The organism is Paractinoplanes brasiliensis (assembly GCF_004362215.1).
Taxonomy (GTDB): domain Bacteria; phylum Actinomycetota; class Actinomycetes; order Mycobacteriales; family Micromonosporaceae; genus Actinoplanes; species Actinoplanes brasiliensis.
Genome location: NZ_SNWR01000002.1, coordinates 1,598,484 through 1,828,660, shown reverse-complemented (window position 1 = coordinate 1,828,660; position 230,177 = coordinate 1,598,484). Strand labels below are relative to the sequence as shown.

Genomic DNA, 230,177 nt, shown 5'->3' with positions numbered 1-230,177 from the left:
ACGCGTTACGTCCGGCCGGCAGCACCCCCTTGAGCTCGGGGCAGTGGCGGTGGATCAGGTCGGTCATGGTCGTGGCGGCGATGTGGTCGAGGCCGAACTGGGTGTAGACCTCGGGACGGTAGTCGACGGTCAGGAACCGGTCGCTCTGCAGGCGCCGCGAGGCCATCAGGATGAACACCCGGAACGCCGTGTCGGAGAAGCCGAAACCCTCCGGCGGCGTCTCGGCGAACAACCCGACCATGGTGTCGACCTCGTCGATGCCGCGGTACACCGCACGCAGCTTCGCCACGGTCGCCGGGTCGTCGCTCAGGTCCTCCCAGCGTGTGATCCGGGGCATGTGCAGCGCCTCGCGGAAGTCGTTGTAGCGCGGCACCCCCCGCATGCGGGTGCGCACGAGGTCGACCACCGACAGGTCGATCAGCTCCCCGTCGCGTTCCAGGCTCAGCAGCGACAGCGGATAGTTGTGCAGCGTGATCGCGCCCGGGTGGGCGGTGCCGAACGAGAACATGACGTTGCTCAGGCCCAGCGCCCGCAGCTCGTCGTCGGCCCGTACGCCCTGCAGGTCGAGGAACGTGCGGTCGCCGAGCGTCTGACCGTCCGGTGTGGAGAACGTGTAGTCGTCCGGGATCAGCGGATGCATGCGGTAGACGGTGACGAAGTCCTCGGTCAGCGAGTACGGCGCGCTGTGATGGTCGGGCGTGGTCCCCGGGATGCCGTGCAGCGCGTTGACGTCGGTCAGCCACAACCCGATCCGGCTGAGCAGATCGTTCGCCGGCACACCGTTCCAGTTGACGTTCATGCCGCGGCGCAGCACGTCGGTGGCGAGGATCGCCGGCGTCCACTCGACCGTGTGGATCTTCGCGATCATCGCGGCCACGACGAGCCGGGCGGTCTGGTAGACGCGCTCGGAGTCCCACTCCGGGTTGCGGCTCGACAACTCGTCGCAGAGCAGGTTGTGCTCCCTGGCGAACAGCGTGTGCATGCTGCTCAGCCCGAGCCACCACGCCTCGTTGAAGCCGGTGATCTCCGCCCCGGCGACGTCGACCGGCAGGTAGCCCTCGGGCGTGAGCCGGATCCTCGCGCCGTCGCGCAGCTCGTGGGCCTTGGCCGTGCCGGTGCCGTAGACCTCGGAGCCGTCCCACCAGTGCGAGGCCACGTTGCCGAAGAGCAGCTCGGTGCCGTCGGCGCCGGTGCCGCGGCTGATGTTGCCGCCGATGCGCATCTCGGGTTCGGGTTCGCCGCCGGGCGTGTTGACCCAGCCGTCCATGCCGGGCGGCAGAGGCACCCGTACGTCGTCGGGGCCCCCGAGCGGGTGGCGCGCGTGCACCACCCAGTCGTGCACCTGGAACTGGATCCACGTCGCGGCCAGGATGTTGAGCGAAGTGGCGGGGCGGAACGCGTCGCGGCGCAGCAGCTCGCGGCTCACCACGATCGGGTTCGGCTCGTTCACCAGGTCGGGCCGGTGCACGGCGGGCACGTTGCGGCCGAACGCAGCCCCCACGGCACCCATGTCACGATCCGAAAGATCATTCCAACGGCCCTCGTGCGTACGGAAATCGCGTTCTTCCGGCCGGGGAGGCACAGGCACATCCCGTACGCGGGGAGGGGCCTCACGATTCTCGGTGTCGATCAGGTTGTCGCGCCGGAGCACGTCGCGCAGGGCCGCCAGGTTGAGCAGCGCGAGCGACGCGGGCAGCCGGTGCCACGGCCGGAACCGGTTGACCAGACCGAAAATCGCGACCATGGCGGAGCTGGCGATCCGGTTGCGGGCCGGCACGTCGGTCAGCCACCGCCGCTGATCCCGGTGGGCGGCGCTGGCGTCGTACGCGGCCTTGCGCACCCGGTTGAGGTTGCCCAGCGGGCGGAAGTCCTCGGTGGTGTTCCACGGGTTGAAGCGCATCGCGTGCACGACCGGGTTGTCGCACGAGCCCGTACGGATCGTCAGCGTGGCCACCGGCTCGGGCGGCGCGTCCGCGGATCGCCAGTCGACCGCGGCGTCCTCGATCGGCGTCTCCTCGGGGCTGCGGAACCGTTGCACACACAGCTCGAAACGCACGTCGCCCCGCTGCAGGCGCGCGCCCATCTCGGCGGTCAGGAAGTCCGGGCCGTCCTGCGCGGGCGGCGCGTCGCCGGGCAGCGGCCTCAGGAGATATTGGACGGCCAGCTCGTCGCCCCAGGTGATCGGGATGCGGCTCCAGTAGGTCTCGGTGGCCACACTGCCGATGCGGCGGCGGCCCTCGAGGACGTTGCGCACCATCCGGATCGTCTCGGCCGGGCCCAGCACGGCCAGCAACCTGCCCAGACCCAGGTAACGGCCCAGCCCGCCGCCCGCCGTGGCCACCGCGAACTCGGCGAACTGGCGGGCGTCGCGGGCGTGGGAGACAGGCGCGTTGGTCATCAGCAGGTCGTGCTGCTCGCCCGTGCCCGTCGTGACCCGCAGGGCGGCGCCGCGCAGGTCGGGTTCACGGTCGTCGAGGATGCGGCCCTCGGCGTTGCTGAACCGCACGGCCGTACGCCAGACCGCCCCCGGCTGCGCGAACCCCACCCGCAGGTCGGCCGGAAGGTCGTCCCGGAAGCGCAGCTCGGCGTCGTCCACGGCGTACGTGCCCTTGGCCTGGAAGCCCGCCACGATCGGTTGCCCGTGCTTGCGGTTCTTGAGCTGGGTCCGCATGATCTGCACGGCCATCCGCTCGAACAGCCGCCGTTCGGCCTCGGGCGAACCGCCCAGGAAGACCTCGCGCCACTGGACCCTGGTCCCCGTTGTCATCGGCACACTATGGACCCGTTCGTCCCCCGGCGCTGTCGGTTAGCCGATTTCCATCGACCTTTCTCGACACGGCTCGCCGTTCCACCGGTCACCGGCCGTGCCCGGCGAGGTGTCGTCAAGGGACTGCCCGGCGAGGATACTGCGAGACGGTGGCTGCTTACCCGGCGCTCTCCGAGGTTTGATCCGTGCCCGGGGACGGGAACGCAGACGGCTGTTCCCTCGACTAGGAGTTGACGTGGAGATCTCCGGCATCATCACCGCGATCATCATCGGCCTGATCATCGGCGCGCTCGGCCGGCTCGTCGTCCCCGGCAAGCAGAACATCCCGATCTGGCTCACGATCCTGATCGGTATCGTCGCCGCCCTCATCGGCACGTTCCTCGCCGCGGCCATCGGCGTCGACGACACCCGTGGCATCGACTGGATCGAACTGATCATGCAGATTGGGCTGGCCGCCGTCGGCGTCAGCATCGTCGCCGGCATCCGCGGACGCCGCACCTGACACCCTCGACCAGGCGCAAGGACCGGTGCGGCCGGCCGGACAGGGCCGGCCCCACCGTTTCGTCAGCTGAGGAGCACGAACGTCGGCTACGCGACCAGGGGCCTCAGGGCTGTGCCGACCGCTGAGACCACACCGGGGCGGTGGCCGTTGCGGATCAGGTTGATGCAGATGCCGTCGACGCCGGCGTTCAGGATCTTCTCCTGGATCTGCTCGGCGACCTGGTCGGGGGTGCCGAGGAAGGCGCGGTTGCGACGGTCTTCGGGGATCGTCTCGCCCAGTTCCTTGGCCTCCTGCTCGGTCTCGCCGACCATGCCCATGATCAGGAAGCTGGTGGCCAGGGTGGCGGGGTCGCGGCCGATCTCTTCGCAGCGCTGCCGCAGCACCGACACCTTGCGGGGCAGGTCGGCCAGGTCGCAGATGATGTTCATGTGGTCGGCGAACCGGGCGGCGAGCCGGAACGTCTTCTGTTCGCCCGAGCCGCCCAGCATGATCGGGATGGCCGGGCGTACCCGCGGGTTGTTCATGGCGCCGCGGGCGACGTACCACTTGCCCTCGAACGTCGCGGGCTCGCCGCGGAGCATCGGGGCGATGATGGTCAGGGCCTCGTCGAGCCGTTCGAAGCGCTCGGTGAAGGTGCCGAACTCGTAGCCCAGGTCGTGGTGCTCACGCTCGAACCAGCCGGCGCCGATGCCGAGCACCGCCCGGCCCTTCGAGACCACGTCGAGCGTCGTCACCGTCTTGGCCAGCATGGCCGGGTTGCGGTACGTGTTGCCGGTGACCAGCGTCGACAGCTGCACCGTCGACGTGACCCCGGACAGGGCGCCCAGCGTCGTGTACGCCTCGAGCATCGCCTGGTCGGGCGTCCCGATGCCGGGCAGCTGATAGAAGTGGTCCATCACCAGCACGGTGTCGAAGCCGGACGCCTCGGCCTCGCGGGCCTGCGCGGCCACCGTGTCGAAGGTGTTCTCGACCGGGACGCCGGGATAGGTGAAGTTCGGGATCTGATAGCCGAGCCGGATCGTCACGGTTCTCCTCCGATGTAAGAGGGCTCTTACTTGGTAATGTAAGAGCCCTCTTACACCGAGGCAAGCGGGGAGGCGGCGTGTCGGTCAAAAAGGGGTACCACCACGGCGACCTCCGGGCGGCGGTCCTCGCGGCCAGCTTCGAGCTGCTGGCCGAGTGCGGGCCGCAGAAGTTCTCGGTCGCCGCGGTCGCCCGGCGGCTCGGCGTGAGCTCGGCCGCGCCGTACCGGCATTTCCCCGACCGGGCGCACCTGCTGAGCGCGGTGTCGGGCGAGGCGGCCCGTGACCTGCGCGCCGAGATCCTGGCCGCCGGCGAGGACGGGCTGGCGGGAGCGGCCGGGGCGTACGTGAGTTACGTCGCACGGACCGGGGCGGGCTTTCCCGTCATCTTCGCGCGGGAGCTGCTCACCGTGCCCGACGACGAGCGTCGCGAGCACACCCGCGCCCTGGTCTCGACGCTGCTCGAGCTGGCCTCCGCCGCCACCCATGCCGAGGCGGCACGGCAGGTCGAGGCCGTCGTCGCGGTGGCCCAGGGGTACGTGACGCTCTACACCGAGGGCTTCTTCAACACCGACGCCATGCCGGTGGAGGAGGTCGCGGCGCGCGCGGTGCAGGCCGCCCGGGCGCTGACGCAACCAGGCCGCACCCGCGAGGGCACGGAGTAGCTCCCGCCGCCCCGGAGTCTCTTCCGGGTGACGACACGACTGGAACTCCGACCGGATCCGACGATCCGCCGCCGGGCCCGCCGGGCCATCACCCTCCCGCTCGCGGCGCTCGCCTTCGGCGTGTCCGCCCTCGCGGCCCCGACCCCGGCGCAGGCCGCCCCGCCCGCGGTGGCGCAGACCTGGAACACGCTGATGTACCGCAGCCTGACGCGGCAGCAGACCGCCGCCACCATCCGGGCCGACGTTGCCGCCCGGCAGGCCACCGTCGTCACCCGCGTCAGCGAGGTTGCGAACGCCACCAACGCCGGCCGCCTGGCCGAAGCTCAGCTGACCACCGCCACCAGGACCGACACGGCGGCCCGGACCCGGGTGACCGCCGCGCAGAAGGCGCTGACCACCGCCAAGCAGAACCTGACCAAGGCGAACAAGAAGAAGCCCCGCAGCACCGCCGCCATCACCAAGGCCAAGAACGCGGTGACGGCCGCCACCAAGACCCTGGCCGTACGGCAGGCCGAGGTCAAGAAGAGCGCCGCCGCGCTGGCCACGGCCAAGACCAACGTCCGTACGGCCACCGCGACGCTCGCCACGGCCGTCGCGAACCGGGACGCCGCCGCGGCCGCGGTCACCGCCGGTCAGCAGAAGCTTGCCGCTCTGCCGACCGCGTACTCGCTGGCCACGCAGGCCGCCGGGCTCAGCCGTGAGGTGGTCAACCAGTCGCGCGGCACGTTCACCGTCGCCGACACCGTGCAGATCCGCGGCATCACCGTGCATCGCAGCGTCGCGTACGCGTTCCGGCGGATGATCGACGACGCCCGCGCCAACGGGGTTGTGCTCTCGGGCGGCGGCTTCCGCACCAAGGAACGCCAGATCCAGCTGCGCAAGACCAACGGCTGCCCCGACGTGTGGACCGCGCCGTCCTCGTCGTGCCGAGTGCCGACAGCCATCCCCGGCCGGTCGCTGCACGAGCTGGGCATGGCCGTCGACATCACCCAGGACGGCAAGTCGCTGACCCGGACGAGCACGGGCTACAAGTGGCTGATCGCGCACGCGAAGGCGTACGGGTTCGTCAACCTGCCGTCGGAGCCGTGGCACTGGTCGATCACCGGAGGCTGACGGGTCACGTCACGGTGCGCACGGGCGGTGCTGCCGCGTTCTTGACGTGACGGTCGGGACAGGCGGCGCTGCCGTGTTCTTGACGTGACGGTCAGGACGGGCGGCGCTGCCGCGGGACCGCGGGACGCAGCACGCCGTCGCGGGCCAGCTCGGTGAGCACGGCGTTGAGGTCGTCGACGTGCTGCTCGGTGTGCGCGGCGGTCAGCTGCACCCGGAAACCGATCTCGTCGCGCGGCACACCCGGGTAGGGCGCGAGCGTGACGTACTGCCCGGCCCGCCACAGCCGCTCGGACACGTCGATCAGGTCGTGGTCGGGCGAGATGGGGATCTCCACGACGGGCGTGTCGTGCACGTTGAGCGTGTGCACACCCATTCCCCGTACGTGGGAAAGAAGTTTCACCGTGAGCCGGTAGAGGTGGGCCCGCAGCTCGTCGCCGCGTTTCTCGTTGACGTCGAGCCCGGCCATCACCGTGGCCAGCGACGCGACGGGGGAGGGGCCGGAATACAGGTACGTGGGGGCGTCGACCTTCAGCTTGTTCTTGACCGCTGTGGGCAGGGCCAGAAAGGCGAGGAGCGACGAGTACGCCTTGGAGAAGCCGCCGACGAGGACGACGTTGTCGTACGACTCGCCCGAATGTTTGACGATGGCGTTGCCACGCAGCCCGTACGGGGAAGGCTCGTCGGGGCTGCGCTCGCCGATCACGCCCATGCCGTGCGCGTCGTCGACGTAGAGGACGGCGTCGTGCGCGCGGCACAGGGCGGCGTACCGCTTGAGGTCGGGAATGTCGCCGGTCATGCTGTTCACGCCGTCCATGCAGACCATGACCGGGCGGGCGGTGGCCGCCCTGAGCAGGCGTTCCAGCTCCTCCAGGTCACCCGAGCGGAACCGGCGTACGGTGGCGCCCCGGCCCCGCGCGAACATGCAGCCGTCGTAGATCGTGCGGTGGGCGCGGCTCTCCATGATGAGGGTGCCCTCGCCGATCAGGGCCGGGATCGCGCCGAGGTGGATCTGCGAGATGGTGGGCAGCAGCAGCACGTCCTCGGCGCCGAGCAGCCCGGTGAGCCGTTCCTCGAGCTGCGGATAGAGCCGGGGGCTGCCGAGCATGCGCGACCAGCTGGGATGCGTGCCCCAGCGGCGCAGCTGCGGCTCGACGGCCTCGATGACCTCGGGGTCCAGGTCGAACCCGAGGTAGTTGCAGGACGCCCAGTCCACCAGCCAGTCCTGGCCGATCCGGATGCGGCGGCCGTCGATCTGTTCGATCACGGCGTCGTACATCCGGCTGTTGACCCGAAGGTCCTCGATGTCATGAGTGGGGGCCGGCACTTCGTGTACCTCATTTCCTAGCTGTCGTGATTCGCCGTACCCGGGAGATCGCCGGACAACCCGAAAGGTCAGATGTATCGGTGCGCGCCTCGTAATTCCGGGTGCCGTGAGCTGGGCGTCCGGCTACGGTGACCGGTCATGACCTTCGTCACGGCCGGTTCGCTGCGACTGTGGACCGAGCGCATCGGGCACCCCGGCCACTCCGCCGTACTGCTGATCATGGGGGCCTCGGCCCAGGGGCTGACCTGCCCCGGCGCGCTGATCGACCGCCTTGTCGGACGCGGGGTGCAGGTGATCCGGTACGACCATCGTGACACCGGCAGATCGAGCATTGTGGACTATGCTGGCAATCCGTACGGGTTGTCGGATCTTGCCGGTGACGCGTTGGCTGTGCTGGACGCGTACGGGCTGGAGTCGGCCTCCTTCGCCGGGATGTCCATGGGCGGCATGATCGCGCAGTGGCTGGGCGTGCACGCGCCGTCCCGGGTGCGATCGCTGACCCTGATCTCGAGCACGCCGATGAACTACGACCTCGGCCGGCTCTGGCAGCGGGCGATGGACGGTCTCCCGCCCGATCCGGGGTCTCTGCCGCCGCCGTCAGCCCGTTTCCTGCAGCACCGGTCCGAAGCGCCGCCCGGCGTCGAGGCCGACGTCGAGCTGTTCCGCGTCATGAACGGCGACGTCCGCCCGTACGACGAGGCCGGCGCCCGTACGGCGCTGACCCGCTGCTGGGCGCGGACCACGAACCCGGCGGCCGCGGCCCAGCACAACCTGGCCCTGAGCCGGACGACACCCGACCGCCTTGTTCCACTGTCGACGATCACCGCCCCGACGCTGGTGCTGCACGGCGACCAGGACCCGATCTATGCCGTGCAGCACGGGGAGGCGCTGGCCGAAGCGATCCCGGGTGCCTCGCTGCGGCTCGTGCCGGGGATGGGGCACGTGTGCTTCTCACCGGGCCTGCCGGAGGAACTGGCCGACCTGATCCTGCTGTAGCCAAGATGTGGTACTTCCGAGGCATGAGTGAGCGGTGGGACCCCGCCGAGCTGCGGGCGATCGGCGACAGCCACGAGATGGAGGTCGCCGTGCGGCGGGCGGACGGCGGGCTCGGCCGGTGGACGACGATCTGGGTGGTGTGCGCCGACGGGGAAGTGTTCGTCCGCACGTGGCACCGGCGGGAGACGGGCTGGTTCGGGGGAGTCGTGCGAACCGGGCGGGCCCGGATCCGGGCCGGCGGGCTCGAGACCGACGTCGTGGTGCAGGACGTCGGGGAATCGGGGCGGGCGGCGGTCGACGCGGCCTACCGCAAGAAGTACTCGGGCGGCGTCACCGACATGGTCAGCGACACCGCCGCGGCCTCGACCCTGCGGTTCAGCCCCGCAAGCGGCACGCGTTGACAGCGCGGCCCCCACTGCAGCTGGCGCTGGTATTGCCCTTCCCACTTCGTCTCTGGCGTCGGATCACCGCACAGTGACGCGGCTCCGAACGTCGCGCTGCGGGAGGTGACCCCCCTGATCCGGAGCGCGGATATGCCGAATTGAGTACGTGCGAGCGCGCGGAGAACAATGCATGTGATTATGACGCTGGAATTCTGGCAGTGCAGTTCAAACTGGGCAGGGCCTTCAGTCCATGACGCTGTCTCGGGACATGCTGACCCGAATCCCGTTACTCAACGCCGCCAAGCGCGTCCTTGTGCTAGAAACGTCGGCCTTATAACAGCTCCGAGTTCGGTATTCTCCTAACTCGCGAATCATATGAATCGAGTTCACCCACATTGAACCGACACAGCTTGGCTGCCCACCAGAATGATTCTTTCGGGTCGCCCGCAATCTTGTATGAAAGATCGGGCAGCAGCGTCGCCCATCCACCATGCTGTAGTGGAATCAGGGTGGCAACCAATGCGCCCGTCGCTGTCCTCCAGAGGCGTATCATTCCGTCATTGCTGCCCGACGCGAGGAGCGCTCCGTCCGCGCTGAATGACAGCCTTACCGCCCATCCCTTGTGGTCACTTAACGTCCGCATCTTCGCCCATGTTCCGGCCTCCCAAAGGACGATGGAGTCCGCGTCGGTGGTTGCCAATATCTTGCCATCTGGGCTAAATGCTGCTGCCATAACAATGCCGGTTCTGCTAGGCAGCCCCGCACTCTGGCCACTCCCGGAAGCTGTCCATACTTGCGGGCCAACTCCAGGTCCAACCGCCACGAAGAATTCGCCGTCGGGGCTATAGGCTATCCCACGCACGCCATATGGGACAGCTTCTAGCTCGCGACAAATACTCAAGCCGGGAAAGTCTCTGACCCGTACATGTCCATCGTCACCGCCAGTCGCTAAGAATCTGCCGTCCGGGCTGAAGGCCACAGCACCTACCCATCTGCGATGTGGCGCTATCGGAATGCGCATTTTTCCCTCATGGAGATCCCAGATACGAACGGTTGGTTCGGCACCGCATGTAACTAGAACGCTTTGATCAGGACTGAACGCCAAATCAAGAATCGGTTCATGATGAGGTAGCTCGGTCAACAGCCGCTGTCCGGGAATTGCCCAGAGCCGAACAGTCTTGTCGCCTGACCCAGCAGTAGCCAGAACGTCACCGCGCGGGCTGAAGGCTATCGCGAGAATGTTGCCGTCGTGGGCAGGCAATACAGCGATCTGCTCCCCAGTGTGGCTTTGCCACAACCGAACGGTGCCGTCCTCGCCGCCTGCCGTAGCAAGGAGGCCGTCGGAACGCAGCGCCACGTCCGGCGCAGCGCTGGAGCCTCCCGAGATCTCACAGGCGACTGAGCCGGAGCCGATGTCCCACATGCGGATGGAATCCGTGCCTACGGCAATGAGATTTGACTCCGGACTGAACTCCAGGCCGCCTACCGGACGGTGCGCGTTGATCAAGCGATGTGATCTCAGCGCTCTGTCTTGGTTGGATCTTGGCCGTCCCCTCTTGGATCCTCTTGGATCGACTAACCGCTGGACTGGGCGAGTTCAGCCGGTCGTAGCATTTGATCTTGACGGGTCGGTGGGACAGGATTCTCGCCCGTGCGCAACATGTTGACCTTGGCCGATCGGGAAGAGATATCCCGCGGCCTGGCCGAAGGCTTGGAATACAAGGAGATCGCCCGGTTGCTCGACCGGAACCCCTCGGTGGTCTCCCGGGACGTCGCCAGGCACGGCGGCCGGGCGCAGTACCGGGCGGTCGCCGCTGACGAGACGGCCGCCGTAGGCCGGCAGCGGCCGAAGGCGTACGCGGTTGATCGTTCGCCGCGGCTGCAGACGGTGGTCAAGCAGCTGTTGAGGGGCGGCTGGTCGCCGGCGTCGATCGCGGGCCGGTTGCCGTACGACTACCGCGACGATCAGGCTGTACGGGTGTCCCACGAAGCGATCTACCAGTGGATGTACGCCCAGCCGGTGTCCACCCTGGCCCGTGAGCTGCTGAAGCTGCGCACCGGCCGTACCGCCCGCCGTTCGGGTCCGCGCCCGGCCCCGGCACCGCGTATCCGCGAGCCCCGCTACCTCGACGAACGTCCCGCCGAGGCCGAGGACCGGCAGGTCCCGGGACACTGGGAGGGCGACCTCGTCATCGGTAAGGCCGGCAAGTCCGCGGTCGCGACGCTGGTCGAGCGGACGTCCCGGTTCGTGGTCCTGGTCCCGCTGTCCGGCCGCGACGCGCTGACCGTGGGCGACGCGGTGATCGCCGCCGCCGGCACTTTGCCGCCGCAGATCGCGAAGTCGTTGACGTGGGACTGTGGCTCCGAGATGGCCGGCCACGCCCGGATCACCGCAGCCGGGCTGCCGGTCTACTTCGCCCGCCCGCACTCGCCGTGGCAGCGCGGCAGCAACGAGAACGCGAACCGTATCCTGCGCGAATACTTCCCGAAAGGCGTCCCGATCACGGCCGATCCGAAATATTTAGCGATGGTGGCTTCCGAAATCAATGACCGACCCCGTAAGATCCATAACTGGAAGAAGCCCTCCGAGATATTCGCCGAACTCGTAGAGGCAAATGCTTCGACCGTCTGAATTCGCCCTGGTCAGGCCGTTCGCGGTCACTCTGGAGAGCTCAGCCGCATCGGCAGGTGGAATTCGGTCTCATCGCGAGCGGGCAGTGATGGCGATGAAGGTGATACTGATAGGGCCGCTGGACCGGACGCGTGACAACGGTGACCGAACGAAGTCCTGAGTTTCGCTTTGGCGTAGAGGGGTGCGAGTTTTGGCGGGTTGCGGTGGGAGCTTGAAGGACTGCGGGCTTCAGCTGGGCCGCGCCCGGCCCGGCCTGACGTCCGCGCTTGAGCGGGCCGTCTGCCCGGTTGCGGGTACTTCGCGGGAGATCGGCTCGACGGCGATGCGATCGCGGATCAGGCCGTGCCGGAATTGGTAGACGCTTCCAGCGCTGCGGAGGACACCGCGTTTGTGGGCGTCGGCCAGGCTGCGGGTCAGGTACACCGGAAGTCTCCTGGAGGCAGACAGGACCACAGTGGCCAGGCAGTACTGCCCCCAAGAGTGCAGCAGCACTGCCGCCAGGGCGGCCATCGCGGCAAGTAGCCAGGTCAGCGGGTTGGCGAGGCCGAAGTTCTGGGCCTGTAACACGACCTCGACAGCACCGATGGTTGCGGCCGACACCATCGCCGCCGTCCGGTCAGTTGCGATCGATGTGAGAGGGCTGGTGGCGATCGGTGCCGGCTCAGCACCGCTCGCGAGCGCCGTGATGAGGCCGACCGTGACCGCCAGGACAGCGCCGATCGCGAGGCTCCTTGCCATGAGGCTGGCAACCAGCATGAGAGGGGCGGCGACCACGAGGAACAACCTCAGCGATCCCCGCAGTGACACGCGCCGTGGAAGGTGCAGGTCGGAGAAAATCATTCGCCCGAATGCTGCGAGCAGGCCGAGTCCCGTGCCGATATTGATCGTTACCTGCAGTGGCGGCAGGCTGTCGTTTGTCATAGATATACCGCCTAATACTGCGGCGAAAATGCAGTACAGAGACACCAGGATTACGTACACGATCGATACGACTTGTGCTGTGGGAACTGGGTGAATTTCCGCGATCCGCCACCACGCGAGGTCAAAGGTCCGTTGCTCGCGAAGGTGACGGGCGAGTGTGGCTAGCCATCGGGTCTCCGTGATCCCGGCCGCCGCACCTCGGCGATCCGCATACACCGCCGGGATCAGGTGCTCGAGCAAATGCTGTTCGATCCCTTCCTTGCTGGCCGCCCACCGCGCCGTCAGCAACTCTGACGGATCTCGTTCCCGATCCTGATAGACCGTCCGGGCGAGCCAGATCATCAGCGGCGTTGACAGCGCCCGCGTGAGCGGTGCCCTGCCCGCCTTCTGGAGGTGCTCCAACACCGGTGACCAGCGCAAATCATCGGCAGTCGCGCTGTCGGCGAGGTGTTGTGCCGCCTCGGCCGAAGGTATCGGGAGCAGTTCGGCCACCACGGTCGCGGGAATCGGGCCGCATGCACTGACGGCGGCTTTGTAGGGCTGTGTCCGGCAGGTGACGACGAACTCACGGCCGGCGACCGCGGCATGGGACAGCCCGATCAGTGCCGCCCGTTGCCGTTCGTCGTCCAGTTCGTCGAGCCCGTCCAGCACCGGCAGCACGAACCCGCCGGCTACCAGATCCCGGGCCAGGCTGCGGGATGTGGCGTTTGGACCGGGCACCGTCGTGGCCAGGCGCCGGTCCTGGGCGATCAACTGGTCGGCGATCCAATCGTCGAGGGGCTGGACAGGGTTCCAGCTTGCCGCGCTGAGCAGCACGGTGACCGGCGCACCCGGCCGGCGGCGGGCGAGCATCTGCACCGTGAGATGAACGGCCAGCAATGATTTGCCCGCACCCGGCTCGCCCAGCATGACGAGCCGTCGCGGCACATCGTCACGGTCGAAAACGGCAGCGACCCGTGCATAGTCGCCCTGGACGTCGACCGGCCCGGCACCGGCCTTCTGCAGGACCGACGCCCAGCCGGCCATCACCGCGCTCGACCCGGCGGTCACCGCCCATGTCACGTTCAGCGGCCACGGTTCACCGACCCGGCGTGCGGCCTGCTCGGCGGTCCACTGCTCACGCTGCGCCTTGGCCATCCTCGCCAGCACGACCTCGCGTTCGCTACCCGCGTCGGCGTTTCCGAGGCGCCACAACCAGGTCAGCGTACCGACGCAGACGGCGAGCGCGCTGACCGAGCCGAAGACGACACCCGACCACTTGTCGGCCCGCTCCAGCCCTTCGCTGCGCAGGAACCAGGCGAGCAGCATTGCCGCCAGGGTGGCCGCCACCAGCATGATCAGAAACCAGACCCGGGGGCGCGTGAACCAATTCGGCACCGCACAATGATGGACCTCGAGCACCGGAATCGACACCACCCGTACGGCTGACTGATCGATAATGATCATTGAGAATCGCTCGGGACAACGGCCGTCCGGCGTCGCGCCGTACTTCACATCCCGGAGGCGGGGATCTGCCGTAGCCATGCCGTCGAGGGCGAGGGTGTTTTTCCAAACGGCACCACGCCACGAGAATCGCGATGCCAGCCGCTTCGCCAACAGACGACGCACGGATTGTCGCTGTCCGGGTGCATCGAATACGGACGGAGTCGTTTCTGTAGGAGATGCGATGCTGCCGCAGGCTCTCGTCGAGGAACATGCTGGTCTCGATGCCTTTCGCATAGATCCGTCGGTGACTGACGAAGACGCCGGGCCCTGTTTGTCCGGCCGCATTCTGGGAGCCGGCCTCGGGGGGAGGTCGCCGGTCGTGCGCCGGGGTGGAACGAGCCGACCATCGTCAGGCAGACACTGTGCGTGATCCCCGGCTGTAGCAGCGGCCGGGAGCGTTGGCTGGGGGGTCATGACAGGACCCTCCAAACCGGGGCATCTGCCCCGTAGATTGACCGGCGTGGTGAGCGACCGACTTCAGCTGGCGGCTTTTCTTCGGTCCCGGCGCGACAATCTCACCCCGCAGCAGGCCGGCATCGTGCCGCTGGCGGGCGAGCGCCGCGTGCCCGGCCTACGCCGCGAGGAACTGGCCGGCCTTGCCGGTGTCAGCACCGACTACTACAGCCGTCTGGAGCAGGGCCGCCAGGCCAACATTTCCCTGGAGGTGCTCGACGCGCTCGCCCGGGCGCTGCGCTTGGACGACGTCGAGCGCGCTCATCTGCATGACCTTGCTGCACCGCGGATGCAGCACCGCCGTGCGGCGTCCATCCGTCCCCAGCCACCGGATCCCGGACTCCTGCGAGTGATCGGCATGCTGGACCACGTCCCTGCTCTCCTGATCGGACGGCGGGGTATCGTGCTGGCCCGAAACGCTCTCTTCGCTGCCGTCTACAGGCATCCCCTGCGGCCGGGCACGTCGTGGACGCGGTTCCTGCTGCTCGACCGCGATGTGCGGGCCAGGATCGATGACTGGTCCGGTGCGGCCCGCGACGCTCTCGCCGGACTACGCCGAGAGGTTGCGCGCTACCCACTCGACCGTTCGCTGCAACGCGAAATCGACCAGTTGCGTCAAGCCGACCCGGACGTCAGACGCTGGTGGGACGAGCACCGTGTCGCCGAGTACTCCTCGAACCACCGACGTATCCGGCACCCGATTGCCGGCGACATGGAATTCGACGTCGAACTCGTCGTGTCCCCGCAGAACGCCGAGCAGCACTTGGTCATCTACACCGTCGAGCCGCACTCGCGTACGGCACGCACTCTTCCGCTGCTCGCTGCCTGGGGACGTGACCCGGCGACAGCCACTGCCCAAGCGGCCCCTGACAGAACCTCTGCCATCGGCCAGGGCCGACGCCCCGGTCCAGTCCGTGCACGCAGGTCTTACCCGAGTATCCCGAGGGGGAGCAGTGGCTGACGACGTGCCCGCGTTGTCGCTCCTGGACGTTCCGGTCCGGGTGGCGGACCGGCCGGTCCCGCTGCCCGGCTCTGACGTCGCGGCGGCTGCGCAGGCTGCGGAAACGGCAGCCAACCGGCGTTGTGGTTCGCAGAACACCACGGACCCGGCCGGTATGCGGACACGTCCCCCAGATCCTGGTAGGACATGCTGCCGCTCCGGTTCGTGAAGCGTCGGCGACGACGGCGGACCGCGCTGCCCGAACGGTATGACGGGGCCGTGTCGGCCCGTCGGCCAGACCCGGTACTTTGCCGTTCCCTGCAGCCCAGGTGCAGGTTGTCGCGAAGACGACGGATGAGTCTGCTGACTGCGGATCAGAACGTGAGGGGACATTTTCAGTGACGGCTTCCCCGCTTCGCGGGACGGTGGTGATCGGATGGTGATCGGGTGGACGCACAACTCAGCTTCTCCGTTCTGGGCCGGGTACGCGCTACGCGTGAGGGGACCGAATTGCGGCTGGGCCCGTCCCAGCAGCGTCTGACACTCGCAGTGTTGCTGTTGAACATGAAGTGTTTCGTTTCCGCCGAGGAGCTCATGAACGCACTCTGGGGTGACAAGCCGCCCAAGTCGGCGGTCAACTCCGTGCGGATCTACGTGCACCGGATCCGGCGCCTGCTGAACGAGCTGGGACATCCCGCAATCGTGAGCTCCATCGGTGGCGGTTACGAGATGCTGGACCAGGGGCAGCGACTCGACTTGAACGATTTCGAATCGCTGCTGGCGAAGGGCGAGCGGGCCAGACACGCCGGTGACCACAGCGCAGCGCTGACCTACACCGGCGAGGGACTCGCGTTGTGGCGCGGCCGGCCACTGGCCGACCTGCCCGGGGACTGGGCACAGAAGCAACGGCACGTGATCGAAGACCGCTACCTTGCCGGGGTCGAAGGGCAGGCGGTCGACCTTCTGGCGATGGGCCGTCCCACTGCGGTGATCAGCACGCTCGGTGGCGTGGCGGCCGACCACCCGTTCGACGAGCGCCTCCGCGAACTGTTGATCCTGGCGATGCACCGCTCAGGCCGCACCGCCGAGGCGCTGAGCATGTACCACGAAACCAGGGAGGTGTTCGCCCAGGAGCTGGGCATCGACCTCGGAGCGTCCCTGCAGCGGTTGTACATGCAACTCCTGAGGGGTGGCTGACGCGCCGCCACGCCGATTGGCCTGTCAAAGCGGGTTGTCGGCTCAGGTCGAGCACGTGGCGCAGTGGATCCCGGAGCGCAGCGGAGAGGCCGGCGCCTCGGATGCGGCTGGTCGCGGTGACGTGCGAGATGGGCGTGAATGCCGTCGAGTCGCCGTATTGGCCTGCGCAAATCCTGAGCCCGGGATGAAAACCGATGCGGACCATCTCCGGGTAAACGTTTTATAAAGCGGGAGTCCATGGTGATCGGTCAGTGTGGAGGGGACAGTCGATGCAGGGGAGTGTGACGGTCAGATGGCGGCAACAGGATTCGATATCGCACTGGTGGCGAGCCGGCGATTTCACGAGCGCATATTCTTGCTGGACGACGCCAAGACGTTGTGGCCACGGCCGGCCACGGTGTCCGGCGCCGAGGTTCTCGAAGAAAACGTGTGGACGTATGTGAGCTTCGGCGGCGAGCTACCCGAGCAGGGGTGGAAAATTCATGTGTCGGCCATTCCGGCCAGGGCCGAGGCGACGATCTCGACGGTGGCCAGGATCTGCGCCGGCACGAAGACGGACTTCAAATACCTTCGCAGCCGGAGCATGCTCGACCTGATGAACAGCAAATACGCGCATCGGGGCTCATCCGGGAAATTCGTCGCCATTTACCCCCGGGACACCGACCTCGCCCTGGACCTTCTCGACCAGCTCGCCCTTGCCTTGCGCGAGTTCCCGGGGCCCTACATCCTGAGCGATTTGAGCTGGTCGGACGACAGTCCGGTCTACACCCGCTTCGGCGGTTTCCGCGAGATGCTGACGTCGGATACCGAGTCGCCGGTGCCGGGTATCCGAAAGCCCGACGGAGAGCTCGTCTTCGATCGGAGGGATTCGACCTTCTACGTACCGGAGTTCGTGCAGCCGCCGGAGCGTTTGTCCGCCCGGCAGCGGGAGGTGGCCGAAAGCGCCTTCGTGACGGCTCCGTTCAATGTTGACGAGGTCGTGCACTTCTCGAACGGTGGCGGTGTCTACCGTGGGACGCTCGACTCGGGTCAAGCTTGTATCGTAAAAGAGGCGCGCCCGTGGACTGCCTCGCACGGGTCCGGCATGGACTCGGTCGACCGGCTCCACCATGAATACGAGGTCCTGCGACGCTGTGCGGACATCCCGGCGGTGGTGAAGGCCTTCGACCTGGTCCCTTTATGGAAACACTGGTACCTGATCGAAGAGCTCGTGGACGGCGTAACGCTCGATCAAGCCATCGTCGAGAACCGTATGCGTCTGGAGCCCGAGGCCTACCACGCGTGGGCCGAAAAGGTGTTTGCTGATGTGGCCGGCGCTCTGGACCAGATTCACGCGCGCGGGATCGTCGTCGGTGACGTGCATCCCAGGAATATCATGCTCACGCCCGAAGATCAGGTGCGGATCATTGACCTCGAGGCGGCCTTCGAGGTTGACCGGAAGCGATCGTTCATCGTGGGTGCCCCAGGATTCGCGACCGCGGACAAGATCGGCATCGACGTGGATCTTCACGCGCTCGCAGCCCTCCAGCTTCGGTTCTACAATGATCTACCTGTCTTGGCGGGACTCGATCCCAGTTCTCTCGGCCGCGGCGCCGCCCTGGCGAGCCGGATGTACGGAGCCAACAGCCGGCAACTGGACGAGGCTGTGAAGGTGCTGGGGGGCCGGCCGGCGGGCCAGCCGGAGATCAGCGACTCGCTGATCAGGTCGTACATTGCAGCACACGCGACACCGAATCGGCGTGATCTGCTCTTCCCGGGATCGGCGCGTTCCATCTCGGGCTACCGGGGTACCAATTTCCTGGATGGCGCAGCAGGTGTGCTGTGGGGGTGGCACACGTCCGGAGCGACCGTTCCGCCGGAGTGGGTAGCATGGCTCGCAGAGCAGTCCTGGGAGGTCCGCGATCGGCGGGTTCTCGGGTTTGACGGGACCCTCGGGGCGGCGACCGTTCTCGACCTCCTAGGCCATCCGTGTGGACGCCAACTGGCCGACTACGCGGCCGACAGGTGGCGCATCTTCTCCAGCGACGATCTTGACAAAGGCCTCCCAGGGGCGCTTCTTTCCTTCCTTGGATTTCATGCCAGGTCCCAGGACGCCACCTACCTTCCCGTCGTCGAGGGGCTCATCGAACGGCTTCCCGGGTTGGCGCCGGACCCGGATGATGTCACCGCCGTCCACCTCTTGGCCGAGGCCGGTGCCGCCACCTTCGACCATTCCAGGATTCAGTCGGGGAATTTGCTGGCGACATTCGACAAGGTGCTGACGGTCCAACAGGAAAAGCCCGACTCGTCGCGTTATCATGGGCTGGGGCTGCGGTCCTTGGCTGCGGATCTTATCGCCTCCGTCGTTCCTGACGAAGGGGCGGTTCTGCAGGAAAGCGTTCGTGCTCTTGCCCGGGATTGCCGCAGCGACACCCGCTCGCTCCTCCACGGTCTTGGTGCTGCGGCGTTGGCATTGTCAGGATCTCAGCAGCAGAGAGATGTCGAAGCACGGACCGCGATAGTCGAGCAGTTGCATGCCCGAGTCGTCCAGGCGCCTGAGGGCAACGCGGTTCCGGCGGAAGGGCTTCTCCGATTCAGTTGCGATCTGACGGCCGGGTCAGCTGCTCTTCTGGTCGTTCATTCGTCGATCAGCAGTTCCAGAAATCAACTCTCCGGAGTATTTGGGCCGCACCCGGCCAGCAGTTGAGGACCGACGGCCGGGGCGAGCGGTTCGGCGGCCATGGGCACGGCGGATGCCGTACGCGGTTGAGGCGAGAGGCGTCGACCGCCAGAGATTTGCGGAGTTTCCGACAGCATCGAGGATGTTGTCCTGGTGGACTCCGTGCAGAATGAGCGATTCAGCGAAAGGAGGTGAAATAGATGAACGTTCTCGAACTGCAGAACCTGGTTTCGGAGAAGCCGGAGGGTCCTGCGGTGACCACGGTCACGACCACCACGACCACCGTGACCTTCACCAGCGCCGTTCACTGATCCGTGCTCACCCGCCTGGATCGCCGATCCAATGAGAAGGAGGTGAAATAAATGAACGTTCTCGAACTGCAGAACCTGGTTTCGGAGAAGCCGGAGAGTCTTGCGGTGACCACGGTCACGACCACCACGACCACCGTGACCTTCACCAGCGCCGTTCACTGATCGCGCACGAGCGGCGTGCCGGCGCGACGCATATGAATCGCGTCGGCACGCCGCTCCCGATCGACATGCGGGCACACACCGCAACCGTGATCTCGTTCAAATCGTTGGAAGGTGCTGACAAGTGGTCGACATTCGGTTGGAGTCGATGACCCAGGGGCAGTATGAAACGTATAGGCAGGCAGGCCCACTTTCCTACGCGAAACATATATCGAAAACGGGAATAACGTCGCTCAGCGAAGCCGAGGAAAGGGCTGAGGCGGAGTATCAGAAGCTCCTTCCTGATGGTATTCTTTCAGCCGGTCAGTATCTTTTTGCGGCGTATGTCGGCGGCACCGAGGTCGGTACGGTCTGGCTGCACCTGGCGGAGTCAGGGGTTACGTCTCGGGCGTGGATCGTCGATCTCTGGGTGCACGAGTCGCGCCGGCGGCGTGGTTATGGTCGCGCGATCGTCCAGGAGGCGGAGCGGTGGTGCCGAGGTCGCGGAGTCGAGCAACTGAGTCTGAGCATTTTCAGCGGAAATGATGGTACGCGTTTCCTGTTCGAGGGGGAGAAGTACTTGCCTGTCGTGCTGCAGATGAGCAAGTTGCTGTGACAAGTGGTCGGCCGACGCGCGGCCCTGTTCCTGCCCTCGAGCCCTTCACCTTCGGACGCTGACACGCTGGATGGTCAAGTCGCTGTTAATTCTTCCTCAAGTGGGCGCGACTAATATTTCGATCGGGTCCGGCGAAAGGATATTCAGTGTTCATGGCGGTCGTCGGTGCGCGCCCGGCACGCTGCGAAGCGGCTTTTCGTGCGTTCATCGCTCGCACTCTGTGGCGCGATTTCGCTGACCCCCGGTGTTGCCATCAGGTGACCGCCGGTCCGCTGCTTCCGGAAGAGGAACCACATGAATGTTCTCGCTCTGCAGGAGATGAAGGAACCCCGCGAGTCGGCAGGGCTCGCCCTCACATCAGGGATCACGCTTTCTCCGCTGTGCGTGCCCACCACCAGGGTCTTGCACTGACTGCGTGAACTGACGCCAAGTGGTCGCGGGCGTCGCCGGCAGGCGGCGAAGGACGCCCTTCGGTGACGGTCACCTGTTCAGAATCGGGTGAGCCCGACGTGCCAGGTCGCTCGCATGAGACGGCGCTGCCGTGTACCTCGTCGGTGCACGGCAGCGCCGTCATCGGTTTGAAGAGGGCTCCTCGTCCGGGTGCCACTGACCTGACAGTGGCGGCCCCCGCGAGCGTCAGACGTGTGGGTGGTGACGGCGATGAGAAGGGGCATACGGGCTCAGCACGGAACCGAACGGGCCGATCGGAGAACAGGAGACACTCGGAGAGGCAGTGATGCGAGGCGGGACAGGCACCGGCCGGCGGCGGATCCGGTTGAGGCTGCCCACGCGCGACGTGATCGTCGTCTGGCTGGCCGGGCAGGACGACGAGGCTGCTTCCGCCTGGCCGCTGCGGGAAAGCCCGCAGCCTCAGCGTTCGTGGCGCCCGCTCGACAAGGCCGTCTTCGGGCGGGCGGACAGCGAGCCGGGCTGTCTCGGGGCCGGGTGGGTAAGCGGGCCGGGCCGGTCGGCGGGCCGGCGTGACGGGCAGGATGCTCCTATAGATGTCAAGCGGCAAGTTCAAGATCGTTTTTGGTGATGAGCTGGTAGAGCTCGCGGGCGACGTACCGCTTCAGGCATCGGATGATTTCTTTTTTTGGACATGCCTTCTTTAGTGCGTCGTTGCATGTAGTCGCGGGTGCGGGGGTCCCATCGCAGGCGGACGAGGACGACGCGGTAGAGGGCTGCGTTGGCTTGCCGGTCGCCGCCGCGGTTGAGTCGGTGCCGGGTGGTCTTGCCGGAGCTGGCGGGGATCGGGGCGACGCCGCAGAGCATGGCGAACGCCGCTTCGGAGGCGAGCCGGTCGTGATTCTGGCCGGCACTGACCAGCAGTTGCCCGGCGACCTCGGCGCCGACGCCGTGGGCGGCCAGCAGGCCGGGGTTGATCGCCGCGACGAGAGGTTCGAGCAGCTCGTCGAGGTCGGTGATCTCGACCGACAGCTGCTGGTGGCGGCGGGCCAGACTGCGCAATGCAAGCTCGGTGGCGGTGGACGGGGCGGCCGAGTTGGCTGGGTCGGGTTGCAGGTTTCCGCAGGTGGCGATCAGTTTCGTGATGGTCAGACCGCGTAGCCGGGCGCGTAGCTCGTCGGTGGCGGTGACGATCAGGGCCTTGATTTGGCGTTGGGTGTCGGCGCGCTGGTCGACCGCGCTGCGCCGGACTACGCGCAGGTTACGCAGCGCTTCGACGCGGCCGTCGCGCTGTTTGGGGTGCCGGTGCGTTCTCCGGCCAGGGCGGCCCGGGCGGCTTGGATCGAGTCGATCGGGTCGGACTTGCCCTGGAACCGGCGGGTCTTGCGGTCCGGGCGGTCGACCTCGATCATGGCCACCTGCTCGGCGCGCAGCAGACGGGCCAGTCCCGCGCCGTAGGCGCCGGTGCCTTCGATCCCGACCCGGTTGAGTCGGCCGTGCTCGCGCATCCAGGCCAGCAGGGCGGTGTAGCCGGCCGCGTCTGCAGGAAACTGCTGCGTGCCGAGGACCCGGCCGATCTGGTCGATCACGGCGGCGGTGTGGGTGTCCTGGTGGGTGTCGACCCCACCGAAGACGTCGATCGCGGCTTCATCAGGTGTAATGGAGGGCATCGTCGTCCTGTCGTTCGTGACTGGGGCAGGGCGGCACGCACCAGCCGGGCAACGCGGACAAGACAGAGATGGGGCCTCTGGCCAGGCTCCTATGAAGTCACAACGCCACGCCTGATGAGTGCACGAGCACCTCCCGATCGAGGCCGACAAATCCCGTTAAGGACCCGAAGTCAGTCAGAGGGTGGGTCAAACCTCGGCGGGAGGTGCTCACAAACATCATCTCTGTCAGAGGGCCGGCCGACCGGGTGCTCAGCGAGCTGAGAAATGGCGCCGTCACAGGCGGGCGATGGCGGAGGCCGGGTCCTCGATGGCGTCGGCGACGCTGCGCATGAAGCCCGCCGCCGTGGCGCCGTCGCATACCCGGTGGTCGAAGACGAAGCTCATCTGCGTGATCTTCCGGACGCGGATGGCCCCGTCGACGACCCAGGGCCGGTCGAGGATGCGGCCGAAACCGAGGATCGCCACCTGCGGGTGGTTGATGATGGCGGCGCTTCCGTCGACCCGGAAACCGCCGTAGTTGTTCAGCGTGAACGTGCCGTTGCCGAGCACCGTGCCCTGCCGCGCGCTTTCGGTCACCCGGCGGATCTCCGCGTCGAGACCCGCCGTGGTCAGGGCGCCGGCGTCGGTGACCGCGGGCACGACCAAACCCCGGTTTCCCTGTACGGCGATGCCGAGATCGATGCGGTCCAGCTGCACGATCTCCTGCCGTTCGGTGTCCACCCTCGCGTTGAGCACCGGGTATTCGCGCAGCGCCGCGACCGTGAAGCGGGCCAGGTAGGCCAGGATCCCGGGGCCGGGCCGGGTGGCTTCGCGCAGCTCCCACAGCCGGGTGGCGTCGACGTCGACCCAGACCGTGGCCTCGGGAATCTCGGCCCGGCTGCGGGTCAGCGCCGTCGACACGGCCTTGCGGAAGCCACTGAACGGGATCCGCCGCTCACCCGGAGCCGAGCCCGGAGCCGAGCCCGGAGCCGAGCCCGGAGCCGAGCCCGGAGCCGAGCCCGGAGCCGAGCCCGGAATCGAGCCCGGAGCCGAGCCCGGAATTGAGCCCGGAGCCGGGGCGAGGGCCGGAGTCCCGACCGCCAGAGCCCGCTGCACATCGGCGCGCACGATCAGCCCGTCCACCCCGCTCCCGGCGAGGGATCGCAGGTCCACGCCGCCCTCACGGGCCAGCCGCCGCACCAGAGGCGACACCACCCGCGGGACCCGATGCTCGACCGGTGCGGTCTTCACCACGGCCGGCCCCGTACGGGGGCGACGGCGACGCGCTGGAGCAGACGAGGCGCCCGCCGTTCCGTAGCCGATCAGCACGTTGCCCGACCCGGCCCGCTCCTCCGCGCGGTACTGCTCGCCCGCCGACTCGTCCAGCGACACCGTCAGGAGCGGCTTGCCCACTTCGAGGACCGAACCTTCCGGCGCGTGGCGGGCGCACACCTTCCCCGCGTACGGGGTGGGCACCTCGACCAGGGATTTGGCCGTCTCCACCTCGACGACGGGCTGGTCCACCGCCACGTTCTCGCCCTCGGCGACGAGCCACCGCACGACCTCGGCCTCGGTCAGGCCCTCGCCCAGGTCGGGCAGCGTGAAGACCTGCTCGCTCACGAGTCCTCCCACTGCAGGTCGTCGACGGCGTCCAGCACCCGGTCGACGCCGGGCAGGTGCAGGTGCTCGTACTTCGGCGGCGGGTACGGGATGTCGAACCCGGTGACCCGCCGGATCGGGGCTGCCAGGTGGTGGAAGCACTGTTCGGTGACCCGGGCGGCGATCTCGGACGAGACACTGGCGAACCCGGACGCCTCGGCCACCACCACGGCCCGCCCGGTCGAGCGCACCGCCGCGCACACCGTTTCGTCGTCGAACGGCACGATCGAGCGCAGGTCCACCACCTGCAGGCTGCGGCCTTCGCGGTCGGCGACCTCGGCCGCCTCGAGCGCCACGGCCACACTGGGCCCGTACGCGATCAGCGTCGCGTCGGCGCCCTCGCGGCGCACGACCGCCCGTCCGATCATCTCCGACGGCCGCAGCGCGACTTCCTCCTTGGCCCAGTACAGCTTCTTGGGTTCCAGGAACACGACCGGGTCGGGTGCGGCGATCGACTCCCGCAGCAGCCCGTACGCGTCCCCGGGCGTCGCCGGCGCGACCACGTGCAGGCCGGGCGTGTGGGCGTAGTAGGACTCGGACGAGTCGCAGTGGTGCTCGACGCCGCCGATGCCGCCGGCGTACGGGATCCTGATGACCAGGGGCAGCGCGACCCGGCCCAGTGTGCGGTTGCGCATCTTCGCGACGTGGCTGACGATCTGCTCGAAGGCGGGGTAGGCGAACGCGTCGAACTGCATCTCGACGACCGGGCGCATGCCGTTCATCGCCATCCCGACCGCCACGCCGACGATGCCGGACTCGGCCAGCGGCGTGTCGAAGCACCGGTTCTCGCCGAACTCGGCGGTCAGCCCGTCGGTGACGCGGAAGACCCCGCCGAGCGGCCCGACGTCCTCGCCGAACACGACCACGCTGTCGTCCTCGCTCATGGCGTCGCGCAGCGCCCGGTTGAGCGCCTGCGCCATGGTCAGCTTCTCGTGCGTCATGCCACCGCTCCTTCCCGGGCGAGCTCGTCGGCGAGCCGGGCCTGTTGTTCCCGCAGCTGCGGTGTCGGCGTGGCGTAGACGTGCTCGAACAGCCGCGCCGGCTCGGGGGTGATGTCCTGGTTGAGGCCGTCGCGCAGCCGGGCCGCGACCCGCGAGGCCTCCTCGTGCATGTCGGACATCTCCGTGTCGGGCAGCGCGAGGTGTTTTTCGAGGCGGGTGACGGGATCCCGTTCCACCCACGCCGCCACCTCGGCGTCCGTGCGGTAGCGGGTGGCGTCGTCGGCGTTGGTGTGTGCGTGCATCCGGTACGTGTGCGCCTCGACCAGCTGCGGCCCCTCGCCTCCGCGGGCCCGCGCGACCGCCTCACCCAGCACGGTCAGCAGCGCGGCCACGTCGTTGCCGTCGACCCGTTCGCCGGGGACGCCGTAGCCGATGCCCTTGTACGCCAGTGACGGCGCGGCGGTCTGCCGGGCGAGCGGCACGCTGATCGCGTACTCGTTGTTCTGGATCAGGAACACCACCGGCGCCTTGAGCACGGCGGCGAAGTTCAGCGCCTCGTGGAAGTCGCCCTCGCTGGTGCCGCCGTCTCCGCACAACGCCATCACCACGGTCGGCTCGCCGCGCAGGCGGGCGGCGTGGGCCACCCCGACCGCGTGCGGAAGCTGGGTGGCCAGGGGTGTGGCGTGCGGGGCGACCCGATGCTCGTACGGGTCCCAGCCGCAGTGCCAGTCGCCTTTGAGCAGGGTCAGCGCCTCGACCGGGTCGACGCCGCGGCCGACCACGGCCACGGTGTCGCGGTAGGTGGGGAACAGCCAGTCGCCGTCGTCGAGCACCTGGGCGGCGGCGACCTGGCAGGCCTCCTGCCCGTGCGAGGACGGGTAGACCGCCAGCCGGCCCTGCCGGACGAGGGCGTACGCCTGATCGTTGAGCCGGCGGGCGACGATCAGGGCGGCCAGGGCCTGCCGCAGCTCGGCGTCGGACGGGAAGACGCGGCCGGAGTCGGCGACGGGGTGGCCGTCGGCGCCGATCAGGGTCACGGGGTTGCCGGTGGGCAGAAGGTGGTGTGCGTCACCTGTCATGACGTCATGCTCGTAGCGTTGCCATTTGGATTCCAGCGTTGCCGGAAAACCGAGAAGATGTACGTCGGTTAGCCTCGTGCGAATGCCGATCGTCCAGTGATCAAGGCGCTGGGGACGGGTGGTGGAGACAAGTGGCCGGTGCTCTGGACGACATCGACCGGCAGATCCTGGCCGAGCTCACCCGCGACGGCCGGCTCTCGATGCGCACGCTGGCCGAGCGGCTGCACATCTCGCGCGCCAACGCGTACGCCCGGGTCGAACGGCTCCGGACGGCGAAAGTGATCCGCGGCTTCCGCGCGGACGTAGACCCGGTTGCGGCGGGTCTGCAGACCACGGCGTACGTGACGGTGAACCTGAACCAGGCCGAGTGGCGCGACGTGGCCGAGCGGCTGCGCGCGCTGCCCGGCGTCGTGCACATCGCGCTGGTCGGCGGCGAGTTCGACGTGATCATGCTGGTCCGCGCCGAGGACAACGCGGCGCTGGGCCGGCTGGTGCTCGACGAGATCCAGGGGATGCCGGGCGTCGTCAACACGCGGACACTGCTCGTCTTCGAAGAGGCGGAACCGGGGTAAGGGAGTGCGGATGAGAACGATCGTGCGAGTGGCGGTGGCCGCGGGGCTGCTGGCCGGCGTGACCGCCTGCTCGGCCGACGAGCCGGTCCCGGCGCCGAAGCAGACGGTGCCGGCGTCGGCCGCCGCGACGGTGCCGGCCCTGGTCGAGACGCGGGTACGCGGTGGCGGCAACGATCCCGTGCAGGCGCCGCCGGGCTGGACGGTCAGCGTGTGGGCGCGGGTGCCGGGGGCGCGGCTGCTGGCCTGGACGCCGGACAAGCGTCTGCTGGTGTCCCGCCCCGAGTCGGGCGACGTGCTCGTTCTCGATGCCCAGGGGCGGTCGCGGCCACTGGTCGAGGGGTTGAACCAGCCGCACGGGCTGGCCTTCGAGGGCGACACCCTCTACGTGGCCGAGAGCAATCAGGTCGTTGCTTACGCGTACGCGGCGGGCGAGGCCGGCGGCAAGCGGGTCGTGATCGGCGACCTGCCCGACGACAAGAGCCCCGAGCTGGGCGGCAAGTACGCGCACGCGCTCAAGAGCGTGGCCGTGGGCAAGGACGGTTCGGTCTACGTCTCGATCGGCTCGACCGGCAACATCTCGGCCGAGGACCGTGACGCCCGGCCCGAACGGGCGTCGATCCTGCGTGCCGAGAAGGGCAAACCGGCCGAGACGTTCGCGCGTGGCGTCCGCAACGGCACCGGGCTCGCGATCGACCCCGACGGCGGTGTGTGGACGGCCGTCAATCACCGGGACAACATCGCGAACCCGGAGAACGGCGAGGTCGAGACGGCGTACGTCAACGACCACCCGCTCGAACCGCTGGCATTGCTCACCCCGGGCCGCGATCTGGGCTGGCCGTACTGCAACCCCGACCCCGACCTGGGCAACGGCGAGATCAGCTACACCGGCCGCCCGTTCGTCCGGGACGTGCAGACCAACCCGGACGGCGACAAGCTCGACTGCTCCCGGCTCAAGCCGTCCGAGCAGGGCATGGGCGCGCACTCGGCGCCGCTGGGCCTGTCCTTCGCCGCGGACCTTCCGGGCGGGTACGGCGACGGCGCGCTGGCCGGCATCCATGGCTCCTGGAACCGCCGGCCGCCCCGGCCGCCCGAGGTCTCGTTCTTCGCGTGGCGCGACGGCACGCTGGGCCCGCAGCAGACGTTGCTCACCGGGTTCCAGCGCACGGACGGATCGCGGTGGGGCCGGCCGGTGATGGCGGTGCGGGGTCCGGATGGCGGCATTTACGTCAGTGACGACCTGGCCGGGGTGATTTATCGCGTCACCTCGTCCTGATCTGCGAAGGCCAGGGCCGGGCACGGCAAATGCCCGGCCCTTCCCTTTGCTCCCCGACATTACTTAATGTAACCGTGAAGTTGATCACAGCGGTCCACGCGCTTCTCCGCTCCTCGTTACTGTGCGACAGCCAGTTACATCTGCGTTCACTATTGACGCTGGTCAGACGCCAGTAGCACGTTGCGGCAATGACACACAGTTATTTCGGCCGGGTTGCGGGACGATGTCGGTCGAAATTACGGAGGGTCATTGTCGTCGAGAGGACGAGGAAGCTCGTGATCCCCGCGCCCCCGTACGACTACGACGCCTACAGCGGCCTCGCCGGGCCGGCTGTGCCCCCGCCCGACGAGCCCGGGCCGACCGCCATGCGGCGCCTGCGGGGCCGCCGGCCGGTCGGCAACGTGGCGATCACCGTGTTCGCGTTCGCGTTCGAGGCCACCTTCGTCGCCTGGCTGCTCAGCTCGGTCGCGGTGCCCGACCGCGCGCTGCACCCGGCCCTGCACGCCGCGACCTGGTTCATGATCGTCGCGACCCTGCTGATCGAGGTGTTCCGCCTGGTCAACGTGGTCACGCTGTGCCTGGCCACGATCTGGGCCCGCGACCCCCAGCCGCTCACGCCCGACCCTGAGCTGCGCGTCGCGTTCCTGACCACGATCGTGCCCGGCAAGGAGCCGATCGCCATGGTCGAGCGCACCCTGGCCGCCGCCACGAAGGTGCGCCACCCGGGCCCGTACGACGTCTGGCTGCTCGACGAGGGCGACGACGACGAGGTCAAGGCCATGTGCGAGCGCCTCGAGGTGCGGCACTTCACCCGCAAGGGGCGGGCCGAGTTCAACACCGGATCGGGCGCGTTCAAGGCCAGGACCAAGCACGGCAACTACAACTCGTGGGTCGAGGTCCACGGCGACGACTACGACGTGTTCGTCTCGGTCGACCCCGACCACGTGCCGCTGCCCAACTTCTGCGAGCGGCTGCTGGGCTACTTCCACGACCCGAAGGTGGCGTTCGTCGTCGGGCCGCAGATCTACGGCAACTACGACAACGTGGTGACCCGCTGGGCCGAGTCGCAGCAGTACCTGTTCCACTCGCTGCTGCAGCGGGCCGGCAACCGGTTCGGCGCGGCCATGCTGGTGGGCACCAACAACGCCGTACGGATTCAGGCCCTGCGCGAGATCGGCGGCATCCAGGACTCGATCACCGAGGACATGGCGACCAGCCTCGCCCTGCACTCCGCCGGCTGGCGTTCCGTCTACACCCCGGACGTGCTGGCCGTGGGCGAGGGCCCGTCGTCGTGGACCGACTACTTCAGCCAGCAGTACCGGTGGTCACGCGGCACCGACGAGGTGGCCGTGACCAAGTTCTGGCCGACCGCCCGGCGGCTCGGCGCCCGCCGCACGCTCTTCTACGGGCTGCTCATGTCGTACTACCCGCTGACCGCGCTGGCCTGGCTGCTGGGCGCGATCAACGCCACCTGCTATCTGCTGCTCGGCGCCAAGGGCGTGCAGGTGCCGCAGCAGGTCTGGCTGATGCTGTACGTCGACGCCGCGCTCTTCCAGTTCCTGCTCTACCTGTGGAACCGCCGGCACAACGTCAGCCCGCACGAGGAGGCGGGCTCGTCGGGCCTGGCCGGAATGCTCGTCTCGACGCTGTCGACGCCGGTCTACGTGTCCGCGTTCGTGTCGGCGGTGCTGCGCCGGCCCGCCCGCTTCGTGGTCACCCCCAAGGGCGAGTCGGCCAGCCCGGACCGGGTCACGACGTTCAAGCACGGGTTGCGCTGGGCCGCGTTCTACGCCGTCCTGCTGATCGCCGCGCCGTTCGCCGGGCACGTCGACGGGTTCATGTGGCTGTGGCCCGCCCTCAACGTCGTCATCTGCCTCACGCCGCCCGTCCTCCGGCTCGCCGCGAGACGCCGGCCGGTCCCCGTCACCCCCCTTGCGAAAATCGAAGAACCCGTGGAGACGTACGCATGAAGCCCCGCCCCCGCCCGACGCTCGCTCGACGACTGGGCAGCGGCCTGGTCGCCCTCGCCGTCCTGTCGGTGGTCGTGGTGGTCAACCGGCCCATGGTCGCGTTCGGCGCCGACGCCCTGCACACGTATTCGATCAACCGGCAGTCCTACAAGGAGCGGCACGGCCACTGGTCGCGCCTGCCCGTGCCGGCCGGTTTCGAGGTCAACGCCATCCACGCCGCGCTGCTCAACACCGGAAAGGTGCTGATCATCGCGGGCAGCGGCAACAACCGGGAGAACTTCGAGGCGGGCACGTTCCGCACGATTCTGTACGACCCCCGCGGCGACGACTTCACCGAGGTGCCCACGCCCACCGACGTCTTCTGCGCCGGGCACACCTTCCTGCCCAACGGCAACCTGCTCATCGCCGGCGGCACCAAGAGCTACGAGGTGCTCGAGGGCGACATCACCAACGCGGCCGGCGTCATGAAGATCAAGAACGAGTCGGCAACGGCAGGACCCCGTACGTTCCCCAAGGGCACCCGCCTCGAGTCGTCGACCGGTTTCGTCTACGAGACCCGCGAGGACGTCACCGTGCCCGCCGCGGTGCAGATGGTCCACGCCGGCGTCCCGATGCAGCACGCCGGCGAGGCCGAGGTGTGGGTCGACGCGATGCTGCCCGGCAACGCCGCCGTCGTCGACAAGCCCGCCCAGTACGCCATCCAGGGCCTGACCGGCGTGGACAAGAACAACCTGTACGGCGTCTCCGACAAGATCACGCGGGAGAAGCAGGAGTACGGCGGGGACAACACCTCGTACGAGTTCGACCCGGTCGCCGAGAAGTACATCCGCACCGGCGACATGGTCAAGAGCCGCTGGTACCCGACCCTGGCCGAGTTGCCCGACGGCGACGTCCTCGCCGTGTCCGGGCTCGACGAGTTCGGCCGCATCCTGCCCGGCGACAACGAGAAGTACCTGCGCGCCCAGCAGAAATGGGTGGCCGCGCCCGAGCTCAAGCGCTACTTCCCGACCTATCCGGCGCTGCACCTGATGGCCGACGACCGCCTGTTCTTCTCCGGCTCCAACTCGGGCTACGGCAGCGACACCGAGGGACGTACCCCCGGGCTCTGGAACCTCGAGGACAACACCTTCGAGGTGGTGCCCGGCCTCGAACAACCGAGGCTGACCGAGACGAGCTCGTCGGTGCTGCTCGCCCCGGCCCAGGAGCAGAAGGTCATGCTCTTCGGCGGCGGCGAGGTGGGCGAATCGCCGATCTCCACCACCCGTACGGCGATCGCCGACCTCGACGCGTCGATCCCGATCTACGAGCCCGGACCCGACCTGCCCCAGCCGGCCCGGTATCTGAGCACCGTGCTGCTGCCCGACGACACGGTCTTCACCACCGGCGGCTCCTCCGGTTACCGCGGGGGCCCGTACGGGGGGAAGCCGCGCAGCGATCTCTTCAACTCGCAGATCTATCAGCCGTCGTCGAACGCGTTCGCGACAGCGGCCGAGTCGAGCGTGGGCCGCAACTACCACTCCGAGGCGATCCTGCTGCCCGACGGCCGGGTCATCACCCTCGGCAGCGACCCGCTCTACGACGAGACCGGCAAGAACCCGGGCAGCTTCGAGAAGCGGATCGAGGTCTACAGCCCGCCGTACCTCTTCCAGGGCGAGCGGCCGGTCATCACCGGTGGGCCTACCACGGTTCAGCGGGGCACGACGGTAACGTTCACCACCGGCAGCACGAACGTGCAGCGGGCCCGTCTGATGCGGCCCAGCGCCGTGACCCACGTGGTCGACGTCGACCAGCGTTCGGTCGCCGTCGACATCAAGCCGACGGAGGACGGATTGGCCATCACCATCCCGCAGCAGAAGGGACTCGTGCCGTCCGGCTGGTACATGCTGTTCCTCGTCGACGACAAGGGCGTGCCCTCGGTCGCCCGGTGGGTGCGGGTCGCGTAGTGGCTCGTCATCGCGTCGGGCGGCGGCGCGGGCTGGTCGTCGTGCTCGTGCTCGTACTCGTGCTCGGGGTGGTCGCGGCGCTGGCGGCCGTCTGGCTGCGTTCCCGGCCTGTCGATCCTGTGGCTTCGCCGTCGTCGCCGCCTTCGGCCGGGCCGCCGGCCCTCTACGTCGAACCGGCCGGCCCGGCCGTCGAGCAGGTCAAGGCGTACGAGGCCGCGGGGCGCACGGCCGACGCGAAGCTCATCCGCGAGATCGCCGACCGGCCGGTGGCGGCCTGGTTCGCCGACGAGACCACCGACCCGGCCGCCCGCGCCCGCGACCTGGTCACCGCGGCCGCGGCGGCGGGCAAGGTGCCGGTGCTGACGCTGTACCGCATCCCGCAACGCGACTGCGGCAGCCACTCCGGCGGCGGCGCGGCGACCCCGGCCGAGTACTCGTCGTGGGTCGCGTCGATCGCCGCCGCCATCGCCGGGCAGCGGGCCGTCGTGATCGTCGAACCCGACGCGGTGGCCCAGGCCGTGCAGGGCTGCCTGAGCGCCGCCGAACGCACCGAGCGTTACCGCCTGCTCGGCCAGGCGATCGACACCCTGGCGGCCAACCCCCAGCTCACGATCTATCTCGACGGCGGCAACCCGAGCTGGATCACCGACCCGGCCCGGATGGGCGACGCGCTCCAGAAGGCCGGAGTCGCGCGAGCCGACGGTTTCGCGCTCAACGTCGCCAACTTCGAAACCACCGCCGCCAACATCAAATACGGAACCAAGCTGTCGAAACGCCTGGGCGGCGCGCACTTCGTCATCGACACCAGCCGCAACGGCAACGGCCCGGCCAAGAAGACGAACCACGACGGCCACTGGTGCAACCCGCCGGGCCGAGCCCTGGGCGACGTCCCCACCCTGCAGACCGGCCACGAACTCGTCGACGCCTACCTGTGGATCAAACGCCCCGGCGAATCCGACGGCGCCTGCGGCCGCGGCGCCCCGCCGGCGGGCCAGTGGTGGCCGGACTACGCCCTGGAACTGGCCCGCGGCTGACGCCCCGTCCGGCCGATTGCAGCGCCGACGGCCAGGTCCTCGTTCGGCGGCTCGGTCCCGCCGAGGGGTCGGTGCGCTGGTTCCGCTCGTTGCTCATGCTGGTCGTCCAGCGCCCGGAACGGGTGCTCGCCCAGGCGGCCGTGCCGCAGGCCGATCGGCCTGAGGGAAATGGCGGAGTGGACCTGGCTGGGCAGGACGGTCAGGCGAACCCGGAATAGGTCGCCTGAGTGTTCGGAATCGGACCACGAAGAGGCCTAACCCAGCGTGGGATCTGGAGGGCCGAGGGTGTTTGCAGGAGGCTTCAACCACCGATCGCCACGGACGAAAGGAGCCCTCGGTGGGCACTGCGAACGCGCGTACGGTGCACCTCGATCCCAGCACCCGGCGCCGCCGTCCGAGGAACGGGGAGGCGGCCGGGCTTTACGTGTCCCGGTCGGTCTGGGCCCCGCCGGAAACGGTCACGCCGGAGCAGCGGCTGCGTGACCTGGCCGCCACCGGACGGCTGGCCTCCGTCGCCGCGGGAGGTGGTCCCGAGCGGGCCGAGCTGACCGGCGCGGCGTACACCATGGTCTGGCCCATCGTCTTCATGCGGGTGACCCGCCGGTTCGAGCGGCAGCGCGGCCACGCGGCCTGCGCCGCGGCGGTGGAGAACCTGGCCGACGAGTGCCTGGACCGCTTCCACGACGACGTCGAGGCGGTCGTCGACGACCTGCTGGCCCACGCCGACCGGCCGATCCGTCAGCTTGAGGCCTGGGTCGCGACCCGGGTCGGCGCGGCCACCGTCAACGCCCACCGGCGGCGCCGGGGTGAACGCGGCGCGCTGCAGCGGCCCCGGCTGCCCGGGTGGCTCGCCGACGGGCTGGGCCAGGACAAATGGCTGACCACTCTGGCCGTCGACATCCTGGTCTGGGTCGGCGTCAGCGGCACCGCGGGCCACGAACTGTGGCCGCTCGAGTCGTGGGCGCAGACGCGTGCCGCGTGCACCGGCGACTGGACCGGCAGCGACCCGGCGACCGTGCGGCGCGAGATCGACCAGGTGCTCGCGGTCATGCGGCGGCGCCCCGACTGGTACGCCTCGTTCGTGGAGCGCCCGCTCGGTGCGAAGCAGGCGCCCGTCGTGGCGATGGCCACCGACCCGTACGGGGAACCGGTAGCCCCGCTGGGTCTCGGCGAGCCCGACGACCGGGTCGAGTCCGAGCTGCGCCGCCTGGCCGGGGACGCCGTCCGCGCCATCGGCGACCGCATCGGGCGGGGCCAGCCGGCCCAGGACGCGGTCGTCGAGGTCGTGCGCACGGTGTTCGGCGGCGTGTTCACCGGCACGCTCGACCAGGCCCCGCACGGCGGCGCCGACCCGCTCCGCGGCGTCACCGGCGCCCTGTCCGACCAGCGCCGCCTCAAGGCGATCGTGTCGGCCGCGCTGACCATCCTGGACGAGCCGGGCAAAGACAAGAACGAGCCCGGCAGGTAGCTGCTCAGCGGTGCGACTCCATGGTGGGCTCCCTGATCCGTAGCGGTCACCGCGGGACTTCGATGCGCAGCGACACCTCGTCGGTCGTCCAGTCGTGGCCCGCCGGCAGAGCCGCGTCCGCGAGGTCGCGGCGCACGCCGCCCCGCACGCCGAACGTGGCGGGCAGCGCCGGCATCACGAACGGCTCGACCCCGAACTGCTCCTCGGCCACGAACAGTTTCAGCCGGTCCTTCACCGCCGCCCCCGCCGCCACGGGGACGCCCGGTGGCAGGTACGCCTTGATCCGCCGCCCGTTCAGGCAGTGACCCACCCGGCCGGCGGCGACGAAGTCACCCGGGAACAGGACCGGGTCCACCTTGAAACGCGGCGTCAGGTCGAGCAGCGCGCAGTAGAGCGGCCGGTCGGCGGTGTTGCGCAACCGGATGAGGATCTCCGGCGGCTTGCCGCCGGCGTAGCGGACGACGTACTCGCCCGACGCGTCCCGTTCCAGCAGCCGGCCGTCGGACGCCGAGAGCACTTCCACCCGTACGGGGGAACCCAGCGCGCTCGCGTCGTTGCGCCGGTGCCACACCTGCAACCACCGGCCGATGTGCTCGATCGCCGTGGCCGCCTCCTCGACGTCGTACTCCTGCTGCAGCAGTTGCTCGCCGTGCTGGTCGGCCACCGTCAGCTCGCCGTCGTCGTAGCCGGCCCGCAGGTCCGGAACATGAGCGGAATCCACCACCCGTACGTCCAGCGACCGCCCCAGCGTCTTGCCCAGCTGCTCGTCGTCGACCGTCACCGTGATCGGCGGAGTCGGCACCGACGTGACCACCATCGGGTACGGCGTACGCTCGTCCGGCGCCCAGCCGGCGACCGGCTCGACCCGGCTGTCCGTCGCCCGGACCTCGACCACGGCCGCCTGCTCGCCCGGCCGTCCGCGCACACCCACGCGCAGGCCGTCCCCGACCGGCAGGCCGTGCAGCGCCCCGGCGTCGATCACCCAGCCCTCCGGCGCCCGGCGCATGCGGATGTTGCGGTCGGCCGGCTGGACCGCCCCGCCCAGGAACGGCTGGTCGAGCAGGCGTGAGGCGCGCGGCCGGGCCTGCGGCGTCTGCGTGCAGGAGTGCATCTCGACCTCGGTGCGCGCGGCCAGCAGCAGGTCGGTGTAGGTGGCGCCGGGGCCGAGCCGCCGCATCGCGCGCAGCAGCGACCAGGTGAAGACGCCGCGGCGCTCGCGGTCCAGGGTCCGTTCCTCGGCGGCCTCGAAGGACCGGCAGGCGGCCAGGACGACGTGCTGGGCCGGGTTGCCGGCCCGCAGCCGCTCCTCGAGCCGGGGGCGCAGGGCGTCCAGCGCGGGCGTGCTGTCCGGTGGCGGCGCCGACCTCGTGCGTACGGCCGGTTCCCGTTCTCTCAGTTCGCGGGTGGCGCCGTCGGAGTGGCAGCTGTCCAGCACGACGGTCACGTGCCCGGCGCGGTCGCTCACGTCGTCCAGCAGCAGCGACAGCTCCTTGTCCCACAGGTCGGGGACGTCACCCGTACGGCTGTCCGCGCACACCAGGGTCTGGATCGTGCCGGTCGGCTCGAACGGCTCGGCCCAGGGCGGGGCGGGCCATTCGGAGCCGTGCCCGGCGAACCAGAACAGCGCGACGTCGTCCGGCCCGGCCTGGCCCAGGTGCTTCACGATCCCGTCGACCACCGCGGCGCGGGTGGCCTGCTCGTTCAGCAGCACCTTGAGGACCAGCTCGGTGCCGGGCGCCGTGGTGGACCCCAGATGGGCGCGGGCGTCGAGAACGTCGCGGACACAGCCCGACAGTCCGGGCACCGTCCGGTAGCGGTCGATGCCGACCAGGAGGGCGTACAGGTTTCGCATGCCCCTTTCTGACGGACCGCTCAGCTTCCCGGCGTCCAGGCGACCCCGTACGCGTGACCCTCGTGCAGGCTGCGGAACTCGAGCGACACCTCGCCGTGCGCGTTCGGCGTGACCGTCCTGCGGCTGGTCTTGCGGGCGTCCAGGTCCGGGTACGCCACCTCGTCGAGCACCCACACCTCCGCCGGCTGCCGGTCGGGGGCGAACCGCACCCGTACGCTGCCGAAGTCGCACGGGGCGAGCGGCACGATCGCGTAGTGCGGCCGGGTCGGCTGGTCCGGCGGCAGCACCACGTGCAGCCAGAGCTCGTGTTTCTCGTCGGCGGTCAGCGGGTGGGGCAGGTCCAGTGTGATCAGGCGGCTCGGGCTGCCGTCCACCCGCCGGTTCTGCCGCACCTGGGCGCCGAACAGGGCGGCGACGACCGGCTCGCCGACCCCGGGCGGGGTGGGCGGCAGCGTGAACCGCACCTCGATCCGGTCGATCTCGCGGGTGGCAACGATCGTGCGGAGCTCGTACAGCTCGGGGGTGGGGGTGTCCAGCCGGAACAGCGACGACAGGGAGGACACCCGCCAGCCGCACCCGTTGCTCGCGGCCTCGTCCGGCTGCAGGTCCTCGATGGCTGCGACGAGGGCGTCCAGCGCCGCGTCGGCCTGCCGCCGGGCCGTCCGGTGGGCGACGTTGCGCATGCCGGCCAGCTGGCCGATCCGGGCGTCCAGAGTGTCCAGCCGGTGGTCACGCCCGATCGCGAACGACACCAGCACCGCTTCCCGCTGGTCGGGCTGCAACGTGCCGGCCAGGTCGGTCAGCCACTTCTCGACGGCCGTACGGGTCTTGGTGTCGTTCTGCTTCGTCATGAGCCCGGACAGCCGGCGGATCCGCAGGCCCAGGTGGGCGTAGAGACCGGGGCGGTAGACACCCTGGCGGCTGCGCAGGCTCTGCAGCTCCTTGGACAGATCGGAGTCGGGGGACATGAGGCTCCTCTGTACCGTCCGTCGTCGTATCACTACAGACAGAAAGTAGCGCCGGATTCAGGCCGTTCGCGACTGCCCAGTCGCGAACCCGTCGCCGGAACCGGTCGGTAACGTTCCGGATCGCTACGGGGAGTTATGTCGAGGTGGCCAGTCGCGGGCCAGAAAAACGGCCACTGAACGGCCTCGATCCGGCTCAGGGCGCGGACATCATTACCGGATGTTCTGGGGGCAGACATATACAACGAGTGAAGTCGTGGTGACTTCACCGCCACACCGTAAGTCACTCTGCCGGGGGCAGCAGTGACCGACGACATCGCGCGTCTCCGCGACCTGGCCGCCCACGGCGAGCTGGGACGCCTGCCCGCGGCCGAGCGTATCCTGCTGCGACCGGCCGCGTACAAGCTCGCCCACCCCATCGTGTTCGACGTGGCCTACCGCCCGGTCGCCCGCAAGCGGGGCCATCACGGATGCGCCCGCGGGTTCCGCCACCTCGGGGAGTGCTGCCTCGACGGGTTCCACGACGATCTCGAAGCCGTGGTCGAGCGCATGCTCAGCATCACCGACGAGGTCGGCGACCTGGAGGACTGGACGGCCCGGTGGGCGCCGAAGATCGCCATCGACGCGTACCGGGCCCGGCGGAGCCGGGTGGGCGCCCTGCAGCGCCCCCGCCCGACCGAGTGGCTCAGCCGGGCGCTGGGCCGCGACCCGTGGCTGTGCGCGCTCGCGCTGAGAATCCAGGAGTGGGCCGGCATGCCGGGCGGGGTGGGCGTCACACTGTGGCCGGTGGACAGCTGGGCCGCCCGGCAGGGGATCACGGCGGCCGAGGTCCTGACCGACATCGACAAGGTGCTCGTGGCGATGCGCGAGCGCCCGGAGTGGTATCACCGGCACATCGAGACGCCGCTCGGGCACAAGACCGCGCCGGTCGGCGGGTGCCCCGGCGAGGGGGTCGGTGACCCGCGTCCGCTGCCGCCGGGCGATCCGGGGGAGGCCGAGGACGCGCGGGTGGGTGAGCTGGCCACGGTGGCCGTCGAGGCCATCCGGGCGGGGCTGGGGCGGGGCGAGGACGCCGCAGCCACGGTGAGGGAGGTGCTCCGGCGCCTGTTCCTGGACGGGACCGGCGCCGACGAGATCGGCCTGGCCCCGGGGGAGGGATCCGGACGTGCGGAGCGGGTGTCAGTGCTGCTCGACGATGCCGTCGCCTTCGAGGCCCTGGTCGAGCGGGTCCTGCGGATCGTGCTCGGTCCCGCCGGCTAGCTGTTCCAGAGCCCGGCGGCGCTCGGCGAGCACCTCGGCGGCCGCCGCCGGCTCGTGGCTCTTCAGCGCGTCACGCAACTCCTGTTCCAGGAGTTGCCGCAACTGCTCCTGCTGCTCCGGCGTGAGCTCCACGACGTGGCCTACCCCGCCGCTCGGCACGGCACATCCCTCATGATCATGCGTCGATTATCAACCAGCCGCCGCGATCGGTGTCTCATCATCGCCCCTTCTCCTGCCGTCGAGGACATTCAGAACTGGCGGACGGCAGGGGCGGGGTGGTGTCAGGAGCGGAACGTTATCGCGCTGATCCGGCTCCCGGCGTCCATGGCGAGGTAAAGGTCGTGCACGCCCTCGGTCTCCGGCACGGCCACCGACGAACCGGGCGTGACCAGGGCGAATTCCCCACCCGCGTACGGGTCGTCGAGCCGCAGCGTCACCGGCGGCCCGTCGCCGTCCACGGCCACCTCCCGTACGCCGGAAAGGTCCGTGCCGTTGAGACAGCACCAGGCGCCGTCCTCGGTGGCGCGAACGGCCTCACCCCGTACGGGATCACCGGTCGCCACCAGCGTGATGCCGCTGTACTCGTCGTGATCGCCGGCCCGGATCGTCCGGTCGGCGGCCCGCTGCGCCCCGACCCGGCTGCCCCGCACGGGCAGGGTGCCGGTGAGCCTGATGTCGCTGGCCGAGCGCCCGACCAGGATCTTGTGGCGGGCCGTCTCGACCACGAACCGGTTCGACGTCACGTCCCAGAACGCCAGGCCGGAAACGTCCAGCTCGAAGCTCACCAGCCGCGACTCGCCCGGCTCGAGGCGCACCTTCTCGAAGGCCCGCAACCGGCGCAGCGGCTGCTTCACCCGCGACACCTGCTGATGCGTGTAGAGCTGCACCACCTCGCTGCCCGCGCGCCTGCCGATGTTGGTGACCCACGCCGTGACGGTGACCCGGTCGCCCGGGGCCGCTGACGTGTGCGAGATGTCGAGGTTGGAGTAGTCGAACGACGCGTACGAGAGGCCGTGGCCGAACGGGTAGAGGGGCGTGCCGCGGTAGTACTGGTAGGTGGCGTCGTTGGTGATGATGTCGTAGTCGAGGATGTCCGGCAGCTCGCAGGCGCTGCGGTACCACGTCTGGGTGAGCCGTCCGCCCGGGTCGGCGCGCCCGGTGAGCACGTCGGCCAGCGCGTGACCCAGCTCCTGGCCGCCGTGCGACATCCACAGCACCGCCGGCAGGTGCGTGTCGGCCCACCCGATCGCGTACGGGTAACTGGAGACCAGCACGAGCGCGGTGTTCCGGTTGGCCGCGTACACCTCCCGCACCAGCCTGTCCTGCGCCGCGGGCAGTTCCAGGTCCGTACGGTCCTCGGTCTCGCGCCCGTTGACCAGCGGATGGTTGCCGACCACCACGATCACGGCGTCGGCGGTCGCCGCCAGGTCGGCCGCGTCGCAAGCGCCGTCGACGACGGTCTCGAGCGTGAACCGGGCCGCCCGCGGGCCGAGCGTGAGCTGCGCGGTCACGGCGCCGCGGTCCGGGTTGCCGGGGGAGCTGTGCGTGCGCAACGCGACCGAGCCGTCGGGGCGGCGATCGATCCGGAACATCTCGTGCACGACCCACTCGGACGGGCCGGGGGAGTCGGCGGCCAGTTTGCCGTCGCGGGCGCGGAGGAACCTGCCGTTGAGCGTGGAGCGCAGGGTCACCACGCCGTTTCCCCAGTCGAAGACGTCGAACGCGGCGGGTTCCCGGGTCAGTCGTACGCCGTGCTCGTCGGCGGCCAGGTGCAGCGCTCCCAGACGCAGCGCGATGCGGTCGGCGCCCTCGGCGTGCACCACCTGCGGCAGCACCTCGGCCAGGCCGGCGCGCGGGGTCACCGCGTACGGGAAGGAACCGCTGTACCAATCGGTGAAGGCGCGATCGGCGTGGGAGCCGACGACCGCGACCGTACGATGCCGCGCCGGGTCGAGCGGAAGCAGGCAGCACTCCGACTTGAGCAGGGTGATCGACTCGCGGGCGGCCTCCCGGGCCAGTTCGATGTGCTCGTCTTTGTTGATGTGGGCATCCGCGTACGGGTTCTGCTCTGGCGGGTCGAACTCGCCCAGCCGTACGCGGACCGTCAGCGCCCGCCGCACGGCCCGGTCGACGTCCTCCTCCTTGATCAGCTCGCGGCGCAGCGCCTCGGTGATCCGCTCGACGGTGACGTCGCTGCGCCGGTCCGCGTCGGTGAAGCTGTCGATGCCCGCCCGCAGGGCCGCCGCGTGACTCTCGGCGTGATCGGGGAACCAGGCCTGCTGCATCGGGTCGGCCAGATTGGTCGGGGCGTACGCGTCGGACACCACGAAGATCTCGTCGCCGGTCCACGTGCGCAGCTCGTCCTCCAGGTAGGGGGAGACGTGCGCGGGGCGGCCGTTGACCAGGTTGTACGAGGCCATCACGGCCACCGCGGAGCCGCGTTCGACCGCCGTGCGGTAGGCGGGGAGCTCGTACTCGCGCAGCACCCGCGGGCTCAGGTTGCTCGAGGTCAGGCAGCGGTCGGTCTCGTTGTTGTAGCCGAGGAAATGCTTGAGCGTCGGGGCGGTGCGCAGCACGCGGGGGTGGTCGCCGGCCAGTCCTCGCGCGTACGCGTCGCCCATCAGGCCGGTCAGGTACGGGTCCTCGGCGTAACCCTCCTCGTTGCGTCCCCAGCGGGGGTCGCGCAGCGGGTTCACCACGGGGGCCCAGACGTTGAGCCCGGCTCGGCCCGTCGGCTGCGGTTCCTCCTCGTACGCGGGGATGTGGCCCCGCTGGTGGGAGACGCGGACCTCGGTGCCGGTGGCCGCGCCGACCCGGCGTACGAGGTCGAGGTCCCAGCTGGTGGCCAGCCCGATCGCCTGCGGGAAGACCGTGGCCTTGCCGAGCCAGGCCAGGCCGTGCAGCGCCTCCGTCCCGGTCGTGAACGCGGCGATGCCGAGGCGGTCGATCGCGGGCTGGTGCTGGTGCAGCATCGCCACCTTCTCGGGCAGCGTGAGCCGGCCGAGAAGGTCGTCGACGCGCTCGGCGAGCGGCGCGTCGTGGCGGCGGAACAGCGGGGTCGTCTCGCTCATGGGGGTCACATCCGGTCGTTCGTCGAAGCGCTTCGGTCGAGCCCTCGAAGCGCTTCGACACGGGGCGGCGAACATGTCGTCCGTGTTTCAGCGAATTGACGAACTGTCTACCCGAGCCCTGCCTGGCCGTCAAGAGATCACCCTCGATCCCGGCGTTGCCGTTCCCGCTGGGGGAAAGCGTTTACCTGTGGTCCGTCGCCGGGTACGCCGTTGCCGTGCGGTGCTTGCCGGCCCGTTCTCGGCCGCTTCGCCGTCGAGTCACTATGCTGCCGCGGATGATCACGACGCGGCTGGCCGGTGTCCTCCTGCTCCTCAGCACCGGGGCTGTAGCCGGCTGCGGGGTGCTCGACTACGGATGCAGCCAGCGCGACCGGAACTACTCCGTGACGCTGGACGACGCCACGATCCTCACCGTCCACCCGCCCGGGGCCGAGGAGGTCGGCGCATACTCCGGCTGCGACGACGACGACGGTTTCGCCTACGCGGGCCGCGAGTTCCGCAGCACACTCACCCGAGACGAGATCATCGAGTTCCACCGCCGGGCGGCCACCGAAGACGGCTGGCAATGGCAGGGCGACGGCACCCCGATCCCGTCCAGCGGCCTGGTCACCAGCGCCGCCGCCACCTGCCTGACCAAACAGATCGACGGCGCGACGGCCTACTTCTCGGTGTGGTTCCCCAGTGACTTCAACGGCCTGCCCGACCAGGAGGCAGCCCCCACCGACGAATACGGACTCTCCCTGACCGGCTCCCACGACGGCGCCGCTTGGTGCTGAGAGCGGGCGCCTCCTCTGTGCGCTTTCTTCCCGCACCCCTCCCTGCGCCACCTCGTCGCGCCTCCGCCAGCTTCCCTCCTCGGGCTTTCTTCCCGCTTCCCTCCTCGCGCCTCCGGCTTCCTTTGCGCTTCCCGCTTCCTCGCGCCTCTTTCCGCTTCCTAGCGCTTCCTCCCGACCGAGCCTCCTCGAGAACCCCTCGCGCCTGATTCGTGGGGCAGTGGCAAGCCCCGAACTAGGTTCCTAGGACGCCTGGCCTCACTAGGCGACGTCTCGTCACGACCTTGAGCCGACGGCGCGTAGGCAGGCTGACGAGCACCTGCCTTCTTCGAGGGCTCGGCGCGAGCGGTACTGCTCGTGTCCAGCGCCCAAAGAAACAGGCTAGTTTCCTAGGATGCCCTAGGCGGGGTGGGGTGGGCCGCCGAGCGGTCGGGCGATCGGGAGCCGGGCGGCACAGCGCGGCGAGAAGTCGGCCCCGGTCAGCGGGCGGCGGCGGTCCGGGGTGGAGGCAGGACCCCAGCGTCTATGGCGTCCAGCACCCGGGTGGCTCCGCCCGCCGCGGCCGCGCTGGAATCGAGGGCGGAGGCGACCAGGCGGGTGCCGCCGCAGTTGGCCGCGACCGAGCGGGACTCCAGCTCCGCAGTAGCCGCCGGGATCAGCCACGGCGACAAGACCGTGAAGTAGCCGCCGAGGGCCACGCAGGCCGGGTTGATGAGGTTGGTCAGCAGCGAGAGGGCGTGACCCAGGTGGCGGCCCACGTCGGTCAATGCGGCCAGCACCTGAACGTCGCCCGCTTTGGCCAGGCGGTGGATCTCGTCGACGTGCGGGCCGAACTCGGACGGGGACAGAGCGGTCTCGATGCCGACGTCGGGCAGCGCCTGGCGGATCAGGGCGCCCAATCCCGCGTACGCCTCCAGGCAGCCCCGCCGCCCGCAGGTGCACGAAGGGCCGGCCGGGTCGAGCGGCAGGTGCCCGAATTCGCCGGCGAAGCCCCGGGCGCCGCGCAGGGGGCGGCCGTCGCAGATGATGCCGGCGCCCAGGCTGGCGCCGCCGGTCAGGTAGACCAGGTCGGCGACGCCGGCCGAGTCGCCGAGGCGTTGTTCGGCCAGCACGGCCAGGTTGGCGTCGTTCTCGACCATCAGTGGGTACGCCGGTTCGCCCAGGGCCGCGGTCAGCGACTTGCGCAGGTCGACCTGTTGCCACCCCAGGCCGGCGGCGAGCTCGACGACCCCGTCGGCGTCGACCAGGCCGGGGACGGCGACGGTGAGGCCCAGCACCTGGCGGCCTTCGCGTTCCAGTTTCGATACGGCACGGCGGGCCAGGGCGGCCAGCGACGCGATCGCCTGGCCGGGCTGGCCGGGGGTTCCGGTGAACGCGCGGCGCCACGACAGCAGGCGCTCGCCGGCCAGGTCGAGGGCCACGGCGGTCAGGTAGTCCGTGTTGATTTCGAGCCCGACCGCCGCGTACGGGGAACCGTCGAGGACCAGCATCATGGCGGGCCGGCCGATCCGGTTCTCGGTCATGCCGACCTCGCGGACCAGGCGCCTGTCGATCAGGTCGGTGACCAGCGACGAGACGGTGGCTTTGTTGAGGCCCGTGGTGGCCGCGATGTCGGCTCGTGAGCAGGGCGAATGGGTGCGTACGTGGCGCAGCACGACGGCGAGATTCGTCGCTCGGACGTCGGCGAAGTCCGCCGGCTGCGGACCGCCGTCCCTAGTGATCACCAAAGCCCCCAGCCACCCCCGCAGACTACGGCACCGGTCGCAACCGGGGCTTGTGGCCCCGGTGTTAGTTCGTTTACCGTCCCAACTAAAGATACCCCGAGACGGAGCGAGACAGTGAACTCTTTCGATAGACGGCGTTTTCTCGGGCTGGCCGGTCTCGGCGCCCTGTCCCTGACCGGCGGCGGTCTGCTGTCCGCGTGCGGCGACGCAAAGACGTCCAGCGGCCCGGGCACGACCAGCCAGGACCAACTGCGGAAACTGCTTCCCGCGTACGTGCCGAACGAGCTCGTCAAGGCCGACATCCCGAGCGTGCAGGGCGCGAACGGGTTCTTCAGCAGCCCGGCCTTCCTCAAGTACCCGGACAACCCCCTGACGACGTCGAACGGCGTGCCGGGCAAGGGCGGCTCGTACACGACGATGACACCGTTGTGGGGCGCTATCCCGTCCGCCGGCGGCAACGCGTACTACGCGGCGGTCAACAAGGCGCTCGGCGCGACCCTGAAGCTGCAGCCGGCCGACGGCAACAACTACGACAAGGTCCTGCCCACCCTGTTCGCCGGGGACAAGCTGCCCGACTGGGTGCAGATCCCGAGCTGGAACATGGGCAACCTGGGCTTCGCGGACGCCGTGGGCAAGTTCGCCGACCTCGGCCCCTACCTGTCCGGCGACGCGATCAAGGCGTACCCGAATCTCGCGGCCATCCCGACCAGCGCCTGGCAGTGCTGCATCTGGAACGGCAAGCTGTACGGCCTGCCCGTCTACTACAGCGGCGCCACGATCGCGGGCACGCTCTTCCACCGCAAGGACATCCTGGCCGCCGAGGGCATCAACCCCGACGACATCAAGACCCCGGACGACCTGGCCGCGCTGGGCAAACAGCTCACCGGCGCCTCGGCCGGCCGGTGGGCGTTCGACGACGTCTTCGACTCCATGGGGCAGATCTTCAAGTTCCCGGTCGACCCCAACCGCTGGGTCATCGACGACAGCGGCAAGATCATTCACCGGTACGAGACCCCGGGCATCATCGAGGCCCTGAACTGGTACCAGGCGCAGGCCAAGGCGGGCCACGTGCACCCGGACGCGCTGGCCGACAAGACCCAGGAGGCCAAGCAGCGCTTCTGGAGCGGCAAGGTCGCGATCACCGGGGACGGGCCGGGCGCGTGGAAGGGCGACGACGCCAAGAGCGGCAAGGCGGCCAACCCCTCGTACGAGCGGCAGGCCTTCAAACTGCTGTCGACCGACGGCAAGCCGCAGATCTGGATGAACCCCAGCGCCGGCATGTACAGCTTCCTCAACGCCAAGCTCAGCGGCGACCAGATCAAGGAGTGCCTGGCCATCGCGAACTACCTGGCATCCCCGTACGGGTCGAAAGAGTATTTGACCGTCAACTTCGGGGTCGAGGGCACCGATTACACGATGGTCGACGGCAACCCGGTGCTCACCGAGCGGGGCAGCAAAGAGGTCGCGACCACCTACCAGTTCCTGGTCACGCCGCTCACCCCGACGACCGTGATCGCCGGGCAGACCCAGGTGGCCAAGGACTACGCCGCGTGGGAGGCCGACATGGTCAAGTACGCGGCCAAGCCCGCCTTCTACGGCATGAACGTCACCGAGCCGGCCCAGTACGCCACCATCAACCAGCCGATGGTCGACCTGGTCAAGGACATCCGGTTCGGGCGTAAACCGGTCTCGGCGTTCCAGGAGGGACTCAAGAGCTGGCGGGCCCAGGGCGGCGACCAGCTCCGCGCGTTCTACGAGGACATCCGCAGCAAGTACGGCACGGGCCAGTGACCGCTCTGCACGAGGCGCCCGCGGCTCTCCGCGCGCCCGAGGAGAAGCCGGTCAAGAAGAGCCGGTTCCGCCGCGACCGCAGCCTGCTGATCATGGTGATCCCGGCGGTCGTGCTGCTGATCGTCTTCAACTACGTGCCCATGTTCGGCACGGCCACGGCGTTCCAGCGGTACAGCATCTACGCCGGGTTCTGGCACAGCCCGTGGACCGGGCTGGAGACGTTCCGGCAGCTGTTCGCGGACCCGCTGTTCTGGAGCGCGCTGGGCAACACGCTCATGCTCAGCCTGGTGCAGCTGGTGTTCTACTTCCCGGTGCCGATCGCGCTGGCCATGCTGCTCCACTCGATCATGAGCAGCAAGATCCGGACGATCGTGCAGTCGGTCGTGTACCTGCCGCACTTCTTCTCCTGGGTCCTGGCCGTGACGATCTTCCAGCAGATGCTGGGCGGGGCCGGCGCGCTCAACCAGTTCCTGCGGTCGAACGGGCTGGCCACCTGGGACATCATGACCAACCCGGACACGTTCAAGCTGCTCGTCACCTCCCAGGTGATCTGGAAGGAGGCGGGCTGGGGCATCATCGTGTTCCTGGCCGCGCTGGCCGCCATCGACACCCAGCTGTACGAGGCGGCCGCCGCCGACGGGGCCGGCCGCTGGCGGCGCATGTGGCACATCACGCTGCCCGGCATCCGCGGGGTCATCGTGCTCATGCTGGTGCTCCGCCTGGGCAACGTGCTCACCGTCGGGTTCGAGCAGATGCTCATCCAGCGCGGCGCTGTCGGGCGTGACGCCGCCGAGGTGCTCGACACGTACGCCTATTTCTACGGCGTCGTGAACGCGAACTTCAGCCTGGGCGCCGCCGCGTCGCTGTTCAAGGGCGTCCTGTCGCTGCTCTTCCTGCTGGCCGCCAACAAGATCGCGCACCTGTTGGGTGAGGACGGACTGTACCGCCAATGACTGTCGCTGTTCCTGTCAGAGATCCCCGCCGCCCGAGCTGGGAGGAACCGCCCACCGCCGCAGGCCAGGCCGGCAAGGGCGTCGTGCTGTTCATCGTGCTGGCCGTCGTGCTGATCCCGTTGTGGATGGTGGTGCTGACCAGCCTGTCCACGCAGAGCGCGGTCAACCAGGCCGGCGGGATGGTGCTCGTGCCCGACGGCATCACGTTCGCCGCGTACAAGCAGATCTTCACCAACCAGCTCGTCATGCATTCGCTGCTGGTGAGCCTCGGCATCACGATCGTCGGGACGCTGATCTCGATGGTGGTGACGATCCTGTGCGCGTACGGGCTGTCGCGGCACGGCTCGTACGCCCACCGCCCGATCCTGCTCGTGCTGGTCGTCACCATGTTCTTCAGCGGTGGCCTGATCCCGACGTTCCTGGTGGTCTCGGCGCTGGGCGGCTACGACAGCTACTGGTCGATGATCCTGCCGACGGCCGTGAGCGTGTTCAACATCCTGGTCGTACGGGCGTTCTTCTCGGCCACGTCGCAGGAGCTGATCGACGCGGCCGCCATCGACGGGGCGGGGGACTGGCGTACGTTGTGGTCGGTCGTGCTGCCGACCTCGCGCGCCGTCACCGCCGTGGTCGCGCTCTTCTACGCCGTCGGGTACTGGAACACGTTCTTCAACGCGCTGCTGTTCCTGCCCGACAACCAGAAGTGGCCGCTGCAGATGGTCATCTACACCTACACCCTGCAGGGCAACGCGATGCCCGGCAGCGGCCAGAACACCACCGGCCAGTACTTCGGCACCCAGGAGATCACCCCGCTGGCGATCCAGATGGCCGTGGTGACCCTGACGCTCATCCCGATCCTGATCGTCTATCCGTTCGTGCAACGCCACTTCACCAAGGGCGTTCTGCTCGGGGCGATCAAGGGATGATCCGGTTCGGCGGCGACTACAACCCCGAGCAGTGGCCCCCGCACGTGTGGCGGGAGGACGTCGCGCTGATGCGGTCGGCCGGGATCAGCCTCGTGACCGTCGGCGTGTTCTCGTGGTCACGGTTGCAGCCGGCCGAGGACAGGTTCGACTTCGCCTGGCTCGACGAGGTGCTCGACCTGTTGCACGGCAACGGGATCGGCGTATGCCTGGCCACCCCCACCGCGTCGCCGCCGCCCTGGTTCACCCGGGCGCATCCCGGTGCGATGCCGGTGACCGCCGACGGGGTCCGGCTCACCCACGGCTCCCGCGACACGTACTGCGTCAACGCGCCCGAATACCAGGAGGCGTCGAACCGGATCGCGAACGAATTGGCCGCACGGTACGGGCAGCATCCGGCCCTGCGGTTGTGGCACGTGCACAACGAGTACGGCACGACGTGCTACTGCGACCATTGCGCGCCGGCCTTCCGGCGGTGGCTTTCCCACACGTACGGGGAAATCGGGCTTGTCAATGAGGTGTGGTGCACGGATTTCTGGTCACAGCGGTACGGCTGTTTCGACGAAGTGCTGCCGCCGCGCGCCACCCAGTACCTGAGCAACCCCGCACACGTGCTGGACTACCGCCGTTTCTCCTCGGACGCGATGCTCACCCACTACCTGGCCCAGCGCGACATCCTGCGCCCGTACGGGGTGCCGGTGACGACCAATTTCGTGCTCGGCGGATGGGTGCCGGTCGACCATGCCCGGTGGGCGCGCGAGGTCGACGTGGTGGCCGTCGACGACTACCCGGAATCGGTCGAAGGCCATCTCGCGGCGCGCGCTTTCGTGGCCGACCTGGCCCGAGGCTGGGCCGGTGGGCAGCCGTGGATGCTCATGGAACACGCGCCCGCAGCTGTGCGGCAGGCGGACGGCGTGACGCGCGCCCTGCCGGCGGGGGAGGCACGGGCGGCCGCGGAAACGTATGTCGCGGGCGGAGCCTCGGCAGTCATGTACTTCCAATGGCGGGCCGGCCGCGGGGGCGCCGAACAATGGCATCCGGCGATGGTTCCGCTGCTTTCCGAGCTCGCGCCGATCGGGCGGTCGCTTGCCACCCGTACGCCGGTGCGGGTCGAATCCACCCGGGCGCTGATCTACGACGAGCAGTCGATGTGGGCGTGGCAGTCCCCGCATTTGCCGACGCCGTTCGTGGATTACACAGCCATCACGCGGCGGTGGCATCACGCCATGGGCCCGCCCGTCGACGTCCTGCCGATCGGGGCGCCGCTGGAGGGGTATTCGCTTGTGGTGGCGCCTGCTCTGCACATGGTTCCCGCCGCACTGCACAAACGGCTGCGCTCGTACGTCGCCGACGGCGGAACCCTGGTCCTGACGTTCGGAAGCGGCCTCACCGACGAGCATTCCAGGACGACACCGGGCGCTTTCGACGACCTCTGCGGCATCCGGGTGGCACGGCACCGCCCCGGCGAGTGCGGTGTTCGCGGCGTTCGGGACGGCCGATCTGGTGAGTGCGGTGTTTGCGGCGTTCGGGACGGCCGATCTGGTGAGTGCGGTGTTCGCGGGGTGCGGGACGACCGATCCGGTGAGTGCGGTGTCGGCGGCGTGCGCGACGACCACCCGAGCGAGCGCGGCGTGGGGGCCAAGCAGCATCGGCCGGGCGAATACGGCGTATGGCTCGACGAGATCGACCCGCAGGACGCCACTGTCGTGCTGCACTCCTCCGAGGGCCGCCCGCTCGTCACCGAACACCGCTACGGCCGCGGACTGGTCCGCTACGTCGCCGCCGACCTGCCCGACCCCACCCCTTGGGCAAGATCGTGACGTATACGACTCCTACCCCCAACCCGCCCACCTGGGGGAACCCCCACCCTAAACACCACGCGCCGGTGCGGGGCCGAGTTTTCCACATGGATGGTGGGCGCGTTTTCGGTTGTCCACAGGCGGGCGTTCGGTGGTTGCCGGGGGCAGGTCAGCGCCTTATCGTTCGGGGCCTCCAGAAGCCGGGCCGGGTCCGCGCCGTCGGGGGAGAGGAGTGCGCTCAACCGAGATGTTGACCGATGACTGCACGATCCTGCGATACCGCGCGCCGGCCGTGGAGTGGACCGACGCGCTGCCGCTCGGCAACGGGCGGTTGGGCGCGATGTGCTTCGGCGGGGTGGGCGAGGACAGGTTCCAGCTCAACGAGAACACCTGCTGGAGCGGCACGCCCGAGACCGCGTACGGGAGCCGCCCTGTCACCGATGGACCGGAGCGGCTGGCCGCAGCGAGGGCGGCCCTCGCAAGTGGGGACGTGCGGGCCGCGGAGGAGGCCGTGCGCGGGCTGCAGGGTGGCAACAGTCAGGCCTTTCAGCCCCTCGCCGACCTGTGGATCACACAGCCGGCAGGTGAGCCGCCGAGTGTCTATCAGCGGTCGCTCGACATGCGTTCGGCTGTCGTTTCGCACACCCACAGCGGGCCGTACGGGCGGGTCAGCCAGGAGGCGTGGATCGGGTCGCAGGCGCTGGTCATCCGCCGGCGCCTGTCGAGACCGGCCCGGCTGCGGATACGCCTGACCTCCCCGCACCCGACGGCGGCACTGGATCGGCCGTCCGCGTTCCCGGCCTCCCCGGACCCGACGGCGGCACTTGATCGGCCGTCCGTGTCCCCGGCCCCGCCGGACCCGACGGCGGCATTGGATCGGCCGTCCGTGTCCCCGGCCTCCCAGCATCCGACGGCGGCATTGGATCGGCCGTCCGCGTGCCCGGCCCCGCCGCACTCGACGGCGGCGGTCGACCGGCCGTCGACGGTGGCCGTCGACCAGCTGGTCATGACCGTGCGGATGCCGTCGGACGTCGGGGACGAGATCACGTACGGGCCGGGCTCGGTCACCGCGATGGCCGGGCTGCGGGTGCTCGGCGCCGCGCACGTCGAGTTCGACGGGGACGAGCTGGTCGTGGACGTGGACGACGAGGTGATCCTGGTGCTGGCCGCGGTCACCGACTACATCGATCCGCTCACGCCCCCGCAGGGCGAGATCGGGGAGCGTCTGCGGGAGCGGCTCGACGACGTGACGACGCTGTTGCGGCAGACGGGCGGGTACGCCACGCTGCGGGCGGCGCACGAGCGGGAGCATCTGCGGTTGTTCGCCCGGACCGGCGTACGGCTGGGACCGCCGGAGGCCGTCTCCCGGCTGGACACCACCGAACGCCTGAAAGCCCACGCAGCCGGGGAAAGCGACCCGGCCCTGGTTGCCCTGCAGTTCCAGTACGGCCGCTACCTGCTGATCTCGTCGTCGCGCCCGGGTGGGTTGCCCGCGGGGCTGCAGGGGCTCTGGAACGACTCGGTGCGCCCGCCGTGGAACGCCAACTACACGACCAACATCAACCTGGAGATGAACTACTGGCCGGCGCTGGTCACCAACCTGGCCGAATGCCATCTTCCCCTGCTCGACTGGCTTCGCCACGCCGCCGTACGGGGGCGGAAATGACCCGTTCCCGGTACGGCCTGCCGGGCTGGACGCTGCACCACAACTCCGACGCCTGGGGCTTCGCGCAGCCCGCCGGCGTGGGGGAGGACGAGGTGCGCTGGTCGTTCTGGCCCCTCGCGGCGGCCTGGCTGGTCCGGCACGCCTGGGAGCACCACGACTACACCGGTGACGACACCTATCTTCCGCTGCTGGACGGCGTGGCCGAGTTCTGCCTGGCCTGGCTGCGGGAGATGCCCGACGGGACGCTGGGCACCTCGCCCTCGACGTCGCCGGAGAACGAGTACGTCGCCCCGGACGGCCGGCCCACCGGCATCGGCGTGTCCGCAACCGCCGACCTGGCACTGATCCGAGCCCTGCTGGAAGCCGCAAGCGGCAACAACAGCGGGACCCGGCCGGCCGAGGGCCGCGACAACAGCGGGACCCTGCCCGCCGCGAGCCGCGACACCATTGGGACCCGGCCGGCCGCGGACCGCGACATCGTGGACGCCCTCAACCGTGTCCCACGGGAGCGGGTGGGCGCCGACGGACGCCTGGCCGAGTGGCCGGACGACGTGGCCGACGCCGAACCGGGGCACCGGCACACCTCGCACCTGGTCGGGCTCTTCCCCGGCCGTTCGATCGACCCGGACGACACCCCGGAGCTGGCCGAGGCCGCCCGCCGCACCCTGGACGCGCGGGGTCTCGAGTCCACCGGCTGGGCCCTCGCCTGGCGGATCGCCCTGCGGGCCCGGCTCCGGGACGCCGACGACGCCCTCGCCGCGATCCGGCGGTTCCTGCGCCCGGCGAACGACAGCGCGGGCGTCTACCGCAACCTGTTCTGCGCCCACCCGCCCTTCCAGATCGACGGGAACCTCGGGTTCACGGCGGGGGTGGCCGAGATGCTGCTCCAGTCCCACCGCGACGAGATTCACCTGTTGCCGTGCCTGCCCGCCGAGTGGGCGGAGGGCGCGTTCGCCGGGCTGCGGGCCCGCGGCGGCGTCACCGTCGACGCCACCTGGTCCGGCGGCGTGCCGGCCGAGGTGCGCCTGGTCAGCGACCGGGACGCGACGGTCACGGTGCGGTCCGGCTCGCACACCGTCCAGGCGAAGCTGCAAGCCGGCGTCCCGCACGTCGTGGAATGGCCGGGCCGAACGGCTTCCCGCCGGTGAGTTAGTCCGATCGGGGCGTCGGCGCGGCCGGGCGTACCGAACCGTCGCGGAGATCGTTCGCGGGCTCCGGAGCTGGATATCGTGCGCTCGTTCGGTCCCTTCCGATCCGAGGCAGACACGTGACACATGCAGAGCTTCCCGCCGTCGAGATCACTTTCGATTCGGCAGAGCCGCCCGAGATCGTCGAGCGGAACACCCGGGCCGTCAAACGCGATTTGCGTGCGGAGATGACCGCGTACGGGGGTCAGGTCGTCGCCGCTCCCCGCCCGGAACCGCGGCCGGTCGACGTCGCCACGATCGGCTCGGTCGTTGCCCGCATCCCGGCGTCACTGCCGGCCGCCACCGAACTGGTGCGTGTCCTGAGCACATGGGTCGCCGCCCGGGAACACCGCCGGGTGTCGCTCACCCTGCCCGGCGGCGCCACCCTCGAACTCGTGCACGGCAGCACCACACCCGAGTCCGCCCTGGTCGGCGTCCTCCTGGACGAACTCGGACACTAAAGAGGTAACGGCACCCAAGTTGGCCCGGATGTCCGTTATGCGTGGTTCATTGGTCTGGCAAACGTTGTGTCGAGAGGGGAAAGACCCATGAATCGCGTTACCCGTCTGCTCGCCATCGCCGGGCTCGGGCTGGGCACCGTGGCGGTCGCGGCCGCCCCGGCGTCGGCTGCGACCGGCTCCGCGCAGGGGGCCGCATCGAGCGCCTCGACGCAGACCCAGGCGTACTGGGACGACGACGAGGTCGTCGGCTACTTCCGGACGCGGTGGGCCTGCGAGCGGGTCGGCCGCATCGGCGAGATCCGTGACCGCTGGGACGACTACGACTGTGACCGGGTCCGGGTCGGCTGGGGCCGGGGCGCCTGGGTCCTGACCGTCGAGGACTGGAACGGCGGCTGGGACAACCACAACTGGTACGGCGGCTGGTACAACAGCTACCGCGGCGGCGACTTCCACGGCGCCTGGCACCGCTGGCGTCGCTGACCCACGAGCGCACCAGGGGGCCGCATCCGCGAGGGTGCGGCCCCGCCTCATTCCCAGGGCCCGGCCCGGCTCGCCGCCGGGCTCATTTGCGGGACCCGGTCAACTCTCACACCCCGGCGGAAGCGGTCGATAGGAAGGGGACGCCCACCGAGAGACGCTGAGGAACCCCCGCATGAAGGTACGCGGCCGCTACCGCCGGCTCGGCACAGCGCTGGTCCTGGCCATCGTGGTCGTCGGTTCTCTCGGCTCGTGGCTCGCGATGGCGCAGGTGCGGGAGGTGCAGCAGCGGCACGCGGCGCTGCTGATGGAGCACAACACCGACGCCATCGAGCGTGCCCTGGCCAACGAGGCCTCCCGGTACGCCGAGACCCTGTCGGACGTCAGCGCCGCGATCGCCGCGCAGACCACGTTCACCCACACCGACTTCGAGGTGATGACGTCGCGGCTCACCCGGGACCGGCTTCCCGGCGCGAGCGCCATCGGATTCGTCGTCGCCGCCGAGCCGGACGAGGCCGCCGGGGTGCAGCAGTACTGGCGTGAACGCGGCGCCGGCAACCTGCGCCTGCGGACCGCCGAGGGCGCCGGGGAGCACTACTACCTGATCTTCAGCCGGGCGCTGGACAACGTGGCCCCGGACGTCGGGCGGGATGTGAGCGCGGCCGAGGAACCGGCGGCGGCGCTGCGGCTGGCGCGGGCCCGCGGGTCTGTCGCCGCCAGCCACCCGTACGTGCTGCTCAAGGACCGCGATCTGCCCGCGGCGGAGCAGCAGCGAGCGTTCCTGCTGGCCGCCCCGGTCAGCAGGCAGATCGACCGGAACGGCGCCACCGAGTTCCTGGGCTGGATCACCCTGACGACGCGCGGCAGCGACTTCATCGAGGAGACCCTGCTCGCGTACGCCGGTGAGCTGGTCAAGGTGACGCTGAGCGCGGTCGACGGGTCCTCGGTCGCCGCCGTCGCCTCCACCACCCCGACCGGGGTCCTGCTGCGCGAGTCCCGTCTGCACCGCACCCGCACCGTCACAGTCGGCGAGCAGGACTGGCGGATCGACGTACAGCCCACCGACAGCCTGATCAGCGGCACCGAGCGCCGCCTGCCCGAGGCCGCCCTGGGCATCGGGCTGTTCGTCACGCTCCTGGCCGGCGGGCTGGCCGACTCGCGGCGGCGCGCGCTGCGGCAGGTCGACCAGGCCACCTCGGCCCTGCGCCACGACATCGAGCGGCGCAAGGAAGTCGAGGCCCGGCTGCGCGAGAGCGAGGACCAGCTGCGCCACCTGGCGCTGCACGACACCCTCACCGCCCTGGCCAACCGCGCGCTGTTCGACGAGCGCCTGGCGAACGGGCTGCGCGCCCAGCAGCGTACGAGGGAAGCTCTGGCCGTTTTCTTCGTCGACCTGGACGGCTTCAAGGCGGTCAACGACGGGCTCGGCCACAGCGCCGGCGATCAGCTGCTCGTCGAGGCGGCCCGGCGCCTGGAGGTGTGCGCCCGGTCCAGCGACATCGTGGCCCGGCTCGGCGGCGACGAGTTCGCGATCCTGGCCGAGGGGCTGACCGGCGACGGCGCCGAGGAGGCCGAGGCCATCGCCGGCCGGATCGTGCGCAGCCTGCAGACCCCGTTCGACATCGACGGCCAGCCGGTCACGGTCAGCTGCAGCGTCGGCGTCGCGATCCGGGAGCCCGGCAGTGACGCGTACGGCGCCGAGCAGCTCGTGCACACCGCGGACGAGGCCATGTACGCCGCGAAGACCTCCGGCAAGAACCGGTTCGTGATGAGCCGCCACGACGGCGCCCCGGCTCAGTGGACGTAGACCGGCCGTCCGGACCCGAGCAGCAGTCCCGTCCCGACCAGCCAGCTCACGGCCACGAACAGCACCGCGCGTTCGACCAGCGCGCCGAGGTCGCTGCGCCCCACGAACAGCATCAGCAGTCCCAGGACAGCGCCGAGCGGGACGAGCAGGGCCACCGCCACACCGGCCAGGCGGGTGATTCCCGTACGCAGGTCCGACAGCCACACCAGAGCCATCGCGCCCGCCAGCACGACCATGCCCACCACACTGGCGGCCGCGTGCACCACATCGGCCGGCGTGGTCGGCTCGTACGGCGGCAGCGGGCAGCGGTCGGTGCACGCCACCAGGCCCGACGTGGCCGCCAGCCCGGCCGCCACGAACAGCGCCACCGACGCCGCCCGCAGCGCCCGCAACGCCAGCCCGACCAGCGCGACACCGGCCGCGAGCAGCACCAGGCCGGCCCGGTACGGGATCGCGTACGGCTGCCCTGCCGTGCCCGCCTCGCTGACGTACCCGGCCCACCAGCTCCCGTCCGGCGCGACCAGCGCCACCAGCATGATCACGGCCCCGGCCGTCACCACCACGGCGCCGCCGGCCCCCGCAACCCTGCTCACCTCTCCATCATGATCGGTAAGGCCGGGTCGTGCCGCAGCCGGCCCTACGGCGAATCCTCGTACCGCTGCCGAGCTCATCCTGTTCACCGTCGAGATGAACACGCACTGTCTGATGGCCGCGCCGCGGGCCGTCGCCGTCGAGACGTTCGGGACCGAGCTGGTCAGCATGGCCACCCGCTACCTGCGCGGCGATCCGGTGTGACCGAATCCGGGGTCCATCCGGTCTTAGTGGGCAGAGGACCGAGCGACAGTGAGGATGACGACCAGTGGACGGGAACCTACGGGAACAGTTCGACCGGGCGGTCGGTGACGACCCCGGCGCCGATCCGGCGGTGCTGGCGCACGCGGCCATCACCGAGGGCGGTCGGGTGCGCCGGCGCCGCCGGATGACGGCCGCCGGGGGAGTGGCAGCGGGGCTGATCGCGGTGTTGAGCGTGGTGGCGTTGCGCCCCGGGGCCCCGGAACCGGCCGCTCCGCCGGTGACGATCGCGGCCGCGATGATGCCGCTCGCCGCCGCGAACTGCACGCCCGGCCGGGTGGTCAGCGGCGTGACGGAGGTGGCCATGTTCCTGGAGGACTCGGCGACCGGGCAGCAGCGTGCGGCGATCCGGTCCGCGCTCGACGGGGACAAACGGGTGAAGTCGTTCGATTTCGAGAACCGGCGGGAGGCGTACGAGCGCTTCAAGGCCCTGTGGAGTGACAGCCCCGACTTCGTCGCGTCCGTAGCCCCGAAGGATGTGCCGGAGTCGTTCCGGGTGAAGCTGGTCGACGACTCGGTCTCCACCCGTTTCGAGGCGCAGTACGCCGCCATGCCGGGTGTGGTCGACGTCGTCGGCCGGATCTGCCCGTCGCCCGAACCCCCCGGCGTGGTCAAGTGACCGTGACCGAGACAGCCTCCGTGACCGAGCCGGTGGCGCCGGCTCCCGCGGGCGGATGGCCGCTGGGCCGCCGGCGCAAGGCCGCCCGGGACGCCGAGTTCACCGCCTTCGTCGAGTCCGCCGCCACCCGCCTGCGCCGCAGCGCGTACCTGATGTGCCGGGACTGGCACCTCGCCCAGGACCTGACCCAGCAGACCTTCACCAAGATGTACGCCTCGTGGACGCGGCTGCGCAGCGGCACCAACCTCGACGGGTACAGCCGCCGGGTGCTCATGAACCTCGTGTTCGACCAGCAGAAACGGCGCAGCGGCTCGGAACTGGTGCTGGCCGAGCTGCCCGACCGGCCGGACGACGCCGGATCCCCGGAGCTGCGCCTCACCCTCGTCGACGCGCTGGCCCGGCTCAGCGTCGAGGACAGGGCCGTGCTGGTGTTGCGGCACGCCGAGGACCACAGCGTCGAGACGGTGGCGACGATCCTGGGTGTGTCCGTGTCGGTGGTCAAGATGCGCAACTCCCGCGCCCTGACCCGCCTGCGCGACCTGCTCGGCGACGACTTCCTCGACCGTTGAGGAGCCTGCCGCTCAGCCCGCGGCCTGCTGGTCCTCGACCCGGACGGCGGCCACCCCGGGCACCGTACGGGCGAGCACCGCCACGATCTTGCGTTCGTCGGCGTCGGTGAACGTGCCGGACACGGTGACCAGCCCGTCGCGGACGCCGACCACCCAGTCGCGCGAGCCGTCGGCGTACTCGTCGAGCCGGTGCTGCACCTCGCGGGTGAGCGTCTCGTCGCCGCGCACCATCGCCCGCAGGATGTCGCGGCGGCTGACGATGCCCACCAGCACACCGTTCTCCACCACGGGCATGCTGCGCACGTCGTACGCGAGCATGGTCTCGGCCACCTGGGCCAGGTCGGCGTCCGGGTGCGTCGTCACCGGCGAGCGCGACATGACATCGGCGACCGCCTCCGGCCGTACGGTGGGAAGGGCCTCCGGGAGCCGGCGCAGGCTCGCGGTCGGATCGGTGGGGACCCGCCGCCACAACAGGTCGCCCTCGCTGACGATGCCGACCAGGGCGCCCGCGTCGTCGAGCACGGGAAGCGCGGTCACGGCCCGCTCGGCCATCACCCGCGCCGCCAGCTCGACCGACGCCGCCGGCTCGACCGTGTGCACGGGGCTGCTCATGATGTCCTTGGCTCGCACCCTGCCAGCTTGACCGCAAAACCGGGCCCGCGGCAGGGGCGAAGGTCCCGCACGTGGCAGGCTTTGCCGGTGAGCTCTCCCGTCGACGTCGATCTGGTGCTGGTGGGCGGGGGTGGCGCGGCCTCACTCGTGCTGGCCGCGCTCGGCCGGAAAAAACTTGGGGGCGTACGGGTGGCGGTGGTCGACCCCGTGCTCAAGCGCGGCCAGGACAGGACATGGGCGTTCTGGGGGCCGCCCGGGACGGCGCTCGACCCGCTGCTCAGCGCCGCCTGGGACGACGTCGACGTGGTGACCCCGGCCGGGCGCCGCGTGCTGTCGTTGCAGCCGCTGCGCTACGCGATGCTGCGGTCGGCGCCGCTGTACGAGCTGGCCGCCCGCACCGAAGCTGTCCGGGTCACCGCGGCGGCCGGCTCGGTGACCGACGACGGCGAGCGGGTTGTCGTGGCCGGCGAGGACGGGACTCCCCTCGTACGGGCATCGTGGGCTCTTGATTCTCGCCCGCGACCGCCGCGCCGGGCCGGGCGCACCAACTGGCTGCAGCATTTCCGGGGCTGGTGGCTCGAGGCGGACCGTCCGGTGTTCGATGCCGGGCGGGCCGTGCTGATGGACTTCCGTACGCCGCAACCCGCGCGCGGCGTGTCGTTCGGGTACGTGCTGCCCGTCAGCGACCGGTTCGCGCTGGTCGAGTACACCGAGTTCTCACCCGCCCGGCTCGCCTCGCCCGCGTACGACCGGGCGTTGCGCGGCTACTGCGACCTGCTCGGGCTCAACGTCGCCGAGATGCGCGTCCGGGAGGTCGAGGACGGCGTGATCCCGATGACCGACGGCCCGTTCGAGCCGCGGCCCTCCCCGCGCGTCATCCGGCTCGGCACGGCGGGCGGCGCCACCCGGCCGTCGACCGGCTTCACCTTCTCGGCGATGCTGCGCCAGGCCGACCAGATCGCGGGGGCCCTCGCCGCGGGGCAGCCGCCCGTGCCCGCGCCGCCCTACCCGGCGCGGCATCTGTGGATGGACGCCGTGCAGCTGCGCGCCCTGGACCGCGGGCTGGTCGACGGGGTGGCGTTCTTCGACCGGCTGTTCGACCGCAACCCGGCGTCGCTGGTGCTGCGTTTCCTCGACGGGACCACCAGTGTGGCGGAGGACCTCAGGCTGATGTCCTCCACCCCGCTGCTGCCGATGATGCGCGCCGCCGCCGGGGACGCTATTGCCCGGCTGCGGTGACGTCCAGGATCACCTTGCCGACCGCGTTGTTCTGCACCGCCGCGTGCGCGTCCGCGGCGGCCTCCAGCGGGAAACGGATCAGCGGCAAGCCGTGCTCCTCGCCCACGGGCAACGCGCCCTCGTCCGCCGCTGCCGCAACGTCCTCGGCCGCCGCGAGGAGGACCCGCTTGCCGACCGTGTAGAGCACCAGGAACTGGAACCGGGCTCGGGTGTCTCCCGGTCGACGAGCCGCAGCACCTCCGGGGCGCCCTTGCCGCTGTAGATGATCGCCTTCATGCCGTCCATAATCGCTGGCCCGCGGCACAGGTGCGCTGTTAGCGTGCCCACTGCCGGGCGGTCACCGCGTGCCTGTCCGGGCGTTTGCCGGTCATCGGACGGGACGGACCCTTGTACATCAGCTGAGACATTCACCGCGCTCGAGTAGACACGCGTTATGCGGTTCCAGGACCCTCTCCGCGTGCCAGGTTGCTGCGACCCTTCACCGGCCTTCGAGACCCGGGTCCATGCCCCGGGCTCGTCCCTGCCCTGATCGTGTTTCGCGTGCCGGGCTGCTGCGAACCTTCGCCGCCTTCATCGTGTTCGCGTGCCGGGCTGTCGTGATTGGTCGCTGCGCTGATCGTGGTTCGCGTGGCGGGCTGCCGCGGTTCGTTCCGTCCTGACCGTCTCCCCGTGCCGATCTCGTGCGTACCGACGTCCCGCACCGACCAGGCGAGTGCGGCGTGCCGTAGTGACACCCGGCCGCCCCTCGCTCCACCGTCGTGCGCGGACACCTCCCGCGGAGCGTCGACTCCGCCCGGAATGTCGCAGCAGATCGGTATCACCACCGTTGACCACCCATTTCGCGCAGTGGCTCGTGTCCCCGACCAGGCTCCCGCTCATCCGCCGTCGGTGCCTGCGTTGCCCATCGACCCGTTTCGAAGCGCACGGCAAGTTCCGTATCAACGCCAACCACAAACTCCTCGACGTCTGGCTGCTCGCCCTGTGCGCGGGCTGCGGCACGACCGTCAAACTGACCGTCCTGGAGCGGGCAAACGTCCGCGCCATCACCCCGCCGCTGCTGGACCGCTTCCACAGCAACGACACAACCCTCGCCGCCGAACTCCTGACCGACCCGTCCCTGCAACGCCGCAACGGCGTAACCCTGGATTGGACCGATGCCTGGACCCTCCGGAAGTCAACGGCCACCACGCCCGGGACGGTTGACGGGTCTCAGGTGGTCGCCGGGCCAGGGGCGGTTGGCGGGTCTTGGGTGGTCGCCGAGCCGGGAGCGGCCGCTTGTCCCGATGCCGGCGGCGGGGCCAGGCCACCGATGACGCTCGCCACGTCGGTCTGTTTCGCTCAGCCGATTCCGCTCAGAGTGACGGCGTTGCTGGCGGTCGGCTTGGGAATCTCCGGCTCCGAGGCCAGCAGACTCATCGCGGGCGGCGCCCTCTGGTCCACCCACCGCCTGACCGGCCGAACATCCACCAACTTCCACTTCTTTATACGGACATAGGAGTCATGTCGCACTCGGGAGCAGCCACCGCCTCCCCCACCCGCCCAAGGGCAGACCGGCGGGGGTGACCCTACGTCATGTCAAGCCCGGCGACCGGAGTTGTCCACAGGAGCGTGACTGCTCGCCGCCACTGTGGACAACTCCGGGCCGCACCACTCGTCCCCGTACGGCGGGAGGTTTGCCGGCCGCCGCGGGACCGGAACCGCGGCGGCCGAGTCGTTGGGCCGGGGAGCCGGCGCAGTGGCGCCGCCGAGCCTGGTCTCACTTCAGGCGTCGTACCACGGCGACGGCTCCGGCCTTGGCCAGCACCGCGACCCCGGCAACCGTGGCCGCCAGCCCGAACAGCGGAAACGCGGCCGACACCCCGAACGCGATCACATGTTTCCTGGTCATGTCTCAAGCACACCGCACACCCCGTACGCGGTGGCAGGGGAGAAGACCCCGTACGTCCGGGACCAAAGACCCGAAGGGCCGAAGCGAGGCGACCGGGGTGGCGAGTTCGCATGAAAATGCGTTGTGGTGCATAATCTAACCCGTGACCAAGGTTCTGTCTTCTCTCCCGGTCGGCGAACGGGTCGGCATCGCGTTCTCCGGTGGCCTCGACACGTCGGTAGCGGTCGCGTGGATGCGGGAAAAGGGCGCCGTGCCCTGCGCCTACACCGCCGAGATCGGCCAGTACGACGAGCCCGACGTGACCTCGGTGCCCGAGCGCGCCATCGCGTACGGCGCCGAGCTGGGCCGCCTCGTCGACTGCCGGTCGGCCCTCGTCGAGGAGGGGCTTGCCGCCCTGGCCTGCGGCGCCTTCCACATCCGGTCGGGCGGCCGCACCTACTTCAACACCACGCCCCTGGGCCGCGCCGTCACCGGCACCCTGCTCGTGCGGGCCATGCTGGAAGACCGGGTGCAGATCTGGGGTGACGGCTCGACGTTCAAGGGCAACGACATCGAGCGCTTCTACCGCTACGGGCTGCTCGCCAACCCGTCGCTGCGCATCTACAAGCCGTGGCTCGACAAGGACTTCGTCACCGAGCTCGGCGGGCGCAAGGAGATGAGCGAGTGGCTGCTCGCCCGCGACCTGCCCTACCGCGACTCCACCGAGAAGGCGTATTCGACCGACGCCAACATCTGGGGCGCCACCCACGAGGCCAAGTCCCTCGAACATCTCGACAACGGCATCGAGCTGGTCGACCCGATCATGGGTGTCCGGTTCTGGGATCCCGAGGTGCACATCGCCACCGAGGACGTGACGATCGGCTTCGCCGAGGGCCGCCCGGTCACGGTCAACGGCAAGGAGTTCGGCTCCGCGGTCGACCTGGTGCTCGAGGTCAACGCGATCGGCGGCCGCCACGGCCTGGGCATGTCCGACCAGATCGAGAACCGGATCATCGAGGCCAAGAGCCGCGGCATCTACGAGGCGCCCGGCATGGCGCTGCTGCACATCGCGTACGAGCGGCTGGTCAACGCCATCCACAACGAGGACACGGTCACCAGCTACCACAACGACGGCCGCAAGCTGGGCCGGCTCATGTACGAGGGGCGCTGGCTCGACCCGCAGGCGCTCATGCTGCGCGAGGCCCTGCAGCGCTGGGTCGGCAACGCGGTCACCGGCGAGGTCACGCTGCGCCTGCGCCGCGGCGACGACTACTCGGTGCTCAACACGACCGGCCCGGCGTTCAGCTACCACCCCGACAAGCTCTCGATGGAGCGTACGGAGACGCCGGCGTTCGCCCCGGCCGACCGGATCGGCCAGTTGACGATGCGCAACCTCGACATCGCCGACAGCCGGGCCAAGCTCGAGCAGTACGCCCAGCTCGGCATGGTCGGCAGCCCGCAGGGCCTGGTCGGCGCGCTGCCCGCCGGCGGCGCTGAGGAGATCGCCTCGCGGGGCGCGGCCGCTCCCGGCAACGACGACCTGCTCGACCAGGCCGCCATGGAGTCCGGCACCGACTGACCGCTACACGTGGGCGACACCCGCGATCTGCGGGTTGAACGTGACGAAGGGCGAGCGCAGCCGGTACGGCTCGATCTCGGCCCGGGTGAACCCGGCCGCCCGCACCAGGGCGGCCAGGTCACGTTCGCACGAGCACCCCTCGAACGTCCACGCCCACGGCCGGCGCAGGGCCCGCTGCAACGCCCGGGTCGGGGTGCCGTCCCGGGCGGCGACGTGCTCGACGAAGCGGAACGTGCCACCCGGCCGCAGGACCCGGCGGACCTCGGCCAGCACCCCGGCCGGGTCGCTCACCGTGCACAGCACCAGCGACGAGATCACGACGTCGGCGCTGCCGTCCGGCAAACCCGTGTCCTCGGCCGGCCGCTCCCGCAGATCGAGTTCCACCCCGCGGCGTCCGGCGGCCGCCCGCAACGGCCGGTGCATGGCCGGGTTCGGCTCGATCGCCACCAGCGTCGACCCCGGTTCCAGGTAGCGCAGGTTCGCGCCGACGCCGGAGCCGAGCTCCACGACCGTACGGGGAAGCCCCGCGAACACCCGTCGTTTGCGATGCCGCACGTGGAACTCGATGTAGGGCCCCATCACCCGGAAGAACGCGGCGTTGAACGCTCCCCGCCCGCGGTGCGCCTCGAAAACGGTCATGCCCTCATCGTGGACCGCCGCCGGGGGCCGGGTCAGGCGGGGAAATACCCCACTGTGCGGTGAACCAGGCCGCGATCTGGGCCCGCGACCGGAACCCCAGGCGTAACCGGATCCGCTCGACGTGCCCCTCGGCAGAGCGCTCGTCGATGCCCAGACGCGCCGCGATCTCGCGGTTGGTGCACCCGTGACTGATCAGCTCGGCCACCTCACGCTGCCGCGCGGTGAGCCCGTCGGCACGGCGCCGGGCGACAGGCAACCCGAGGAAGCGGCGAACCACCCGGACGAGTTGGTCATGGTCACCCGCGTACGGCAAATGGGACCGTCCCGGCAGGAGCGCCGGCTCGGCGTTCGTGATGCCCTCGGCCAGCGCGCGGGCCTGCGCCACCGGAGCGGCCCGGTCCCCGGTGCGGTGAACCACCAGCGTCGGCGCTGTCACGTGCGGCAGATGCGGGCTGACGTCGAGGTCGTAGCTGAGGGCCAGCAACGCCCGCGCGGTCGCCGCGCTCGAACACGCGCGCTGATAACGACCGTGCTCGGCCCGCATCGCCCGGTCCGCATCCGGGGCGAAGATGTCGGTCAGCACGTTCGACCCGAGACCCCAGTGCGCCTCGATCAGCCCCAGGACATTTTCCCGTACGGATTCAGTCGCCAGCTCGGCCCCACGGACCCACCCGCCGTAGAGCACCAGCCGCCGTACGGTTTCGGGACGCGTGGCCGCCCACGCCACCGCCACGGGAGCCCCCATCGACGTCCCCATCAGGTCGAACGGCTCGCCGATCGTCGCCGTCACCGCGTCGAGCTGCTCGAGTTCGTACGCGAGCGACGGCGTCCTGGCCGGACCCGCCGAGAGCCCGCACCCCGCCCGGTCGTACCGCACCAGCCGTGCCCCCCGGGACAGGGCCTCGTAGAACCCGCGCTCGGCAGCCGATTCCCAGCTCAGCTCGAGGTGCGAGAGCCATCCCATCACATAGACGAGCGGCCGCCCGGCCCCGGCCGACGCGTACGCCACCGTGGTGCCGTCGGCGAGCCGCACCCGTCCGAGCCGCTGCCGCATCCCGCGATTGTCGCAAAGAGAAACGCCGCCCGGGATGAGCCCGGGCGGCGTCGGTTGTGCGGTCGGACGGTCAGACGAGGCCGTTCTCGGTCAGCCAGCCCTTGGCCACCGCGGGGGTGTCCTGCTTGTCGACCTGCACCTTGGCCAGCGTGGCGGTCAGGTTCTCGGTCGTCAGCTTGGCCGACACCGCGTTCAGGGCCCCGGTCACCGTCGGGTTGTTGGCCGAGCTGCGGATCAGCGGGATGATGTTCTCGGCCAGGTACAGGTTCTTGGTGTCCTCGAGCACGACGAACTTGTTGACCGTGATCGACGAGTCGGTCGAGAAGATGTTGCCGACCTGGATCTGGTTCTTGATCAGGGCGTTCACGGTCAGCGGGCCACCGGCGTCGAGCGGCTTGAACTCCTTGAACTCGATGCCGTACAGCTCCTTGAGGCCCTTGAGACCCTGGTAGCGCTCCTGCCATTCGGGGCCGGCGCCGATCACGAGGTCCTTGGCGACGGGCTTGAGGTCGTCGATCGTCTTGAGGTTGTACTTGGACGCCGTCTCCGCGGTCACGGTGAGCGTGTCCTTGTCCTCGGCGGCCGACTGCTCCAGCACCTCGGTGCCGGACGGCAGCACCTTCTTGAGGGCGCCCAGCACGTCCTCCGGCTTGCTCACACCCTCGGGCGCGCCGCCCTGCGAAAGCGCCGCGAGCAGGGCGCCGTTGTACTCGGGGAGCAGGTCGATCGAGCCGTCCTGCAACGCCTTGAGGTACAGCTCACGGGCGCCGATGTTGAACTGCCGCTTGACCGTGACGCCCTTGGCCTCGAGGGCCTGGGCGTAGATCTCGGCCAGCAGCTCGCTCTCGGCGAAGTTGGCCGAGCCGATCGTGATGGTGCCGGGAGCGGAGCTGGCACCCGAGTTGTCGTCGGCCAGCGGGTCGTCGCCGGAACCGCACGCGGTCAGCGTCACGGCCATGGCGACGGCGGCGCCCACCGCGCTGAGTCGCTTGAAGAGTTTCATGAGGGACCTTTCACTTGGATGCCCGGAGCCCGGGCGAGACGATCCAGCGCTGCGCGAGCGCCAGGACCAGGTCGAGCAGGACAGCCAGCACCGCGACGACAATGGCGCCGGCCAGCACTCGGGAGTAGTCGTTGACGGCCAGGCCGTCGATCAGCAGGCGGCCGAGGCCACCGAGGCCGACCGCGGCGGCCACTGTCGCGGTCGCCACCACCTGCAGGGCGGCGCTGCGGAAACCGCTCATCAGCACGGGCAGCGCCATCGGCAGCTCCACCCGGAACAGCACCTGCAGGGGCCGCATGCCGACACCCCGCGCGGCGTCCACCACCCGCTGGTCGAGGGTGCGCAGACCCGCGTACGCGGACGTCAGGATCGGCGGGATCACCAGCACCGTGAGCGCGATCAGCACCGGCAGCAGTCCCAGGCCGAGCAGGGTCACCATCAGCATGAGCAGGCCCAGCGTGGGCAGCGACCGGCCGGCGTTGCCGGCGTTGATGGCGATGAACGAGCCGCGGCCGGTGTGCCCGATGTAGAGCCCCACCGGCAGCGCGATGACAGTGCCGAGCGCCAGCGCGAGCAGCACGTACCACAGGTGGGACAGGATCAGCTGCGGGATGCTGCCGGACGAGAAGTCCCAGTGCGCCGGGTCGAACAGGTAGGTGAGGTTCACGCCCGGCCTCCCTGCACGCGGGTCCACGGCGTGACCGCCCGCTGGATCAGCACGATGATCAGGTCGGCGATGCCGGCCAGCAGCACCGACAGGATGATGCCGACCAGGATCGGCTCGATGTAGAACAGCTGGAAGCCGCGGGTGAACAGCTGCCCGAGACCGCCGATGCCGATCAGGGCGCCGACGCTGACCAGGCTGATGTTGCTGACCGTGGCGACCCGCAGGCCGGCCAGGATGACCGGCAGCGCGACGGGCAGTTCGACGTCGAAGAGCCGGCGCGTACGGCGATAACCCATGGCTGTGGCGGACTCGGTGACCAGACTGTCGACGGAGCGAAGGCCGTCGGCCACCGTACGGGCCATGAGCGCGACGGTGTAGATGGTGAGCGCGACCACGATGTTCAGTGGCGACAGGATCTTTGTGCCGAGCACCACGGGCAGGAAGACGAACAACGCCAGCGACGGGATCGAGTAGAGCACGCCGGCCACGTTGATCAGGGGATGGTAGAGCCAGGGGAACCGTACGCCGAGGTAGCCGATGGGCAGCGCGATCAGGAAGCCGAGCAGCACGGGGATCAGCGCGAGCGCGATGTGCTGGCGCAGCGCGGCCAGCACGGTGTCGGAGTTGTTCGACAGGTAAGTGATCATGAGCTGCGTCGTGCCGCCAGGTAGTCGGCCAGGTCGTGGTGGGGCACGACGCCGTCGGCCTTGCCCTCCTCGTTGACGCGCACGGCGATGCCGACCGGGGAGCTGATCGCCAGGTCGGTCACCAGCCGCAGCGAGTCGGCCGAGGTGAATGTGCCGCCGGTCGGGGCGACCCGGCCCGACTCCAGGATCCAGCCCGTCGGCCGGCCCGCGTCGTCGAGCGCCAGCGTGCCCGGCAGGTCGGCGACCGGCAGATCGGCGGCCGTGGTGAAGGACAGGCTGCGGATGCCGCGGTCACGTCCGACGAACTCGGCCACGAAGTCGTCGGCGGGGGCGGTGAGCAGCTCCTCGGGGGTGCCGACCTGGGCCAGCTTGCCACCCTGACGGAAGATCGCCACCACGTCGCCGAGCTTGATCGCCTCGTCGATGTCGTGCGTCACCATGGCGATCGTCTTGCCGAGGTCTTGCTGCAGCCGCAGGAACTCGCGGTGCAGGCCCTCGCGTACGACCGGGTCGACCGCGCTGAACGGCTCGTCCATGAGCATGATGGGCGGGTCGGCGGCGAGCGCCCGGGCCACGCCGACCCGCTGCTGCTGGCCGCCGGAGAGCTGCGCCGGGTACCGCTTGGCGAACTCCTCGGACAGGCCGACCCGTTCGAGCAGGCCCAGCGCCGCCTTGCGGGCCTCGCGGCGGGTCTTGCCCAGCAGCACCGGCACGGTGGCGACGTTGTCGAGGACCGTACGGTGCGGGAACAGCCCCGCGTGCTGGATCACATAGCCCATGCCGCGGCGCAGCAGGGCCTCGTCCTTACCCGCGATGTCGTCGCCGTCGATCAGGACGCGGCCCGATGTGGGGCTGATCATACGGTTGATCATGCGAAGGCTGGTGGTCTTGCCGCAGCCGGACGGGCCGACCAGGACCGTCATCTTCCCGGTCGGCAGTTCGAGCGACACGTGGTCGACCGCGGTGCTGCCGCCCGGATAGACCTTCACGACGTCGTCGAATGTGATCATGGCGCTCCTGCGGCGAACGGAAGATGAATATGGCTATTCATGCTTCAGGGGTAGTGAATAGAATGTCAACGGCCTCGGGGCGGCCTTTACGGTTCGGTAACACGTGTCATAGGTGGCGCCATGCAGGCAGAACGGCTCGACGGGGCGAACCTGACGATCAGTGGTCTCGTGGCCATCGCTTCCGGTCGATGTGGGGTCGAGGTCGAGGCGGCCGCCCTGCGTCGGGTCGGGGAAAGTAACGCGCTGTTGCAGCACGCCCGGGCGCACGGCGCAGTCTACGGGGCGAACACCGGGGTCGGCGCCAACAGGCACGAGCGCGCCAACGACGAGGAGCGCGGGCTGCGCCTGCTCCGCAGCCATTGTGCCGCGGTCGGACCGGTCGAGGACGACGTCACGGCGCGCGCGGCCATGACCGTACGGCTCAATCAGATCCTCGCCGGAGGCTCCGGCATCTCACCACGGGTGGCCGAGGCTCTGGCCGAGGCGCTGCGCGACGGCGCCGTGCCGACCCTCCACTCGTGGGGCGCCATCGGCACGGCCGACTTGGCCGCCCTGGCCGAGCTGGGGCTGACCCTGGCCGGCGAACGGCCCTGGCAGAACGGCAAGGGCCCGACCACCACCATCGACGCCACCGACGCGCTCCCGCTGATCAGCTCGAGCGCGCTCACCGTGGGGACGGCCGCGCTGGCGCTGCAACGGATGCAGAGCCAGCTGCGCGCGTCCGTGGTGGTGGCCGCGCTGAGCTTCCTGGCGCTGCGGGGCAACCCGGAGGCGTACGACATCGCGGTCCACCGCAACCGGGCGCATCCCGGCCAGGTCGAGGTCGCGCGGCTGATGAGCCGGCTCGTGGCGGGGGCGGCCGCGCCGGTCCGCATCCAGGACCCGTTCGGCCTGCGCGTGCTGCCGCAGGTCACGGCCCCGGCCATCCACGCCGCCCGGACACTCGACGACGTGCTCACCGGCGAGATCAACGCGGCCGTCGAGAACCCGCTCGTGACCCCCGAGGGTGTTCTTCACCACGGTCAGTTCCACACGGCGACGCTGGCCTCCGGGCTCGACGCCGCCCGCGGCGCGTTCCTGCCGGTGTTGTCGCTGTCGACCGCGCGGCTCGGGCTGCTGATGCGCCCCGACCTGACCGGCCTGCGCGCGTTCCTGGCGTCCGGGCCGGCGGGCAGCTCCGGCCTGATGATCAGCGAGTACGTCGTGCAGGACCTGCTCACCGAGATCCGTGTCGGCATGACCCCGACCGCGGCCGGCACCCTGAGCATCTCGCTCGGGCTGGAGGAACACGCCAGCTTCGCCACCCAGGGCGCCCGGTCGCTGCGGACGATGACCCAGCTCGCTCCCACGCTGCTCGCGGCCGAGCTGGTGGCGGCCGTACGGGCTCTGCGGATGGCCCCCGGCCGGCTCACCGTCGGGCCGTTGCGCGACGCGTACGAGATGGCCGACGAGGCGCTCGACCCGTCCGAGGACGACCGGCCGCTCGGCATCGACCTGGAGCGGGGCGCCGGCCTGCTGCCACGGCTCGGCGCCGTGCTCGACTACTCCTCGATGGGCCTGACCGCGTAGGCCGCCTCCCTACTCGTCGATGGGCCTGAGCTCGTCCGCGTAACTCACTGCTTTACGGCGCAGCACCCCCGACGGGCTGATCGAATACTGACCCATGCGCCACAGCGGCGGCGAGTACGCGTGCAGCGACACCGACCCGTCGACCGCGCCGCCCATCCGGTGGATGTGGTCGGGCCCGAACGCGAACGACCGGCCCGCCTCGACCACCCGGGTCACCGGCTCGCCACCCATGCGCGGGGTGGCCTCGGTGACCGCGCCCCGGGTCACCGCGACCGCGCCCGACGACGTGTCGTGGTCGTGCCAGCCGGTGTCGTCGGCGACGTTCCAGCACAGCACCCAGACGTCCACGTCGCTGTCGCGGTGAAGCGACGCGTAGTGCCGGCGGCCCGTGTCGTGCCTGACCAGGTGTTCCCACAGCTCGGGCCGCCCGGCCAGCTCGGTCACCCAGTTCTTCAGCTCGTGCGGTTGGAGAACCCGACCGGGCAGGGCCGGCAGAACGGTCATCGCGCTTCTCCTGTCAGGAAGTGGTGGGGGTTGGCGGTGAACAGGGCATGGGCGAAGGCCGCGCCCAGGTCCGGGTCGGTGGCTTCCGCGTACGGGCGGTCCGAACCGGACACCAGCGGGTCCACACCGACCACGCGGATCAGGGCGTCGATCGCGCGGGTGCCGTAGGAAGAGGTCTCGTAGAACACGTTGCGGTCGAGCGCGCCGAGTTTGCCCCCGCGCGCGGCCAGGCGTTCGTGGTGCAGCGGGGCCAGACCGGCCAGCGCGACAAACCCGATGCGCACGTCCTTGCGGCCCGCCACGTGCCACGCCAGCCAGGCCTGGTGCAGCTGCGACACGTACGGGACCAGGGCCGGCCACCACGCGGGCAGGCCCGGACCGCACGCGGGGGCCGGGCCGGGGTGAACGAGCACCGGCTTGTCCGCCTTGACGGCCTCGTCGAGCAGCGGCCCCACCCGGGCGATGCCCTGCGGGTCGGCGAGCGCGGTGGCCGGCAGCTGCAGCCCGGCGACCCGCTCCTCCCGCAGCGCCTTGGCCAGCGCGTCCGGATCGGGTTCGCGCACCCCGGCGGCGGCCCAGACGTGGAACGGCTCGCCCAGCTCGAGCGCGCTCTCATGCCAGATGTCGATCAGCTCGGCCCCGTCATGGGCGGGCAGGTGCTCGATGCCGAGCGGGCTGGAGAGCGAGATCAAGACCCGGTCGGCGGGCTCGGTGGCCCGGCGCAGCTCGACGTCGTGATCGCGGGGATCGACCTCGTACGGGTCCTCGCCCTCCAGGTGCAGCGTCCAGCCCCGCAGATACGGGTGCGTCCGCCGCCGGCGCAGCGCCTCGACCAGCCGCGCCGGCCACAGATGCTGATGGCAGTCCACCAACATCGCCCCAGCTTGCGAGGAGGGAAGCGCTTCACTCATGAGAGAAGTGAAGCGCTTAACTCGCCAGTTCGCAAGACGGTCTCAGCCGCCGGACCGTTACCCCCGTCGCGCACCTCGACACCGAGGCGACGTTCCAGCACAACTCGGCGGCCGTTCTGGACGCCTCACCGCAGCGTGAACCGGGCGGTGGAGCGGCGGTGTTACATTCGGCCGATGTCACGGCAGCAGGGGCGGCGGACCCTGCAGGACCTGGCGACCGCCGCGGGGCTGTCGCTCGCCGCCACCTCGTACGCGTTACGGGGGCTGCGCGGGTCGGAGGCCACGATCCTGCGGGTGCGGCAGCTGGCCGACGAGATGGGTTACACCGTCGACCCGATCGCACGGGCGCTGGCCAGCGGGCGTACGGGGTGGGTCGGGGTCTCCGGCTCCCTGCGTGACCTGTGGCAGCAGGACTTCTCGGTGCTGCTCACCCGGGCCCTGCGGCGCGGAGGGCGGTTCGCGACGATAGCGGACGCGGACGCCGACCCGGAGCTGGAACGCCGCATCGTCGAGCAGTTCGCGGCGCAGCGTGTCGAGGGGGCGCTGGTCTCGCCGGTCGACCCCACCGCCGACTACTGGCAGCTGCTCGGGCCTGAGGTCAACGTGGTGTCCATCGGGGACGCGCTGACCAACCGGCCCGGTTCCGGCAGCGTGCTCTTCGACAACGCGTACGGGGTCAGGACCGCCCTCGCCCACCTGGCCGAGCTGGGACATCGCCGGGTCGGGCTGCTCGTGCCCGCTCTGCCGTCGACCCCCGGGCGCCCGGCGCAGCTGCTCGCGCCCGAGATCGCCGACGCGCTCGGCATCGACCTGGTGGCCATCGCGGCGCCGGCGGCCACGGCCGAGGCTGTCGAGGTCGTCTCGGACCTGCTGGCCGGCTCGGCCCGGCCGACCGGGGTGTTCTGCCTCAGCGACTCGCTGGCGTTCGCGGTCTACCGTGCCGCCCGCGACGAGGGCCTGCGCATCCCCGAGGACCTGTCCGTGGTCGGCTACGACGACCATCAGCTGGCGGTTCTGGTCGAGCCGGGCCTCACCACCATGGCGTGGGACGAGGACGCCATCGTCGAGGCCGCGGTGAACCAGCTGGAGAACCCCGGCGGGATCCCGCTGTTCCGCCCGGACCTGGTCGTCCGCGGCTCCACCAGCGCGGTCTGAACCCGTTTACCGCCGCCGGGCTACCACCGACGGGCGCGGCTCCTGACCCGGCGCCGCGCCCGAAGCGCGCCGACGCGCCCGCATTGCGTTCTGGACCTGTTTCAGCGGGGTTCCAGAAGGGCGGCCACGATCTTCTCGAGGTCTCGGCCCCACGGGCGGTCGGCGGCGCCCGGTGGGAGCAGGGCGTCGAACTCGGGGAGTCGCGCCGGGCCGCCGAGCCGGCCGGCCTGGATCACTGCGAGCATTTCGCAGGCCAGGACCTCGCGCAGGCCGGCGATGACCTCGTCCAGGCATTCGGCGGCCTCGAAGCCGAAGCTCTGGATGTCCTCCTGGCCCAGGGACGTCTCGATCGCGCCGGACAGGGCAGGAACGGCGAAGCGCCGCAACCGGTGGGTGACGCCGACTGCGCGTTTGTGCACGGTTGCCATGCCCGCGTGCAGGCCGGGAGATTCCGACAATTGCCGGTTGAGGCCGGTCAGGTTCGGGTCGAGCAGGCGGTGCAGGCGTGCGGCGCCGAGTTCGGCCAGGTGCATCAGGGCGGTGGTAAGCGTGGACACAGCCGCGGTGAGGTCGGTGCCGGCGAAGCCGAACGTACCGACGAACCCGCCGTCGAGGTGCGCGGGGGAGTCGGTGACCGCGTCGAGGGCGCGGTCGACGGCGGCGTCGAGCGCGTCGGTGGCCCGGAGTGCTACGGCGAGGGCGGGCGCGGTTACGCGGAACGAGACGGGGGCCTGCAGCGCTCCGGCGGCGGTTTCGCCCCGCAGGTTGCTCAGCTCGTGCAGGATCGTGCGCAGTTCGCCGCTGTCGGCCAGGGCCGGGTGCAGCGGATCCCGGCTCGCGCGCACGACATCGTGCGAGGCGGCCGCCACGACGACGATCTGCCTGATCAGCACTCGCGCGGCGTCGCTCGCAAGGACGGCCAGGCCGGTGAGCCCAGGCACGCCTTCCAGAAACGCGATGCCCTCCTTGGGTCCGAACGGCCGCGGCGACAGGCCGGCCGCGGCGAGCGCCTCAGCGGCGTCGACGCAGTCGAGGCCGTCCAACGAGCGGGAGCCCTGCGAATGGCCGTCCTGCGAGCGGGCGTGTGGCGGGTGGTCGTCCTGCGAGCGGGCGTGTGGCGGGTGGTCGTCCTGCGAGCGGGCGTGTGGCGGGTGGTCGTCCTGCGAGCGGCCGTGTGACGGGTGGCCGTCGTGCGAGCGGCCGTGTGACGGGTGGTCGTCGTGCGAGCGGCAGGGGAGGGCGTTGGTGCTCAGCACGTGGCCGGTGCCGTTGAGGACCGCTCCGGCGTGGGCGAGCGGGATGATCTCGCCGGCGGCGCCGTTGCCGCGCGCCGGGATCGCTGGGATCACGTCGGCGTTGAGCAGGTCCGCGAGGGCCTGGCACAAACCGGGGGAGACCCCGGCGGAAGCGTGCAGGAACGTGCGCAGACGTGCGGCCAGCACCGCGCGGGCCTGTTCGCGGCGGAGCCAGGGCGCCGAGCCGACCGCGCGCCCGACCATGAGGGTGTCCTGGTGGGCGGCCTGGGCCTCGGCGCTCAGGCGAACCCCGGCCAGCGCGCCCATGCCCGTGTTGACGCCGTACACCGTCCTGCCCTCGAGGTCGTGCAGCGTGGCGCGGCGGCTCTCGGCGAGTGCGTCGATCAGGCCGGGGGCGAGCTCGACGCGGCATTCGCCCCGCGCGACCCGCTCGATGACTGAGCGATCCAGGTCGTCCGGGCGCTCGACACGGCGTACGGGAAGATCGGCGCGCTCGTCACGGCGTACGGGAAGATCGGCGGGCCCGGAATCGGCGCGCTCGTCACGGCGTACGGGGAAATCGGGGGTCATCGGTCGCGCAGCATTGTGCCCGCGTCGGCGGCTTCGGCACGGGTCAGGACGAGGTGGGCGAGCGCGACGTCGAGGATCGAGAGCCCCCGGTGCCAGAACAGGATGCGCTCGTCGGGCCGTTCGCGTCCCGGTTTCCGGCCGCTCACGATCTCGCCGATCTGCGCGTACAGCGTCTGCTCGCTCAGCCGCCCGGTGTCGACGTGCGCGCGTAACGCCCCGAAACGTCCGGACTGTGATTCGCGCCAGTCGTCGACCACCACCTTGTCCATCACGTCGAGCAGGTCCAGTTCGACGGCGCTGACGGTGCCGTAGGGCACGACGAACGCGCCCGGCTTGACCGCCGCCGTGCGCAGAAGCGGGGCCGGTTCTTCCAGGCGGGACGCCTCGACCAGGATGTCGGCGCCGTCGAAAGCCTCGTCGGCCGTGGCGACCACCCGTACGGGGGTGCCGGTCGCCTCCCGCAGCCGATCCGCGAAGGCCTCGCGCGACTCGGGCCGGCGGCTGGTCACCCGGATCTCTTCGAGGGGGAACAGGCTGTCGAGCATCGTCACGTTGGCGAACGCCGTGCCCCGCGCGCCCACGTGCCCGAGGATCCGGGAGCCGGGACGGGCCAGGTGCTTCGCGCCGACGGCGGTCATGGCCCCGGTACGCACCTCGGTGATCCACGTGGCATCCATGATCGAGAGCGGGACGCCGGTGGCGGGGTCGTACACGTTCATCAGCGCGAGCTCGCTGGGCAGGCCCTTCTGGTAGTTCGGCACGAAGTCACCGACCACTTTGACCCCGCTCAGCCCCCGCTCGCCCAGCGTGTCGACGTGCCCGCGCAGGACGTTGAAATGCCCGGTCCCGCCGTTGTTGGGCACCAGGTGGGTCCGCGGCTCGAACACGGTCTCGCCCCGGCCGTGCGCCGCGACGACGTTCTCGACGGCCGTGATCACCTCGGCCGGCGTGATGGCCAGCGCGTCGATGTCGGCGCCGTTGAGAAACCGGATCCAGAGCGTGTGAATCATGTAATGCACCCTATAGCCTTGGTGTTTCGAAGTATTCAGCTCACAAGCATGGGCGGCCCTATGACGCTGGAGAATCGCCTCGACACCGGCCGGGCCGAGGACTGGTTGCTCGACCTCGCCCAGCGCCACCGGCTCTCGCCCACCCAGCGCCAGATCGTGCAGCGGATGCTCGGCATGTTCCCCGACGTGGCGTTCCTGTCGACGATCGAGATCGCCGAGCGCGCCGGGGTCTCCCAGCCGACCGTCACCCGCCTCGCGACCGCCCTCGGTTTCGCCGGTTACCCCGAGTTCCGGGCGGCCATGCGGCAGGTCGTGCTCTCCCGCGACGGCGACGTCCCCGACCGGCACAGCGCCGTCGACCTCGAAGTGGCCAACCTCGCCGCCGTGAGACGCGTTCTCGACGGCGACCTCATGACTTCCGCCGTACGCCTCCTGGCCGCCACTTCGCCGCTCGGGGTGATCGGTCTGCGGGCGTCGGCGGCGCTGGCCGGCTACTTCGGCTACTTCGCGCGCCGCGTGCTGCCGGGAGTGCAGGTGGAAACCGACGCCGCCTGCCTCGACGACACCCTGCTGGAGCTGCGGCACCGGGGCGCCTCGGCGGTGCTGGTGTTCGCGATGCCGCGCTACCCGGCGGCTACGGTCGAGGCGTTGCGGCTGGCCCGGCAGCTCGGCCTGGCCACCGTGTGCGTCACCGACAGCCCGCTCGCGCCGTTCGCCGCCGAGGTGGATGTGCTGCTCGTCGCGCCCGTCGGCACCGGCCTGGTCTTCGACTCCCACGCGGCCGTGGTGGTGCTGGCGATCAGCCTGCTCGACGCCATCGCCGGCACCGACCCGGAGCGTACGCAGCGGAGGCTCGAAGCCCACGAAACGCTGGTGGATCGCTGGGCCTACTGACCGGCGCGCGTCGCCCGCCCGGGAGCAAGCCGCCCCGCTGGTCGCGCCGGGCCCTCACGAGGTCGGATTTGTGACGTAGGCAGGCCGCCGCCGGGGTGCGGGCCTACTCTCGGCGCCATGGATGTGGCAGTCGCGGGCGCCGGGCCGACCGGCCTGTTCATGGCGGTCGCCCTGGCCCGCCGCGGCCATCGGGTGACGGTGGCCGACCGCGACGCGGGCCCGGCCGCCGATGGCAGCTGGGAGCGCCGCGGGGTGATGCAGTTCCACCACCCGCACGGCTTCCGGCCGCAGATCGCCCAGGCGCTGCAGGCCGAGATGCCCGAGGCGCTCACCGCGCTCGAGGACGCCGGCGCCGAACGGATCGTGTTCCGCGGCGGTGACGGGGAGCCCGCGCCCCATGCGGCCCTGCGCTGCCGGCGTGCGGTGTTCGAGCGGGCGCTGCGCGGGTTCGCTGCCGCCGAACCCGGGGTGACGCTGGTCCAGGGCCACGTCGACGACGTGCTGGGCTCCGGTGGGCGTGCGGCGGGTCCGGGCTCCGGTGAGCGTGCGGCCGGTCTGCGCTCCGGTGAACGTGCGGCCGATATGCGTTCGGGCGGGCGTGCGGCCGGTCTGCGGGTCGACGGCCGCGATCTGCCCGCCGACCTGGTGATCAACGCGTCGGGCCGGGCCTCGCGGATCGCCGCCGACCTGCGCGCCCCGGCCGAGGGCGGTGATTGCGGCCTGGCGTACGTGTCCCGGCAGTACGCGCTGCTCCCCGGAGCGGAGCCGGGCCCGATGAACGCGCCCGTCGGCATCATCCAGACCCTGACCGGCTATCTGATCGCGGTCTTCCTGCACGACCGGCGCACGTTCTCGGCCCTGTTCATCCGGCCCGCCGACGACCGCCGCTTCGGGGCGCTCCGCTTCCCCGAGGCGTTCCAGGCCGCCGCCATGGCCGTCCCGGCGCTGGCCGCGTGGGTCGATCCGGGACGCAGCACGCCGATCACACCGGTTCTGCCCGGCGGGCGGCTCTACAACACGTACCGGGGTCAGCTCGACGCCGAGGGCCGGGTCGCGCTGCCCGGCCTGCTGCACGTGGGCGACACGGTGTGCACGACCAATCCGTCGGCTGGGCGGGGCGTCGCGGTCGCCTTCCAGCAAGCGGTGGCCCTGCTGCGGCTGCTCGACGAGTATCCGGACGACCCGGCAGCGGTGGCGCTCGCCTTTGACGAGTGGTGCCTGTCCGACGTGCGCCCGTGGTTCTCCGACCACGTCTATTGGGACACCGATCTGCTGCGCCGCTGGAACGGGGGCGACGTCGACGTGACCCGGAGGCTGCCGAGCGACCTCATCATGAAGGCCTCCGAGCAGGACCCGTCGCTGTTGCGGGTGGTCGGGCCGTACATGGCGATGGAGGCGCTGCCGGGCACCCTCGACGAGGTTGAACCGCAGGCCCGCGCCCTGTTCGCCTCGGGCTGGCGGCCCGCGCCGCACCCCGGCCCCACCCGCGAAGAGCTCGCGGCGACCCTGCCTTCGGCACCCTGAGTGCCTCTGGCCGATGACGGCGGTGGGACTGACGGGTGCCGGCGACATCGTCCTCGGCTCCGTGAGCGACCCTGACCGATGACGATGGGGCCTTGCGCACGGCGAACGGCGCCGGGAGGTGGCATGTTGGGACCGACGGGTCCCGACGACGTCACAACGGTGGCGGTGGAGGAAGTGAGCTTTTGGTCGCATCGCCGCCGCCGAGCCGGCACACCTCCGACACCGCACGGCCGTGTACTGTGCCGATGCCCCTGACCAAGCAGCGTCCGTCCGTGGTCGGGCTCGCGTGGGCCGACGCGTACGCGGCCGCCCGTGACCTGCCGACCGCCCTCCCGCCCGAGACGGTGCCGGTAGAGGACTCGCGCGGCCGCACCCTCGCCGAGCCGGTCCGCGCCGTCACACCCGTCCCGGCCTTCGACTCGGCGGCGATGGACGGCTACGCGGTGGCGGGCCCCGGCCCGTGGACCGTCGTCGGCCTCGTCCTGGCGGGCCCGATGGACAGGGCGGGCCGGGAGGCCGGGTCCCACTCGATGTCGGACAAATCGGGTATCGAGGCGGTGCCCGTCGCGGCCACTGCCCACCCCGGCGCCCGACCCGACACGGCCAAGGCCACTCCCCACCCCGGCGCCCGGCCCGGTACGACCGAAGCCGCCCATCCCGGCGCCGGACCCGACGCGGCCGATGCCGCCGCCCCACTTGTTACGAGCGCTGCTTCGGCTGTCCGGCTCCGGCCGGGCACGGCTGCCGAGATCGCGACCGGCGCGCCCGTCCCCGGGAACGCCGACGCTGTGCTGCCCTACGAGGACTGCCACGTCGGCGGCGGCGTCGTCCACGGCGCCCGCGGGCCGCGCAGCCACATCCGTCGCGCCGGGGACGACGTGCGGGCAAGGGCTGTGATCGTGCCCGCGGGGGAGACCATGACCGCCACCAGGGTCGCCGCGGCCGTGCAGGCCGGTGTCGAGCATGTCCGCGTGCGCCGGCGGCCGACCGTGACGTTGCTGGTCACCGGGGACGAGGTCGTGCTCGGCGGGCGCCCGGGGCCGGGGCAGGTGCGGGACAGCTTCACCGGGATCGTCGACGCCGTCACCGCCCGCGCGGGTGGGGTGCTGCACGCCGTACGGCATGTCAGGGACCACCCGGCCGAGCTGGCCGCCGCCCTCGACACCGCCGGCGCCGACGTGGTGGTGGTCAGCGGATCGTCCTCCGCCGGCGCCGCCGACCACCTGCACGCGCTGCTCGACGAGCGGGACGCCGACTGGCACGTCCGGGGGGTGGCGTGCCGCCCGGGTCATCCGCAGGGCCTGGCCGCCCGGCCCGGCGGGCGCTGGGTCGTCAGCCTGCCCGGGAACCCGTACGCGGGTCTGGTCTCGGTCTTGACCCTGCTCGAACCGCTGCTGAACGCTCTGGCCGGACGCCCGCCGGTGACCCTGCCGGCCGTTCCGGTCAGCGGCGCCGCCAAGCTGGTGCCCGGCGCCGTGCGGATCGTGCCGGTTCGCGACGGGATGCTGCTGCCTCCGGGGGGTTCGGCCGGGCTGGCCGCCGTGGCCGCCGCCGACGCCCTCGCTGTGCTGCCCGACCACTGGCGCGACGGCGACCCGGCACCCCGCCTCGAACTGCCTTAGTGCCCGCGGAACGCCTCCTCCAGCCACCACGACGGGCGGCCCGCGGCGACCTTCGCGTCCACCACCATCGGCACGTCGCGCGGCCCGGTCAGCCAGGCAGCGACCGGCGCCAGGTCGGACGGGTGACGCACGGTGACCGCGGCGCAGCCGTACCCGCGGGCGACAGCGGCCAGGTCGGTCTCGGGGAACGTCACCGTCGACAGCGGATGACCGTGCGGCCCGAAGTGGTGCACCTCGGCCCCGTACGCCTCGTCGTTGTAGACCACGATCAGCATGCCCAGCCCGAGCCGGCGTACGGTCTCCAGCTCGGCGATGCTCATCAGGAACCCGCCGTCCCCGCAGGCCGCCACCGGCACCCGCTCCGGCGACGCCAGCGCCGCCCCGAGCGCCGACGCCAGACCCAGCCCGACCGACTGGAACGCCTGCGTGAAGCAGAACCCGCGCTGATCGGGAACGGTCAGGAACATCGACGGGTAGCCCATGAAGTTGCCCGAGTCGACAGCGATCACACGCTCGCGGGGGAGCAGGTCGTCGAGGGCGATGCTGAAGGTCCGCGGGTCGATGTGCTTGTCGTCGCCGTCGTCGTCGTAAGAGACGTCCCGCCAGCGGCCCCGGAAGACGATCTTCTCCTGGACGCGGGGAGTCCGGTAGCCGAGGTTGCGACCGGGCAGGGCCGCGCGCACGGCCCGCGCGGTGCTGCCGGCCTCGCCGACGATGCCCAGGTCGACGCGGTGGTGCGCGCCCAGCGCGGACGGGTCGAGGTCGACCTGCACGACTGTGGTGGACGGGCCGACCAGGGCGCCGTGCCGGGTGGTCCACATGTTCAGCGAGGCGCCCCAGCCCACCACCACGTCGGCCGCGGCGATCAGCTCGGCGGCCAGGGGAGTGGCGAACCCACCCGACACGTCGAGGTTCCACGGCAGGCCGTTGAACAGGCCTTTCGCCGCGGCAGAGGTGGCCAGCAGCGCCCCGCACGCCCCGGCCAGCGACGACAGCGGGTCACGGGCGTTGACCGCTCCCCGGCCCGCGATGAACACGGGCCGCTCCGCCGACGCGAGCAGGGCCGCCAGGGCTGCGACCGCGTCGTCGTTGGCCTGCGGGTGCTCCACGGCGACGGGGGCCGGCGGCTCGGTCATCCCGGCCGGCGCCGCCTGCACGTCCAGCGGCAGGTTCAGCACGACCGTACGCCGTTCGCTGGTGGCCAGCCGCCACGCCCGTACGGTGTCGGCAACCGCAGTGGCCGCGCTGTGCACCCGCTCGCTGGAGGCGCCGACCGCCCGGGCCAGCGCGTCCTGGTCGACGCGGAAGTTCGACCGCAGCGCCGTGGCCGCGGGTTCGGCCGCCAGCACCAGCATCGGGGTGCGGCTCTTGGCCGCCTCGGCGATCCCGGTCATCGCGTTGGTCAGCCCGCAGCCCTGATGCACGCTGACCAGGCCCACCCGGCCACTGACCCGCCCGTACGCGTCGGCCGCGGTGGCCGCCCCCGCCTCGTGCCGCGTCGCGACGAAGCGGGCGCCGTGCTCGACCAGCGCGTTGGTGACGTGGAAGTTGCCGCTGCCGACCACGCCGAACACGTGCCGGGCGCCCAGCTTGGCCAGCGTCGCGCCGACCACCTCGGCGACAGTGGTCACCGCTCGACCAGGGCCAGCACACGCGCCGGGCTGCCCGAGCCGCCGACGATCGGCAGCGGAGCGGCGATCACGACCGCCCCGGAAGGGGGCAGCGTGGCCAGGTTCTGCAGTTGGGTCAGGCCGTACTTGCCCGCCCCGAGCACGTACGAGTGGCACGGGAACGCCGGGTCGAACCCGTACGCCTGCCCCGCGTCGGTGCCGACGGTCTCGACGCCGACCCCGATCACGGGCGCCTCCTCGGCCAGCCATTTGGCGCACGCGACCGAGATGCCCGGCGTGTGCGGGCCGGTGTCGTCGGCGTTCAGGAATGCGGCCTGGTCGTTGGAGCGCGCGTCCCACCCCGTACGGACCAGGAGCCACCCGCCCTCGGGCAGTGGCCCGTGCTGCGCCTCCCACTCGCGCACGTGCTCGACCTCGAGCAGGAAGTCGGGATCGGCCGTCACCCGGCCGGACACGTCGATGACCGCGGCCGGCCCGACCAGCTTGGGCGGGGCGATCTGCGAGACGTCCTCCCCGTCCTTGGCCGTCACCCAGTGCACCGGCGCGTCGAGGTGGGTGCCCGTGTGCTCGCCCGTGTGGATGTTGTTCCAGTACCAGGCGGGACCGCGGTCGTCGTACCGGCTGATCTCCTCGAGGCCGAACGTGATGGTGTCGGCGAACGGCGGCGGCAGCTTCAGGATCGGCGTCTCGCTGGACAGCGGCGCCGTCAGGTCGACCACCTCGATCGAGCCGGTCCGGATCGCCGTCACGAGCTCCCGCAGAACACCCATCGTCACTCCACCCCTGTGATCACCGCCACGTTGCCCAGAGCCTACGGCGACCGGTGGCCCGCGGGGGAGCCCGAATGCCCTATTCGGCCGGGTAGGGGTTCGCGACCAGGGCGTGCGCCAGGTGGGCCGCGGTGACGGCGAGCGTCTTGACCGCGGCGCCGGTGGTGTCGGGCTTGGGGCCGGCGTCCTTGTAGTCGACCTTGCCCAGCGCCTCGCCGACCCAGTACGCCCCGCCGTTGGCCGGGACGGTGAAGCCGACGTCGTTGAGGGCCTGGAGCACCTCGGCGATCACGTGGTGGGCGCCGTCCTCGTTGCCGACGACGCCGACCACGGCCACCTTGTCCCACATCGAGGGCCGGCCCCGGTCGTCGGTCTCGGACAGCTCGGCGTCGAGGCGTTCGAGCACCATCTTGGCCACGCTGGCCGGCTGCCCCATCCAGATGGGCGTCGCGATCACCAGGATGTCGGCGGCGAGAACCTTCTCCCGTACGCCCGGCCACCCGTCCCCGCCGCCCTCGTCGGTGCTCACCCCGAACTTGATGCCGTGGTCGACGACGCGGACGACCTCGCCCTCCACGTCGTGGTCGGCCAGCGCGTCGAGGATCTGCCGGCCGAGCAGCTCACTGCTGGACTCCTGCTGCCCGGACTTCAGGGAACAGCCCAGCACCAGTGCTCGCAACGTACGGGAATCAGGCATCGCCGCCACCTCGGATTGATCAAACACGACTCTGGCTGGGGTGCCCGGCCGTGGCGCTCTGAAACGCCTGTACGGTTCGGGCATGACCGACGCCGGAGGCCTCGACGATCCGGCGCGGCTGGATGCGCTGGCGCGCACCGGGCTGGGCCCCCGGGCCGACCCGGCGTTCGACCGTTTCACCGCGATGGTCCGTAAGGTCCTGAACGTCCCGGTCGCGCTGGTGTCGCTGGTGGACGAACGGCGGCAGGTGTTCCCCGGGGCCTGCGGCCTGGGCGAACCGTGGATGGGCGAGCGGCAGACACCGCTGTCGCATTCCTTCTGCCGGCACGTCGTCATCAGCGGCCGGCCGCTGGTCGTGACCGACGCGCGCAGCGACCCCCGGGTGGCCGGCAACGCGGCCATCACCGACCTGGGCGTGGTGGGCTACGCCGGGATGCCGCTGACCGACGCCGACGGCCTGGTGCTCGGCTCGTTGTGCGCGATCGACACCGAGCCCCGCCGGTGGACCACCGGTGAGCTCGAGCTGCTCGCCGACCTGGCCGCGGCCTGCTCGGACAGCCTGCGGTTGCGGATCGCCACCCACGCCGCCACGCGCCGCGAGCGGGTCGCCGCGGTCGCCCTCGACCGCACCCAGCTGCTGCTGCGCGCCAGCAGCACGCTCGCCGACACCAGCACGGTCGCCGACGTGACGGCGGCGGTCCGCGAGCTCGTCGTCGGCAGCCTCGATCCCGACTACGTGGGCATCTCGCTGATCGACCCCGCCGGCCGGATCAGCCTGCGCTCGGGTGACACCCTGCCGCCGGGCGTTGCGGACCGGTGGAACCGTTACCCCGCAACGGCCCGCACCCCCTCCGCGCTGGCCGCCGTGGCCGGCCGGCCGGTCCTGTTGCCCGACCTGGCCGCGGTGCACGAGCACACGCCCGACGCGGCCGGCACGTTCCGCGAGATGGGCTGGCAGTCCGGGGTGAGCGTGCCGCTGCCCGGCCCGTCCGGCCCGATCGGCGCCCTGACGTTCGTCTGGAAACAGCCGTACGAGCTCGACGTCTTCGACCAGGCGGTGCTGGCGGCCCTGGCGGGTTACATCGGGCAGGCCCTGCAACGGGCCGACTACCTCGATTCCCGCGAGCGCGTCGCCGAGCTGCTGCAGCAGGCCATGCTCAGCGACCTTCCCCCGGCCGCCCCGCTCGAGCTGGCCGCCCGGTACGAGCCGGCTGCCCGCGGCGAGCACGTCGGCGGCGACTGGTACGACGCCGTGCGGGTCGCCCCCGATCACCTGGCCCTGGTCGTCGGCGACGTCACCGGCCACGACATGCGGGCGGCGGGACAGATGGGCCGGCTCCGCAGCATGCTGCGCGCGTTCGTCGTCGACCGGCACGAGCCGCCGTCGGCCCTGCTGCGCCGCCTCGACGGCGCCATGCAGCTGCTCAGCGACAACACCCCGGCCACCGCGATCCTGGCGTACGTGCTGTCCACCGCCACCGGCCATCGGCTGCAGTGGGCCAACGCCGGGCACCCGTCGCCCCTGCTGCTCGCGGCGGACGGCACGGTCGACACGCTCACGGGACGCGACATCCTGCTCGGCGTGCCGGGCCGCTGGCCGCGCACCAACCACACCCGTACGCTCCCGCCCGGTTCGACGGTGTTGTTCTTCACCGACGGGCTGGTCGAGACCCGTACGGACCTGCTCGACGACCGCAAGCGGCAGCTCCGCGACGTGCTGACCGGGCTCACCACCGCGCCCCTGCCCGCCCTGCTCGACGAGGTGTTCACCCGGCTGACCGGCAACAAGCACGAGGACGATGTGGCCCTGCTCGCCGTCCGCGTCCCGGGGAAATAACCACGGCAGCGGGGAGGTTGTAGCCGTCGATCTCCTGAAGGAGGACAGAGACATGAAGAACGGCATCCACCCCGACTACCACTCCGTCGTGTACCGCGACCGCAACGCCGACTACGCGTTCCTCACGCGTTCGACCGAGCGCAGCGACAAGACCGTCGAGTGGCCGGACGGGAAGACCTACCCGGTGATCGACGTGCAGATCTCGGCGGCGAGCCACCCGTTCTGGACCGGCCGCACGCGGGTGCTCGACACCGCCGGCCGCATCGAGAAGTTCCGCGCCAAGTACGCCAAGTTCTCGAAGTAACGGGTTCTCACGGGCCCGGCATCCTCAGGATGCCGGGCCTTTTCCGTCCATCGCCTCGCGGATGGCCGTGGTGGCCGCGCGGACGGCCTCCGGAAACGGCGTCCCCGATCCCAGCCACTGCGCATAGGCGTTCTGGAAGACCACCACCCCGGTCTGGGCCAGCAACCGGGCCCGTACGGCATCCACCCCGCGCTCGCGCAAGACCCCCTCGACGGCCGCCGTCACGGCGGCCATTTTTGTGCGCTCCCGTTCCTGCAGTTCCGTGCTGCCGTCGATGATCGCCCGGCGTTCGGCGGGCTGGTCGATCACCTCGACCATCCGCGCGCCGACCTCGGCCACGGCAGCGAACACATCGCCGCCGGCCGCCCGTACCGCGTCGGCCATCGCGGGCGGCAGCTGGTCGGAGCCCGCGAAGAACACCTCGCGCTTGTCCGGGAAGTACCGGAAGAACGAGCGCCGGGTCAGGCCGGCCCGCTCGGCGATCTGGGTGACCGTGACGGCGTCGTAGCCCTGCTCCCGGAACAGCTCGAGCGCGGCCTTCCGCAAACGATCCTCCGCCCCCGGATCCCATCTCGCCATGTCCCTCACCCTAACAAAGTGATGGCTCACTGTGTCATCGGCTGCTAGCGTAGTGACGACACAGTGAGTCATCACTAGGAGCGGGCATGGCGGAACAGGTATGGATCCTCGGGGCGACCGGACGAATCGGGCGTACGGTCGCCGCCGGGCTGACGGAGCACGGCATCGAGGCGGTCCGGGTGGGCCGCAGCCCGGAGGCGATGCCGGCCGGCTCGCTGGTCGTCCGGGACATGGCCGAGATCGCCGCCGAGATCGCCCGCCGCCGTCCCGCGGTCGTCGTGAACGCCGTCGGCGGATACGCGGCGACCGCGCTCACCGTCGCCCGGGCCGGGCTGCCCGGCGGAACCCACTATCTGGACGCGGCGAACGACCTGATCGCTGTCCCGCGCCTGCTCGCCGCCCACGCCGAGGCGGCCGCCGCCGGCAGCACGCTCGTGACCGGCGCGGGCTTCGGGGTGCTGGCCACCGAGGCCGTCGTGGCCGAACTGACCGAGGGGCGTCCCGCACCTTCCCGCGTACGGGTGGACGCCTTGGCCTCTGTCGCCCTGGAACCGGGTGTCCTCGGCTCGGGCTACGCCACCACCATGGTCGACGCCCTGGTCGCGGGCGGTCGCCGCATCCGGGGCGGTCAGCTGGTCAAGTCGCGCCTGGCCGCCAACCCGCGGACCCTGACCCTGCCCGACGGCGCCACGGTCAAGTCGGCCGAGGTGGCGTCGGGGGAGTTGCTCGCCGTCGCGGCGCCCGACGTCTCGGTGACCTCGTCCCTCGCGCCCGCATCACCCGCGGTGCGCGCCGTGCTGCCCGTGCTGTCCAGCCTGCTCGCGATCCCGGCCGTGCGCCGATTCGCCATCGCCCGCCTGGCCGCGCTGCCGATCAAGGCGGCCCCGCGCCCGCGCCCGCACTCGTGGGGCCACGCGGTCGTCGAGTGGCCCGACGGCGTCACGCGGGAGGGCTGGCTGCGCGCCGGCGACGGTATGGATTACACCGCCGCCGTGCTCACCCGGGCCGCCGTACGCCTACTCGACGGCGGCATCGAACCGGGCGCCTTCACCCCGGCCGCCGCGTTCGGCGCCGGCCTGGCCGAGGCGGCCGGAGGCACCTTTCTGCTCGACGGTGACCGTCAGGGCAGGATCGCGTCCACGTAACCCCCGTCGACGCGGACCGCGCCGCCCGTGGTGGCCGAGGCCAGCGGCGACGACAGGTAGACGACCATGTTCGCGATCTCCTCGGGCTCGATCAGGCGCTGCAGCAGCGACTGCGGCCGGTGCGAGCGCATGAACTCGCGCTGGGCCTCGTCCCATGGCAGGCCCTTGTCGACCAGGGAGTAGACGAAGTCCTCGACGCCACCGGTGTGGGTCGGGCCGGCGATGACGCTGTTCACGGTCACGCCCGAGCCCGCCGCCTCCTTGGCGAAGCCCCGCGCGACGCCGAGCAGCGCGGTCTTGGAGACCCCGTAGTGGATCATCTCGGCCGGGATGACGACGGCCGAGTCGCTGGCGATGTAGAGCACTCGCCCCCAGCCACGTTCGCGCATCCCCGGCAGCACCGAACGGGTCAGGCGCACCGCGGCGAGCACGTTCACCTCGAAGTAGCGGCGCCAGTCGTCGTCGCTGATCTCGAGGGCCGGCTGCGCGCCGAAGATCCCGAGGTTGTTGACGAGGATGTCGGCCGGGCCCACCGCGTCGAGTGCCGCCGCGGCTCCCTCGGCGGTGGTCACGTCGGCGGGCACCGGCACGAAGTCGCCCTCGCCCAGCTCCGTGATCGCCCGCTCGACCGATTCCTTCGACCGGCCGTTGACGCCGACGCGCGCGCCGGCCGCGGCCAGCCCGGCGGCGATGGCCTGCCCGATGCCCTGGGTGGATCCGGTCACCAGGGCCGTCTTCCCAGCAAGATCAAGACGCATGCGGACAATTCTTCCCCGAACGCCGCCCAGCCGCACCTCCGCCGCCGGTTCCGCCTCCCGGGTGTGTACGTTCGCACACACTCGGAGAGGAACCACATGGATCGCACCACCGCCCGGCGCCGGCTCGCGCTGTTCGCGTTGTTCTTCCTGCCCGGCGTGTCCATCGCGTCCTGGGTGACCCGCACCCCGGACATCCGCGATCAGCTGGGCGCCTCGACCACCCAGATGGGCCTGGTGCTGTTCGGCGTCTCGGCCGGCTCGATGCTGGGCATTCTCAGCTCCGGGCGGCTCGTCTCCCGCTTCGGCACCCGCCCGGTCGTCACCGTTGGCATGCTCACCACCCTGAGCAGCATGCCGGTGCTGGGCGCGGGCGTCGGCCTGACGCAGTTCTGGCTGGTCACATCGGGCCTCTTCCTGTTCGGCCTGGGCATGGGCGGCGCCGAGGTCGCCATGAACGTCGAGGGCGCCGACGTCGAGCGCCTGACCGGCCGGGCCGTGCTGCCGACCATGCACGGCTTCTTCAGCCTGGGCACGGTCGTCGGCGCGGCCACCGGCATCGGTCTGACCGCGACCCGGTTCCCGGTGACCTGGCATCTGATCCTGGTCGGCCTGCTCAGCCTGCCCGTCGCCCTGCTCGCCATCCAGCGCATCCCGCCCGGCGTCGGCGTGAGCACCGGCGGGCCGGGCGACTTTTCCCGTACGCCGGTCCGGCGCGACAAAATCCTCTGGCTCATCGGCGTCGTGGTGCTGGCGATGGCCCTGGCCGAGGGCGCCGCCAACGACTGGCTGCCGCTCATCATGGTCGACGGCCACGGCCTCGACGCCGCCCTGGGCTCGGTCGTCTACACCGCGTTCTCCGCCGCCATGACGATCGGCCGGTTCGGCGGTGGCTGGTTCCTCACCCGGTTCGGCCGTCCCGCCGTCCTCGGCGCCAGCGCCGTCATCGGCGGCGTCGGCCTGCTGCTGGTCATCGCCGTCGACAATGCGATCGTGGCGGGCGCGGCGGTGTTCCTGTGGGGCGTCGGGGCGGCCCTCGGCTTCCCGGTAGCGCTCTCGGCCGCCGCCGACTCGGGCGAGAACCCGACCGCCCGGGTCTCGCTGGTCGCCACCGCCGGTTACGCCGCTTTCCTCGTCGGGCCGCCCGCGCTCGGCTTCCTGGGCGAGCACTACGGCCTGCGCAACGCGATGATCGTGGTGCTGATCCTGCTCGCCGTGGCGGCCGCCGTCACCCCGGCCTTGCGACGCCGCCCGGCCGCGGAACCCGTGCTCAGTCCACGGTGAGGACGACCTTGCCCCGTACGTGACCCTGCTCGATCAGGCGGTGCGCCTCGGCCGCCTGTTCGAGGGGGAACTGCTGGGCCACCTCGACCCGCAGGCGCCCACCCGCGGCCAGCGAGCCCAGCGTCTCCAGCTCGACCCCGTCGGGACGCACGAAGACGTACCGGCCGCCCTGCTCCTTGACGACCGGGTCGACGACCGACGCGTGCCGGACCGGGTGCCGCACCAGCTTCGGCAACGCCTTGAGGCCGTCGCCGCCGTGGTAGTCGACCGCCACGTCCACCCGGCCGTCCCCGCCGACCAGGTCGGCCAGCCGCTTGGGCAGCTCGTCGCCGTACTCGACGGGTTCCGCGCCGAGCGAGCGCAGGAAGTCGTGGTTCGCCGACGAGGCCGTGCCGATCACCCGGGTCACGCCGAGCGCCCGCGCGATCTGCACGGCGATGTGCCCGACACCGCCCGCGGCCGCGTTGACCAGCAGCACGTCGCTGGGCCCGACACTGGCCGCGGTCAGCGACTGCAACGCGGTCAGGCCGGCCAGCGGCAGCCCGCCCGCCTCCGCGAACGACATCGCGGCCGGCTTGTGCGCACACGCCCGCTCGGTGACCGACACCAGCTCCGCGTACGTGCCGTGCTGCACGCTGTCCTTACGGGCGTACGCCATGACCTCCTCGCCGACCCGGAACCGGGTGACCGCCGGGCCGACCTGATCGACCACGCCCGCCACGTCCCACCCCGGGATCAGCGGCAGGTGATGCGGGTAGGCGCCCTGCAGGTGCCCGGCCCGGATGACGTGGTCGACCGGGTTGACCCCGGCCGCGCGCACCCGGATCCGCACCGTGTCCGGCCCGACCAGCGGATCGGGAAGGTCCCGCAGCTTCATGACATCCGGATCGCCGTACTCGTCCAGCGCGATAGCCCTCATGCCACGCATGTTTCCCTATCCGGCGCGTTCATTCCCCGCGATGCCCGGAAATGCCCATCCCTGTGATCCGCGGCGGCGGGGCGACCGCCGCTGCGCTCAGACCCGGCGCTGGCCGTGGATCTCGCGGTGCAGGCGTTCCATCCGCCGGTCGAGGCGGGCGGCGTCCTCCGCCGCGGCCGCCAGTTCCTCACGCAGCGCGTCCGGCACCGCCGGATCGTACTTGTAATGGATCTTGTGCTCGAGGCTGGCCCAGAAGTCCATCGCCGCCGTGCGCAGTTGCACCTCGACCGGCACGTGCACCACCCGCTCGGACAGGAAGACCGGGATCTCGACGATCAGGTGCAGGCTGCGATAGCCGTTCGGCTTCGGCTTGGCCACGTAGTCCTTGGTCTGCAGCAGCGTGACGTCGGGCTGGCGGGTCAGCATGTCGGCCACCGTGTAGACGTCCGACACGAAGCTGCACACGATCCGGATGCCGGCGATGTCCCGGATGCGTTTGCGCAGGTCGTCCAGCGTCAGCGGGCACCCGACCCGCTGGGCCTTGGCGGTGATGCTGCTGGTGGTCTTCAGGCGCGGGCTGACGTGTTCGATCGGGTTGTGCCGGCCGCGGTGGGTCAGCTCCTCGGCCAGGATGCTGATCTTGGTGCCGATCTCGGCCAGCCCGAACTTGTACACCAGCAGGAAATGGGACAGTTCCTCGCTGATGTCGCGAAACGGCTCGGGGAGGGGATGCCCGCTCGCCCAACGCGTGATCTCGCGATCGGCGTCCTCGGTCGTCACTCTTCCCGTCCCCTGAGCCCGGTGTCCGCACCCCACCGTAGGCGCACGGTGCCACCATCATGCTGCAGACGGGTGAAGTGGGCGGACCGGGGCCCGCCCACTTCGATCAAACCCTATTTCCCGTACGCCTGGAACTCCGCGACACGCACGTTGAGCGCCTGCGGGCTGCCCGTGGCGCAGTCGGTGACCGCCCGCGGGTCGGCGTCCTGCTCACCGGCGAAGTCCGGAGCGCCGGTGCACTGGGTGTGCACGACCTCCAGGCGCAGGTGCGTGGCCTTCGTCGGCTTGATGTCGAACGACTTGACCACCAGGTCCTTGACCCGGGGCCGCGGCGAGACGGACGGGAAGGCGTCCGCCTTGCTGGTGTAGACCGTCTTGAACTGCGCAGCGTCGGCACACGTCACCGTGGCGCTCGCGGTGCACGCCAGCACCTTGAACTGCCGCAGCGCGGTGTACCGGTTCTGCGTGCCGGCGTCCACGTCCCCGGTGACCGGGGGCCGCAGCTGGGCGCTGACCTGCACCCGCCGTACGGTCTGGGCCTCGCCCGCCAGATCGACGGTGACCTGCTTGCCGGCCACCGGGCTGCCCAGCGACGCCCAGTTGGTGGCCTCGTCGTCGTCGGTGATCCGGGCCAGGTTGACGCCGTCGCCGGTCGCGACCGCCCCGGCGGCGCCCGAGGCCAGGTTGCGCGGCATCTTCACGGTCAGCGTGCGGTTCTGGCCGGCCTTGACCGATGTGTCGCCGACCCGGGCGTGACCGTGTCCGGGCGCCTGGGCGAGGAACCCGTACGAGCCCGCGACCAGCTTGACCTCGTCCGGCAGGGCCGTGGCCGGGTCGGTGTCGGCCACCGCGACCGCGCGGGCCTGGTAGTCGCCGACGAACAGCTTGGCGCCGGCCACCGGCTGACCGTTCTCGTCGACCGGCCGGAACTTCACCGTCGCCTCGGTGGCGTGCGGCGAGGCGAAGCTCGGCGTCGGGTCGGCGTCACCGGCGCCGTTGCTGGCGGCGCCCTCACCGAGACCGCGCTTGGCGAACGCGTTCCAGATGATGTCCTGGTTGGCCCCGCCGAAACGGACCCGGTCGGCCGCCAGCAGCGCGTCGCGGGCGTCGACCTGGCTGTTGGCGCTGTTGGCCAGCAGCAGGAACGAGTCGAACACCAGCTGCACCCAGCGCCGGCTGCCCGGGCAGTCGGTGACGGCCCGCTTGCCGTTGGCGCACGCCTTGTTCACGGCGGCCGAGCCCGACCCGTACCGCTTGACGAAGGCCTGCCGGACGTCGAAGTTCGTGGCGCTCCACAGCTCGCCGGAGGCGTGCACCTGCAGACCCACGAAGTCGTAGTCGACGCTGGAGTAGTTGAGCGGGCTGTCGCTCATGTTGTAGTTGCGGATGCCGGCAACCGGGTCGGTCGTCACGTACTGACCGATCGTGTAGCCCTTCTGGCCCTTGGGCGCGTACCCGTACTCCTGCAGGTACTCCATCGCCAGCAGGTCCGACCAGCTCTCGCTCATGCCCTGCGGCGAGCTGAGGCCGCCGTCCGGGCCGGCGATCATGCGGTTGGTGATCGCGTGGGTGTACTCGTGCCCGATCACCGACATGTCGTAGTCACCGTCGACACAGGCGCCGTAGAACGCGGCGGCGATCGGCTGCCACAGGTACATGTTCGTGATCGGCGCCTCGCCGTCGGGCGGGGTGATCTGGTTCGCGTTGTTGCGCGCCGCGAAGTTCGGCGGGCCGCCGGTGATGCCGCCGGCCTGCGCGTTGCCCTGCTCGTAGTCGTTGCCCAGGCCGCCCGCGGTCCCGTTGTCGTCCTGCATGTTCCAGGTCGCCTCGGTGAAGCCCAGGTGGTACGACCAGTCGTGCATGCGGTTGTGCATGGCGAACAGGTTGGACCGGGCCGCGTCGATGTCGTTGCGCTGCGGCGTGGTGAACACGTCGGGGGAGCACCGCTCGCGGTACCACTGGTTGGTCCACTTGTAGTCGTACGCGCGGTTCGGCTTCGGCGTCGCGGTCTCGGTGCCGACGGTGAACGGGTCGTTGGAGTTCAGGTTCTCCACGGCGATCGCGTTGTTGCCGCGCGTGGTGAACGTCGGCTCGCCGGTGGCCGGGTCGACATCCCACGGCAGCTTGGACGCCGACGTGGCCACGACCTCGTCACAGCCCCGCAGCGGACCCCAGCACCAGGTCAGGCGGTCGTCCGAGGAGGAGTAGTTCAGCGGCGGCGAGCTCGGGAAGACGTCCCACGACGGGTCGTCCTCGCTGTGGTCGACGATGCTCTCGCGCACCAGCACACGGCCGTCGCGGGCATCCACGTACGAGGTGAACGCCTCGGGGTCGGCGCCACTGAGATCGGCGCCGAAGGTGACCTGGTACGCCGCCCGGGCGCCCTCGGTCGCGGTCGGCACGGCGACCAGCTTGTTGGCGATCACTGTCGGCGTGGCGATCCCGGCGTCACGCCCGGCCAGCGACACGGCCTGCTCGGCGGTCAGGGTGGCCGGCTCGGGCGCGGCGGCGTCACGCGCCAGCGACGAGCTGACGTGCCAGACCTTGCCGTCGCGCACGCCCAGGCTCAGCAGGCCGTCACGCCCGGCGACCAGGTCACCGAACTTCTGCCGCAGCACCACCACGGCGCCCTCGCCCAGCTTCGCCGTGGTCAGCACATCGAGCGCCTCGGCCCCACGGGCGGTCAGCCCGAGCACATCCAGATTCTTTCCCACGTACGCCTTGGCCGCCGCGACCGGGTCGGCCGGAAGCCCCGCCTCGAGCGGCTGAGCCGTCGCGGTCAGCGAGGCCGGTGTGCCCAGTGCGTTCCAGCGGGCCTCCGCACCCGCCGCGGCCGCGCGCTGGCCGCTGGTCGGGGCGATCCGCCCCTTCCTGTTGTCGACAAGGTGGTCGTGATGATTGTCGCCTTGCACTTTCGCCTTCTCGGCCTGGGCCGGTGCCGCGGGGGCCGCGTTGCCGCCGGATGAGGCGGTCAGCACGATCGCGGCGGCCAAGAGCCCGGCAGCGGTTCCCGCCAACGCACGGGGTGGGGTGCGCACGGTACCTCCTTTGTGGAACGGCTGTTACCAAGAACATCCGATCGCACGCGGGACCTGGGCAACATAGTACAAACATCTAAATACATCTATAAGTATGTGATGCTGTTCTACTGGACGTGTGCACTTCACCAGAACCACGGACGGCGTCACCATCGCCTACCAGAAGCTCGGCCGCGGCCCCGCCCTGATCTGGATGCCGTCACTCAGCAACATCGCGGCGCAGTGGCGCATCCCCGCACTACGCACCGCGTACGAGGTCCTGTCCCGCGAGTGCACCCTGGTGCTCTACGACGGCCGGGGGACAGGCGACTCCAGCCGTGACATCGACCTGGCTGATTTGGGAGTCGATTCCCACGTACGCGACCTGACCGCTGTCCTGGAAGCCACCGGCTTACGCCGCGCCACGCTGCTCGGCTACTACCACTCCGTCGCGACGGCCATCTCTTTCGCCGCTCTTGAGCCCCGCCGAGTCAGCCGCCTCATCCTGTACGGCGGCGCCCCGCGCATGAGCGACGCCATGCAACCCGCCCAGACCCAGGCCCTGCTCTCGCTGGTGGACAAGGACTGGTCCCTGTTCGCCGACGCCGCCGCCACGGCCTGGCTCGGCTGGGACGGCGCCGAGTCGGGCCGCTGGACAGCCGAAGCCTTCCGTACGGCCACCACGCCGGCCATCGCGAAGGCCTGGTTCGAGGCCGCCCGCCACATCGACGTCACCCCGTCGCTGGCTCAGGTCGAAGCGCCCACCCTGGTCCTGCACCGCCAGGGCGACCAGCAGATCCCCGTGTCGGTCTCCCGCCGCATGGCCGCCGGGATTCCCGGCGCTCGCCTGGTGGAACTCCCCGGCAAGACCCCCACCCTGTTCGTCGAGGACCCGGCGGCTGACCTGTCCCTGGTCATCGGTTTCGTCACGGCCGGCCGGGTGAGCCGCACGTTGCCCTCGGGCGCCCTGACCCGCCGTGAACAGGACGTGCTGCGCCGTCTGGCCGCGGGCGACACCAACAACGAGATCGCAGCCAACCTGGGCATCGCCGTCCACACCGTCGAACGGCACCTCGCCAACATCTACCGCAAGCTGGGCGTACGCGGCCGCACCGCCGCCGTGGCCCACGCCCTGCGCGGCACGTAACGGATTTCCGGGAAGCGCACCCCCGTCCAGCTCCCTTTAACTGCGGTCATGACTACCGACACGTCCTGGCGTCTCGCCCGAGCCACCACACCGTTCGTCCGCTCTTTGGCCGGCCGCCGGTTCTCCCCATGGGCCGTGGTCCACCACCGCGGCCGGGTCTCGGGCCGCGCCCTGGCCGTCCCCGTGGTCGTGATCGCCACCCCGTCAACGTTCATCATCAACCTGCCCTGGGGCGCCCGAACCAACTGGGTCCGCAACGTCCAGGCGGCGGGCGGTTGCACGATCCGTTGGAAGGGCGCCGACCACCACACCACCGACCCCCAGATCCTCGACGAGGCCGCCGCCCGCCCGTACTACTCCCGCCCCACCTGGTGGACAGCCCGGACCCTGTTCCCCGCCGACGCCTGGCTCCTGCTCCGCCGCACCCGGTAAGTGCTCCTGGGGACGTCGATGGCCCTTGGCCGGGCGCGCCTTGGAAACGCTTCGCCGGTTTGCGGCAATGCTGTTGATGAGATCATGATCGACAAGAGGGCGATGTGTGGTGGGGGATTTGTCCCCGACATGGTCAGCTGGACAGAAGTCATCAGACTGTATCGATCTCCGGCTCGCCCGCTGAACTCGCTGCATGAGACATGGCGACGTCGAATGATGCTATGAAGAGCCGCTCCTCCGAGATCAGAAAATGTTCCCGGTCCTGCAGGAAGCGCTCGTCGTCGCCTTCACGTAGCCAGGCCACCGCGGCATCGGGAACGCCATGACTTTCCAGAAGGTCCTGGTCGGCTTCGAGTAGTGCTCGGCGTGCTGATGTGCCCGGAGCGGTGGGAAGCATGAGCCGGTTAGCGGGGCTCGATCGGCGCGGCCCGCGCGGGATGATCTGGCGATAGGCGCTGGCATCCGAACGCAGGAGGAGGTCGACCGGGTCAATCATGTGACCGTTCGGACGTAGCCGATGCGGGAATCGTCTCAACTCCCAGAGGACGAAAGCGCGTACACGGGCGCTCCGTAGATCGAACCTTTCGGGGAAGGGGCGAGCCTGCTGACCGCCGAGGTCAAGATCCGTCAAGCCCTTGGCGAATTCGCGCATCTCGATCAGCGCCAGGCGTATCTGCGTTGTGTTGGCGCCCGCGAAGTATCCCGACCACGAGGTGCTCCAGAACCAACGCTGCAACGCCCGTCTCTGTCCTGGCGTCGGGTCGGGGTTTTCGTGGAACGCGACCGTCAGCAGGACGAGCTGAGCGTTGTAGGGAACCAGTCGAGCCAGCGGCACCCCGACTTCTTCGCGAAGGAAGGCGACGGCATGGTGTAGAGCCTTCTCCGTGTGTTTGACGTCCCGGTCCAGGTCGTCGCGCATCCGGGCGGCAAGCCGGTCCCAGCGCGTGTGCTGGACGTCGTTCTCCCCTGAAACTGCGAGTACCGCCTGGAAAAGGGTGTTCGTCGGGATCTCACCGAATCCGAGTTCCCCGATCTCGTTCTGCAGCGTCTCGATGCGGTCCGCCAAGGTGTCGCCCTCGTTGTAGGTCAAGGCGGACACCATCTGCGTGGGGCTCATTGACTGCCCACTGCTGTTCAGCCGGGAGAAGACCTCTACTGCGTGCTTGAGCTCGCCGCCAACTAGGCGCACCACGGCCATCTTGTACGACTTGATCCGCTGTGCGAGCTGCTCAGCCTCGTTCATCAAACGCTCGACGTCGTGGTCGCTGCCTGCCAACTCGCGGGCGAACAGCAGAAAGTCCATCGTACGAAGGACGTTGCGCATCGGGAGAAAGTGAATTGGTGCTGGTCCGGGTTTGCGCCAGTGCTGGAACCGGCCTCCTGGTCCGTCCGGCACTCCCAACGTCCTGTAGATGTTCCAGATCCAGCCACCGGTGCTGGACAGGTCGTGTTCGGCCGGACGGCGCATGAGACAGCCGTAGAGCGTCGTCAGTCGCTGGTGACCGTCGAGCAGGTAGGACACCGGTGTCCCGGGCGGCGCTGGAATCCGCATATCGGCGATCTGATCGAGGCTGTCCACTCGTTCGGCCCGTGTCCCACACCAGCAATGATCCGACCGGGTAACCACGTTCGATGCTGTCAAAGAGGTCGATCATCTGATCCGGTCGCCACACGAACGGCCGTTGGAACCGGGGAACCCGAAGCCGACCGTCGGCGATCTCAGCGAGGACGTCCTCCAGCAGCATGATCTCGGGCTTGACGGTGATGTCCCCGCTGGGACTGCTCATACGCTCATCCGCTTCCCCGGCCACTCCTAGATCACGCTCTCGATGGTTGATAGTAGTGCCCGAAGGTCCACTTCCACATGCGCACCAAGCGCGCCGAAGTCGGCGATGTTGAGAGTCTTGCTATGTTCCTCCAAGCGAGGGAGCAGATCTTCCCCGAACCCTCCCCGAAGTTTGTTGCGTATCTGTGGGTCGAGGTCGCGGAACAGCGCATGTTGTTCGGTGCGGATCCTGGGCGGCTTGTTCCGGGGGCCGAACCCGTGCTTGATGTCGAAGTGGTCACGTTGATCAGGGGTCAGTTGCTTGAGCGCGGTGAGGGTTGCCGATGTGACCGACGGATCCCCGCACGATGCCAACACACGGTACGGCAGGTAGTTCTCTGCCTCTCGCAGCGCCAGTACGTGAACCGCGACCCCTACAGCGCGGAACTCGTCGGCCTTTGCGTGGATCGGGGTGTTCGCGCCGGGAAGGTAGCGATCGCTGTCAGCGATGACCGCGACCCGAGTGAGCGACCGAAAACGCGACCTCTCCGCCTCGACCAGAGCAGGAAACCGACCAGTGCCTCCGCCGTGCCGCAACACAAGCCACTCGTTGCGTAGCGCAGTCAGCACCCGCTGTTTGCCGAAGACAGTGGCTACGGCTCGAACGAACGCTCCATCGTTCTGAAGATCCTCGACGATCAGAACCGCCGCTCGGCAGAGATCCTCGGCCAGGTGAGAAAGATCGGCCTCGGTCACCCGTACTGGGTCGCTCGCTGGACCAGAGGACCACACAGCATCAACGATGGCCTTCTGGCCCAACGTACGTGCGGCCGGCGCCAGCGAAGCAGCGTACTCCTCGAAGTAGGCAGTCAGCGCCGCGATCGCCGCCTCGTCCGCCGCCCACTCGTGTCGCTCCTCGGCGAAGGCATGCAACAGACGGTGCAACGGGTAGAAGGCCTCCGGACCGGCGCAGGCGTGCGGGCTGAGTTCAACGCGCATTGGGCTCGACCTGCTCCAACTGCGCCTTCGCAAGAGCCCTTGTTTCCCTGTAATCCTCGGAGAAAACTCCCTCGGGCCAGTAGTCCAGATTCCCGGCTGAGTCGATGTTTATCCGGCGAACCCTGCCCACTCCCTCGGTGCTCTCCACGAAGTAGATTGCCACGTCCTCCGGATCAGCCTTCTGCTCGGCAATCCGCACCCGAAGGCGGAGAAGAAGAGTTTCGCTGTGGGTCTCAACCAGGAACCGTACTCCGGTGTCCCGCGCTGCCGTGAGGTAAAGATCGGCGAGGGCCGCATGGGCGTAGGGATGAAGGTGCAGTTCGGGTTGTTCCACGATTTCCAGCACCGGCCCGTCCGGGGGCCTGGTCCGATCGAGTGCCCGCTGTACGAATATGGGAAGTGCTTGCGCCACCCCGGTGCCGGTGTCGACGAGGTTGACAGCGAGCGCGTCGTCCTCACTGGATCGGAGGACTACGGAGACCATGCCGCCGCGCTCGACCACGTCGACCGACCAACCCGGCAGGCTCTCGGAAAGCCCGGCATTGATCTCGCGCAGAAGCTGTCGTTGACCGCGAGTCGAGTCACTGGCCAATATACCGGCCATGTTCTCACCGCTCGCGCCGACCGAGGACGGCATGCGGGCGGGGACTCGGTAGAGCCGGCTGGGTCGTTCCCGGAACGGGCCCAGGTAACGCACTCTGCCGAATAAGCGACGTATCAAGTCATTGTGCTTGGTCACGGCTTGGTCGACGGAACTGGACGGGACCGGCAAGAATCCTTGGAAAGAAATATCTACACCGCGACGCGGGCCCTGTCCGGGCACCTCCACCGTGTAATGCTGAAGCCCGTCACCGGCCTCCTTGGGCTCCCAGGTCAGCCGTGGACCTACCTCTCGCTGATAGTCGACCGCGAAGTGCTCGACCACCTGAGTGCGCAACTCGCTGATGTTCCGGATGCCCACACGACAGCGCACGAACTCGGTGTCGCTCGACGCAAGATGAAGATCGGCACTCAGACTCCCGTGCGGACGACCGCCGTAGACGAGGTCGGTGAAGGAATCGACGATATCCTCCCCACCTTGTCGAGGTCGAGCGGCGCCGGCGAATCGGTGTCGATTCCCGTCGACAGCACGAGGGGCGCGCGGACCAGTGCGCTCTTGCCCGAGTTGTTCCGACCGAGGACCACAGTGACGGGGCGAAGCTCGACGTCGATCGAGCCGGCGAAGCAGCGGTAGTTGTTCAGACCCATCCGGACAAGCGACATGGTCCGTGACCTTATCGGCCTTGCCATACACGCACAGTGGGGTTTTGGTCACCATCCGCCAGAAGGCCGTTGTGTTCCGGCTAGCGCTTTCCAAGAATCGAGCAGTGTCGGCGCGAGGTGCGCCCCTGTCCTCGCGTCTGCTTGGAGACTGTTGGCACTGGCGCCGCGCGGATCATCATCGAGTACCAGATGCGCCTGGAGGCGAAGCCGTGTCGGACGACAACGAGTTGACATCGAACGAGCGGGCGGTACTCCTGGTCCTCATGTCCGAAGGGCGCCAGGTCAGCAATACAGAACTGGCTGAAAGGTACGGCTTCCGCATCCCCGCGGCCATCCGAGACCGTCTCAAAGACCTGGGCCTGCTGGACGTTGTTCGAAGTGGGAGCGCCTACCTGCACGAGGTCAGCGATCCGGGCTGGAAGCGGGGCGGAACTGAGTTGCTGGCCGACTTCGAGGTGCCGGCACGGCCACCGAAGATGCAGGTTGCTGCATGGAAGGCTCTCGCCCATGCTGCGGGTCGTTACCTGGCTGCCGCCGGCGTGACGCCGAGCGAGTTCTTCAGCGCGCAGCCGGCCGTCGCTACAGAGACGGTCAACGACGAGAAGCCGGCGGACCTCGAAGGCCGGATCCGCGCTGCGTACCAAAAAATTGCGGATCGCCCGAACCAAAGTGTGCCACTGAGCGACCTTCGCGAGCAGATCAACGGAGCACCGGTCAGCCTGCTCAACCAGACGCTGGTGAAGATGTACGCGGAGGGGCTCATCAACTTGACCCCAGGGGCCGATCAGAAGTCCCGTCGCAAGATCGACGAGCAGGCCGCGGTCCGAGCTGGCGGTGAGGCCAAGCATTTCCTGTCGATGGAGCTGTGATGAGCCAGCGGGAGCTGAAGGCGCTGGCCGCACTCCGTCTTCACTGGGCGCCGGTTCCGGAGGACGTATGGATGCCGTCGCCTTTCCACGTCGACGGTCTGCACCGCGGCGCGGAACGGACTGTGTCCGCGGGACTCGACGACGCTGCGGCAAGCATCGGGCCCAGTCCTATTGGCGTGGCCCTGATCGGACAGGGCGGAGCGGGTAAAACGCACTTTCTGGGCTGGACCCGCCAGCAGATTCAGGACCGCGGTGGGTACTTCTTCCTGATCGAACTTGTCGATCCCACCCGGTTCTGGGACAGCGCGATGGCGTCGATCCTGGAAGGGCTGGCGGTTCGGCCGGCAACCGGCGGCACACAGCTGCGTATGCTGCTGCAACGTTTGATCTTCCGGACCGATCTCGCGCCGGAGCAATACGCCGAAATCCTGGGTGGTACTGAGCTGACTCTTCCGACGCTGGACAGCTTCGTCAACGGGCTTCGCGTCGACAATCCTCAGCTCGTGCGGGAGTGTCAGGACACTCTTCGTGCGCTGGTGTTGTACAACAGCGTCAACCCGCTGGCCCAGGATGTCGCGCAGACCTTCCTGACCTCTTGTGCCGAGCGAGAGCCGGGTGAGCGTGCGGTATGGCGGATCCGCCAAGAGACCCGGCCCGCAGAGTTTCTTCTTCGTGACGTCTCGCGGATACTCGCCGTAACTGGCCCAGCCGTGATAGCGGTCGACCAGCTGGATCCGGTCTTCGCGCAGCTACGTACGGCCGGTGACGAGGAACTCCCTGGGCAGTGGCAGCATCTGCTCCAGCTCAACAACTTGGCTGCCAACCTCATGCAGCTGCGCGAGACCACCCGACGGACCCTGACCGTCGTTGCCTGCCTGCCCGAGACATGGGAACTCGTTCGCCGACGGGCGATCAGCACCGTCATGGACCGCTTCCGCGAGGCGAACCAACTCTCAGCGATTCCAGATGAAGCGACCGGCAGGGCCCTTGTATCGAGACGATTTTCTCCCCAGTTCAGTCAGGTGGGCTTCGACCCTCCGTACGAAACGTGGCCCATCCACCCGGATGCGTTCGCGCTCGTGACCACGTTTACGCCTCGTCTGCTGCTAAAACGAGTGGATGCTCATATTCGGCATTGCGTCGACTCCAATCGAGTCATCGAACTCCGCTCCTTGGACGACGAGATCGCGACGGCGGAGATCTGGGAGACGGCTCCCCGTGACGGGCTTGCCGCAATCGACGATCTGTTCAGCCGCTTGCAGGTGGATGCGAAGGCCGAAGTCGCGGCTGCGCTCGACCCGGTGTCCGAGGACGAATACATGCCGCCTCTCCTGAGCGCTGGATTGCGGGCCTGGACGATCGAGCGCCGCGTGACTGACCACTGCGAGTTCGACATCCCAACCAAGGGGAAGCCCCTATTACACGCACGGCTCCGGGTCCGGACGGAGGACGGCAGCGAGCGCGAGGACCATTTCGCCTTCCGCGCCGTTTCCGCCGAGCACTGGAGGACCGTCACCTCGAAGATCGAGAACGCCCGGCTCAAAGCCGGACATGACGGATCGGCGGGACGATCACTGTTTCTCCTGCGGCCCCAGGGAGGGCCTTGGCCGACGTATCCGTCGGTCCAGAAGGCGCTGGTGCAGTTCGAGCAGGCGGGCGGCCGGCGTCTGGGGATCGCCGAGAAGGATCTTCGGGTTTTCGCTGCCCTGCGCATGCTGCTTGAGAACAACCCTGACGGGCTCGCTAATTGGCTCAGTAAACGGACACCAGCCGGCGGGACCACAGTGTTGCGCGAGGCCCTCGGCGACCCGGACGGATTCGCCTCGGAAGGCCCGGCCAGCCCTGTGCCTGACTTGGATGCCCCGGCGAGGCCAGAGCCGGGGCTGGCCCCTGAAGAGCTGAACGCGCCCGCTCGTGCTCCCTCATCCACCGCGAAGACCCGGATCAAGACAGTGCATGTCCCTCCGATGATCACTATCGGGGTGGCACAGGATCCGTTACGCATCGAGTTGTCCTCTCTGCGCAAGCATGTTGCGTTGTTTGCCGGCTCCGGTTCCGGCAAGACAGTGCTGATCCGGCGGCTGGTGGAGGAATGTGCCCTGCACGGCGTCTCCGCGATTGTTCTGGACCCGAACAATGACCTGGCCCGTCTCGGCGATCCTTGGCCCCATCCGCCGGTCGGGTGGGGGCCCGACGATCCGGCGCGAGCGGGGGAGTATCTCGCCAATACAGACGTCGTCATTTGGACACCCCGTTGGGAGGCCGGTCGGCCGTTGGCTTTCCAGCCGCTGCCGGACCTGGCCGCCACGCTGTACGACCCAGACGAGTTCAGTCAAGCGGTCGACGTCGCCGTCGCTGCCCTCGCGCCTCGGGCCAAGGTGGATGGCGGAACGGTCAAGGCGACGCACTCCCGGGCGGTACTCACGGAGGCACTACGAGCGTTCGCGAAGCAAGGACGGTCCGGACTGGGTGATTTCGTAGGTTTCCTCGGCGCGCTTCCCGAGGGGGCGAGCCGGATGACTCAGTCCGCGAAGCTGGCAGCCGAGATGGCTGAGACGCTGACCGCAGCGATGGTGAACGACCCGCTCTTCGGGGGTGGTGGCACGCCGCTCGATCCCGGTGTGCTTCTGACGCCGGCCGAGGGCAAGAAAGCCCGGGTGTCAGTGATCAGCTTTGTCGGACTACCGTCGGACAACCAGCGGCAGAGTTTTGTCAATCAGCTCCAAATGGCGCTGTTCGCCTGGGTCAAGCGCCATCCCGCCGGCGACCGGCCGCTCGGCGGTCTGTTCGTGATGGACGAGGCGCAGACGCTCGCGCCGTCCGGCGCGATGACGCCGTGTACGGCGAGTACGGTGGCGCTCGCATCACAGGCTCGCAAATACGGTCTTGGTTTGGTTTTTGCTACCCAAGCTCCGAAGGGTTTGCACAATCGAATACCCGGCAACGCCAGCACCCAGTTCTTCGGGTTGCTCAACAGCCCGGTTCAGATCGCGGCCGCCCGCGATTTGGCGCACGCGAAGGGCGGCGACATGCCGGATGTGGGTCGGCTGGGAGCCGGACAGTTCTATGTCGCGCTGGAGGGAACGTCCTTTGTAAAAGCTCAAACGCCGCTGTGCCTGACCCATCACCCAGCCAGTCCACTGACCACCGAAGAGGTCGTTCAGCGCGCCCGCGCCTCCGTGGACCGGACAAATGTCCCGTCCGTGGCAGATGAGTAGCAGTCAGGCTTGGATCCAGTCGAAGGTTCGGGATACGGCGCGCTGCCAGTTGTCGTACTCGGTTTTTCGTTTGGTGGGGTCCATGGTGGGGAGCCACTGCCCCGCGCGGTGCCAGTTCTGGCGTAAGCCCTCCAAGTCGGGCCAGTAACCCACGGCCAGGCCGGCCCCGTAAGCCGCGCCCAGTGACACTGTTTCGGCGGCCAGGGGGCGGACCACCGGGACGTCGAGGACGTCGGCTATGAACTGCATGAGGAGGTTGTCCGCGGTCATCCCGCCGTCGACGCGCAGGGTTGTCAGGGCCAGGCCCGAGTCCGCGTTCATGGCGTCGACCACTTCGCGGGTCTGCCAGGCGCTGGCCTCCAGCACGGCGCGGGCCAGGTGGCCTTTCGTGATGTAGGAGGTCAGGCCGACGATCACCCCTCGGGCTTCGCTGCGCCAGTACGGGGCGTACAGGCCGGAGAAGGCGGGCACGATGTAGCAGCCGCCGTTGTCCGTCACTGTGCGGGCCAGGGTTTCGATCTCGGGGGCGGTGGCGATGAGTCCGAGCTGGTCGCGGAACCACTGCACCAGCGAGCCGGTGATCGCGATCGAGCCTTCCAACGCGTACGCGGCCTCTTCGCCCTGGATTTGGTAGGCGACGGTGCTGAGCAGGCCGTGGGTGGAGCGCACCAGTTCCGCTCCGGTGTTGAGCAGCAGGAAACTTCCGGTGCCGTACGTGCATTTGGCCTCGCCGGGCGCGAAGCAGGTCTGGCCGAACAGGGCCGCCTGCTGGTCGCCGAGGGCGGCGCCGATGCGTACGCCGGGGAAGGCCGCGGTGGCGGTGCCGAAGACGCCGATGGACGGGCGGACCTCGGGCAGCATGGCGCGGGGGATGCCGAAGAACTCGAGCGACTCGGGTGACCAGTCGAGGGTGTGCACGTCGAGCAGCAGGGTGCGGCTGGCGTTCGTGACGTCGGTGACGTGCAGGCCGCCGGTCAGGTTCCAGATCAGCCAGGTCTCCATGGTGCCGAACAGGACCTCGCCGCGTTCGGCTCGTTCGCGCAGGCCGGGATGACGGTCGAGCATCCAGCGCACCCTCGGCCCCGAGAAGTACGTGGCCAGCGGCAGGGCGGACCGATGCCGTACGCCTTCCGCGCCGGGGGCGTCGTCGAGGCGGCCCACCATCGTGTCGGTCCGGGTGTCCTGCCAGACCACGGCGTGCCCGATCGGGACGCCGGTGGCCTTGTCCCAGAGCACGGTGGTTTCCCGCTGGTTGGCGATGCCGACCGCCGCGACCTGGTCGATCGTGGCCCCGGCCCGTTTCAGCGCCTCGGGGCCGAGCCGTTCCACGTTGCGCCAGATCTCGGCGGCGTCGTGCTCGACCCAGCCCGGTTTGGGGTAGTACTGCTTGTGTTCCTGCTGGGCCAGGGAGACGAGCTGGCCGCGCCGGTCGAACACGATGCACCGGGTCGACGTGGTGCCCTGGTCGATGGCGACAACATAGCGCTCGGTCATGGTTCCCCCAAGGTCGTTCAGCGTCGGGCGGCTCCGAGGTCGCGCGAGACCGCTCGGGCGGCGTCGCGCACGTTGGCCACCAGGGGCGGCCGCGGACGGTATCGGCTGTCGCATATTCGTTCGACGTGCCCGGAGATGCCGATGGCGCCGACCACCAGACCCCCGTACGCCCGGATCGGCGCGGCGATCGACGCCTCGCCGGGGGTGTGTTCCTCGATGTCCGCGCTCCAGCCGGCTTCCCGCACCTCGCGCAGCGCCCCGGCCAGGTCGCGGTGGTTGACGAGGGTGCGGCTGGTGAACCGGTCGAGCCGGGCCGGGACGGAGGCCCCGTACGCGAGGAGCGCCTTGCCCAGCGCGGTGGCGTGGATCGGCAGCAGGCTGCCCACGTCGAGGGTCTGGAAGGTGTCGTCGGGCCGGAAGACGTGGTGGACGACCAGCACCTGTCCTTCCAGGACCGTGCCGATCCGTACGGCCTCCCCACTGCGCGCGGCCAGCGGGTCGGCCCAGTTGATCGAGCGGGAGCGCAGCTCGTTGACGTCCAGGTAGCCGGTGCCCAGCCGCAGCATGGCCGCGCCCAGCTGGTAGTGGCCGGACGCCTTGTCCTGCTCGACGAAGCCCACTTTGCGCAGGGTCTGCAGGATGCCGTGGGTTGTGCCCTTGGCCAGGTCGAGCGAGCGGGCGATCTCGGCGAGCGACAGCCGGCCCGCACCGCCCGCGAGCAGACGCAGCACAGCGGCTGCGCGCTCGATGGACTGCACTGTTCCCGGCACGTTTCGACACTATGACGCACTACGGACAGTCCCGCAGCACAGCGTTCGACATTGTCGAATGGCGTTCATTGTTCGTGTCCGGGTGGCTACCTAGCGTCCTTCGCAGATGCAGCTCCAGAGAGCTCAGCAGGAGGGCAAATGGCAGCACGACTGAAGATCCCGGGAGGAATCGTCGCCGAACTGGCCGCCGAGTTCGCCGGGACCATGATCCTCATCCTGTTCGGTGTCGGTGTGGTGGCCCAGGTGGCCGGCGCGGGCATCGGCGATCACGACAGCATCGCCTGGGCCTGGGGCCTGGGCGTGGTGCTCGGCGTCTACGTCGCCGGGCGCGTCAGCGGGGCGCACCTCAACCCGGCCGTCACGGTCGCGCTCGCGGTCTTCAAAGGCTTCTCGTGGCGCAAGGTGCTTCCGTACACCCTGGCCCAGACGCTGGGCGCCTTCGTCGCCGCGCTGCTCGTCCGGTGGAACTACACCGAGGTGCTGCACGCCGCCGACCCCGGCCTGACCATCAAGACGCAGGGCGTGTTCTCGACGCTGCCCGGCAACGGGACCCTGCCGGTCGGCGAGTGGGGCGCGTTCCGCGACCAGATCATCGGCACCGCGATCCTGTTGTTCCTGATCCTGGCCGTGACCGACGCGCTCGGCACACCGCCGCAGGCCAACATGGCGCCGTTCATCATCGGCCTGATCGTGGTGGGCATCGGCATGGCGTGGGGCACCAACGCCGGTTACGCGATCAACCCGGCGCGTGACTTCGGCCCGCGGCTCGCCAGCTTCCTGACCGGTTACGGTGGGGCGTGGCGGGACCAGACCGGGTATCTCTATTTCTGGATCCCGATCGTGGCGCCCGTCATCGGCGGTGTCCTCGGCGCCGGTCTGTACCAGGGGCTGGTCGGCCGGTTCCTGCCCGGACTCGGCGCACCCGAGCCGGGACGGCTGCCCGAGCAGGAGACCCGAGAGAACGTGGAGGCACGCAATGGCTGACTTCGTCGGCGCCGTCGACCAGGGCACGACCAGCACCCGTTTCATGATCTTCGATCACGGCGGCAACGAGGTGGCCCGCCACCAGCTCGAGCACGAGCAGATCCTGCCGCAGGCGGGCTGGGTCGAACACAACCCGGCCGAGATCTGGGAGCGTACGGTCACCGTCGTCCGCACGGCGATGCAGAAGGCCAACCTGGGCGCGAAGGACCTGGCGGCCCTGGGGGTGACGAACCAGCGCGAGACCGCGGTGGTGTGGGACCGTCACAGCGGGCGGCCCTACTACAACGCGATCGTCTGGCAGGACACCCGCACCGACCGGATCGCCTCCGCGCTCGACCGGGACGGCCGCGGCGACGTGATCCGGCGCAAGGCCGGCCTGCCGCCCGCCACCTACTTCAGCGGCGGCAAGATCCAGTGGATTCTGGAGAACGTCGACGGCGTGCGGGAGGCGGCCGAGCGCGGCGACGCGATCTTCGGCAACACCGACACCTGGGTGCTGTGGAACATGACCGGCGGGGTCGACGGCGGCAAGCACCTCACCGACGTCACCAACGCCAGCCGCACGATGCTGATGAACCTGGAGACGCTCGACTGGGACGACGAGCTGCTCAGCTTCTTCAACATCCCCCGGCAGATGCTGCCCGAGATCCGGCCTTCGTCCGATCCGAACACGTACGGGGTGGCGCGGTGGCCCGGCTCGCTCGGCGGCGAGGTGCCGCTGACCGGGGACCTGGGCGACCAGCAGGCGGCCACGGTCGGGCAGGTGTGCTTCGCGCCCGGCGAGGCCAAGAACACGTACGGCACCGGCAACTTCATGCTGCTGAACACCGGAACCGAGCTCGTACGGTCGGAGAACGGCCTGCTCACAACGGTCTGCTACAAGTTCGGCGACGCCGCGCCGGTCTACGCGCTGGAGGGTTCGATCGCGGTGACCGGCTCGGCCGTGCAGTGGCTGCGCGACCAGCTGCACATCATCAACGACGCCGCCGAGAGCGAGCGGCTGGCGTCCGAGGTGCCCGACAACGGCGGGGTCTACTTCGTGCCCGCGTTCTCCGGCCTGTTCGCGCCGTACTGGCGTTCCGACGCCCGCGGGGCGATCGTGGGGCTGTCGCGCTTCAACACCAGCGCGCACATCGCCCGGGCCACGCTCGAGTCCATCTGCTACCAGAGCCGCGACGTCGTCGACGCCATGGCGCAGGACTCCGGGGTGACGCTCGACGTGCTCAAGGTCGACGGTGGGATCACGGCCAACAACCTGGCCATGCAGATCCAGGCCGACGTGCTCGGGGTGCCGGTCAGCCGGCCGGTGGTGGCCGAGACGACGGCGCTCGGCGCCGCGTACGCGGCCGGGCTGGCGGTCGGGTTCTGGAAGAACACCGACGAGCTGCGCGAGAACTGGAACGAGTCGCAGCGCTGGCAGCCGCGGTGGACCGAGGAACAGCGCGCCGAGGGCTACGGCAAGTGGAAAAAGGCCGTCGAGCGCACCCTGGACTGGGTGGACGTGGACTGAGATATGACTGTCGCACTCTCCCCGCAGTATCGGGAATCGGCGCTGGCCGCGCTGGCCGGCGCCGAGCTCGACGTCCTGGTGGTGGGCGGTGGAGTGGTGGGCTCCGGGGCGGCGCTGGACGCCGTCACCCGGGGCCTGTCCACCGGCCTGGTCGAGGCGCGCGACCTCGCGTCCGGCACGTCCAGCCGCTCCAGCAAGCTGCTGCACGGCGGCCTGCGCTACCTCGAGATGCTCGACTTCGGCCTGGTCAAGGAGGCGCTGCGCGAACGTGACCTGAGCCTGTCGCGGCTCGCCCCGCACCTCGCCCGGCCGGTGCAATTTCTCTACCCGCTCAAGCACCGGGCCTGGGAACGCGCCTACACGGGTGCGGGCATCACCCTGTACGACACGCTGGCGCTGGGCGGCGGCATGCCCCGGCACCGCCACCTCACCCGTACGGGGGCCCTGCGGGTCTGCCCCGCGTTGCGCAAGGATGCCCTGGTCGGGGCGTTGCAGTACTACGACGCCCAGGTCGACGACGCCCGGCACACCATGTTCCTGGCGCGCACGGCCGCGGCGTACGGGGCACACGTCGCCTCCCGCACCGAGGTCGTCGGCTTCCTGCGCGAAGGCGAGCGGGTCACCGGCGTACGGGTGAAGGACCTTGAAGTTGACCGGACGTTCGAGGTGCGGGCGCAGCAGGTGATCAACGCGACCGGGGTGTGGACGGACGACACGCAGGCGCTGGTCGGCGAGCGCGGGCAGTTCCACGTCCGCGCGTCGAAGGGCATCCACCTGGTCGTGCCGCGCGACCGCATCCAGTCGTCGACCGGCCTGATCCTGCGCACCGAGAAGAGCGTGCTGTTCGTGATCCCGTGGGGCCGGCACTGGATCGTGGGGACGACCGACACCGACTGGTCGCTCGACAAAGCGCACCCGGCCGCGTCCAGCACGGACATCGACTACCTGCTCGAAAACGTCAACTCCGTGCTCTCGACGCCGCTGACGCGCACCGACGTGCAAGGGGTCTACGCGGGACTGCGCCCGTTGCTGTCCGGCGAGTCCGAGGCCACCTCGCAGCTGTCGCGTGAGCACATGGTCGGCAGTCCGGTGCCGGGGCTGGTCGTGGTGGCCGGCGGTAAGTACACGACATACCGGGTGATGGCCAAGGACGCGGTGGACGCCTGCGTGCACGGTCTGGGCCGCTCGGTGCCGCCGTCGTGCACCGACCGGGTGCCGCTGCTCGGCGCGGAAGGGTACCCGGCCCTGTGGAACCAGCGGCGGGTGCTCGCGTCACGGTCGGGGCTGCACGTCGCGCGGGTGGAGCACCTGCTCGGCCGGTACGGCTCGCTCGTGCACGAGGTGCTGGCCCTGATCGAGGCGGACACCTCGCTCGGGCAGGCGCTGACCGGCGCTGACGACTACCTGCGGGCCGAGATCGCCTACGCGGCCGGGCACGAGGGCGCCCGGCACCTCGAGGACGTGCTGACCCGGCGTACGCGGATCTCGATCGAGACGTTCGACCGGGGCACCGCATGCGCGCAGGAGGTGGCCGAGCTGATGGCCGGCGTGCTCGGGTGGACGCCGGAGCAGACCGCCCGCGAGGTGGAGAATTATCGCGTACGGGTGGAGGCCGAACGCGAGTCGCAGGAGCAGCCCGACGACGAGACCGCCGACGCCACCCGGCTCGGCGCCCCCGACGTCGTGCCCGTCTCCGACTGACCGTCAGCCGCGTTCGCGCTTGACGATGTCGCGGACGGCCGGCGCGACCTCGGCGGCCAGGCGCTCGGCCGTCGCGGCGTCGTCGGTCGCCACGATGAAACCGCTGATGCCGTACGTCAGAGCGAGCTCGGCGAGCTGCTCGGCCCTCGCGTCCTGCGGGCCCAGGTTGAGCAGCCGCCGCACGCTCCCGGGCGCCCGTCCGGCCTCGGCCGCGGCGTCGTCGATGCGCGCGTTCATGCCGGTCAGCGACGCGGCGCCGTCGGGCAGGTAGGCCAGCGAGGGCAGCCAGCCGTCGCCGAGACGGCCGGTCAGCGCGAGCATCTTCGGCTTGTACGCACCGACCCAGATGCCGATGTCGTGCGCCGGCGCAGGCCCCCGCTTGGCCCCGCTGATCTGGTAGTACGTGCCCTTGTGCTCGACCCGCTCGCGGGTGTCGGTGTTCCACAGGTCGCGGATGATCCCGATCCCCTCGGCCAGCGCCTCGATGGCCTGCCCCGCGCTGAGCTTGCGGGCCCCCATCGCGACCGCGGCGTCGTTGAAGGCGCCGGCCCCCAGGCCCAGCTCGATCCGGCCGCCGCTGAGCCGATCGAGCGACGCCGCCGCCCGGGCCAGCACGGCCGGCGGCCGCAGCGGCAGGTTGAGCACGTTGCCGCTGATCCGGATGCGTTCGGTGCGGGCGGCCACGTAGGTCATCAGCGTCCACGTGTCGAGGAACGCCGGCTGGTACGGATGGTCCTGGAACGTCACCAGGTCCAGACCCGCCCGGTCGGCCGCCACGGCCAGGTCGAGGGCCCGCGCGTTCGGGGTGACGAAGGTGCCGAAGAGCAGGTCGTGCCCGTAGTCGGTCATCGGTCTTCTCCTTGCGGGTCGATCGGGAAATTGTCGCGGAACAGGCGCCCGGGGTCGTAGCGGCGCTTGAGCTCACGCAACCGTTCCAGGGTGGCGGGCGGGAAGGCGTCGTGCAGGCGTTCGGGCCGCCGGTCGGTCTCGAAGCTGAGGTAGAGCCCGTCGAAGTGCCTGACCATCAGCCTGTCCCACGCCTCGTCGAGCGCCTGCCTGTCCATGCCGATGGCGGCCACCGAGAACTCGGGGGTGCGATGCGCGAACGCGGTCGCGTCGGACGGGGTGTCGGCGATCGCCCCGCCCATGTGCCGCAGCTGGAAGAAGAAGGTGGTGCCCGAACGCAGCAGCTCGGCGGCGTCGCGGGCGAACTCGTCGGTGAGTCGGGGCAGGAAACCGGACCGGGAGATCGGCTCGCCCCGGCCGTGGTGCCCCTCGGCGCCCACGTCGGCCGCCTGGGCCATCACGTCGGCGTACCGGGCCACCACCACCTGCTGCTGGGCGAGCAGCCCGGTCGTCGCGAACGGGGTGAGCCGCTCGACGATCGTGTCCGGGTCGCCCGAGTCGACCATCCCGTACATCTGGATCACGGACTGGCCCTGGCGGGGCTGACCGGTCAGCCAGAAGACCGTGGTGTCGCGGGGTGCGTCCCGGGCCACCTCGCCGAACTGCCTCATCGACTCCTCGAGGTCCTGGGTGACCAGGGCGAGCTGGGCCCAGCCGACCTCGGTGACCGCCTCGGCCTCGAACTCGAAGGCGGTCGCCACCCCGAAGTTCGCCCCGGCGCCCCGTACGGCCCAGAAGAGCTCTTGATTCTCGTCGTCGCTCGCCCGTACGGGGGTGCCGTCGGCAAGCACAAGCTCGACCGCTCGCAGCCTGTCGATGGTGAGGCCCTGCTCGCGTGAGAGGAAGCCGATGCCGCCCGCGGTGGCCAGCCCGCCCACCCCGACCCCGCCGTAGTCGCCGGATCCGAGCGCCAGGTCGTACTTGTCGAGCGCGGCGGCGACCTGCTTCCACGTGGCGCCGGGGCCGACCCGTACGTGCCCGTTGGCGAGCACCTCGATGCTGTTCAGGCCGCCGACGTCGATGATCAGGCCGCCGGTGTTGGTGGAACGGCCGCTGATGCCGTGGCCGCCGCTGCGCAGACCCAGGGCCAGCTCGGGGTGCCGGCGGGCGAAGGCGAGGGCGTCGGCGACCTCGCCCGGGGTGCGGGGACGCAGGATCAGGGCCGGCCGGCCGCCGCGCATGTAGGTGGAGCTGCGGCCGCGGTAGCCGGGGTCGCCCGGTTCGAGCTTGAGGACCCCGTCGGGCAGGTCGTCGAAGCGGCTCGGAGCGCCCGGGACCCGTACGCGGGTGCCGGCCAGCGCGGTCAGGGTGTCGAGGGCCTTGTCCGCCATCTCGGGCGACACCGCCGCCGGGGCCGCCGGCAGGGTGATCCGCGCGTTGTCGTCGCGGGCGGCGAGCCAGACGGCCGCCGTCCACGGGTCGAGGCCGCCCTCGTGATCCTCCAGGACAGCGGGGCCGTCGAGGTGGGTCGTGGCCGCCGCGAACGTCGCGGGGTCCAGCGCGATCCTCTGGTCCATGATCACCGATTCCTCCGCAGATACGATCGTCGTCTGGCTAGATAGTATTGCTGGAAGACGATCTGTCCAACAGATAGGATGGTGCGGTGAGCAACACGACAGCGGACTTCGGAGCGGCCCTGGGCCTCCTGCTGCGGTCGTACGCGGAGATTGTCGGCCCGAAACTGAAGGACTTCCCGCAGGGCGAGCGGGGCTACCACACGCTCTGTGAAGTGCTGCAGGGCACGCCCCCGAGCCAGGCGGCGCTCGCGGCCCGGCTCGGCATCGACCGGACGATGATGACCTACCTGATCGACGACCTGGTCTCCGCCGGGCTGGTCGAACGGCAGCCCAACCCGGCCGACCGCCGGCAGCGGCAGATCGTCGCCACCTCGCGGGGGCGTGATGCTGTGGCCGCCCTGTGCGACCAGGTCACCGAGGCGGAACAGGCCACCCTCGGCGGCCTCGACGAGCGGGAACGGGTGGTGTTCCGCCGGCTGCTGGAGAAGGCGGCCGGGGTCGGGTCCATGCACACCGCCGAGGCTTGCGCGATCGTCAACGAGGCGCTCGAGGTTTAGGTCCCTTTCCGTGCGCTCCTCCGGGGCGCTTCTCTGCAGCACTCCTTCGGGGCGCCTCTCTCCGGCGCTCCTCTGGGGCGCTTCTTTCCGGCGCTCCTCCGAGCGTGATCGACAGCACAGTTCAGTCGTCCGGGTGACCAACTCGCCCGTTGTGCGCGTCTCTGTACGGGAGATCCATCTACCGCAGAGGCGTACATATGCGATATCGCGCGTTGACGGCGGCGCTGCTGCTGGCCGGGTTGACCGCCTGCGGTGATCAGGCCGCTCCGACGCCGGTCACCTCATCAGCCCCGGTCCGTTCGGCGGCGCCGACCGTGGAGTCCGCGCCGGCGACCGCTGATCCACGCGCCGCCCTGCCGCCCGCCCTGCAGGCCCGCATGCCCCGGTTCGCGCCGCCGCCCGCCGCCACCAAGGTCACGTTGCCCGGCAACGGCACGGCCGGATGGTTCAGCCGCATCCCGACCGACCAGAAGGTCGCCTTCATCACCATCGACGACGGCTGGGAGAAGAACCCGCTCGCGGCCCAGCTGTTCCGGGCCGCCGACGTGCCGATCACCCTGTTCCTCGAAGTCAACGCCATCGCGGACAACCCGGGCTACTTCCGGACGCTGCAACAGACCGGCGCGACGATCCAGAACCACACGATCAGCCACCCGGTCCTCAAAGGCCGCTCCTACGCCTTCCAGAAACACGAAATCTGCGGCGGCGCGGACAAACTCGGCCAGCTCTACGGCACCCGCCCGACCCTGTTCCGCCCACCCGGCGGCGCGCACGACGCCACCACCTTGCGGGCGGCCCACGACTGCGGGATGAAGGCGGCGTTCTTCTGGAAGGAGGCCACCAACAAGGGCAAGGTCTTCTACCAGGGAAAGAAGGTCGTCCAGCCCGGCGACATCATCCTGATGCACTTCCGGCCCCGCTTCGTCGACGACTTCCTGGCGGTGCTCAACGCCATCCATAAGGCAGGCCTGACCCCCGCCCGCCTCGAGGACTACATCCCCTGACCGCCGGAACCACGGCTGAACGGTTCGCCCCAGGGGTGGCGCCGCGACGATATCGTCGTTGGCGACATCGATGGAGGCAGATGTTGACTCCGAGATCCCGCGGTCACGGCGGCGGTAACGACCGGCCGCCCTCCGGCAACCGCGGTCGCAGGGGTGGTCGGCCGGGCAACGTGGAGCAGGCCGAGGGCCACGTCCAGGAGGCGTTGCAGGAGGGGCGGGCAACGTCTGCAGGCGGCGGATCGTCCTCTTCGGGATCACGGTCCTCGTCGTCCGGCCAGCCTTCCGGTGTCCCGTACGGTTTCCGCGACTTCGCGCAGTTCCGGGGGTTCGCGGCCAGGTTCCGGGACCGGATGCGCGAGCTTTACCCCGACCTGGACATGGGATTCCAGGGTAGCTCGGTAACTGGACGCAGCGCGGAGAGCGGGGCGCTGTTCGACGAAGGCCGGGTCAGTGACTACGACATCGCGATCAGCGGCGACTCGGTCAACCGGGCAGCCCACGATAACGGCGTGCGCTTCCGCGGCGACGGCGTCTCGACCGGGCCGCTGAGCGAGCGAGACCTTGACCGGCTCGGTCTGGACGGCATCATCGACGATGCGTCGGCCGAGACAGGCCGGGAGGTTCACATCATGATCTTCCGTACGATCGACGAGGCCGCCGCCCGCAAACCGACCATCAAGGTCTGGTTCTGAACGGAGCACTCAGTGATCTACGACGTGTACGGCTACGACGAGCCCAGCCTCGGCGATCAGCCCGGCAAGCTCGCCGAGGCTCTCGGGGTGGAGTGGGTCCGGCACGAGAGCGACTATCGGGGCGTCTATTTCGCGGCGCGCCCGCGGTCCGGCGCCGGCAAGCTCCGCCTCCAGTCCAACGACCTGCACGACGGAGACGAGGAGTACCAGCAGGAGCCCGACTTCCCGGAGTGCCGTTACCTGCTGTTCGTCGACAAGTTCGATCGTCCCGACGAGGTGCGGATGAGACTGGCGTCCTTGCCGCGCTGGCGGTTCCTCTACCGCAGCGTTGTGGAGTAGAGGTTGATGCGGCTGGTCGACACCCGGCCGGAGCGGCTGGCGGCGGTGCCGTACCGGGCGGCCGGCCCCGGTGGTGTTCCGCAGAGCCTCCAGCTCGGCGTCGAGCTTCTGCGGGTCGACGAACTCCCGGCCGGCTGCGACGTCGTGCTCGCGGCCGGGGACCTGCAAGGGGTGGCGCCCTCGCCGCTGGGCGGGGAGGAGCAGTTGCTCGGCGTCGCGCTCGCTGACTACCTGGCAGTGTGGGCGGAGAGCGGTCTGCTGCCCCCGGCCGACCGGATCGGTGTTCTGCTCACCGGCGACCTGTACTCGGCGCCCGGCGCTGATCGACGCGGGGCTTCCGGCCCGGTCCTCGACGTGTGGCTCGCCTTCGCCGCCGCGGGATGCCCGATGGTGCTCGGGGTGGCCGGCAACCACGACGAGGTGACCGCCGCGCAGGTCGCCGAGCTGGGCCGGACCGGTGCGGCGCTGCTGGACGGTGACCGCCGCAGCTTCGGGGGCGTCACCGTCGCCGGGATTTCAGGGATCGTCGGCGACCCGCGGCGTGGCCTGCGGCGCACGGAGAGGGATTTTCTCGCGCTCGTCGGGATGCTCACCACGCCGCGCCCGGACGTGTTGCTCCTGCACGAAGGGCCGAACGGGGACAGGGCGGGACAGTTGGGCCGGGAAGCGGTGCGCGGCGCGCTGCAACGGCGAGCGCCGGCGCTGACGCTCTGCGGCCACGTGCACTGGACCGAACCGGTGGCCGCTCTCGGCGACGGACACATCGTCAACGTCGACGCCCGGCTGGTCGTTTTCACGACATAGCCATCGACCAAGGTCAACGGACGCGGCGGAGCAGCAGGAACGCGACCTCAAGCCGGAACGGGACCACCGGTGGACCCCGCAAAGCGGCTCACGAATCGCCTGAGTGGTGGGCCCGAACCAACAGGATGCGGAATCGGTTCTGAGTTCTGTCGATGATCCGCGACCGGTGCGGGCGGCCAAGGCCATCAGGCGCTGACACCGAACAAGCCCGTTACCCCAGGAGCGTCGGACGCGCTCCTGGGGCACATCGTTGACCGACTCGTATGCAGGGTGGGTGATGAGCAATTCGCCGGTGCTGATGTTGGAATTGCGTGGCCTCGTCGTGGGCTTCGAGGCTGTCATCCGCTGAAGCCGGGCGTTCGAATGTCGTCGGCCAGGGCGGCTCGGAGTTCGACGCGTGATGTGATGCCGCGCTTGGCGAAGACCTTGTGGAGATGGTATTCGACGGTTCGCGGGCTCATGAACAGCCTGGTTGCGATTTCTGGGTTGCTCAGGCCCTCCCGGGCGAGCCGGGCGATCTGCCACTCGCGTGGGGTCAGGTCGCCGGTGGTCTCGACGCTTCGCCGCCGCGCGTTCTTTCCCGTTGCCCGCAACTCGGCGGCCGCGCGGCGGGCGAACGCGTCCATGCCGATCGCGTCGAACATGTCGTGAGCGCGACTCAGGTGCTGGCGCGCTTCCAGCCGACGCCGCTCACGACGTAGCCATTCGCCGTACAGGAGGTGGGCGCGGGCGGCTTCTGACCGGAGGCGCGTGCCGTTGAGCCGCTCGATTGCCTCCCGATACAGATGATCGGCCTGTTCGCGCGACGCCAGCAACGCACGTGAGCGGGCTTCGATTCCCCGTGCCCAGGCGCTCCGGCTCGCGTGCGTGCTCTGCAAGAGTTGTTCCAGGGCGCGTGTGGCCAGAGTGATGTCTCCGCAGCGCACGGCCGCCTCGACGAGCTCGACCGGAGCCCACTGGGCGGCCGCGCCCGGGACCGGACTGTCGGAGCTCGCCGCAACGGCCGCATCCCGGGCGTCCGTGTACCGGCCGAGGCCGTTGTAGAGCACGGCCCGGGTCCACTGGACGTTGGTCAGACCGACTCCTTCGCCGCGTGCTGTCGCCTCGATGATCGCGGCCGCGCCGATCTGCTCCGCCTCTTCCTCGCGGCCCTGCCACGCGGCGAGAGCGAGGGCGCCGTAGTTGGTGATTCGCATCCCGGTCGCCGTGGTGATGGTGGTGACCTCGTCGACAAGGGCGGCGGCCTCGTCGAGATCGCCTTCGAAGAAGTGCAGAAGGATGCGGGAGCTGAGAGCCAGCGGCAGCACGGCAAGCGCGCCGGTTCGGCGAGCGAGGTTCACGTGCAGTTCGGCCACCGCGCGCAAAGCGTCGTCGTCCCAGCAGGCCATGGCGAGGATGAACGCGAGCCACGACCACCGTAGCTGTTCCTCCGGGGAGACCATGCCCTCCCGGAACCGGTGCAGCGCTGTTCTGATTGACGGCGTCGCCACGTTCGCGTTCTCGGTCAGAAGCAGCGTGAACCCGTCCAGCAGCAGGTCAGTGGCGGCGGGGAGGGCCGGCGAGGGTGGGGCGGCGCGCGCCGCTCGGGCGATCTGCGTGACGCCGTCGCCGGCGGCAAGCCGGCCGGTGAACATGGCGGCGGACACCGCCTGAAGGTAGGTCTGCCGGGCGAGAGTGATGTCGAATGCGGCCAGTTGCCGGGCGGCGTCGAGCAACAGCGGAGGGGCTTGGACGCCATGGTCCGTGGTAAAGGCGATCTCGGCGTGGAGCAGGCTGATCCGGGCGATGACGCCCGCGTCTCGTGTCCCGCGCCGAGCTGTTTCCAGCAGTTCTTGAGCGGGGCCGGCCGCGCCGGCGTCGTGATGCGCGCGGGCGGCGTCCAGCGCGCGTCGCGCGCGGTCTTCAGGATCAGGGGTGAACATGACGGCGCGGTGCAGGAAGGCCGCCGCTGCGGCAAGGCCGCCCCGCGCCTGGGCTCGTGCCGCCGATTGCTCGAGATCCTCGGCCAGCGCTTCGTCGGGGGCCGTCGTCGCGTGAGCGCGATGCCATGCGCGCCGCTCGGGGTGAGCGTCCCGGTCGAGCGACTCGGCCAGCGCCGCGTGCACGCTCATGCGAGTCCGTGCCGAGGCCGAGCGGTACACGGCCGAGCGCACGAGGGGATGACGGAACTGGATGCGGGTGCCGAACTGGACCAGCCCGGAGGCGGCCGCGGCGGCTGCGGCGCTCGCATCGATACTCAGCCGGGCGGCCGCACGCCAGACGACGATCGGATCGCCGTACAACTCGGCTGCCGCCACCAGCAGCAGCCGCCGCGCGTCTGGTGGCATCTGGCCGAGGCGCCGGAGAAAGCTCTGCTCGATCCGCAGCGTGAGGGCCTGAGCGGCCGGAAAGCCCGTGAGCGCCTGAGCGGCCGGAAAGCCGTAGCCGCCGGCCAGTTCCACGTTCGTCAGCCCGTGCGGCAGCTCGATCAGGGCCAGGGGATTGCCGCGGGCCTCGGCGATGATGCGATCCCGCACCTGGTCATCGATGGGGCCGAGAACCGCCGTGCCCAACAGTGTCCGGGCGTCACCGTCGCTCAGACCGCGCACCCACAACCGCGGCAGGCCCGCGTCGTCGATGGAACGTGATCCACGTTTGGAGCTGTCGTCCGCGTCGCGGACCGCGAACACGCAGGCCACTGGCTCCGCGCCGAGCCGTCGGGCCAGGAAGGCCAGGGCCGCCGCCGAGGCCTCATCGAGCCACTGGAGGTCGTCGATCACGCAGAGCAGCGGCTGGCTCTCGGCCACCAGGGCGAACAGGCCGAGCACGCCGAGCCCCACCAGGAAGCGATCGGGCGGCGGTCCGCCGCGCAACCCGAACGCCGTGCCGACAGCGTCGCGTTGCGGTTCCGGTAGCTCGCCGAGCCGGCCCAGCAACGGCGCACACACGTGATGCAATGCCGCGTACGCCAGCTCGGCCTCGGAGGGGATGCCGGCCGCGGAGACCACGCGACAGTCGCTTGCCCGTGCGATCAGATAGTCCAACAGGATCGATTTGCCCACCCCGGGCTCACCGTGGATCACCAGCGAGCGGCCCTGTCCGCCGCGTACGGCCGAGAGCACCTGGTCGAGTGCCTCGCACTCCGCTTCCCGCCCCAGCAGCGCACGTGCGCTGCTGGGGTGAGAAGGCCGCGTCGTCCGAGGTCGTTGCCATGTCACCCCCGTACGGCGGAGCCCCGAGGCAACTCTAGGCTTGGACGCCGAATCGTGGGGGTGCCGGCGGCAGTGATCTCGGTCGTGAGCCGTCCCTAGCCGATCGCGGAGGCGGCCTCACGGATCAGGCCGGCCACCGTGGACGCCTCCGGAATGCCGACGCTGTGGGAGCCGCCGGGCAGTTCCACGGTTCGCCGAGAGCCGGCTCGCTGCGCCATGAAGCGATGAACCTCGGCGGGAATGTTCTTGTCCTCGGTGCCGAAGAGGAACCAGGAGGGCACCGTCCTCCAGGCCGGGTCGCCGGACGCCTCGTTGAGGGCGGACTCGACGATCGGGCGCTGCCCCACCGCCATGATCGCGGCCTCGGCCGCCGGCGAGTCGGCCGCGAACTGGACGTGATAGAGGTCCTGCCGAATGTAGAGGTCGGTGTTGCCGTCGGGCAGCTTGACCGGCAGGAGGGTCTCGCCGAGAGTGCCGCCTTCGTACCGGCCGGCGAGCTTCGTCGCGCTCTCGCCCGCGTCGGGGGCGAAACCACCGACGAAGACCAGCGCCCGCACCGCGGCGTTGCCGGTGGCCCCGTTGGAGATCACGCAGCCGCCGTACGAGTGACCGACACAGATGATTTCACCGTCGATCCCGGCCAGCACCGCACGCAGGTAATCCGAGTCGGAGGCGAGACCACGCAGCGGGTTCGCCACCGCGATGACCCGGAAGCCGTCGCCCAGCAGGTCAGCGATCACCCCGTTCCAGCCGGCCGACTCGGCGAACGCACCGTGGACGAGAACAATCGTGGGTTCACCCATGGTCGGGCTCCTCGATGAGGTCGAGGGGACGTCCGGACTCGTGGCCGGCGGTGCCGAGCGCGTCCCGCAGCACCGCGATCGCCTGGGCGATCGCGGCCCGGGTGGCATGCGTGCCGCTCAGCGGGTTGAGCATCATGAAGTCGTGGGTGATGCCGCCGTACCGGACCGCCGTGACCGCAACGCCCGCCGCTCGCAGCTTCGCCGCGTACGCCTCACCCTCATCCCGCAGCACGTCGGCCTCGTCGACGATCACGAGGGCGGGAGGGAGCCCGGCCAGCTGCGCCGGTTCCGCCCGCAGCGGGGAGGCGAGGATCTCCTGCCTGCGCTCGACGTCCGGCACGTAGGCGTCCCAGAACCATTGCATCGCCTTGGCGGTGAGGAAGTAACCGGTGGCGAATTGCTCGTAGGAGCCGGTGTCCATCCGGGCATCCGTGACCGGGTAGTACATCGACTGGTGCACGAAGCGCACGTCGCCGCGTTGCCGGGCCATCAACGCCAGCGCAGCAGTCATGTTGCCCCCGACCGAGTCACCGGCGACGGCCATCCGGAGAGGGTCGAGCCCGTGCGACGCGCCCTCGCGGACCACCCAGCGAGAGGTGGCATAGCCCTGCTCGATCGCGACCGGGTAATGAGCCTCGGGCGACCTCGTGTACTCCACGAAGACGACGGCCGCCCGGGCGCCGACCGCGAGCTCACGCACGAGCCGGTCGTGAGTTGCGGCGTTGCCCAAGATCCAGCCGCCGCCGTGCATGTACAGGATCACGGGTAGCGGCGACGCGGCGGCTTTCGGCCGGACGATACGCACCCGGACGTCCCCGACGTCCGCCGGGACGGTGATCCACTCATCGTCCACGGGTGGCAGCGTGATCGGGGCGGCCTGGACGTCATCGAGGACCTTGCGGGCGTCGACGGGGCTGAGGTCGTACAGGAAAGGCGGTCGGGCAGTGGCCTCGACGAATTGCTGGGATGCCGGCTCGAGAACAATTCTGCCGGCAGTAGTGATGGTCACGGGCGTTCCTCCGAACGGTTGTCGGGGTCGGGCATTTGAGGCCGCGAACGCGATCCTCGGGGCTCAGCGCTGATCGTCCGGCCCGCGCCGCCCTGATCGCATCCGTGAGTCCCTAGCCCAGTGCCGGTCAGCGTTCTTGTCACCGGATCGCGGGTGAGCGCCGGCCCGGCCGCGCGGGTCGAGATGCGCGCCGACCGCGAAACGGCCTACCGGCATGTCAGAAATACTCTTGGCTCGGATGTTCTTGACTCGGACGTTCTTGGGTCGTACGGTTTCGGTATGGTCATCTCACCTTCCGCGTACTGGACAGGCCCGCTGCCCGAGGCGACTCCGCCGGCGGACATGGCGCTGTACCGTCTGCCCACCGGCACCTACACGACGCGAGCGGTGTTCGCCGTGACCGGCGGGTCCGTGCGGGACAAGCGCGAATTCGCGGCCACCGCCGTGCTCATCTCCCATCCGAAGGGCGACCTGCTCATCGACGCCGGGTTCGGCGAGCACGTGGCGGAGCACATCGCGATGCTGGCGCGCATGGAGCGTGCTCCCCACCGGCTCGGCCGGACCGCGGCGCAGCAACTCGACGCGGCCGGCTACGACCGGTCCCGGCTTCTCGGCGTGCTCGTCACGCACGTGCACTGGGATCACGTCAGCGGCCTGGACTCCCTGCGGGTGCCGGTGTGGATCAACGAGGCCGAGATCCGTTACGGCGCCGCCGACTCGCACGCCACGGTGTTCCGCGCCGTGTCGCAAGGCCTGGAGATCCGGGAGTACGCCTTCGACGGCCCGGAGTATCTCGGCTTTCCGGCGAGCTTCGACGTCCACGGGGACGGCTCGGTGATCGTGGCCCTCGCGGCGGGGCACACCCCCGGTTCCGTCGTCGTGTTCGTCACGCCGCCCACCGGGAAGCGGTATGCGTTCATCGGCGACCTCACCTGGCAGATGGACGGCATCTCCCGTGGCGCGGAACGCCCGTGGTTGCTGCGCCGCGTCGCCGATGTCGACGCCGGAACCGTCCGGGCCGGCCTGCAGCGCAGCATCGCCCTCAGCCGCGTGATGCAGGTCGTGCCGGCCCACGATGTCGCCGCCTACGACAGCATTCCGCTCCTGCCGTCCCGGTTCCCGAGCGTGACACCGTGACCATGCCTGCCTCCTCCGCCTCGAGCCGCCCCGATCCGACGATCGGCGACGAGGCGCCGCTGCGCCCCACTCTGGGACCGGGGCCCGACTCGGAGCTGACGTGGCTGCTCCACCGGGCAGCCCAGCGGATGCACGCACTCGTCGGCGCGGAGGCAGAACGCCACGGCCTGTCGCTGCGCGACCACATCGTCCTCAGCGCTCTGCACAAGACCGCCGATCTCACCCAGGTCGAACTCGGGCAAGCCCTCGGCATGGACAAGACGACTCTGACCGCGGAGATCGACCGGCTCGAGCGCAGGGAACTCGTCTCACGGCGCGTCAACCCGCGAGACCGGCGGGCCCGCATCGTCGCCATCACCCCGAAGGGCGATGCGGCGCGGGCGGCGATCGCTGCCGGCGCCGAGGCTCGTGAGGCCGACGCGGTCCGGTCCCTCCCGGCGGCCGAGGTCGCACAGCTGCGACGGGCTCTTTACGCCATCATCGGCTCGTCCGAGGACCCGGGATCATGCATATGAACGCTTTCGAGGACGTGGCCGGCCGCATCGTCGCCGGCCGCGCCGTGTACGCCCGCAACCTCGGCGTGCCGGAGGACGAAGCCGAGATCGCCCTCACGGCGCGAGCCGGCGCACAGTACGCCCGGGAGGCCTTTCTGGCGGCCGGCGGACCCGGCTGGTCCGGAACGGAACTGACCGACCGCGACCGCAGCATCGCCGTCATCGCCGCCCTCGTCGGTCAACACGTCGTCGATGCCCGGCTGATCACCTATCTGAACGCCGCACGCGCCGCCGGTGTCACGGAAGAGGGCCTGGCCGAGTTGATGGTGCTGCTGACCGCCTACCTCGGTCAGCCTGCGGCATCGGCCGCCATGGCCACCGTCCTGAGCACGGCGCCACAACCCGCCGCGGCCACCACCGGCTGATTCCGGACCCCGTCGATCAGCTCCGCGGCGGGGCCGGTTCTCGCTGTAGACCGAGAGGTCCGGTCAGGTCGTTGCCGCGGGAAGAGGGCCATCAGGTGGCGAGGTGCACAGGCCCCGGGGACTGGATCCAGGCCTGGCTGCGCGCGCCGCTCGCGGGAGGTGTGCGCTGCCCGAACCTGCCATGGCACACGAAGTGCGGCTGCCGTACTAGCATCGGGTGGGTTGCGGTCGCCTCGCCAGGAAGACGTTCATGCCGGCATTCTCGGTTCATCTGCAGGACTCGACGGTGGGCAAGGTCGGCGGAATCGCCGAGGCCGTGGTCAGGGGCTCTTCGATTCCGGGCGTCAACCACATGGATGTCGCGGTGGCTTATGCCAGCGCCGCGGGTGTTGACATTCTTGAGGGTTACCTGGCGACTGTTGCCGGCTGGCGCGAATGGCGGAAGCGATTTCTGATCAGTATCGATTTCGGCACCACCGAGCCGGCCGTTTTCGAGAGGATCGGGCGGATTCCGAACGCCGAGGTTCGTATCCCTCGCGGGGCCGAGGTTCTGCGACGCCCCGGCCTGGTGCCACGCGTACCGTTTCACAGCAAAGCCTGGACTTTCTACCGCGCGGCCGGACGCGGCCCCGCGGGTTTGGTGATCGGGTCGGGGAACCTCACCAGAAGTGGCATGAGCACGGGCGGTGAAATGGCGGTGGCGCTCACGACACTGTCGCCGTCAGCATGGCCGGCGGCCTGGCAGCAGACCTTCGACTGGTTCGAGACCGTATGGGACGGGGCCGACCCGGCCGGTGACCTCGCCCCCGCCTATGCGGAGATCGTTCGCGCCGCGCCCGGCTTCGGTTCGCCACCGGAGGATTCGACGGAGGCGGCCCGGCAGGTTCGTGCCCGGCCCGTTCCGCCGGATCTGCCGGGGCGGCTCCAGGAGGCCGACGCCCTCTTCGTTCGAGTTGATCGGGTCACCCGCAACCGGGGACGTGACAGGCCGGGAAACCAGATCGATGTGCCGCTCAGGACGAGCCGGTTCTTTCACCTTCAGCCGCGTGAGACGGTGGGAATTGTCGGCGAGGTCGCGTTGCGTGTGCCCGGATTTCCGGCGGTGGTGCGGAATGTCCGCGTCGGGGCCAACAGCATGGACAAGATTGATCTGCCGTTGCCCGAGAGCGTGGGTATCGACACCTACGACGACAGCTATCTGATCTTCAGGAGGACGAGGGGCCGGCATGAGGGCGCCGCGCTTTTCGAGCTGGAGATCACGGACGAGCCGGGCCTGCGCGACGTACGGGCGCCGGCCTCTCACTCGTTCGCCTGGCGGATGCACGGCGGCCGGGAGTGGGGCCTGGTGTTCGACTGACCCTTCGGTATGGTGCTGCGTCCCGCGCCCCCGGCGGCGACTAGGCTACCCCGGCGGGCTGACCAGTGGATCAGCGCCCGGGAGCGGACGGCCGAACCGGGGCAGGCAGCCCACGGTGCAAGTGCGTGCGCGAAAGAGGAATTTCCATGGCGAGGCTCAACCTGAGGGCCGTGGCGGAGCGCGTCGCTCCTCTCGGCGGGCGCGAGTCCTACGACCGCGAGTTCATCTTCGAGCTCCTGCTCGCGTACGGGAAACCGCAGGCCAACGTCACCCGGCTGCGCAACGGATCCCTCAACGTCGCCGACGACAAGGCGACGGAGGTCGCGCAGAAGAATGTCGTCTATTTCAAGGAGACGACCGGCGACCCGCTCGCGGTCATCGACGAGCTGAAGAGCTCGCCGACGGTGGTCAGGTACCGGACCCGTTTCGTCATCGTCACCGACTATCTCGAGCTGCTCGCCGTCGACACGAAGACCGGCGAGAACCTGATGATCCCGATCCGGGACATCCACCAGCATTTCACCTTCTTCCTGCCGTGGGCGGGCATGGAGAAGGCGCAGTACGTCGCCGAGGCGCACGCCGATGTGAGGGCGGCGGAGCGGATGGGCAAGCTCTTCGACGAGTTGCTCGGCGCGAACCCCGGTCTGCTCGACGGGCCGAACGGACGCCACGCCCTCAACGTCTTCTTCACGCGGCTGCTGTTCTGCTTGTTCGCGGAGGACACGGGCATTTTCGGGGAGAACCAGTTCACCAACGCGGTCGGGTCACACACCCAGCCCGACGGCTCGGACGTCGCCGATTTCCTGACCGATCTGTTCCTCGCGCTCGACACCGAGCACGCCGAGGACAAGCCGAGGCACCTGGCCACGTTCCCGTATGTCAACGGGCGGCTTTTCGCGGCCGATCCGAACCAGGGGATACCCGCTTTCACGAAAAGGGCTCGTGACCTGCTGATCGAGGCGGGGACGCTGATCTGGCGCGAGATCAACCCGGACATCTTCGGGTCCATGTTCCAGGCCGTGGTCAACCCCGAGGAACGGAGCAATCTCGGGCAGCATTACACCTCCGTCCCGAACATCCTCAAGACCATCGAACCGCTGTTTCTCGACGGCCTCCGGGAACAGTTCGACGCCGGTTTCGACTCCGTCCGCAAATTGGAGGCGTTGCTCGATCGGATCAGCGCGATCAGGGTGTTCGACCCCGCGTGCGGGTCCGGCAACTTCCTCGTCATCGCCTACAAGGAGCTGCGCAAGCTGGAACACGCCATTCTGGAACGCCTGGCCCGGCTCGACCCGAGGCATCAGGTGCTGTTCACCGAGTCGAGGATCAGCATCGAGAACTTCCACGGCATCGAGCTGGCCGATTTCGCCTCGGAGATCGCGATCCTGTCGCTGTGGATCGCCAAGCATCAGATGAACACCGAGTTCAAGGAGAAGTTCAACGTCTCGATCCCGCTGATCCCGCTGAAGGAGACCGGGAAGATCCGGCGGGGCAACGCGGCCCGCGTCGACTGGAACGACATCTGCCCGAATGACGGCGGTGAGATCTACCTGATCGGTAACCCGCCGTACAAGGGCGCCAAGGCCCAGACGGCGCAGATGAAGGCCGATTTCCCTTTCGTGTTCGGCGGGCGGCCCTTCAACAAGAACCTGGACTACATCGCGCTGTGGTTCGTCAAGGGCGCCGACTACATCGCGGGCAGCGGCGCCCAGCTGGCGTTCGTCACCACCAACTCCGTCTCGCAGGGCGAGCACGTCGGGCTGATGTTCCCCATGATCTTCGCCCGGGGCGTCGAGATCGGGTACGCCTACACGTCGTTCAAGTGGGAGAACAACGCCAAGCGCAACGCCGGCGTCACCGTGGCGGTCATCAGCCTGCGCAACAGGTCAGCCGCGCCGAAGTACCTGTACACCGGCGATCTGCGGATTGCGGCCACCAACATCAACGGTTACCTGGCCGACGGCGCGGACGTCGTGATCGAGCGACGGAAGAGGCCGCTGGGCGCCGGACTGCCCGAGATGGTGTTCGGGTCGATGCCGCGCGACGGCGGAGGGCTTGTGCTGTCGCCCGGCGAGCGCCGCGAGATGCTGGCGTCCGACCCGGCCAGCGCACAGTTCATCAAGCGCTACACCGGATCGTCGGAGTTCATCAAGGACGGCGAGCGTTACTGTTTGTGGATTCCCGACGACATGGCCCCGGTGGCTCGATCGATCGATGCCGTCCGCGCCCGGCTGGACAGGGTCGCTCAGGTCCGGTCCGAGAGCAAGGCGGACAGCACGGCGGCCTTCGCCGCGCAGGCGCATCGATTCGTGCAGATCAGCTACCGGCCGACGGATGCGATCATCGTCCCGAAGGTGTCCTCGGCCCGGCGTGAGTACATCCCGATCGGCTACGCGGACCCCGACACGGTGATCTCCGACCTGGCTTTTGCCGTGTACGGCGCCGAGCCGTGGGTGTTCGCTCTGCTCACGTCCGCGATGCATGTGGCGTGGACCCGCGCGGTCGGAGGTCAGATGAAGACCGACTACCGCTACTCGAACACGATCGTCTACAACAACTTCCCGGTGCCGCCGCTCACCGGCGCCGTGAAGGAGGAGCTCACCGTCGCCGCGTTCCGAGTGCTCGACGTGCGGGAGTACCACTGCGAGAGGACGCTCGCCGAGCTGTACGACCCGCAGCTGATGCCCCCCGACCTCCGGGCGGCCCATGCCGGCGTGGACGACCTGGTCGACTCCCTCTATTCCAAGCGGGGGTACGAGACCGACGAGCAAAGGCTCTCGGACCTGTTCGCTCTGTACGAGGCCATGACCGCCGAGGTGGCCGCATGAGGACCGGCAAGAAGCCGATCAACGTCGTCGACGTGACGTACGCCCGCACCGGCGGATCGGTGAACACCGACGCGATGGGCATGCGCGAGATGCAGCAGCGCGTCTTCGCCAAGCGGGACGCCCAGCACCTGCTGGTCAAGGCCCCGCCGGCCTCGGGCAAGTCGCGCGCCCTGATGTTCGTCGCCCTCGACAAGCTCTACAACCAGGGCCGGAAGAAGGTCGTCGTCGCCGTTCCGGAGCGATCCATCGGCGCGTCGTTCTCGTCGACGAAACTCACCGAGTTCGGGTTCTTCGCCGATTGGGAGGTCAGGCCGGAGCACAACCTCTGCGACCCCGGTTCCTCGCAGGGCAAGGTCGGCGCGTTCATCGACTTCCTGAACGGCCACGACCCGGTTCTGATCTGCACGCACGCGACGCTGCGGTTCGCCTTCGAGAAACTGTCACCCGACGCGTTCGACGGCACGGTGCTGGCGATCGACGAGTTCCACCACGTCTCCGCCGACATCGAGGCCAGCCGGCTCGGCGCTTTGCTGCACGGGGTCATGAACGGCTCGGACGTGCACATCGTCGCGATGACGGGCTCGTATTTCCGCGGCGACTCGGTTCCCGTGTTGTCGGCCGAGGACGAGGCCCGGTTCACGCCGGTGACCTTCAACTACTACGACCAGCTCAACGGCTACGAACACCTGCGCTCGCTCGGCATCGGCCACCACTTCTATCAGGGGCGCTACACCGACGCGATCGGCGAGGTCTTCGACCTGGACAAGAAGACCATCCTCCACATCCCGAACGTGAACTCCGGCGAGTCGACCAAGGACAAGATCGAAGAGGTCGGGTTCATCATCGACTCGATCGGCCACGTCGAGTCGACCGATCCCGGCACCGGGATCATCACCATCCGGCGGTCCGACACCGGCGCGATCCTGCGGCTGGCCGACCTCGTGGACGACACCGACCAGAAGAAGCGCGCCGGCACCCTGCACTACCTGTCCACTGTCGCCTCGAAACAACGGGACGCCGTGGACGTGATCGTCGCGCTCGGGATGGCGAAGGAGGGCTTCGACTGGCCGTTCGCCGAGCACGCCCTCACCGTCGGCTACCGGGCCTCGTTGACGGAGGTCATCCAGATCATCGGCCGTGTCACCCGAGATTCGCCCGGCAAGAGCCGCGCCCAGTTCACCAACCTCATCGCCGAGCCCGACGCCTCCGTGGGCGAGGTCAAGGTGTCGGTGAACAACATGCTCAAGGCGATCACCGCCTCGCTGCTCATGGAGCAGGTGCTCGCGGAGAACTTCCGGTTCGCCACCAAGCGCGGCGACGACGAACCGAGGCTGCCCGGTGTCATCACGATCAAGGGCTTCAAGGAACCCAGCACCGACCGGGTGAAACAGATCGTCGAGACCGATCTCAACGACCTCAAGGCCACGATCCTGCAGGACGACACGTTCGCGAGGGCTGCCGCCGGCTCGATGGACCCGGAGACGACGAACAAGGTGCTCGTCCCGAAGATCATCCGCGAGCGTTACCCCGATCTGGACGAGTCGCAGGTCGAGGAGCTGCGCCAGCAGGTCGTCGTGGATTCGGTCATCAAGAACGGCGAGGTGCGCGAGGTCGGCGACAAGCGGTTCATCAGGATGGCCGAGAAGTTCGTCAACATCGACGACATCACCATCAACCTCATCGACTCGGTCAACCCCTTCCAGCGGGCCTTCGAGGTCATCTCCAAGTCCGTCACGCCGTCGGTGCTGCGGATCATCTCGGACACGATCGCCGCCACCCGTGTCGACGTGACCGAGGCCGAAGCGCTGGCGGCATGGCCGAGGATCCGGCAGTGGGTCAAGGCCAACGGCGGTCGCAGGCCGAGCATCCGCTCCGACGACCCGACCGAGAAACGGCATGCCGAGGTGCTGCTCTACCTGCAGCGCAAGAAGCAGGAACGCGACGCGGCCGCGCGGATGACACAGACGGTGGAAGAGTCATGAGCGGTGGTACGGACGACGAACAGGTCGAGGGGGCGTTCCCGGCCGGCTTGGCGGCGATCCTCGACTCCGACGTCGACGGTCTGCTGGATGCGCCCGAGCAGCCGGCCAGGGTGTCCGCCGAGGACCGACTCGAGCGGGCGTTCCTGGAGATCGTGGACTTCCGCCGTGTTCACGGCCGCGTTCCCAGCTCGACGACGCGGAACATCGCCGAACGTAAGCTCGGTGCGCGCCTGGACGGGATCCTCGCGAACGCGGACCGGATCGCGGCGCTCCAACCGCTCGACGAGTTCGGCCTCCTGGCGCCGCCGGAGTCGCCGGAGTCGCTCGACGAGTTGCTGGACAGCGACGATCTCGATCTGCTGGGCGACGAGTCCGGCTTGCTGGACCTCTCCGGCCTGCCGGCACGGCGCCAGGTCCACGACTCCGGGAAGGCCGCCCGCCGCGAGAAGGCCCGCGACTTCGAGACGTTCGAGCCGCTCTTCCGGCAGAAGCACGCCGAACTGCGGGAGGGCGCGAGCAAACTCCTGCCGTACCCCGGCATGGCCCACATCGCCGAGGGCGCCTTCTTCGTGCTGAACGGCGTCATGCTCTTCGTCGCCGAGGTCGGCGAGGTGGAGTACAAGAAGACGACGGTGCGGGAGAACAAGCGCGAGCGGCTCCGATGTGTTTTCGAGAACGGCACCGAGTCGTCGATGTACCGGCAGTCGCTGGGGATCAGGCTGAGTGACGAGCACGGTCAGATCGTCGTTCCGAGCGAGGCGCCCGAGATCTTCGCCGAGGACACCGTCCGGGACGGCCTCTGAACGGGCCGCCGGTCACCGCTGTTCGGCGCGGTCGCATTCCCGCTTGAGGACGGCCAGATACCTCGACGTGGCGCGAGCGCGAGGGAGGAAAGCTGTCAGCGCCCCGCGGTCGCCCGAGGCCTCCAGGGCCTGCATCAGGGCCAGGGCCTCGTGGGGGATCTCCTCGGGGCCGGGGCGGCGGTTCATGCCGACCATCCGCTCGGCCAGGGAACGAGCCGTTTCGACGTCGCCGAGGGCCAGGGCGAGACGCGAGCGCAGCACCTCGGCGTTGCCGGGGTGGACGAGGTCGGGGGTGACGGTGGCGGCCACCGAGCGGGCCCGTCCGGGTTCGCCGCGGTGGGCCAGGGCGAGCGCGCCGGCCAGGGGGCCGCTGCGGATGTACGGGCAGGACATCTCGGCCACCGGGCCCTGCCGCACGCGCAGATGCTCATCGAGGTAGGGGTCGACCTCGTCGTAGCGGCCCAGCTGTTCCAGGCAGATCATGACCACCGCGGTGCCGTGCAGGCGGTCGTGCGGGGAAAGGGCGCGGGCCCACTCGTACGAGCGGAGCGCGTGCTCCAGCGCCGGCTCGTACTCGCCGCGGACGCCGCCGACGAGCAGGCACGCGATGAGGTGGCCGAGCGCGCGGTCCCGGTCGCGGCCCTCCTGTTCGACCAGCGCGACCTCTTGCAGCACGGCCTCGACGGCGTCCTCGTAGCGTTCCTCCTGGAAGTGGACGGCGGCCACCCCCAGCATGGCCATGCCGCGCAGCGAGGCCGAACCGAGGCGGCCGGCCAGCACGGACGCCTCGGTGGCGGCTCGGCGCCGCTCCCGTACGGGCACCGGGTCGGGGTGACCTGTCCACGCCCAGCGGCCGCCGCACAACGCGCGCAAGGCGAGCAGCTGGGCCTTCGTCGACGGGTCGGTGACCGCGGCCAGGCCCTCGCCGACCACCCGGTCGCCCAGCGCGGGGTCGGCCGGCGTGCGGAAACCGCCCCACCGGGCGATCACCATCTGCGCCGTCTTCAGGCACAGCCGGGCGCGCCGGTCGTCCTTGGGCAGCGCGGTGATGGCCTCCCGCCAGGCGGTGATCGCCTCGTCGCCGGCGTACGCGCTCTCGTGGTCGTCCCCGATCGCCTCGAGCGCCTCGGCCCGTTCGGCGCGGTTGGACGCGTACGGGATGGCCCGGCGATGCAGGTCGAGGGCGCGCCGCACGGCGTAACGGCGGCGGGCGCTCACCCCGGCGGCGATCAGCGAGCGGAACGCCTTGCCCCGGATCCAGTCGCCGGCGTCCGGCCCGTCCGCCGCGGCGGCGTAGTGCACGGCGATGACCTCGATGAACTCGCCGACACGTTCGCGCGCCACTTCCTCGAGCCACGCGGCGGCCTCGGCATGCCCGGCGGCTCGCTGGGCCCGGGGCAGACCGGCGTACGCGACGTCGCGCAGCAGCGCATGCTGGAACGCGTACTCGTCCTGACCGGCCACGGCGGACGCGGGCCGGGCCCGGATCAGGCCACGGCTCTCCAGCGCCTCGAGACGGCCCGGTTCGGCGTGCAGGGGAGCGGCCCAGAAGACCCGCCCGATCACGGCCGCGCGCCGCAGGACCTGCTTCTCGGCGGCCGGCAGCGCGTCGACCCGGGCCGCCAGCAGGGAGTGCACCGTGTCGGGCAGGGCGCCACGGCCGCCCTCGGCGAGGTGGGCGGCGAGCTGCCCGAGGAAGTACGGGTTGCCGTCGGCGCGGGCGAGGATCCGTTTCCCGTCCTCCGGCGTGATCCGGTGGGGCAGCGCCTCCAGCAGGGCGCTGCAGTCGGCGTCGGGAAGCGCGCGCAGGAAGACGACGTCGGACGGCTGCGGCTGCTCGTACTCCGGCCGCGCCGTGGTCAGCACGACAACCGGCCCCTCGGCCCGCGCCACCAGCCTCGACAGCATCGCGATCAGGGGCGCGCCGGCCCAGTGCAGGTCCTCGACGACCAGCAGAAGCGGTTCCCGTACGGCCAGGGCAGTGGCCAGCCGAGGCCAGGCGCGCCCGAGTTCGTCGTCGACGTCGCGCGGGTCGGCGTCGTCGAGCGGATTGCCCGGCAGCCGGATGCCCGCTGTCGTCGCGAGCGCGTGAATCGTCCGGTCGGGCAGGGCCGGAGCCAGCGCCTCGCGCAGCCGGCGGTGCGCGACCTCGCCGGAATCGGCCAGCGTGATCCCGCACGCCTCCCGCAGGATCTCGCCGAGCGCCCAATAGGTGATGCCGTCCCCGGCGGCCAGGCAGCGTCCGCGCAGCACCCGCATGCCGGGCCGCCGGGCGATCACTTCCCGGACCATGCGGGACTTGCCGATGCCGGCCGGCCCGGTCACCGTGACCAGCCGGGGAACCCCACCGGCGGCGGCCTGGTCGACCAGGCTGAGCACGGCGCTGAGCTCGGCGTCCCGGCCCACCATGGCCGGCTCGGCGGCGTCCTCGGCGACCGCCCGGGACGCCGAGACGAGCCGGCGCCCATCATCCGTGGTCCGCGCCACGGGTGATGCCGGGGCCTCGCCGGGCAGGCGGGCCGGCTCGGCGGCGAACTGGAAGGTGCCGTGCGGGGTTGCGGCCCGGCAGGTCCGGCCGGTGGCCAGCAGGCTGCCCGGGGCCGCAACAGCCCGTAGCCGGGCCGCCGCATCGAGGACCGCGCCGCAGACCTGGGGGAGGGCGCCTTCGCCGGCGGCGGGGGCGATGATCTCGCCGGTGTCGGCGCCCAGGCGGATCGGGATCGGGAAGCGGCCGTGAATCTCGTGACCTGCCCACAGCGCGCGGGCGGCGTGGTCCTCACACGCGTCCGGGTAGCCGAACAGGCCGATGACGCCGCCGCCGATCACCGGCTGGGCCGCGCCGCCCCAGCGGGTCACGATCTCGGTGAGCTGGGCCGTCCACCCGGCGATCTCACGGCGGGCGCGTTCCGGGTCGGCGTCGGCGGCCTGCCCGCGTACGCCGCGAAGGTCCGCGTCCAGGACGGTGACCAGCTTGCGTTCCTCGGTCACCCGGGGCTCGGCGGCGGGCGGCGTCAGGCTCGCGTGCAGGCGTTTCACGTCGTCGTGGGGTTCGACGCCCAGTTCGGAGCGCAGCGTCTCGGCGAGGCGGTCGTACCAGCGTACGGCCAGATGACGGTGACCCTGCGCCGCCTCGAGACGCATCAGACCCGCGTACGCGTCCTCGCGCAGGGGATCGAGTTCGACGACCCGCTCGAGGTCGGCCCGGCCGCCGCGCTCGATCAGCAGGGGCACCACGGTTTCGCGGAGCTGGGTGCGGCGGGACTCGGCCCAGCCGTCGAACCTGTTCTCGGGCAGCAGGTCACCGGGGTAGAGCGCCAGCGCCCCGGCCGTGTCACCGTCGCGCGCGGCCTGCTCGAAGGCGTCCACGTCGATCCACAGGCCGGCCGGGTCGAGGCTGATCATGTCGTCGCGCAGCAGCAGACGGTCGCTGCCGAGGACCCGGCGGGCGAAGTGCAGCGCCTTGTTGAGCCGGCTCGTGCCGAGCGTCGTCTCCGCTTCCGGCCACAGCAGATCGGTCACCTGATCGCGGTGCAGCCTCGGTCCGTGCAACGCCAGGACCTTGACCAATCCGATCGCGCCGCTGCGCTGCCATTCGTGGTCCGCCACCGTACGGCCGGCGACTTCCGCTCGGAAGCCGCCCAGCAGGTGGAGTCGCAGGTCGGCGGGCATGCGCGACATTCTCCCCGCGGCGCGTCCCCGGTGCGGACAGCTAGCGGACAGTCGGCGGAAATCGGCGTCACTACCTTGCGCGTCGACATTCGATTTCTTCACCAGGGGGACAGGCCATGACGACGACGGTGGACGAGCAGCGGTTGATGGAGTTCGTGTTCAAGGCGGTTGGTGACTTCGGCGCGCAGCTCAACGGGGCGCTCACCGTGATCGGCGACAAGCTGGGGCTGTACCGGGCGATGGCGGGGGCGGGCCCGATGAGCTCGAAGGAGCTCGCCGCCCGTACGGGCACGGCCGAACGATACGTACGGGAATGGCTGAGTGCGCAGGCCGCGGGCGGTTACGTGGCGTACGAGGGTGACGGCCTGTTCTCGCTTCCGGCGGAACAGGCGATCGCGCTCACCGACGAGAGCAGCCCGGCCTGCGTGATCGGCGGGTACGAGCTGATGCTGGCCGCGGTGCGCTCGACGGATCGCCTGATCGAGGCCTTCCGCACCGGCGAGGGCGTGGGCTGGCACGAGCACCACCACGACCTGTTCTCCGGGTGCGAGCGGTTCTTCCGGCCCGGGTACCACGCGTACCTGGCGGAGTCGTGGTTGCCGGCCATGCCCGGGGTGGTGGAGCGGCTGCGTGCGGGGGCGAGGGTGGCCGACGCGGGGTGCGGGCTCGGCGCGTCGACGATCCTGATGGCGAAGGCGTTCCCGGAGTCGACGTTCGTGGGCATCGACTATCACGCGGGTTCGATCGACGCCGCGCGCGAACGGGCGGCCGAGGCCGGTGTCGGCAACCGGACCCGGTTCGAGACGGGCCGGGCGGCCGAGCTGTCCGGGACGTACGACCTGATCTGCCTGTTCGACTCCCTGCACGACATGGGCGACCCGGTCGGGACCCTGCGCAGCCTGCGGGAGCGCCTCGACCCGGGCGGCAGCCTGCTGCTGGTCGAGCCGTTCGCCGGCGACCAGGTCGAGGCCAACCTGAACCCGGTGGGCGCGGTGTACTACGGCGCCTCGACGTTCCTGTGCACGCCGAACTCGCTGTCCCAGGAGGTCGGCGCGGCGCTGGGGGCCCAGGCGGGGGAGGCCCGGTTGCGTGCCGTCGCGTCGGAGGCCGGGTTCGCCTCGTTCGAGCGTGTCGCCGAGACGCCGTTCAACCTCGTTTTCCACGTACGCCCGTAGCCCTTGACGCAACTGACTGGTTGCTATAGCTTTATGGCAACCAGTCAGTTGCTACTTGAGGAGACGGACATGGCATTTCCCGATCGCATCGAGCGGACGCTCGAGATCGCCCACCCGGTCGACAAGGTGTGGGCCGCGCTGACCACGGCCGAGGGGCTGGGCACCTGGTTCGGCCACCGGGCCGAGGTCGACCTGCGCGTCGGCGGCGAGGCCAAGCTCACGTGGGACAGCGGCGACACCGCGACGCTCACCATCGAGCGGGTCGAGCCGACCACGGTGTTCGGCTACACCTGGCCCATCCACGGGCTGGCCGACGGCGACCCGCGGCGCACCTATGTGGAGTTCACGCTGGCGCCGTCGGCGGGCGGCACTACGCTGACCATGGTCGAGTCCGGTTTCGCGCAGCTGCCCGAGGCCGAGCACAAGACCGCGTTCTCGGGCAACACCGGGGGCTGGACGAACGAACTGGGTGAGCTGGTCACGTATCTCGATGGAAAACTCTGACCTGGAGTCCGTGGCGCAGGAGGTCTTCGCGGCCCTGGCCGACCCGAGCCGGCGAGCCCTTCTCGCCGCCCTGGCGGCCGGGGGCCCGGCCACGGCCACCGACCTCGCGGGCAAGCTGCCCATCACGCGGCAGGCCATCGCCAAGCACCTGGCCCTGCTGGCCGAGGCGGGCCTGGTGGTCGCCGAGCCGGGGGAGCGCCGCCGCGTCCGCTACCGCCTGGACTCCGCCCCCATGAAGGTCGCCCAGCAGTTCCTGGCCGCCCTGGCCCGCGACTGGGACGGCCCCCTTGCCGCACTGCGCGACCACCTGCGCTGAGCGCGTCCCGATCCTTGGCGAATCTCTGTTCCGGGGAGTGTGCGATGTTCGATCCCGCTGCCATGATCATGGCCGACAGAACCACCAAGCAGAACGTGTTGTCCGCCCGTCCGGACGCTCCGATCCGGCCCGACCCTCCACCGGCCCGCCGCCGCGCCGCCCTGCGCCACTGGACCGGATCCGCCCTGCGCCGGCTGGCCGACCGCATCGAACCCCACCCGGCTCCGCGCCCGTGCCCGGCGCCCTGAGCGGGGACGGCGTACGGGTCAGGGGGCTGTGCTCTGGCGGATCTGGAGCTGGGCCGGGAAGACGCAGCGCCAGTGCTGGGCTATCTGGCGGTTGACGAGGGCGCGGGTCGCGGCGGCGGCCATCTGCTCGACGGGCTGGTGGACCGAGGACATGGGCGGGTTGGCGCAGGCCGCGATCACGCTGTCGTCGAAACCGACAATGGCGACGTCCTGGGGGATGCGGCGGCCGGCGTCGCTGAGGGCCTGCATCGCGCCGGTGGCGAGCAGGTCGCAGCCGGCGAAGATGGCGTCGAAGTCGGGGTTCTCGGCGAGCAGGCGCCGGGTCAGCTCGTAACCGGACTCGCGGCCGAACCGGCCCGTGACCGCGATGTCGGGCAGGTCGAAGTCCTTGACGGCGCGCCGGTAGCCCTCGCGGCGGCCCTCGGCGCAGGAGTTGCCGTCCGGCCCGTGCAACGCGGCGATCCGCCGGCGCCCGGTTTCGTGCAGGTGCCGCACGGCCGCGTACGCGCCCTCGGCGTTCTCGCACCCGACGAACGGGAGCCCGGGCACCGTCGGGCCCATCGTCACCACCCGGTCGCAGCGGCGGTAGAACGCCCCGGCCAGCGCGGGCGGCACGTTGATGAGCAGCACGCCGACGCTGACCGACGCCGCTATCCGGTCGAGCAGCGCGGCAGTGTTCGGCTCGTCGACGACGTGCACCCGCAGCTGCGCGTTGCTGCCGGCGAGTTCCTGCAGGATGCCGGCGGTGACCCGGCCGTAGTACGGGCTGGTGCCGAACACCGACGTCTCGTCGACGATCACCAGCTCGACCACCTCGCCGTGCCCGGAGGCGAGCGCGCGGGCGACCGGGTCGGGCCGGTAACCCAGGTGCGTGATGACCTGGCGTACGTGCTCACGGGTCCGCGCCGACACACCGGGGGCGTCGTTGATCACCCGGGAGACGGCTGCTTTCGACACGCCGGCTTGCGCGGCGACATCGGCCAGCGTGGGTCTCCTCTGCGCCATCCGGCAAGTGTATGGACGCTCCGCGTAACCGAAATCAGGATTTCAGGTAGCCGACGACGTCCACCGTGACATTTGCCGATGTCGGAGCGTTGTTGACCACGGTCATCCGGCCACCTGTGCCGAGCGTCACCCGGGTGGTCGCGTTGCCCGGCCGGCCCGGTCCGTGCGAGGCGAGCACCGAGCGGCTCGCCGGGCTCAGCTTGAGGCTTCCCGCGCTGGTCACACCGTTGACCGACAGGTTGACGAGCACGGTTCGGGCGGTCGCCGGCACACCCGCGCGCCCCGCCACGGCAAAGGTGATCGCCTGGTGGGCCTTCAGGCCCCGAGCTGCCAGTACGCGGGTGGGAGTGACCGGGAGGTACGCGCCGGCGCGATACCAGCCGACGAGGTTCGCGGCCAGGTTCGCCGGCCCGCTAGACGCGTTGCGCAGCGTGATCCGCCCGTTCTTCGGGAACGGCACGACGATCCGCTGCGTCACGGACTGCCCGGTGCTGTGCAGGTTGGTCGCCACGGCGGGCGGCTTCGTGCCCTTCGGATAGGCCAGGACGCCACCCGGTGCGCTCCCGCGTGCCACGGCGACGTCGATCGCCACGGCCGAGGCGTTGGTGCCCCGCACGATGACGTCGACCTCTTTCCCGGGCCCGACGCGGGTCGGCGCCAGCAGGCGGCCGGGGGTGATCGGCACGTACGCGGGCACGACCGTACGCGGGAGCAGACGGACCACGCTGGTCGTGGAGCCCTCCGACGCGAACGTGACGATCGTGCGGTCGCCGGGCTGCGGGCCGCCGCCGCTGTCACCGAGGGCCCGCTGCGTGCCCGCCTGGTCGACGACGAGTTCACCCGCATCCGTCCCGGCAGCGGTGAATTGCTGCACGTGGACCAGACCGGCCTCGCACTCGCCGATCGCCGTCGCTCCGGCGCTGGTCGGGAAGGCGCGCCGGGCGGCCGGGGCGCAATCGTGCGCCGCCCCCACGGCGAGACCCTTCATCCCGTACGTGGGGTCGGGCGCGCCGGTGGGCAGCAGCTTGACGACGGCCATGCGGTTCGCCGAGCGGCCGCTGACGAAGGCCGGGCTCAGCCCGTACGGGTCGAAGCCCGCGGGCAGCGTGAACCGGACCGTCTCGGGGGCGCCGCCGGGGGAGTAGCGGACGATCGAGGTGCTCGTGGCGGTGAGCAGATGGTCGCCGGTGGCCGTGATCGCGCGGATGTCTTCCGTTGTTTCCACGACGCCGTCGCCCGACCAGGACGGATCGAGCGAACCGTCCGGTTTGATCGCCACCAAGACGTGCGGGGTCTGGACGATGAGGGTGCCGTTCCGGCGAACGGTGACCGCCCGTACGGCCTCGATCGGGCGGCCGTCGAGGGCGGTGGTCGTGGCGCCGCCCACCCGGTGCACGCGGATGCCTGTCGGAGCGGTCGCGACCACGGCGGCCGAGCCGTCCGAGCCCGTGGCCAGCAAACCCGCGAAGGGCACGACGGCCTCGTGCTCCTTCATGCCGTCCGGGGTGAGCGTGGTCAGCCGCGTGACCCCCTGATCGTCGGTCGTCAGCAGCCTGATGCGGCCCGAGGCGTCGACGGTCGTGTCCACGGAACGGCCGGGGACCGTGACGACGCCGCCCGCGCCGAAGCCCGAGTCGACGTTGGGGGTGGGCGCGGCGTGCGCAGGCTCGGCGCCGCTCAGTGCCGCGAACCCGAACGCCGCGACGAGTGCCAGCCGGAGTGCCGCTGCTCCGGTTCTCGCCGCTCGGTCCGGGCCGGGGGTGTTCCGCCGCCCGCGGGAGGCCGTCACCGACGGACATGACTGGACATAACGGGCGTCAGGCATGCGGGCCAGGATGGGCCATTTCGGGGCGGGGCTCAACCTCCGTCCGCCCCGTGTCCGGCTCTTCAGCCATCCGTGCACCTCTGGTCCAGCTGCGCCGGGCGCCGAGGATCCAGATCTCTGTCAGGCGTTGGGGTGGACGAGCGTCTTGAGGCCCTGGCGGGCGGCGGCCGCGGTCAGGGCGGCGTTCACGTCCTTGAGCGGGTACACGTCGGTGGCCAGCGGTTTCAGGTCGACCAGACCGCGGACGGCGAGGTCGATCGCGCGGTCGTAGACCTCGCCCATGCGGCGCGACAGCACCAGGCTCAGGCCCTTGCGGCGGGCGCGGGCGGCGCTGAACGACGTCCGGTCGCCGTCGGGGATGCCGACCAGGATGACGCGCGCGCCGGGCTTGGCCAGCCGCAGCGCCGAGTCGACGGCCTCGTCGGAGCCGGAGACCTCGAAGACGACGTCGGCGACCGCTTCCGCTTGCTCCTCGGGCTCCGCGCCGAAGCGTTCGGCGGCGGCCATCCGGTGGGCAAGCGGCTCGGCGGCCAGCACCCGGGTGGCGCCGTGCCGCAGGGCCAGCTGGATGAGCAGCAGGCCGATCGGGCCGCAGCCGACCACGGCGACCGTCGACGCCATGCGCAGGTGCGCCAGGTCGAGCGCGTGCAGGGCGACGCCGAGCGGTTCGAGCAGGGCGCCGTCGTCGTCGGAGAGCGAGCCGGGCAGCCGGTGCAGCCGGTGCGACGGCCAGGTCAGGAACTGGCGCAGGCCGCCGTCGTGGTCGCCGTGCCCGGCGAACACGATGTTCAGGCACAGGTTGACCCAGCCCGTGCGGCACGGTTCGCAACGCTCGCACGGGATGGCGGGATCGACCGCGACCCGTACGCCGTCGTCCGGTCCGCCGCGGATGACGCCGGCCATCTCGTGGCCGAGCACCAGCGGCCGCGCCACGGCGGCGTCACCGATCGCCCCCTCGGTGAACCAGTGCAGGTCGGACCCGCACACCCCGACCGAGGTGATCTCGACGAGGCGTTCGTCCGGCCCGCTCGGCGAGGGCTGGTCCTCGGTGTGCAGGCGAACATCCCCGGCGGCGTGCAGACGCGATACCAGCATGGTGCGACGCTAACACCGCTCGGACCCGGCGGCCGGGCGGCGGTTGTGCCGGCGGGCCGGGCGGTGGCAGCCTCGGAACGTGCGGATTCCCTTCCCGGCGCAGGTCGCGCTGTCGGCCGTCGCCGGGGTCGTGTCGTTCCTGGTCGCGCGCTGGGTCGGCGAGGCGGTGGTCGGTCACCTCCACGCGATCCCGTTCGCGCTGGTCGTGCTGGCCGTGGTGCTGCTGGTGGCGCGCTTCGGGGGCATCCTGTTCGCCCTTCCGGTCGGCACGGCGGCGATCCTGGCGTACGACTGGTTCTTCCTGCCGCCGTTCCGCGACCTCAACGAGGCGGCCTTCACGCTGCTCGGCACGTTCCTCGGGATGGCTGTGATCGTCGGCACGGTGACCACGGTGACAGCCCGGCGGGCGGTCGAGGCGGAACGGGCGCGCGGCGACATGGCCGAGGTGCAGGCGTCGCTGCGACGGCTCGCGCTGCTGATCGCTCAGGGCGAGGCCCCGCAGCGGGTGTTCGAGGCGGCCACCGGGGAGGTCCGGCGTCACCTCGGCAGCGACACGGCCGCCCTCATCCGGTACGAGCTCGACGGCTCCACGACCGAGCTGGCGTGCGAGGGGGCGGCCGAGCCGAAGGTGTCCGCGGGGCTGATCAACCGCGTACGGGAGACCGCGCACTCGTCCCGGCTCGACGCCACCGCCGTGGGGGTACCGATCGTCGTGAACGGCCGGCTGTGGGGGATGTTCGCGGTCGGCTCGGTCGAGGGCGGGCTGCCCGACGACACCGAGACGCGGATGAGCGACTACACGGAACTGGTGGCCACCGCCGTCGCCGACGCGCAGAGCCGCGCCGAGCTGATCAGCTCCCGCGCCCGTCTCGTGGCCGCCGCTGACGAGGCCCGCCGGCGCATCGAACGCGACCTGCACGACGGCGCCCAGCAGCGGCTGGTCGCGCTGGCCCTGCGGCTGCGCATGGCGGCGCAGGACGACGAGGTGGCCGAGATCGGTGGCGACCTCATGACGGTGATCGACGAGCTGCGCGAGTTGTCGCGGGGCATCCACCCGGCGGTGCTCTCGGAGAACGGGCTCCGGCCGGCGCTCAGGGCGCTGGCCCGCCGGTCGCCGCTGCCCGTCGAGGTCGACGTTGAGCTGCCGCGCCGGCTGCCCCAGCCGATCGAGGTGGGCGCCTACTACGTGGTCTCCGAGGTGCTGACCAACGCGGTGAAGCATGCGGCGGCCCAGGTGGTCGAGGTGTGGGCCCGGGCCGAGGACGGGAGCCTGCGGCTGCGGGTGCACGACGACGGCTCGGGCGGGGCCGACTTCTCGGGCGGGACCGGGCTGCTCGGCCTCAAGGACCGGATCGAGGCCCTCGGCGGGACGTTCGACGTGAGCAGCCCGGCCGGCGCCGGAACGACCGTGTCCGTGCGGGTCCCGCTAAGCGGCTAAGGGCTGGGGGGCCGGTTCGCGGCGGCGCGTACGGGTGCTCCGGCGCCGGATCCCGGTGACCGTCGCGGTGGGTGCGGGCTCCGGTCTCACGACCGCGTCGAGCACGACCGCGCCGTTGCACAGCAGGCTCCAGCCCAGGTCCTCGTGGTGGACGAGCACGGCAGCGGTGTCCCAGCCCGGCTGGTCGATCGGCGGGCACTCGGGAGTGTGCGTACACATGCATACAGGCTCATGAAAACGCGGCGGCGGCACATCGATGCCATCCCCACTCCTCGATACCGGGTAGCCGGTAGCCGCATAATTCCACCATGACCGGGCTCAGGGTGGTTGTGGCCGAGGACGACGTTCTGCTGCGCGAGGGGATCGCCAGCCTGCTCACGCGGGAGGGGCTGGAGGTGCTGGGGCAGGCCGGTGACGCCGGCGAGCTGATGAAACTCGTACGGGCCACGAAACCGGACCTGGTCGTCGCCGACGTGCGCATGCCGCCGACGCACACGACCGAGGGTCTGCGGGCCGCCCGCGAGATCCGCGCCGAGCTGCCCGGCACCGGCGTGCTCGTGCTCTCCGCGTACGCCGACGTCGACCAGGCCATGGAGCTGCTGGCCGGCGGCCGCGGCATCGGCTACCTGCTCAAGAGCCGGATCACCGACGTACGGGAATTCCTCGGGGCGGCCGAGCGGGTCGCGAACGGCGGCTCGGTGATCGACCCGGGCCTGGTCTCGGAGCTGGTCACCGCACGCCGGCGCGACGACCCCCTGGCGGTGCTCAGCGCCCGTGAGCGCGAGGTGCTGGCGCAGATGGCCGAGGGGCAGTCCAACTCCGGCATCGCGCGCCGGCTGTGGATCACCGAGGGCACTGTCGAGAAGCATGTACGTGCTGTGCTGAGCAAGCTCAAGCTGCCCGAGACCGACGATCACCACCGCCGGGTGCTGGCCGTGCTCACCTTTCTCGAGGCCCGCTGACCAGCTCTTTCACCGCGGCGCCGGAAAGGTCCAGCTTCGACAGGAAACCGATGGCGGGGCTCTCGTCGACCAGGTCGGCGTAGTCGTCCCCCGCATGGGTGGAGATCATGATCACAGGGGTGGGCGCCAGGCTCCGGGCCAGATCGAATCCGTTCTCGGCGCCCAGGTTGACGTCGACCAGCGCCACGTCCGGGGCCAGCTCGCCGGCCCGGCCGAGCGCGCCGGCGATGGTTTTCGCGGTGCCCGCGACCTCCAGGCCGTCCCGTTCGAGCAGCGAGCAGGCGGCGGCCAGGAAGTGGTCGTTGTCGTCGACGAGCAGGCAGCGCAATGTCACGCCCTCAAGGTTTCCAGGTCACGGCGACGTACACATTCCTGCTAGCCGGAACCGCTGCCCAACGGCGTACCCCCGGCTTCGGGTCACCTGTAGTCTCCTGACGAAGCTTTCCAGGTGAGGTAGGGACTCTTTCCGGTGTTCACTCGCATTGCCGTCGTCAACCGTGGTGAGGCCGCCATGCGGCTCATCCACGCCGTCCGTGAGCTGGCCGCGGAGACCGCGACCCCGATCGAGACGGTGGCCTTGTTCACCGACGTGGATCGTGGCTCGACCTTCGTGCGTGAGGCCGACATCGCGTACGACCTGGGCCCGGCCGCCGCCCGGCCCTACCTCGACCTCAAGACCCTCGAGCGGGCGCTGGTCGACACCGGCGCGGACGCCGCGTGGGTCGGCTGGGGTTTCGTCGCCGAGGACCCGGCCTTCGCCGAGCTGTGCGACCGCATCGGCGTCACGTTCATCGGCCCCGGCGCCGAGGCCATGCGCAAGCTCGGCGACAAGATCGGCGCGAAGCTGATCGCCGAGGAGGTCGGCGTCCCCGTCGCGCCGTGGAGCCGCGGCCCGGTCGAGACCCTCGAGGCCGCGCTGGCCGCCGCGACCGACATCGGCTACCCCCTGATGCTCAAGGCGACCGCCGGTGGTGGCGGCCGGGGCATCCGCGTCGTGCGAGACCCCGGCCAGCTCGCCGACGCCTACGAGCGCACCAGCCAGGAAGCCGCCCGCGCGTTCGGCAGCGGCATCGTCTTCCTCGAACGCCTGGTCACCGGGGCCCGGCACGTCGAGGTGCAGGTGATCGCCGACGGCCAGGGCACGGCGTGGGCGCTCGGCGTGCGCGACTGCTCCGTGCAGCGCCGCAACCAGAAGGTCATCGAGGAGTCGGCGTCGCCGGTGCTGCCGCCCGAGCGTGCCGCCGAGCTCAAGGCCTCAGCAGAGCGTCTCGCCGTCGCGGTGGGCTACCGCGGGGCGGCCACTGTCGAGTTCCTCTACCACCCGGGCGACGACCTGCTGGCCTTCCTCGAGGTCAACACCCGCCTGCAGGTGGAGCACCCGATCACCGAGTCGACCACCGGGTTCGACCTGGTCAAGGCCCAGCTGTACGTGGCGTCGGGCAACCGGCTGACCGGCGAGCCGCCCCGCGAGCGCGGGCACGCCGTCGAGGCCCGCCTGAACGCGGAGGACCCCGACCGCGACTTCGCGCCGTCGCCCGGCCGCATCGCCCGGCTCGACCTGCCCGCCGGCCCCGGCATCCGCGTCGACACGGGCGTGAGCGAGGGGGACACGATCCCCGGCGACTTCGACTCGATGATCGCCAAGGTCATCGCGTACGGGAAGGATCGGGACGAGGCCCTGGGGCGCCTGCGCCGGGCGATGGCCGACACGACCGTGGTGATCGAGGGCGGCGCGACCAACAAGAGCTTCGTGCTCGACCTGCTCGACCAGCCCGAGGTGATCGACGGCTCGGCCGACACGGGGTGGATCGACCGCGTACGCGAACAGGGCCGGCTCGTCTCGCACAAGCACTCCGCCGTCGCGCTCGCCGCGGCCGCGATCGAGGCGTACGAGGAGGAGGAGCGCACCGAGCAGCAGCGCCTGCTCTCCACCGCGTTCGGCGGGCGCCCGCAGGTGCGGCACGAGAGCGGCACGCCCCTCGACCTCAAGCTGCGGGGCGTCACCTACCGCGTACGGGTGGCCCGGGTCGGCGCCCGCCGGTTCCGCGTCGGCGTCGAGGCCGGTCACGAGGTGCGCACGGCCGACGTCGAGCTGGAACGCTTCGACAAGCACAGCGGCCGCATCACGGTCAACGGCCGGCGGCACAAGGTGCTCACCGGCGCCCACGGCCCGATCCACCTGGTCGAGGTCGACGGCATCACCCACCGCATCAGCCGCGACGAGGGCGGCGTGCTGCGCTCCCCGATGCCGGCCCTGGTCATCGCCACCCCGCTCGCGGCCGGGGCCGAGGTCGAGGCGGGCGCGCCCGTGCTGGTGCTCGAGGCCATGAAGATGGAGGCCGTGCTCCGCGCGCCGTTCAAGGCCCGCGTCAAGGAGGTGCTGGTCACTGTCGGCGCCAAGGTCGACTCGGGGGCCGCGCTGCTGCGCCTCGAACCGCTCGGCGACGCCGAGGCCGAGCAGGAGGCCGCCGCCGGTGACGTCGAGATCGACCTGCCCGCCGCCGAGGCCGAGCCGTCGCCCGGGCTGCGGGTCGCCCGCGGCCAGGAAGACCTGCGCAGCCTGCTGCTCGGCTTCGACGTCGACCCGCTCGACGAACGCCGTGTGCTGGCCGGCTACCTGAGCGCCGCCGCCGCCGAGACCCACCGCCCCCTGGCCGGCGAGGTGGAGCTGATCGAGGTCTTCGCCGACCTGGCCGACCTCAGCCGCAACCGGCCCGCGACCGACGACGGCCTCGGCGAGGCCCACGTGCACAGCGCCCGCGAATACCTGCACACCTACCTGCAGAGCCTCGACGTCGAACGGGCCGGGCTGCCCGAGTCGTTCCAGGCCCGGCTGTCCAAGGCGCTCGGCCACTACGGCGTCAAGGAACTGGAACGCACGCCGGAGCTCGAGGCCGCCGTCTTCCGCATCTTCCTGGCCCAGCAGCGCGCGTCCGCCGACGCCACGGTGATCGCCGCCCTGCTGCGGGCCTGGCTGACCACCGCCCCGCCGGACGACACGCTGCGCGAGCCGGCCGGTCTGGCCCTGGAACGGCTGATCGCGGCCACCCAGGTGCGTTACCCGGCCCTGGCCGACCTGGCCCGCGGCGTCGTGTTCTCGTGGTTCGGCCAGCCGCTGCTGCTGCGCAACCGGGCCCGCGTCTACTCCGGCATCCGCAAGCACCTGCGCCACCTCGACGCCGAGCCGCAGTCACCCGACCGCGGCGAGCGCATCGCCGAGATGGTCCGCAGCACCGAGCCGCTGGTGCGCCTGCTCGGCCAGCGCCTCGTGCGCGACAACCTCGACAACTCGGTCATGCTCGAGGTGCTGACCCGCCGCTACTACGGCAACAAGGGCCTGACCGGCCTGCGGACGTCGGGGATCTTCGTCGTCGCCGAACGGGCCGGCTCGTGGATCGTCTCGGCCGCCGTGTCGTTCGACGGGCTGGGCGCCGCGCTCGACGGCCTGGCCGCGCTGGCCGGCGACACCGCCATCGACACCGACATCTACCTGTCGTGGGAGGGCCAGCCCGGCGACCACGACGCCATGGCCGCCGCCCTGCAAGAGGTGATCGGCGCGCACCCGCTGCCCACGCAGGTGCGCCGGCTCACCACCACGGTCGCGGGCCGGGGCGGGGCAGTCATGCACCACCACTTCACGTGGCGCCCGTCCAGCGCCGGGATGACCGAGGAAAGGCTGATCCGCGGCCTGCACCCGTACATCGCCCAGCGGATGCAGCTGGAAAGGCTGCGCAAGTTCGACCTGACCCGGCTGCCCTCCTCCGACGAAGAGGTCTACCTGTTCCGGGCGGTCGCGCGGGAGAACCCGGGCGACGACCGGCTGGTCGCGTTCGCCCAGGTGCGTGACCTGACCGAGCTGCGCGAGCACGACGGCCGCCTGGTGGCGCTGCCGACCGCCGAGGACACGATCGCCACCTGCCTCGACTCCATCCGTCGCGCCCAGGCGCAGCGGCCCTCCGACAAGCGGTTCAGCACCAACCGCATCGTCGTCTACGTGTGGCCGCCGATCTCGATCTCCCGCGAGGAGATGGAGATGATCGCCCGGCGCGTCCTGCCGACCAGCGCCGGCGCGGGCCTGGAAGAGATCCTGTTCATCGGCCGGTACCGCGACCCCGGATCGGGCACGCTGACCAAGGTCGCCGTGCGCATCTCCAACGACGCCACGGGCGCCCCGGTGCTGACCTTCAGCGAGCCCACCGACGAGCCGGTCGAGCCGCTGGACAACTACCGCCTCAAGGTTCTGCGCGCAGCGGCCCGCAACACCGTTTATCCGTACGAGCTGACGGCGCTGCTCGGCGACTTCCAGGAGTATGACCTCGACGAGTCGCACGCGCTCGTGCCGGTCGACCGGCCGAAGGGCCGCAACTCGGCCGCGCTGGTCGCCGGGGTGGTCACCAGCCGCACCGAGCGGCACCCCGAGGGCATCACCCGGGTCGTGCTGCTGGGCGACCCGACCAAGGCCCTGGGCGCGCTGAGTGAAGCCGAGTGCCGCCGCGTGATCGCCGGTCTCGACCTGGCCGACCGGCTGCGGGTGCCGCTGGAGTGGTACGCGTTGTCGGCCGGCGCCCGGATCTCGATGGAGTCCGGCACCGAGAACATGGACTGGGTCGCGGCCGCCCTCAAGCGGATCGTGGAGTTCACCCAGGACGGCGGCGAGATCAACATCGTGGTCGCGGGCATCAACGTCGGCGCCCAGCCGTACTGGAACGCCGAGGCCACGATGCTCATGCACACCAAGGGAATCCTGGTCATGACGCCCGACTCGGCCATGGTGCTCACCGGCAAGCAGTCGCTCGACTTCTCCGGCGGCGTGTCGGCCGAGGACAACTTCGGCATCGGCGGCTACGACCGGGTGATGGGGCCGAACGGGCAGGCGCAGTACTGGGCGCCCAACCTGGCGGCCGCGCGCGACGTGCTGATGGCGCACTACGACCACACGTACATCGTGCCCGGCGAGGCGTTCCCGCGGCGCGCGGCGACGACCGACCCGGTCACCCGCGACATCTCGTCGTTCCCGCACGACGTCGCCGGCAGCGACTTCGCCACGGTCGGCGAGATCTTCTCGGCCACGGCCAACCCCGACCGCAAGAAGGCGTTCGACATCCGGATCGTGATGCGGGCGCTGGCCGACCAGGACCACGCCGTGCTGGAACGCTGGGCCGGCATGGCCGACGCCGAGACGGCCGTGGTGCAGGACGTGCACCTCGGCGGCATCCCGGTCTGCCTGCTGGGCATCGAGTCACGGTCGGTGCCGCGGCGCGGGTTCCCGCCCACCGACGGGCCCGACACGTACACGGCGGGCACGCTGTTCCCGCGCTCGTCCAAGAAGGCGGCCCGCGCGATCAACGCGGCGTCGGGCAACCGGCCGCTGGTCGTGCTGGCCAACCTGTCGGGCTTCGACGGGTCGCCCGAGTCGATGCGGAAACTGCAGCTGGAGTACGGGGCCGAGATCGGGCGCGCCATCGTCAACTTCCGTGGCCCCATCGTGTTCACGGTGATCTCCCGCTATCACGGCGGCGCGTTCGTGGTCTTCTCGAAGAAGCTGAACCCGAACATGACCGTGCTCGCGCTGGAGGGCTCGTTCGCTTCGGTGCTGGGCGGCGCGCCCGCCGCGGCGGTGGTCTTCACCGGCGACGTGAACCGGCGCACCGCCGCCGACCCGCGCGTCAAGGCGGCCGAGGAGCGTCTGGCCGCCGCGTCGGGCGCCGACCGGGGGGCTCTCGCGGCCGAGCTGGAGGAACTGCGCAACTCCGTACGGACCGAGAAGCTGGGCGAGGTCGCCACCGAGTTCGACCGCGTGCACAGCATCCAGCGGGCCGTCGAGGTCGGCTCGGTCGACGCCGTCATCAAGGCCACCGAGATGCGCCCGCGCATCATCGAGGCCATCGACGCCGCCCTGCGCCGCCACGACAGCTGAGGGCGGCATTCGTCAGCGTGAAGCGCGGCAGCCCGTCCTGACACGACGTGACGGCGGGCTGCCGCCGTCCCGGCGGCCGGAGCTGAGGGCGGCATTCGTCAGCGCGAAGCACAGCAGCCCGTCCGCACACGACGTGACGGCGGGCTGCCGCCGCCCCGGCAGCCTGATGGACGCCGGGACGGGCTTGCTGCGCGCGGCCCGGACCGGCGCCGTCGAAGGCTGGGGGATCAGGCCGAGTCAGGCATGCGGGCCCGTTGAGGGTCGCCAGCCCGCCGGGTCGACGCCGCCGGGGATCGGGGCGGACGGGTCGTAGGGGTGCCGGGTGAAGACGAACGTGCCCACGTCGAGGTGGGTGGCCGCGCCGGTGGCGTCGCGTTTGACGGTCAGGCGTTCGCCGGCGTAGTAGCCGTTCAAGCCGATCCAGCTGCCGTTGCCCGACGGGCGGAACCGGGCGCCGCGCCCGCTGCCGGGTGACAGCGGGCCCAGTTCGAGCCCGCCGTCGGCGAGGGGACGCAACACGTGGGCGGCCGGGCCCCAATACCAGGGACCGGCCAGCTCGAGCACGGCGGGATCGACCTCGGCCAGCGGCTGCCACGGCGGCGGGATGCGGGGTTCCCGGTCGGCCACGAGCTCGAGCAGGTCGGCGGCCACCGTGCCGACCGGCAGGCCCGAGGTGGTGTTGGCCAGCAGCACGGCGCCGAGCCCGTCGTCGTGGCTGACCCAGATCGACGCGACGAAACCGGGCACCGAGCCGGTGTGGCCCGACAGCAGCCGCGCGCCCCGGCGCAGCAACTGGGTGCCCAGCCCGTACGAGGAATCCCACGCCGTGGCCTCGGGAGCCGACGACGGGAAACGCATCTGCTCCCGCGACCCGGCCGTCAGCACCCGCTCGTCGCCGTCGAGCAGGAACACCGCGAACCGCGCCAGATCGTCGGCCGTGGACCACAGCTCGCCGGCCGGACCCATCGGGCCGTAATCCTGGGCCGGCTCGGGCAGCAGCACGTCGGCCCACGGATGCACCGCCCAGCCCGACGCGTGCGGCGGTGACGGCCGCAGACCCGTCCGCTTCATGCCCAGCGGCTCGAGGATCTCGCGCGTGAGCACCTCTGTCCACGCCTCGCCGCGCAGCCGCTCGACGAGCGCGCCCAGGATCGCGAAGCCGGGATTGGAGTAGTGGAAGCGGTGGCCGGGCACGAACACCCGTGGGTCTTCCTGCAGCACGTCGCCCAGCTCGGGCCGCAGCGTGCCGGGCGAACGCTCCCACCACGGGCCCGGCGGCTCGGCGGCCAGACCGGCGGTGTGGGCGAGCAGGTCGCCGATCGTGGCGTCGCCGATCGTCGTGCCGGGCAGATGCTCGTCCAGCCGGTCGGTCAGGGCGAGGCGGCCCTCGTCGCGCAGGCGCAGCACGAGCACTGTCACGAACGTCTTGGTGATCGAGCCGATCCGGTATTGCACGTCGCCGCCCGGGGACTCGCCGTCGACGCTGCCCCAGCCCTCGCGCCACACCGGCCCGCCGTCGCGCACCACGGCGCCGGCCACTGAGGGCGCTCGCGCGGACACCTGGGCGGTGGCCAGCCGGTGGCGAAGAGCGCGGGTGGTCTCGGGCAGCAGATCCGATCGATGCGATGGCATGCGCAGAACCTACAAGGCTCCGCCGGCACTTTCGGGCCCCTGTGGACGACGCGCCAGGGCGACGGCGATCCGGTCGAGCAGCGGGGTGACCGACGGTGACAGCTGGTTGTTGATCACGACGGAGAAAACGAGCGGACGGTTGTCGGCGCTGGTCACATAGCCGGACAGAGCCGACGCGCCGGTGAGTGTGCCGGTCTTCGCGCGGACGTTGCCGGCGGCGGGCGTGTCGCGCATACGCAGCCGGAGCGTGCCGCCAACCAGCGGATCGGGGTGGCCGGCCAGGGGCAGCGCGTCGTACCAGAGCCGGAACCACGGCTCGCTCCGGACGGCGAGCAGGAACCGGGCGATCGCGGCGGGCGGCACGAGGTTGTGCCGGGACAACCCCGAACCGTCGGCCAGCCGCATCGTGCTCGTGTCGACGCCGAGCCGGGCCAGGTAGGAGGCGATCGCGTTGGTGCCCGCGGGCCACGTCCCGGCGCCGGCCGCCGTACGCCCGACCGCCTTGACCAACTGTTCCGCCATGGCGTTGTTCGAGCGCTTGAGCAGCGGTCTCATCAGTTCCCGGAGCGGCCGGCCGCGGTGCCGCGCGAGCACCGACGCCTCCGCCGGCGTGGCTTTCCCGGCGACGATCAGACCCTTCACCCGTACGCCGTGACGCCGCAACGCCGTCCGGAAGACGTCCGCGACCAGCACCGTCGGCTCCCGTACGGTCACCGCTCGCGTGACCGGCGCGGCGCCTCGCAGGACGCGGCCGGTGACCGTGATCTCGTCGGTTCCGTGGCGGCGAGTGACCTCGATCCCGGGTGCGCTGCCGACAGTAGTGGTCCGGTTGATGACGGTCAGTTGCCGGCTCGGCGGGTCGACAGTGAGACGCGCCGGGCGGTTGTCCACAGGCGCCGCAACGGCCTTGACGGTCACCGTCCCGGCCAGATATTCCTCATCCGGCGCCAGCGTGAGCGCCGAGACCGGAGCCGCCCCGGGTGAGGTTTCGTCGTCCCACGCCCAGTCCGGTCCGAGCCGTTGCGAGTCGAAGGAGGTGTCGTCGGCCACGAGGTTGCCGGTGATCACTTGGAGCCCGGTCGCTGCCACGTCCCGGGCCAGCCCGTCGAGGTCGGCGGGGGAGAGCGCCGGGTCACCCTCGCCGCGCAGGTGCAGATCGCCGGTGAGGGAGCTGCCACGGCGTACACCGGAGGCCTTGACCTCGGTCACGAACCGACGGCCGGGGCCGAGGATCGCCAGGGCGGCGGCCGAGGTGAAGAGCTTGACGTTGGAGGCGGGCAGCAAGCGGCGCGCGCCCGCCCGGTCGACGAGCGTGGCGCCGGTCCGCGCGTCGGCCACCACGACACCGGCCTGCGATCCCGCCAGCGCCGGATCCGCAAGCACCTCGTCGATCACCTCGGCGATGCCCGCCGGGGGATGCGGGTCGGTGCCGGCCTTGGCATGCGACGTCTGCGCGGTGAGGGCTGCGCGACGCCCGGTTGCGGGTGTCGGGGCCGGCACGCTGGGCGCGGCGGCTGCGGGTGTCGGGCCCGGCACGGCCGGCGGGGGGAGGAGGGCGGCGGTTGCGGTGGGGGTGAGCGTGGGCTGGGCCGCCAGGGTGAGCGCCGCGGTGATGGTCAGGGCGGCGGCTCGTACGCGGGTCATACCTTGATCAACGAGTGGGAACCCGATCCGTGGCTCGGGGTGTCTGCGTACGCGGGCCGCCTTTCGCCGGAATTTCGGGGGCTGCCACGAGCATGGACGGCAACGACGACGGAGGTTTCTCTTGCGAGCACTCCCCGCCCTGGCCGCGGTCTTCGCGCTGGCCGCCTGCGGCAGCACGGCCGAAGCCGGTGACCCCGACGCGCCGTCGAGCAGCCCGGAGGTGGTCGCGACCGGCATCGACGTCCCCTGGGGCCTGACCTTCCCGCGAGGCGGCGGCGCGCTGGTCGCCGAGTGCGACACCGGCCGCATCCTGCGGATCACCCCGGGCGGGCAACCCGAGCCGGTGTACGAGGTCCCGGGTGTGGCAGCGGGCGGCGAGGGCGGACTGCTCGGCCTCGCGGCCACCGGCGACTGGGTCTACGCGTACTTCACCGCCGCCGACGACAACCGGATTGTCCGGTTCAAGCCGGCGAGCGACGCCCCACCCGAGGTGATCTTCGACGGGATCGCCAAGGCGGGCAACCACAACGGCGGGCGCATCGCGTTCGGCCCCGACGGGATGCTCTACGTCGGCACCGGCGACGCCGGCGACACCAGCCACTCGCAGAACCCGGACAGTCCCAACGGCAAGATCCTGCGCCTGACCCCGGAGGGCGACCCCGCGCCGGGCAACCCGACGGCGGGCTCCCCGGTCTACAGCCTCGGCCACCGCAACGTCCAGGGCCTGGCCTGGGACGGCAACGACCGGCTGTTCGCCACCGAGTTCGGCCAGAACGACGTCGACGAGGTCAACCGGATCGAACCGGGCCGGAACTACGGCTGGCCCGACGTCGAGGGTGAGGGCGGCACCGACGGCGGCCGCTTCACCAACCCGCTGGTCACGTGGCCGACGAGCGACGCCTCCCCGTCAGGACTGGCGATCGCCGGCAACACCCTGTATGCGGCCGGGCTGCGCGGCGAACGGCTGTGGACGGTCCCGATCGAGGGCGACGGCCTGGGCGAGCCGCGGGCGATCCTCGAGGGTGAGTTCGGCCGCCTCCGTACGGTCGAGGTCGCGCCGGACGGCTCGCTCTGGGTGACCACCTCGAACACCGACGGCCGGGGCGACGTCCGCGACGGCGACGACCGCATCCTGCGCCTCACACCCCGGTGACCTTGTCGATCACCGTCTCCAGGGTGAGGTCGGCCGCGCTGGGCAGCACGAGGTCCGCCGCGGTGAAACGGCCGGCCTCGACGAACGCGTTGGGGATGGCCACGCAACGCAGGCCGGCCGCCTGAGCCGCGGCGACGCCGTGCGGGGTGTCCTCGAAGGCCAGCGCCCGCGACGGCGGGATGCCCAGCCGTTCGAGCGCGAGCCGGTACACGGCCGGGTCGGGTTTGTGCGCGGCGACCTCGTTGCCGCAGGCCGTGACCTCGATGCGGTCGAGCAGCCCGGCCCGGGTCAGATTGCCGTGCACCCAGCCCGCGCCCGAGCTGCTGGCCACCGCCAGCCGCAGGCCCAGCTCCGCCGCCTCGCCGAACCACTCGCGGATCCCCGGCGCTGGTTCCAGCGTCTCGTGCAGCCGGGCCCGGTACGCGTTGCGCCGGGCCTCGCTGACCTCGCGGTCGAAGCCCGGTCCGACCGCTGCGGCGAGGGCCGTGTACCGCTCGGGAACCGGGCCGCCGTGAGCCGCGAAGAAGCCTTCCTCCGGCAGTTCCAGGCCGTGCCGGCGCCACTCCCAGCGCCAGCTCTCCAACAGGGTCGACTCGGTGTCCATGATCAGGCCGTCGAAATCGAAGATCAGCGCGTCGAGAGTCACCGGCACAGTATTGCCGCCCCAGACCGGGCCGGATGACGCGCTCGCCCGCGGCGCCCCCGGGCAGGTGGCGGTCACCGTGAAGTGGTTAATCGGAGGCGCTCCTGATCTTGGCCAGCTAGCGTGAGCCACGCCAGCAGGCCGAGAGCCCGGAAGGGGTGACTGCGATGGAAAAGATCAACGAGCGTCTGGTGAACTGGGCCAGCCTGCTCGAAGCGGGGACCAAGGAACAGGCGGAGAAAGCCTCCCGCCTGCCCTTCATCTTCCCGCACATCGCGCTCATGCCGGACGCGCACCTCGGCAAGGGCGCGACCGTCGGGTCGGTCATCCCGACGCTCGGCGCGATCATCCCGGCCGCCGTCGGGGTCGACATCGGCTGCGGCATGGCCGCCGTGCGCACGCAGTATCACCGGGACGAGCTCAAGCCGGACCTGGCGAAGCTGCGGACGGCGATCGAGAACGCCGTGCCGCTCAGCGCGGGTTCGTACAACACCAGCGTGAGCGACACCGCCCGTACGCGGGTCGAAAAGCTGACCGTCAAGGCGGAGAAGGCCGGCTTCGAGCCGGGCCGTTACGCCGGCAACTGGGAGCTGCAGCTGGGCACGCTCGGCTCGGGCAACCACTTCATCGAGGTCACCGCCGACGAGAAGGGCCAGGTCTGGCTGTTCCTGCACTCGGGGTCGCGCGGCGTCGGCAACAAGATCGCCACACATCACATCCGGGTGGCGCAGGAGTCGGCGAAGCGCTGGTGGATCGACCTGCCGGACCCGGATCTGGCCTACCTGGCCGAGGGCACTGACGAGTTCTGGGAGTACATCCGTCAGCTGCGCTGGGCCCAGGACTTCGCGCTGGCCAACCGCGACGAGATGATGGACCGGGTCGTGGACTGCTTCGCCGGCTACGTTGGCGGGGCGGTGCGGGAGCTCGAGCGGGTGCAGTGCCACCACAACTACACCGAGCAGGAGACGCACTTCGGCAAGAAGGTGTGGCTCTCGCGCAAGGGCGCGATCAACGCCGAGAAGGGCCGGCCGGGCCTGATCCCGGGGTCGATGGGCGACGCGTCGTACGTGGTGGCAGGCAAGGGCAACCCGGTCGCGCTGAACTCGTCGCCGCACGGCGCGGGCCGGCAGCTGTCGCGGTCGAAGGCGCGCAAGACGTTCACCCGTGACCAGCTGCGTGAGGCGATGAAGGGCATCGAGTACCGCGACACCGACGCGTTCCTCGACGAGATCCCGGGCGCGTACAAGCCGATCGACGTGGTCATGCAGGACGCGGACGACCTGGTCGAGGTGCGGCACACGCTGCGCCAGATCGTCAACGTGAAGGGCGACTAGCTCACCACCCGGCCCCGGCCCGAGCTCTTGGCCTGGTACAGACGCTTGTCGGCGCCGGACGCCAGGCCGGCGAGCTGGTCGGGGCCGCCGTGGTGCACGCCCACGCTGATCGACACGGCGAGCCCGGGGGCGACCGCGGGCCAGTCATGATCGCGTACGGCGTCCACCACGGCCTGGGCGCGGGCCCCGGTCACCTCCGGCCGCACCCCGGCCAGGATCACCACGAACTCGTCGCCACCGAGCCGGGCCGCCAGATCGGCCGGGCGGACGTGCTCGGACAGGATCGCCCCGATGGCGGCGAGCACGCGGTCGCCCACATCGTGGCCGAACCTGTCGTTGACGAGCTTGAAGTGGTCGACGTCGATCATCATGACCGCGTACGCGGGCTGCGCCGGCTCACCGGCCAGGTAGGCCTGGTAGCCCCGCCGGTTGGCCAGCCCGGTCAGCTCGTCGGTCAGGACGTCCCGGCGCAGCTGCTCGTGCTCGACCCGCCGCCGCTCGACGTTTATCGCGTCGCGCATCGCGGTCATCCGCTCGATCCGGTCGCTCCATCGCAGGCGGGCCAGCTCGTCGCCGTACCGCAGGGCCGCCTCGGCCGTGCCGGGCCGGTGCGCGGCCAGGCTCAACGCGAGCAGCCGGGTGCCGGCCGGTGTCAGCTCGGGAAGCGTCAGTCCTTCGGCGAGCCGCGCGGCCTGCAGCCCTCGGCCGGAGCGGGCAGCGCGGATCGCCGAGGCCAGCGCGGCCACCGCGTCGTCCACCTCGACGAGTCCCAGGCCGGTGAGCGGTTTCCCGGCCAGCGCTGCCAGCAGCAGCAGATGGCCGTGATAGTCCCGCTGCCACGTCGGCGGCCAGTCCTCTCCGACCACGTCCCCGGCCCCGTCGAGGACCGGCGCGGCTCGGTCGGCCGCCCCCGCCCAGTCACCGATCATGGCTTGGGAGCAGCTCCAGTCCAGCACCAGGTCGATCTTGTTGATCGCGATGACTATCCGCTGCCGCCGCACGGTTGCCGCCCACGGCGCGTCTCCCGCGGCGTCCAGGGCCTGCTCGGCGAGGTCGCTGTGCTCGAGCGCGACCTCCCAGAACCCCATCAGGTGGGCGACCTGACCGACCTCGATCTGCGCCGCGACCCGATGCACCACGGGGCCGTCGGCGGCGTCGAGCAATCCCACCGCACGGACGAAGGGGCTGGCGGCGCCCTCGGAGGCTTCGAGCGCGCGGCGGGCGTCGGCCCGGCGGGCCGCGCCGGCGCCGAGCGCGAGAGCGAGCAGGGCGGGATCGCCGAGGCCGACCGCGCACCGGAGCATCTCCTGCAGGTGCGCCGAATGATCGACACCGGTTTCCCGTACGGCCAGTGACCGCGCGAAGTGCAGCAGGATCTCGACGTCGGGCCGGCCGGCGTGGCCGATGTGCCGGCAGGCGGCGTCGACCTCCGCCGGGCTCATCTCGCCCTGCGCCGACTCGATGAGCGCGTACGCCTTCTCGATCGCGGCGACATGCTCGTCGTCCGGCCCGCGGGGCAGAGACATGCGCCCCTCCCGATGCCGTCGCCCTCAGCCTGACCAGGTTACGGCCGGGACATCTCGGATCACCGCAGAACAGGGAAAACCGTCCCGGCGATCAGCGCCCCGACCAGCGTCCCCGCGATCACCTGCGCGAGCGTGTGCGCCGACAGCACCAACCGGGACCAGCCCACCAGCGGCACCAGCGGCACGGCGATCAGCGCGACCGGGCCGTGGACGGCAACCAGCACGGCCACGGTCCCGGCGGCCACCCCGGAGTGGATCGACATCTTCCAGTACGCGGTGACGACCCCGAAGACGACCAGGCCGGTGATGCCGGCCGCGAGCAGGGCGAGCAACTCCCTGGGGGCACCCAGCGCGACGAGAGCGGTGGTGCCGATCGCCACCGACACCATGCCGAAGAGCAAGGGCCCGCGGCGGTGCTCGCGTTCGGGGATGTGGTGGCTGGTCAGCCGGCCCCGGCGGACACCCCTGACCACGTACGCCATGGGAATGCCGGCGGCGAACAACGCGGCCGGCGCCCCCCACCACCGCGAGACGCCCGGCTCGCCGCCCGCATGGAAGCCGACCACCAGGAGCAGCAACGCGACGAGCACGCCGGGCGCGAACACCTCGGTGATCACACGGGCGAACCCGATCCTCACCGGCGCTCCTGGTCCGTGCGGCAGGAGGTCGGCGGCGCTCCGGCCACGGCGGTGAGGTCGCGCGCCGGATGCGCCTGGTCGCAGCGGCTCAGATCCGCCGCGGGCACGTCCAGCTCGGCCGCGGGCACGTCCGGCTCGGCCGGCGTGCCGGCCCGGATGCGGCCCGGCGCCTCGTGCAGCCGTGCGCTCCGGACGTCCCATTTCGGGCCGGCCCCGGCGTAACCGGCGAACAACCGCTGCAGCCCGCCCGCACCCGGAGTGAGGATGGCCAGCACGCCGGGAAGCCTAACAAGTCCCGCTCGACCACGCGGTGGCGCCGAGCGATCGCGACCCGTCCCGCTGACGTCCGCCGGGGGTGCCGGGCGCCGGCCCCGGCACGCTGGTTGCCGGGGTGTATGTCGGTTGCGTCCGGGGCGGGGGTGCGGGAAGGCTCTGCGGCATGGAACCACCCGAGATGATCAATGCCGGTGAGCTCGTGCTCAAGCGCTGGGAGCTGGAGTGGGCCCCGGAGGCGCTGGCCGCCGTCAAGGAGTCGCTGCCCGAGTTGCGCGAATTCCTGCCCTGGGCCACCGAGGCCTACAACCTCGACGACGCGGTCGACTTCATCACGCGGTCGCGCGAGGGCTGGGCCGACGGCGAAGAGTTCAACTACGCGATCTTCACCAGCGTCGGGGAACTGGCCGGCTCGATCGGGCTGATGACCCGCCGGGGGCCGGGCGTGCTCGAGATCGGCTACTGGACCCGGACCCCGTACGCAGGGCGCGGCTACATGACGGCGGCGGTCAACGCGCTGACCCGGGTGGCGTTCACGCTGCCGGGGATCGCCCGAGTGGCGATCCTGCACGACGAGCTGAACAAGGCGTCGGCCGCGGTCGCCGCCAAGGCCGGGTTCACCGAGGTGGGGCGGGAGATCCGGGAGCCGCAGGCGCCGGGGGAGAGCGCGACGACGATCGTCCGGGAAAGACAACATTGACGTACGCCAGTCCGGCCAATAACTTACGAGGAACCTCCGGAAGTTACGGGAGCGAACCACCGACGTTCCTAGAAGGAGTTCCACGTGAAAAGAGCAACTCGTGCCGTGGTGGCCGTCCTCGCCACCACGGCTACTCTCAGTTTTGTTGTTCAACCCGTCCAAGCCGGCGGCAAGGACCAGACCCTGCGATCGGCGGCTCCCCGAGACTTGCGGATCGGCACCGCGGTCGCGGGCGGCGGCCATCATGTCGACCAGCCGTATCCCGACCCGTTCCCCAATGACAAGCCGTACCGGCAGGTGCTGGCCAAGGAGTTCAACTCGGCCTCACCCGAGAACCAGATGAAGTGGGAGTTCATCCACCCCGAGCGCAACAAGTACAACTTCGGCCCGGCCGACGCGATCGTCCGGTTCGCCCGCGACAACGGCCAGGCCGTACGGGGTCACACGCTGTTGTGGCACAGCCAGAACCCGGCGTGGCTCAACGAGGGCACGTTCACCGAGGCCGAGCTGCGGAAGATTCTCAAGGACCACATCACCAAGGTGGTCGGCCGCTACAAGGGCAAGATCCACCAGTGGGACGTGGCGAACGAGATCTTCAACGAGAACGGCGAGTACCGGCAGGAGAACATCTTCATCCGGGAACTCGGCCCCGGCATCGTCGCGGACGCGTTCCGCTGGGCCCACCAGGCCGACCCGAAGGCGCAGCTGTTCCTCAACGACTACGGCGTCGAGTGGCCCGGGGTGAAGGTCGACGCCTACGAGACCCTGGCCAAGCAGCTGCTCGCCGCCCGGGTGCCGTTGCACGGTTTCGCCTCGCAGGCCCACCTGAGCATGCGGTACGGCGCCCCCGACCAGCTGGCGGGCGTGCTGCAGCGTTTCGACAACCTGGGTCTCAAGACCGCCATCACCGAGCTCGACGTCCGTATGGATCTGCCCGAGGGCGGCGTGCCGACCGCCGAGCAGCTGGCCACGCAGGCCACCTATTACAAGACCGTGCTGGACGCGTGCCTCGCGGTCGACGACTGCAACTCGTTCACGATCTGGGGCTTCACCGACAAGTACTCCTGGGTGCCGGTGTTCTTCCCGTCCGAAGGCGCCGCCACCGTGATGTGGGAGGACTTCACCAAGAAGCCCGCCTACTACGCCCTGCGTGACACCCTGGCCGCCGCCCGAGGCCACGGGCATGGCCACGGGCACGGGCACCACTGACCGCTCCACGACCCCACTGCCGACCCGCGCCGGCCGCCCATCACCGGCCCGCGCGGGTTGCCGGTCGTCTCACCCGGCCCGTTCGACCCGGGCGGACCGTGCGCTCTTGGACCCGTGCGGGCCGCGTCCTCTCGGCCCGCACGGGTCGCCGGTGCTCTCGCCCGCCCGCCCCCGTTTCTCGATGCGGGCGGGCTTTCGCGACCGGTTCGTCAGGACTTGTCGTTGAGGACCTCGCGCAGTTTGGCGGCGAAGTTGTCGGGGTCGCCCATCTGGCCGAACTCGCCGCCCAGGAAGCCGCCGTGGTGGCTCGGGAACGTCACCGGCTCGGATCCCAGACCGGCGGCGACACCTTCGCCGGCGCGGTGGGCCAGCTCGCCCTCGGACTCCGCGCCGACGGCGACCACGATGCGCGTCGAGGCGCCCCGCAGCTTGGCGAAGTCGGGCTCGTAATGCGTACAGGAGATCAGGTTCTGACCGAGGAGGATGTCGTCGCGGGAGCCGTCGTCCACCGAGGACATGCCGAACTCCTCCGGCGTGGGGCCGGGCTGGTCGATCCACCCGGCAGGGATCTCGCCCTTGACACTCGTGCTGAGGATGAACCTCACCATCGCCGGGCCCTGTCCCGATTTCTGGTAGAGGTCATAGATGCCCTGGACGGCGGCGAGCGCGTTTTCCCGGTCGGGCAGCACGGGCAGGGCCGGCGGCTCGTGGGCGACGAGCGTGCGCACCTGGCCCGGGTGGGCGGTGACCAGCGCGAGCCCGTTGACCGCGCCGCCGCTGCTGGCGAACACGTCGACGGGGCCGCCGCCGATCGCGTCGATGAGGCGGCTCAGGTCGTCGGCGTGCTGCTCGGGAGTTGATGTGCTCTGGCCGCCGGTCAGCTTGCTCCGGCTGATGCCGCGCGGGTCGTAGGTGACCACCGTACGGTCGGGGAAATGGCCCGCCAGGGTGGTGAACCCGCTTGCGTCCATCGGTGAGCCGATCAGCAGCAACGTGGGGCCGTCGCCGGGGCGTACGTCGTAGGTGATCTCGGCGCCGTCGGTGGTCAGAGTGTGCGTCTCAGCAGTCACTTCAGTGCCTCTCGTTCTTCGGTCTTGCCGGTACGACCTGCCCTGGCGGCGGAACTCATCGGTGCCGCCGGAAGAAATTCTGGACGCTCGGAGCCCGTCGCGGGACCTACTTGAGCACGGGGTCGAGGCAGTACCGAAGCATCAGCCGAAAGTCGCAGTGGATCCACCAGGTTTCCGGCTCACAGCCGATGCGAGAATCCCTCCGGCTCCGGGATTCTCTTTCCGGAACCGACCACGGGAGGGTCACGATGACAATCGAGGACGACAACCGGCCGGCGCGGCAGCGGGTCGCTCTGACCGGCATCAGCTCGCGGGCCTGGGAGCATCCCGCCGACCGGGGCGCGCTGACGGCGCTGCGCGAGCTGCGCGGCTTCGACGACGTCGTGCGCGGCCTGTTCGGCATGTGGAACGAGCGGGGGTTCCGCCTGTCGTACCTGGCCGGCTCGATCCGCGTCGACCACCGGCAGTACCCGCGGGTCCACGGGCTGTTCGTCGAGGCGGCCGACACGCTCGACGTCGCCGAGCGCCCCGAGCTCTACGTGACCCAGCAGCCGATCATCAGCGGCAAGGCGATCGGCATGGACAGGCCGTTCATCGTGATCAGCACGGGCGCGGTCGAGAAACTGGACGACGAGGAACTGCGCACCCTGCTGGGCCGCGAGATCGGCCACGTCCGCAGCGGCCACGCGGTCTACCAGACGATCATGACGATCCTGACCCGCTGGGTCACGAACATCAGCTGGGTGCCGGTGGGGGTGATCGCGATGCGGGCGATCATCGCGGCCATGTACGAGTGGTGGCGCAAGGCCGAGCTGTCGGCCGACCGCGCGGGTCTGCTCGCGGCTCAGGACCCGGCCGCCTCGCTGCGCCTGTTCATGAAGATGGCCGGCGGCGGCGACCTGTCGCAGATCGACACCGCGGCCTTCCTGGAGCAGGCCGCGGAGTACGAGGGCGGCGGCGACATCCGCGACAGCATCCACAAGATCGGCATGACCGCGTTCAGCGGCGAGCCGTTCCCGGTGGCGCGCGCGGCCGAGCTGCAGAAATGGGTCGACTCGGGGGAGTACACCCGGATCCTCGGGGGCGACTACCCGCGCCGCGACGACGACCGCGACGCCTCGGTGACCGCTGACATCAAGGACGCGGCCGCCAGCTACCGCGACACGTTGCGCGAGACGCCCGACCCGCTGGTCACCTTCGCCCGCAAGGCCGCGGGCGGGGCGGCCGACCTGGTCGGCTCGGCGGCCCGCGGAGCCCGCGACTGGGCCCGCGGCCGGGGCGACTCCAACGGCAGCAACGGCAACGGCAACTGATCAGCCGGCCCGCCCCGCGTGGCATGTTCCGCGCGGGGCGGGAGCGGGCCGCGAGTTTCGCCCCGCGACCCGGCTGACGAGGTCGTCCGGGGGTGGCGCGGGTATCGAGGCCGCGCCCCCCGGAGTCACCGCGCCGCCCCGGAGGGGGTCACTGGGCGTCGTGGGCGGCCATCACGTCCTGGCGGTGGGGCTCCTCGCGCAGGATCGCCGCGTTGAGCCACTCGTCGGGCACGGCGAACGCGTCGACCAGCGTCGCCATGTGCGGCCGCAACTGCCGGAGCAGGTCGTTGACCATGCCGGTGACCGCCTTGGAGCGGGCCGGGGTCAGCCGTTGGTGCTCCAGATACCAGCCCTTGTCCGCCTCGACGGTGCTCAGCGCGTACAGGTCGCAGACCTTGGACAGCAGCGCCTTGACCTCTTCGTCGGCCGTGCGGTCGATGCCGGCCACGAAAGCCTCCAGCACCACCCTGTCGATGTGCGCCCGAGCCGTCTCGAGCACGTGGTCCTGCACGTCGTTGAAGATGTCGAACTGCCGGTCCTTCTTCTGCGCGGCCCCGTTGCGCAACCGCCGCACCGCCCCCTCGAGCAGGTGCTTCTCGCGGTCCTCGAACAGCGCCAGGTGCCAGCCGCGGTCGGTCAGGGCGACCTCTTCGTCCCGCCCCGGCACCGCGTCGATCAGCCTTTGGATCAAACCCCGGGCGGCCGTGCGTTCGAGGACCATCGACCGCACCTGATCGGCGGCGAACGTGGCCCGCCCCCAGCCGTCGAGCGAGCCGAACGCGTCGCGATACCCGGTGAGCAGACCCTTCGCGACGAGCTGGAGCAGAACCGTGTTGTCGCCCTCGAAGGTCGTGAACACGTCGGTGTCCGCCTTGAGCCCGGGCAGCCTGTTCTCGGCCAGATAACCCGCGCCGCCGCACGCCTCCCGCGCGGCCTGGATCGTACGGGTGGTGTGCCAGGTCTGCGCCGCCTTGAGCCCGGCGGCCCGCGACTCCAGCTCACGCTGCCGGTGCTCGTCGACCGGGCCGTCGGCGGTCTGCACCTCGTGCAGCGCGTTGACCAGCTCGTCCTGCGCGAAATGCAGCGCGTACGCGTGGGCCAGGTTGACGGTGAGGATGCGCTGGTGGGCCAGGTAGTCGTTGAGGGCGATCTCGCGTTGCTCGCCCGGCGCGCCGAACTGCCGGCGGGACTCGCCGTAGCGTACGGCGATGGTCAGCGCGCTCTTGGCGGCGTTCGCGGCCGAGCCGCCGACCACCACGCGGCCCCGGACGAGGGTGCCGAGCATCGTGAAGAAGCGGCGGACGTCGTTGTCGATCGAGCTGGTGTACGACCCGTCCGGCGCGACCTGGCCGTAGCGGTCGAGCAGCATCTCGCGCGGGACCGTCACGTGGTCGAAGGAGAGCCGCCCGTTGTCGACGCCGAGCAGCCCGGCCTTGTGCCCGTCGTCGCCGATCGTCACCCCGGGCATCGGCCGGCCGTCCTCGTCGCGGACCGGCACCAGCCAGGCGTGCACGCCGTAGCGCTTGCCGCCGGTGATGAGCTGGGCGAACACGACTGCCATGCGTCCGTCGCGGGCGGCGTTGCCGATGTAGTCCTTGCGGGCCGCCTCGTGCGGGGTGTGCAGGTCGAACGTCTGCGTCCCGGGGTCGTACTCGCAGGTGGTGCGCAGTTGCTGCACGTCGGAGCCGTGACCGGTCTCGGTCATCGCGAAACAGCCCAGCAGGTCGGCCGAGATGATGTCCCGCAGGTAACGGTCGTGGTGGTACTTCGTGCCCAGCGCGACGACGGCCCCGCCGAACAGGCCCCACTGCACCCCGGCCTTCACCATCAGCGACAGGTCGACCTGCGCGAGCATCTCGGCCGCCACGACCGACGCGCCGGGGTCGGACTGGCCGCCGTACTCGATCGGGAAGCCCGCGGTGACGCCCGGGTCGGCGGGCAGCTCACGCAGCAGCCGCGTGACGCGTTCGCGCGCCTCGTCGATCCTCTCGCCGTGCACGGTGGCGAACTTGTCGCCGGCCAGACCGGTGCGCGCGGCCTTGCGGACGTGCGCCCACCTGCCGTCGAGAACATCCTGGAGTCGTTCGCTGAGCATGTCGCCCTCCGCCCTTGTTACCGGTGAGTAGCAACTTTACCCCAGCGGGCGGCGGGCCAAGCCTCAAGCGGCGAGCGCCCAGCGTGACCCGTACAGATCCTCGACGACCTGGCGCGCCCAGCGCATGCGGGGAGCGGCGCACTCGGGATGATCGCCGTACTCCCCGGCGACGTCGGCCGCGCACCCTCGGACACCGCCGCGCGTGCGCACCGCGTGACGGATCGCCTGCTCGACGGCGACGGGGGACGGCTTGCTCCCGGTGGGCAGATGGCTCGTGAACAGCGCTTCGGCGCGAGCGGCTGTCAACATCGATGTGGTGGCGGTCATCGGACCCAACTCCTTCGTCTGGCACTCTCCGTAGTAAGACCGGCGGCCCGTTGAGGACTCATCGCCAAGTTAGCCCCGGGGTACGACATTTTCTGCTGCGCGGCCGCGTGGTTAGCCCGCAGTCATTCCGCCGTCACTCGTAGGCGAGGTGCAGCATCATGCCGGCGTCGGCGTGCGGCAGGTTGTGACAGTGGTTGGCCCAGACGCCCGGGTTGTCCGCCTCGAACGCCACCTCCCACACCTCGCCGGGGCGGACGTCGAACGAGTCCAGCCACAGCGGGCTTCCGGTGGCGGGCCGGCCGTCGCGCGCCAGCACGAGCACGTGATGGCCGTGCAGGTGCCACGGGTGCGCGACCAGCGAGCGGTTGACGATCGTGAACTTGACGACGTCGCCGTCCCGTACGGTCTGCGCGGGGATGTCCGGTGCGGCCGCGCCGTTGACCGTGTGCGCATAGCGGGGCAGCAGCCCGCGCAGGTCCAGCCCACGGTCGAGCACCAAGGTGAACGAGCGGTCGAAACGGGACCACGGACGGTTCGCCGTTGTGCCGTAGGCGAGCGGATCGAACACCGGCCAGTCCGCGGTCCCGGCGGACGGCGTACCGGTCGACCAGACCTCACGACCGTCGACGGAGAGCGCGGCGGGCGCCGTCGTCACGACGTCGTAACGGCCGCCGGCCGGAATCAGGAGCGCCCGTTCGGACAGCGGTGAGGGGCCTCGCAGATCCACGCCGTCGATGGCCGCCACGTGGAAGGGCGCGCCGGTGACGGCGTACCGGTGGGTGGTGTCGTCGGTGTTGATCAGGCGCAGCCGTACGGGGGTGCCGGGCGCTGCCGTGGCAACGGCCGGCGCGGGCAGCAGGTGGCCCGCCAGCGTGTGCACCGGCACCGTCACCTCGACGCCGCCGGCCGGCCGCGGACGGACGACGAGCACCCCGTACAGGCCCATCCGCACGCCCACGTCCGAGACCGAGTGGGTGTGGTACCAGTACGTGCCCGCCTGGTCCGCGCGGAAGCGGTAGACGAACTCCCGCCCGGGCAGCACCGCGTCCTGCGTCACGCCCGGCACGCCGTCCTGGTCGTTCGGCACGTCATAGCCGTGCCAGTGCAGCGTCACGCCGCGGTCGATGTCGCGGTTGCGCAGCGTCACCTCGATCAGGTCGCCGACGGTGGCCGCGATCTCCGGCCCGGGCACCTGACCGTTGAACGCCCACGCGTCGACCTCCGCACCGCCGGCCTCGATCCGGGCGGTCCCGGCGGTGAGGGTGAACCGCCTGGTGGGCCCGTTCACGTCGGCCCCGGACACCGGCTCGTGGCGGGCGCTGGAGCCGGCCTTCCCGGTCTCGGTCAACGGCTTGCGGTGAGGGCCGGAGGCGGCTTTTCCGGCCGGGGGCAACGGCTCGTGCTGATAGCTTGCGGCAGCCGCCCCGGCTTCGGTCGCCGGGTTGTGCTGATGCTGCGTGGTGGAGGTCGCCCCGCCTGCCGTGGCCAGTGCCGTTCCGGCGACAAGCGCTCCGACCGCCACGACTACGGCCGCCCTGGACATGACGGGTGAGGGCCGCGTCCCCAGGGTCCGCCAGGTGACGGCGGTCGCCGCTGCCACACCCGCGACCGCGAACAGGGCCACGCCGCCGGACACCGGGTAGCCGTGCAGGAGGCTCACCAGCAGCGACGCGGCCGAGGTGTATCCAGCGAACAGCAACGCGACCGGGGCGAGCCGCCGCCCCGAAGGATCAACGGCGTGACCGGTTCCGGACACGGGGGCGCGGTCGCGAAGCAACGCGATCACGGCGACGACCGTCCCGGCGAGCAGCAGAGGCGCGGCGACCACGACCTTCTCCGCGGCGAACCACCACCCGGCCCGCGCCAGCCCGCCGATCGTGAGCGCGCGGACGGCCGTGGCGACCAGAGCAAGACCGGTCAGTCCGAGCGCGGCCCGCACCCGCCCGGCCGCCGCCGTGGCCCCGGCGCCCAGCCACGCCGCGGCCACCAGAACCGCGATGAGGAGGTCGACGACGAGCAGGGATCCGGTTGTCATGCGACCTCCACGGAATCCGCCGGAACGGACGCGCGGGGACGATCGAGTTCCCGCGCCCCGCGCACGGCGGCGACCACGAAGTGCACGGCGACGATGCCGTTCACCGCGTGCAGGCCGCCGACGACCAGGCTGATGGTGGTGCTCCCGCCCGACGCGCCGGCGAACGCGTCGGCCAGCACGGCCAGCAACGCCTGCAGGATCGTCAGGCCGAGCGGCAGGACGGTCAGCCCGATCAGGCGTCCGGGAGCCCTCGCCAGCAACGCGAACACCGTGGTCAGCACCGTCAGGGCCGGGATGATCGCCATGCCGGTGAGGCTGTGCAGGGCGTACGAGGAATCGCTCTGGGGCCGGGTGAACGCGCCCACCGCGGCGAAGACGAACTGGAAGGCGAAGACGAACAGCAAGGCTGTGCTGCTGATGACGAACGCTTTGCGCATGGCGGCGCTCCTAACGGTGAGCCGGGTCGAGCGCCCGGGCGACGTGGTCGGTGGCGGTGATCGCGCCGAAGGCGACCAGCCGCACCAGGTCCGCCTCGGCGGGGTGCGAGAGCTGCCACAGACCCACGTCACCCGCACTGATCGCGTACGGGGCGAACGCGGCCAGCAGCGCGATCCGGGCGCCGACGCGGTCGGTGGCGGGCAGGCCGCGAACCAGGTCGGTGGCCCATTCGGCGGGACGGCCGGGATGCCGTCCGTCCTCCCAGCGAACGGTGGCGACGACGGTTTCGCGCGCCGCGTCGCCCAGCAGGGACCCGCCTCGCCCGGCAGTGTCGAACAGGGCCGCGTACGCCGTGCCCACCGGTGTTCGTCCTGACCAGGCGGGCGGGGGTGAGGTCGCGGCGGGCAGCAGGTTGAGGCTGCGGCCCGGCTCCTTGGGTCTGCGGGCGCTGCGAGCGACGAGCCGTCCGCCGACGGAGCGCACGGCCGGGAGCCGTTGCAGCCCGCCCGGGAGCAGATCCGGGGCGAGCAGCGCGGACACCATCCGGTTGAGGAAGTGGAACGTCAGCGCCGTGCCGGTCAGATGCGGACCGTACGGGCTGGTCCAGGCGCTCTTGCGAGGTGTGCGGCCGGCCGTGGCCCACCGCGCGAGCTCCGCGTGCCGCGCACCGGGCAGCGGGTCGCCCCGGGCGACTCGTTCGGCCAGGTCGTGCTCGCCGAGGCCGTGCAGCAGGGTGACATGAGCGTCCAGACAGAACCGGCAGCGGTTGGCCCGCGAGACGACGGCCGCCACCAGTTCGCGCTCGGCCCGGTCGGCCGGCGGCTCGGCGTCCGCGAGCAGCGATTCGCGCATCAACGACCAGGTCGCGGCCATTACGTCGGCGGCGGGGGAGAGCGCCTGGAACGCCGGCAGCGGGCCGAGGAAGTCCTCGCGGAGCTGGTCGTTGACCCGCGCGGCCAGGCCGGCGGGCTTGGGCGGGGTGAAGAAACGGTATGTCATGCCCCGATGCTCGGGCGGCGGGGGCGCGGAAACGTCCGGCCGGCGCAGGCAACCGATGACGACGACTACTGCGTCCGCAGTACGCCAGAACTACCGCGCTGAGGGGATGCCCGTCGATGGGCCGCAGTCCTACAGTGCCAAGGTGCGACTCGACCTGCGTTACCTCGGCGGCGGCCTCCTTCTCGGAACGCTGCTGCTGGTCAATGCCCTGATCGCGTCCGACGCCGGGCCGCTCGGCGTCGTCGGTGTGTTCCTGGTCGTCGTCATGGCCGCCGCGGTGGCCGTCAGCCCGCGCTATCCGGTGACGGCGCTCGCCCTCGTGACGGTCGCGATGCTGGCGCTGCACCTGCGGGTGCACGCCGGGGTGACGGCCGCCTTCCCGGTGATCGGCCTGGTCTATCTCACGGCCTGGCGCGGTCACCGGCTGCCGGCCGCCCTGGCAAGCGTGGTGTTCCTCGGTGTTTTCCTCACGCGCGACATCGCCGTGGCTCCCGAGGGGCAGGCCGCGCAGCAACTCGTCGAACGCACGTCGCTGCTGCTCGGGTGGTTCGTGGCGGCCAACGTGGCCGGGGTCGTCGGCCGTCAGCGCCGGGCCTATCTCGAGCAGGTCGAACAGCGGGCTGTCGAGGCCGAGCGCACCCGGGAAGAGATGGCGTTGCGCCGCGCGGGCGAGGAACGGCTGCGGATCGCGCGTGACCTGCACGATTCGCTGACCCACAGCATCTCGGTGATCAAGGTGCAGGCGGGGATAGCCGTTCACCTGGCACGCAAGCGGGGCGAGGAGCCGCCGGCGGCGCTGCTGGCGATCCAGGAGGCCGGCGGCGCGGCGATGCGTGAGCTGCGCGACACCCTCGATGTGCTGCGCGGACCGTCCGACACCCAGGGCGTCGGGCTCGCTCATGTGGAGGCGCTGGCTGAGCGGACGAGGGCGGCCGGTTTCCCCGTACGCGTCAGCGTCTCGGGCGATGCACCCGAGCTGCCCGCGGACGTCGATCGCGCGGGCTACCGCGTGGTTCAGGAAGCCCTGACCAACATCGCCCGCCACGCCGGGCCTGCCAGCGCCGAGATCGCCATCGAGCACACGCCGGCCCAGCTGGCGATCTCGATCACCGACGACGGGTTGGCGTCACCCGATCATCCCGCGCCTCCTGGCGTGGGCCTGCGCGGCATGCGTGAGAGGGTCCTCGGCCTCGGCGGCGAGTTGCGGGCCGCTCCCCGCGACGGCGGAGGCTTCGCCGTACGGGCAACGTTCCCGCTGAACAGCCCACGGCCGGCTGCGGATGGTGTGCGGGTCGGTGGGGCCGGAACACCCGGCGATGCGGCGGCGGGGGCACGGGCCGGTGGCGGCTCGGCCGGGGATGGGGCGGGTTGATCCGGGTTCTGCTGGTCGACGATCAGGCGCTCATGCGGGCCGGGTTCCGGGCGTTGCTCGAGGCCGAGGACGATCTCGACGTGGTCGGCGAGGCCGCCGACGGTGCTGAGGCCGTGCGGCAGTGCCGCGTGCTCCGGCCCGACGTGGTGCTCATGGATGTGCAGATGCCGGGGCTGGACGGCATCGAGGCGACCCGCCGCATCGCCGCGGAGCCCGGGCTGGCAGGCGTCCGGGTGCTGATCCTCACCAACTACGGGCTCGACGAGTATGTCTTCGCCGCGCTACGGGCCGGGGCCAGCGGGTTCCTGCTCAAGGACGCCGACCCCGGCGACCTGCTGCAGGCGGTCGGCGTGGTGGCCCGGGGCGACGCGCTGCTCGCGCCGACGGTCACCCGCACGCTGATCAGCGAGTTCGTCACCGGGCCGCCCCCGCCCGACCCGTCGGCCGGGCGCGACGTGCTGACCGGCCGCGAGCAGGAGATCGTCGAGCTGGTGGCCCGCGGGCTGACCAACGACGAGATCGCGGCGCGGATGGTGATCAGCCCGTTGACGGCGAAGACCCACATCAACCGGGCCATGACCAAGCTGCACTGCCGCGACCGCGCCCAGCTCGTCGTCTGGGCGTACGAGTCGGGGCTCATCGCTCCCCGGCGGCAGCGGCGACCGGGCGGGACAGCTTCGCGATGATGCGGTTGATCTCGTCGAGGACGAACGCGGCCAGCCGGCGCTGCGCGGCGATCGCGTTCGGGTCGGTCTCCTCCAGGTCGCCCAGCACCACGATGTTCTCGTCGTTGAGGGTCGCGGCGGGCGCGGTGTAGTTGAAACTGCCCACGATCACCAGCTGCTCGTCGATCACCATGAGCTTGTGGTGCACTTTGCGCACCCCGTTGCCGGGCGCGTTCTCGTGCAGCTGGGCGCCCCTGTCCCGCAGCGGGATCGTGGCCGCCCAGGCCTGGCTGCCCTGACCGCGATCCAGCACCCCGCGTACGGGAATGCCGGCCTTGAGCAGCCAGAACATGGTGTCGTCGATGCCCGAGGACTGGGCGAAGGTGAACATCGCGAAGTCGACACGATGCTGCGCCTTCAGCATCTGTTTCATGATTTCCATCTCGGGACCCTGGTGCGGCGCGAAGACGGGCTTGACCCGGATGCCGCCGAGCCGGAACTCGCGTGGGCGCGGCTCACGGCGCTCCCGCAGCTCACCGAACGTGCCGCTGCGCAGCCGCTCGAACTCCCGCACGTACAGCCCGGTCGCCGTCTGACCGCGCAGGATCAGCACATGGTTGAGGTTGTTGCCGCCGGAACGGCCGCCGGTGGTGTTCTTGCCGGTGTCGGTGAGCGTGAAGTTCGTCGACCCGGTCAGGACCGCCGCAGTCGGGGCGCCCGGGTCCCGGACGATGAACTTCTGGTGGAAGATTTTCGGGTTGAGGTCGGTGACCAGGTCGACGCCGCCACGCAGCAGCGCCGAGTGGATCACCCGGTTGTGCTCGTTGTCGCCGAGCGGGCTCCACGGGTCGGCGAGCGGCGGATCCTCGACCAGGTAATCGCCCTCGAGGATCACCTGCACGCTCACCTTGCGCGCCTTGGCCGCCAGGACAGCCTCCGCGATCGCCCGCGAATCGATCTCCTGCACCGCGATCAGCAACGTGTCGGTGGCGCCCGCGATGAAATCCCTGATCACCGCGTCGAGGTCGTCGGGCCCGCCGAGCACGGACGGCCCCGCAAAGAGTTCCACACTGCCCAGGTCCACACCCATGCGGTCAGTGTGGGCGCTCATGGGCCGCCGCGGTGTCGCCTGAGCGACGAGTTCACCCATCTCGACCGGTGGGCCGATGCCCCCCAAGCCGCCTGTCCACCAGGCTGGGGGAGGGCACGCGTCGATGGGGGAGTCGGATGGCAATCGTGACGTCCAGGGGAATCACCGCGGCCGACGAGACGTACCTGGAAAGGGCCGTGGCGCTCGCCTGGGACGCGCGGAAACGCGGCGACCAGCCGTTCGGCGCGCTGCTCGTCGGCCCCGCCGGGAATGTGGCCGAGGCGATGAACTCGACCGTCACCCGGTCCGACCCGACCGGGCACGCCGAGACCAACCTCGTACGGGCGGCCGGCGACTGGGAGATGACCGTTCTGGGGGAAAGCACGCTTTACACGAGCACCGAACCCTGCGCCATGTGCGCGGGCGCGATCTACTGGTCAGGGATAGGCCGTTTGGTGTTCGCGTTCGCCGCCGACGAGCTCGGCGCCATGGTCGACGGGGAGGACGTCGTGCCCCCGCTGCGGCTCTCGTCGCGGGAAGTGTTCGCGCGGGGTGGGCGCCCCATGGTGATCGACGGCCCGGCCGCGCTCCCCAGCGCCGCCGACGTGCATAGAGACTTCTGGAAATAGGTCCCCGGACGGCTGGACCGGGCTGACCGTACGGGCGGCCGACCGGGCGCAACTGGTGGTTTACGTGCGCCTCCCCTGCATGATCGTCTTAGGGGCTTTCTCAGAGTGCGACCGTTGGCGGAGGCCCCATCCATGTCTGCAAGTCCCGTCACCGCGGCCGTCACCGCCCCGGCCAAGTCGCGGAACCGCTACATCGACTCGCTGCGCGCGCTCGCGATCGTCCGCGTGGTCGTCTACCACGCCTTCGGCTGGGCCTGGCTCACCTATGTGCTGCCCGCGATGGGCGTCATGTTCGCCATCGCCGGCTCGCTGATGGCCGCGTCGCTCGCGAAGGGCGGCGCGCGCAAGGCCGTCTGGTCGCGCATCCGCCGCCTGCTGCCGGCGCTGTGGACCTTCGCCGCCGTGGCGCTGCCGATCATGTTCTGGCACGGCTGGTCGGCGAGCGATCCGGACCACCCGCTGCACAAGCTCAACCTGGTGTTCTGGCTGTTCCCGCTCGAGGACCCGCCGGGCAGCTCGTGGGGCGAGCCGTTCTGGGAGGTCCTCTGGTACCTCCGGGCGTACCTGATCTTCGTCCTGGTCTCGCCGATCCTGTACCTCGCGTACAAGAAGCTCGGCTGGGTCGTCGTCGCGCTGCCCCTGGTCGCCCTGGCCGCGCTGCACCTGACCGGTTTCCGCCTGCCCGACCCGGTCGACGGCATCATGTGGGACTTCGTCACCTACGCGGCGTGCTGGATGGCCGGCTTCGCGCACCGCGACGGGCGCCTGCACCGGCTGCCCGTCGTGGTCTGGGCGGCGATCACCGCGACGATCGGCGGCTACGGGCTGTACTGGCTGTTCACCCACCCGACGGCGTGGGGCTTCGACCTCAACGAGGAGCCCATCGCCCGTACGCTGTGGTCTCTCGCCTTTGTCCTGATCGTGCTGCGGTTCCGTCCGACGATGGCCGCGCTCGACAAGGTCAGGTGGCTGTCGGAGTCGGTGCGGGTCATCAACGCCCGCGCGATCACGATCTACCTGTGGCACTTCCCGCTGATCACCGTCGGTGCGGCCGTGCTGGAGCACTACCAGGTGCCGTGGGCGACCTTCCAGTACGTCGTCTGGATGCTCTTGCTCGAGACGGTCATGGTGCTCGGGGCGGTGCTCGTGTTCGGCTGGGTCGAGGACGTGTCGGCCAAACGCAAGGCCTCGCTGTGGCCCCGGCTCGCCGCTCCCGCGGCAGTGGTCGCCGGCCCACCAGCCGCGTCCCCCCGTACGGCCGGGGGCACGGTCTACGGCTCGGCGTCGGCCCGCGGGACCGCCCGTGTCGACAACTACCGGCACGAACAGCCACCGCGGACCGGCTGACCGCTCAGCCCTTGATGCCGTTGACCGGCGGTACGGCGAGGGTTCGCTTCTTCGCCGTGCCGCCGAGCACGATCTTGCGTACGGACGTGTTGTTCGCCGTGCTCTTCTCGCTCAGCTTGCCGACCGGGTTCGCCTTCACCTGGATGTAGTAGGTGCCGTTGGGTAGCGACGTGACGTCGAACGACTGTCCCGGCCGGTCCTGGGTGTAGGTGTCGCCGTTGCCGATGTCGAGCACCTCACGCACCCCCACCGAGTTCTTCTCGCCGCACGACGTCTCGAGGTCGGTGTTGTACGGCCGCCACTTCGCCAGCGGGATCGTGTAGTCGACCTGGTCGGTGTTGGCCAGGCAGAACGCCTCCTTGCCGCTGCGCGCGACCTGTTTCTGGTCGGACTTGAGCAGGTTGTACTGCGCGAAGTCGGTGAAGTGCCAGTGGTTGTGCCCGGCGCGCGGATCCCACTCCATCGTCCCGGCCTGCACGGCGCCGACCTGGTTGCCCTGGGCGTCGAAGAAGTACTGGTACGCGTCCATCAGGTCCTGCCCGCTGCGGCGGAACCCGTCGACCAGCAGCGGCGAGTCACCGGCGTTCCACACCGTCGCGCCGAAGTTGACGTACCACTTGTTCTTGGCGCCCTTGCCGATCGAGATGCCCCAGGCGGGCAGCGAGCGCAGGTCGGGCCGGGGTCCCGGCGCCGCCTTACGGATGGCCGGCCGCTGAGCCGGCACGCGGTACTCGGCGTGGGTCTCGGACACCTGCTGACCGTGATGCTGATGCGCATTGGTGCGCGCTTCCGCCCGCGCGGACTCCTTGACCACGGTCAGGTTCAGCGCGACGGTCGCGTCCTTGGCGGGCAGATTCAAGAGCTTCTGGTACGGAGGATTGATGGTGACGCCGACCGAGTACTTCCCGGGCGGCAGGTCGAACGGCTTGCCGTGGGTGGGTATGTCGCTCGTCTTGGCGCTCCACCCCGCCTGCACGCCCCACACCGTGCCGAGCGTGAACGGGTTCCCGGACGGGCAACCTGTCGGGTACGGCGTCTGCGCCGGCGCGTCGGGGCGGGTGCGCACCGAGTCGTACGCGTTGGGGCAGAAGTTCGTCCAGTAGCGCTTGACCACGGCGCCCTTCGTGTTCTTGATCGTCACCGTGGTGAACTGCTTGAGCGTGTACAGGTCGGGGGCGAGCACCCTGGGCAGCGTGACCTTGCCCTTCTTCGTGATCAACTCGGCCACGACCGGACTCGCGTACGTCTTGCGGGTGGCCCTGATCTCGATCGGCTCCTGCCCGGCGACGACGTTCAGGCCGAGGTCGAGGTCGACCGTCCAGCCGGCGCCGTACTCGTACCGTTCGGCCTTGATGTTCTTGCCGGCCGAGACCAGCTTGACGCCGTCGCCGGCGACTGCCTTGCTGGTGGCCGCGTCGGCGACCTGAATTCCGGTGAACGCCAGCGCCGCCGGCATGACCCCCGCGACGGCGGCGAGTCCCCATCTGCGTACCCGTCCCACAACAAACCCCCCAGAGCGCTACGAATGGACGCCTGCCCATCTCATCCGGTCGTCTGTGAGTCCCCTGTGAACCGCCGCGCGAAGGTGGTCGAATCAGCCCCCGGTGTCGCCCATACGACTCACCGGGCTGACATGATCTGCCCGTGAACACCTCGCCGGCCTGGTCGCCGCGCCGCTTCCTGCTCGACATGGCCGTCATCGCGGTGGCGGCCAGTGTGCTCGGCTGGATCGCGGCCGGGCTGCTCTACTCGGCGCTCTTCGGCCGCTGGGTGTCCCCCGCATGGGAGTTCCTGATCACGTACGGGTGCGCCTACACGATCTTGTTCCCGTTCTTCTCGTTGCTGGTCACTCGGCGGCGCCCGCCCGTGCTGCGCCTCACCCCGTACGGGATCGAACTGGCCGCCGCCCGCAGCGACGGGGTGCTCGTGCCGGGCGACGCGGTGACTCGCGTACGGGTCCGGCGCCGGCGGCCGATCGCGACGCTCGAAGTGTTCGTCCGCGAGGCGGACGGTGCTCGGATCGTCCCCGTCGACCGGGACGGCAGGCGGGCGCGGGGCAAACGTGGGGGAGGGGCCGTGCGGTACCGGGTGCCGCTGGCAGGGTTGAACGAGTCGGCCGTCCGGGCCGCGATCCACGAACACCTGGACGGCGGCGGAACATGGCGTTCGGAGGACGAGACCGCCCGGACCGCAAGCGAACGGTGAGGAGCTGACTTGTGCGGCCCGTTCGGGTGGCGCTGGGTCGTTCGGAGCGTTTGACTGCCGGGGCCGCCGGGTTGCGCTGGGGTCGCTCCGAGCGTTTGACTGCGGGGCCGCTTGCATTGCGCTGGCTCGCTCGAAGCCGCCTGGCTGTTCGGCCCGGGCGGTCGGTGGGGCTCCCACGGGGTGCGCTGTTACTCCTGGCCGTGTGTTGGCGTAGCTGATCGCGCCGGACCTTCTGGCTCGCTCGGAGCCGCCTGGTTGTTCGGCCCGGGCGGTCGGTGGGGCTCCCACGGGGTGCGCTGTTACTCCTGGCCGTGTGTTGGCGTAGCTGATCGCGCCGGACCTTCTGGCTCGCTCGGAGCCGCCTGGTTGTTCGGCCCGGGCGGTCGGTGGGGCTCCCACGGGGTGCGCTGTTACTCCTGGCCGTGTGTTGGCGTAGCTGATCGCGCCGGACCTTCTGGCTCGCTCGAAGCCGCCTGGCTGCCCAACCCGCGCGGTCGGCGGGACTCTTACGCGGCCCGTTGCCACTCCCAGCCGGGCTCAGCAATGCTTGGCAGGATTAATCCTAGCTTCCTAGGACGCAATTGCGGTTGTGACGCCGGGCAAGGGTTGGAGCGTGGGGCTGGAGCGTAGGGGTGGGGGTGGCGGGGGAGCGTGGCGGGGGCTGGAGGGGTGGCGGGGCGACGATCAAGACGAGGGTGCGGTTCGGGCTGGGTTGTGACGTGGTTCAGGTTGGTCAGCGGCGGCGGGAGCGGCGGGCCAGTAGGACGACGGCGACGGCCAGGAGGGCTGCCAGGGTGAGGATCAGGCCGACGACCACGGTGATGTAGTTGAAGCGGGGTGAGCCGTCAGCTGCGGCGGTGGCGGGACCAGGGCCGATGGCGGCGCTGGAAGGGCTGGGTTCGGGGGCGGCGGTTGAGGGCGGGGCCTGGGTGGGTTGCCCGGAGGGCGCTTCGGGACGGTCAGGGAGGGCGTACCGGAGGATGACCGGGTCTTTGGCCGCCTCGCCTGAGGACTCGGAGACGGTGAGCAGGGCGCGGCCGTCGGGGGTGTAGGTGATGGCCTCGCCCTGGGGTTCGTCGGGTAGGGGGATCTGCCGGGGTTTGCCGCTGGTCAGGCCACGAATGACGTCGCCGTCGGGGATGGGGAACTCGAAGGCGTCGGCGTAGGTCCGCAGGGCTACGTGGGTGCCGTCGGGGGAGGTGGCGGCGCCGGTGATGACGGCTCGGCCCAGGAACGAGAACGGGTTGCTGGTGGAGGTCAGGGGGAGGGTGACTTCGCCGGCCCTGCGCAGGGGTGTGGGGGCGTCGCGGCTGAGTGGGCGGGCCGGCACGTAGAGGCCGGCTGTTCCGCCCTCTTTGGAGATGACGATCGGCGTGTTGCCGGGGGTTACCAGCAGTGCCTCGGCATTGCGAGAGCCGTCCGGATAGGTCATGCGGAACAGGGTGGGAGTGCGCGCGCCGGGGGCGAGTTTCCACAGCGCGATCGTGGTGCGGCTGCTGCTGTTGTCTCCGATGTCGCCGACCCAGAGAGTGCCGTCGCGGCCTCGGGCCAGGTCTTCGGTGTCGCGCGGGCGGGACGGGTACGAGACTGTCCTCGTCACCTTGCAGGCCGAGTTCAGGAAGAAGATCTTCCGGCGGGCGGCGAAGTCGGAGCCGTCGTTGACGACGACGTAGCCGGATCCGACGGCCACCATGCCGGAGAGCTCGTCGAGCCGGTCGTCGCGCACGGTGCAGACCGTCTCCGCCGCCCGGCCCAGCGCAGCGGAAGCGGCAACCGGGTGCAGCGCAGCGGAAGCGGCAACCGGGTGCAGCGCAGCGGAAGCGGCAACCGGGCGCAGCGCAGCGGAAGCGGCAACCGGGCGCAGCGCAGCGGGAGCAGCAACCGGGTGCAGCGCAACGGAGGCGGCAGCCGGGTGCAGCGCGACGGAAGCGGCCGGGCTCATCGCGACCGGAGCGGCGGCCGCCGGGTGGGTGAGCATGGTGGCTGCGGTGAGGAGACTGACGACGCGCACGGTGAACGATTCAACCTCCTGGGGCGGGGTTGCCCACCCGACTATGGCAGGGATCAACCACCCCGGGGACGGGCGCGGGGCTGTTTCGGGGCGGCCGGCGGATTTAACATCTCGGACATGAGCCGCCCGACGATCTACGACGTGGCGCGTGAGGCGGGGGTGGCCGCCTCCACGGTGTCGCGGGCCTACGCTCGGCCGGGGCGCGTCAACGCCGACACCGCGCAGCGCATTTTCGAGGCGGCCGAGAAGCTGGGTTATCGGAGCGGGATCGCGGCGAGGCGGCCCGGCCCTCCGGTGGTGCGGAACGCTATTGCCCTGGTCGTGGCCGATGTGACGAATCCGTTCTACGGCGACATCATCAAGGGCGCGTACGAGGCGGCTCGCGAGGCCGGCTATCAGTTGATCCTGTCGCACACCAACGAGTCGCCCAAGGTGGAGCGGCAGACCATCGAGCAGGAGCTGGCGCAGGTGGACGGGGTGGTGATCGCCAGTTCCCGGATGACCGACTCGGCGTTGCGGATGGTGGCGAAGCAGAAAGCCGTCGTCCTGCTCAACCGGATCATTCCGGAGGCCAACTGTGTGCTCAACGACGCCGAGCGGGGGATCCGGCGGGCGGTGGAGCATCTGGCGGCGCTGGGGCATGAGCGGATCACGTACGTGGCGGGGCCGGAGACGAGCTGGTCGGACGGCGTACGGTGGCGGGCTTTGCGGCAGTCGGCGGCCGAGCTGGGTCTGGAGGCGCGCCGGTTGGGGCCGAACGAGCCGACTGTGCTGGCCGGGATCGGCGCGGCGTTGCGGGTGGCCGAGACGGACTCGACGGCGGTGCAGGCCTACAACGACCAGCTGGCGATCGGGATCGTGAAGGGGCTGAGCCGTCTCGGGGTGGCGGTGCCCGAGCAGGTCAGCGTGATCGGGTTCGACAACATCATCTTTGACGAGCTGGTGGAGCCGCAGCTGACGACCATCGCGTCGCCGCTGTACCGGATGGGGTTCACCGGGATGCAGAACTGCATCGCTGTCGCGCAGGGCGCCCGGACCACTGGCCGGCCCCTCGTCCTGCCCGTACGGCTGGTGGTGCGCAAATCAACCGCAGCGAGGCCGGCTGTGCCCCGCCCGCGCCCGGCCCGCGACGGCCGTCCGCGCTGAGGCCCACCGGGGTTTCAGCGCAGCCGGAACAGGACTTCGCCGGCGCGGGGGACGACCAGGGTGCCGGGGTCGCCGGCGAACGAGGCGACGTCGATGGTGGACGGGTCGCGATAGCCCAGGTTGACCGAGCGGCACACGTCCTCCGGAATCGCCGTGGCCAGGGTCACGTCCACGCGTAGCTTCTCCACACCGGTTGCCGGGTCGTAGGTGCCCGCCCCGCGCAGGTGGGTGGAGTGTGCGAGCACCCCCCAGTGCACGTGCTTGAACCTGTCCCACTGCTTCACGAAGTAGTCGCGGCAGTGGTAGCCGATCTCGTGGATCTGCGGGTGGCTGGTCGCGATCTCGCGGATGTGCGGCGCGTACAGAATCACCTCGCCGCCGTCGGCCACGATCGGTTCCACCTTGTAGAAGCCCTTGGCGCCGGTCCAGATCTCGTCGTACATCTGCGGGATCACCGACAGCACCCGGCGGCGTGGCCGGTCGAGGTAGCTGACGTGAGTGGCCGCGCTGATCTCGGCCGCGCTCGCCCACGACGAGACACAGTCGCCGAACGAGATCGAGTGCAGGGCGCTGCTCTTGTCGCTGTCAGTCCCGCCCGGCGAGAGGCCGGCGTGTGGAACACCGGCGTCTGGAACTCCGGCGGGTGGGAGGCCGGCGTGTGGAACTCCGGCGGGTGGGAGGCCGGCGGCCGGGTTCTCGGCCGTGACCACACAGAACGCGTACTTCTCGGCCGGGATCAGCGCCGCGCCGTCGTTGATGAGAGCCCGTACGGGGGTGAGCCCGGTGGTGCCGATGATCTCGGCCGAGGTGATGAGCGCCCCCAGCCAGTGCGACACGTCGATGATCTGCTGCCCCGCCACGCCGGGGAAGAAGTACTTGTTGCCGCCCGACATGCCGACCACCTCGTGCGGCAGCACCGGCCCGACCACGATGGCGATGTCGTGCTCGACCACAGCCCGGTTGAGCAGCACCGGCACGTCCCCGCTCATCCGCCCGTCGGAGAGCTCCTCGATACGTGAGCTCGGGATCGTCCCGAGGTGGGCAAAGGTCTCCGGCTTCCACCACTCGTGGTTGATCACCGTGGTGCCCGGATAAATCCCGACATGTTGGTTTAGGGCGTCCTGCGACATCGCGCCGTGGGTGCCGAGGGCCACCAGCACGGTCAGCCGGGACACCCGCCCGTGCAACGCCCGATGCGCGGCGCTGACCAGCAACGGCAACGGGCACGTCCGGGTCGCGTCGGGCACCAGCAGGCATACGCTGCGCCCGTCCACGTCGAGCCTGCCCAGCTGCTCGAGGATGAACCCGGTGACCTCCTCCTCGGTGAGCACCCGATCCGCGCCTCCGGCCCGAGCGGCCTGCCCCACGTCAACCGATGTCACGGCTGGTCCTCTCCCCGGCGCAACGCCGAGCGCCGGCCGCGTTGACGAGTGCGGCCCGACGCCGAGCGCCGGCCGTGTCCACGATGCATCACTCGGTGACTCTGCCCGTGAGCGCCCGCCGCGCCCATGCGTACGACATCTCGTGCGACGACAGTTTCGACTCCACCGACGGCTCATCCACTTCGATCATGTAGTCGCCGTCGTACGACGCCGGGATCGCGGCCAGCACCGCGTCGAAGTCCACCACACCCAACCCCGGTTCCGCCCACAGCCGTTTCGAGGCGGTGGCTTCCCGGTACGACAGCGTCGAGCCCGAGAGGTGGTCGGGGAAGACGTCCTTGATGTGGATGCCGCCCAGCCGATCGGCGTAGCGGCCGATGAACCCGGCCGGCTCGATCCCCGCCCAGCGCAAATGCCCCGTGTCGGGACCGAAACCGATCACGTCCGGCCCCAGTTCGTCGAGCAGCCGGGTGATCTCGTGCTCGGTCTCGAAGATCCCGCCGACGTGCGAGTGGTGCAGCGGCCGCAAACCTTCGGCTGCCAGCGCCCGGCACACCTCGCCGCACATGTCGATCGCGCGGCTCAGCCGCCCCTCGTCGAAGCCGGCCCCGACCGCCGGGCGCTCCATTCGCGCGGCCACGGCCATCGAGGACACCATCGTACGGTCGAGTCCCAGCGCGACCTGGTCGGCGGCGAACCGTTTGGCCCTCTCGACCTCGCTCGCCGCGGTGACCGTGTCGTCGAACGGGGAGTTGAACAGGCTGAGCGACGGAGACAGCCCGTACCCGCCGATCCAGGCGCGGTAGTCGCCGGCGCTCATGCCCTCGGGCACGTCGGCCTTGACGGCGGTGAACCCGATCGCGTGGAAGTCGGCGAACGCCTCGGCGAACACCTCCCGGCTCTTGCCGGCGGCGGCCCAGTACGGGATGGGGTTCGCGGCGATCCGGCTCATGCGAGCCTCACCGGCTTCCCGGTGCGGGCCGACTCGTACGCCCCGGTGATGACCGCGATGGACTGCCGGTTGGTCTCCAGGTCGACGCGCAGTCCGGCGTCCCCGGCGAGGGCGTCGAGGAAGTTCTCGTACTGCCGCCGGTGCGCGTCGGACAGCATGCCCGGGTTGCCGGCCGCGGTGTCCGTCCCGCCGCCCGACACCACCTGGGTCCCGCCCATCAGCTTCTCCTCGACCGGCGCGCCGACCGGGGTGGAGTGGAAGAACGCCAGCTGGTCGTTGTCGATGACCGCCGACCCCCGATCGCCGTGCACGTGCAGGCGGGCGCTCAACCCCGGGTACGCCGACGTCGTCGCGTGCAGCACCCCCAGCGCGCCCGACTCGAATCGTACGACCCCGGCCGCCACGTCCTCGACCTCGATGCGTTCGTGGGCGAGGGTCCCGGCGTACGCGAAAACCTCGACCGGCTTGCCGAGCGCGGCCACGAGAAGGTCGACGGTGTGCACGCCCTGGTTCATCAGCGCCCCGCCGCCGTCGAGCTCCCACGTGCCGCGCCAGTCGCCGGAGTCGTAGTAGCTCTGCCCCCGCCACCAGTCGATGGCCGCGATGCCCGAGCTGACCCGCCCGAACTCGCCCGCCCTGATCGCGGCCAGGGTCTGTTCGGTGGACGGGTCGAACCGGTGCTGCGAGATCACGGTGACCAGCGTGCCGGCCTTGTCCCGAGCCGCGATGATCTCGTCCGTACGGGCAACGGTGATCTCGGCCGGCTTCTCGATGATCACGTGTTTGCCCGCGTCGAGGGCCTCGATCGCGACCGGCCCGTGCAGTCCCGTCGGCGTGCACACGACCACCACGTCGATCTGTTCGGCGGCCAAGGCGTCCCGCAACGACCCGTACGGGTTCCCGCCGTGTGCCTCGGTGAGCGCGCGCGCCCGGTCGAGCTCGACGTCGGCCACCGCGGCCAGTTCCAGCCGGTCGGCCAGCTCGCTCATGACCCTGCCGTGGTGCTTGCCGATCACGCCCGCGCCGGCCAGGGCGAACCTCGGAACACTCATGCGTACTCGATCTCCTCGGTGTCGAGCAGGCCGGTGAAGGCCCGCCAGGCGGTCGTGAACAGCTCGGGCCCGGAGAAGCCTCCGGTGGCGTGGCCGGCGGCCAGGTGCGGTTCCAGCGAGAAGAACCCGTCGAAGCCGTCGTGGCGCAGCGCCCGGATCGTGGCCGCCACCTCGCCGTCGCCCTGCCCGGCCGGCACCACGCTGCCGTCGGCGAACAGCGCGTCCTTGATCTGCACGTATTCGACGTGCGGGCGCAGCTGGGCGTACGCGTCGGTGTAGGGGCGCACGCCGACCTGCACGAAGTTGGCCGGGTCCCAGGCCAGCCGCAGGTACGGCGAGCCGACCGAGCGGATCAGGTCCAGGCAGCGGCTGGGCACGTCGCCGTAGATGTGTTTCTCGTTCTCGTGCAGCAGGATCAGGTCGGCCTCCTCGGCGACACGCACCAGCGCGCGCATGCGGTCGATCACTTCCGCGCGGTGCCCGGCCGGGTCGTCGCCGCGGGGCAGGAAGAACGAGAAGATCCGCACGTACGGGGCCTCGAGCAGTTTCGCCACGTCGGCGGCGTGACGCATGCGGTCGAGGTGCGGCGCGAAGTCGTCGGTGACGGCGATCTTGCCGATCGGCGACCCGATGGAGGACACCTTGAGCCCGTACGTGGAAAGGGTCTTCTTGATCGTGTCGAGCTGGTCGGGGGTGAGGTCGAGGATGTTGACGTCCCAGGCGCTGCGCACCTCGACGTATCTCATGCCGAGGCCCGAGACGACCTCGCACTGCTCGGTGAAGTCGGGGGAGATCTCGTCGGAGAATCCGGAGAGGGTCCACATGGGCGGCGCCTTCCTGTGGCTCAGGGGTGCAGGTGATAGATCCGGTCGATCAGGTGCTGGCTCCTGAGGGCCTCCTGCGGCCCGATCCAGAACGGTTCGGGGTCGTCGAGCGAGCCGTAGAAGTCGGCGATCAGCAGTTCGTGCGAGGCGCCCCAGTACGCGCGTCCGCCGCCCTCGGGGGCCAGTTCGGCGATCGTCTCGACCCGTCCGTCGGCGTACGTCACGGTCAGGTCGCCGCGGATCAGCAGTGTGCCGTGCTCGGCGACGATCTCGACGGTGACGGGGGAGTCGACCGCGTTGGTGGTGGTGGCGAAGAAGACGCTGCGCGCGCCGCCGGCGTGGTCGAGGATCAGGTGCGCGGTGTCCTCGACGTCGCCGGACACCCCGCCGTAGCGGCCGGCGTGCCCGCGGACGGTGGTGACCTCGCCGGCCAGCCACTGCAGCAGGTCGAGGGTGTGGATGGCCTGGTTGATCAGCACTCCGCCGCCGGAGCGTTCCCGGATGCCCCGCCACGGCCGGGCGGCGTAGTAGGCGGCGTCGCGGTGCCACAGCACGGACGCCGAGGCCCCGATCACCCGGCCCAGCTCGCCCGAGGTGAGGATCTCGTGGGCGGCCTGGGAGGTAAGGTTGTAGCGGTTCTGCAGGCAGACGCCGACCTTGAGGCCGGGGTGGTCCTTGGCTGCCGCCACGAGCAGGTCGGCCTGCTCGATCGTGTGTGCGACCGGTTTTTCGAGCAGCACGTGCACTCCGCGCTCGAGGGCGTCGAGCGCGATCGGCACGTGCTGGTCGTGGGGTGTGCAGATGTGCACGACGTCGGGGCGTACCTCGTCGAGCAGCGCGCGGTGATCGCCGCGCGAGTCGCACACCCCGGCCAGTGTGGCGCGCAGTTTCTCGATGGCGGCGAGGTGCACCACGGACACATCCCCCAGCCCGACGACGACAACCCTGGGCGCGGCGGTCATTTCACCCCTCCCGCGGTCAGGCCACCGACCAGATAGCGCTGGAAGGCCAGGTACAGCAGCACGACCGGGGCCGCGCAGATGAGCGAGGCGGCCATGATCTGCGAGTAGACCGGCAGCGCGCCGCCCTCCTGCGAGGAGCCGACGATCTGCAGGGCCACGGCGGCGGTGTGCGTCTCGGGGCGGGTCAGCACCGAGGCGAACAGCACGTCGTTCCAGCCCAGCAGAAAGGCGAAGATCCCGGACACCACGATCGCGGGCAGGCTGAGCGGGAAGATGATCCGCCACAGCACGACCAGTGTGGAGGCGCCGTCGGTGCGGGCGGCCTCCTCCAGCTCACGGGGCAGCCCACGCAGGTAGGTGACCATCACCCAGGTCGAGAACGGCAGGGCGAACGTCAGGTACGCCAGGAACAGCCCCCAGCGGGTGCCGATCACGGTGATGCCCAGGTAGTTGCCGGCCGACGAGAACAGCACGAACACCGGCAGCAGCATGAGCGTGCCCGGGATGGACTGCAGGCCGACCAGGCCCCGCAGGATCGTCAGCCGGCCCAGGAACGTGTAACGGACCAGCACGTACGCGGTGGTGGTGCCGAGCAGGGCCGACGCGGCCGCGGTGCACGCGCACACGATCAGGCTGTTGACGATGCCGGTGGACAGGTCGGCGGTGGTCCAGATGCGGCGGTAGCTGTCCAGGCTCCACGAGCTGGGCCAGAACTCGCCCGACGCCACGCCGACGTCGCTGTTCAGCGAGGCGAACACGATGTACAGCACCGGCACCAGCACCATGGCGAGCAGCGTTGCGGTCAGGGCGGCCAGCATCCAGCGCGGCAGCAGCCGGGTGGCCTCGGCCGAGGCGGACACGCTCACGTCAGCACCTCCCGGGCGTGCCCTCCTGGCGTTTCGACCGCTTCGCTCACTGCGGTGCAGTCGGTCATCGCCGGACTCCTTCCTCGTGCACGTCCAGCCGCACCGCGCGCAGATAGACGAAGAGCGGGATCGCGATCAGCACCAGCGACAGCACCGCCATCGCCGCGCTCAGCCCGAACCGCAGGCTCTGGAAGCTGGTCACGTAGACGATCATCGGCATCACGTTGACGTCCTCCGGCGCGGGCGCCCCGAACAGCACGAACGGCAGCGTGAAGTTGTTGATGTGGTTGAGGGTCGCCAGCAGGCAGGCCAGCAGCACCGGGCCGCGCAGGTAGGGCAGGATCACCCGGCGCAGCTTGGGCCACCACGTCACCCCGTCGACCGCCGACGCCTCGTGCACCTCGTGGTCGACCGACTGCAGGGCTGCCAGCGCCATCAGATAGATGAACGGCCAGGCGGCCCAGATCTCGACCAGGATCAGGGTCCAGTACGAGGCCGGACCGCTCAGCCACAGTCCGCCGTCGATGCCGATCTTGGCCAGCCACGTGTTGACGATCCCGTCCGGCTGCAGCATCGTGCGCCACACCGACGCCACGACGAACGACGGGAGGACGTACGGGATCAGGAAGACCGCCCGGACCAGGCCGCGGCCTCGGAACTTGTTCTGCGTGACCAGGGCCGCCGCGATCCCGATCGGCACGGTGGCGGCCGTCGAGATGACGGCGAACGAGACGCTGATCCAGATCGAGTGGAGCAGGCCCGAGCTGAACGACTCGACGTAGTTGCCGAACCCGATGAACGGCGCCTGCACCCACCGGCGCAGCGTGTACTGGTCCAGGTCGATCAGCGAGATCCACACCGCGAGGATCAGCGGCAGCACGATGATCAGCGTCATCAGGATCCCGCCGGGGGTGAGCAGCCACAGCGGCCGTTGCTGCTCGGTCACCCCTTTCCGCCGTACGGGGTCAGGTGGCGCCTTTTGCTCCGGAGGCGCGAGCGTGGCCATCTACTTCGCCCTGTCCAGCGAGCTCTGCGCGGCCTTCTGCGCGTCGGCGATCCGCGAGTCGAGCTGCCCGGTGTTCAGCGGGCCCTTGGTCAGCTCGGGCAGCGTCTGCACGGCGACGTTGGTCAGCGCGAGCTGGACGTCGGCCCAGGCGCCGGTGAACGGAGTGGCGACGGACTTCTTGGCGGCCTCGGTGACCGGTTCGAGCTTCTGGTCGGAGGCGAGGGTCTGCAGCGCGGCCGCGTTGGCGGGGAGGTTGCCGAACTTCTGGTAGTAGTCGAGCTGCGCCTCCTGATCGGTGACCAGCTTGACGTACTCGAAGGCCAGGTCCTTGTTCTTCGAGTAGTCCGCGACGAGCAGGTTGTCACCGGAGAGGATGCTCGCCGCCTCGACACCGCCGGCCGGGCGGCTGGTCGCGCCGGGAGGCACGGTCGGCAGCAGCGCGAACTTCCACTTGCCCTTGACCGCGCCCGAGTCGAGCGAGTTGGTCGCGGTGGTCGTGGTCAGCAGGAAGTAGCCGGTCTTGCCCTTGGCGAACGCGGCCAGGGCCTGCGGGTTGGTCCAGCCGACCGAGGCCGGGTCGACCACCTTGTCATTGGCCAGCCAGCCGAAATAGGTCTGATAGGCCTTCTGCACCGCCGGGTCCTGCAACTTCGCGGTCTTCCCGTCGATCAGCGGGTTGCCGGCCTGGGTGGACATGCCCCACACGAACTTCCACGGGTCGAAATTGTCCTTGTACGCGATCGCCAGGCCGTACTGGTCGCCCTTGGTCAGCTGCTTGGCCTGCGCGGTCAGCTCGTCCCAGGTGGTCGCGGGCTGGTCGATGCCGGCCGCCTGCAGCAGCTCGGTGTTGTAGGCCATGACGAACGGCCGGCTCACCCACGGAATGCCGACCTGATTCTGATCGTCCGGTCCGGAAATGCCGAGCGTGGCCGGGTTGAACTTGTCCTTGCCGCCGATCTTCTGCCATTGTTCGTCGCCCATTTTCACGAAGGCGCCGGTCGAATAGGCGGTCGGCGTGAACGTGGTGCCGACCGCGTACACGTCGGGCCCGGAACCCGACACCACCGAGGTCTGAATCTTGGTCAGCTCGTCGTTGGCCGTGGCGAAGGTTTCGAACTTCACCTCGGCGCCGGTGGCCGCCTTGAACTTCTCACTGATGTCCTTCTGCCAGGCCTGGAACTCGTCGGGGTACTGCGTGTTCGCCGCGATCAGCACGTTCAGCGTCTTGCCGGCGCCGCCCGCACCACCCTCGTCGTCGCCGCCGCAGGCGGCCACACCCAGCGCCAAAGCCGTCACGGCGGTCAACGCCGTCCACCTTTTCGCATTCACGGAAGTCTTCTCCTCTGAGCCGCTTGCGGTAGGGAGTGATCGGGGTCACTGTGAGACGCCCGTTAACACGATGGCAATCAGTTGCCAGTTGTTGCCCCGGCCCCGAGGCAACAACTGGCAACTGATTGCCACGGATCAATGCCGGAACAGAGGCTCGGCAACATGGCTGCCCTGACGTTGCACCCCGATCGGCTGCTGCCGGCCGAGCCGGGGGTCCGTGCGATCGCCCGCCGCCTCTACGAGCAGGTCGCCGACCGGCCCATCATCAGCCCGCACGGGCACGTCGACCCGCGCCTGATCCTCGACGACCAGCCCTTCGCCGACCCGGCGTCGCTGTTCATCCAGCCCGACCACTACGTGACCCGGCTGCTGCACTCCGGCGGGGTGCCGCTGACCGCCCTCGGGGTGGGGGAGGGGCCGCTCTCCGAGGAACGCGCCCGCGAGGCGTGGCGGCTGTTCTGCGCGCACTGGCACCTGTTGCGCGGCACCCCCGTACGGTATTGGTTCGAATCGTCGCTGGCCGAGGTCTTCGGGGTGGCCGAGCGGCCGTCGGCGGGCAACGCGGACGCCCTGTACGACCAGGTCGCCGCGCAACTCGGGCGGGACAGCCACCGGCCGCGGGCGCTGCTCGACCGGTTCGGCATCGAGTTCCTGGCCACCACCGACGACCCGGCCGACGACCTGGCCGCCCACCGGGCCCTGCGCGACGACCCCGCCGTGCGCACCCGGATCGCGCCGACGTTCCGGCCCGACCGCTACCTCGAACTCGGCCGCCCCGGCTGGCCCGAACTGATCAAGGAGCTGCCCGGCGACGTCGGCACGTACGCCGGCTACCTCGCGGCCCTGGAGGAACGACGGCGCTACTTCGTCTCCCTGGGCGCGGTCTCGGCCGACCACGGTCACTTCGACGCCGGAACCGAGCCCCTGCCCGCCGCCGAGGCCGGGCGCATCTATCGCAGCGCGCTCGACGGCACAGTCACCCCGCGCGAGGCGACGGCCTTCCGCCGCCACATGATCTTCGAGATGGCCCGCATGTCGTGCGACGACGGCCTGGTGATGACACTGCACCCCGGCGTGTGGCGCAACCACCACCCGGACACGCTGGCCGGGTTCGGGCCGGACACCGGGCACGACATCCCCGTACAGGTGGAACTGACCGCCGCCCTGCAGCCGCTGCTCGACCGCTTCGGCACCCACCCCCGCCTGCACCTGGTGCTGTTCACCGTCGACCCCGACGTCTACAGCCGCGAGATCGCCCCGCTGGCCGGCTTCTACCCGGCCGTGTACGCGGGCGCGCCCTGGTGGTTCCTGGACAACCCGAGCGAGATCCGGCACTACCAGCGGGCCGTCACCGAGATCGCCGGGTTCAGCCGCATGTCCGGGTTCATCGACGACACCCGCGCGTTCTGCTCGATCCCCGCCCGGCACGACATGTCCCGCCGCCTCGACGCCGGGTTCCTGGCCGAACTGGTCGCCACCCACCGCCTCGACGAGGACGAAGCGCTCGACACGCTTGTCACGCTGGTCGACACCCAGCCGCGTAAAGTGTTCAAACTGTGAGGCCCGTCCGCATCGTCCACCTCGGACTCGGCGGGTTCTTCCGCGCCCACCAGGCCTGGTACACCGGCGCCGTCAGCGACGACTGGGGGATAGCGGCGTTCAGCGGCCGCTCGTCAGCCCTGGCGTCGGCGCTGATGGCGCATGGGTGCCGCTACACGCTCGTGGTCCGCGGCCCGTCGACCGACGAGCCGCAGGTGCAGGAAGCGCTCGTGGCCGCGTACCCGGGCGGCGACGCCGAGACGTGGCGCTCGCTGGTCGCCTCCCCGGCGGTCGCCGTGATCACAGTGACGATGACCGAGGCCGCGTACGCCCCCGGCGGGGTGGTCGCCGACCGTCTCGTCTCCGGCCTGGCCGCGCGCCGGCTCGCCGGTTCCGGCCCGCTGGCCGTGGTGCCGTGCGACAACCTGCCCGGCAACGGCACGGTGACCGCCCGGATCGTGCACGACCTGGCGGCCCGCCTCGACCCGGCCCTCGACGAGTGGATCACGGACAACGTCTCGTTCGTGACCACGATGGTCGACCGCATCACCCCGTCATCCGCCGACCCTCTGACGGTGATCACCGAGCCCTGGACCGAGTGGGTGCTCAGCGGCACGTTCCCCGCCGGGCGGCCGCCGTGGGAGCGGGCCGGCGCCCGCTTCGCCGACGACGTCGTGCCCTACGAAACCCGCAAACTGCTGCTCCTCAACGGGGGACATTCCCTGCTCGCGTACGGGGGGAGCGCGCTCGGCCACGAGACGGTCGCCGACGCCGTGGCAGACCCGCTGTGCCGCGCTTGGCTCACCTCCTGGTGGGACGAGGCCTGCCGGCACGTCCCGTTGCCCGGCTCCGAGCTGACGGCCTACCGCTCGGCGCTCCTGTCCCGGTTCGCCAACCCGCGCATCCGGCACACCCTGGCCCAGATCGCCGCCGACGGCTCCCAGAAAATCCCCATCCGCATCCTGCCGGTGTTGCGGGGCGAGCGCGCAGCCGGCCGTGTCCCTGCCGGAGCCGCCCGCATCGTGGCCGCATGGATCGCCCACCTGCGCGGGGCCGGCGCCCCGATCGCCGACGCGGGCGCCCGGCCGTACATCGACCGCGCCGACTCTGCACGTGACGTGCTCGCCCTGCTGGCCCCCGACCTCGCCGACGACACCGAGCTGATCAAAGCCATCGAGACCGCCGAGCTCCACTGAGGCTTCCACCTCCGATTGCTCACCTCTCAGGTCGCGTCCATGGCTTTACCCCTCCGCCTGCCCACGCCCACGCCCACGCCCACGCCCACGCCCACGCCCACGCCCACGCCCACGCCCACGCCCACGCCCACGCCCACGCCCACGCCCACGCCCACGCCCACGCCCACGCCCACGCCCACGCCCACGCCCACGCCCACGCCCACGCCCACGCCCACGCCCACGCCCGTTAAACTAGGATCCTAGGACGCTGCCTGCTGCCCGCGATGCGAAAGCCTCGCTGCCCGATGAGGTCCGGGGCGCGTTTCGTGGCGGCCTCGCTGTGTGGCGACTTCCGGGGAGTCCAGCAACGCCCGCGCCTCCTCGTGTGCGGGCGCGGTTGGCCGCTTCCCGGCGATGAGCTGCGGCTAAACGGTGGCGAGCCACTCGTCGATCGGGGCGGTCACTTCGGCCGGCATGCGGCGGGCCCACGTGAAGTGGTCGACCCGTACGCCGTCGGTTGTCCGCACCCGCATGCGCTCGGCTTTGGCGGCCCGTTTGGCCAGCAGGGCGACCGCCCGGGGGTTGATCAGGTCGTCGCCCTCGATGTCGAGCATGAGGCGGGGCGTGGTGAGCTCCGACAGCGCCGCCTCGTAGTCGAAGGGGTCGCCGTGCAGGCGGAAACGGCCGTGGCTGGCCTCGTACGCCCAGTCGCGCATCACCGTGCTGGGCTGGCGTCCGGCAAAGCCCAGCCGATGCCCCGGCCAGTAACCGAGAGCACGCGTCACCGTCCGCACGACCCGGATCGAGGCGTAGCGCTGCACCCGCCGGCGTGGGCCGAACTCGGCGGCGCACCGGCTCGTGCCGGTGGCGATGGTGACCACGGCGTCCGGCGTGACCGTGCCCGCGGCCGTGGCCAGCAGCGCGAGCGCCCCGCCCATGCTGTGACCGATCAGGACCGTACGCCGGGCCTCGCTCACCTCCGGCAGCGCGAACACGGCCGGCAGGTCGGCGCGGATGATGTCGCTGTAACCGAACCGGCCCCGGCGGACCCCGGCGATCGGGCTCAGCGGCTGGCCGCGATGCTCGACCCCGACCACGGTGCGCCCGGCCGCGGACCAGACGTCGAACAGTCGCGCGTAGTAGCCGAGCGGCACACCCAGGGCGGGCAGGAACACGACCGTGGTGTCCCCCTCACCGGGCCGGCGGATCTCGTAGCCGATGAGGTGGCCGTCGGCGGCCCGGACCGTGCTGTTCATGAGCGGAGCCTACTGCGCGGGACGCAAGTTCTCCGGCAGGGCTGCCCCCACGATCAGGCCGGCTTCACCCGCGGCGGCCAGCGCCTCCTGCAGCATCAGGCGTTCCGGCCGTTGCTCGCGGCGGGCCAGGGCGGCCACGTCCTCGAACTCCGGCATCACCTGAACGATCACGCCGCCCCGATGCGCGACCTTGACCGCGATGCGGGTGTCGTGCACGGTCACGTCGGCGAAGGCCCGCTTCAGCGCCACCTTTCCCCGCGTACTGTGCCGCACGCCGAGCGTGCTGGTGTCCCGGAAGATCTGCTCGCGCAACGGGTCGGCCAGGCCGGGCGGGCACAGCACGCTCAACGTGTGCGCGGGACGGCCCTTCTTCATCACGATCGGCACCAGCCAGGCGTCGCTCGCTCCGGCCGCGAGCAGACCGGTGAGGATGCCCGGCCACAGCCGCGGGTCAAGGTCGTCCACATTGGCCTCGAGCAGCACCGCCGGCTCGCCCGGCTCGGTCTCAGCCGGCGCCGGCTTCGTGATCCCCGGCCGGGCTTCGCCCATCGCCGGCCCGCCGAGCCCGTACGAACTCAGCCCGCGCTCGCCCGACGCGTACGAACCCGGTCCGCGCTGGTTCTGCCCGGAGGCGCTCGCCCCGGACTTGCTGACCCCGGAATCCGGCTGGACGTCGGGCGCCGGGGCCTCGCCCGCCGTGCCGATCATTACGCGTACGACGTTGGCGTGACCAGCCGGATCACGGCTGCCCGCGCCCACACCGACCGCCTCCAGGGTCATCGGCGGCAACGGCTCACAGGCCCGGGCCAGGCTGCGCAGCAGGGCCAGCCCCGTCGGCGTGGCAAGTTCGCCGTCGCCGCCCGCGCACACCCGCCACCCCCGGGCCAGCTCGGCCACCGCGGGTGCGGGCACCGGCAGGCGACCGTGCCGGGTGCGGACCGTGCCGGAGCCCAGCGCCACCGGCCCCGCCGAAACCGTGTCGACTCCCAGGTCGGCCAGCGCCGCACAGCACCCGACCACGTCGGCGATCGCGTCGAGCGCGCCGACCTCGTGGAAGTGGACGTCGTCGGGTTTCATGCCGTGCACCCGGGCCTCCACCTCGGCCAGGCAACGGAACACCGCGACGGCCGTACGGGTGTCCGTGCCCGCGCGTTCGAGCAGGTCGCGCACGTCGGCCCAGGTGCGGTGCGGAGGGTCGTCGACCAGCGGCTCGACCTCGGCCTTGAGCGCGCGCAACCCGCCACGGGCGACTTCACGGCTGCGTACCTGCACTGTCCCGCCCGAGACGGCGTCGACCGCGGACTGCACCACCGACAGCGAAGCCCCCGCGTCCAGCAGCGCACCGAGCAGCATGTCACCGGCGATCCCGGCCGACGCGTCAACCCACGCGTGCCGCCTCACGATCGTCCCGGCACTGCGGCGTCCGGCACTGCGGCGTCCGGCACGTCCGGCACGTCCGGCACGTCCGGCACGTCCGGCACGTCCGGCACGTCCGGCGCGGGTTCGGTGCCGGCAGTCCGAGGGCCGGGCGCGGCGGTGATCTGGGCCGCCAGATGTCCCGCGCCGTAGCCGTTGTCGATGTTCACCACGGCCACCCCCGGAGCGCACGAGTTCAGCATGGTCAGCAACGCGGCCAGCCCTTCGAAGGCGGCGCCGTACCCCACCGACGTCGGCACCGCCACCACCGGCGCCGAGATCAGGCCGGCCACCACGCCCGGCAGCGCGCCGTCCATGCCGGCCACCACGACGACCACCCGGGCCTGGCGCAGCAGCTCGACGTGGCCGAGGATCCGGTGCAGGCCGGCCACGCCGACGTCCACGATCAGGTCGGTGGCCCGCCCGAGATACTGGGCGGTCAGGGCCGCCTCACGGGCGACGGGCAGGTCGGACGTGCCGGCGGCCACGACGACGACCCGTTCGCCGGTGGGCTCCGGCGGGAGCGGCGGCCAGGCGAGCAGCTGGGCCACCGGGTCGTGGAAGGCGTCGGGAAGCGCCGCCAGGACGGCTTGAGCATGCTCGGTGCTCGCGCGGGTGAACAGCGTGACACCGCCGGCGTGCTCGGCCAGGGCGGCGGCGATGCCCGTGACCTGCTCGGCGGTCTTGCCCGCGCAATAGACGGCCTCCGGATAGCCGCGTCGTCGTGTCCGGTCCAGATCCAGGTCCGCGTAGGAGGCCAGATCTTCGGTCATCGACCGGTCCCGCGGTCCGTTCCAGTCGGTTCGGCGCTGACGCTCACCTGCCGGTCCTCCGTCTCTGCCGCTCCGTCGCGACGATCGGTCGTGAAGGCGCCCGTGAACGCGCCCGACTGGATGCCGGCCAGGTCGAGCGCGACAAAGCGGAAGCCCGCCTGGGTCACGGCCTGGAGTACCCGCCCTCGCATCGGCTCATGCACCGCCCGTACGAGGTCGTCGGCGGGCAACTCCACGCGGGCGACGTCGCCGTGATGGCGTACGCGAAGATCGCCGAAGCCCAGGCGCCGCAACGCCGCCTCGGCCCGCTCGACCTCGCTGAGCTTGCGTGGGCTGACGATCTCGAAGTGGGGGATGCGCGAGGCAAGACACGGGGCCGCGGGCTTGTCGGCGCACGGCAGCTCGAACGCGCGCGCGATCCGGCGCACGGCGGCCTTGTCCAGCCCCGCGTCGGCCAGCGGTGTCAGAACCCGGTGCGCCGCGGCCGCTCTCGCGCCGGGCCGGTCGTGACGGCGTACGTCGTCGGCGTTTTCCCCGTACGCGACGGCGTCGAGCCCGTGCAGCCTGCCGACCTGGTCGTCGATACGCGTGAACAGCTCGTCCTTGCAGTGGAAACAGCGGTCGGGGCCGTTGGCGCGGTACGCGTCGCGCTCGCCCTCACGGGTCTCGACCTCGATCACCGGCACCCCGATGTGCCGGGCCACCCCGTGCGCGGCGGTCCGCTCGTCGGCGGCCAGGCTCGGTGACACCCCGAGGATCGCCACCACCCGTTCGGGCCCCAGCACGTGCACGGCCAGCGCCAGCAGCACCGACGAGTCCACACCGCCCGAGAACGCCACGCCCAGCCGCCCGACCTCGCTGAACTGCCCCGCCATGTGCGCAATCGCCCGTGCGACGTCGGGTGGATCCGGATGTGTCACGCTGTCATTGCACGCCGCCCACCCCTGTCGACGGCAAGCGGTTGCCATTTGTTGCGGTCCTACGTCCCCCACGCCGTCACACCTCCCGGCGTCCCCTTGTTTCTGCCAGCGCCACCGAACCAGGCTCTGCTTGTTCTGACTGCGCCGCTGTCCTCGGCTGTGCTTGTTCTGACTGCGCTGCTGTCCCAGGCTGCGCTTGTGCTCACCGCGCCACCGAACCAGGCGCTGCCCCCGGCGCCGACTTGAGGCCGCCGCTCGTTCGTCCCGGCGCCGCAGACCCCGCCACCGTCCGTTGGCCTCAGCGCTGCCGGTTGGCCTCAGCGCTGCCCGTTGGCCTCAGCGCCGCCGGTTGGTCCCGGCACCGCCCGTTGGTCCCGGCACCGCAGCTCATCGGGGCGGGTTCGCCCCTCTTACCGTCGAAGTTCGCCCGGCGTCCGGGATCACATCGGTCACCTGACCGGTCGTGTCATCCAAGCGGAGTCCTTTCTGTCGGAAGGCAATCACGCCGTTTCGGAAAACGATTCTCCGGCCCATTTTCGAGCTGGAGGACAGAACTCGCGTGAGGCCGGCCGCCCTAGCGTGCCAGTTCCTCCAGCTCGAACTCGTTGCCCCGTACGCCGCTGAGGAAGGCCGTCCACTCCGCCCTGGTGAACGCCAGCACAGGACCGCTCGGGTTCTTCGAGTCGCGGACGCCGATGACCCCGTCGACCAGGGCCACCTCGACGCAGTTCGTCTCCGAACTGCTCCGGGACTTGCGCCACCGGGCCGACCGAAAATCAAGCCGACGCATGACTTTCCACCTCCATAAGGATCGGTTTGCCCCGACCCATCGTATGGAGTAAACGGAGTGCCGCTATGTCCAGCGACTGTCCGGTAACCGACTGCCAATCTATCGCAGTCAATCACTTGTATTTCCCAGCAGGGCGCGCGCGGCCGCCCGGCGCAACTTGCCGGACGGGGTCTTGGGCAGCGAGCCGGGCGGCACGACGCGCACGGCGGCGGGCCGCGCGTCGACCTCCGCGACCACCCGCGAAGTGACCTCCTTGGCGATCTGTTCGGCGGCGTCCGCGTCACCGGCCTGGCGGGACTCGGCCAGCACCGCGAACGACTCGCGTGCCACCCCGTCACCGGCGAGCAGGCGTACGGCGGCGACGTTGCCCTCGCGTACGCCGGGAACCGCTCCTGCCGCCCGCTCGATGTCGGTCGGATAGATGTTGCGGCCGCCCATGATGATCACGTCTTTGCGCCGCCCGCAGACGACGATCTGCCCGTCGGCCACGTAGCCCTCGTCGCCGATGTCGAGCCAGCCCTCGGCATCGCGCGCCGGCTCGAACCCGTCGGGCGTGATGTAGCCGTCGGTGACCGACTCGCCACGTAGCTGCAGCCGGCCGACCTGGCGTTCGCCGAGCGGCGCGCCCTCGTCGTCGACCACACGGACCTCGACACTGGGGAACGGGCGCCCGAGCATCGGGATCTCGCGCGGGCCGGGTTTGGCGAGCCTGTCGCGTTCGAGCGCCGCCGGGTCGACCCGGTCGAGCATCATCGGGTCGGACACCTCGGACAGCGAGATCACCAGGGTGCTCTCGGCGGCGCCGTAACAGCAGTTCACCGCGCCGGGATCGAACCCGAACCGGGACGCGGCGGTGACGAACGCGCGCATCGCCACCGGGTCGATCGGCTCGGCCCCGTTGCAGGCGACCCGCAGCGTGGACAGGTCGAGCGTGCCAGGTTCGACCCGGGCGAGTTGCCGGGTGAGCACCGCCCACGCGAAGTTGGGCGCCGTGGTGATCGTGCCGCCGTACTTGCTCATCAGCTCGGCCCACAGCAGCGGCCGGCTCAGGAAGTCGGCGGGTGTGACGCTGACCAGCTCGAGCCCGCTGAGCATGGGCAGCGCCAGGCAGCCGATCATGCCCATGTCGTGGAACATCGGCAGCCACGACACCATGACGCCGTCCTCGCCGCAGCTCAGATGGGTGCTCGAGTCGGTCAGGTTGGCGAACAGGTTGCGGTGGGTGATGCGCACGGCCTTGGGCTCGGCCGTCGAACCGCTGGTCAGCTGCAGCAGCGCCAGACTGTCCTCGTCGGCCTCGACCGGCTCGGCGTCGCCGCCGCCGGCCAGGACGGACGGGCTGACGTTCCTGATCCCGTACGCGGTGAGGGCCGCCGCCATCTGCTCGAACGGCGCCCCGACGACGACCAGTCGTGCGTCGATCATGCGTAGCACGCGCAACGTGTCGTCACGCCAGACGGCCAGGTCGGTGCGCGGGGTGGGCTGGTGCAGCATCGTCACGCTGCCGCCGGCCAGCCAGACCCCCTGCGCGACCGGGGCGATCTCGGCCGGCATGCCCGCGAGCACGGCCACCGCCTGCCCCGGCCCAAGCCCGTTCGCGATCAGCCCACCCGCGACGCGCCGGGCCTGAGCGTGCAGCTCGGACCATGTGCGCCGGGTGGCCGCGCCCGGCTCGCCGGTCACCATGCCGGTGCGCGCCCGCTCGGCGTTCGCGACCACACCCTCGACGAAACGACTCACGCGACCTCCCACACCGCACGGCTCCGGACCGGGGCGCCGCCCTCGCGATGACCGGCCCGCTGGTGCCGGACCGTGGCCCTCGCGACGGCTTGGACCCGGCCCTCACGCTACGCGGACGCCGTCATGATCGCGTTCCGTTGTCCACAGGGCCCGCCGCCCGTCGGCCGCCTGTGGATAACCCGCGGCCCGGCCTTGACATGCGCTAACGTGCGGGCCAGCCCCCGGGTGGGTGGGGCGTGTGAACAGTGGCGCCAAAACCGAGCCGCGCAGCCGCCGAGTGCACCGGAACGGCGAGTGCACCGGAAACGGCGAGTGCATCGCTGTCGCCGAGTGCATCGCGACCGCTGAGTGCATCGCAACCGCCGACTGCAACGGAACCGCCGAGTGCGGTGGAAACGGCGAGTGCAACAGAAACGGCGAGTCCACCGCGATCGCCGCGCAATCATGGGGCCCACGCAGTAGACAGGCTCGGTCGCCGGCTCGGCCCGACAACCCAGGCCCGGGGCTCAGATTTCCAGCTGCTGTTCGATGGTGCGCAAACGGTGCCGGGCCATCGCCAGGTTCGCGCGGTCCCGGTGCAGGGCCAGATAGACGAAAAGACCGCGGCCGTCCGGTTTGTTGACCGGCCGGATCAGGTGGTATTGCGAGCCCAGCGTGACGAGGATGTCCTCGACCGTCTCCTCCATTCCGAGCATTTCCAGCGTCCGCATTTTCGCGCGCAACACCTCCGTGTTGGTGGCCGCCGCGACGGTGACGTCGAAGCCGAAACCGCCGCCCGCCGTCCCCAGTGCCATGCCGCTGGTCGAGTCGACCACCGCTACCGCGATCGCGCCTTCGACCCCGAGGGCGTCCTTGAGTGCCACATCCATCCCGGCCATGCCCCGTGTGCTCCTTCCGTCTGTGTGCGCCCAGCATGGACCGCAGCGGCCGGTGTCGATCGGACAGCAAGTCCGTCGCGCCGACGTGCCGGCACCGCAGAGTGATCGTGTAGGGGAGTCGAATTGAAGACTTTCGCAATTCGCCAGGTCGCCAATTCATGATCGTCGCGGATCGGGCCTGTTCATCGGCGGCCCGGGGAATTCCGTACAGTGGTCGGCACGCATTCAGGTGGGGGAGACGTCGATGTCAGTGCCGCTCTACCAGGCGAAGGCCGAAATGTTCCGCACGCTGGGCCATCCGGTGCGGATCCGGGTGCTCGAGCTGCTGCAGGCCGGCCCGCTTCCGGTACGCGATCTGCTGTCCGAGATCGACGTCGAGCCGTCCAACCTGTCGCAGCAGCTGGCCGTGCTGCGCCGCACCGGAGTGGTCACCTCGTTCCGCGACGGCGCGCTGGTCATGTACGCGTTGAGCACCCCGGACGTGGCCGACCTGCTGGCCGCGGGCCGCCGGATCCTGGGCTCGGTGCTCGCCGACCGCGACGGACTACTGGCCGAGCTGAAAGCGCACAGCCCCGCGGAATGACCAAGCGCCGAGCCGAAAGCGGAACGGCCAAGCGCCGAGCCGAAAGCGGAACGGCCAAGCGCCGAGCCGAAAGCGGAACGGCCAAGCGCCGAGCCGAAGGCCGAATGACCAAGCGCCGAGCCGAAGGCGGAACGGCCAGCGCCGAGCCGAAGGCGGAACGGCCAGCGCCGAGCCGAAGGCGGAATGACCAAGCGGCCGAGCTCAAAGCGGAGTGACCGAGCGGCCGAGCTCAAAGCGCACGGCCCCGCCGATTGATCCACCCGATAGGGTGCTGCGATGGAACGCACCGCGTTGGTCACCGGCGCCTCGTCCGGCATCGGCCTGGCCACGGCCGCCGCCCTCGTGGCGAAGGGTTACCGGGTTCTCGGCACGAGCCGCCGGCCGGAAAAGGTCGCGCAACCCGTCGAGGGCGTCGATTACCTGCCGCTCGACCTCACCGACCCGGCCTCGATCGAGGCGCTGGCCGAGCCTCTGAAAACCGTCGACGTCCTCGTGAACAATGCCGGCGAGAGCCAGTCCGGACCGTTCGAGGAACTGCCCGCCGACGCGTTGCGCCGTATTTTCCAGGTCAACGTCCTCGGCCCCGTACGGCTGGCGCAGTTGGCTCTGCCCGGCATGCGTGAGCGGGGATACGGCCGGGTGGTGATGGTCGGTTCGATGCTCGCGTCGTTCCCGTTGGCTTACAGGTCGTCCTACGTCGCGACGAAAGCGGCCGTCAAAGGGTTCGCCAACGCCGCCCGGCACGAGTTCTCCCCGTACGGGGTGTGGCTGACGACGGTGGAACCGGGTTCGATCGCGACCGGCATCAGCGAGCGCCGCACGAGTTACATCGCCCCGGATTCGCCGCACCGCGCGGATTACGAGCGCATGCTGGCCGCCCTCAACCGCAACGAGGCGGCCGGCATTTCCGCGGAACGGGTCGCCGCCACCATCGTCACCGCGATCGAGGCGAGCAAACCCCGGCAGCGGTACGCCGTCGGCAGCAACGCCGCAGTCGTGTTCCCGTTACGCCGCCTGGTCCCCACGGCATTGGTCGAGAAATTGACCCACAAACGCCACGACCTGCGGCGTTAGGACAGTTCGGCGATGATGCGGGCGACCTCGGCCTCGTCCGTGGTCTCGCGACCGGCGTCGGCCGTGCCCAGTGAGACACCCCCGCTGCCGGGCAGGGTGCGTTTGGCCGAGGCGTGCACGGCCGGGACACCGGTGCGCACGATCGCGGCGACGACCTCGGGGCGCACACCCCCGCCCGCCATGACCTCGATGCGGCCGGCGGCCTCGGCGACCAGGCGGGCCAGCGCGGGCAGGGCGTCGGCCACGCTGGTGGCGCCGGCCGAGGTGAGGATGCGGCGCACCCCGAGTTTGACCAGGTCGTCGATGGCTTCGCCAGGCGAGGCCAGGGTGTCGAAGGCGCGGTGGAAGGTCACCTCGGTGCCGGTGTCGGCGACCCGGCTGACCAGGTCGACGTCCACCCGTCCCTCTCGTACGCCCCCGATCACCACCCCGGACGCCCCGGCTGCGATCGCATGCCGTACGTCGGAAAGGGTTGTCGCCACCTCGTCGGCGGAGTATTCGAAACCGCCCGGCCGTGGCCGCACCAGCACGTGCACCGGCGGAATGCCGGGCGTCGCCACGGCCGCCTCGATGAACCCGAGCGACGGCGTGACCCCGCCCAGCGGCAGCGCCGAGCACAGCTCGATGCGGTCGACGCCGGCACGTGCCGCCACGGCCAGCCCGTACGCGTCCTGAACAGCCAACTCGAAGGCAACCATCAGGGCGCGATCTCCCAGTGTCGAGGGCATGACCGTCTCAGTATTTCATCGATCGCCTTTGCAGGAGTTCGGTGGTGGCGGCCCACAGGCGGCGCTCGCGTTCGGGGTCGACGGCGACCGGCTCGACCTGGGTCAGGCGGTCGCGGACGACGAAGGCGCCGTCGCGCAGGCCGGCCCACCGGGGGTCCAGCGCCATCGAGGCCAGCTGCGGGCCGGAGGTCTCGGGGGTGGCGACGCCGGGGATGCGGGCGATCGCGCGGCCGATGGCCTGGACGGCGGCGGGGGTGTCGCGGCCCAGCGCGGTGCCGGGCATCCAGCCGGGTTCGAAGACCGAGACGTTGATGCCGGGGCCGACGTGTCGTTGCAGCTCGTGGGCGTAGTAGAGGACGGCGAGCTTGGCGTTGGAGTAGGCCACGCCGGCCGAACCCGGGGCCGGGCGCGCGATGTCGATGGGGTCGGTCCACTCAGCGGCGGGCACGTGCAGCAGGCGCCGCCAGAAGTTGGCGTGGTAGGTGTTCGACCCGAGCAGCACGATCCGCGCGGGCGTGTCCAGCACATCCACCAGGTCGCCGATCAGCTGGGCGTGCGCGAGGTGGTTCACCGCGAACGTCATCTCGTACCCGTCGGCCGACGCCTTGCGCGTGTCGGCGGTCATGGCGCCCGCGTTGGCGATCAGCGCCCGGAGCGGCCGCACCACCCCGGCATCGAGCATTTCCCGTACGGTCGTGGCCGCGGCCCGCACGTCGGCGAGCCGGGACAGGTCGGCGCCGATCTCGTGGACGGTTGCGCCGAGCGTACGGGCCTCGTTCGCGACGTCGGTGAGCGCGTGACCGGGGCGTCCGACCAGCAGCAGATCGGGGCGTTCGGCCTGCGGGCGGCCCGCCATGGCCAGTGTCGTGGCCCGGCCCAGACCGCGGGTCGGGCCGGTGATCAGAACGGTTGTCATGCCGACCAGCCTGCTGCTCGCCGGGCCGGGCAGGCAGCCGTCCGGTTTTCGTAGGACTGTCAGGGCCACGACAACAACGGAACCGGCAGCTTGCGTAGGACTGCCAGGGCCAGGACAACCGCGGGCCGGGCGCGCAGACTCGACGGTATGGAGTCGTGGGAGTTCGGCCGGATGCTGCGCCGCTGGCGTGACCGTGTGACACCCGAGGCCGTGGGCGTGCCGACGGGTCGCCGCCGCCGGGCCACCGGGCTGCGCCGCGAGGAGCTGGCGGCGCTGGCCGGCATCTCGGCCGACTACCTCACCCGCCTTGAGCAGGGCCGCGCGACGGCGCCCTCGGCCCAGGTGGTGGAGGCGCTGGCCCGCGCGCTGCGGCTCCCGGACGCCGAGCGGGACCTGCTCCATCAGCTCGCCGGCCACGCCGCCCCGGGACTCGGCGTGGTGCAGTCCCGGGTCACCCCGAGTGTGCAGCGGCTGCTCGACCGGCTCGGGCACACCCCGGTGGTCGTGTACGACGCCACCTGGACGCTGGTGCTCGCCAACGCGCCGTACGACGCGCTGATGGGTGAGACCACGTCGTGGCGCGGCATCGAGCGCAACGCGATCTGGCGTAACCTGCTCGGCCCGGCCTCCCGGGTGGTGCACACGCCGCAGGAGCAGGCCGAGCACGTGGCCCGGCTGGTGGCCGATCTGCGGCTGACCGCGTCGCGGTACCCGGCCGACCGGGCGCTGCGCAAGCTGGTGGGCGACCTCGCCGAGGCCGGCCCGCGTTTCGCCGAGCTGTGGGACAGCGACACCCCGCCACCCGCACCGGGGGACACGTCGAAACGCAAGATCATCGACCATCCGGCGGTGGGCCGCATCACGCTCGACTGCGACACGCTGGTCGTGGCCCTCGACGACCTGCGCATCATGGTCTACACGGCCGAGCCGGGCACCGAGGACGCCGACCGGCTCGCCCTGGCCGTCGTCCTCGGCACCCAGTCGCTGACCGCTGGTTGAAGCGGCCGGGCCGTGCACGCCCTGAGTGAGAGCCGGGCTCGGCCTGCGCGGGGAAGCGGGCGCCACCGAACCGGCCCGGGTCACTCGTTGCGGGCCACCTCCGGACCGGTGATCTGACGCAACAGGGGCAACGTCAGGCTGATCACGCCCAGCGGCGCGGCGAGCCCCGTCAGCACGACGGCGTAGAACCCGAATCCCGGCAGCCGTAGCGACGTGTCCAGCTGGGCCCGCAGGAACAGGTGTGCCGCCAGCAGCCCCGCGCCCAAGGCGACAGCCGAGGCGGCCAGCAACGGGGTTACGCTCTCCAGGGCCACGACCCGGCGCAAAGTGGACAGCGGCACCCCCGTCAGGCGCAGCATGCTGAACGGGCGCTTGCGTTCGCTCAGCCCGCCCGCCACGCTGACGGCCAGGCTGCATCCGGCGATGGCCAGGCCGGCCAGCACCACCACGTCGGCCAGTCGTGTCCAGCCGTCGAAGACGCGGTCGTTCTCGGTGCGGCCTTCACCCTCGGTGTACGGCGGCCTCGCGGCCGGCAGGGCTTTTTCGATCACTGTACGGGCCCTGGCCCGCGCGTCCGACGTGCCGTCGGTGAGCGTGACGAACGCGTCCGCCGGCAACGAGCGCAGGGCCGCGGCGGGGATGTCGGCGGTGGGCCACGTGCCGGCCCAGCCGTCCGGGCCCTGCAGGTCGTGCCACGTCCAGGCCACCTCGGCCCCCGGCGCGCAGCGCCCGTTCGAGAGCATGGCGAGGTCCGCGCAGGTGGCCAGCGAGGACGGGAAACCCCAGCTGCCGATCTCGTCGCGGGGGATGGGCATCGACTCCGGCGGCTTGCGGGTCACGGCGATTTCCCGTACGCCGGAAGTGCCCTGCAGTGCCGCCGGAACCGGGTCGGTGGAATCACCGCGGATCATGGTGATGAGCCTCGACCGGTCGGCGGCCGACGCGCCGGGACCCCGGCCGGCCGAGATCGTGCCCATGATGCCGATCGCGACCGTCGTCACGAACAACGCGATGACCAGGCCGCTGACCGCGCGGAACCCGGCCTTCGGGTTGGCGGCCAAGCGGCGGGCGGCGATCAGCGACGCGGTGCCACCGGCCCTGCGGGCGACCAGACGCGCGGCGGTCATCGTGAGCCACGGGCCGGCGATCAGCAGCCCGGTCATCGTCAGAAAAATCCCCGACAGGTACGCGGTGACCTGCTCGTTCGTGGTCGGTGGGCGCCGCCCGATGAAGTAGGCCAGCTCGCCGAGTCCGAGGAGGAGCGGGACTGTCCGCCACGCGCGGGGCGGGCGCGGCCGTGCCTGACGGGTCACGCCCAGCGGCGAGATCCGCACCCGCCGCAGGGACACCAGCGCGGCCACGACGGCCAGCGCGGGCACACCCAGCACCACCCCGAGCGCGATCGGCGCGGTCAGGGCCAGGTCGGAGGGGAACATCGGCGCGCCGGTGAACGGGACACCAGCCACCGTGCCCCGTGCGGCGAAGAAGACCGCGAACCCGCCGGCTGTGCCCGCGATCGCCGACACGGCGGCCTCGACCGCGGCGAGCAGGGCGATCTGCCGCGGCGTGCCACCGGCCAGGCGCATGGCCGCGAACCGTTGTTCCCGCCTGGTCGCCGACAGCCTGGTCGTCGTCGCGATCAGGATGAACAGCGGGAAGATGAGCGCCGCGGACACCACCGCGAGGATCAGCCTGACACCGGCCGTGTTGACGCCGGTGAAGCACCAGTTCCGGCAGCGGTCGGGAGGCGTGTCGGCGATCCTGCCGACCCGTGACGCCTCGGATCGCTGGGACAGCTCGGCGGGGGAGTAACCGGCCACCGCGATCAGCGAGTCGGGCGCGGGCAGCGCGGCGTCGCCGATGGTGCCGGCCATCCGGGCGGGGTAGCGGTCGCCGAGCTGGTCGGTGGGCGTGACGGCCAGCCGCTCGGCGAGCGCCGGCGAGGCGAAGAACTCACCCGGGGCCGGCAACCTGTCCAGGCCCGGCGGGATCGGGGACCGCGGGCCGGAGGCGGCCAGGTCGATCCGGGCCGCGACCTCGTCGCCGACGATGTCCGTGCGCAGGTGCCACCACAACGGGTCCGGGCCCTGCTCGGCGCCGGGCTCGTTGGCCGAGTTCAGCCACGCGTACCGGTCGGCCTGCGCGGTGACGCCGCCGAGCCCGGTCAGCGCGGTCAGCAGCATGCCGACCCCGAGCGCCAGCGCCACGGCGACCACCGCGAGCCGTACCAGCGCCTCACGGCCTCCCGCCACCGTGAGACGCAGCCCGAAGCGGATCATGCGATCGGCTCCGGGGCGAGGGCCAGGACTTTGCCGTCACGCACGACAACTTCCCGATCCGCGTACGCCGCCACGCGCGGCTCATGGGTGACGAGCACGACGGTCGTGCCCTCGTCGCGTGCCGAGCTCACCAGCAGATCCATCACCTGTTCGCCGGTGAGAGAGTCGAGCGCGCCGGTCGGCTCGTCGGCGAACAGCACACGGGGCCGGGCGACCAGACCACGGGCCAGGGCGACCCGCTGGGCCTGACCGCCGGACAACTCACCCGACGTCCTCAGCCGCAGGCCGTCCAGGCCGAGCCTGTCCAGCCAGGTCCGTGCCTCAGCGAGCGCCTTCGTACGGCGTACGCCCGCAAGCAACAGGGGGAGGGCGACGTTCTCCTCGGCGTTCAGCTCGGGAACCAGCTGTCCGAACTGGAACACGAACCCGAACGTGTCACGGCGCAGACTGCTGCGTTCGTGCTCGCCCATCCGGTCGACGCGCCGGCCGGCGAACACGACCTCGCCCCGCTCCGGCACGAGGATGCCGGCCAAACAGTGCAGCAGCGTGGACTTGCCGGAGCCGCTGGGGCCCATCACGGCCAGGATCTCGCCCTCCCGTACGGAGATCTCGGCCCCGCGCAGGGCGGGCGTGGCGCCGAACGAGAGGTGCACGTCGTGGGCCTGCAACAGAGTCATCGGTTTCTGACCTCTCGGGCGAGCGCGTCGAGCCGGGCCGCGGTGAGGTCGATCCAGCGCAGGTCGGCCTCGATGTGGAACAGGGCGTGGTCGGCCAGCAACGAGTCGACCAGGCTGCCGGAGCGCTTGACCTGGGTCAGCTCGCGCATGCGCTGCATGTGGGCGGCGCGCTGGGTGTCCAGGTACTGCTCGGCCGGGCGGTCGAGCAGCAGCGCCAGCGTGACCTTGGCGAACAGCACCGTCTGCAGGTGCGGCTCGGGCGCGACCGGCTCGGTCAGCCAGGCCCCGACCTCGGTGGCGCCGCGATCGGTGATCACGTAACGCTTGCGGTCGGGGCCGGCGCCCGCCTCGGGGTCGCTGATGACGACCTTGCCGTCGCGCGCGAGCCGGCTCAGCGTCGAGTACACCTGGCCGAACGAGAGGGGTTTGTCGCGGCCGAAGAACGCGTCGTAGTCACGTTTGAGGTCGTAGCCGTGGCGCGGTTCGCGTTCGAGAAGCCCGAGAAGGGTGAGCGGAACTGTCATGCGCATCACTATACGCCGAGAGTATACGCTCGGAGTAGACCCGTCCTGCATCTTCATCGTCAGCACCAGCGGGTCGCTCCCGCCCCGGTCCCCCGGGCGTAGCGGATGGCTTCGCTGCCCGCCCAGGCCAGTCCGGACAGGCTCTCGATCACCGCTCCCACCGACCTCGAACGAGCGCGTTGCGTGGCGTGGTCAGGGAGCGGGCGGGCTGACGGGCATGTGGCGGTCGAACCAGGCCAGCATGCGGCTCGGGTCCTTGGCGAACTGGAGGTAGCCGTCCCAGCGGCGCGTCGAGCCCTCGATCCAGAACAGGTCCTTGTCGGCGAGCGGGATGTTGTCGTACATCGCCTGCACGTCGCTCGGGCGGGTCAGGATGTCGTCGCGGACCTGGTAGAGCAGGGTGGGGACGGTGACCGACTTCGCCGTGTCGACGGGGTTGTCGTCGTCCAGGCGCAGGCTGGTGCGGCGGCGGAGCAGTTCGCCCAGGTCCTCGATGTGCTCGGCGGCGTCGGCGCCCAGCAGTTCCAGGGTGCGTTCGAGGGTGACCCGCACCGACAGCGGCTGGGGTGCGACCATGCAGCGCACGCCGTCGAACGCCGTGGGCTGCTGAGCCATCGCGGTGAAGGTGGCGTTGGCGCCCATGCAGCGGCTGAACAGGCCGATCGCGGCGCCGCTCAGGTCGGGCCGGGAGCGCGAGTACGCGAGCGAACCCAGCACGTCGCGGGCGTTGTAGCGGGCCGAGATCACGCCACCGTTGGCGGCGCCGCTGTGGCCGAAATTGCGCATGTCGTACGCGAGCACGTGGTAGCCGGCATCATGCAGGATCTTGTAGTCGGGGATGAAGTCGACCTCGACGTCGTTGCCGGTGGAGGCCCAGCGGGACCGCCACGGCTCCAGGTGTGAGGGCAGGCCGGCCCGGGTGAAGCCGAGTGGATGGTTCGCGATCACGACGCGCCGTGCGCCGGGCGACGGGATGAACCAGCCTTCGAGCGGCACGCCGTCGGTCGCCGGGAACGTGACGTTCTCGTAGTCGAGGCCGGCCTCGTCGGGGGTGTGCAGGATCGGGGAGCGTTCGTGCAGGGCGCCGAAACCGTCGGCCATCTGTTGCACCAGGTTGTTCATGCCGTCCACGCTGCCGGGGACGAGCGGGTTCACCGAGGCAAGGTTCTTCATAGGAGTCGCACTCCTACGTTGCTCGCGGCGCGCGTTCCTACCATGGGTGTCATGACCAGCAGCAACGCACTCGGTGACTTCCTGCGGGCCCGGCGGGCGGCGACGCGGCCGGAGCACGTGGGCATGCCGGCGGGCGGGCGGCGGCGGGTGCCGGGGTTGCGCCGTGACGAGGTGGCCGTGCTCGCGGGCATGAGCACGGATTACTACGTACGCCTGGAGCAGGGGCGCGAGCGTAACCCGTCGGACGAGGTGCTGGGCGCGCTGGGCCGGGTGTTCGGCCTCGACGGCGACGGGCTGGCCCATCTGCGGCGGATGGCCGGCCCGCGCGAACAACCGAGCGACACCGCGCAGGTCTCGGCGGGAATGCGCAGGCTGCTCGAGTTGTGGCGGGACACCCCAGCCCTCGTGCAGAACCGGTACGGCGACGTGCTCGCGTACAACCGCCTGGCCGGCGCGATCCACCCGGGGCTGGCGCGTGACCGCAACCTGCTGCGCCTGTTCTTCCTCGACGCCGAGGAACGCGCGCTGTTCCCCGAGTGGGAACAATCGGCCCGTACGGCGGTGGCCTGGTTGCGCGCCGACGCCGACCCCGACAGCGCGCGGCTGGCCTCGCTCGTCGGCGAGCTGACCCTCAAGAGCCCCGACTTCGCCCGCTTGTGGGCGCGTCACGACGTACGGGCCAAATCAACCGGGCGCAAACTGTTCCGGCACCCGGTTGTGGGCGAGTTCGCAGTCGACTACGAGACGTTCCGCCTCGAGGACGGCAGCGGCCAGACCTTGACCGTCTATCACGCCGAGCCTGGCAGCCCGGACGCCGACGCGTTGGCCCTGCTGGCCAGCCACACCGTCACCGGAACCGTCGAGCGGCAGCCGGACCCGCATCGTTGACGGCCCGCTACGACCGCTGTTGCGGGAGCCGGCGCTGGACTCGGCGTCAGGTCAGGTGCACTCCCAACCCGGTCATGCCTGGCGCCACATCCGGCCGCAGCACCAATTTCTCGTCGTAGTCGCCGCTGTTCTGCGTCCGGTACGGAATTGGTTCGGCTCCGGGAATCGCGAGTAGACGCTCGCGCAGTTCCTTGAAGGCGGTCTCGCCTTCCTCGGGCGTGAACCGGTCCGCGCCGCAGATCAACACGGGGGGAAGGACCTCCGCACCCGCGTAGAACAGCATGCCGTGCTGCAGCGGGAACAGCAGTTCGTCGACGCTGCCGTGGATACCACGTTCGCCGTACAACCACGCCGGCCCGCCCATCGTCACCACGGCCAATGCGCGCTTTCCCGCAAGAAATCCGTCTCCGTAGCCGATCCACTCACCGTGTGGGCCGCGTTTGCCGTACGCATAGCCCAAATGCCAGACCCGGTCGAACCAGCCCTTGAGGATGGCAGGCATCCCGAACCACCACATCGGGAACTGCACGACGATGGTGTCCGCCCGGTTGATCTTCTGCTGCTCGGCCCGGATGTCCGCAGCCAGCACATCGCTTTCGTGAGCCTTTTTCGCGGCCTGCGCGACCTGAAATCGCTTCGCCGGGTCGTGGGCGTAGCTCGCGGCGTCGACCACGGGGTTCCAGTCCATCGTGTACAGGTCCGACACCTCGACCTCGTGGCCTGCGGCGCGGAGTGCGCGCTGACCCTCCGCCGCGAGGAAACCGTTCAGTGAGCGAGGTTCGGGGTGGGCCAGGATCCAAAGAACGTTCATGCGATTGATCATGGAAGACCGTGAGCGCCGTGACGACTGGCCCGATGGCCAACATGTGCGAAGATCGGGCCATGGCTGTTTTCGCTGGTGATGGCCGCCACCGGGTGGCCGTCCTGGCCCGCGACGGGGTGCTGCCCTTCGAGCTCAGCATCGTCCATCGACTGTTCGGCCAGGCCCGCACGGCTGCCGGCGCCGCGCTCTACGAGGTCGTGACCTGTGCTCCCGTACCCGGCGACATTCGCACCGACGCCGATTTCACGCTGTCCGTCACTCACGGCCCCGAGGCCCTGGCCGAAGCCGACACCGTCGTCGTCCCCGGATCGGACGTCGACCGCGAACCCGGCACCGATTATCTCGGGCCGTCGCTCACCGCCGCGCTGACGCGGATCCGCCCCGGGACCCGAATCGCCTCGATCTGCACCGGATCGTTCGTACTGGCCGCGGCGGGGCTGCTCGCCGGCAGGCGTGCGACCACGCATTGGCGCTCGTCCGCGCGGGCCCGGGAGCGTTTCGCGGACGTGACATTCGACCTTGACGTCCTCTACACCGATGACGACGGTGTTCTCACCTCGGCCGGCGCCGCGGCAGGCATCGACCTCTGCCTGCACATGATTCGCACCGACCACGGCGCCGCGGTGGCGAATGAAGTTGCCCGCGGCACTGTTGTCCCGCCGCACCGCGAGGGCGGGCAGGCGCAGTATCTCAATCGGCCGATTCCCACGCCTGGCATATCCTCGACCGGCCGGGCCCGCGAATGGGCGCTCGCGAATCTGCACCGACCCGTCACATTGCGAGAACTGGCGGCTCGGGAATCAACAAGCACGCGGACCTTCACCCGGCGCTTCCGCGACGAAATCGGCACGTCACCCGGTCGTTGGCTCATCCAGCAACGCGTCGAACGCGCCCGCGGTCTCCTCGAGCGTACCGACCTTTCCATCGAGGAGATCGCCGTCACCGCCGGGTTCGGAACCGCTGGGTCGATGCGGCTGCACCTCCAAGCCGAGCTCGGCGTCTCACCCAGCGCATACCGCACCACATTCCGCGGACGCGACCGGCCAGCTCGCTGAACACGGACCGAGTGCTAAGCACCGTTCACGTATTCGGGTACGAGGTCATGACAGCAGCCGATTGTCCCATCGCAGTCCCGAGGGTGACCTCAAGCCGATCGGCTACGGGATGGGCCTTGTCAGGCCGTGGCGTAGGCGGGGCGGGTCCCGAGGGTGATGACCTGGTCGGCCCGGGCCAGCGCTGACTCTCGATGCGCCGTCGCGAGCACGGTGAGCGCCGTCCCGGCCAGCCTCCGCAGGATGCGGGCCTCGACATCGGGAGCGAGGTCGTCGGTGGCCCGGTCGAGGATCAGCAGGGCGGGGAGGCGGAGAAGTGCGCGGGCCAGGCCGATCTGGCGGCGGTCCGGGGCCGGCCCGTCGATCGCCGCCAGCCACAGCGCGCGCCGCACTTCCTCTTCGGTGGGGGCGGCGCCGAGGCAGATGTTGTCGCGGACCGAACCGGCGATCAGGAACGGGTTGGACGTCACGACGGCCACGCTTGACGGGACTTCGTCGCCGGTGAGGAGGCGTACGTCGGTGCCGTTGAATTTCACCACGCCGTCGGTGGGGGCGAGGCCCGTGGCGAGGTCGAGCAGGGTTGTGGCGTCCTCGCCGGTGACCACTGTGAGGGTGCCCGGTTCGAGGGTCACGTGCACGCCGGCGGCGCGTATCTCCACCCGCAACATCTCCGTACGTCCTTTCCCTGCCGACGAGGTCCCGGGGGCGTCGTATCCCCGCCCCGTGTCGACCCACAACACCGATAAAACTAGTAGGCTTTATCGGTTGCTGTCCATCGGCTGCCGAAAGATCCTCATCACTGGCCGGGGACGCCCGGCCGGGCCGTCGCGCGCGGTTCAGTCCTCGCCGGAGAAGCGTTCCCAGGCGGACTGCTTGGTGATGCCCAGTGCCTCGCCGATGGCCGTCCAGGTCGTGCCCCGGCTGCGTAACAGCCGCGCGATGCGTCCCACCGCCCGGTCGACGTGGTGTTTCAGCGACGCCACCCGCACCATGGTGGCCATCAGCTCCTCGTCCGACTGGTCGTCCCACAGGCGGACCCCTTCGAGGCGCTTGCCCGCGAGCACGTCGTTGCAGAGGTGCACACATTCGTCGCAGATGGCCGGGCCGGGGCCGGCGATGAGCTGGGCCACCTCCTCCTGCTTCTTGCCGCAGAACGAGCAACGCATCTCGAGCGCATGAACCGTCATGAGCGCCTCCTCGGTAGCGTCAGGATCACCCTGACGTCGTCAGGCTAACCCTGACGCGTACGGGGAAACAAGACCTTGCGCCTCACGTGACGTCAGGGCCCATAGTCGATCTCGTGGACGAGCACCTGAGCGTGGGGCGGGTGGCCGAGCTTGCCGGCGTCACCGTGCGCACGTTGCATCACTACGACGAGATCGGCCTGCTGCGGCCGTCCGGGCGAACGGCGGCCGGGTATCGGGCGTACGCCACGGCCGACGTGGAACGGCTGCGCGAAGTGCTCGCGTACCGGCGTCTCGGTTTCGGGCTGCGCGAGATCGCCGAGTTGGTCGGCGACCCGTCCATCGACGCCGTCGAGCATCTGCGGCGGCTGCGCGGCCTGCTGGTGCGGCAACGCGACGACGCCGCGGCCATGGCGCGGGCCATCGACCGCGAGCTGGAAGCCCGGGCCAAGGGGATCACGACACCACCGGAGGAGCAGTTGAAGATGTTGTACGACGTCATCGGGCCGGCCTACCCCGCGACGCGGCGGACCGAACCGCGCATCGCCGCGCGTATCCGGGAGGCGCTGGGCGACGCGCGGACGGTGCTCAACGTGGGGGCCGGCACCGGATCGTACGAGCCGCACGACCGCGACGTCACGGCGGTCGAGCCGTCCGTGGTGATGCGGGCCCAACGTCCCCCCGGGCGCGGCGCCGTGCGTGGCCGCCGCCGCGGAGAGCCTGCCGTTCGAGGACCAGAGCTTCGACGCCGCCATGGCGGTCAGCACCGTGCACCACTGGCCGGATCCGATCGCCGGGCTGCGGGAGATGCGCCGGGTGGCCCGCCGGGTCGTGGTGTTCACCTACGATGCCGCCGGCTGGCGCGAGCGGTTCTGGCTGACCCGGGACTACCTGCCCGAGGTCGCCGAACTCGAGGTCGGCTGGCCCGCCCTGGCCGACATGACGCGCGCGATCGGTGGGCGCGCCGAGCCGGTGCTCATCCCGTGGGACTGCGCCGACGGCTTCTTCGAGGCGTACTGGCGTCGGCCCGACGCCTACCTGGACGAGCACGTACGCCGGGCGGTCTCGGTCTGGACCAGGGTGGGCGCCGAGGCCGAGCAGCGGGCCGTGGCCGCCTTGCGCGACGACCTCGCCTCCGGCCGCTGGGCCGAACGTAACCGGGACGTCCTCGCCCTCGACACGGCGGAACTGGGCCTCCGCCTGCTCATCGCCTGATGGGCGCATTCCATGGTCGTTCCGGCGAGTCCGGGAAACCCGCGCGGTGGTTCACGACCTGGTCGAGGTGACGATCGGCGGGGTGTCCGTCCGCGGGGCCGCCGCTGCGACCCTGCTCGCCGTGCAGTTCAGGGGCCGGTGACCGCTGATGCGGAGAATTTCCCGAAATACACATGCGAAATCTCCGCCTGATTATTCCGCCCTGGCCAATTTGCCGCATGGTGTCCGTTCGCGCCGGGTGACCATCGGGAACGGATGGTCCGATATGCGCCGGAATTGCGCGAGGGGCGTCACACGATCCGGTGTCGCATGGACCGATCGGACCATTTCTCTGACCGGCCGTCCGTCCGGGGCGCCGACTCGTTGAATCGCGGCGGCCGATGGTTCGGGAATGGTCGTGACCTTGCTCGGAGAGGATCGGATGTTGAGCGGTCAGCCGCGGCCGTTCGGTCGATCAAGTCCGGTTACCGGTGTGTTTCGATCGTGAGCAGGATTCATTCAGGACTTAAGGAATCTCGTGAACAAGAAGCTGGCCACATGGATCGCCGCCCCCGTACTGCTGATCGGGATGTGGGCTTGCGGCGCGGGTGGCTCGGACGACACCGGTGAAGCTGTCACCGGGGTCGCCGCCGACACGAAGCAGGGCGCCGCGGCCGACGAGTCGGACGACAAGGCCACGCCGGGCGTGTACAAGTTCGGGCAGACCGTCAAGTTCAAGGACGGCAGCACGCTGACCGTTGGCAAGCCGGTCAAGTTCAAGAAGGACAAGTACGCGGCGGGTGGAGAGGGCAAGAAGGTCTTCCTCAAGTTCCAGTCGACCTTTACCAACGGGACCAAGGACGTTTTCGACCCGGCGCTGACCTCGGGCTCGGCCTCGGGCGACGGGGAGGAGGCCGACTCGATCTACCAGGACGGTCTCGACGCCCCCGAGAACAAGATTCTGCCGGGTAAGAAAGTGTCCTGGTGGATGGGCTACGGTTTTACCACCGCCAAGGAGATTCAGCTCGAGGTCAACGTCGGTTTCCTCGATTACGGCACCGTCATCTTCACCAACTGACCTGAATCAGCGAAAAGCCTCGATCGTTTGATCGAGGCTTTTCGCTTTTCCGGGCGACCACCGGGAACGTCCCGCGGGCGCGCTACGCCCTTGAGTTTCACGCTCGAACCCTCCTCCGTACGGGCCGAACTCGCGCGCATCGGAACGGAACTGGCCGGGCTCTACGCGCGCGAGTGATCGGCGTCACTCGGGCGGTGCTCAACTACGAGGTCCGGCAGCCGATTTGCAACGTCCCCAGACCCGAACCGAACCCAGCGGGACAGGACGAATGACTCGTAGCTTCGCCGGCCTCAGAACCGGTCTTCCCCTCGCCATGGCGGCCGCCCTGCTGGGTGGCAGCCTGACCGGCTGCGCGAGCCTCAAGGAGGTCACCAGCAGCAGCAAGCCGCTCCTCCCCGGCGGCTCGGCCAGCAGCACCTCGCCGTCCCCGTCGGCCGCCCCCACGGCCCAGACGGTCAAGGCCCCCGTACGCGCCAGCGGGCCCCTCGACACGGGCACCGTCACGCACAGCCTGAAACAGGGCACGTTCTCGGTCGCCCTGACCTACTGGACCTCCGACAACGCGAAGCTGTACACCGCCGAGTCGCAGAAAACCATCAACGTCGCCGCGCATGTCGAGGACACCGACAGCACCCACCGGGTCCGGCTCACCACGTTCCAGGTGACGCAGGACGACGGCACCGCGCGGGCCGAGGTCGCCACGGACAGCGGCAAGTTCGACGTCACCCCGCCGTACCCCTACAACACGGTCGTGACGCTGCCGGCGGCCACCGCGGGAGCGAAGGCGCTCACGCTGACCATCCGGATGGACCTCCTCGTGGAAACCGCGCCCAAGTCGAACAGCTACTACCGCTCCACGGCCCTCGACACCCTGACTCTGCCGCTGCTCACGAATGGTGACCACCAGTGACCGACACCGTGCCCGGACTTCGCCGGGCCTCCGATCGCCAGATCCTGCTGCCGCGCAGCGCCAAGGCCGGGCAGCTGGCCCTGCCGCCGGCCACGCCGCAGCTGACCGACCTGGAAACCGTCGAGACGGTGTCGGGCGAGATCGCCGCCCGGGCCGCCAACGCACCCCGCCACGCCACGATCAGCTGCATCATCCCCTGCTACAACGAGCAGGAAACGATCGCCGACGTGCTGAAGAGCCTGCTGGCCCAGACCCGGCTGCCCGACGTCATCCACGTCATCATCAACAACACCGACGACGACACACCCGAGATCGCCCGTACGTTCGAGGGTGAGCACACCCGCACGGTCAAGGGCGAGGAGTTCGTCACTCACATCCACGTGCACGACATGGGCGTCAACCCCGACAAGAAGGTGGGCGCGCTCAACTACGGCTACTTCCTGTCCCGCGGCTACGACTTCATCCTGGGCGTCGACGGCGACACCACGCTGGCCCGCGACGCCGTCGAACGCCTCGAACTGGAGATGACCGACGACCCGCGCATCGGCGGCCTCAGCGCGATCTACAGCATCGACAAGAACCGCTACAAGGGCCTGATGGCGCGCTTCCTGATCGCCGGTCAGCGCGCCCAGTTCGCCGCGTTCAACATGGACAACCTGTTGCGCGGCCGCAACATGGCCGTGCTCGGCGGCCAGTGCAGCCTGTTCAACGTGCGCGCGCTCGAAATGGTGATGGTCCGCCACCACCAGCAGGCGCCGTGGGTGCGCGACTCCGAGGTCGAGGACAGCAAGCTTTCCCTGCAGATCAAGGACGCCGGCTACAGCACGAAGATCAGCGCCACCGCCCGCGCGTTCGTCGGCCCGATGACCAACCTGCGAGCCCTGCACGGCCAGCAGGTCAAATGGAACTTCGGCGCGATCGACCTGTTCTGGCCCGGCCAGCGCGGCGACAGCAAGGGCCAGCCCCTGCACCCCAACCTGCGGCTGCGCTGGTTCGAGAACATCTCGATGGCCTTCAACATCGCCTCGCGGCTGGGCTTCCTGCTGTTGCTCGTGGCGGCCCTGTCGATCGACGCCTTCGTCTTCAACCCGATCTGGCTGATCCCGCCGGCCATCGCCATCCTGCTCAACCTGCGCCTGGCCCTGGCCATGAAGGACAAGAGCGCCTCCGACCTGCTGTACGCGGCTTTGGCCATTCCCGCCGAGATGTACATGTGGGTGCGCATGGGCCACTTCGTGTCGGCCTGGGCGCAGTTCCTGGCCAAGACCGACCAGGACAACTGGGCCGCCCAGGCCAACGCCGAAAAGGGCAAAGGCTCCGCCTACGTGATGCCGCTGGTGGTCCTGCTGGCCATCATGGGCGGCGCGGTCTTCGCCTGGACCCAGCAGAGCGTGGGGGTGCAGTCGGCGATCCTGTCGCTGGGCTGGCCGATCCTGTACATCGCGACGATCGCCCAGACCGTGTTCATGCTGCGCAAACTGGTCCGCCGGCACCGCGGGTTCGCCGTCTGATACGCCCTTGTTCCACACAGCCCGGCCGGTCCTTGGGGATCGGCCGGGCTTTTCCGTGCGCCGAGCACGGTCGGTTTTCTGACGGCACCGGCGGGTGTGCCGCGGGCGAGGCCGGCGACGCGATCGTGGCGTTGGGCGGTTCGAGTCTGCGCGGCGGGCCGTTGGGTGGCATGCTCACGTCCCGTGATTCATGATCTCGTGAAGGCCCGCCGGTGAAGGCTGTCATTGTGGCGACCGCGGTCGCGTTCATTGTTTCGCTGTTCGGTACGCCGGTGGCGATCCGGGTGTTCACCGCGCTCAAGGCCGGCCAGCCGATCCGGTCCATCGGGCCGGCCACGCACCTGACGAAGACGGGCACGCCCACGATGGGTGGTGTCGCGTTCATCCTGGCCACCGTCGTCGCGTACGTTGCCGGGCATGTGGCGCTGACGACGTTGCCGGAGCGGCAGATCGCGCAGGAGGGGCCGACCATGACGGCTCTGGTGCTGCTCGGGTTGTTCGTGTTCTGCGGCGCTGTCGGGTTCGTCGACGACCTGCTGAAGGTGCGGCGGCGCAACTCCGACGGGCTGAGCGCCAAGGGCAAGCTGCTCGGCCAGGCGCTCGTGGGTGGTGGGTTCGGCGTTGCCGCGCTCTACGTGGCCAGCACGAACGGGCAGACCGTGGCCAGTGAGCACATCTCGCTGATCCGCGACATCAGCTGGCTGGATGTGGGCAAGGTCGGCTCGGTGCTGGTGTTCGTCTTCGTGATCACGGCGATGTCGAACGGCGTGAACCTCACCGATGGCCTCGACGGGCTGGCCACCGGCGCGTCGGTGCTGGTGCTGGGGGCGTACGCGCTGATCGGGTTCTGGCAGTACCGGCACTGGTGCGCCGACGACGGGTACGCCCGGGTCGACGAGTACTGCTATCAGGTCCGCGACCCGTTGGAGATCGCGATGATCGCGGCCGCGGCGGCCGGGGCCTGTCTCGGGTTCCTGTGGTGGAACACGTCCCCGGCGCGGATCTTCATGGGGGACGTGGGCTCGCTCGCGCTCGGCGCGCTGATCGGCGGGCTCGCGGTGGCCACCCGTACGACGTTGCTCTCGATCCTGATCGGCGGGCTCTTCGTGCTGATCACGGTCACCTGGGTCATCCAGATCGTCTCGTACCGGACCACCGGGCGGCGTGTCTTCCGGATGGTGCCGTTGCACCACCACTTCGAGCTGGCCGGCTGGAGCGAGGTCAACATCGTGGTGCGTTTCTGGGTCATCGCCGGTGTCAGCGTGGCCGCGGGCCTGGGCCTGTTCTACTCGGACTTCCTGGCCGCCACCGGTTAGAGGGCCCGGCCGTCCAGGCTTTCGGCGAGGGACGGCCAGAAGCGCTGAGCCCAGTCGAACCAGCTCTGAAACCCGGAGGGTGGGGCCGGCAGGGACGAACCGGTGAGCTCGTCCGGGCCGGGGACCTGGAACTGCTCCCTCCAGGGGTCGAGTTCCGCCTCGGCCATGGGAAGGTCCGCTCCGGCGTTTGGTTCCAGCGGTTCTGGATCCGGGTCCACTGCACGTCGCGTTCCACCGGCAGGTACACGATCTCGCAGGACGCTCCCACCGCGGCGGCCATCCAGCGCAGGGCGGACCGCTCGTCGCGTGACCAGAGTCCGAAGTCGAGGACGACGCTGAGGCCCAGGCGCAGGGCGTCGATCCCCAGCGCGACGAGCCGGCCCTCCAGCAGCCAGCGTTTGCCGCCGGGCTCCTGGTGACGGTCCTCCTGACCGAAAAGGGTGAGCGCCCATTCGTCGGGGGTGAGCCGCAGGGCGCCGTGTCCGGCCGCCAGCTCCCGCGCCCGGTGGGTCTTCCCGGACGCGGGCAGCCCCACCATCAGGTACAGGGTGGGGACTTTCACCGGGCCGGCTCGAGGTGGCCCGAGCGCAGGGGGAGCAACTCGTCGGCCAGGTCGATGATCCGCTGGTCGTGGGTGGCGGCTACCACCAGCGTGCCCGCGGTGACCGCGGTGGTCAGGGCGGTCAGCACCAGCGCCACGTGCTCGTCGTCCTGGTGGGCGGTGGGCTCGTCGAGCAGGGCCACCGCGGGGGTCAGCACCAGGGTGCGGGCGATGGCCGTGCGCTGCTGCTCGCCCAGCGACGTGTCGTGGGCCGGGCGGGCGGCCAGACCGGAAAGGCCCAGTCGGGTCAGCAGATCGGCGGGTGGGGTGCGGCCGCGCAGCCGGGCCGGCAGGTGGGCGTTCTCGGCGACGGTCAGCTCGGGGGCCAGGGCGGGGCGCTGGGGGAGCAGGGCCACCCTGTCCCACTCGTGATGGCCGACGGCCGGTTTGCCGTCGACCAGGACGGTGCCCGAGGTGGGGGACATGACGCCGGCCATCAGGTGCAGCAGGGTGGATTTGCCCGAGCCGGAGCGGCCCGCGAGCACGGCGAGGCGGGCCGGGGGCAGCGACAGCGAGATGTCGCTGAGCACGGTGGTGGCGCCGCGCACATGGGTCACGGATTCCAGGCGTACGAGGTCAGCCGTCGTCACGGTAGGAGGCCTCCTCGGCGGAGCGGCTGGTGGTGAACAGGGCGGCCAGAACCACCGCGCCCGCGCCCACCGTAGCGGTGATCAGCAGGGCGGGACCGGTCAGGGCGAAGTGCAGCGGGGGCAGGCGGGCCGGCTCGTCGTCGAGCAGGCGCGTACCGAAGGGCAGCAGGACGGCCACACCGGCGATCGCAGCGGTCGTGGCGACGGCGGCGAGCAGCACCAGTTCGAGCAGCCGGACCCGCAGGGCTCGAGCCCGGCCGAGCCCGACCCGGATGAGCATGAGGTCACTGGCCCGGCGGGCGGCCGCGGTGCGCTGAGCGTGCACACAGAGGGTGAGCACCGCGAGCAGCGCGAGGTAGGCGGCCACGGCGACCTGATAGCCACGTGCCCGGGCCGCCGCCACATGGACGTCGCGTTGTCGCAGCGAGGCGGCCGTGTTGACGCGTTCGGGCTCGGCGCCGAGCGGGACGGTGACCGCGTCCTGCCCGCCGTCGAAGCCCTGGGCGGCCACCCGGCGGCGCAACTCGGCGACCCCGCGACCGGTCTCGCGCGCCTCGGTCAGGGTCGCGTCCGGGTCCAGGGTCGACTCGGCGGCCCACAGGATCTGGTCGTGAACCTGCACGGCCAGCCGTTCGGTGGTCGGCACGTCGCCGATGATGAGGTGGGCCTTGACCGAGGTCGTCCTCGAGTCGAACGGCAGGTCGCGGTCGCGTAGGGCCCAGAGCAGGCTGCCGGGCAGGTCGGCGGGCCGCCGCCCGTCCGGCCCGACCGCGTACAGGCCGGTGACCGTGGCGGTGGCCCGCTTGTCGGCGACCGCGATCGTCACCGTCTCACCGGCACGGAAACCCAGCGGCTGGGGCAGCCAGACCCCGCCCGGCGGGCCGCTCGCGTCGGTGACCACCAGCTCGGCGGCAGGGTCGGTCACCGCGTACAGCCGGGCCTTGGCCTGGCGCGAACCGGCCGTGACGGTCGACGACCACGGCTTCGACCAGGACAGCTCACGACCGGCCGAGCCGCCGTCGAGCCGCGGCTCCGACAGGTGCGGGATGGTCCGCAGCTCGGTGAGCAGGCGCTGCTGGCCGGCGCTGCGCGGGGAACGGGAACCGGTCACCCGTACGAGGGCGGCGTCGTCCTGCCGGGCCGTGGCGGGCACCGCGTCGCGGGCCGCCTGGAAGGCCGCGTTGCGCGCGGCCTCGGCGAACATGCCCGGCGCCGCGCATGCCGTGCCGGCCACGACGAAGGCCAGCACGACCAGAACCGACCACAGGCCGCCGCGGAACAGCGCCCCGAACGCGGCTCGCACCAGCATGGAGCCATCCTGCCGCAAACAGTGGCCCGGCCGTTGCCCCCGTTCAACGTCGCAGGTGGGCGAAGTCCGTGTCGGAGACCCGGACGGAAGGGCAGCACGTGGCGACCGGCGCCCGCCGCGCGGCCGCCTGCCGTCCCGGTGGGTGGCAGCGCCGGCGAGCGGCCTGTTCGTCCCCGTCCTCGACGAGCGGGTAGTCGCTCATCGAGGCGCAGAAGTTCCAGGTCACACCGTGTGCTGCTGGCGGCGCTCGCGGTAGGCGCGGGTCTTGTGCCGGTTGCCGCAGACGCCCATCTCGCACCAGCGTCCGCGGCCGTTGCGGGAGGTGTCGTGGAAGGCCCAGCGGCAGTCGGGCGCGGCGCAGAGCTTGACCCGCTTCCAGTCGCCCCGGGCCACGCTCGCCGCCACGGTCTCGACGATCTCGTCGAGCCACGGCCGGCCCGTGCCGGCGGCGAGGCGCAGGCCTTCGTCGGGCGGGCCCGGGACGAGGCGTACGGGGTAGCCGGCGAGCGCTGCCGAGTCGCCGTCGAGTGCCGCCCGCAAGGCCTCGCGCAGCGCGATCGCGGCCGCGAGGTCCCCCGGATCCAGGCGGGAGCCGTGGGAAGTGGGCAGATGGGCCGTTGTGAGCCAGTCGGCCAGGGCCTGCGGGGAGGTCAGGTGCTCGCCCGCCACGTGGGGCTCGCCGTGCCGGCGGAACGTGCGTTTGTCGATCGTGTTCAGGAGGTCCACGACCACATCCAGATCAACCACGACACCATCGTATCGGAAAAGCGGTGTTTGACGTCGACCCAACACCGGTATTAGCGTTTGTTGGTGTCGACGAGTGATGAGGGAGGAACCATGACGTTGCTGAACGTCTCCGACGAGGACCTTGACGACCTGCGGGCCCGTCTGCGGGCGACCCGGTGGGCGCGGCAATGGCCGCTCGACGGGCGGAACGCCGGGTTCGACGGCGCCGAGCTGCGCCGCCTGGTCGAGTTCTGGGCTTCGGCGTACGACTGGCGCAAGCACGAGGCCGCCATCAACGCGCTGCCCTCCGGGTCGGCCGAGATCGACGGGCTGACCGTGCCCTATCTGCGCTTCGACGCCGAGCGGGCGGACGCCCCGGCGCTGCTGATGGCGAACGGCTGGCCCAGTTCGTTCCTCGAGCTGACCGGGCTGGCCGAGCGTTTGTCCCAGCCGTCCCGCTTCGGGGGAGACCCGGCCGACGCGTTGACCGTCGTCCTGCCGTCGCTGCCCGGGTTCGGCGTCGCCCCGCAACGGCCCGCGCTGGGCGCCCCGCACACCCACGACCTGTGGCACCGGCTGATGCGTGAGGCGCTGGGATTCGAGCACTACGGCCTGCACGGGTCGGACATCGGCGCCGGCGACGTCATCCGGATCGCGCAGGCCCACCCCGAGGCGGTGACCGGCCTGCACGTGCTCGACCTGGCCGACCCGCCGAGCTTTGACCCGGCGTCGCTGACCGACGAGGAACGGGCGTACCTGGAACGCAAGCAGCAGTGGTTCGCCGCCGAGCGCGGCTACTCGCACCAGCAGGAGACGCGTCCGCTCACGCTGGCGCAGGGGCTGACCGACTCGCCGTCGGGGCTGCTGGCCTGGATCGGCGAGAAGTACCGCGCGTGGAGCGACGACCCGGCCAAGATCGATGACGAGTTCCTGCTCACCCAGGCCTCGCTGTACTGGTTCACCGGCTCCGTCTCGACGTCGTTCCGGCCGTACTACGAGCGCGGCCACGACCTGGTGCCCCCGGTCGAGCGGGTCGAGACGCCGACGGCGCTGGCCCTGTTCCCGGCCGACATCCCGGGCGGGCAGCCGCGCAGCTGGGCCGAGCGGACGTACAACCTGGCCCGGTACACGGTCATGCCGCGCGGGGGCCACTTCGCGGCGTACGAGGAAACCGAGCTGCTCGCCGAGGACATCACGGTGTTCTTCCGCACGCTGCGGTGACGACGGGAACTCCCGGGCCGCGATCCGCGACAACCGGAGTGTGAGAACTCCGGTTGTGGTGGGTTCGGCCGCGGGGGCGGCCGGTGCGGTGCTGGTGGCGGCGCTGATGTTCGGCGGCGCGGTGAACACGGAAGCGCTGCCCGGGCTGCCCGATCCGGGGCCGGTGACCGAGTGGGCGCTGCCGGCGTTCACGCTGCTGGCCGAGGTGCTGGGCGTGCTCACCGTCGGGCTGGCCGTCACCGCCGCGTTCCTGCTGCCGGGTGACGGCCGCAGCGTCGCCGCGCACGGCTGGGTGCTGCTGCGCCGCGTCACCTGGCTGGCCCTGGCCTGGGCGTTCGCGGCAGCCGCGATCGTGGTTCTGTCCGTGTCGGACATCCTCGGCATCCCCGTCGCGGGCCTGAGCCGCCAAGCGGTCGTCAGTTTCGGGTTCTCGGTCTCGCAAGGCCAGGCTTTGCTGCTGCAGATCGGGTTCGCGCTCGCGGTGGCCGCCTGTTCACGTGCCGGTGTCTCCCGGGCCGCGGCCGCCGTCACGGCCGGGCTGGCGATGGTTGCGCTCCTGCCGCCCGCGTTCACGGGACACTCGGCCGGCGCGGGCAACCACCAGATCGCGGTGACCAGCCTGGCCCTGCACGTGCTGGCCGCCGCGCTGTGGGTGGGCGGTCTGACCGGCGTGTTGCTCGTACGGCGTCACCGCCGTTTCGCTGACACGGCCGCGCGCTACAGCCGCCTCGCCCTCTCGTGTTTCCTGGCCACGGCGGTCAGCGGGGTCGTCAACGCCGGAATCCGGGTGGGCTCGTGGGAGGCGTTGCAGAGTTCCCCGTACGGGCAATTGGTGCTGTTGAAGGTTTTCGCGCTGCTCGCCGTGGGCGTCATCGGGGCGGTGCACCGGACCCGGACGCTGCGCGCCTCGACCACGTACGGGTTCGTGCGGCTCGCCGTGGGTGAAGTGGTCGTGCTGGCCGCCGCGACCGGGCTCGCCGTGGCGTTGTCCCGCAGCCCGGCCCCGGTGCCCGAGGAGCTGGCCGAACCGGACCCGCTGGTCGAACTGCTCGGGTTCGCGATGCCCGGCCCGCCGACCGCCCGCGCCATGCTCGCGAACCCGCTGCCGGACATGTTCTTCCTGACCGTCGTGGCCGTCGGCATCGCCGCGTACGTGGCCGGTGTCGTCCGCCTGCGCCGGGCCGGGCACCCCTGGCCGATCGCGCGGACCGCCTCGTGGATCGGCGGGATGCTGCTGCTCGGCGCGGTGACCGGACTGGGGGTCGCGCGGTACGCGTACGTGCTGTTCAGCGTCCACATGGTGCAGCACATGGCGCTCTCGATGGCCGTGCCGATCCTGCTCGTCGGCGGCGCCCCCGTCACCCTCGCCCTGCGCACGCTGCGGCGCCCCGCCGACCCGCAGGTGCGCGGCGCCCGGGAATGGCTGCTGGTCGTCCTGCACAGCCGGGTGGCACGTTTTCTCAGCCACCCGGTGGTCGCGCTCGTCGTCTACGTGGGCAGCCTGTACGGGCTGTACCTGGGTGGCCTGCTGGGCACGCTGATGCGTTACCACCTCGGGCACCTGGCCATGCTGACGCACTTCGTGCTGGCCGGCTACCTGCTCTTCTGGGTGCTGATCGGCGCCGACCCGGGACGCCGGCGGGTGCATCCCGCGCTGCTCACCGTCGTGCACTTCCTGTCGATGGTGGCGCACGCCTTCTTCGGTTTCGTGCTGCTGCAGTCGGCCACCGTCATCGCGTCCGACTGGTACACCGCCGTCCACCCGCCGTGGGCCGCGCCCCTGCTCGACGACCAGCATCTCGGGGCGTCGCTGGCGTGGGCCTTCGGCGAGCTGCCGGCCGTGGTGGTCCTGCTCGTTCTCGTACGGCAGTGGATCCGCTCGGACGAGCGCGAACAGGCCCGGCTGGACCGCGCCGCCACACGAGCCGACGCCACGGGGGAGGAGGACGAGCTGGCTCGGTACAACGCTTTCCTGGCAGCGGCGTCGACTGGGGAGCCGGCCCGCCAGGAACCGTGACGGCGTCCGTCGCCGGTATCGATCGGGTCGGTGTTTGGGGATCCTTTGGGGCGTGCGGCCAGCATTCCGGGCATGAGAATTCGGATGGTTGTGGTGTCCCTGCTGGCTGCGACGGCGCTGACCGGGTGTGCGAGCGCGTTCGACGACATTCCGTACGCGGATGACGCCATGCCCACCGCGACGCCGGCTCCGAAGTGCGGCGATGACACGGTGAAGGCCGTCGCGGACGTGATGACGTCGGACGCCGTCGAGGTGGTTCAGGTGATCGCCGGCTGCACGACGCTGTACGTCGGGACGTCGCTCGGCCCCGCGGACAAGGACGCGGCGCGTGCTGTCTGCGAGGCAGCGGCTGAGGTGGCGTACGTGGGGGAAATCGGGTCGATCATCGTGGACGGTGACGACGAGCGGAAGCTGGCGACGGGGGTCAAAGGCTCGCCGTGTGTGTGAGCGCCGGCGAAAAAGTCGGGTGGGGGCGGGAACTTCCCGGGCCTCGGACGGGACCAACGCAGCGCAGTCCCCGAACGAGGAACGGACATCATGCGAATCAATCTCATCGCGGTCGCGGCACTGGCCGCGCTCGGTCTGACCGGCTGTGCGAACAGCGACGACACGGCCACCGCGGCCGGCGGCACTCCCGCACCGGCGACAGCGGCCGGGGCCACGCTGACGATCAAGGACCCGTGGGTCAAGGCGGCCCCGGCGGGCACGATGACGGCCGCGTTCGGCACGCTGGTCAACGACACCGGCGCGGACATCACGGTCACCGGCGCGGAATCCCCGGCCTCGCCGCTCGAGCTGCACGAGATGACCATGAAGGACGGCAAGATGATCATGCGGCCCAAGGAGGGCGGCTTCGTCGTCAAGTCCAAGGGCACGCACGAGCTCGGCCCGGGCGGCGACCACCTGATGCTGATGAAGCCGAAGGAGGCCATCGAACCCGGTGACCAGGTCACGTTCACGCTGAAGCTGGGCGACGGCTCGACGGTTCCGTTCACGGCGATCGCCAAGCCGTTCGCTGGCGCCGAGGAGAGCTACGACCCGGGCTCGCACGGCTCGGGCATGCCGATGGGAAGCATGGCCCCGTGACGACACGCCGCCACTTGCTCGCCGGGGGAGCGGCGGTCGCCGGGCTCGGTGTGGCGGGCGGCGCCGCGGTGGTCGCCACGACCGGCCGGGAAAGTGTTCCCGCAACCGCCGCGGCGCTGACCACCGGGACGGCGACGGTGCCGTTCCACGGTCCGCGCCAGGCGGGCGTCGCCGAGGACCCGCCCGCCCACGCCGCGTTCGTCGCGTTCACCCTGCCCGCCGGCACCGACCGGCGGGCCCTGGCCCGGATGATGCGGCTGCTCACCGACGACGTCGCCCGGCTGACGCAGGGTGTGCCGGCGCTCGGCGACACCGACGCGCCCCTGGCCGTGCTGCCGGCCCGGCTCACGGTGACGTTCGGGTTCGGGCCGGGGCTCTATCGCGCCGCGGGGCTGAGACCCCCCGTCGCCGATCTGCCCAAGTTCCGCATCGACCGGCTCGAGAGCCGCTGGTCAGGAGGAGACCTGCTGCTGCAGATCTGCGCCGACGACCCGCTGACCGTCGCGCACACGCAGCGGATGCTCATCAAGGACACCCGGCCGTTCGCCGCCGTCCGCTGGGTGCAGCAGGGTTTCCGGCGCAGCCCCGGCGTGCAGGCCCCCGAACACACCCAGCGCAATCTGCTCGGCCAGCTCGACGGCACCGCCAACCCCCGCGGCGCCGAGATCGAACCCGTGGTGTGGAACCCGGACGGATCCACCACGCTGGTGGTGCGGCGGATCCGCGCCGAGATCGAGACCTGGGACAAACTGGCCGTCACCGACAAGGAGAACGCGGTCGGCCGGCGCCTCGAATCGGGAGCACCCCTGAGCGGCACGAAGGAGCACGACGAACCGGACTTCGCCCAACTCGACGAGTCGGGGCTGCCCGCGATGCCCGACTTCTCGCACGTCACCCGGGCCCGCGTGACCGATCCCAAACTGAAGATCCTGCGCCGCCCGTACAACTACGACGGCGCCCCGAACGCGGCCGGGCACCCCGACTCGGGTCTCATCTTCGCCTCGTACCAGCGGTCCATCACCGAGCAGTACCTCCCGATCCAGCAGCGGCTGGCCGACAAGGACCTGCTCAACGAGTGGATCACGCCGATCGGGTCCGCGGTGTTCGCTGTCCCGCCCGGCTGCTCGCCCGGCGGGTGGATCGGCGAACAGGTCCTGACATGAGGCGTCTGATGGTGGTGCTGGCCGCGGTGGTGGCGGTGAGCGTGCCGGCCGTCCCGGCGTGGGCGCACGCTCAGTTGCTGTCGTCGGCGCCGGCCGCGGGGGCGGTGCTGCCCACCTCGCCGGCCGAGGTCACATTGCGCTTCAGCGAGGAACCGAACCCGTCGTTCACCACGATCGTCCTCAGCGACACAGCCCGTACGCGAATCCCAACCGGCCCACCGGCGATCACATCCGCGACGGTGACGGTGGCGCTGGAGGCGCCCGTGGCGGACGGTGTGTACACAGTTGCCTATCGGGTCGTGTCCAAGGACGGGCACACCGTGCAGGGCTCGTACGTCTTCACGGTCGGCTCGTCCTCGTCGGCGCCGTCCCCGGTAGCCGTGCCTGCCGCATCGTCCCGCGTCGTCCCGCCCGGCGTGCTCCTCGTCTTCGGCGTGGCCGCCGTCGCTCTCATCGGTTTGGCGGCGTACTTCGCCCTCACCGCCCGGCGCGCCTTGAAGTCGAAGCAGTTGCCATGACCTTCCGGGTCAGGTGGTTTTGCGCTGGTGGTGCCGGCGCGCCTTGAGCCTGCGGGTTCGGGTTGTCCGACGCGCCCGGCGCGGACGAGTTCGGCTACACGTTCGACGCGCTGAGCGAGCTGACGGCCGGGTTGCTCGACCAGCTCGGGGTTCGGCGCTACGCGATCTACGTGCAGGACTACACCCAGGGTGGTGTAGCCGATCAGCAGGTGCCGACTGCCACGACCGGGCCCACGCCCATGCCTCGCGAAGAAGCCGATCTGGGACAGGGCCGCGCGAGTCCCGGTGTTTGTCCCGGGTCACCGGACGGGATGTGACGCACAACCCGGTATGCCGCCGGCGGGGCGGGATAAGACTGGGGATGAACACTCGAGAGGGGATCCATCCATGGCCAGGACCTGGTTCATCACCGGCACTTCCCGCGGCTTCGGACGGGAATGGGCCGAGGCGGCGCTGGAACGGGGCGACCGCGTCGCGGCGACGGCGCGGGACGTTTCCACGCTTGACGCGCTCGTGGAGGCGTACGGGGAAAGGGTTCTGCCTCTCCCCCTGGACGTGACCGACCGTGGGGCCGTCATCGCGGCGCTGGCTCGGGCCCACGAGAACTTCGGGCGGCTCGACGTGATCGTCAACAACGCCGGCTACGGGCAGTTCGGCATGATCGAGGAGGTCAGCGAGGAAGAGGCGCGCCTGCAGATCGAGACCAACCTGTTCGGGGCGCTGTGGGTCACCCAGGCGTCGCTGCCGTACCTGCGGGAGAGCGGCGGCGGCAACATCATCCAGGTGTCGTCGATCGGCGGGATCTCGGCCTTCCCCAACATCGGCATCTACAACGCGTCGAAGTGGGGGCTCGAGGGCTTCAGCCAGGCCCTCGCGCAGGAGGTCGCGCTCTTCGGCATCAAGGTGACCATCGTCGAGCCGGGCGGGTTCAGCACCGACTGGGGTGGCGCGTCGGCCAAGCACGCGACGCAGCTGCCGGAGTACGACAAGGTGCGCGAGATCGCCGCCGAGGGCCGCCGCTCGCGGGTGTCCAACCCGGGCGACCCGCGAGCGACCCGCACGGCCATTCTCAAGATCGTGGACGCGGAGAACCCGCCGCTGCGTGTGTTCTTCGGCGAGGGTCCGCTCGGCATCGCGACCGCCGATTACGAGTCGCGCCTGGCCGGTTGGCGCGAATGGCAGCCGCTGGCGGTCGAGGCCCAGGGTTAGTCGACCTGGAACGTGCCCTTCAGCTCGGCCTCGGAGCTGCCGCCGACCCAGACGTCGAAGGTGGACGCGTCGAGCACCCAGTCGCGGGCGGCGGCGTGCCAGTAGCGCCGCTGCTCGGGGCCGATCGTGAACTCGACGCGCCGGCTCGACCCGGCGGGCACCACGACGCGCTGAAAACCCTTCAGTTCCCGTACGGGCCGGGACGCGCTGCCGTGGCGCTGGTGCAGATAGAGCTGCACAACCTCGGCCGCGTCGCGCTCCGACTCGTTGGTCACCTCGGCCGACACGGTCACAAGCCCATCCCGTACGGGGGAATGCTGGGTGATCGTGAGGTCGTCGTAGGTGAACGTGGCGTAACTCAGGCCGTGCCCGAACGGGAACAGCGGGGTGCTCGCCTCGTCCCAGTAACGGCGGGTCTGGTTCTCCGGCTCGTGCGAGATGGTGTGCGCGTACGTCATCGGGATCTGCCCCGCCGTGCGCGGCCAGGTGAACGGCAGCTTGCCACCGGGGGAGACCGCGCCGAAGAGCAGGTCGGCGACGGCGTGACCGCCCTGGGTGCCCGGGTACCAGATGTCGAGGATCGCCGGCACGTGCTCGACGGCCCAGCGCAGGTCGAGCGGGCGGCCGTTCATGACCAGCGCGACCGTCGGGGTGCCGGTGGCCACCACGGCCTGCAGCAGCTCGAGCTGGCGGCCGGGAAGCTCCAGCGAGGACCGGGACGCGGCCTCGCCGATCATGTTCTGCCACTCGCCCACGACAACAACGGCGACGTCGGCGGCGGTGGCGACGGTGATCGCACGCTCGAACTCCGCGTCGGGGTCGAAACCCTCGGGGTCGGACGGGCGGTTGCGGCCGAACATGTCGAACATCGACGGGAAGGTGCGTTGCGCGACCGGGATGCCCTGGACGTGGTCGACCCGTACGGCGTCGCCCGCCGCCTTCCGGATGCCCTCCAGCACGGTGACTGTCTCGTCGAGGTCGAAGTCGAACACCCACGGGCCCAGGATGTCGCGGCGGGAATCGGCGAGCGGGCCGACGACGGCGATCGAACCGAGGGCGGAGGGGTCGAGGGGGAGCAGGTTGCCCTCGTTGCGCAGCAGCACGGCCGAGCGCTGGGCGGCCACCCGGGCGGCGTCGCGGTGGGCCGGGTCGTTCAGGACCTCGCGGGCCGCGTCCTCATCCACGTACGGGTTGTCGAACAGGCCCAGCTTGTCCTTGGCCTCGAGGATCTTGCGGGCCCGCTCGTCGAGCACCTTGTCGTCGACCTGGCCGGCGATCATGCCGTACGCGGGCTCGCCCATGGCCATCTCCATGTCGACCCCGGCCGTCACCGCGCGGGCGCCCGCCTCGGGCAGGTCACGTGCGTAGCCGTGGGTGACCAGGTTGCGGACGGCGTTGGCGTCGCTCACCACGAACCCGTCGAAACCCCACGTGTCCCGCAGCACCTCGGTGAACAACCAGTGGCTGGCCGAGGCCGGGATGCCGTTGAGATCCATGTACGCCGTCATGACGTTCCCGGCGCCGGCGTCGATCGCGGCCCGGAAAGGCGGGAAGTAGACGTTCCGCAGCTCGTACTCGCTGATGTTGGCCTCGTCGTAGTCGCGCCCGCCGACCGCCGCGCCGTAACCCGCGAAGTGCTTCGGCCCGGCGATGATGTGCTGCTGGAAGCCCTTGACCTGCGCCGCCGCCACGGCAGCGCCCAGGAACGGGTCCTCGCCGGCCCCCTCGACGATGCGCCCCCACCGCGGATCCCGGGCGATGTCAACCATTGGCGCGAACGTCCAGTGGATGCCGACGGCTCGCGCCTCCCGCCCGGCGACGGCCTGGCCCCGGGTGATCGTCTCCAGATCCCAGGACGCGGCCATGGCGATCGGCACCGGGAAGATCGTGCGCAGCCCGTGGATCACATCGAACCCGAAGAGCAGCGGCACCCCCTGCGGATTCCCCTCGATCGCCTGGCGTTGCAGCCGGTTCGTCTCGGCCGGGTCCTTCACGAACAACAGCGACCCGGCCCCGCCGCGAGTCAGCGCTTCCTCGACACCGCGGGGCTGGGCCTCGACGTCAAGCCCCAGAGCAGGGTCGGGCTGCGCGTCGGCCGGCAGCTTGAAGTAGAAGTACTGCGTCAGCTGCGCCGCCTTCTCCTCGGCCGACATCCGCGCCAGCAGGTCCTCAACGTTGGCCATAACGCCCTCTCTTCGATCCGGTGTTACATCCCGCCCATGCGGCTGGTCCCGCCCGCCTCACCGCAGCGCCGCGTCCCGCTTCCCCGCGCCACCCACGTGAGCTGCGCGGCCCTTGCGAGCGGCGCGGCCCTTGCGAGCGGCGCGGCCCTTGCGAGCGGCGCGGCCCTTGCGAGCGGCGCGGCCTTATGAGCTGCGCGGTCCTCGAGCCGTGACGGCCCCGGCGAACTGCCCGGCCCTTGTTTGTCGTGCCGCTCTGGTGAGTTGCGCGGCCCGGCCGCAGCCGTTCCGATCAGCATCGCCCGAAGTCCGGCGTCACAACGGCTCTTCGGTGGCTCCTTACGTCGGCTTACACGTGTAAGCCGGAAGCTTACCTGGAAGATCCCGCCCGCCCAAGGGCGCGGGCCCAGCGACGGCCGGGACGGGGGCGTCAGGCGGAAGATGCCAGCCGCGCGGGGCGCGGGCTCAGTGTCAGCTGTGACGAGGGCGTCGGGGCCTCAACTGGAAGATCCCGGCCGCCCAAGGGCGCGAGTTCAGCGTCGGGCCGGGACGAGGGGGTAGGGGCGTCAGGTGGAGGATTCCCGGCCGCGCAAGGGTGTGGGCCCAGGGGAAGCGGGGACGGGGTCGTCGGGGCGTCAGGCGGAGCCGCCACCGCGCGAGAGTGCGGGCTCAGCGACGTCCGGGACTGGGGGCGTCAGGTGGAAGAGTCCGCCCGCCCACGGGTGCGGGTCAGGGTCAGCGTGGACAGGGCGTGGGGCGTCAACCGGCCGCGCAGGGGGCGCGGGCTTGGCGTCGGCCGGGACGGCGGCGTGGGGGCGTCGGGCGGAAGAGTCCGCCCGCCCACGGGTGCGGGTCAGGGTCAGCGTGGACAGGGCGTGGGGCGTCAACCCGCCGCGCAGGGGCGCGAGCTTGGCGTCGGCCGGGACGGCGGCCTGGGGGTGTCAGGTGGAAGACTCCGCTGGCGCGAGGGTGGGGGCCCAGGGGAGCTGAAAGCGAGGGCGGGGGAGCGCTACTTCGGCGGCAGCCGGCGTTGCGAGGCGGTGCGGTCTTTCGCGGTCGATGGGGTGCGGCATCACTCCAGCAGGGGGCGCAGCGTTGCGTAGGCCCACGCCTGCAGGGTCGTTGGGGTGGTGGTCGCGTAGTCGCGTTTCTGCTCGGGCACGAAATCGTCGCGGGTGCCGGCGGTCATGCCGGCCACCCCGGCCGCGGCGGGCTCGCTCAGGCCGGCGGCGAGCAGGGCCCGGCGCAGCTCGTCGTCGGTGATCTGCTGCGCCGTGATCGGGCGGCCCGTGGCGGCGGACAGGATCGACGCCGCCTCGGCCCAGCTCAGGTCGGCCGGGCCGTGCACCGCCGCGATCGAGCTGCCGGGCCGGCGGGCCAGGAGGCGGGCCGCGGCCACCTCGCCGATGTCACGCGGGTCGACCCAGGCCTGGGGACGGTCGAGCGGCATCGTGGTGGTCAGCACCCCCGCCCGCAGGGCGTCGAGCATGCCGAGCAGGTTGGTGAAGAAGTAACCGCAGCGCAGCGTCAACACGTCGGCCCCGGTGCCGCGCAGCTGTTCCTCGTTGCGGGCAAGGCCGTCGATCAGGCCGGCGCCGTGCCGCCGCTCGGCGCCCACGCTGCTGACCTGCACAACGCCGGCCACTCCGGCGGCCCGGACGGCGGCCGCGGCGTACGCGCCCATGGTCACCATGTCGGCCAGCGGGTCGGGCGCGGCGAACGACTCGGGGCAGGCCCAGAACAGCGCGTCGACGCCTCGCAGGGCGCCCGCGACGTACGACGGATCGAGCAGGTCGCCCTGCGCCACCTCGACGAGGGGTCGCAGATCGGCGGGGAGTTTGTCGGGGTGGCGCGTGAGCACGCGTGGCCGCTCGCCCGCCTGCACGAGCAGACGGACGACACGGGAGCCGACATTTCCGGTGGGCGTGGTCACGGCGATCGTCATGCCAGTCACTCAACACCGGGGGTACGACAGTTTCTCAGCGAACGGCGACGGGACCGCACCCGGGCAAGCACATCGCAGGGCTGCAGACGCAGGGTGAGGGTCGCGTCGTGGTGGTCAGGGCAGGTGTGCGGCCACCGAGTCGCGGACCTTTGCGGCGTTGTCGCCCAGCCACGCGTTCACCGCCACGGCCAAGCCACCGCACACGAACAGCAGCACGACGACCGTGATGATCAGCCAGCGCCACTCGCCGCGCTGGGATGCGGGTCCGGCGTCCGAGTCCTGATAAGGAACCAGCGGATCCTCATCAGGATCGGTCACCCCAGGAGTCTAGTCGTCACCGCGAGCGCGGCAGGCAGCACTTCTTGTATTTGTTGCCCGAACCGCACCAGCACGCCGCATTGCGCTCCGGCGGCCAGGGGATCTGCCCCTCGCGCCCGGCCAGCTGCTGCGCGTAGCCCGACCGCGTCCGGGCGTCGGCCACGTCACCGTCGGCGCCGGCGAAACCGGTCAGTCCCACCACCGTGGCGGGCAGCACGGTCAGACCCGTACGGCCGGTGTTGGTCAGACGCACCAGCTCGCGCTCGAGGATCGCCCGGTGCTCGTCCCAGTCCGCGCCGAACGCCGAGGTCAGCGCCGGGAGCTCGGAAAGCAGCCGGTCGAACTCGGGCTGCCGGAAGAACAGCAGGTCGACCTGGTCGTTCGACGCCGCGCCGGCGTTGGCCAGCCGGGTCTCGAGCCGCTCCGCCAGGTTGTCGTGCGTGTCGTGTTGCAGGCCCAGGGCGTGCCGCAGGCGGTGCCGCTGCTGCAGCAGGAAGAACAGCACCCCGGCGTCCTCGGCCGACGACGGCTCGGTCGTGCTGCCGGAGGCGGCCAGAGCATCCTGGACGGCCTCGGTCAGCCATTTCTCGGCGAGCCGGTGCTCCTGACCCGCACCGAGGGCCGCGGTGATGTAGGCGGCCGCGTCGGGGTATTGGGTCAGCAGCGGGCGCAGCGGCTCGAGCGAGGCCATCGCCTCGTCGGCACGACCCAGCCGGAACAGGATCCGCGCACGCAGGGCCTTCGCCCCACCGGCCTGACTGTCGTCCCTTTCCCCGTACGCCTCCACGGCGCGCTCCACATAGCGAAGCGCGGCGTCGAGCTTCGTGCGGCTCTCCGCGATCTCGGCGGCAAGCGCGAGGGCATAGCCCGCGTCGTCCTTGTCCGCGAGGCGCCCCGCCTCGGCCGCGTCGGCCAGGTCGGCGGCAATGCCGAGCGGGTCGGCCGCGCCCAGGGCGGACTGCCGGATCTCACTAAGGTCTTCGCTGGTCAGCTCAGTTTTGAAAGCCACGCCGTCACCGTACTGCGCGAGACGACCCCTCGGCCATTGATCGACCGTCCGGCATGGCGCAGATCTCGGCGGCCCCGGGAAAGCAGATCTTGGCGGCCCCGGGAAAGCAGATCTTGGCGGCCCAGGTAAGGCAGATCTCGCCGCCCCGGCAAAGCGGCACGCCGGGCGGTGAAATTGTCGGTGCCGGTTGAGAGGATGCGGCATGCCCATCGACGGTGACAGCGCCCGGCTCCTGAGCGAGGCCTTGCTGGACAGCTTCCTGCCCGACCGGCTCGACCAGATGCTCTTCTACCGCCTCGGCAAACACCGCCACCGCATCACGATGAAACCCGACTACGAGTCCGTCGTGTTCGACCTGATCATGGCGGCCGACTCGGAGGGCTGGCTCGACCGGCTGGTGCTGGCCGCCCGGCAGTCGCGGCCGTCCGAGCCCCGGCTCTTCGAGGTGGCCCAGCGCCGGCGCCCGACGATCGAGTCGGGCGGGCTCGAGAGCATCCTCAACATCCGCGCGCCCGCTGTCGAACCGGCCAAGTTCCGGGCCGCCCTGGCCGCCGCCGAGGCGCAGGTGTGCCTGCTCGCCCGCCGTACGGCCACCGGCTCCGTGCCACTGGGCACAGGTTTCCTCGTCGGTCCCGACCTGTGCCTGACCAGCCACCACGTCGTCGGTGGACTGTTCACCGGCGAGCTGCGCGGCGCCGACATCGAGCTGAGCTTCGACCACGGGGAAACCCTGCATCGGCTGGCCGGCGATTGGCAGGTCGCCGCCGCGCCGCCCAGCGCGTTCGAGGAACTGCCCGGCCCGTCCGACCAGGTCCCCGCCCCCGGTGAGCTCGACTTCGCGGTGCTGCGCCTGGCCGGCGAGCTGGGCAGCCAGCCGGTGGGGGCGAAACCCGAGCCCGGAGCCGAGAGCCGCGGCTGGATCGAACGCCTGGCCCCCGGCCCGCTCCGCGCC

Annotated in this window: 200 protein-coding genes and 5 pseudogenes (2 of these 205 cut by a window edge); 102 read left to right on the top strand and 103 right to left on the bottom strand. The window is 70.5% G+C overall.

Annotated elements, in window-relative coordinates; all coding sequences use genetic code 11:
• A protein-coding gene (locus C8E87_RS40240) for a peroxidase family protein (protein ID WP_133878585.1) crosses the window boundary here: on the bottom strand, nt 1-2,767 show its 5' portion. Its footprint begins 17 nt before the window's first position; 2,767 of the gene's 2,784 nt are visible here — the first part of the coding sequence; it begins with the start codon at nt 2,765-2,767; its stop codon lies beyond the left edge, outside the window.
• A 235-nt stretch (nt 2,768-3,002) separates the two neighbouring features.
• Here C8E87_RS40240 and C8E87_RS40235 point away from each other — a divergent pair, with 235 nt between their 5' ends.
• Nucleotides 3,003-3,269 carry a GlsB/YeaQ/YmgE family stress response membrane protein gene (locus C8E87_RS40235; RefSeq protein WP_133878584.1) on the top strand — a complete coding sequence of 89 codons (267 nt, stop codon included), beginning with the start codon at nt 3,003-3,005 and terminating at the stop codon, nt 3,267-3,269.
• Nucleotides 3,270-3,355: 86 nt separating this feature from the next.
• Here the strand turns inward: C8E87_RS40235 and C8E87_RS40230 are convergent, their stop codons facing one another.
• Nucleotides 3,356-4,294: an LLM class F420-dependent oxidoreductase gene (locus C8E87_RS40230; protein ID WP_133878583.1), complete on the bottom strand. Its 939-nt coding sequence runs from the start codon at nt 4,292-4,294 to the stop codon at nt 3,356-3,358.
• Nucleotides 4,295-4,371: 77 nt separating this feature from the next.
• Here C8E87_RS40230 and C8E87_RS40225 point away from each other — a divergent pair, with 77 nt between their 5' ends.
• Entirely contained in the window at nt 4,372-4,956 is a 585-nt protein-coding gene (locus tag C8E87_RS40225; RefSeq protein WP_133878582.1) for a TetR/AcrR family transcriptional regulator, read from the top strand.
• Nucleotides 4,957-4,983: 27 nt separating this feature from the next.
• Nucleotides 4,984-6,069 (top strand): M15 family metallopeptidase, encoded by a 1,086-nt coding sequence (locus C8E87_RS40220; RefSeq protein WP_239080665.1) that lies wholly within the window; start codon nt 4,984-4,986, stop codon nt 6,067-6,069.
• A gap of 91 nt (nt 6,070-6,160) precedes the next feature.
• Here C8E87_RS40220 and C8E87_RS40215 read toward each other — a convergent pair whose 3' ends face one another.
• Complete coding sequence (locus C8E87_RS40215; protein ID WP_239080664.1) at nt 6,161-7,393, bottom strand: aminotransferase class I/II-fold pyridoxal phosphate-dependent enzyme; 1,233 nt, start codon at nt 7,391-7,393, stop codon at nt 6,161-6,163.
• Between the two features lie 138 nt (nt 7,394-7,531).
• Between C8E87_RS40215 and C8E87_RS40210 the strand changes: the two genes are divergently transcribed.
• Nucleotides 7,532-8,389, top strand: coding sequence for an alpha/beta fold hydrolase (locus tag C8E87_RS40210; protein WP_133878581.1), 858 nt, complete (start codon nt 7,532-7,534; stop codon nt 8,387-8,389).
• 23 nt (nt 8,390-8,412) lie between these two features.
• Complete coding sequence (locus tag C8E87_RS40205; protein WP_133878580.1) at nt 8,413-8,790, top strand: DUF2255 family protein; 378 nt, start codon at nt 8,413-8,415, stop codon at nt 8,788-8,790.
• 313 nt (nt 8,791-9,103) lie between these two features.
• On the opposite strand, the gene C8E87_RS40200 is transcribed toward C8E87_RS40205, so the two are convergent.
• Entirely contained in the window at nt 9,104-10,279 is a 1,176-nt protein-coding gene (locus C8E87_RS40200) for a WD40 repeat domain-containing protein (RefSeq protein ID WP_133878579.1), read from the bottom strand.
• Nucleotides 10,280-10,432: 153 nt separating this feature from the next.
• On the opposite strand from C8E87_RS40200, the gene C8E87_RS40195 reads away from it, so the two are divergent.
• Complete coding sequence (locus C8E87_RS40195; protein ID WP_239080771.1) at nt 10,433-11,404, top strand: IS30 family transposase; 972 nt, start codon at nt 10,433-10,435, stop codon at nt 11,402-11,404.
• A gap of 228 nt (nt 11,405-11,632) precedes the next feature.
• On the opposite strand, the gene C8E87_RS40190 is transcribed toward C8E87_RS40195, so the two are convergent.
• Nucleotides 11,633-13,933 carry an NACHT domain-containing protein gene (locus tag C8E87_RS40190; RefSeq protein ID WP_133878578.1) on the bottom strand — a complete coding sequence of 767 codons (2,301 nt, stop codon included), beginning with the start codon at nt 13,931-13,933 and terminating at the stop codon, nt 11,633-11,635.
• A gap of 337 nt (nt 13,934-14,270) precedes the next feature.
• Here C8E87_RS40190 and C8E87_RS40185 point away from each other — a divergent pair, with 337 nt between their 5' ends.
• The 6 genes from C8E87_RS40185 to C8E87_RS40170 all read left to right on the top strand — a co-directional run bounded on the left by C8E87_RS40185 (nt 14,271) and on the right by C8E87_RS40170 (nt 20,124).
• Complete coding sequence (locus tag C8E87_RS40185; RefSeq protein WP_133878577.1) at nt 14,271-15,224, top strand: helix-turn-helix domain-containing protein; 954 nt, start codon at nt 14,271-14,273, stop codon at nt 15,222-15,224.
• 426 nt (nt 15,225-15,650) lie between these two features.
• Nucleotides 15,651-16,400, top strand: a complete 750-nt coding sequence (locus tag C8E87_RS40180; RefSeq protein WP_133878576.1) for an AfsR/SARP family transcriptional regulator — start codon at nt 15,651-15,653, stop codon at nt 16,398-16,400.
• 292 nt (nt 16,401-16,692) lie between these two features.
• On the top strand, nt 16,693-19,086 hold the full coding sequence (locus C8E87_RS40175) for a class III lanthionine synthetase LanKC N-terminal domain-containing protein (RefSeq protein WP_133878575.1): 2,394 nt from the start codon (nt 16,693-16,695) through the stop codon (nt 19,084-19,086).
• Between the two features lie 173 nt (nt 19,087-19,259).
• Entirely contained in the window at nt 19,260-19,370 is a 111-nt protein-coding gene (locus C8E87_RS44810; RefSeq protein ID WP_203721049.1) for a class III lanthipeptide, read from the top strand.
• A 51-nt stretch (nt 19,371-19,421) separates the two neighbouring features.
• The gene (locus C8E87_RS44805; RefSeq protein ID WP_208116369.1) at nt 19,422-19,532 is read left to right on the top strand and encodes a class III lanthipeptide; all 111 of its coding nucleotides are present in this window, start codon (nt 19,422-19,424) and stop codon (nt 19,530-19,532) included.
• A 121-nt stretch (nt 19,533-19,653) separates the two neighbouring features.
• Nucleotides 19,654-20,124 carry a GNAT family N-acetyltransferase gene (locus C8E87_RS40170; RefSeq protein WP_133878574.1) on the top strand — a complete coding sequence of 157 codons (471 nt, stop codon included), beginning with the start codon at nt 19,654-19,656 and terminating at the stop codon, nt 20,122-20,124.
• A gap of 1,007 nt (nt 20,125-21,131) precedes the next feature.
• On the opposite strand, the pseudogene C8E87_RS40165 reads toward C8E87_RS40170, so the two are convergent.
• From C8E87_RS40165 to C8E87_RS40150, 4 genes and pseudogenes are all read right to left on the bottom strand, one after another.
• A pseudogene (locus tag C8E87_RS40165) lies at nt 21,132-22,202 on the bottom strand (IS110 family RNA-guided transposase).
• A gap of 273 nt (nt 22,203-22,475) precedes the next feature.
• Nucleotides 22,476-23,801, bottom strand: a complete 1,326-nt coding sequence (locus C8E87_RS40160; RefSeq protein WP_133878573.1) for a dihydrolipoamide acetyltransferase family protein — start codon at nt 23,799-23,801, stop codon at nt 22,476-22,478.
• The gene (locus tag C8E87_RS40155; RefSeq protein ID WP_133878572.1) at nt 23,798-24,781 is read right to left on the bottom strand and encodes an alpha-ketoacid dehydrogenase subunit beta; all 984 of its coding nucleotides are present in this window, start codon (nt 24,779-24,781) and stop codon (nt 23,798-23,800) included. Before C8E87_RS40155 ends, C8E87_RS40160 begins: the two co-directional genes overlap by 4 nt.
• Nucleotides 24,778-25,860: a thiamine pyrophosphate-dependent enzyme gene (locus C8E87_RS40150; RefSeq protein ID WP_133878571.1), complete on the bottom strand. Its 1,083-nt coding sequence runs from the start codon at nt 25,858-25,860 to the stop codon at nt 24,778-24,780. The genes C8E87_RS40155 and C8E87_RS40150 overlap by 4 nt, the downstream gene beginning before the upstream one ends.
• A gap of 131 nt (nt 25,861-25,991) precedes the next feature.
• On the opposite strand from C8E87_RS40150, the gene C8E87_RS40145 reads away from it, so the two are divergent.
• The 7 genes from C8E87_RS40145 (at nt 25,992) to C8E87_RS40120 (ending at nt 34,120) form a co-directional block, all read left to right on the top strand.
• The gene (locus C8E87_RS40145; protein ID WP_133878570.1) at nt 25,992-26,432 is read left to right on the top strand and encodes an Lrp/AsnC family transcriptional regulator; all 441 of its coding nucleotides are present in this window, start codon (nt 25,992-25,994) and stop codon (nt 26,430-26,432) included.
• A gap of 10 nt (nt 26,433-26,442) precedes the next feature.
• Nucleotides 26,443-27,705 carry a PQQ-dependent sugar dehydrogenase gene (locus C8E87_RS40140; protein ID WP_133878569.1) on the top strand — a complete coding sequence of 421 codons (1,263 nt, stop codon included), beginning with the start codon at nt 26,443-26,445 and terminating at the stop codon, nt 27,703-27,705.
• A 275-nt stretch (nt 27,706-27,980) separates the two neighbouring features.
• Nucleotides 27,981-29,675, top strand: a complete 1,695-nt coding sequence (locus C8E87_RS40135) for a glycosyltransferase family 2 protein (protein ID WP_239080045.1) — start codon at nt 27,981-27,983, stop codon at nt 29,673-29,675.
• A complete protein-coding gene (glxA, locus tag C8E87_RS40130) occupies nt 29,672-31,618 on the top strand; it encodes a radical copper oxidase GlxA (protein ID WP_133878567.1) in 1,947 nt (648 codons plus the stop codon). The genes C8E87_RS40135 and glxA overlap by 4 nt, the downstream gene beginning before the upstream one ends.
• The gene (locus tag C8E87_RS40125) at nt 31,618-32,652 is read left to right on the top strand and encodes a glycoside hydrolase family 6 protein (RefSeq protein WP_133878566.1); all 1,035 of its coding nucleotides are present in this window, start codon (nt 31,618-31,620) and stop codon (nt 32,650-32,652) included. The genes glxA and C8E87_RS40125 overlap by 1 nt, the downstream gene beginning before the upstream one ends.
• 71 nt (nt 32,653-32,723) lie before the next feature.
• Nucleotides 32,724-32,870 carry a hypothetical protein gene (locus C8E87_RS44080; RefSeq protein ID WP_166661437.1) on the top strand — a complete coding sequence of 49 codons (147 nt, stop codon included), beginning with the start codon at nt 32,724-32,726 and terminating at the stop codon, nt 32,868-32,870.
• Nucleotides 32,871-32,989: 119 nt separating this feature from the next.
• Nucleotides 32,990-34,120 carry a hypothetical protein gene (locus C8E87_RS40120; RefSeq protein ID WP_203720534.1) on the top strand — a complete coding sequence of 377 codons (1,131 nt, stop codon included), beginning with the start codon at nt 32,990-32,992 and terminating at the stop codon, nt 34,118-34,120.
• A gap of 46 nt (nt 34,121-34,166) precedes the next feature.
• Here the strand turns inward: C8E87_RS40120 and C8E87_RS40115 are convergent, their stop codons facing one another.
• Both C8E87_RS40115 and C8E87_RS40110 read right to left on the bottom strand, forming a co-directional pair.
• Complete coding sequence (locus tag C8E87_RS40115; RefSeq protein ID WP_133878565.1) at nt 34,167-35,972, bottom strand: caspase family protein; 1,806 nt, start codon at nt 35,970-35,972, stop codon at nt 34,167-34,169.
• A gap of 20 nt (nt 35,973-35,992) precedes the next feature.
• The gene (locus C8E87_RS40110; RefSeq protein ID WP_133878564.1) at nt 35,993-36,940 is read right to left on the bottom strand and encodes a hypothetical protein; all 948 of its coding nucleotides are present in this window, start codon (nt 36,938-36,940) and stop codon (nt 35,993-35,995) included.
• A 300-nt stretch (nt 36,941-37,240) separates the two neighbouring features.
• On the opposite strand from C8E87_RS40110, the gene C8E87_RS40105 reads away from it, so the two are divergent.
• A complete protein-coding gene (locus tag C8E87_RS40105) occupies nt 37,241-38,197 on the top strand; it encodes a hypothetical protein (protein ID WP_133878563.1) in 957 nt (318 codons plus the stop codon).
• On the opposite strand, the gene C8E87_RS40100 is transcribed toward C8E87_RS40105, so the two are convergent.
• A complete protein-coding gene (locus tag C8E87_RS40100; protein WP_133878562.1) occupies nt 38,117-38,356 on the bottom strand; it encodes a hypothetical protein in 240 nt (79 codons plus the stop codon). The two genes, C8E87_RS40105 and C8E87_RS40100, sit on opposite strands and share 81 nt — an antisense overlap.
• A gap of 122 nt (nt 38,357-38,478) precedes the next feature.
• Nucleotides 38,479-41,268 (bottom strand): glycoside hydrolase family 3 protein, encoded by a 2,790-nt coding sequence (locus C8E87_RS40095; RefSeq protein WP_133878561.1) that lies wholly within the window; start codon nt 41,266-41,268, stop codon nt 38,479-38,481.
• A gap of 275 nt (nt 41,269-41,543) precedes the next feature.
• Here C8E87_RS40095 and C8E87_RS40090 point away from each other — a divergent pair, with 275 nt between their 5' ends.
• Nucleotides 41,544-42,044 carry a hypothetical protein gene (locus C8E87_RS40090; RefSeq protein ID WP_133878560.1) on the top strand — a complete coding sequence of 167 codons (501 nt, stop codon included), beginning with the start codon at nt 41,544-41,546 and terminating at the stop codon, nt 42,042-42,044.
• Between the two features lie 476 nt (nt 42,045-42,520).
• On the opposite strand, the gene C8E87_RS40085 is transcribed toward C8E87_RS40090, so the two are convergent.
• A complete protein-coding gene (locus C8E87_RS40085) occupies nt 42,521-43,765 on the bottom strand; it encodes an ROK family transcriptional regulator (protein WP_133878559.1) in 1,245 nt (414 codons plus the stop codon).
• 114 nt (nt 43,766-43,879) lie between these two features.
• On the opposite strand from C8E87_RS40085, the gene C8E87_RS40080 reads away from it, so the two are divergent.
• The 9 genes and pseudogenes from C8E87_RS40080 to C8E87_RS40040 all read left to right on the top strand — a co-directional run bounded on the left by C8E87_RS40080 (nt 43,880) and on the right by C8E87_RS40040 (nt 54,826).
• Complete coding sequence (locus C8E87_RS40080) at nt 43,880-45,556, top strand: type 2 periplasmic-binding domain-containing protein (protein WP_133878558.1); 1,677 nt, start codon at nt 43,880-43,882, stop codon at nt 45,554-45,556.
• Nucleotides 45,553-46,509, top strand: coding sequence for an ABC transporter permease (locus C8E87_RS40075; protein ID WP_239080046.1), 957 nt, complete (start codon nt 45,553-45,555; stop codon nt 46,507-46,509). Before C8E87_RS40080 ends, C8E87_RS40075 begins: the two co-directional genes overlap by 4 nt.
• Nucleotides 46,506-47,432 (top strand): carbohydrate ABC transporter permease, encoded by a 927-nt coding sequence (locus tag C8E87_RS40070; protein ID WP_133878557.1) that lies wholly within the window; start codon nt 46,506-46,508, stop codon nt 47,430-47,432. The genes C8E87_RS40075 and C8E87_RS40070 overlap by 4 nt, the downstream gene beginning before the upstream one ends.
• The gene (locus C8E87_RS40065; RefSeq protein ID WP_166661436.1) at nt 47,429-49,249 is read left to right on the top strand and encodes a beta-galactosidase; all 1,821 of its coding nucleotides are present in this window, start codon (nt 47,429-47,431) and stop codon (nt 49,247-49,249) included. Before C8E87_RS40070 ends, C8E87_RS40065 begins: the two co-directional genes overlap by 4 nt.
• A 226-nt stretch (nt 49,250-49,475) precedes the next feature.
• Nucleotides 49,476-51,718 (top strand): annotated as a pseudogene (locus C8E87_RS47060) (glycosyl hydrolase family 95 catalytic domain-containing protein); the annotation flags it as partial.
• A gap of 54 nt (nt 51,719-51,772) precedes the next feature.
• Nucleotides 51,773-52,042, top strand: coding sequence for a glycoside hydrolase family 95-like protein (locus tag C8E87_RS47055; protein ID WP_438866675.1), 270 nt, complete (start codon nt 51,773-51,775; stop codon nt 52,040-52,042).
• 119 nt (nt 52,043-52,161) lie between these two features.
• The gene (locus C8E87_RS40050; protein ID WP_133878554.1) at nt 52,162-52,542 is read left to right on the top strand and encodes a hypothetical protein; all 381 of its coding nucleotides are present in this window, start codon (nt 52,162-52,164) and stop codon (nt 52,540-52,542) included.
• Between the two features lie 87 nt (nt 52,543-52,629).
• On the top strand, nt 52,630-53,022 hold the full coding sequence (locus tag C8E87_RS40045) for a hypothetical protein (protein ID WP_133878553.1): 393 nt from the start codon (nt 52,630-52,632) through the stop codon (nt 53,020-53,022).
• A 172-nt stretch (nt 53,023-53,194) separates the two neighbouring features.
• The gene (locus C8E87_RS40040) at nt 53,195-54,826 is read left to right on the top strand and encodes a sensor domain-containing diguanylate cyclase (protein WP_133878552.1); all 1,632 of its coding nucleotides are present in this window, start codon (nt 53,195-53,197) and stop codon (nt 54,824-54,826) included.
• Here the strand turns inward: C8E87_RS40040 and C8E87_RS44070 are convergent.
• Nucleotides 54,814-55,419: a DUF998 domain-containing protein gene (locus tag C8E87_RS44070; protein WP_166661435.1), complete on the bottom strand. Its 606-nt coding sequence runs from the start codon at nt 55,417-55,419 to the stop codon at nt 54,814-54,816. The genes C8E87_RS40040 and C8E87_RS44070 overlap by 13 nt on opposite strands.
• Before the next feature lie 266 nt (nt 55,420-55,685).
• Here C8E87_RS44070 and C8E87_RS40030 point away from each other — a divergent pair, with 266 nt between their 5' ends.
• Together C8E87_RS40030 and C8E87_RS40025 are read left to right on the top strand one after the other, a co-directional pair.
• A complete protein-coding gene (locus tag C8E87_RS40030; protein WP_133878551.1) occupies nt 55,686-56,297 on the top strand; it encodes a permease-like cell division protein FtsX in 612 nt (203 codons plus the stop codon).
• A 2-nt stretch (nt 56,298-56,299) separates the two neighbouring features.
• Complete coding sequence (locus C8E87_RS40025; RefSeq protein ID WP_133878550.1) at nt 56,300-56,866, top strand: SigE family RNA polymerase sigma factor; 567 nt, start codon at nt 56,300-56,302, stop codon at nt 56,864-56,866.
• 12 nt (nt 56,867-56,878) lie between these two features.
• Here the strand turns inward: C8E87_RS40025 and C8E87_RS40020 are convergent, their stop codons facing one another.
• Nucleotides 56,879-57,496, bottom strand: a complete 618-nt coding sequence (locus C8E87_RS40020) for a CBS domain-containing protein (RefSeq protein ID WP_133878549.1) — start codon at nt 57,494-57,496, stop codon at nt 56,879-56,881.
• Between the two features lie 63 nt (nt 57,497-57,559).
• Here C8E87_RS40020 and C8E87_RS40015 point away from each other — a divergent pair, with 63 nt between their 5' ends.
• Complete coding sequence (locus C8E87_RS40015) at nt 57,560-58,717, top strand: lycopene cyclase family protein (protein ID WP_133879247.1); 1,158 nt, start codon at nt 57,560-57,562, stop codon at nt 58,715-58,717.
• On the opposite strand, the gene C8E87_RS40010 is transcribed toward C8E87_RS40015, so the two are convergent.
• Nucleotides 58,698-58,904: a hypothetical protein gene (locus C8E87_RS40010; protein ID WP_203720535.1), complete on the bottom strand. Its 207-nt coding sequence runs from the start codon at nt 58,902-58,904 to the stop codon at nt 58,698-58,700. The two genes, C8E87_RS40015 and C8E87_RS40010, sit on opposite strands and share 20 nt — an antisense overlap.
• A gap of 639 nt (nt 58,905-59,543) precedes the next feature.
• Here C8E87_RS40010 and C8E87_RS40005 point away from each other — a divergent pair.
• Entirely contained in the window at nt 59,544-60,212 is a 669-nt protein-coding gene (locus C8E87_RS40005; RefSeq protein WP_133878548.1) for a DUF1062 domain-containing protein, read from the top strand.
• Nucleotides 60,213-60,473: 261 nt separating this feature from the next.
• Here the strand turns inward: C8E87_RS40005 and C8E87_RS46570 are convergent, their stop codons facing one another.
• Complete coding sequence (locus C8E87_RS46570; protein ID WP_275409014.1) at nt 60,474-60,605, bottom strand: hypothetical protein; 132 nt, start codon at nt 60,603-60,605, stop codon at nt 60,474-60,476.
• Between the two features lie 142 nt (nt 60,606-60,747).
• Here C8E87_RS46570 and argG point away from each other — a divergent pair, with 142 nt between their 5' ends.
• On the top strand, nt 60,748-62,163 hold the full coding sequence (gene argG, locus C8E87_RS40000) for an argininosuccinate synthase (protein WP_133878547.1): 1,416 nt from the start codon (nt 60,748-60,750) through the stop codon (nt 62,161-62,163).
• 3 nt (nt 62,164-62,166) lie between these two features.
• On the opposite strand, the gene C8E87_RS39995 is transcribed toward argG, so the two are convergent.
• From C8E87_RS39995 to C8E87_RS39970, 6 genes are all read right to left on the bottom strand, one after another.
• Nucleotides 62,167-62,802 carry a class I SAM-dependent methyltransferase gene (locus C8E87_RS39995; RefSeq protein ID WP_133878546.1) on the bottom strand — a complete coding sequence of 212 codons (636 nt, stop codon included), beginning with the start codon at nt 62,800-62,802 and terminating at the stop codon, nt 62,167-62,169.
• A 4-nt stretch (nt 62,803-62,806) separates the two neighbouring features.
• On the bottom strand, nt 62,807-63,856 hold the full coding sequence (locus C8E87_RS39990; RefSeq protein WP_133878545.1) for an alpha/beta fold hydrolase: 1,050 nt from the start codon (nt 63,854-63,856) through the stop codon (nt 62,807-62,809).
• Between the two features lie 70 nt (nt 63,857-63,926).
• Nucleotides 63,927-64,859 carry an ABC transporter substrate-binding protein gene (locus C8E87_RS39985; RefSeq protein ID WP_133878544.1) on the bottom strand — a complete coding sequence of 311 codons (933 nt, stop codon included), beginning with the start codon at nt 64,857-64,859 and terminating at the stop codon, nt 63,927-63,929.
• 10 nt (nt 64,860-64,869) lie between these two features.
• The gene (locus C8E87_RS39980) at nt 64,870-65,526 is read right to left on the bottom strand and encodes an ABC transporter permease (protein WP_133878543.1); all 657 of its coding nucleotides are present in this window, start codon (nt 65,524-65,526) and stop codon (nt 64,870-64,872) included.
• A complete protein-coding gene (locus C8E87_RS39975) occupies nt 65,523-66,173 on the bottom strand; it encodes an ABC transporter permease (protein ID WP_133878542.1) in 651 nt (216 codons plus the stop codon). Before C8E87_RS39975 ends, C8E87_RS39980 begins: the two co-directional genes overlap by 4 nt.
• Nucleotides 66,170-67,183: an ABC transporter ATP-binding protein gene (locus tag C8E87_RS39970; RefSeq protein WP_133878541.1), complete on the bottom strand. Its 1,014-nt coding sequence runs from the start codon at nt 67,181-67,183 to the stop codon at nt 66,170-66,172. Before C8E87_RS39970 ends, C8E87_RS39975 begins: the two co-directional genes overlap by 4 nt.
• A 120-nt stretch (nt 67,184-67,303) precedes the next feature.
• Between C8E87_RS39970 and C8E87_RS39965 the strand changes: the two genes are divergently transcribed.
• A complete protein-coding gene (locus C8E87_RS39965; protein ID WP_133878540.1) occupies nt 67,304-68,752 on the top strand; it encodes an aromatic amino acid ammonia-lyase in 1,449 nt (482 codons plus the stop codon).
• A 9-nt stretch (nt 68,753-68,761) separates the two neighbouring features.
• Here C8E87_RS39965 and C8E87_RS39960 read toward each other — a convergent pair whose 3' ends face one another.
• Both C8E87_RS39960 and C8E87_RS39955 read right to left on the bottom strand, forming a co-directional pair.
• Nucleotides 68,762-69,256: a cysteine dioxygenase gene (locus C8E87_RS39960; protein WP_133878539.1), complete on the bottom strand. Its 495-nt coding sequence runs from the start codon at nt 69,254-69,256 to the stop codon at nt 68,762-68,764.
• Nucleotides 69,253-70,131 (bottom strand): amidohydrolase family protein, encoded by an 879-nt coding sequence (locus tag C8E87_RS39955; RefSeq protein ID WP_133878538.1) that lies wholly within the window; start codon nt 70,129-70,131, stop codon nt 69,253-69,255. The genes C8E87_RS39960 and C8E87_RS39955 overlap by 4 nt, the downstream gene beginning before the upstream one ends.
• A gap of 210 nt (nt 70,132-70,341) precedes the next feature.
• Here C8E87_RS39955 and C8E87_RS39950 point away from each other — a divergent pair, with 210 nt between their 5' ends.
• The gene (locus C8E87_RS39950; RefSeq protein WP_133878537.1) at nt 70,342-71,322 is read left to right on the top strand and encodes a LacI family DNA-binding transcriptional regulator; all 981 of its coding nucleotides are present in this window, start codon (nt 70,342-70,344) and stop codon (nt 71,320-71,322) included.
• A gap of 101 nt (nt 71,323-71,423) precedes the next feature.
• On the opposite strand, the gene C8E87_RS39945 is transcribed toward C8E87_RS39950, so the two are convergent.
• Together C8E87_RS39945 and C8E87_RS39940 are read right to left on the bottom strand one after the other, a co-directional pair.
• Nucleotides 71,424-73,148 carry an aromatic amino acid lyase gene (locus C8E87_RS39945; RefSeq protein WP_133878536.1) on the bottom strand — a complete coding sequence of 575 codons (1,725 nt, stop codon included), beginning with the start codon at nt 73,146-73,148 and terminating at the stop codon, nt 71,424-71,426.
• Nucleotides 73,145-74,158, bottom strand: coding sequence for an ornithine cyclodeaminase family protein (locus tag C8E87_RS39940; RefSeq protein WP_133878535.1), 1,014 nt, complete (start codon nt 74,156-74,158; stop codon nt 73,145-73,147). The genes C8E87_RS39945 and C8E87_RS39940 overlap by 4 nt, the downstream gene beginning before the upstream one ends.
• Before the next feature lie 60 nt (nt 74,159-74,218).
• Between C8E87_RS39940 and C8E87_RS39935 the strand changes: the two genes are divergently transcribed.
• From C8E87_RS39935 to C8E87_RS39925, 3 genes are all read left to right on the top strand, one after another.
• Complete coding sequence (locus tag C8E87_RS39935; protein ID WP_133878534.1) at nt 74,219-75,052, top strand: MurR/RpiR family transcriptional regulator; 834 nt, start codon at nt 74,219-74,221, stop codon at nt 75,050-75,052.
• Nucleotides 75,053-75,169: 117 nt separating this feature from the next.
• On the top strand, nt 75,170-76,576 hold the full coding sequence (locus C8E87_RS39930) for an FAD-dependent oxidoreductase (RefSeq protein ID WP_133878533.1): 1,407 nt from the start codon (nt 75,170-75,172) through the stop codon (nt 76,574-76,576).
• A gap of 245 nt (nt 76,577-76,821) precedes the next feature.
• Nucleotides 76,822-78,198: a molybdopterin molybdotransferase MoeA gene (locus C8E87_RS39925; protein WP_133878532.1), complete on the top strand. Its 1,377-nt coding sequence runs from the start codon at nt 76,822-76,824 to the stop codon at nt 78,196-78,198.
• Here the strand turns inward: C8E87_RS39925 and C8E87_RS39920 are convergent.
• The 3 genes from C8E87_RS39920 to C8E87_RS39910 form a co-directional block, all read right to left on the bottom strand.
• Nucleotides 78,195-79,829: a thiamine pyrophosphate-binding protein gene (locus C8E87_RS39920; RefSeq protein ID WP_133878531.1), complete on the bottom strand. Its 1,635-nt coding sequence runs from the start codon at nt 79,827-79,829 to the stop codon at nt 78,195-78,197. The genes C8E87_RS39925 and C8E87_RS39920 overlap by 4 nt on opposite strands.
• Entirely contained in the window at nt 79,826-80,599 is a 774-nt protein-coding gene (locus C8E87_RS39915) for a cyclase family protein (RefSeq protein WP_133878530.1), read from the bottom strand. Before C8E87_RS39915 ends, C8E87_RS39920 begins: the two co-directional genes overlap by 4 nt.
• A 79-nt stretch (nt 80,600-80,678) precedes the next feature.
• Nucleotides 80,679-81,296: a flavodoxin family protein gene (locus C8E87_RS39910; RefSeq protein ID WP_133878529.1), complete on the bottom strand. Its 618-nt coding sequence runs from the start codon at nt 81,294-81,296 to the stop codon at nt 80,679-80,681.
• An 82-nt stretch (nt 81,297-81,378) separates the two neighbouring features.
• On the opposite strand from C8E87_RS39910, the gene C8E87_RS39905 reads away from it, so the two are divergent.
• Both C8E87_RS39905 and C8E87_RS39900 read left to right on the top strand, forming a co-directional pair.
• Entirely contained in the window at nt 81,379-83,133 is a 1,755-nt protein-coding gene (locus tag C8E87_RS39905) for a GAF domain-containing SpoIIE family protein phosphatase (RefSeq protein ID WP_133878528.1), read from the top strand.
• 52 nt (nt 83,134-83,185) lie between these two features.
• Complete coding sequence (locus tag C8E87_RS39900; RefSeq protein WP_133878527.1) at nt 83,186-83,437, top strand: type B 50S ribosomal protein L31; 252 nt, start codon at nt 83,186-83,188, stop codon at nt 83,435-83,437.
• Between the two features lie 24 nt (nt 83,438-83,461).
• Here the strand turns inward: C8E87_RS39900 and C8E87_RS39895 are convergent, their stop codons facing one another.
• Entirely contained in the window at nt 83,462-84,016 is a 555-nt protein-coding gene (locus tag C8E87_RS39895) for a TetR family transcriptional regulator (RefSeq protein ID WP_133878526.1), read from the bottom strand.
• An 86-nt stretch (nt 84,017-84,102) separates the two neighbouring features.
• Between C8E87_RS39895 and C8E87_RS39890 the strand changes: the two genes are divergently transcribed.
• Nucleotides 84,103-85,161, top strand: coding sequence for an NAD-dependent epimerase/dehydratase family protein (locus C8E87_RS39890; protein ID WP_133878525.1), 1,059 nt, complete (start codon nt 84,103-84,105; stop codon nt 85,159-85,161).
• On the opposite strand, the gene C8E87_RS39885 is transcribed toward C8E87_RS39890, so the two are convergent.
• A complete protein-coding gene (locus C8E87_RS39885) occupies nt 85,137-85,919 on the bottom strand; it encodes an SDR family NAD(P)-dependent oxidoreductase (RefSeq protein WP_133878524.1) in 783 nt (260 codons plus the stop codon). The genes C8E87_RS39890 and C8E87_RS39885 overlap by 25 nt on opposite strands.
• A 96-nt stretch (nt 85,920-86,015) precedes the next feature.
• Here C8E87_RS39885 and C8E87_RS39880 point away from each other — a divergent pair, with 96 nt between their 5' ends.
• A complete protein-coding gene (locus C8E87_RS39880; protein WP_133878523.1) occupies nt 86,016-87,200 on the top strand; it encodes an MFS transporter in 1,185 nt (394 codons plus the stop codon).
• Here the strand turns inward: C8E87_RS39880 and C8E87_RS39875 are convergent.
• The 3 genes from C8E87_RS39875 to C8E87_RS39865 form a co-directional block, all read right to left on the bottom strand.
• Nucleotides 87,187-88,119, bottom strand: coding sequence for an NADP-dependent oxidoreductase (locus tag C8E87_RS39875; RefSeq protein ID WP_133878522.1), 933 nt, complete (start codon nt 88,117-88,119; stop codon nt 87,187-87,189). The two genes, C8E87_RS39880 and C8E87_RS39875, sit on opposite strands and share 14 nt — an antisense overlap.
• A gap of 96 nt (nt 88,120-88,215) precedes the next feature.
• Nucleotides 88,216-88,899 carry a GTP pyrophosphokinase gene (locus C8E87_RS39870; protein ID WP_203720539.1) on the bottom strand — a complete coding sequence of 228 codons (684 nt, stop codon included), beginning with the start codon at nt 88,897-88,899 and terminating at the stop codon, nt 88,216-88,218.
• A 113-nt stretch (nt 88,900-89,012) separates the two neighbouring features.
• Nucleotides 89,013-91,937: a M36 family metallopeptidase gene (locus tag C8E87_RS39865; protein WP_133878521.1), complete on the bottom strand. Its 2,925-nt coding sequence runs from the start codon at nt 91,935-91,937 to the stop codon at nt 89,013-89,015.
• Nucleotides 91,938-92,055: 118 nt separating this feature from the next.
• Here C8E87_RS39865 and C8E87_RS39860 point away from each other — a divergent pair, with 118 nt between their 5' ends.
• Both C8E87_RS39860 and C8E87_RS39855 read left to right on the top strand, forming a co-directional pair.
• Nucleotides 92,056-93,063 carry an alpha/beta fold hydrolase gene (locus C8E87_RS39860; RefSeq protein ID WP_239080047.1) on the top strand — a complete coding sequence of 336 codons (1,008 nt, stop codon included), beginning with the start codon at nt 92,056-92,058 and terminating at the stop codon, nt 93,061-93,063.
• A 48-nt stretch (nt 93,064-93,111) separates the two neighbouring features.
• Nucleotides 93,112-93,495 carry a PNPOx family protein gene (locus C8E87_RS39855; RefSeq protein WP_133878520.1) on the top strand — a complete coding sequence of 128 codons (384 nt, stop codon included), beginning with the start codon at nt 93,112-93,114 and terminating at the stop codon, nt 93,493-93,495.
• 151 nt (nt 93,496-93,646) lie between these two features.
• Here C8E87_RS39855 and C8E87_RS39850 read toward each other — a convergent pair whose 3' ends face one another.
• From C8E87_RS39850 to C8E87_RS44795, 5 genes and pseudogenes are all read right to left on the bottom strand, one after another.
• Nucleotides 93,647-95,074: a hypothetical protein gene (locus C8E87_RS39850; RefSeq protein ID WP_243755200.1), complete on the bottom strand. Its 1,428-nt coding sequence runs from the start codon at nt 95,072-95,074 to the stop codon at nt 93,647-93,649.
• Nucleotides 95,075-95,132: 58 nt separating this feature from the next.
• Nucleotides 95,133-95,240 (bottom strand): annotated as a pseudogene (locus tag C8E87_RS46895) (hypothetical protein); the annotation flags it as partial.
• Nucleotides 95,241-95,308: 68 nt separating this feature from the next.
• Nucleotides 95,309-96,259: a hypothetical protein gene (locus C8E87_RS39840; protein ID WP_133878517.1), complete on the bottom strand. Its 951-nt coding sequence runs from the start codon at nt 96,257-96,259 to the stop codon at nt 95,309-95,311.
• Nucleotides 96,249-97,196, bottom strand: coding sequence for an AAA family ATPase (locus C8E87_RS39835; RefSeq protein WP_208116368.1), 948 nt, complete (start codon nt 97,194-97,196; stop codon nt 96,249-96,251). Before C8E87_RS39835 ends, C8E87_RS39840 begins: the two co-directional genes overlap by 11 nt.
• Nucleotides 97,197-97,270: 74 nt before the next feature.
• On the bottom strand, nt 97,271-97,522 hold the full coding sequence (locus C8E87_RS44795) for an AAA family ATPase (RefSeq protein ID WP_208116367.1): 252 nt from the start codon (nt 97,520-97,522) through the stop codon (nt 97,271-97,273).
• Nucleotides 97,523-97,731: 209 nt separating this feature from the next.
• Between C8E87_RS44795 and C8E87_RS39830 the strand changes: the two genes are divergently transcribed.
• Entirely contained in the window at nt 97,732-98,391 is a 660-nt protein-coding gene (locus C8E87_RS39830) for a hypothetical protein (protein WP_133878516.1), read from the top strand.
• Nucleotides 98,391-101,609, top strand: a complete 3,219-nt coding sequence (locus C8E87_RS39825) for an ATP-binding protein (protein WP_133878515.1) — start codon at nt 98,391-98,393, stop codon at nt 101,607-101,609. Before C8E87_RS39830 ends, C8E87_RS39825 begins: the two co-directional genes overlap by 1 nt.
• 3 nt (nt 101,610-101,612) lie before the next feature.
• Here C8E87_RS39825 and glpK (C8E87_RS39820) read toward each other — a convergent pair whose 3' ends face one another.
• Both glpK (C8E87_RS39820) and C8E87_RS39815 read right to left on the bottom strand, forming a co-directional pair.
• Nucleotides 101,613-103,103 (bottom strand): glycerol kinase GlpK, encoded by a 1,491-nt coding sequence (gene glpK, locus C8E87_RS39820; protein ID WP_133878514.1) that lies wholly within the window; start codon nt 103,101-103,103, stop codon nt 101,613-101,615.
• A 17-nt stretch (nt 103,104-103,120) separates the two neighbouring features.
• Complete coding sequence (locus C8E87_RS39815) at nt 103,121-103,873, bottom strand: IclR family transcriptional regulator (protein WP_133878513.1); 753 nt, start codon at nt 103,871-103,873, stop codon at nt 103,121-103,123.
• Between the two features lie 138 nt (nt 103,874-104,011).
• Between C8E87_RS39815 and C8E87_RS39810 the strand changes: the two genes are divergently transcribed.
• The 3 genes from C8E87_RS39810 to C8E87_RS39800 are packed head-to-tail and all read left to right on the top strand — an operon-like array spanning nt 104,012 to nt 108,068.
• A complete protein-coding gene (locus C8E87_RS39810) occupies nt 104,012-104,857 on the top strand; it encodes an MIP/aquaporin family protein (RefSeq protein ID WP_133878512.1) in 846 nt (281 codons plus the stop codon).
• Nucleotides 104,850-106,367 (top strand): glycerol kinase GlpK, encoded by a 1,518-nt coding sequence (glpK, locus tag C8E87_RS39805; protein ID WP_133878511.1) that lies wholly within the window; start codon nt 104,850-104,852, stop codon nt 106,365-106,367. The genes C8E87_RS39810 and glpK (C8E87_RS39805) overlap by 8 nt, the downstream gene beginning before the upstream one ends.
• Nucleotides 106,368-106,370: 3 nt before the next feature.
• Nucleotides 106,371-108,068, top strand: coding sequence for a glycerol-3-phosphate dehydrogenase/oxidase (locus C8E87_RS39800; RefSeq protein ID WP_133878510.1), 1,698 nt, complete (start codon nt 106,371-106,373; stop codon nt 108,066-108,068).
• Between the two features lie 3 nt (nt 108,069-108,071).
• Here C8E87_RS39800 and C8E87_RS39795 read toward each other — a convergent pair whose 3' ends face one another.
• Together C8E87_RS39795 and C8E87_RS39790 are read right to left on the bottom strand one after the other, a co-directional pair.
• Nucleotides 108,072-108,917: an LLM class flavin-dependent oxidoreductase gene (locus C8E87_RS39795; protein WP_133878509.1), complete on the bottom strand. Its 846-nt coding sequence runs from the start codon at nt 108,915-108,917 to the stop codon at nt 108,072-108,074.
• Nucleotides 108,914-110,491, bottom strand: coding sequence for an FAD-binding oxidoreductase (locus C8E87_RS39790; RefSeq protein WP_133878508.1), 1,578 nt, complete (start codon nt 110,489-110,491; stop codon nt 108,914-108,916). Before C8E87_RS39790 ends, C8E87_RS39795 begins: the two co-directional genes overlap by 4 nt.
• An 86-nt stretch (nt 110,492-110,577) precedes the next feature.
• Here C8E87_RS39790 and C8E87_RS39785 point away from each other — a divergent pair, with 86 nt between their 5' ends.
• The 5 genes from C8E87_RS39785 to C8E87_RS39765 all read left to right on the top strand — a co-directional run bounded on the left by C8E87_RS39785 (nt 110,578) and on the right by C8E87_RS39765 (nt 113,887).
• A complete protein-coding gene (locus C8E87_RS39785; protein WP_133878507.1) occupies nt 110,578-111,048 on the top strand; it encodes a MarR family winged helix-turn-helix transcriptional regulator in 471 nt (156 codons plus the stop codon).
• Nucleotides 111,049-111,245: 197 nt separating this feature from the next.
• Nucleotides 111,246-112,052: a polysaccharide deacetylase family protein gene (locus C8E87_RS39780; RefSeq protein ID WP_133878506.1), complete on the top strand. Its 807-nt coding sequence runs from the start codon at nt 111,246-111,248 to the stop codon at nt 112,050-112,052.
• 80 nt (nt 112,053-112,132) lie between these two features.
• Nucleotides 112,133-112,744, top strand: coding sequence for a hypothetical protein (locus C8E87_RS39775; RefSeq protein WP_133878505.1), 612 nt, complete (start codon nt 112,133-112,135; stop codon nt 112,742-112,744).
• Nucleotides 112,745-112,756: 12 nt separating this feature from the next.
• The gene (locus C8E87_RS39770; protein ID WP_133878504.1) at nt 112,757-113,083 is read left to right on the top strand and encodes a hypothetical protein; all 327 of its coding nucleotides are present in this window, start codon (nt 112,757-112,759) and stop codon (nt 113,081-113,083) included.
• A 6-nt stretch (nt 113,084-113,089) separates the two neighbouring features.
• Entirely contained in the window at nt 113,090-113,887 is a 798-nt protein-coding gene (locus tag C8E87_RS39765; RefSeq protein ID WP_133878503.1) for a metallophosphoesterase family protein, read from the top strand.
• A gap of 338 nt (nt 113,888-114,225) precedes the next feature.
• On the opposite strand, the gene C8E87_RS39760 is transcribed toward C8E87_RS39765, so the two are convergent.
• The 3 genes from C8E87_RS39760 to C8E87_RS39750 all read right to left on the bottom strand — a co-directional run bounded on the left by C8E87_RS39760 (nt 114,226) and on the right by C8E87_RS39750 (nt 118,890).
• Complete coding sequence (locus C8E87_RS39760; protein WP_275409018.1) at nt 114,226-117,084, bottom strand: helix-turn-helix transcriptional regulator; 2,859 nt, start codon at nt 117,082-117,084, stop codon at nt 114,226-114,228.
• An 89-nt stretch (nt 117,085-117,173) separates the two neighbouring features.
• A complete protein-coding gene (locus C8E87_RS39755) occupies nt 117,174-117,881 on the bottom strand; it encodes an alpha/beta fold hydrolase (RefSeq protein ID WP_133878502.1) in 708 nt (235 codons plus the stop codon).
• The gene (locus C8E87_RS39750; protein ID WP_133878501.1) at nt 117,874-118,890 is read right to left on the bottom strand and encodes an alpha/beta hydrolase; all 1,017 of its coding nucleotides are present in this window, start codon (nt 118,888-118,890) and stop codon (nt 117,874-117,876) included. The genes C8E87_RS39755 and C8E87_RS39750 overlap by 8 nt, the downstream gene beginning before the upstream one ends.
• A gap of 279 nt (nt 118,891-119,169) precedes the next feature.
• On the opposite strand from C8E87_RS39750, the gene C8E87_RS39745 reads away from it, so the two are divergent.
• From C8E87_RS39745 to C8E87_RS39715, 7 genes are all read left to right on the top strand, one after another.
• Nucleotides 119,170-120,027: an MBL fold metallo-hydrolase gene (locus tag C8E87_RS39745; protein WP_133878500.1), complete on the top strand. Its 858-nt coding sequence runs from the start codon at nt 119,170-119,172 to the stop codon at nt 120,025-120,027.
• A 2-nt stretch (nt 120,028-120,029) separates the two neighbouring features.
• Nucleotides 120,030-120,542 (top strand): MarR family winged helix-turn-helix transcriptional regulator, encoded by a 513-nt coding sequence (locus C8E87_RS39740; RefSeq protein WP_239080054.1) that lies wholly within the window; start codon nt 120,030-120,032, stop codon nt 120,540-120,542.
• Nucleotides 120,539-120,946, top strand: coding sequence for a carboxymuconolactone decarboxylase family protein (locus C8E87_RS39735; protein ID WP_133878499.1), 408 nt, complete (start codon nt 120,539-120,541; stop codon nt 120,944-120,946). The genes C8E87_RS39740 and C8E87_RS39735 overlap by 4 nt, the downstream gene beginning before the upstream one ends.
• Nucleotides 120,947-121,196: 250 nt before the next feature.
• Nucleotides 121,197-122,303 (top strand): hypothetical protein, encoded by a 1,107-nt coding sequence (locus C8E87_RS39730; RefSeq protein ID WP_133878498.1) that lies wholly within the window; start codon nt 121,197-121,199, stop codon nt 122,301-122,303.
• Between the two features lie 146 nt (nt 122,304-122,449).
• Nucleotides 122,450-125,131: a class I SAM-dependent DNA methyltransferase gene (locus C8E87_RS39725; RefSeq protein WP_133878497.1), complete on the top strand. Its 2,682-nt coding sequence runs from the start codon at nt 122,450-122,452 to the stop codon at nt 125,129-125,131.
• Nucleotides 125,128-127,113, top strand: a complete 1,986-nt coding sequence (locus C8E87_RS39720) for a DEAD/DEAH box helicase (RefSeq protein ID WP_133878496.1) — start codon at nt 125,128-125,130, stop codon at nt 127,111-127,113. Before C8E87_RS39725 ends, C8E87_RS39720 begins: the two co-directional genes overlap by 4 nt.
• On the top strand, nt 127,110-127,916 hold the full coding sequence (locus C8E87_RS39715) for a hypothetical protein (protein WP_133878495.1): 807 nt from the start codon (nt 127,110-127,112) through the stop codon (nt 127,914-127,916). Before C8E87_RS39720 ends, C8E87_RS39715 begins: the two co-directional genes overlap by 4 nt.
• 12 nt (nt 127,917-127,928) lie before the next feature.
• Here C8E87_RS39715 and C8E87_RS39710 read toward each other — a convergent pair whose 3' ends face one another.
• A complete protein-coding gene (locus tag C8E87_RS39710) occupies nt 127,929-131,585 on the bottom strand; it encodes an ATP-binding protein (RefSeq protein WP_166661434.1) in 3,657 nt (1,218 codons plus the stop codon).
• Between the two features lie 116 nt (nt 131,586-131,701).
• Here C8E87_RS39710 and C8E87_RS39705 point away from each other — a divergent pair, with 116 nt between their 5' ends.
• From C8E87_RS39705 to C8E87_RS39690, 4 genes are all read left to right on the top strand, one after another.
• Nucleotides 131,702-132,760 (top strand): class I SAM-dependent methyltransferase, encoded by a 1,059-nt coding sequence (locus tag C8E87_RS39705; protein WP_133878493.1) that lies wholly within the window; start codon nt 131,702-131,704, stop codon nt 132,758-132,760.
• Nucleotides 132,761-132,829: 69 nt separating this feature from the next.
• On the top strand, nt 132,830-133,264 hold the full coding sequence (locus C8E87_RS39700; protein WP_133878492.1) for an SRPBCC domain-containing protein: 435 nt from the start codon (nt 132,830-132,832) through the stop codon (nt 133,262-133,264).
• Nucleotides 133,251-133,580: an ArsR/SmtB family transcription factor gene (locus C8E87_RS39695; RefSeq protein WP_133878491.1), complete on the top strand. Its 330-nt coding sequence runs from the start codon at nt 133,251-133,253 to the stop codon at nt 133,578-133,580. The genes C8E87_RS39700 and C8E87_RS39695 overlap by 14 nt, the downstream gene beginning before the upstream one ends.
• A gap of 44 nt (nt 133,581-133,624) precedes the next feature.
• Nucleotides 133,625-133,828, top strand: coding sequence for a hypothetical protein (locus tag C8E87_RS39690; protein ID WP_133878490.1), 204 nt, complete (start codon nt 133,625-133,627; stop codon nt 133,826-133,828).
• A gap of 18 nt (nt 133,829-133,846) precedes the next feature.
• Here the strand turns inward: C8E87_RS39690 and C8E87_RS39685 are convergent, their stop codons facing one another.
• From C8E87_RS39685 to C8E87_RS39675, 3 genes are all read right to left on the bottom strand, one after another.
• Nucleotides 133,847-134,833, bottom strand: a complete 987-nt coding sequence (locus C8E87_RS39685; RefSeq protein WP_133878489.1) for a LacI family DNA-binding transcriptional regulator — start codon at nt 134,831-134,833, stop codon at nt 133,847-133,849.
• 34 nt (nt 134,834-134,867) lie between these two features.
• The gene (locus C8E87_RS39680; protein ID WP_133878488.1) at nt 134,868-136,622 is read right to left on the bottom strand and encodes a hypothetical protein; all 1,755 of its coding nucleotides are present in this window, start codon (nt 136,620-136,622) and stop codon (nt 134,868-134,870) included.
• 156 nt (nt 136,623-136,778) lie between these two features.
• Nucleotides 136,779-137,753, bottom strand: coding sequence for a zinc-dependent alcohol dehydrogenase (locus C8E87_RS39675; protein ID WP_133878487.1), 975 nt, complete (start codon nt 137,751-137,753; stop codon nt 136,779-136,781).
• Nucleotides 137,754-137,832: 79 nt separating this feature from the next.
• Here C8E87_RS39675 and C8E87_RS39670 point away from each other — a divergent pair, with 79 nt between their 5' ends.
• Nucleotides 137,833-139,191 carry a sensor histidine kinase gene (locus C8E87_RS39670; protein ID WP_239080049.1) on the top strand — a complete coding sequence of 453 codons (1,359 nt, stop codon included), beginning with the start codon at nt 137,833-137,835 and terminating at the stop codon, nt 139,189-139,191.
• Here the strand turns inward: C8E87_RS39670 and C8E87_RS39665 are convergent.
• Nucleotides 139,180-139,410 (bottom strand): DUF5999 family protein, encoded by a 231-nt coding sequence (locus C8E87_RS39665; RefSeq protein WP_133878485.1) that lies wholly within the window; start codon nt 139,408-139,410, stop codon nt 139,180-139,182. The genes C8E87_RS39670 and C8E87_RS39665 overlap by 12 nt on opposite strands.
• 89 nt (nt 139,411-139,499) lie before the next feature.
• Between C8E87_RS39665 and C8E87_RS39660 the strand changes: the two genes are divergently transcribed.
• The gene (locus tag C8E87_RS39660; RefSeq protein WP_133878484.1) at nt 139,500-140,153 is read left to right on the top strand and encodes a response regulator transcription factor; all 654 of its coding nucleotides are present in this window, start codon (nt 139,500-139,502) and stop codon (nt 140,151-140,153) included.
• On the opposite strand, the gene C8E87_RS39655 is transcribed toward C8E87_RS39660, so the two are convergent.
• Nucleotides 140,131-140,487 (bottom strand): response regulator, encoded by a 357-nt coding sequence (locus tag C8E87_RS39655; RefSeq protein WP_133878483.1) that lies wholly within the window; start codon nt 140,485-140,487, stop codon nt 140,131-140,133. The genes C8E87_RS39660 and C8E87_RS39655 overlap by 23 nt on opposite strands.
• Nucleotides 140,488-140,622: 135 nt before the next feature.
• Here C8E87_RS39655 and C8E87_RS39650 point away from each other — a divergent pair, with 135 nt between their 5' ends.
• A complete protein-coding gene (locus tag C8E87_RS39650) occupies nt 140,623-146,070 on the top strand; it encodes an ATP-binding protein (RefSeq protein WP_133878482.1) in 5,448 nt (1,815 codons plus the stop codon).
• Nucleotides 146,071-146,307: 237 nt separating this feature from the next.
• On the opposite strand, the gene C8E87_RS39645 is transcribed toward C8E87_RS39650, so the two are convergent.
• Together C8E87_RS39645 and dacB are read right to left on the bottom strand one after the other, a co-directional pair.
• The gene (locus C8E87_RS39645) at nt 146,308-147,702 is read right to left on the bottom strand and encodes a serine hydrolase domain-containing protein (protein ID WP_133878481.1); all 1,395 of its coding nucleotides are present in this window, start codon (nt 147,700-147,702) and stop codon (nt 146,308-146,310) included.
• 9 nt (nt 147,703-147,711) lie between these two features.
• Nucleotides 147,712-149,346 (bottom strand): D-alanyl-D-alanine carboxypeptidase/D-alanyl-D-alanine endopeptidase, encoded by a 1,635-nt coding sequence (dacB, locus tag C8E87_RS39640; RefSeq protein ID WP_133878480.1) that lies wholly within the window; start codon nt 149,344-149,346, stop codon nt 147,712-147,714.
• 121 nt (nt 149,347-149,467) lie between these two features.
• Here dacB and C8E87_RS39635 point away from each other — a divergent pair, with 121 nt between their 5' ends.
• Nucleotides 149,468-150,499 (top strand): PQQ-dependent sugar dehydrogenase, encoded by a 1,032-nt coding sequence (locus C8E87_RS39635; RefSeq protein WP_133878479.1) that lies wholly within the window; start codon nt 149,468-149,470, stop codon nt 150,497-150,499.
• Here the strand turns inward: C8E87_RS39635 and C8E87_RS39630 are convergent.
• Nucleotides 150,486-151,145: an HAD family hydrolase gene (locus tag C8E87_RS39630; RefSeq protein WP_133878478.1), complete on the bottom strand. Its 660-nt coding sequence runs from the start codon at nt 151,143-151,145 to the stop codon at nt 150,486-150,488. The two genes, C8E87_RS39635 and C8E87_RS39630, sit on opposite strands and share 14 nt — an antisense overlap.
• A 164-nt stretch (nt 151,146-151,309) precedes the next feature.
• On the opposite strand from C8E87_RS39630, the gene C8E87_RS39625 reads away from it, so the two are divergent.
• Entirely contained in the window at nt 151,310-152,476 is a 1,167-nt protein-coding gene (locus tag C8E87_RS39625) for an RtcB family protein (protein ID WP_133878477.1), read from the top strand.
• Here the strand turns inward: C8E87_RS39625 and C8E87_RS39620 are convergent.
• The 3 genes from C8E87_RS39620 to C8E87_RS39610 are packed head-to-tail and all read right to left on the bottom strand — an operon-like array spanning nt 152,473 to nt 154,915.
• Nucleotides 152,473-154,002: a GGDEF domain-containing protein gene (locus C8E87_RS39620; RefSeq protein WP_133878476.1), complete on the bottom strand. Its 1,530-nt coding sequence runs from the start codon at nt 154,000-154,002 to the stop codon at nt 152,473-152,475. The two genes, C8E87_RS39625 and C8E87_RS39620, sit on opposite strands and share 4 nt — an antisense overlap.
• A 59-nt stretch (nt 154,003-154,061) precedes the next feature.
• Nucleotides 154,062-154,640 carry a phosphatase PAP2 family protein gene (locus C8E87_RS39615; protein WP_239080050.1) on the bottom strand — a complete coding sequence of 193 codons (579 nt, stop codon included), beginning with the start codon at nt 154,638-154,640 and terminating at the stop codon, nt 154,062-154,064.
• Complete coding sequence (locus C8E87_RS39610; protein WP_133878475.1) at nt 154,637-154,915, bottom strand: hypothetical protein; 279 nt, start codon at nt 154,913-154,915, stop codon at nt 154,637-154,639. Before C8E87_RS39610 ends, C8E87_RS39615 begins: the two co-directional genes overlap by 4 nt.
• Nucleotides 154,916-155,079: 164 nt before the next feature.
• On the opposite strand from C8E87_RS39610, the gene C8E87_RS39605 reads away from it, so the two are divergent.
• Nucleotides 155,080-155,613 (top strand): GNAT family N-acetyltransferase, encoded by a 534-nt coding sequence (locus C8E87_RS39605; RefSeq protein ID WP_133878474.1) that lies wholly within the window; start codon nt 155,080-155,082, stop codon nt 155,611-155,613.
• 84 nt (nt 155,614-155,697) lie between these two features.
• Nucleotides 155,698-156,822, top strand: coding sequence for an endo-1,4-beta-xylanase (locus C8E87_RS39600; RefSeq protein WP_133878473.1), 1,125 nt, complete (start codon nt 155,698-155,700; stop codon nt 156,820-156,822).
• Nucleotides 156,823-157,031: 209 nt separating this feature from the next.
• On the opposite strand, the gene C8E87_RS39595 is transcribed toward C8E87_RS39600, so the two are convergent.
• A complete protein-coding gene (locus C8E87_RS39595) occupies nt 157,032-157,892 on the bottom strand; it encodes an alpha/beta fold hydrolase (RefSeq protein ID WP_133878472.1) in 861 nt (286 codons plus the stop codon).
• A gap of 248 nt (nt 157,893-158,140) precedes the next feature.
• Between C8E87_RS39595 and C8E87_RS39590 the strand changes: the two genes are divergently transcribed.
• Complete coding sequence (locus tag C8E87_RS39590; protein ID WP_133878471.1) at nt 158,141-159,205, top strand: M48 family metallopeptidase; 1,065 nt, start codon at nt 158,141-158,143, stop codon at nt 159,203-159,205.
• Nucleotides 159,206-159,353: 148 nt separating this feature from the next.
• Here C8E87_RS39590 and C8E87_RS39585 read toward each other — a convergent pair whose 3' ends face one another.
• The 5 genes from C8E87_RS39585 to C8E87_RS39565 form a co-directional block, all read right to left on the bottom strand.
• Nucleotides 159,354-161,300 carry an acyl-CoA dehydrogenase family protein gene (locus tag C8E87_RS39585; RefSeq protein WP_133878470.1) on the bottom strand — a complete coding sequence of 649 codons (1,947 nt, stop codon included), beginning with the start codon at nt 161,298-161,300 and terminating at the stop codon, nt 159,354-159,356.
• A 63-nt stretch (nt 161,301-161,363) separates the two neighbouring features.
• Nucleotides 161,364-161,627, bottom strand: a complete 264-nt coding sequence (locus C8E87_RS39580) for a hypothetical protein (RefSeq protein ID WP_133878469.1) — start codon at nt 161,625-161,627, stop codon at nt 161,364-161,366.
• 133 nt (nt 161,628-161,760) lie between these two features.
• Nucleotides 161,761-163,662, bottom strand: a complete 1,902-nt coding sequence (locus C8E87_RS39575) for a multicopper oxidase family protein (RefSeq protein ID WP_133878468.1) — start codon at nt 163,660-163,662, stop codon at nt 161,761-161,763.
• Nucleotides 163,659-164,099, bottom strand: coding sequence for a DUF6220 domain-containing protein (locus C8E87_RS39570; RefSeq protein ID WP_133878467.1), 441 nt, complete (start codon nt 164,097-164,099; stop codon nt 163,659-163,661). The genes C8E87_RS39575 and C8E87_RS39570 overlap by 4 nt, the downstream gene beginning before the upstream one ends.
• Before the next feature lie 10 nt (nt 164,100-164,109).
• Nucleotides 164,110-165,099, bottom strand: a complete 990-nt coding sequence (locus tag C8E87_RS39565; protein WP_133878466.1) for a carboxymuconolactone decarboxylase family protein — start codon at nt 165,097-165,099, stop codon at nt 164,110-164,112.
• Between the two features lie 142 nt (nt 165,100-165,241).
• Between C8E87_RS39565 and C8E87_RS39560 the strand changes: the two genes are divergently transcribed.
• Together C8E87_RS39560 and C8E87_RS39555 are read left to right on the top strand one after the other, a co-directional pair.
• Nucleotides 165,242-166,471: a sensor histidine kinase gene (locus C8E87_RS39560; RefSeq protein WP_239080051.1), complete on the top strand. Its 1,230-nt coding sequence runs from the start codon at nt 165,242-165,244 to the stop codon at nt 166,469-166,471.
• The gene (locus tag C8E87_RS39555; RefSeq protein ID WP_133878464.1) at nt 166,468-167,157 is read left to right on the top strand and encodes a response regulator; all 690 of its coding nucleotides are present in this window, start codon (nt 166,468-166,470) and stop codon (nt 167,155-167,157) included. The genes C8E87_RS39560 and C8E87_RS39555 overlap by 4 nt, the downstream gene beginning before the upstream one ends.
• On the opposite strand, the gene C8E87_RS39550 is transcribed toward C8E87_RS39555, so the two are convergent.
• Entirely contained in the window at nt 167,108-168,226 is a 1,119-nt protein-coding gene (locus C8E87_RS39550) for a phospholipase D-like domain-containing protein (protein WP_166661433.1), read from the bottom strand. The two genes, C8E87_RS39555 and C8E87_RS39550, sit on opposite strands and share 50 nt — an antisense overlap.
• Nucleotides 168,227-168,363: 137 nt before the next feature.
• Here C8E87_RS39550 and C8E87_RS39545 point away from each other — a divergent pair, with 137 nt between their 5' ends.
• A complete protein-coding gene (locus C8E87_RS39545) occupies nt 168,364-168,855 on the top strand; it encodes a nucleoside deaminase (RefSeq protein ID WP_133878462.1) in 492 nt (163 codons plus the stop codon).
• A gap of 132 nt (nt 168,856-168,987) precedes the next feature.
• Nucleotides 168,988-170,202, top strand: coding sequence for an acyltransferase family protein (locus tag C8E87_RS39540; RefSeq protein ID WP_133878461.1), 1,215 nt, complete (start codon nt 168,988-168,990; stop codon nt 170,200-170,202).
• Nucleotides 170,203-170,206: 4 nt separating this feature from the next.
• Here C8E87_RS39540 and C8E87_RS39535 read toward each other — a convergent pair whose 3' ends face one another.
• Nucleotides 170,207-171,703 carry a lysyl oxidase family protein gene (locus C8E87_RS39535; protein WP_239080052.1) on the bottom strand — a complete coding sequence of 499 codons (1,497 nt, stop codon included), beginning with the start codon at nt 171,701-171,703 and terminating at the stop codon, nt 170,207-170,209.
• A gap of 143 nt (nt 171,704-171,846) precedes the next feature.
• Here C8E87_RS39535 and C8E87_RS39530 point away from each other — a divergent pair, with 143 nt between their 5' ends.
• The gene (locus C8E87_RS39530) at nt 171,847-172,407 is read left to right on the top strand and encodes a hypothetical protein (protein WP_133878460.1); all 561 of its coding nucleotides are present in this window, start codon (nt 171,847-171,849) and stop codon (nt 172,405-172,407) included.
• Nucleotides 172,408-173,140: 733 nt separating this feature from the next.
• Here C8E87_RS39530 and C8E87_RS39525 read toward each other — a convergent pair.
• Nucleotides 173,141-174,418, bottom strand: a complete 1,278-nt coding sequence (locus C8E87_RS39525) for an SdiA-regulated/phytase-like domain-containing protein (RefSeq protein ID WP_243755199.1) — start codon at nt 174,416-174,418, stop codon at nt 173,141-173,143.
• Nucleotides 174,419-174,535: 117 nt separating this feature from the next.
• On the opposite strand from C8E87_RS39525, the gene C8E87_RS39520 reads away from it, so the two are divergent.
• Nucleotides 174,536-175,564, top strand: coding sequence for a LacI family DNA-binding transcriptional regulator (locus C8E87_RS39520; protein WP_166661432.1), 1,029 nt, complete (start codon nt 174,536-174,538; stop codon nt 175,562-175,564).
• Nucleotides 175,565-175,578: 14 nt separating this feature from the next.
• Here the strand turns inward: C8E87_RS39520 and C8E87_RS46130 are convergent, their stop codons facing one another.
• The 8 genes from C8E87_RS46130 to C8E87_RS39480 all read right to left on the bottom strand — a co-directional run bounded on the left by C8E87_RS46130 (nt 175,579) and on the right by C8E87_RS39480 (nt 183,904).
• Nucleotides 175,579-176,946: a lactate racemase domain-containing protein gene (locus C8E87_RS46130; RefSeq protein WP_133878459.1), complete on the bottom strand. Its 1,368-nt coding sequence runs from the start codon at nt 176,944-176,946 to the stop codon at nt 175,579-175,581.
• A gap of 88 nt (nt 176,947-177,034) precedes the next feature.
• Complete coding sequence (locus C8E87_RS39510; RefSeq protein ID WP_133878458.1) at nt 177,035-177,898, bottom strand: sugar phosphate isomerase/epimerase family protein; 864 nt, start codon at nt 177,896-177,898, stop codon at nt 177,035-177,037.
• A complete protein-coding gene (locus tag C8E87_RS39505) occupies nt 177,895-178,950 on the bottom strand; it encodes a Gfo/Idh/MocA family protein (RefSeq protein ID WP_133878457.1) in 1,056 nt (351 codons plus the stop codon). The genes C8E87_RS39510 and C8E87_RS39505 overlap by 4 nt, the downstream gene beginning before the upstream one ends.
• Nucleotides 178,947-179,774 carry a sugar phosphate isomerase/epimerase family protein gene (locus C8E87_RS39500; RefSeq protein ID WP_133878456.1) on the bottom strand — a complete coding sequence of 276 codons (828 nt, stop codon included), beginning with the start codon at nt 179,772-179,774 and terminating at the stop codon, nt 178,947-178,949. The genes C8E87_RS39505 and C8E87_RS39500 overlap by 4 nt, the downstream gene beginning before the upstream one ends.
• Nucleotides 179,775-179,794: 20 nt before the next feature.
• Nucleotides 179,795-180,736, bottom strand: a complete 942-nt coding sequence (locus tag C8E87_RS39495) for a Gfo/Idh/MocA family protein (RefSeq protein ID WP_133878455.1) — start codon at nt 180,734-180,736, stop codon at nt 179,795-179,797.
• On the bottom strand, nt 180,733-181,602 hold the full coding sequence (locus tag C8E87_RS39490; protein WP_239080055.1) for a carbohydrate ABC transporter permease: 870 nt from the start codon (nt 181,600-181,602) through the stop codon (nt 180,733-180,735). Before C8E87_RS39490 ends, C8E87_RS39495 begins: the two co-directional genes overlap by 4 nt.
• A 64-nt stretch (nt 181,603-181,666) precedes the next feature.
• Nucleotides 181,667-182,608, bottom strand: coding sequence for a carbohydrate ABC transporter permease (locus C8E87_RS39485; RefSeq protein ID WP_133878454.1), 942 nt, complete (start codon nt 182,606-182,608; stop codon nt 181,667-181,669).
• On the bottom strand, nt 182,609-183,904 hold the full coding sequence (locus tag C8E87_RS39480) for an ABC transporter substrate-binding protein (protein WP_239080057.1): 1,296 nt from the start codon (nt 183,902-183,904) through the stop codon (nt 182,609-182,611).
• 195 nt (nt 183,905-184,099) lie between these two features.
• Here C8E87_RS39480 and uxaC point away from each other — a divergent pair, with 195 nt between their 5' ends.
• Nucleotides 184,100-185,497 carry a glucuronate isomerase gene (gene uxaC / locus C8E87_RS39475; protein WP_133878452.1) on the top strand — a complete coding sequence of 466 codons (1,398 nt, stop codon included), beginning with the start codon at nt 184,100-184,102 and terminating at the stop codon, nt 185,495-185,497.
• A complete protein-coding gene (locus C8E87_RS39470) occupies nt 185,494-186,672 on the top strand; it encodes a mannitol dehydrogenase family protein (RefSeq protein ID WP_133878451.1) in 1,179 nt (392 codons plus the stop codon). Before uxaC ends, C8E87_RS39470 begins: the two co-directional genes overlap by 4 nt.
• 404 nt (nt 186,673-187,076) lie before the next feature.
• Here C8E87_RS39470 and C8E87_RS39460 read toward each other — a convergent pair whose 3' ends face one another.
• The 7 genes from C8E87_RS39460 to C8E87_RS39430 form a co-directional block, all read right to left on the bottom strand.
• Nucleotides 187,077-187,907, bottom strand: coding sequence for an alpha/beta fold hydrolase (locus C8E87_RS39460; protein WP_133878450.1), 831 nt, complete (start codon nt 187,905-187,907; stop codon nt 187,077-187,079).
• Between the two features lie 9 nt (nt 187,908-187,916).
• Nucleotides 187,917-189,308, bottom strand: coding sequence for a nickel pincer cofactor biosynthesis protein LarC (gene larC, locus C8E87_RS39455; RefSeq protein WP_239080058.1), 1,392 nt, complete (start codon nt 189,306-189,308; stop codon nt 187,917-187,919).
• Nucleotides 189,305-190,096 carry a nickel pincer cofactor biosynthesis protein LarB gene (larB, locus tag C8E87_RS39450; RefSeq protein WP_133878449.1) on the bottom strand — a complete coding sequence of 264 codons (792 nt, stop codon included), beginning with the start codon at nt 190,094-190,096 and terminating at the stop codon, nt 189,305-189,307. The genes larC and larB overlap by 4 nt, the downstream gene beginning before the upstream one ends.
• Nucleotides 190,093-191,016 carry an ATP-dependent sacrificial sulfur transferase LarE gene (gene larE, locus C8E87_RS39445; protein WP_239080059.1) on the bottom strand — a complete coding sequence of 308 codons (924 nt, stop codon included), beginning with the start codon at nt 191,014-191,016 and terminating at the stop codon, nt 190,093-190,095. The genes larB and larE overlap by 4 nt, the downstream gene beginning before the upstream one ends.
• 574 nt (nt 191,017-191,590) lie before the next feature.
• Nucleotides 191,591-191,806, bottom strand: coding sequence for a DUF397 domain-containing protein (locus tag C8E87_RS39440; protein WP_133878448.1), 216 nt, complete (start codon nt 191,804-191,806; stop codon nt 191,591-191,593).
• A 108-nt stretch (nt 191,807-191,914) separates the two neighbouring features.
• On the bottom strand, nt 191,915-193,546 hold the full coding sequence (locus C8E87_RS39435) for a fatty acyl-AMP ligase (RefSeq protein WP_133878447.1): 1,632 nt from the start codon (nt 193,544-193,546) through the stop codon (nt 191,915-191,917).
• Between the two features lie 506 nt (nt 193,547-194,052).
• Complete coding sequence (locus tag C8E87_RS39430; protein ID WP_133878446.1) at nt 194,053-194,424, bottom strand: hypothetical protein; 372 nt, start codon at nt 194,422-194,424, stop codon at nt 194,053-194,055.
• 244 nt (nt 194,425-194,668) lie between these two features.
• On the opposite strand from C8E87_RS39430, the gene C8E87_RS39425 reads away from it, so the two are divergent.
• Both C8E87_RS39425 and C8E87_RS39420 read left to right on the top strand, forming a co-directional pair.
• Nucleotides 194,669-195,007, top strand: coding sequence for an ArsR/SmtB family transcription factor (locus C8E87_RS39425; protein WP_133878445.1), 339 nt, complete (start codon nt 194,669-194,671; stop codon nt 195,005-195,007).
• A gap of 276 nt (nt 195,008-195,283) precedes the next feature.
• On the top strand, nt 195,284-196,081 hold the full coding sequence (locus C8E87_RS39420; protein ID WP_133878444.1) for an SDR family oxidoreductase: 798 nt from the start codon (nt 195,284-195,286) through the stop codon (nt 196,079-196,081).
• On the opposite strand, the gene C8E87_RS39415 is transcribed toward C8E87_RS39420, so the two are convergent.
• Together C8E87_RS39415 and C8E87_RS39410 are read right to left on the bottom strand one after the other, a co-directional pair.
• Nucleotides 196,078-196,809, bottom strand: coding sequence for a copper homeostasis protein CutC (locus C8E87_RS39415; RefSeq protein ID WP_133878443.1), 732 nt, complete (start codon nt 196,807-196,809; stop codon nt 196,078-196,080). The genes C8E87_RS39420 and C8E87_RS39415 overlap by 4 nt on opposite strands.
• A 7-nt stretch (nt 196,810-196,816) precedes the next feature.
• Nucleotides 196,817-197,794, bottom strand: coding sequence for an SDR family NAD(P)-dependent oxidoreductase (locus C8E87_RS39410; protein WP_239080060.1), 978 nt, complete (start codon nt 197,792-197,794; stop codon nt 196,817-196,819).
• A gap of 78 nt (nt 197,795-197,872) precedes the next feature.
• Here C8E87_RS39410 and C8E87_RS39405 point away from each other — a divergent pair, with 78 nt between their 5' ends.
• Nucleotides 197,873-198,724 carry a helix-turn-helix transcriptional regulator gene (locus C8E87_RS39405; protein ID WP_133878442.1) on the top strand — a complete coding sequence of 284 codons (852 nt, stop codon included), beginning with the start codon at nt 197,873-197,875 and terminating at the stop codon, nt 198,722-198,724.
• A gap of 80 nt (nt 198,725-198,804) precedes the next feature.
• Here C8E87_RS39405 and C8E87_RS39400 read toward each other — a convergent pair whose 3' ends face one another.
• The 4 genes from C8E87_RS39400 to C8E87_RS39385 form a co-directional block, all read right to left on the bottom strand.
• A complete protein-coding gene (locus C8E87_RS39400; protein ID WP_133878441.1) occupies nt 198,805-201,003 on the bottom strand; it encodes an ABC transporter permease in 2,199 nt (732 codons plus the stop codon).
• Nucleotides 201,000-201,680 carry an ABC transporter ATP-binding protein gene (locus C8E87_RS39395; RefSeq protein WP_133878440.1) on the bottom strand — a complete coding sequence of 227 codons (681 nt, stop codon included), beginning with the start codon at nt 201,678-201,680 and terminating at the stop codon, nt 201,000-201,002. The genes C8E87_RS39400 and C8E87_RS39395 overlap by 4 nt, the downstream gene beginning before the upstream one ends.
• Nucleotides 201,677-202,204, bottom strand: a complete 528-nt coding sequence (locus tag C8E87_RS39390) for a PadR family transcriptional regulator (protein WP_133878439.1) — start codon at nt 202,202-202,204, stop codon at nt 201,677-201,679. The genes C8E87_RS39395 and C8E87_RS39390 overlap by 4 nt, the downstream gene beginning before the upstream one ends.
• Nucleotides 202,205-202,396: 192 nt before the next feature.
• Nucleotides 202,397-203,377, bottom strand: a complete 981-nt coding sequence (locus C8E87_RS39385) for an alpha/beta hydrolase family protein (RefSeq protein ID WP_166661431.1) — start codon at nt 203,375-203,377, stop codon at nt 202,397-202,399.
• Between the two features lie 51 nt (nt 203,378-203,428).
• Between C8E87_RS39385 and C8E87_RS39380 the strand changes: the two genes are divergently transcribed.
• Nucleotides 203,429-204,265 (top strand): helix-turn-helix transcriptional regulator, encoded by an 837-nt coding sequence (locus C8E87_RS39380; protein WP_133878438.1) that lies wholly within the window; start codon nt 203,429-203,431, stop codon nt 204,263-204,265.
• Between the two features lie 46 nt (nt 204,266-204,311).
• Here the strand turns inward: C8E87_RS39380 and C8E87_RS39375 are convergent, their stop codons facing one another.
• A complete protein-coding gene (locus C8E87_RS39375) occupies nt 204,312-205,076 on the bottom strand; it encodes an NAD(P)H-dependent oxidoreductase (RefSeq protein ID WP_133878437.1) in 765 nt (254 codons plus the stop codon).
• 20 nt (nt 205,077-205,096) lie between these two features.
• Here C8E87_RS39375 and C8E87_RS39370 point away from each other — a divergent pair, with 20 nt between their 5' ends.
• A complete protein-coding gene (locus C8E87_RS39370) occupies nt 205,097-206,143 on the top strand; it encodes a GlxA family transcriptional regulator (RefSeq protein WP_307870634.1) in 1,047 nt (348 codons plus the stop codon).
• A gap of 119 nt (nt 206,144-206,262) precedes the next feature.
• Here the strand turns inward: C8E87_RS39370 and C8E87_RS39365 are convergent, their stop codons facing one another.
• On the bottom strand, nt 206,263-206,799 hold the full coding sequence (locus tag C8E87_RS39365; protein ID WP_133878436.1) for an ATP-binding cassette domain-containing protein: 537 nt from the start codon (nt 206,797-206,799) through the stop codon (nt 206,263-206,265).
• Between the two features lie 177 nt (nt 206,800-206,976).
• Nucleotides 206,977-207,327: a ClpX C4-type zinc finger protein gene (locus tag C8E87_RS47050; RefSeq protein WP_133878435.1), complete on the bottom strand. Its 351-nt coding sequence runs from the start codon at nt 207,325-207,327 to the stop codon at nt 206,977-206,979.
• 113 nt (nt 207,328-207,440) lie between these two features.
• Here C8E87_RS47050 and C8E87_RS39355 point away from each other — a divergent pair.
• The 5 genes and pseudogenes from C8E87_RS39355 (at nt 207,441) to mraY (ending at nt 213,333) form a co-directional block, all read left to right on the top strand.
• Nucleotides 207,441-208,539: pseudogene (locus C8E87_RS39355) on the top strand (MerR family transcriptional regulator).
• A gap of 517 nt (nt 208,540-209,056) precedes the next feature.
• Nucleotides 209,057-209,596 carry a hypothetical protein gene (locus C8E87_RS39350; protein WP_133878434.1) on the top strand — a complete coding sequence of 180 codons (540 nt, stop codon included), beginning with the start codon at nt 209,057-209,059 and terminating at the stop codon, nt 209,594-209,596.
• 268 nt (nt 209,597-209,864) lie between these two features.
• Nucleotides 209,865-210,506 (top strand): hypothetical protein, encoded by a 642-nt coding sequence (locus tag C8E87_RS39345; RefSeq protein ID WP_239080061.1) that lies wholly within the window; start codon nt 209,865-209,867, stop codon nt 210,504-210,506.
• Nucleotides 210,503-212,017 (top strand): glycosyltransferase family 2 protein, encoded by a 1,515-nt coding sequence (locus C8E87_RS39340; RefSeq protein WP_133878433.1) that lies wholly within the window; start codon nt 210,503-210,505, stop codon nt 212,015-212,017. The genes C8E87_RS39345 and C8E87_RS39340 overlap by 4 nt, the downstream gene beginning before the upstream one ends.
• A gap of 212 nt (nt 212,018-212,229) precedes the next feature.
• Entirely contained in the window at nt 212,230-213,333 is a 1,104-nt protein-coding gene (gene mraY / locus C8E87_RS39335; RefSeq protein WP_133878432.1) for a phospho-N-acetylmuramoyl-pentapeptide-transferase, read from the top strand.
• On the opposite strand, the gene C8E87_RS46120 is transcribed toward mraY, so the two are convergent.
• From C8E87_RS46120 to C8E87_RS39310, 6 genes and pseudogenes are all read right to left on the bottom strand, one after another.
• On the bottom strand, nt 213,330-213,500 hold the full coding sequence (locus C8E87_RS46120; RefSeq protein ID WP_243755198.1) for a hypothetical protein: 171 nt from the start codon (nt 213,498-213,500) through the stop codon (nt 213,330-213,332). The genes mraY and C8E87_RS46120 overlap by 4 nt on opposite strands.
• Before the next feature lie 77 nt (nt 213,501-213,577).
• Nucleotides 213,578-213,871: pseudogene (locus tag C8E87_RS46890) on the bottom strand (P-loop nucleotide/nucleoside kinase family protein); the annotation flags it as partial.
• 20 nt (nt 213,872-213,891) lie between these two features.
• Nucleotides 213,892-214,524 carry an ATP-binding cassette domain-containing protein gene (locus tag C8E87_RS39325; RefSeq protein ID WP_133878431.1) on the bottom strand — a complete coding sequence of 211 codons (633 nt, stop codon included), beginning with the start codon at nt 214,522-214,524 and terminating at the stop codon, nt 213,892-213,894.
• Nucleotides 214,511-215,833 carry a hypothetical protein gene (locus C8E87_RS39320; protein ID WP_133878430.1) on the bottom strand — a complete coding sequence of 441 codons (1,323 nt, stop codon included), beginning with the start codon at nt 215,831-215,833 and terminating at the stop codon, nt 214,511-214,513. The genes C8E87_RS39325 and C8E87_RS39320 overlap by 14 nt, the downstream gene beginning before the upstream one ends.
• A gap of 43 nt (nt 215,834-215,876) precedes the next feature.
• Nucleotides 215,877-216,059, bottom strand: coding sequence for a hypothetical protein (locus C8E87_RS39315; protein ID WP_133878429.1), 183 nt, complete (start codon nt 216,057-216,059; stop codon nt 215,877-215,879).
• Nucleotides 216,056-216,580, bottom strand: a complete 525-nt coding sequence (locus C8E87_RS39310) for a CGNR zinc finger domain-containing protein (RefSeq protein ID WP_133878428.1) — start codon at nt 216,578-216,580, stop codon at nt 216,056-216,058. Before C8E87_RS39310 ends, C8E87_RS39315 begins: the two co-directional genes overlap by 4 nt.
• A 90-nt stretch (nt 216,581-216,670) precedes the next feature.
• Here C8E87_RS39310 and C8E87_RS39305 point away from each other — a divergent pair, with 90 nt between their 5' ends.
• The 8 genes from C8E87_RS39305 (at nt 216,671) to C8E87_RS39270 (ending at nt 223,773) form a co-directional block, all read left to right on the top strand.
• The gene (locus C8E87_RS39305; protein ID WP_133878427.1) at nt 216,671-217,780 is read left to right on the top strand and encodes an epoxide hydrolase family protein; all 1,110 of its coding nucleotides are present in this window, start codon (nt 216,671-216,673) and stop codon (nt 217,778-217,780) included.
• 40 nt (nt 217,781-217,820) lie between these two features.
• Nucleotides 217,821-219,797 (top strand): bifunctional copper resistance protein CopD/cytochrome c oxidase assembly protein, encoded by a 1,977-nt coding sequence (locus tag C8E87_RS39300; RefSeq protein WP_239080063.1) that lies wholly within the window; start codon nt 217,821-217,823, stop codon nt 219,795-219,797.
• 72 nt (nt 219,798-219,869) lie between these two features.
• The gene (locus C8E87_RS39295; protein ID WP_133878426.1) at nt 219,870-220,244 is read left to right on the top strand and encodes a hypothetical protein; all 375 of its coding nucleotides are present in this window, start codon (nt 219,870-219,872) and stop codon (nt 220,242-220,244) included.
• Between the two features lie 90 nt (nt 220,245-220,334).
• Entirely contained in the window at nt 220,335-220,883 is a 549-nt protein-coding gene (locus tag C8E87_RS39290; RefSeq protein WP_133878425.1) for a copper chaperone PCu(A)C, read from the top strand.
• A complete protein-coding gene (locus C8E87_RS39285; protein WP_133878424.1) occupies nt 220,880-222,046 on the top strand; it encodes a Dyp-type peroxidase in 1,167 nt (388 codons plus the stop codon). Before C8E87_RS39290 ends, C8E87_RS39285 begins: the two co-directional genes overlap by 4 nt.
• Entirely contained in the window at nt 222,043-222,564 is a 522-nt protein-coding gene (locus tag C8E87_RS39280) for a copper resistance CopC family protein (RefSeq protein ID WP_133878423.1), read from the top strand. Before C8E87_RS39285 ends, C8E87_RS39280 begins: the two co-directional genes overlap by 4 nt.
• Before the next feature lie 62 nt (nt 222,565-222,626).
• The gene (locus tag C8E87_RS46115; RefSeq protein WP_239080064.1) at nt 222,627-222,881 is read left to right on the top strand and encodes a hypothetical protein; all 255 of its coding nucleotides are present in this window, start codon (nt 222,627-222,629) and stop codon (nt 222,879-222,881) included.
• Between the two features lie 70 nt (nt 222,882-222,951).
• Complete coding sequence (locus C8E87_RS39270) at nt 222,952-223,773, top strand: SDR family oxidoreductase (protein ID WP_133878422.1); 822 nt, start codon at nt 222,952-222,954, stop codon at nt 223,771-223,773.
• Here the strand turns inward: C8E87_RS39270 and C8E87_RS39265 are convergent.
• From C8E87_RS39265 to C8E87_RS39250, 4 genes are all read right to left on the bottom strand, one after another.
• Complete coding sequence (locus tag C8E87_RS39265; protein ID WP_133878421.1) at nt 223,770-225,956, bottom strand: glycoside hydrolase family 3 N-terminal domain-containing protein; 2,187 nt, start codon at nt 225,954-225,956, stop codon at nt 223,770-223,772. The genes C8E87_RS39270 and C8E87_RS39265 overlap by 4 nt on opposite strands.
• 1,069 nt (nt 225,957-227,025) lie before the next feature.
• The gene (locus tag C8E87_RS39260) at nt 227,026-227,898 is read right to left on the bottom strand and encodes an NmrA family NAD(P)-binding protein (RefSeq protein ID WP_133878420.1); all 873 of its coding nucleotides are present in this window, start codon (nt 227,896-227,898) and stop codon (nt 227,026-227,028) included.
• Nucleotides 227,899-228,012: 114 nt separating this feature from the next.
• Nucleotides 228,013-228,216, bottom strand: a complete 204-nt coding sequence (locus C8E87_RS39255; RefSeq protein ID WP_133878419.1) for a hypothetical protein — start codon at nt 228,214-228,216, stop codon at nt 228,013-228,015.
• 16 nt (nt 228,217-228,232) lie between these two features.
• A complete protein-coding gene (locus C8E87_RS39250; RefSeq protein WP_239080065.1) occupies nt 228,233-229,225 on the bottom strand; it encodes an SEC-C metal-binding domain-containing protein in 993 nt (330 codons plus the stop codon).
• A gap of 202 nt (nt 229,226-229,427) precedes the next feature.
• Between C8E87_RS39250 and C8E87_RS39245 the strand changes: the two genes are divergently transcribed.
• On the top strand, nt 229,428-230,177 hold the 5' portion of the coding sequence (locus C8E87_RS39245) for an effector-associated domain EAD1-containing protein (RefSeq protein WP_133878417.1). It continues 270 nt past the right edge of the window; only the first 750 of its 1,020 coding nucleotides appear in the window; the start codon lies at nt 229,428-229,430; its stop codon lies beyond the right edge, outside the window.

Excerpts from the sequence above, each read along its gene's own strand:
- C8E87_RS40210 (WP_133878581.1), top strand. The coding sequence starts at position 7,532 with ATGACCTTCGTCACGGCCGGTTCGCTGCGACTGTGGACCGAGCGCATC.
- C8E87_RS40205 (WP_133878580.1), top strand. The coding sequence starts at position 8,413 with ATGAGTGAGCGGTGGGACCCCGCCGAGCTGCGGGCGATCGGCGACAGC.
- C8E87_RS40195 (WP_239080771.1), top strand. The coding sequence starts at position 10,433 with ATGTTGACCTTGGCCGATCGGGAAGAGATATCCCGCGGCCTGGCCGAA.
- C8E87_RS40175 (WP_133878575.1), top strand. The coding sequence starts at position 16,693 with ATGGCGGCAACAGGATTCGATATCGCACTGGTGGCGAGCCGGCGATTT.
- C8E87_RS44810 (WP_203721049.1), top strand. The coding sequence starts at position 19,260 with ATGAACGTTCTCGAACTGCAGAACCTGGTTTCGGAGAAGCCGGAGGGT.
- C8E87_RS44805 (WP_208116369.1), top strand. The coding sequence starts at position 19,422 with ATGAACGTTCTCGAACTGCAGAACCTGGTTTCGGAGAAGCCGGAGAGT.
- C8E87_RS40155 (WP_133878572.1), bottom strand. The coding sequence starts at position 24,781 with ATGACGCACGAGAAGCTGACCATGGCGCAGGCGCTCAACCGGGCGCTG.
- C8E87_RS40150 (WP_133878571.1), bottom strand. The coding sequence starts at position 25,860 with ATGACAGGTGACGCACACCACCTTCTGCCCACCGGCAACCCCGTGACC.
- C8E87_RS40140 (WP_133878569.1), top strand. The coding sequence starts at position 26,443 with ATGAGAACGATCGTGCGAGTGGCGGTGGCCGCGGGGCTGCTGGCCGGC.
- glxA (WP_133878567.1), top strand. The coding sequence starts at position 29,672 with ATGAAGCCCCGCCCCCGCCCGACGCTCGCTCGACGACTGGGCAGCGGC.
- C8E87_RS40115 (WP_133878565.1), bottom strand. The coding sequence starts at position 35,972 with ATGCGAAACCTGTACGCCCTCCTGGTCGGCATCGACCGCTACCGGACG.
- C8E87_RS40110 (WP_133878564.1), bottom strand. The coding sequence starts at position 36,940 with ATGTCCCCCGACTCCGATCTGTCCAAGGAGCTGCAGAGCCTGCGCAGC.
- C8E87_RS40095 (WP_133878561.1), bottom strand. The coding sequence starts at position 41,268 with ATGAGCGAGACGACCCCGCTGTTCCGCCGCCACGACGCGCCGCTCGCC.
- C8E87_RS40090 (WP_133878560.1), top strand. The coding sequence starts at position 41,544 with ATGATCACGACGCGGCTGGCCGGTGTCCTCCTGCTCCTCAGCACCGGG.
- C8E87_RS40070 (WP_133878557.1), top strand. The coding sequence starts at position 46,506 with ATGACTGTCGCTGTTCCTGTCAGAGATCCCCGCCGCCCGAGCTGGGAG.
- C8E87_RS40065 (WP_166661436.1), top strand. The coding sequence starts at position 47,429 with ATGATCCGGTTCGGCGGCGACTACAACCCCGAGCAGTGGCCCCCGCAC.
- C8E87_RS47055 (WP_438866675.1), top strand. The coding sequence starts at position 51,773 with ATGCTGCTCCAGTCCCACCGCGACGAGATTCACCTGTTGCCGTGCCTG.
- C8E87_RS40045 (WP_133878553.1), top strand. The coding sequence starts at position 52,630 with ATGAATCGCGTTACCCGTCTGCTCGCCATCGCCGGGCTCGGGCTGGGC.
- C8E87_RS40040 (WP_133878552.1), top strand. The coding sequence starts at position 53,195 with ATGAAGGTACGCGGCCGCTACCGCCGGCTCGGCACAGCGCTGGTCCTG.
- C8E87_RS46570 (WP_275409014.1), bottom strand. The coding sequence starts at position 60,605 with ATGACCAGGAAACATGTGATCGCGTTCGGGGTGTCGGCCGCGTTTCCG.
- C8E87_RS39995 (WP_133878546.1), bottom strand. The coding sequence starts at position 62,802 with ATGACCGTTTTCGAGGCGCACCGCGGGCGGGGAGCGTTCAACGCCGCG.
- C8E87_RS39990 (WP_133878545.1), bottom strand. The coding sequence starts at position 63,856 with ATGCGGCAGCGGCTCGGACGGGTGCGGCTCGCCGACGGCACCACGGTG.
- C8E87_RS39985 (WP_133878544.1), bottom strand. The coding sequence starts at position 64,859 with ATGAAACTCTTCAAGCGACTCAGCGCGGTGGGCGCCGCCGTCGCCATG.
- C8E87_RS39975 (WP_133878542.1), bottom strand. The coding sequence starts at position 66,173 with ATGATCACTTACCTGTCGAACAACTCCGACACCGTGCTGGCCGCGCTG.
- C8E87_RS39970 (WP_133878541.1), bottom strand. The coding sequence starts at position 67,183 with ATGATCACATTCGACGACGTCGTGAAGGTCTATCCGGGCGGCAGCACC.
- C8E87_RS39965 (WP_133878540.1), top strand. The coding sequence starts at position 67,304 with ATGCAGGCAGAACGGCTCGACGGGGCGAACCTGACGATCAGTGGTCTC.
- C8E87_RS39960 (WP_133878539.1), bottom strand. The coding sequence starts at position 69,256 with ATGACCGTTCTGCCGGCCCTGCCCGGTCGGGTTCTCCAACCGCACGAG.
- C8E87_RS39955 (WP_133878538.1), bottom strand. The coding sequence starts at position 70,131 with ATGTTGGTGGACTGCCATCAGCATCTGTGGCCGGCGCGGCTGGTCGAG.
- C8E87_RS39950 (WP_133878537.1), top strand. The coding sequence starts at position 70,342 with ATGTCACGGCAGCAGGGGCGGCGGACCCTGCAGGACCTGGCGACCGCC.
- C8E87_RS39945 (WP_133878536.1), bottom strand. The coding sequence starts at position 73,148 with ATGACCCCCGATTTCCCCGTACGCCGTGACGAGCGCGCCGATTCCGGG.
- C8E87_RS39940 (WP_133878535.1), bottom strand. The coding sequence starts at position 74,158 with ATGATTCACACGCTCTGGATCCGGTTTCTCAACGGCGCCGACATCGAC.
- C8E87_RS39935 (WP_133878534.1), top strand. The coding sequence starts at position 74,219 with ATGACGCTGGAGAATCGCCTCGACACCGGCCGGGCCGAGGACTGGTTG.
- C8E87_RS39930 (WP_133878533.1), top strand. The coding sequence starts at position 75,170 with ATGGATGTGGCAGTCGCGGGCGCCGGGCCGACCGGCCTGTTCATGGCG.
- C8E87_RS39925 (WP_133878532.1), top strand. The coding sequence starts at position 76,822 with ATGCCCCTGACCAAGCAGCGTCCGTCCGTGGTCGGGCTCGCGTGGGCC.
- C8E87_RS39915 (WP_133878530.1), bottom strand. The coding sequence starts at position 80,599 with ATGGGTGTTCTGCGGGAGCTCGTGACGGCGATCCGGACCGGCTCGATC.
- C8E87_RS39910 (WP_133878529.1), bottom strand. The coding sequence starts at position 81,296 with ATGCCTGATTCCCGTACGTTGCGAGCACTGGTGCTGGGCTGTTCCCTG.
- C8E87_RS39905 (WP_133878528.1), top strand. The coding sequence starts at position 81,379 with ATGACCGACGCCGGAGGCCTCGACGATCCGGCGCGGCTGGATGCGCTG.
- C8E87_RS39900 (WP_133878527.1), top strand. The coding sequence starts at position 83,186 with ATGAAGAACGGCATCCACCCCGACTACCACTCCGTCGTGTACCGCGAC.
- C8E87_RS39895 (WP_133878526.1), bottom strand. The coding sequence starts at position 84,016 with ATGGCGAGATGGGATCCGGGGGCGGAGGATCGTTTGCGGAAGGCCGCG.
- C8E87_RS39890 (WP_133878525.1), top strand. The coding sequence starts at position 84,103 with ATGGCGGAACAGGTATGGATCCTCGGGGCGACCGGACGAATCGGGCGT.
- C8E87_RS39885 (WP_133878524.1), bottom strand. The coding sequence starts at position 85,919 with ATGCGTCTTGATCTTGCTGGGAAGACGGCCCTGGTGACCGGATCCACC.
- C8E87_RS39880 (WP_133878523.1), top strand. The coding sequence starts at position 86,016 with ATGGATCGCACCACCGCCCGGCGCCGGCTCGCGCTGTTCGCGTTGTTC.
- C8E87_RS39875 (WP_133878522.1), bottom strand. The coding sequence starts at position 88,119 with ATGAGGGCTATCGCGCTGGACGAGTACGGCGATCCGGATGTCATGAAG.
- C8E87_RS39855 (WP_133878520.1), top strand. The coding sequence starts at position 93,112 with ATGACTACCGACACGTCCTGGCGTCTCGCCCGAGCCACCACACCGTTC.
- C8E87_RS39840 (WP_133878517.1), bottom strand. The coding sequence starts at position 96,259 with ATGCGCGTTGAACTCAGCCCGCACGCCTGCGCCGGTCCGGAGGCCTTC.
- C8E87_RS44795 (WP_208116367.1), bottom strand. The coding sequence starts at position 97,522 with ATGTCGCTTGTCCGGATGGGTCTGAACAACTACCGCTGCTTCGCCGGC.
- C8E87_RS39825 (WP_133878515.1), top strand. The coding sequence starts at position 98,391 with ATGAGCCAGCGGGAGCTGAAGGCGCTGGCCGCACTCCGTCTTCACTGG.
- glpK (WP_133878514.1), bottom strand. The coding sequence starts at position 103,103 with ATGACCGAGCGCTATGTTGTCGCCATCGACCAGGGCACCACGTCGACC.
- C8E87_RS39810 (WP_133878512.1), top strand. The coding sequence starts at position 104,012 with ATGGCAGCACGACTGAAGATCCCGGGAGGAATCGTCGCCGAACTGGCC.
- glpK (WP_133878511.1), top strand. The coding sequence starts at position 104,850 with ATGGCTGACTTCGTCGGCGCCGTCGACCAGGGCACGACCAGCACCCGT.
- C8E87_RS39800 (WP_133878510.1), top strand. The coding sequence starts at position 106,371 with ATGACTGTCGCACTCTCCCCGCAGTATCGGGAATCGGCGCTGGCCGCG.
- C8E87_RS39795 (WP_133878509.1), bottom strand. The coding sequence starts at position 108,917 with ATGACCGACTACGGGCACGACCTGCTCTTCGGCACCTTCGTCACCCCG.
- C8E87_RS39790 (WP_133878508.1), bottom strand. The coding sequence starts at position 110,491 with ATGGACCAGAGGATCGCGCTGGACCCCGCGACGTTCGCGGCGGCCACG.
- C8E87_RS39780 (WP_133878506.1), top strand. The coding sequence starts at position 111,246 with ATGCGATATCGCGCGTTGACGGCGGCGCTGCTGCTGGCCGGGTTGACC.
- C8E87_RS39775 (WP_133878505.1), top strand. The coding sequence starts at position 112,133 with ATGTTGACTCCGAGATCCCGCGGTCACGGCGGCGGTAACGACCGGCCG.
- C8E87_RS39765 (WP_133878503.1), top strand. The coding sequence starts at position 113,090 with ATGCGGCTGGTCGACACCCGGCCGGAGCGGCTGGCGGCGGTGCCGTAC.
- C8E87_RS39755 (WP_133878502.1), bottom strand. The coding sequence starts at position 117,881 with ATGGGTGAACCCACGATTGTTCTCGTCCACGGTGCGTTCGCCGAGTCG.
- C8E87_RS39745 (WP_133878500.1), top strand. The coding sequence starts at position 119,170 with ATGGTCATCTCACCTTCCGCGTACTGGACAGGCCCGCTGCCCGAGGCG.
- C8E87_RS39740 (WP_239080054.1), top strand. The coding sequence starts at position 120,030 with ATGCCTGCCTCCTCCGCCTCGAGCCGCCCCGATCCGACGATCGGCGAC.
- C8E87_RS39735 (WP_133878499.1), top strand. The coding sequence starts at position 120,539 with ATGAACGCTTTCGAGGACGTGGCCGGCCGCATCGTCGCCGGCCGCGCC.
- C8E87_RS39730 (WP_133878498.1), top strand. The coding sequence starts at position 121,197 with ATGCCGGCATTCTCGGTTCATCTGCAGGACTCGACGGTGGGCAAGGTC.
- C8E87_RS39725 (WP_133878497.1), top strand. The coding sequence starts at position 122,450 with ATGGCGAGGCTCAACCTGAGGGCCGTGGCGGAGCGCGTCGCTCCTCTC.
- C8E87_RS39720 (WP_133878496.1), top strand. The coding sequence starts at position 125,128 with ATGAGGACCGGCAAGAAGCCGATCAACGTCGTCGACGTGACGTACGCC.
- C8E87_RS39715 (WP_133878495.1), top strand. The coding sequence starts at position 127,110 with ATGAGCGGTGGTACGGACGACGAACAGGTCGAGGGGGCGTTCCCGGCC.
- C8E87_RS39710 (WP_166661434.1), bottom strand. The coding sequence starts at position 131,585 with ATGCCCGCCGACCTGCGACTCCACCTGCTGGGCGGCTTCCGAGCGGAA.
- C8E87_RS39705 (WP_133878493.1), top strand. The coding sequence starts at position 131,702 with ATGACGACGACGGTGGACGAGCAGCGGTTGATGGAGTTCGTGTTCAAG.
- C8E87_RS39700 (WP_133878492.1), top strand. The coding sequence starts at position 132,830 with ATGGCATTTCCCGATCGCATCGAGCGGACGCTCGAGATCGCCCACCCG.
- C8E87_RS39695 (WP_133878491.1), top strand. The coding sequence starts at position 133,251 with ATGGAAAACTCTGACCTGGAGTCCGTGGCGCAGGAGGTCTTCGCGGCC.
- C8E87_RS39690 (WP_133878490.1), top strand. The coding sequence starts at position 133,625 with ATGTTCGATCCCGCTGCCATGATCATGGCCGACAGAACCACCAAGCAG.
- C8E87_RS39685 (WP_133878489.1), bottom strand. The coding sequence starts at position 134,833 with ATGGCGCAGAGGAGACCCACGCTGGCCGATGTCGCCGCGCAAGCCGGC.
- C8E87_RS39675 (WP_133878487.1), bottom strand. The coding sequence starts at position 137,753 with ATGCTGGTATCGCGTCTGCACGCCGCCGGGGATGTTCGCCTGCACACC.
- C8E87_RS39665 (WP_133878485.1), bottom strand. The coding sequence starts at position 139,410 with ATGTGTACGCACACTCCCGAGTGCCCGCCGATCGACCAGCCGGGCTGG.
- C8E87_RS39660 (WP_133878484.1), top strand. The coding sequence starts at position 139,500 with ATGACCGGGCTCAGGGTGGTTGTGGCCGAGGACGACGTTCTGCTGCGC.
- C8E87_RS39645 (WP_133878481.1), bottom strand. The coding sequence starts at position 147,702 with ATGCCATCGCATCGATCGGATCTGCTGCCCGAGACCACCCGCGCTCTT.
- dacB (WP_133878480.1), bottom strand. The coding sequence starts at position 149,346 with ATGACCCGCGTACGAGCCGCCGCCCTGACCATCACCGCGGCGCTCACC.
- C8E87_RS39625 (WP_133878477.1), top strand. The coding sequence starts at position 151,310 with ATGGAAAAGATCAACGAGCGTCTGGTGAACTGGGCCAGCCTGCTCGAA.
- C8E87_RS39620 (WP_133878476.1), bottom strand. The coding sequence starts at position 154,002 with ATGTCTCTGCCCCGCGGGCCGGACGACGAGCATGTCGCCGCGATCGAG.
- C8E87_RS39605 (WP_133878474.1), top strand. The coding sequence starts at position 155,080 with ATGGAACCACCCGAGATGATCAATGCCGGTGAGCTCGTGCTCAAGCGC.
- C8E87_RS39590 (WP_133878471.1), top strand. The coding sequence starts at position 158,141 with ATGACAATCGAGGACGACAACCGGCCGGCGCGGCAGCGGGTCGCTCTG.
- C8E87_RS39585 (WP_133878470.1), bottom strand. The coding sequence starts at position 161,300 with ATGCTCAGCGAACGACTCCAGGATGTTCTCGACGGCAGGTGGGCGCAC.
- C8E87_RS39580 (WP_133878469.1), bottom strand. The coding sequence starts at position 161,627 with ATGACCGCCACCACATCGATGTTGACAGCCGCTCGCGCCGAAGCGCTG.
- C8E87_RS39575 (WP_133878468.1), bottom strand. The coding sequence starts at position 163,662 with ATGACAACCGGATCCCTGCTCGTCGTCGACCTCCTCATCGCGGTTCTG.
- C8E87_RS39570 (WP_133878467.1), bottom strand. The coding sequence starts at position 164,099 with ATGCGCAAAGCGTTCGTCATCAGCAGCACAGCCTTGCTGTTCGTCTTC.
- C8E87_RS39565 (WP_133878466.1), bottom strand. The coding sequence starts at position 165,099 with ATGACATACCGTTTCTTCACCCCGCCCAAGCCCGCCGGCCTGGCCGCG.
- C8E87_RS39550 (WP_166661433.1), bottom strand. The coding sequence starts at position 168,226 with ATGGGTGTGGACCTGGGCAGTGTGGAACTCTTTGCGGGGCCGTCCGTG.
- C8E87_RS39545 (WP_133878462.1), top strand. The coding sequence starts at position 168,364 with ATGGCAATCGTGACGTCCAGGGGAATCACCGCGGCCGACGAGACGTAC.
- C8E87_RS39540 (WP_133878461.1), top strand. The coding sequence starts at position 168,988 with ATGTCTGCAAGTCCCGTCACCGCGGCCGTCACCGCCCCGGCCAAGTCG.
- C8E87_RS39520 (WP_166661432.1), top strand. The coding sequence starts at position 174,536 with ATGAGCCGCCCGACGATCTACGACGTGGCGCGTGAGGCGGGGGTGGCC.
- C8E87_RS39510 (WP_133878458.1), bottom strand. The coding sequence starts at position 177,898 with ATGAGCCGGATCGCCGCGAACCCCATCCCGTACTGGGCCGCCGCCGGC.
- C8E87_RS39505 (WP_133878457.1), bottom strand. The coding sequence starts at position 178,950 with ATGAGTGTTCCGAGGTTCGCCCTGGCCGGCGCGGGCGTGATCGGCAAG.
- C8E87_RS39500 (WP_133878456.1), bottom strand. The coding sequence starts at position 179,774 with ATGTGGACCCTCTCCGGATTCTCCGACGAGATCTCCCCCGACTTCACC.
- C8E87_RS39495 (WP_133878455.1), bottom strand. The coding sequence starts at position 180,736 with ATGACCGCCGCGCCCAGGGTTGTCGTCGTCGGGCTGGGGGATGTGTCC.
- C8E87_RS39485 (WP_133878454.1), bottom strand. The coding sequence starts at position 182,608 with ATGGCCACGCTCGCGCCTCCGGAGCAAAAGGCGCCACCTGACCCCGTA.
- uxaC (WP_133878452.1), top strand. The coding sequence starts at position 184,100 with ATGGCTGCCCTGACGTTGCACCCCGATCGGCTGCTGCCGGCCGAGCCG.
- C8E87_RS39460 (WP_133878450.1), bottom strand. The coding sequence starts at position 187,907 with ATGAACAGCACGGTCCGGGCCGCCGACGGCCACCTCATCGGCTACGAG.
- larB (WP_133878449.1), bottom strand. The coding sequence starts at position 190,096 with ATGACCGAAGATCTGGCCTCCTACGCGGACCTGGATCTGGACCGGACA.
- C8E87_RS39440 (WP_133878448.1), bottom strand. The coding sequence starts at position 191,806 with ATGCGTCGGCTTGATTTTCGGTCGGCCCGGTGGCGCAAGTCCCGGAGC.
- C8E87_RS39430 (WP_133878446.1), bottom strand. The coding sequence starts at position 194,424 with ATGGCCGGGATGGATGTGGCACTCAAGGACGCCCTCGGGGTCGAAGGC.
- C8E87_RS39425 (WP_133878445.1), top strand. The coding sequence starts at position 194,669 with ATGTCAGTGCCGCTCTACCAGGCGAAGGCCGAAATGTTCCGCACGCTG.
- C8E87_RS39420 (WP_133878444.1), top strand. The coding sequence starts at position 195,284 with ATGGAACGCACCGCGTTGGTCACCGGCGCCTCGTCCGGCATCGGCCTG.
- C8E87_RS39415 (WP_133878443.1), bottom strand. The coding sequence starts at position 196,809 with ATGCCCTCGACACTGGGAGATCGCGCCCTGATGGTTGCCTTCGAGTTG.
- C8E87_RS39405 (WP_133878442.1), top strand. The coding sequence starts at position 197,873 with ATGGAGTCGTGGGAGTTCGGCCGGATGCTGCGCCGCTGGCGTGACCGT.
- C8E87_RS39400 (WP_133878441.1), bottom strand. The coding sequence starts at position 201,003 with ATGATCCGCTTCGGGCTGCGTCTCACGGTGGCGGGAGGCCGTGAGGCG.
- C8E87_RS39395 (WP_133878440.1), bottom strand. The coding sequence starts at position 201,680 with ATGACTCTGTTGCAGGCCCACGACGTGCACCTCTCGTTCGGCGCCACG.
- C8E87_RS39390 (WP_133878439.1), bottom strand. The coding sequence starts at position 202,204 with ATGACAGTTCCGCTCACCCTTCTCGGGCTTCTCGAACGCGAACCGCGC.
- C8E87_RS39385 (WP_166661431.1), bottom strand. The coding sequence starts at position 203,377 with ATGAAGAACCTTGCCTCGGTGAACCCGCTCGTCCCCGGCAGCGTGGAC.
- C8E87_RS39380 (WP_133878438.1), top strand. The coding sequence starts at position 203,429 with ATGACCAGCAGCAACGCACTCGGTGACTTCCTGCGGGCCCGGCGGGCG.
- C8E87_RS39375 (WP_133878437.1), bottom strand. The coding sequence starts at position 205,076 with ATGAACGTTCTTTGGATCCTGGCCCACCCCGAACCTCGCTCACTGAAC.
- C8E87_RS47050 (WP_133878435.1), bottom strand. The coding sequence starts at position 207,327 with ATGACGGTTCATGCGCTCGAGATGCGTTGCTCGTTCTGCGGCAAGAAG.
- C8E87_RS39345 (WP_239080061.1), top strand. The coding sequence starts at position 209,865 with ATGACTCGTAGCTTCGCCGGCCTCAGAACCGGTCTTCCCCTCGCCATG.
- C8E87_RS46120 (WP_243755198.1), bottom strand. The coding sequence starts at position 213,500 with ATGGCCGAGGCGGAACTCGACCCCTGGAGGGAGCAGTTCCAGGTCCCC.
- C8E87_RS39320 (WP_133878430.1), bottom strand. The coding sequence starts at position 215,833 with ATGCTGGTGCGAGCCGCGTTCGGGGCGCTGTTCCGCGGCGGCCTGTGG.
- C8E87_RS39305 (WP_133878427.1), top strand. The coding sequence starts at position 216,671 with ATGACGTTGCTGAACGTCTCCGACGAGGACCTTGACGACCTGCGGGCC.
- C8E87_RS39295 (WP_133878426.1), top strand. The coding sequence starts at position 219,870 with ATGAGAATTCGGATGGTTGTGGTGTCCCTGCTGGCTGCGACGGCGCTG.
- C8E87_RS39290 (WP_133878425.1), top strand. The coding sequence starts at position 220,335 with ATGCGAATCAATCTCATCGCGGTCGCGGCACTGGCCGCGCTCGGTCTG.
- C8E87_RS39280 (WP_133878423.1), top strand. The coding sequence starts at position 222,043 with ATGAGGCGTCTGATGGTGGTGCTGGCCGCGGTGGTGGCGGTGAGCGTG.
- C8E87_RS39270 (WP_133878422.1), top strand. The coding sequence starts at position 222,952 with ATGGCCAGGACCTGGTTCATCACCGGCACTTCCCGCGGCTTCGGACGG.
- C8E87_RS39265 (WP_133878421.1), bottom strand. The coding sequence starts at position 225,956 with ATGGCCAACGTTGAGGACCTGCTGGCGCGGATGTCGGCCGAGGAGAAG.
- C8E87_RS39260 (WP_133878420.1), bottom strand. The coding sequence starts at position 227,898 with ATGACGATCGCCGTGACCACGCCCACCGGAAATGTCGGCTCCCGTGTC.